Source organism: Psychrobacter sp. TB15 (assembly GCF_000511655.1).
Taxonomy (GTDB): domain Bacteria; phylum Pseudomonadota; class Gammaproteobacteria; order Pseudomonadales; family Moraxellaceae; genus Psychrobacter; species Psychrobacter submarinus.
The window spans coordinates 1-165,984 of record NZ_AYXN01000036.1 but is presented as its reverse complement, the minus strand read 5'-3'; the positions used below and the strand labels follow the sequence as shown (position 1 = coordinate 165,984).

Sequence of the window (165,984 nt, the reverse complement as noted above, 5' to 3'; positions counted from 1 at the left end):
TTTAGTTTGTTCTCAATGTCCTGTATTTCATTATCAGAGACTTGTCTAAAGTCACAACCCTTAGGCAAGTACTCTCTGATAAGGCCATTGGTATTCTCGTTGGTTCCTCGCTGCCATGACGCATAAGCATCGGCAAAGAAGAAAGGGCTAAAGAGCTTTTGTTTCACCTTCTTATGCTGAGCAAACTCTTTACCATTGTCAGAGGTAATGGTCTTAACCTGCAACCTCACTGGCGCTAAGAGTTCTATCATTGCCTCTGATACTTGCTGTGCTGTTTTATGACCCACACGCTTCATCTTCAGCAGCCCCGTTTTACGTTCAACGAGCGTGACAATCGCTTGCTTGTGATGCTGACCGATAACGGTATCCGCTTCCCAATCTCCAATACGTGAGCGTTCTTCAACAATACAAGGGCGCTCATGAATCGAGACTCTGTCATTGATACGGCCTCGAGTCTCAGCGGTTAGACGCTGCCGGTATGGTTTTCCTTTACGTCTGAGACACTGCCACAATGTACCGCCCTGCCTCTTATCACGCCAAATATAGCGATAAATGCTCATATGACTGATACCAGCATGAACGCCAGATATTTGCTCAGGACTCCAGTTCTCTTTAAGCTTGTCTGTCACCCATGCCCAGAGGTCAGTCACAATAGTTGTGGCGTTGTTAGCCCGTCTGTCACAAGCCTTGTTATTAGCATGCTTTGCTCGGTAACCTCGTAGGCTTTTATTACGCCTAAGCTCTCTTGATATGGTACTGGGACTTCTGTTTAACACCCTCGCTATAAAATTAATACTATGTTTTGCCCCTTTAAGGGCATAAATCTGGTATCGTTCACCTAGGCTTAGATGTGTATAGCTCATGGTTGCAATCTCACTTTGGTCGGTGGATAAAAACTTTGATGCTAGCGCATCTAGGTCTTTTTTTCACCTTGCATTTGGTATTGCACTTCATGTGTTAATCTAAGATCTATAAAAAGCAAGTGATTAAATTTTAGGCTCAGAGAAAGCAATATGACGACTGATATCAAAAAAACAGAGTTAAAAGTAAAAAAAACGCCGAAGCAAAAGCTTTGGTCAATGCTAAAGACTGCCCTACTCTATGGTCTCGTTTTTATTGTTATTTACACTGTTGTCAACTGGTGGCGACAGCCTATCATGCCAGCCAATCCGCAATTGCAGCTGACCGACTATCAAGGACAGACACTAGACTTAGCAGCGATGAGTCACAAGCAGCCTACGCTAGTGTATTTTTGGGGTACTTGGTGTCCGATATGTACTTATACCTCGCCCACTATCAACAAGCTTGCCGCTAGTGATAGCTATCCGGTAGTGACAGTGGCCATTAAGTCGGGCTCCAACCAACGGCTTGCAGAGTATATGCAGCAAAATAATTTTGACTTCACCACTATCAACGATGAAGACGGCACAATCTTCGCCGACTGGCAAGGACAAGTGACGCCCTCTTATGTGGTATTAAAAGACGGTGAGATGACGCAAGGGCTGACCGGTATTCAGCCGCTTTGGTCACTAAAATTAAGGCTATGGTTATCGTCGATATTTTAACCAAAACTAACCAAGCAGCTCATCTAACGCTTTATACTCATAATCTAGCGCCTCAGCCACCGCCTCATAAGTGATATAGCCTTGCGCTGTATTGATCCCTTTTGCAAAGGCAGCATCCTCCGCGCAAGCTTGCTTGACCCCTTTTTTGGCCAGCGTTTGGATATATGGCAAGGTGACATTCGATAGCGCCATCGTCGCTGTACGAGGTACTGCTCCTGGGATATTGGCTACCGCGTAATGGACGATACCGTGCTTAGTATAAGTCGGATCGTCATGCGTGGTAATGCGATCGGTAGTCTCAAAGACGCCGCCTTGATCGATAGCGATATCGATGATGACTCCGCCGTCGTCCATTGACTCGATCATCTCTTCTGTGACTAATTTAGGCGTAGCTGCGCCTGGAATCAGTACCGCACCGATCACTAAGTCACTAACCTCAACACTTTCGGCGATATTGACCTTATTAGATATGAGCGTCTGGACATTATTGCCGAACATCTCAGATAGCTCTTTGAGCCGCTGTGGATCTAAGTCCAAGATGGTCACATCCGCGCGCAGGCCGATAGCGATTTTGGCCGCTTCCGTGCCTGAGACGCCGCCGCCAATGATCGTGACGCGGCCTTTTTGTACCCCTGGTACGCCGCCCAGTAATATTCCTTTGCCGCCATAGAACTTCTGCAAGAACTGAGCGCCGATTTGGGTGCTCATGCGGCCGGCAACCTCGCTCATCGGGGTCAGCAGCGGTAAGGAGTTATTAGCCAGTTGCACCGTTTCATAGGCTATCGCCGTGACTTTATTCTCGACGAGTGCTTGCGCCAGCTCCGGCTCATTGGCCAGATGCAAGTAAGTAAACAGTATCAGATCTTCGGTTAAATACTGAAACTCTTCTTGCTGGGGCTCTTTGACTTTAACAACCAATTGAGCGTCCCAAGCTTTGTTGGCGCTATTGACGATAGTCGCGCCTGCTTCCTCATAATCCTCATCGGTGAAGTGCGAACCCACGCCCGCATCACATTCGACAAACACTTTATGACCGTCGCTGACTAACACCATAACGGCGCTTGGCGGTAGACCGACCCGATTTTCGTTGTTTTTAATCTCTTTGGGAATACCTATTTTCATGACGACTCCTTTATATTTATCGTAATTTATACAATGTTTTTAGCCGATATTAGGGCGTGTTGAACATTCGACCATGGCACTGACAGCGACTATTTTTTAGGCGATTCGATGTTAAAAATAATAAGTTTAGTCATTCTAAGCGCTTATTTTTAACGATGAAGCGGCAAAAAAGAGTCCTGTCCCCTGCTTTTATCGTTGGGGCTGATGCTAAAATTGCCCCATACTGCGTTACAAATCTCGCTAAGGCATCTGCATTATCGTCGCTTTGTGCCTTGTCTGGAACAATTTTAGCGATCAGCAGTGCCTATTTGCGAATGTTCAACACGCCCTATTATGTATTGGATTTATGTCCGTACTTTAAGTGAAACGCTTGTTAAGTACAGTTGTACACTGCTTATCGCTATTACGCAACTAAAATGACACGCGCAGTACAAGCCCCTTTTTACCCCAGTAGAATTAACATATAATAGCTGCCATTCCTAACATAATCTGACGCTAACTTATTTAAGTTCAGGCATTATTTAGGGTAAAGTGCTCTTTCATCTAAGCCCTATTTAACCTTAGCTATTCGCCCCCATACATTATTTACTTGGACTGCTAAACTATTTAACTTAAAAATTGTTTAATTTAAAAACTATTTGATTGAAAAACCGCTTAACTCAATAAACTACTTAACCTGATAAAAGATACCTTCCTATGACTGACAAAGCTACTGACACCCCTAGCCACGATTACAAAGACACTCTCAATCTAGCCGATACGCCTTTTGCGATGCGCGCTAACTTGGCCAAACGCGAGCCGGATTGGTTAGCGGCTTGGGAAGCGGACGATGTCTATGGTAAGATTCGTCAGGCGCGTACTGGCGCGACTAAGTACATTTTGCACGACGGCCCTCCTTATGCGAACGGTCAGATTCACTTAGGTCATGCGGTCAATAAAGTCATTAAGGACATGATTGTTAAGTCGAAGACGCTTTCAGGATTTGACGCGCCTTATGTGCCGGGTTGGGACTGTCATGGCTTGCCTATCGAGCAAAAGGTGGAAGCCAAAGTCGGTAAGGTCGGCAAAAAAGTCTCGGCAACTGAGTTTCGTGGTCTCTGCCGTGAGTATGCAGCGACCCAAATCGAGCTACAAAAAGCTGATTTTAAGCGTTTAGGTATCTTTGGCGATTGGGACAACCCTTATCTGACCATGAACTTTCATCAGGAAGCCAATATCGTCCGTGCGCTAGGTAAAATCTACGAAAACGGCCATGTCACTCGCGGTATGAAGCCGGTCAACTGGTGCTTGGACTGTACCTCAGCATTGGCAGAGGCGGAAGTAGAATATCAAGATAAGGTCTCTGATGCGATTTATGTCAGCTTCGATGTGCTTGATACTGACAAGCTAACCGCTTTGGCAAAAATAGAGGATACTATCTCAGTCGTTATCTGGACGACGACGCCTTGGACACTGCCTGCTAACCAAGCTATCTCAGTGCACCCTGAGCATGACTATTCGGTTGTAGCCACTGAGAAAGGCAATCTACTACTCGCTCATGATTTGGTCGAGACTGCGTTAACTGAGCTTAAGTTAGACAGCCAAGGTATCTTAGTGACCGTTTCAGGTAAGGAGCTTGAAGGCTTGCGCGCGCAGCATCCGCTAATTGCAGATCGTCAAGTGCCTATTATCTTAGGCGATCACGTGACCACCGATAGCGGTACTGGCCTAGTACACACCGCGCCAGGTCATGGTCTCGACGATTATATCGTGGGTCTAAAATATAACTTGCCTGTTGAGAACCCTGTTGGCGGTAATGGTGTCTATCTAGAGAGCGCGGCGGTATTTGCCGGCGAGCATATCTATAAAGCCAATCCAAAAATCATTGCCGCTTTGCATGATAATGGTCATTTGGTAAACCATACTAAGATCGAGCACAGCTATCCGCACTGCTGGCGTCATAAGTCGCCGATTATCTTCCGTGCCACGCCGCAGTGGTTTATTAATATGGAAAAAGAAGGCTTACGCGAGCGCGCGCTCAAAGACATCCCTGATGTTAAGTGGACGCCTGCTTGGGGTCAGAACCGTATCGAGTCGATGATGACCGGTCGCCCGGACTGGTGCATCTCGCGTCAGCGGACTTGGGGCGTGCCGATTACCTTCTTTATGCATAAACAGACCGGCGAGCTGCATCCGAACACCTTAGAGCTAATGGAAACTGCCGCGCAAAATATCGCGGAAGGCGGCGTGGAAGCGTGGTTTGATGCCAGCTGTGAAGACTACTTAGGGGATGAGGCGGCCGATTATGATAAGTCTACTGATACGCTAGATGTCTGGTTTGACTCAGGAACTACTCATTATGCCGTGCTTGAGCAGCGTGATGAGCTCACCAATCCTGCCGATATGTATCTAGAAGGCTCCGATCAGCATCGCGGTTGGTTCCAGACGTCACTGCTCACGTCAGAAGCAATGTACGAGCGTCCGCCGTTTAAGCAAGTATTGACGCACGGTTTTGTGGTCGATGAAAATGGCCGTAAGATGAGTAAGTCTCTTGGCAACATCATCACCCCGCAAGATGAGATCAATAAAACCGGCGCTGATATGCTGCGTCTTTGGATTGCCTCTAGCGACTATCGCTATGAGATGAGCGCGGGCAAGACGGTATTTAAAGGCGCAATTGATATGTACCGCCGCATTCGTAATACCCTGCGCTTCTTACTGGCGAACACCGATGATTTCGATCCGGCTACTGATAGCATCGATATCAACGAATTAGTCAGTCTTGATAAGTTCATCATCGAGCGCGCGCAGGCTGTACAAGCGCAAATCGTCAGTGCTTATGACGCAATGGACTTTCACCAAGTCACCCAGCATATCACTGCTTTTTGCTCGCAGGACTTGGGCAGCTTTTATTTAGATATCATCAAAGATCGCCAGTACACCACTCAAAAGGATGGTCAGCCGCGCCGCTCGGCGCAGACCGCGATCTATCATATCGCTCAAGCCTTAATACGCTGGATTACCCCTATCTTATCGTTTACCGCGCAAGAAGCTTGGGAAGTCTTGAACAGCAAAGATGAGCAGGCCGCCGGTAGCTATGTCTTCACTGAAGAGTGGTACGAGTTCCCAGCGCTTGAGCTGAGCACGATCAGTAGTGAAGACTGGCACCATATCATGCGCGCCAAAGATATGGTGAATAAGAACATCGAAGTCGCGCGCAGCAACAAACTACTGAATGCCAATCTAGCCGCTGATGCCACTTTGTACGCTGATGGCGCTATGTATGACAGCTTAGCCAAATTAAGCGATGAGCTGCGTTTTGTGCTGATTACCAGTAGCGCCACCTTGAAGCCTATCAGCGCAGCGCCTGCTGATCATCAAACTAAAGATAACGAGGAAGACATCGCAGCAGCGGATTTAAGAGTTACCATTGACGTCGCCGATGGGACGAAGTGCGTGCGCTGTTGGCACATCCGTAGCGACGTCGGCACTGACAGCGAGCATCCAGAGCTGTGCGCGCGCTGCGTAACTAACGTGGTAGGCAGCGGTGAGGTGCGTCACTATGCTTGATACGCCTGAGCGTCCTACTAACGAAGTCGATCATTCGCCAAAACCTGCTCACGTTACGACAGGCAACTCGGTAACGCCTAAAAGCCGGCTGACCAAAACCCCAAAAGTGCTGGCAAATGGCAGTCGAGCCTTTGTTTGGTACTTACTGTCGATAGTGATTATCATTGTCGATCAGTGGACCAAATGGCTCGCGAAAACTAAGCTGAATTTTTTGGAGCCGATACCGGTCATTGAGCCATTCTTGAATTGGACATTGGCTTATAATTATGGTGCAGCGTTTAGCTTTTTGGCCGATGCAGGCGGCTGGCAAAAGTGGTTTTTCTCGGGTTTAGCGCTCGTGATTGCGTTGTTCTTAGTCGTATATTTAATTAGAGCGCCGCGTAATGCTAAGCTGTTATCGCTAGGGCTCGCTATGGTGCTCGGCGGTGCGATTGGCAATCTAATCGACCGCGTGCGACTTGGCAAAGTGGTCGATTTTATTCATGTACATTATGCTGATGTTTGGCATTATCCGATTTTTAATATCGCGGATATTGCGATTTGTATTGGCGTGGCTATCATTGTTATTGACATGATATTTTTGGAAGGTAAGCGCGAAGGCAAATCTAAAGGTTAGCTTTTGATACTGCTATTTTAATTGAATGAAAAAAGGGCTTACGATCATGTAAGCCCTTTTTTGCTTTGGGTTTAGTGTAGTGAGATTAGGGCGTGTTGAACATTCGACCATGGCACTGACAGAGACTATTTTTTAGGCGATTTGCAGATAAAAATGGTAAGTTTAGTTGTTCTAAGCGTCTATTTTTATCAATAAAGTGGCAAAAAATAGTCCTGTCCCTGTTGTTGTCGTGAGGGCTGATGCTAAAATCGCCCTAGTCGTTGCGAAAATCTAACCAATGCAATAAGCATTATCTGCAATTTTCACTTAGACTAGAACTATTTTAGCTATCAGCAGTGCGCATTTGTGAATGTTCAACACGCCCTAATCTTGATGGTGCTCAGGATGCACTCTATTTCCAAACAACAACCCTACTCTCCTACTTTTTAGGAAAGTTCTCTCGCGCGGATAATCTTTTAACGTATGCTTTTGCTTGCTCAGGTAACGCAACCCCCAACATTTTTAGCCAATTAAATAGATGATGATAGTAGATATCAGCTAAGCTAAAGCGATCACCTGCTATATACTCTTGGCTATCCAACCAACTCGTGGCAATCGGTAGCGCGTTTTGAATATTGGTTATGCACTTCTCAGCGGTGCCCGCAGGCCAGTTCTCATAATTGTCTAATACCTTTATCTTCGTTAATATCCACACATAACTTTCAAGCTCTATCATGCCAAACGAGATGACCTGACGCAGTTTATAGTTCTTCTCGGCATAGTTATCATCGTTATGGCTAGGCGTTAGCGGTCTATCAGGATGCAAGTCATTGAGGTATTCGATAATCGCTAACGATTCAGTGAAATGCTTACCGTCATGGGTCATCGTTGGCACTTTGCCAAACGGGTTAATCGCTAAAAACTCAGGGCTTCGCTGCTCAAATTTATAAGCGTTTAATTCTTTGGTTTCATAGTCTAGGCCAAGCTCTTGTAGTGCCCAGATTACAGTTTCTGCGCGGCTAGGATGGGTGTATTTATAGAGCGTAATCACTAAAACGTCCTTTTTATAGTTGGTTAGAAATATAATTTACACACTTTTATATTCATATCAGATACATCTAAACGATAGCAAATCACTTAGACTATTAATATAGAATTTATGGATTAATGATAAGGACGCTACCATGACGAATGCTCAAACCAAGCCACTTTTGCAAAAGCAAGTCTCTGTCTCTGATAGCTCTAGCTCTACTGCTAGTTCTGCTACTCGCACGGTTACTTTGTCCGTATTACAAGCGGATATTACTACGCTAAAAATTGATGCTATTGTCAATGCGGCCAATTCGAGTTTGCTCGGTGGCGGCGGCGTGGATGGCGCGATACATCGAGGCGCAGGGCCAGAGCTGCTCGCTTATTGCCGCACCTTGAACGGCTGCGCCACTGGCGAGGCAAAAATAAGCCCAGCGTTTGATCTACCCTGTGACTATGTCATTCATACAGTAGGGCCAGTTTGGCATGGCGGTAATGATAATGAAGAAGCGCTACTGACGAGCTGCTATCAAAACGCGTTAGAGTTAGCCGCTGAACACAAGGTCGCTAGCCTTGCTTTTCCGTCCATCAGTACTGGCGTTTATGGTTACCCAATCGACAAGGCCACTAAAGTAGCGGTAAATACGGTGAAGAATTATGTATTGGGTAAGCTAGAGTCGTCAGATAACTTTTCGGTAAATGAGATTATATTTTGCTGCTTCTCGGCTAATGATGCTGCGGTTTATCAAAGGGTTTTAGAGGCGGTTTAAAGTAGAGGCTAGAAGTCTATAACAAGCCTTTAAAAGAATCCAAACCACCACCCGCCATAATAAATAATAACCCACCAAGATTAACCACTACCGTCAGATAAAAACTAATTCGAAAATCAGGCTTTTGTGACTTGTGACGCAAGTAGGTCTGCGCGACCATCGCCCCAACCCAGCCGCCGAGCACGCTTAGTAGATGCAAAGTCGATTCAGGCGTACGCCACGCGCCGCTTTGCGCAGCCGCTTTGTCCTTGGCGTAAGTGAGATAAGTAATAACGCCTAACAACACATACCAAGCCAAGACCAGCCAGCTCAAATCACCCATCACTACTAATAATACTAATACTGCATAGAATGCCACGCCTAAAAGTAGCTTCTTCTTTTGCCCTGCTTCAAAGTCTGCTTGTTGGCTTTTCTTTGCGTTACGCTGACGGATTTGATTGTTCTTATCTGCCATTTGTTGCTGCACAAAACTGAGCTCCTGTACTTGCTTGGCTTGCAAGCGTCCTTGTTTATCTTGTCCAATACTAAAGACCACTGGCTCATGGATGACAGGTCGACGCGGCGCTTTGAACTCGCTGACATGAAAGAACAGTGACTCCCCAGCTTCGGTCTCGATAAAGCCAAAGCCTTTGTCATCTTGCCACTTTGTAATTCGGCCTTGTTGTCTATTTGCCATGTTTGCGATACTCTCTTATTTGACTAGGATTAAAACTTTTATAATCGGTCACTTTTTATAATCAGTAACTCTCTACAGTTAACCTTTATTTTAGCGCCTTTACGTTACACTATTTACGCTTACATAGGGCAGTATTTCGCTTATCATCTCTTAATCTATCACCTGAATCTATTCACTGATAACAGCACTCTACTTTTAACTAAAACTGGTTTTTTATTATGACTGACTCTCAAACCTCATCACAATTTATCAATCCGAACGAAGACACTCGTATCACCCATGGCAGCTTAGTCAAGCTGCATTTTGAGGTGTCATTAGAAAATGGTACGGTAATTGACTCGACCTTTAATCGTGATCAGCCGGTCAGTTTGACTGTCGGCGATGAAAGCCTGTTGCCGGGTTTTGAGCAAGTGCTGATGAATCTGCGGGCAGGCGACACCCGTACCGCGCACTTAGAGCCTGAGCAAGCTTTTGGCGACTGGAATCCAGATAATGTACAGCACTTTAGTCGTCCGCAGTTTGCTTTAGTCGCGGACAATCCTGAGATTGGTATGATGGTGGAGTTTGAGGATAAAGGTAAAAACACTTTGCCCGGTACCATTAGCGCGATTAATGACGATGAGATCGAGGTCGATTTTAACCATCCCCTAGCCGGGCAAGACGTACTATTTAAAGTCAAAATCTTTAAGGTGACGCCGCCGGGTGTGACTGGCATTCAGCTGAGTTAATCACACAAGCAACTCAAAACAATAATCAATAATAATCAGGATGCAACCATGCAATATGAAGTGCTGCCACAAATCGATGAAAAGGTATCGAAAATTTGTCTAGGAACGATGACTTGGGGACAACAAAACAATGAGCGCGAAGGCCATGAGCAAATGCACTTAGCCCTTAGCGAAGGAGTGAACTTTTGGGACTGTGCCGAGATGTACCCCTCACCGCCTGACAAAGATAAACAAGGCGATACCGAGCGCATTATCGGCACTTGGTTTGCAAAGACACAGCAGCGCGATAAAGTTATCTTGGCCAGTAAAATGTCGCCGATGAGCTTTTTGCGAGACGGTAATAGCCGCTATAATGCCAAGCATATTAGTAGCGCTATTGACGGTAATCTGCAGCGTTTACAAACCGACTATATTGATGTCTATCAGCTGCATTGGCCTGAGCGGCAGTCGAACTTCTTTGGTCAACGCGGTTATGACAGCGAGATGTCAGCGCAATCGCTTGATGACTTAACGCCGTTTTTAGAGACCATTCAAGCGCTCAATGATGAGATCAAAAAAGGCCGCATTCGTGCTTATGGACTCTCAAACGATACTGCTTGGGGACTGATGCGCTACTTATGGGAAGCGGACAAAAACGGTCTCATCGCGCCTATCACGGTGCAGAATCCTTATAGCTTGCTCAATCGACTTTATGAGGTGGGCATGGCGGAGATTGCCCATCGCGAGAATGTCGGTTTGCTCGCCTACTCGCCCCTAGGCTTTGGGGTACTCTCTGGTAAATATTTGGGTGGCAAAAAACCAGCTGGCGCGCGGCTGACGATGTATGATAGATTCCAAAGATATATTAATGAGCAAGCGCTAGCAGCCACTGAGCAATACGCTAAGATTGCCAGCGATGCCGGACTAGATATGGCGCAGATGGCGCTCGCTTTTGTGAACTCGCGGCCCTTTGTCACAAGCAACATCATTGGTGCCACGAGCATCGAGCAGCTCAAATCAAACATCGATAGTGTTAATCTAACTTTAAGCGATGACGTATTAGCCGCTATCGAAGCGGTACACACCCAGCAGCCGAATCCATCTCCTTAGTTCAGCTAACTAAAGCTGCTAGATTCTAAGGCTGCTAGATTCTAAAGCTATGACGTTTACGCAAAAAGGCGCTAATCGATATGATTAGCGCCTTTGTCATTCACTTATATCGGCTCTTAGCTTAATACTCGTGCATGTAGTTCTGCGAGCCCTTCTTGCATGTGCTGTTGCAACAGATCTGTCAGCTCACTTTTGCTACGGCCTTGTGGGTCGATCGCTTCAAGTGGCAAAACATAAGCGGTGACGTTCTTAGTATCGAGTACTTTTTTTAGACTCTGCTTCATGGTCAGCTTGCCATAATAAGGCAATTCTTGACTTAAGCTGCCGTCTTTATTGACATAGGCAATCACCATCGCTCGTACCGGCACATCAGCGTCGATAGCCGCTTGCAAGAGCTTACCATGAATGCGCTTAATCTTGGAGCCATCGGTAGTAGTGGCTTCTGGAAAGAAAATAACTGAAAACCCTTGGCGCAAAAACTCAGCGATTTGCGCTGCTACTGAGCCGGCATCGCCCGAGCCGCGCTGAATAAACACGGTACCAGCCGCATAAGCAAGCTTACCGAATATCGGCCACTCGCCTATCTCCGCTTTAGATAAAAAGAAAGCCGGACTGACCGTACCAACCACCGGAATATCCATCCATGACACATGATTGGATACCCAAAGCCCATGATACTGCTGTACCGGCTCAACTTCGACAACCTTTATACCAAAAGAGCCGACCATCTTGCGGCAAAACGCTTGGATATAACGCGGTAGTTTTTCGCGCGGCGGGTTCTTAAAAGCGCCTATACGCTGTGCAGCTCGTAGACCACCTGCCATAGTGGTAGTCATACCAACAATTTGCTTACTGCGGCTGAATTGTTTTTTTAATGAAAAGCCTGGCTTAGAATGGCTCATCTGTATCCCTCATCATTGAATGTCTGTAAAAATGGCGTAAGTATAGCAAAATTCTCATAGTCAGTGACGATTTGTTCACTGAGCTTGAATGAGGGTTCTCGTTATTCACTATCTACTATAAACCTATCTTTTGTAAACCCAGTAACATAAAACTGGCGTCACTATGACAATTAGGCTTTAATAACCAGTAATAAGACCGCATATAGACTATTATCTGAACGCGATTATCCGCCTAATTATAGCCGATAATCGCGATTTATTTCCCCCATTTATAGGTGAAAATTTTTGGAATATTTTGAAAGATATGAAGGTGGCGAGCGTGCTGTTTTAGTGCACTTAGACATTCGTCAAATACAAGACCCTGATGATTTGAGCGAGTTTGAGCTACTTGTTGACTCCGCTGGCGCTCAGCGCGTGGAGCTGGTGACAGGCTCACGCTTGAAGCCAGATGCTAAGTACTTCGTCGGCTCTGGTAAAGCCCAAGAGATTGCCGAGTTAGTCAGTGCCAATGATGCTGATATTGTGATTTTTAATCATAGCCTCTCTCCCTCGCAAGAGCGTAACTTAGAAGCTTTAACGAAATGCCGCGTGCTTGACCGCACTGGTCTTATTTTGGATATATTTGCACAGCGTGCGCGTACTTACGAAGGTAAGCTGCAGGTAGAGCTGGCGCAGTTGAACCACTTATCCACTAGACTAGTACGTGGTTGGACGCATTTGGAGCGACAAAAAGGCGGTATCGGACTAAGAGGTCCTGGTGAAACGCAGCTTGAGACCGATCGTCGTCTACTACAAACGCGGGTCAATCAGCTCAAATCTAAGCTTGAAAAAGTACGTCAAACTCGCGCGCAAGGCCGTGCTCGCCGGCAAAAATCCGACGTCCCGACGATATCACTAGTCGGCTACACGAACGCAGGCAAATCTACCTTATTTAACCGCTTAGTCGATGAAAACATCTATGCCGCAGATAAGCTATTTGCGACTCTAGATCCGACTTTGCGCCGTTTAGATTGGCAAGGTGTCGGCCGTGTGGTCTTAGTCGATACGGTAGGCTTCGTGCGTCATCTACCGCATGAGCTTGTCGAATCCTTCCACGCTACTTTGGAGGAAACTTTAGAGGCAGATCTATTGTTGCACGTGATTGATTCTTCTAGTGAGGATATGCACGAGCAGATTTCAGCGGTCAAAGAGGTGCTAGCAGAGATTGATAATGATGTGCCAGTACTCAACGTCTATAATAAAATTGACTTAACGGGCGAGCCTGCGCGCATAGGTTATGCCAACGAAGGTGAGCCAAACCGCGTTTATGTCTCCTCAAAAGACAATTTAGGCATCGAAGAGCTCACACTTGCGGTACAACAGCTGATGACGGGTACTTTGACAACCTTTAATCTCACCTTGCCCTACCATGCTGGACACTTTAAAAACACCTTGTATGAGCTTGGGGTTATCTTAGAAGAAAGCTATAATGATAGCGGCCACGAGTGCTTGGCCATTCGTCTGCCAAGCGAGCGTCTCAAGCAGCTACTAGGGGAAGCAAACCTGCAGCCTATGGAGGTGCTACCGTTAGCGCAAGCGACTTTACTGATGCCTATTCTTGAGCCTTTTGAGCAAAACAATGAGGAAGATTTGCAGCCGTCTGAAGATGAGTCATTAGTAGCGGAAGACTTAACCTACGAGCAGATCTTTGAGACAGATAATGAGTCTAGCGATCATACCGCTATAGATGACAACCCAAGTCCGCAAGCGTAAGAGTTAACATTAAGATTTTAGAACCAGCAAGATAGCTGCTATAAAGTCTGTATTAAGCAATGAGTATATTGGCCATTTTTAGGCTGATGTGCTCATTTTTTATTGTTTGTCTGTCCTGGCTCTTTTGCTATTATCACCGCGCATGAGTTTTTGTTGTAAATACACCGGCCTTTAAGGTTTATTAGTCGCTCACTTCACTATATAATCGAGCGCATTGGTTGTCCCTCAACTAAAGTTTTTTACCTTTATTTCTTTTAAAATGATAGAGTAAAACTTTTACGCAATCCACCCAAAAGCCTAGCCATAGCTATTTGCGATGCTGTTTATCGATAGTTTTCGTCAGTACTTTTTATCAATAGCATGGCGCTTGCTTTTATTCTATCTAGACTCTGTAGTTGCCGTCTTGGCAAGGATAGCTTATGAATGCCCTTACCCAAACCAAACTGCCTTTGTGGTTAGCCTTACTTTTGACGCTCGCCATGGTGGTCATAGTGCGCGAATCAGCGCTACTCCTGTGTCAGTGGGCCGGTATCGAAAAAGCCGCCAACATTGTAGGCCTCGTGGCGATGTTCGTCATTTTAGTCGTTTGGCGCTTGCTCAAAGGCTTACCGGAATGGATCACCAGAGCCAGTAACTTATTGTTAGTCGATAGCGGTTTTGCTTTTTTGCCGGTATCAGCAGGCGCTGGTATTTTATTGTTTGAGTTAGGTGATGAATTTTGGGGCGTCATGCTGACAATGGCTATTAGTACTTTGATACCGCTTTGGGGTCTAGCGATTCTAGCCAACCGCTGGTTGAGCTCTAGCGCTGACAATAAGAGCAGTACAGGCCTGACAACACCTGAAGTTAGCGATAAGTCTGAGTAGCCTGCGCGGCGGAGAATTAAGATGATGTTTAGCAGTGTATTTATGGCGACTCTAGCCGCTATTTTATTGACCTTAGTCGCGCACGTGATCGCGCGTATCTTGGCCAAAAAGATCTCATGGCTGCCTATGGTCATTACCGCTTTGGTATTAGTACTGCTGTTTTTATTTATTACGCAGTGGGATTACGAGCATTATTATAGCGTTGCCAAACCAGTGTTTGATCGCTTGCTTGGCTATGTCACGGTACTGTTGGCTATCCCTTTAGCCGCCATGAATTTTAAAGGTTTGCCGGTTAAGCGCTTATCTATCATTGTCCTTATCGCAAGTGTGATCGGCGCGCTGTTACCGATGTCGTTAGCTTATCTGTTTTCACTCAGTCACGACACTTTGTTGTCCTTTGCTACGCGTTCTGTCACTACCCCTATTGGCTTGAGCGTGGCGGACTTAATCAGTGCACCGCTTACGATGGCCAACTTAATTATTATTGTTTCTGGACTGCTGGGCGGTGCCGTCGCTAGATTCTTATTTAAAAAAGTAGATGACGACAGAGCCAAAGGTTTAGCCTTAGGACTGGCCGCTCACGCGTTCGGCACAGTAGAAGCTTGGCAAATCAGCCCTACCGCTGGGCGCTATGCTGCCTTCGGTCTTGCGGTAAATGGCTTATTGACGGCTGTTTGGGTTCCTATATTTATCAGTGCTTTTAACATCTAAATTTTACCGAATAAATAATTTTGACTAAAAACCTATAGCTATCAATACAATAGGGCTAAGCAATATTTTGTGTTATAGTAAGTAACTATTATATTTTGTATTTATTACTAGTGGTTTGGTTACTATTGTAACTTTACAGAACTGTAACCTTATAGAATTTACTAATAATGCGAATCGCTATAAATGCTTTGTCTGGCTAATACATCAATTATTGATACCATTGTTGAAGCTATAGTTAAAGCTACTGTTGAAGCTATCGTTTCGTCATTAACCGATAAAGAGTGATTTTCTTATGCCGAATACTGCCCCTTTATTGAGTCGCTGCTGGTCATCTATCTTGCTGACCTCTATCGCCCTATCCGCTGTTACCGTGACGGCACACGCTGGTAATATGTACATCTATAAGGATCAAGCGGGCCAAGTCCTCTTGACCAATGTCAGTCCGAGCGGTAATTTTGATAAATTTACCAAAAAAGTCAAAGTCACTTACTACAAAGATGCCAAGGTGCATGAGAGCAATCGCGATAACACCTATAATAACTATGGCACTAGTACCGCTAGTAAGAGCAGTAGTCGTAATGCTTATGATAGCTACATTCGCGCTTCTGCGGCGCGTCATGGCGTCGATCCTGGCTTGATGAAAGCGATGATGCATACTGAATCTGCATTTAACCCCAATGCTCGCTCACCAGTGGGAGCACAAGGTCTCATGCAGCTTATGCCAGCCACTGCCCGCCGCTTCAACGTCCGTAATGCTTGGAACCCTGCAGAGAACATTGAAGGCTCAGCGAAGTATATCGCTTGGCTGATGAAGCGCTTTAATAATAACGTGGAGTTTGCTGTAGCAGGCTATAATGCTGGCGAAGGCAATGTCGATAAATATAATGGTATTCCGCCCTTTAAAGAGACGCGCAATTATGTCAAACGGGTGATGAGCCGCTATCATAGTCTATATAAAAATGATGCTGGCGTCGTGGGTAGTGCCATGATTGCTAGTAATGCTGATAGCAATAGTGGTCTACAAAAAGTAAGCTATGGTACGAGTAGTAATGCTCATAGCGCAAGCTACGTTAACTCTGCTTTTGAGGCGTTACGTTAAGCACTTGTCTATCGTTATGGTTTATAAGTATCAGTATCTAATAGCCCATATCAACGCAAAAAGCCCATTACTTAAGTAATGGGCTTTTTTTGTATTTACTGACTTTAGAGTAAAAACATACTCAAACCTTACTTGCTAGCCGCTTGTGCAGCAGCAACTTCAGCAGCGAAATCTTCTTGTTTTTTCTCAATGCCTTCGCCAACTTCTAGACGTTTGAAACCTAGTACTTTTACGCCCTCAGCTTTTAGTACATCGCCGACTTTTTTGTCATTGTCCATGACGTATGGCTGACGTAGTAAAGTCACTTCGTCTAGGTACTTACGTAGGCCACCTTCAATCATTTTTTCAACGATGTTGTCAGGCTTGCCAGACTCTTTAGCTTTGGCTTCGATGATATCTTTTTCACGAGCCAATACATCAGCAGACACGTCTTCGTCATTAACTGCTACTGGGTTGAATGCAGCAATATGCATCGCTAGGTTTTTACCCGTCTCTTCGTTACCGCCTTCAAAAGACACAACAACGCCGATGCGTAGGCCATGACGATATGACGCTAGGTTGTCGCCTTCTAAAGTCTCTACACGGCGAATTTGAATGTTCTCACCGATTTTTTGTACTAAAGAAACGCGAGCTTCTTCAACGCTCTGGCCATCACCATAAGGTAGTTCAGAGATAGCAGCAACGTCAGTGACGTTGTTTTCGAGCGCAAGATTAGCCACTTTTTCTGCAAATGCAGTGAAGCTATCATCTTTTGCCACGAAGTCAGTCTGACAGTTTACTTCTAAAAGATAGGCTTGCTTATCGTTTTGCGCGATGACAATAGCGCCGTCAGCTGCGATATTACCTGCTTTTTTAGCCGCTTTTGCTTGACCTGACTTACGTAGGTTGTCAATAGCAACTTCGACATCACCATTGGCTTCTTGCAGGGCTTTTTTACATTCCATCATGCCAAGACCAGTACGGTCGCGCAATTCTTTTACCATTTTGGCAGATACTTTTACTTCTGACATAAGAGTTACCTTTTATTATGTATGTGAGTATTGATATGTATGGGGTACACGATACTTATATGTCTCAAGATATATCTGTGAGAGATATTTGCACGTATCTGAACACATTGAATCTTCGTCCAGCAAGTCAGTAACGTGTCAATAACAGATTAATAAACTAATAAGAAGGCATGACGAGTAAAACTTCATCATGCCTATTTTGAGCTGGTTTGAGCTTATATTTACAAGCTCAGCTTGTACGCTATTAATAGCTTTATATGGGTGCCAAGCACTATAAATCAAGGCTTGCCATATCTTAGGGCTATTTATAGATCAGCTTGTGCTTCCGCTGGATTCTTAGTAGCCGGAGCTTCTGCAGGCTGCTCAGTAGCATTGGCTTCAGCTGGTGCTTCTTGCTCAGCAGGAGCTTGCTGGTCAGCTTTACCGCCTGCTTGCGTTTGAGCATATTCTTTACCCGCGATAACCGCATCGGCTACTGCTGTGACATATAGAGTCACGGCACGGATAGCATCATCGTTAGCAGGGATGATGTAATCAACATTATCTGGGTTAGAGTTGGTATCAACGATACCGATAACTGGGATACCTAGGTTTTTGGCTTCTTTGATCGCGATCGCTTCATGATCGACGTCAACAACAAAGATAGCGTCAGGTAAGCCGCCCATGTCTTTGATACCGCCTAAAGAGCGCTCTAGTTTTTCCATGTCGCGAGTACGCTCTAGCGCTTCACGCTTAGTTAGCTTAGCAAACGTACCGTCTTCGCTTTGCTTCTCAAGATCTTTTAGACGGTTGATTGACTGGCGTAGGGTTTTCCAGTTAGTCAACATACCGCCAAGCCAGCGATGGTCAACATAAGGCATGCCAGCACGCTGTGCTTGCTCACGAATAACGCCACTTGCCGCGCGCTTAGTACCTACGAATAGGACTTTGTTTTTCTTAGCGGCTAGGTTGTTGACGTAGTTTAGTGCTTCGTTAAATGATTTAACGGTGTGCTCTAAGTTGATGATGTGAATCTTGTTACGAGCACCGAAAATATAAGGACCCATTTTTGGGTTCCAAAAACGTGTTTGGTGACCAAAGTGAGCGCCTGCTTGTAGAAGGTCGCGCATTGATACTTGAGTTGGGTTGTCTATAGCCATGATATTATCCTTGGTTGGGTTATGCCTCCATCTTACAAAAACGACCTATCTAGCGACACGCATTTGCTAAAGCGTTATTAAATAATCAAAATTATAAAAAAGCACTCAGACAAATTAATCAAATCGCCAAACACCCAGTCATCTTTTATCGTAAGATGTGTGTCATTGGTTGGTTTAAAGAATGCGCCACTTGCGAGGGACAGTTAAACTAAAATATTAAAACCGCCCTGCAATAAATAGCTGCGCTGTATTTTATCATAAAAGCAAGGGTAAGCTCTAGCACTTTGTTGCTTGATGCTTTGATTGATAGCGCTTTTTTTATAGCTTACAGAATGTACTAAAAGCCCTAAGCAAGCGTTTATCAAACTCACTCCGCATCATCAAGGTTAAGATTGCGATCGATTTGCCAAATCAAGAATGCGCCAAGGCTCATCAGCGAAAACATCGCGATACCTATTTTTAATACGGGGTTAACGGGGAATAAGTTTAATAGCAAGCCGCCAAAGATACCGACTGAAAACATCAGTGAGCCTTGCATAGCACTTGCCATACCCGCACGGGTTTTTTGAAAGGCTAAAGCGATAGCAGAAGCGTTCGGCTGGGTCAGTCCTAGTCCTGCAATACAGAAAAAGATGCATCCTAACACCAGCGGCAACCAAGCATCAGTACCGAAAATCAACCCGATTATAAATAATGCAGCAGCAGAGATGACCTGCATCATCGTCCCAAAACGCAGGATACTTAGAATCCGAAATCGGTTAGTGAGCCACTGGTTTAGCTGAGTCAAGCCCACAAAACCTGCCGCGTTCATACCAAAGAGCCAGCCAAAATGAGTCGCCGATACGCCATAAGTATCCATGATAAGCTCGGAAGCTGAGCTGATATAGACGAACATCGCGCCCATCAATAAGCCGCCGCCTATCGCAGGATAGTTGAACCTTGGATCTTTTAGTAAGTCCCAATATTGACTCAGCACTTCTTTGGCTGGGCGAGCATTGCGATTTTCTTCGCTTAAGGTCTCAAAGAAGAAGAACTTGGTGAGTAGTAGATTGAGCATGCCAAAAGCAGCCAAGAACCAAAAAATAGAATGCCAATCAAAAAACTGTAGGAATAAAGCGCCAAGCGAAGGCGCTAAAATTGGTGCCAGACCCATCACTAATATCATGATAGAAAAAGCCTTTGCGGTTTGCTTCGCTGTCAGCCTGTCACGAATTGCCGCTCGCGTCACTACAGCGCCAACACAAGCGCCAAGCGCTTGCACAGTACGGCCTGCAAATAAGACATATTCACTGCTTGTCGTAGCACAAACTATGGATGCGACAACGTAGAGCGCCATGCCAAAATAAAGCGGCTTGACGCGGCCGACGCGATCACTCAGTGGCCCATAGATCAGCTGACCAAAAACCAAACCAACAAAATATGCCGGTACGGAGTTGGCCATAAAAGCGGTCGATACACCAAAGTCATCTGCCATAGCAGGCAGTGCAGGCAAGTACATATCAATAGATAACGGCCCTATCGCCACAATAAGCCCTAGCATCATAATCCAAGCTACCGGTAGCTCTGATGAGCGTACTCTAGTGGCGGCGGCTTTTTGACGAGCAGCCTTTTTGTCATTTGTGACATTGGGTTTTGGAGCAGACATAGTACGTACCGTTTATGATTATGGTGTGAAAGACAGGTTTATAAGGTTAAGGATAGTATTTACCAGTAAACACTACTACGCAAACAAAGCAGCAGACAATCCTATATCGGACTGTCTGCTGCTTTTTCAATGGAGTGATAACGCTTAAAGTATACCGATCATATAATCATTACGATAGTAAGCTCAGTATAAAAAGAATACAGCGGAATTAGGATGAATGTTACGCAGCCTCTGTCAGCGTAGACACAGCACTCTAAGAAAACCTCTATTCGTTTCACGCTAAGCTATTTTCTTAGCTACGGGCCTAAACGGTTAGCGGAATTGACGTTTAGCGAACACCGTGCTCGCTTGTTTGGCTTTTCTAAGCGCAAGTTTGCGATTACGACCAAGCATCAGCTTCATTTGCCACATTTTTTCTTTATACAGCACTAGTGCTGGCTGGTGATGCATGGCATTGATAACACGTTTGCTTGCCAGCACCGCATCAGGGGAGCGCTCTACTAGCTCTTCGGCTAGCTTTTGCGCGTGCTCAAGAGGCGTCTCAGTACAATGACTGACTAGGCCCAGCTCTTTACCTTCAGTAGCATCCACGATACGCGCCGTCATCGCCATCTCTTTGAGTACGTCTTCACGCACGACACCAAGCGCGGACTGAGTCAAGCCCATATCCGGTACTAAACCCCATTTTGCCTCCATAATCGATAGCTTACAATCAGGGTGGCTGATGCGTACATCACAAGCCAGTGCCAGTTGCATGCCAGCACCGATGCAGTGGCCTTCTAGTACTGCAATCACTGGGACAGGCAGATCACGCCATACCAAACAGACACGCTGAAACAGGCTTTGTTTCGGCTTAATCAGCTCCCACATCGCATATAGCTGGTTTTTTGGATTATTCAAATCCCCTAGGTCGATACCGGCGCAAAAAGCACCTTCGCTACCCTTTAATATTACCGCTCGTAAGCTTTTGTCTTTGCTAATATGGCCTGCAACACGAATGAGCTCATCCACCATCTGAAAGCTCAGAGCGTTTTTTTTCTGCGGGCGACTCAAAGTGACAGTGGCTATGTTTTGACTGACACTGACTTGTAGCGTTTGGTATTCATAAGCGGCGATGGCGTGCATGTTAGTCCCTTAAATAGTGGTCGACAAAGTGAACCTTAAAGTGAAAGTTAAAATGAATTTTAATCATAGCAGTGTTATCTCAAAGCTACCCTAGCAATAACTGACTATCCATTCAAATCATCTTCCAGTTCATATCGTTTTCGCTTAGACGGTGATAATTGAGCTCAGAATAAGGCGATAAATCTAGCTTTTGTAGATTATTGAGCGCGGTCATTAAGTCTTCATAATAAGGCTGTAGCATGGCAAACTGTGCAGGAGTGGTATGTTGTACGTTTAACAAGCACTTATCTTCTAGGTTTTGACTGGCAAGACGCAGCTGCGGGACGCCAGTATAGCGACTAGCTCCTAGGATACGGTGAGCAATCTGCGCAAGTATATGACGATCTTTTGCTTGCCAAGCTTGAGCGAGCGCTTCTTTTTCATCAGCGATAGTATCGAGCATCATGATGATAAGCTTCGCTGCCAGATCTGGCTTATTCGCTGAACGGGTCAATGCATCTTGCCAGTCCAAAATATCAGATCTGACAGTGGCGTTTGTCGTAGAGGGCTGCTCTAGAGGTAGTAGCTGCCGATCCGTTGCATAGCTTTGATTTGGTTGCAAATGAACATCAGGCTCTAAAGGACTTTGTGATAGTTTTCTTTGATCGAGATAGTTATAACGAGCTTGAGTGCTATTACGTCCATAGCCTTGAGCTGCCTGAGTATCCGGTAGGTTGTCACGTAGCGTATCGTGTACATTATCACGCAGATAATTATCGCGAATTTTCTTTAGCGATAGCGGACGCAGCATTTTTTTATTGTTTTTCTTGGGGTGTAGCTGGGTTTGTTTACCCTCATTATTGTCTTGATCGCTTACCTTTAACTGAGTGTCATTGGCATTATTGGCACTCAAATCGGCCAAACTCGAATCCTCTATATTAGTGTGCGCCAGCTGAGTACTCGTCGCCATATGCTTGGTTGCGGCGCGCCCTAGCCATTTTTGTAGCACTTGTAGTAACTGCGGCTGGCTAATAGGCTTACCGACATAATCATCTATACCACTAGCAATAAGGCGGTCGCGCTCATCAGATAGGCCGTGAGCCGTCAGCGCGATAATAGGAATATGACTGTCTGCTGCTTCTATTTTTCGGATCTGTTCGGTAGCCTCTCTTCCTGACATTCGCGGCATTTGGATATCCATAAATATCAGATCGATGTCATGATGAGTGGTCGTTGCTTTTTCTGTTGTGGTTTTTTCAGTGCTTGGCTTCAATAAAGATGGCGCATTACTGAGCTGCTCGCGCGCTTCTGCTTTTGAGCGCTGAGTCTTACTCGATAAGCTTTGAGTGGCACTTTTGTTATTGGCTTTGGCTTGCCTAGCCTGCTGTTTACTGATCAGCTCTATCGCTTCAAAGCCACTATTGGCAGTGATGACATGGATACCAAGCTCGCTTAAAAGCGCGTCCAATACCAAAAGGTTAGGCAGATGGTCATCGACAGCGAGTACCGTGATTCCCTGCCAGCGCGGCTCTTGCACTTGTACTAACGCTTTTTTATTTTGAGTGTCTAAAATAGCGTAGAGCTGACGCTTATCCAATGGCTCATACAAGATATCGGCATGATAGCGATTTAGCAGGGCTTGATCAGCCGCCACTTGGTAGCCAAATACCGCCAGCTTACCTTGATAATGTAGCCTGATTTGCTTGAGTAGCGCCATCATATCATCTTGGTTATCGTTATCAACGATCACCCAATCCCAATAGTTATCTTGCTCTTTTAGCGATTCAAGCACCCCTGGCAAGGAGTTGGCTTGAGTCAGCTTGATAGGAAGATTCTGTAGGCTGGCTTTGAGCACTTGTAGGGATGCGGTATGATTGATCCACACCAGCATATGAAACTCGTCGCCCGCTCCCGCTAGCGGTGCAAGCATAGGTAGCGAAATGGTGTTTCCGCTTGCCGCTTCTAACACATCAACGTGGGTTGGCATTCTAAACCAAAAAGTCGCGCCCTTATTAGCGATATTTTCTTGTGCATTATCATAAAAACCAATGTCACCGCCCATCAGCCGAGTCAGCTGTTTTGAGATAACAAGCCCAAGTCCAGTACCACCATACTGCCGAGTGATAGAAGGGTCACCTTGGCTAAAGCTTTGGAACAGCATATTTTGGTCGGCCTCTGAGATACCTTTACCACTATCTTGCACACTAATCATTAGGTAGTTATCTTGATAGTCGTCCAAGCTGACGCGCACGACCACATCGCCATTATCAGTAAACTTAATGGCATTACCTACTATATTGGTCAGTACTTGCTTGAGTCTTAGAGCGTCCCCTACGATCTGCATAGGCACATCATTATAGAACAATACCGCCATCCGCAAGCCTTTTTCAGCGGCGACAGGAGACAACATATCGACCACATCATAAATAGTGCTGTAGAGATCAAACTCGTGACGATCAAGCACCAGCTTACCTGCTTCTATTTTGGAGAAATCAAGCACGTCGTTGACCAGCGCCAATAGATGCGCCGAGGACTTGCGAATAGTCTGCACATATAGATCTTGCTCAGTATTAAGCTCGCCATGACGAGCAAGTAGATTAATAAAGCCGTCAATACTGTTGAGCGGGGTGCGCAGCTCATGGCTGATATTTGCCAAAAATGCCGACTTGGCTTGACTGGTGGATATGGCAGCGTCACGGGCATTACGAATCGAGATGTTTTGCATTTCCATCTCATCAAAGGCTAGGCGCAAATCATCTTCGGTCTGTTCGGCGTGGTTTCTTAGTTCCTGAAAGCTGCTATGTAAGCGGCGCAAGGTTCTGACTAGATCTTGCTGTAGCAAATTTAGCTCGCCGTTAGACTCGGTCAAGATAGGCTTATATAAATTATCAACGGTAGTACGCTGTAGCTGTAGCCGCAGCTCATAAATAGGGGCTATCCAGCGCTTGGCATAGATATTGAGGCTAAGCAGTAATATCAAAATAGTAAGTAAACCAGTAATTGCTAAGGCCATAGCGATACGGTAACGCGCCAAATATAACGGCTCATTATCCATATCAATGAGCAGCCACAGCCTTTGATCGGCAGAATCACTTAGAGGTAATCCATAAGCGGTGCCTATGGCGGTAGGCTGCTGCATCATAACGCTCTTGGCAGGATTAATCTGCGGCCACTGTTCTTCTACGCCGTAACCGACACTTGCTAAGACTTGATTACTCTCATCGATAATAGCGATACGCTGCACATGCTGCTCTGACTGTATATTGCTCAGCTTTTCTTGTATGGCAGCGAGCGTTGTTTGAGTTTCTAGCGAGTTGGTCTGCGTAGCCGCTAAACCCTGAGGCTGCTCCAGTAACTTTGGCGCAATCTCAGCGATAGTCGGCTTATAGCGAATGAGCACCGCCTCAGCTAAGGCTTGCTGCTCAGAGTTAGAGGCGCGCATGGTCTCATAAAATACCAATATGCCGCCGACTGCGGCTAGGATGCATATGGGTAAAAACACCAGTAGGATCAACTGACCGTAAGCGCTACTCGTATCAAAGCGTTTTTTATATGCCATGCTAAAAATAAACTCCAACGACTCTATAGGTCACTTCAAAGGAATGGATCGAATGATTGCTAGGACAATTGCGATAATAAATTCCATTTTAGCAGTATTCTTAGCGTCTCTGTGAATCAATCCTCCTGCTCCTTAATTTGCCCCTTAATTCTCATTTGGTCACAAGTAATTAATGATGCGCTAAGCGTAGCCAAAAACAAAATGATATAATAAGACCAGTTTTTATTCACGCTACATTTTATTAGCTTTGCTATAGCGTTTTGGCGATTAGCCATAGCCAGTAGCAAGCTCATTATTCACTATACCTTTGCCTTCACACTAGCCAATAATATGAGCTAAAACACTTCAAAATAGCGCTCATTGCAACATTAACTTTTATTATAATAGGATGCCCCATGTCGTCTACCGCCAATGCTAATTTTATTACTCAAGTCACACAGCTTGCCGATTGCGTGGGTCAGACACCGCTGGTCAGGTTGCAGCGTTTACCTGCGCAAGAAGAGGTGACTGACAGCACTCAACTGCTTGCCAAGCTTGAAGGCAATAACCCAGCAGGCTCGGTAAAAGACCGCCCTGCCTTTAATATGATCTATCAAGCAGAACAGCGCGGCGACATAAAGCCTGGTGATATGCTCATCGAAGCCACTAGCGGCAATACTGGCATTGCCTTGGCGATGGTTGCGGCTATGCGCGGCTATCCGATTACTCTATTGATGCCTACCAATTCAACCCAAGAGCGTAAAGACGCCATGGCGGCCTACGGCGCTGTGTTGATTGAAGTCGATGAAGGTATGGAAGCGGCACGCGATATGGCTTTACAAATGCAAGCTGATGGCAAAGGTATAGTGCTAGACCAGTTCAACAACCCGGATAACAGTCAAGCGCATTATCTCACGACTGGCCCTGAATTATGGCAGCAAACGGGCGGTAAAATTACCCACTTTATTAGCTCTATGGGTACCACCGGCACCATCACTGGCGTCAGTCAATATCTAAAAGAGCAAAATCCTGATATCCAAATCATCGGTCTACAGCCAGATGAAGAAGCGTCTATCGCTGGTATTCGTCGTTGGCCAGCTGCTTATATGCCGGGCATCTATAATGCTGACTTGGTCGATGAGGTTATGGATGTCGATCAAAAAATCGCTGAAGTCTATATGCGTAAGCTTGCCAAGCTCGAGGGCATCTTTGCTGGTGTGTCCTCAGGAGCTGCAGCTTGGGCTGCTGTGCAAGTTGCCAAAGCCAATCCGGATGCGGTGATAGCCTTTATCGTTTGCGACCGCGGCGATCGATATTTATCAACTGGGTTATATAACGTTAATGATGCTGATGATAGTGCTTCAGCTTAAGAGTGTTTATAGCATCGCCTGTTATAGCCGACCAATTATAGCGCTAAGCGCAATTATAAGTGCCATCAGGACTATTTATGAGCCAAGCCCTACCCGCTAATCCCGTCTTAGTATTCGATATCGAAACCATCGCTGATACTGAGGCGGCCCGTCGTATCTATCCACAATTGGCGAGTCTCAACGATGCTGATACTTTAAGTGCGCTGACGGCTATTCGCACCCAAGAAGCCGGGCATGATTTTATGCGCCTGCCCTTACAGCGTATCGTCTGTATCTCCGCTTTATATATCAAAGACGGTCAATTCTCTTTATTTTCCTTAACAGCGGATAGTTTCAGTGAGAAAGAGATACTAGCAAAGTTTTTCCGCGCCTTTAGCGATTTAGAAAAGCTACCACAGCTGATCAGCTGGAATGGCTCAGGTTTTGATATTCCTGTGCTTATTTATCGGGCTATGCAATATGACCTCTCAGCGCCTTGGTTATTTGAAGAGGGCGAGCGTATCAAAAACATGCGCTTCAACAATTATGTCAATCGCTTCCAAACTCGGCATTTGGATCTGATGGATCGGTTTAGTCAGTATGGCGCCTCTCGACGTGAAGCGATGGATGTGGTCGCTAGTCTCTACGGTCTGCCGGGCAAGACGGATGTCGATGGTAGTATGGTTGGGGAGCTGGTCAGTAATGAGGAATGGCAGACGCTATCGATATATTGCGAGTCCGATGTGATGAACACTTGGCTGATATACTTGCGTTGGCTGCGCTTGACTGGACAGCTCTCATCCACAGGGTTTATAGAGTGGCAACAGCAAAGCCGCGATTATCTGACCGGCTTTACGCAAGCCGATGGGCGCATGCGTCATCAAAGCTTTCTTGATGAGTGGTCATTACCTTCTTAGTGACGCTAAGTAAAAGTGATGCTAGCTAAGATATCAGCTATCGGCCGTATTTATTAGTCTCATATTTATTAACCCAGTACACCCATTTTCAATTTTTACTTATTTTTATCATTTATTGCTAAGGCAGGTTTATGCAGCCCACCGACGATCAAAACACTAAGAACAATGTTAATAGCAGTGATGCTACTGCTCAGACTCGCTCTAATAAAAGAGACAGCAAGGCGATTATCACCCCGCCTAATAAAAAGAAATCGAAACCGTCCTCAAAGACTCGTCGGCGCTTAAAAGATGCACCGCCAGTACCTTTTACTATCGACGGTCTTTCTCATGATGGTCGCGGTGTAGCCATCTATGGTAATGGCTTTGGCGCAGATAAGGGTCACCTTGAAGATAAGCATGGCAAAAAAGTCTTTGTCAGCTTTGCTTTGCCAGGAGAGAGCGCCTTAGTCAAGCTGACCAATAGCCGAGCCAGCTTTGAGGAAGGCGATGCTATAGAGGTTACTGCCAACCCCAATCCAGAACGCGCAGTGCCACCTTGCCCGCACTTTGGCGTCTGCGGCGGCTGTAACTTGCAGCATTGGCAACCAGATAGCCAGATCAGCTTTAAACAGTCCGTGCTGGCTGAGATGCTCGAGCATCAAGCTGATGTGCAGCCGGAGCAGTGGTTAGAGCCGGTGGTTGGCGATAGATTAGGATATCGTACGAAGGCTCGTCTTGGCGTGCGCTATGTCGCCAAAAAAGAAACCGCGCTAGTCGGCTTCCGTGAGCGTTCAAGTAACTTTTTGGCCGAGCTAAACGAGTGTCATATTTTAGATCCACGTATCGGTTTTGAGATTGAGAATTTAAAGACGCTAATCAGTACGCTCGAAAGCCGTGACAAGATTGCCCAGCTTGAGCTGGCGATGGGTGAGTATATTCCTGAGCTACCCGATGGTACACAGCCGGTAGCACTGATTGTCCGTCATCTAGAGCCCTTATCAGATGCCGATATCGATAAGCTAAAAGCCTTTTTTGCCGCGCGCAATTGGCAGTTATATCTACAATCTAAAGGCGTCGATAGCATTCAGCGTATCGCTTTAACCCCAGATGACGATATGAGCGAGCAGTTTGGCCATTTATATTACCAGTTGCCTGAATATGACTTAACTTATGAGTTTATTCCGACCGATTTTACCCAAGTCAATCTATCGGTAAACAGAAAAATGACGAAGCTGGCTTGTGATCTATTAGAGCTCAAAGCTGGCGAGCGCGTGCTAGATCTGTTTAGTGGCTTAGGTAATTTTAGCTTACCATTAGCGCGTTTGGTCGGCGAGACAGGCTTGGTGATTGGCGTGGAAGGCAGCGCGGAGATGACTTTACGAGCCGCTACTAATGCCAAGCGCAACGGTCTTGATAACACGGAGTTTTATAGTCAAGACTTGACCCAAGATTGCACAACTGAGCCATGGGCCAACCAAGGCTTTGATGCGCTGCTTATCGATCCGCCGCGTTCAGGCGCTTGGGAGATTATGCAGTATCTACCTAAGTTCAATGCCCAGCGCATCGTTTATGTCTCCTGTAATCCGGCGACGCTTGCCCGCGATACTAAGGCATTGCTTGAGCAAGGGTATCGACTGACTCATGCAGGGGTTATGGATATGTTCTGTCACACCGGTCATGTGGAATCGATTGCTAGGTTTGAAAAAGTATCTGCGTAATCACTTGTTTTGCTAAGTCTATTAAAGCGCCCGGGTTATATTCTATGGCGTAAAGATTATGTTTACGAGTAGCAATATTACAGAGCTCAACTTGAGTTATAGCAGCAAACTGCGATAATAGTCGTGACAGCTATCATAAAATTGCTAAGGTTTTGCAACAGCTATTTATTTAATTATCATTTAGTCTATATTAAAGCACTCTTTAATGATTTGCTTTAACTGCCACTTAACTAAATGCTAGTAACTTGAATAAAAGAGTTTGGCAGCCCTAAGCCTTATAGTTTGATTTTTTAGTATTTTTATAAAAGTTATTACTTGAGCTTATAACTAAAGCGTCATAGCACAAACTAGGATGACTCACCGCTTTATAATAGCTGCTACTTTGGCGGCTGTCTTGGCTTAAGTTTTATAGGTATTGATGATCATTTTTATGATGGATTACCAATATCGCTGTCAACAATCTTTAATAGCTAAAAGGAGCCAGCTGTGGTCAAGATTAGAGAAGGATTGCCCTTAGTAGATGGTCAAACTACCCAAGAAGATAGTGCGAGCTTGGCGGCGCAATTGGTTGCCAACCAACGCTCTCACCAGTCTGCTAATAGCTATGCGCAAATTCCTTTCGATATCAAGCAGCAACTGACTACTCATAAGCTGCATACCACATTTGATCGCTCAGCCGCGCTTGCTTATCATACTCACGACCCAAAACTAGCTGATTACGCTGCGGACTCCTACACTCCGACAGATTTTCCAGATTTAGACCAAGCCAACATTGATGTACCGGCGTGGCTAGATAATGTCGCCGAACGTATCGGCCAAGACTCAGTTCCCAATTTGGCGGCAGCTTGTGAGTTTATTCGCAGCCGTATGAATACCAGTGAGTCTGAGCGCTCAGGAGCTTATGTCACTGGCATCGGTATGAGTGATATTCTCACTTATCTCTATCAGGACGAAGACGCATTAGTCGCTGCGATGCTCTATCGAAGCGCGCGTAAATCTCTGATTTCGCTGGCTGAGATTGAGCAAAATTTTGGCGCTGATATTCGCATGTTAGTCAAAGATACATTAGCGATGGGTAAGCTGTCCGCTATTATTGAAAATAACAAACGCTTAGAAGACCACTTTATTAATAAACAGCGCGACCAGCTCTCTAATATCTATAGCATGCTGATCTCGGTCACTAACGATGTGCGAGTAGTGCTGATTAAGCTTGCTGAGCGTACCTTTGCAATGCGTGAGCTCTCTTTTTCTAGCGCTGAGCGCCAACAACGCGTGGCTCGTGAAGTCATGACGATTTATGCGCCGCTCTCGCATCGATTAGGGATTGCTCAGCTTAAGTGGGAGCTTGAAGACTTAGCGTTTCGTTATCTTGCCCCTGATCGCTATAAAGAAATTGCCAAGCTATTATCTGAGAAACGTAGCGAGCGCGAAGCTTATATTCAGCGGGTAGAGAGCAAGCTTAATCAAGCACTCATCGATGCTGATATCGTAGGCGAGGTTTCAGGTCGGGTCAAACACATCTATTCTATTTATCGTAAAATGAAGCTCAAAAGCTTATCTTTTGATCAGCTCTATGATATTCGTGCGCTGCGTGTCTTAGTCCAAAACCCTGCAGATTGCTACCACGTCTTAGGCTTAGTACACGGCTTGTGGCGTTATATCCCTGAGCAGTTTGATGACTATATTACCAACCCTAAGCCCAATGGTTATCGCTCCCTACATACCGCTGTCATCGCAGAGAATAAATCGCTTGAGATACAGATTCGTACTAATGAGATGCATTTTGAAGCTGAGCTTGGCATGTGCGCGCACGTTAACTACAAAGAAGGGCTGAAGAATAAAAAGGACAACTATCTCAACCAAAAAATTAGCTCGCTACGTCAGCTATTATCCATCAATAACGAAGCGCGTAATCAAGCTCAAGGCGATAATGAGAGCGACGTAGAGTATGATCTAAATGACTTTGATGAAGATGAACAAGCCATTGATTTTGATGAGCTTGAGCGCATCTACGTCTTTAGCCGTGATGGCGACATTATAGAGCTGCCTAAAAATGCCACTGTGCTTGATTTTGCTTATTATGTGCATACTCAAGTCGGTAATCGCGCGCAAGCGGCTCGGGTCAATCAGCGTTATGTGCCCCTCACCTATCAGCTCAAAACCGGTGAGCAAGTGGAGATTATTACCAAAGCTTCGCGCGAGCCTAATCGCGACTGGCTAGTTGCTTCTTTGGGTTATATTCATACTAGCCGTGCCCGCTCCAAGCTGCGTCAATGGTTTAATAAGCAAGACCGCGATAAAAACCTTGAGATTGGTCGACATATGCTCAGCCGTGAGCTTGAGCGCTTATCGGTGCATCCAAACAGTATCGATCTGAATGACTACACTCAGTTTTTTCATGTCAATACTCCTGACGATATTATCGTCGGCTTAGTCACCGGTGAGATTGGTCTGAATCAGCTGACAGGACATATCTCCAGGCAGCTACATTTAGAGCCTGAAAAGCAAAAAGCTGAGTTCACTCCTACTATCGACCCAAAAACCACGGGCAAAGCGGATGCCTATAAGATTTATATAGAAGGTTTGGATAATATCGAGATCAATTTGGCAGGCTGCTGTCATCCGATACAAGGGGAACCTATCTCAGGATATATCACCTTATCACGCGGCGTCAGCATTCATAATCGTGGCTGTCCTGAATATGAACGTCTAATAGAGCGCGATCCTGAGCGCGCTGTTAGTGCAGCTTGGAGAGCAAAATCCGGGCGTTATCAGCCTGTAGACATTCACATCGAGGCGTATGATCGCCGTGGCTTACTACGCGACTTGACTCAAGTCATCGATAAAGAAAGCGTCAATATCCGTCAAGTGGACACCACAAGTAACGATGATAATATTGCTTTTTTGAAGTTCCATGTTGAGGTAGCAGGATTGGCGCATTTATCTAAACTGTTAGCCAAACTTGAACAGCAGCCTGGCATATTGCACGCACGCCGAGCGGTTGCGCCTTAATACAGCACTGCTTTAGCACTGATAATTACTCAAAACCATTCCTTTAAAGGTCATGATATAAACGCTTATGCCTGAATTACCCGAAGTCGAAACGACCAAGACTAGTCTTGCGCCTTTACTTAATAAGACTGTAGAGACAGTACAAGTGTTCCAGCCTAAACTGCGCTGGCAGATGCCTGATGACTTGCAATCCTTGGCCAGTTACCGCTTACAGAATGTTGAGCGCCGTGCAAAATACTTGATTTTAAGCTTTGTACCATCAGCGCAGTTATCACAAAGTACGGAGTCAAATAGCGATAGCCGTAAGCTGATTATTCATTTAGGCATGTCAGGGAGTTTGCAGCAGCACGCTTATGGTACTGAAAAACGTAAGCACGACCATTTGATACTCACCTTTAGTGATGAAGACAATACCCTTAGTCAATTACATTATCACGACCCAAGACGTTTTGGCGCGGTACTTTGGTATACCGATTATAAAACCAAACTACTCGATCACCTCGGGCTTGAGCCGCTATCTGATGATTTTAATACCGACTATCTATATCAGGTCATTCAACGCAGCAATAGTGATAACAGTGCCAGTAAAAATGACATAGATAAGAAAAAGATAACGAACAAAAAACCTATCACGCGACCGATTAAATCAGTCATTATGGAGCAGCAAGTCGTAGTGGGCGTCGGTAATATTTATGCTGCCGAAAGCCTTTTCTTATCGGCGATTCACCCCGCTACTCCTGCTAACAGCTTATCTTATGAGCAGATAGCGCTACTGGTTGAACATATTAAAGCAATTTTAGATAAAGCCATTACGCTTGGCGGCTCTACTCTACGCGATTTCACGGTAGCTAGTGGCCAAACAGGCTACTTTCAACAAACCCTAAATGTTTATGGGCGACAAGGCGAAGATTGTCCGAACTGCGCCGCTACTCTGGATAATATCAAGCTCAATGGGCGCGCGAGTGTCTTCTGCCCTGAGTGTCAACCGCTACCAAAGCCAAATCGTTAGCTACATGACTCACTAAAGCTTTATAGAAAGTAGTCAAGACAAAAGTGATTCATTAAGCCGTTAATGATAAAGCTAAAGGTGGAGCGCATGGATTTATATTGCTAATCGCCCAACATCTTGGTTTAATAGTAGCTATGTTTAATAGTAGTTGTGCTCAATAATACTAACGTTTAGCAATAGTCTTAGCCTCTATCTTCCACCCTTATTTTAGGATGACATCATGACTGTCAAAACTCGCTTTCAACATGCTGTTAAGTCCAAGCTTTTAACCGTTCTTACTAGTATCAGCCTTGTAGTTATCACTATGAATCCAGCCTCAGCGGCAATCGAGATTGACGAGACAGATTTTGGTCCTTCATATGACACTATGGTAGTCGATACGGTAGTAGGTAAGCCGTTGCAATTAGTCGCCGCCGTTACTGGTACAGCCGCCTATTTAGTTAGCCTGCCTTTCGCCGTCGTCGGTGGTAATGCGGATCAGTCGCAGCAAAAACTATTTGTGGAGCCTTGGGAAGCGATGAGCCGCTGTTTGGGCTGTACCGTCGCCGAGGATAACTACTACAAGTCGCAAGCAGTCGATGATAATACAGTGCGCATCGTAGTCGATCAGCCCTCCGAGATCTTGATTAATACTAACGACTACGTCGTAGTAACTCCTTAGTAGCGTTAATACGTTAGTAATAGCAATACCTTAATAATAGTAGCGTTGCAAGCTCAATGCACAGTTAATTATTATTCGCTGACTACTCTTATCTATTATAAATTTTTGACATAAAAAAAGGCTAACACGAGGTTAGCCTTTTTGCATTGTGACACTAAGTCAAATCAAGGTTTATGCGTTCTTCTTACGACCGTGACGCTTACGCTCACTTTCCGTCAAATAACGCTTACGGATACGGATAGCTTTTGGTGTCACCTCGACCAACTCATCATCTTGAATAAATTCAAGCGCTTGCTCAAGGGTGAACTTAACCGCTGGCGTCAAGGTCAAAGCCTCATCCGTACCACTAGCACGAACGTTAGTCAGCTGCTTAGCTGTCGTAGGGTTCACAGCCATATCATCATTACGCGAGTTTAGACCGACGATCATGCCTTCATAAACTTCAAGCTGAGGCTCTGCAAATAACTTACCACGCTTTTGTAGATTAAACAGAGCGAAGCCTAAACAGGTACCATTAGCCATTGAAACCAACACACCGTTAGTACGACCACCGACATCACCGATCTTTTGTGGACCATAATGCGAGAAGCTTGAGGTCATGATACCCGAGCCTGAAGTCAAGGTTAAAAACTCAGAACGGAAGCCAATTAGACCGCGAGCAGGTATAGTCGCTTCAATACGCATACGACCTTTACCATCAAGCTCCATATTGGTCATCTCGCCTTTGCGTAGACCAACCTGCTCCATGATAGCGCCTTGGTGCTCTTCTTCGATATCGAAGACGACGTTTTCATAAGGCTCTTGTAGTTTGCCATCGACTTCTTTGACGATAACTTCTGGGCCAGATACACCCATCTCAAACCCTTCACGGCGCATATTTTCGATCAATACTGACAAATGCAGTTCACCACGACCAGAGACTTTGAATTTATCTGGAGATTCAGTATCTTCCACGCGCAGAGCAACGTTATGAATCAGTTCACGCTCTAGACGCTCACGGATATTACGCGAAGTCACAAACTTACCATCACGGCCTGCAAATGGTGAGTTATTCACTTGGAAGTTCATCGAAACGGTTGGCTCATCCACAGTCAATGCTGGTAGTGCTTCGACATGATTTGGATCACAGATAGTATCAGAGATATTAAGCGCATCGATACCTGTGATACAAACGATATCACCAGCCTGTGCATCTTCAACATCAATACGATCGAGGCCATGATAACCCATGATTTTAAGAATACGACCATTACGCGTGTTACCGTTTTTATCAATGACTGTAACTTGAGTATTGGTAGACACTTTACCACGTTGAATACGGCCAATACCGATAACACCTACGAAGCTGTTGTAATCAAGGCTAGATATTTGCATACGAAATGGTGCGTCAGCATCCACTTGTGGCGGCTGTACTACATCAACGATGGTTTTAAACAACGGCGTCATATCTTCAGCCAGATCATCAGCATCCAGACCAGCAATACCGTTTAACGCTGAGGCATATACCACCGGGAAATCCAACTGCTCATCAGTTGCGCCAAGGTTATCAAAAAGATCAAAGATCTGGTCCATAACCCAATCAGGGCGTGAGCCAGGACGGTCAATTTTATTGATAACGACAATAGGTTTCAGGCCTTGTTCAAACGCCTTTTGTGTGACGAAGCGAGTTTGCGGCATAGGGCCGTCAACAGCGTCAACGACTAACAATACACAATCGACCATCGACATGACGCGCTCAACTTCCCCGCCAAAGTCGGCGTGACCTGGGGTGTCGACAATGTTAATACGATATTCAGTATCATCAGAGTTATCTGTCCATCTGATCGCTGTGTTTTTAGCTAAAATGGTGATGCCACGTTCTTGCTCAATATCACCAGAGTCCATCGCACGTTCGGCAATATTAGCACGATCGCCAAAAGTACCTGATTGATGTAATAACTTATCAACCAAAGTAGTTTTACCGTGGTCAACGTGGGCAATAATTGCAATATTACGCAAGTGTTTAATATCGTTCGCCATATAAAATGCTCGTTTTGTCTTAAGAAAATACAGTAGCCGTCTATGCTACTGGATAAATTTTATTTACCAATTTAGCAAAAGCTTTACGAAGATAGTAGTCAATCGTCATTTGCGTACGATTAATTAGGAGGCATAGACGCCGTAATTTTCGATTTAGGACACTAAATAATACATTTAGCGCCCTAAAGATCTTTTTGGCGTAAGGCTTACCGCGTAAAGTGCTGATAGTGACAAATCTATTGCTAAATAGCAGCAATAATAGGTGACTTGTCCATTTGCAAAATGTTTGGGCGGATAGTATAACATTAATGCAAATACTTTTTTGCATTAAGTTATTTATATCATTACTTTTTATACAACGAAAAAAGCCACCTTTAAAGGTGGCTTTTTTGTACAACAACTAAGGTATCAATTTGCTACTTACTGAACAACCATATCTTTAGTTTGTTCTACAGTCATTGTTTTGTCACCAGTGATGATGGCATAAACACGACGGTTCATAGCGCGACCTTCTTCAGTATCGTTATCAGCGATAGGCTGGTCGTAACCGTAACCTACAGTTGATAGACGGTTTGGTGCGATACCGAACTCGTTAGTCAACATAGACTTAACCGCTACAGCACGGGCTTCAGATAGACGTTGGTTATAACGTGCTGATGGGCCAGTTTTTGAAGCATGACCTTCAATGCGGGCAGTTGAGTTTGGATACTCACGCATCTTCTCAGCTACTTTAGCGATTTCAGGCTGATACTGTGATTTGATAGTAGATTTGTCGTTATCAAAGAACACACGTAGCTCCATTTTCAACTCATCAGTAATATCTACTGGAATTGGGCAACCACGTTCGTCAACGACGACGTTCATTGGAGTACCTGGGCAAGCGTCTAGTGAATCAACAACACCATCACCGTCAGAGTCTACGTCTTCTTCTACAACGACTACTGGTGGTACATAGACGTCAGGCTCTACAACTGGTGGCACTGCTACAGTAGGCTTCAAGTGACCACCTAGTACAACTTCTAGACCAGCTAAGGCCATGCCTTCCCACCAGTTGTTATCGAAGTTATGGATAGCACGAGCTTCACCGCGTAGGCTTAGTGCGTCATTGATGCGGTACATAGCACCTAGACCTAAGTTACCGATAGTGTCTTTAGTACCTGAAACTTTGTCACCGTTGCTGTCTTCGATTTCGATTTTAGATTGACCGGCACCAACTAGCATGTATGGCTTGAATGCATTTTCAGTGTAACCACTGAACTCTTCAAAACCAACTAAGAAGTTACCAGAGATCATTTCTTGTTCTGCGTCGAAGTTATCAGAACCGTCTTGGCGGATAGCGTCAGTGTTAGATACACCATACTCTACTTGGAACTGAGTAGAAGGCGTTAGCTCGATACCTAAAGCGGCACCAGTATATAGACCGTCTTCTTTGTAGTAACTGTCACCATTGCCACTATAATCTTTTAGTAAATCAGCTTGGTCATCATCAGCGCCTTCGCTGTAATGATAGCCTAATAGTAACGGGCTGATAGTAACACCAGCGTTAGCCGCTAGTGGAGCAGCTGTTACAGCGAACAGAGCTAGAGCGATTTTATTCAATTTCATGAGCTTCCTCCAAAGGATAATTTAAGTGGATAAAACAAGTCATACCACTTCCTAAGATATGTTAACTACACACCTATCACGAATGTGTCATTATACAACAAAAGTAATTAGGAAGTAGCTTAGCGATTATTAATTCAGTTTACAACTTTTTTTATCAGGCAGCTACACATTATTACACGATAATAGGGTAACTAAAACAAACTTGAGATACATTCCTGATATCAACTGACATAACCACAATCTTTTTGTTTTTGACCTTAGACTTATGGTTACTAAACCTACCTAAATAATATCAACTTCTTTATTTGTTGTATCTAAGTATTCTAATACATCCTTGTAGCTTTCTCTATTCATAAAACGCTCAATTCACTAATTGAAACATTTTTTGACAGTTGGGCTATATTCTGCTTATATATACTAGTAAACATTATTTCACTTGCTAGCACTAACAATCCTATTAGAATTGGACTTATTATTTATCCAATAACAGATAGTGCTATCACTGAAGATAAATACAGCGCGCAAATACAATTTATGTCAGTAGTGCGCTGTAGGCTTTACTCATTTATTTAAGATTTACTTTAGACCGCATTCCCCTATTAATTAGCAATTAGCTCAGGGCGGTAAGAAATCATGTACTCTTTAAATCATCCATTACACATATATTCGTTTATATTAATATTATTATTTATATACTTTATTTTCAGTTATACTATCGAGCGACGCTCATGCCAGATTCAAAGGAATCAGGGTTTTACCTTAGTAGAGCTTATCGTAACTGTCTGTGTTTTAGCGATAATAGCTATTATTGCTGCGCCATCTATATTAACTCAGTTAGCCAATATGGAGTCTAAGCGCATCAGATACGACATAAGCTCTATGTTAGCTACTGCAAAAGCGGAGAGCTATTTAAGACGTCAAAATCTAATTGTTTGTTTATCAGATTCAGCAGGACGTTGTCATAAAAATAGCAATAAAGCGATGTTACTATTCTTTGATCACAACGATAATCAGCACTTCGATATTTCTACAGATGAGTTATTAGAGCAACAGCGCTTGTCTCCTAGGTATGCTCAGCTACATCTGCGAGCAGGTAATCGGCATTATATTAAGTTTTGGGGCGATAGCGGTAGGCCTCGAGGATTTTTTGGTCATATCAAATACTGTCCTACCTCCAGCTACAATCAAAGTAAGTATCAAATATCTTTTAACCAAGGCGGTATTGTGAAATACAAACCTGACGCCGCTCATCCGACTGGCTGTTAATCATTTTTTAAGTTTCTAAACAGAAGAGAAGTTATTGATAACGCTGTTGCTGTTGCCATAACAGACGGCTTTGTAGCGGCTGATAATCGAGTAGCTGATCGATAAGCTGACGATGTATGCGCGACCATGAGTTCAAAGTTGAGCTTTCAATACCGAGCTGAGTCATTGACAGTATTTCTTGACCACGAAACAAAGTTGCTGCTGAGGAAGAAAGGTCTGCTGACTCCTCTGCTACCACTGGTACAAAGCCAGTATCAGCTAAGAATCGATAAGTAGTCTCTGCCTCGATAGCTTCTAAGTTACTATCCTGCGTTAAGCTCAGTGCAAAGCCTAACTCTTTAAACAAGTGCTGCTCGAATTGACGTAGACACAAGCGCAGCTCATCGGCTGTTAATGGCTGTTTGAGTAAATTTAAACTATCTTGATAATGTTGCCATAGCACTGGCATAGGATCTTCGCTAGGAAGTAGCTTCCATAGTATCTCGTTGAGATATAAAGCCGCGTATTGCTGTTGACCGCGGATCTGACCATAGCGTGGGTTATGAGCGGCTGGCGATGTTACTGCTGATGACTGGTTTGTTGCAGGGGTAGGCTCATCGTTTAATAGGCGATCGAGCTGACTGATGGTAATTTGGGTAAAAGTTTTAAGATCACGCTTACCGGTAGCAAACAGCTGTAATGGTGCAAATAGCGGCGCGCCTTTTTTGCCAATACCATGTACGACGCCATGCTGCTGAGAAAAAAGGTAGTAGATCGCACGTTTTTCTTGGTAGGAGCGCTGATGTAATAAATAACCTACTAATGCTTCATTGCGCATCTATTATTACCTCAGCGTTTATTGATATCTAGTTAGAGTATTTGGTTCTACTAGTAGTACCTTAATACCCTAAGCTATTTAGAGCACGTTCATCATCTGACCAACCGCGTTTGACTTTAACCCAAAGCGTGAGCATGACTTTTTTGTCAAACAGCAGCTCCATATCTTTGCGAGCGACTATACCCACTTGTTTAATACGCTGACCTTTCTCGCCAATGACAATGGCTTTTTGACCACTACGCTCGACAAAGATAGTTGCATCAATAAAAGTCATAGCTTTGCGAGGACGCCCGGTTTTAGGGTCTTTATGCGCCGCTTCATCTTTAAAGCCATCAATTTGTACCGTCAGATCATAGGGTACTTCATCTCCGGCGCTACGCATAATTTTTTCGCGGATAATTTCACTGGCTAAGAAACGCTCTGAGCGATCGGTGATTTGCTCTAGATCGTAAATAGGATCTGCAACAGGCAAATGCGAAGCAATAACTTCTTGCAAGCGGTCCAAGTTTTGGCTCTTCAAAGCAGAAACCGGTACGATATCGGCAAAATCGAAGCTTTCATTGAACGTTTCGATTAATGGTAATATCACGCCCTTATCTTTTAGCGTGTCGGCCTTATTGATAATCAAAACAACCTTTAGGTCAGTCTCACCCAGCTTTTGTAGAGTCAATAAATCATCTTCACGCCATTGATCTGAGTCTACTACAAACAGTACCAAATCCACATCGACTAAGGCTGATAATGCCGCTTTATTCATGCGCTCATTGATCGCGCGCACTTCATTGTGATGAATGCCTGGGGTATCCACGAACACCGCCTGCATCTCATTGGTACTCAAAATACCATGAATACGGTGGCGCGTCGTCTGCGGTTTACGTGAGGTAATAGAGAGCTTTTGACCCAAAAGATGGTTCATCAGCGTCGACTTACCTACATTTGGACGTCCGACAATGGCCACATAACCGGCTTTGAAATTCTCTGCAATGTCGTTGTGACTATTCGCTGAAAAGAAACTATCGATTGCGTCGTCATTATCAGTAGTGTTTGGTGTCTCGGCACTGTTGTCAGCAACATTAGCTGTTTGTGATTGCACAGTCGCTAACGACTCGCCTATCTTTCTACTGTTTTTAGGCGTGTTAATTTCGGTGTTTGGCTCAGTTTCGTTATTTTGGCTCATATTATTGGCTTTGTCTTTAAGGTTAAAGTAATGACTTTTATAGTAAAAGAATTGATACTTTAAGGATAGTTATAAAAGGATAAGAGTAAAGAGTAAGGCTTATCTTAAGGGCGTTTTTTTATCGCTTTGGGGAGTTTGTGCAACTGATTGATCATCAGCTCAGCTGCTTTTTGTTCGGCGATACGGCGACTCTCGCCAGACTCAGTCACATCAGGGCACTGACTGATATTTACCTGACAGCGAACAACAAAAATCTGATGCGGAGCGTTACCGCGAGTTTCTATTAATTCATAAACCGGAAGCTCGAACTGCTTAGATTGTAGCCATTCTTGCAGGCGGCTTTTGGCGTCTTTTAGCACTTTTTTTTCATTGACGTTTTCTATCAACTCCCCATACCAATCTAGCACGCAATTACGGGTAATATTAATATCTTGACTATCGAGATATATCGCGCCGATTAACGACTCTACCGCGTCGGCTAAAATAGAAGCACGGTTACGACCGCCGCCCTTACGCTCACCAACACCGAGTATGAGATGATTCGACAGCTCTAGGTTTTGCGCTATGATGACCAGCGACTCTTGGCGAACCAAAGTCGCGCGCATACGTGTCAGGCGTCCTTCGTTTTGCGTAGGATAACGATGGTATAGAGCTTCACCTACGATCATTCCGAGCAGCGCATCCCCTAAGAACTCTAAGCGCTCGTAGTTTGTTTTACTATCAAAAGAGCGATGAGTCAAAGCCAGCTTAGGTAAGCTTGGATCATTAAAAACATATCCAAGCTTGCGCATCAGCACTTCTAAGCCCTGAATAAAACTTGGGGTTAATGTTAGCGCGTCAGTAACGGTGCTTGTTTTATGACTAGCAGGCACGGGCTTTGCTTTATGCTGCGGCGGATTTGATTTCATGCGTGGCTTTTGGCTATCCTTTTATCGTATTAATATAGCAGCTTAATGAGTGCTTATTCTGCTGACGTCCCATCGATATCGCCTTCAAAGCGATTGACGATATCAACGTTTGCAAAAAAGTTATTGGTTTCTTGGTAATTTTTATAAATCGCCAATTGTCCTGCTTTTTTATTCGTAAAGGTAAAAATATCTTGGGCTACAGTATCGTAGTAAGCGTTGATATTCAGTTGTCTATTGACGCGTTCAATATACTGAGTCGATGTCTCGTTATTAGCATTCGCTTCTTTTAACTGAGCCGCTAATAGCTTCGTCAATTGATAATCGCCCACTTGCGCAGGCGCAATAGCTAAGGTTAGCTTACCTGCTATGACGATAATGATTAATAATAAAATTATACTAGTCACACTGCCGCGCTGTGCAGATAAACTGTTTTGCTTCATCCTTACGCTTCCTATATAAAATGGGTAAGCTGAGTAAGCTGGTATCGTTAGTCGATGGAGCCATTGCGATCAAAAGTTGGCATACTTAGACCGGGCGGCTTATGCATCCAAATATAAACAGCTTTTCCGGCTAAGTTCTCATCAGGAACAAACCCCCAAAAACGGCCATCTAAGCTGCGGTCACGATTATCACCCATGACAAAATATTCATTTTCAGGAACCGTGATACGCCACTGATTCCCAGCCGAGCTCACTACCTCTGACGCTTGCTGCTGTAAAAAAGGCGCATATTGTGAGCTGTTCATGCCTTTTAGATAGCGAACCAGATGCTCATGCTCGCCTTGCGTCTCTTTAAAATACTGCGCTTGCTCTTCTTCTAACTGCCCCATTCTCGTCGCTTCGGCGTCAGTTAGCACTTCACCTGGCGCAATCTGACCTGCTGGATACAGCTGTGAGGTCAATTCCGGATTGGCAGCAAAGTCGACGGACTCTGTTTTTACCTCTGTACCATTGATAGCAAGAGTACCATTGTCATAACTGACTGTATCACCCGGCAGGCCAATAACGCGCTTGATATAATGCACACTTGGATTTTCAGGATAACGAAATACAGCGACATCGCCGTGCTCAGGATCACCTGTATCAATAACTTTACTATAAGTTAAAGGCAAGCGCACGCCATAAGCAAACTTATTTACCGCAATAAAATCGCCAGTATATAGCGTCGGCACCATAGAAGAGGATGGAATATTAAAAGGCTCAATCAAAAAAGAGCGTACAATTAAGACCACTGCCAGTACTGGAAAAAAGTCATAAGCCCAGCGCACTAGTAGGTTTTCTTCGCCGGGACCACGCGTTTTTCGTTGCTTCAAAGCCAGTTTATCTAATAGCCAAATCAGCCCTAAACCTAGCGTTAGTGGCACTAAAATTAAGTTAAAATCAAAATCCATCAAAGTGCCCTTCAGCTATCAAAAAATGACTCATTTTGCCACATTCACTTTATCGCTTCGTTTAAAACCGTAACTATTCTGATATCAAACCATCGGTAGTCGTAATGATTTATTAACTATCGACCTGCAATACTGCTAAGAAGGCTTCTTGTGGTATCTCCACACTACCTACTTGCTTCATTCGTTTTTTACCTGCTTTTTGCTTAGATAACAGCTTTTTCTTACGCGAAACATCACCGCCGTAACACTTAGCCAAGACGTCTTTACGCATCGCTTTAACCGTGCTACGACCAATAATCTGACTGCCAATCGCTGCCTGAATTGCGACATCGAACATCTGGCGCGGGATCAGCTCTTTCATCTTACCCACTAGCTGATTACCACGGAAACGCGCTTGATCTTGATGCACAATCATCGCTAGGGCGTCGACTTTATCGCCGTTAATCAGTACATCAACCTTGACCAGTTTATCGACTTGATAGCGCTCAAAGTTATAATCTAAGGATGCAAAGCCGCGTGAGACTGACTTGAGTCGATCAAAGAAATCCATGACCACCTCGGCCATTGGAATATCAAAAATAAGCTGTACTTGCTTACCCATAAAGCGCATATCGACCTGTACACCGCGGCGCTCAATACATAGGGTCATAACGTTACCCAGATAGTCTTGTGGTACTAGTATCTGACAGCGCGCTATCGGTTCACGAAACTCTTCGATATTGTTAGGCTCAGGAAGTTTTGATGGGTTATCAACGTAGATCACCTCGCCATCTTTCTTTTCTATCTCATAGATAACCGAAGGCGCAGTGGTGATTAGATCCAAGTCATATTCGCGCTCAAGACGCTCTTGGATAATCTCCATGTGCAGCATACCCAAAAAGCCACAACGAAAGCCAAACCCTAGCGCATCAGAAGTGTCTGGCTCAAAAAACAGTGACGCATCATTGATTTGCAATTTTTTCAGCGCTTCGCGGAACTTTTCAAAATCGTTAGAATCTACCGGAAACATCCCTGAATAGACCTGCGGAGTGATTTGCTTAAACCCTGGAATACGATCGACGTCAGGCGTTTTTTCGTGAGTGATAGTATCCCCTACTGGCGCGCCAGCGATATCTTTGATCCCAGCGATGATAAAGCCAACTTCACCCGCCTCTAAAATACCAGTATCTAAAGGCTTAGGTGTAAAGACACCAATTGAGCTGACCGGATGCGATTCTTGGGTCGATTTGATATAAATCTTATCGCCCTTACGCACGGTACCTTCACGGACTCTCACTAAAGACACAACACCCAAATAGCTATCAAACCAAGAGTCAATAATGAGCGCTTGTAGCGGGGCGTCGCGATCGCCTGTCGGTGCTGGGATACGCTCAACTAGCGCCTCTAATAACGCCTCCACGCCCAAGCCTGACTTGGCAGAAACGCGAGGGGCATCGATTGCCTCTATGCCGATGATATCTTCAATCTCTTGAATGACGCGCTCAGGCTCCACTTGCGGTAGATCAATCTTGTTAAGGACAGCCATGACTTCTAGGCCCTGATCGACTGCGGTATAACAGTTGGCAACCGACTGCGCCTCAACACCTTGCGCCGCGTCAACGACTAACAGCGCGCCTTCACAAGCCGCTAGTGAGCGCGATACTTCATAAGAAAAATCAACGTGACCTGGCGTATCGATAAAGTTTAGCTGATAACGCTCACCATTAGGATGGTCATAATATAGCGTGACCGACTGCGCTTTAATGGTGATACCGCGCTCACGCTCGATGTCCATAGAGTCAAGCACTTGCGCCTGCATCTCACGATCTTGCAGCGCGCCGCACATCTGAATAAAACGGTCAGCAAGGGTCGACTTGCCATGATCAATGTGGGCAATGATAGAAAAATTACGAATATTGGCTAATGCAGTCACAAAGCGCCTACTAAATAAAGGATGATTGGATCGTAGTTGTTAGTTGCAAAATCGCGTCTCTAGCATTTATTACAACGTACTTATACGTGCAGGTATTCTAGCAGTTTTTAGCTCTAAAGTAAGGCGATTTTATTTGACAAGATTGGTGCATAACAAAAAACGAGCGTTTTTGATGGAGTCATTCTCGATTGAGTATAAACATTGATTATAAATAAAGAAAGGCCTGATACCATTAACAAACGGCGCAACACGATTTGTCGACTCTACGCTTGAGGTAAAACTTCAGGCAAAAAAAAACCAACCGCTAAGGATTGGCTTTTTTGAATATGGTGGCGATGAAGAGACTTGAACTCTTGACCTCACGATTATGAGTCGTGCGCTCTAACCAGCTGAGCTACATCGCCATTTAAGGCTCGGTATAATACCGATAGCATCGACTTGCGTCAACCCCAATCTGACATTTTTTGCAAAAAAACTGCTTTAACTGCTGAAATAAAATAGCAAACCGAATAAGCAAAATAGGTTTGGCAGACCGATAAGCCGGGTTCTGTCGTGGACAATCATTCCTCTAGGCGTATCATCGCTAATACGCTCAAGCAACCTACCCGCATCGAACGCGGGCCGCGCCATACCGATGCCTATTTGGTCTTGCTACGCGTGGAGTTTACCTTGCCGTGAGATGTTGCCATTCACGCGGTGCGCTCTTACCGCACCCTTTCACCCTTACCTCACATGCTGATGCGAGGCGGTCTACTCTCTGCTGCACTGGTCGTCAGATTACTCTGCCCAGCCGTTAGCTGGCACGCTGCCCTATGTAGCCCGGACTTTCCTCCCCTGCAATTCTATCTATTAAAAATAACAAACAGTATGCAGCGGCGATTGCCTAGTCTACCAAGCGCGCTAGTATAGCAAAACTAACGCCTGTATGGGAATGTCTTTTCAGCTTATTTTTAGAATGACTTTAATGACCTTAAAAGCATTTTAAACACTTAGATAAACGCTGTTGGCAAGGCTATGTCAGCATCATCTGAATGTTCATTTGCTTGTTTGGCTAAAACCAGCCAGTGCGCTTTGGGGTAATAGCGCGCCAAATAGGTTTGCAAAAAATCAATGGTACTGTTTGCAATCTCAGCATCCGTTTGCTCAGCATCATCATGGATATGATTGTAAATCACACTATGGATCATTAAGCCGCGCGATTTTATGGCTTCTAAGCTTAGTAACGTATGATTGATGCTGCCCAGTCGGCCAGAGGTGACCAAGACGATAGGATAGCCTTGCTTGGCAATATAATCCAAGGTTAATAGTTGCTCATTTATCGGTACCAGTAGCCCGCCTGCCCCTTCAAGCAACACCATCTCATAATCAGCTTGCAATGCTTTGGTGGCATCAGTAATCACATTGATGTTAAGAGGCTGATTGGCCAATGCTGCGGACAGATGCGGTGACGCAGGCTTCTCATAGCGATAAGGACAGGTGGTAAAGTCCAGATCACATGGCTGTAATGGCATCTGCATCAATTGACGGTGACTTAAAATATCATCCGCAATGCCTAGTTCGCCATCTGCTTGTTTACTGATGCCTGTTTGCACCAATTTTTGCGTGATAACGTTCACACCCTGCTGCATCAACGCTTTGGCAAGTAGACCCGTGGCATAGGTTTTGCCGATATCGGTATCGATGCCGGATACAAATAGCACGCTCATGGTTAACCTCGATGTTCTAAATATTTACGTACTACTTTTAGCAGCGCTTGGCATAAGGTGGTCAGCTCATCATCAGTAATAATGTAAGGCGGCATAATGTACACCAACTTACCAAAGGGTCTGACCCAGATACCATTATCAATTAATAAGGATTGAAAAATGGGCATATCAACAGCGTCTTCTAACTCAATCACTGCCACTGCCCCCAAACAACGCACCTCGGCAACACCTGCCAGCTGCGCAGCTGGCGTCAGGGCTTGCTCCATCGTACGTTGCATATTGGCAGTACACGTTTCGATATCATAAGACAGGATCAAATCAATCGACGCACAGGCGACCGCACATGCGAGCGGATTACCCATAAAAGTCGGGCCATGCATCAGCGCTGGACAGTCACTATTATGAATGGTATCGGCAATATGACGAGTACAGAGCGTTGCGGCAAAAGTCATGTAGCCGCCAGTCAGCGCCTTGCCAATGGTCATGATGTCAGGGGTAATGCTGGCATGCTCACAGGCAAATAACTTTCCACTACGCCCAAACCCAGTAGCAATCTCATCCGCTATCAAGAGTACATCGTACTTATCACAAAGTGTGCGTAATAGCCGCAAATATTCAGGGCTATAAAAACGCATACCACCTGCGCCCTGAATAATTGGCTCAATGATAAAACCTGCCAGCTGCTCACCATACTCTACAAAAAACTGAGCTAATGACTCACGATCATCTGCCGTCAATGCGCGATCAAAGCCAAGTGGCGGTGCTGAGACAAAATGCTGCATCGGTAGCTGCTTGCCATACAGACTGTGCATCCCATTGACAGGATCACAGACACTCATGGCGTGCCACGTATCACCGTAATAGCCTGAATGGGTCGAGGCAAACTGTTGCTTGTTTGGGCGCTTAGCAGCTACTTGATATTGCAGCGCCATTTTTAGTGCCACTTCTACGGCGATACTGCCACTGTCAGCATAAAAAATCGCATCGAGACCAGAGGGCACAATATCGAGTAGCTTTTTGCCCAGATCGATCGCTGGCTGATGGGTTAACCCACCAAACATCACATGCGCCATTTTGCTCAACTGCTGGGTCAGCGCTTCGTTTAGCTTGGGGTGATTGTAGCCATGGACGCTCGCCCACCATGACGACATACCATCGATCAGGCGCTTGCCGTCTTCAGTGATGATATAAATACCTTCAGCGCGATCGATTACGATATTAGAATAAGTGGGTGGTAGGCTGGCATACGGGTGCCATAAGTGCCGTTGATCAAACTCATTCGTTGCTTGGATGGCTGTGGCGGTCGTGTTTTTTTTGGTCATCGTATCATCCCTAAAGCGTTGTAAACCCAAACGTCATCAATCGCTTATCAATATTTATTGACCCGTAATACGCTTGTATTTGGCCAATAAATCGCTTTCGCTCTCGATATGATCGGGGTCTTTTGGAATACAGTCGACAGGACAGATGACCACGCACTGCGGCTCATCAAAGTGACCGACGCATTCGGTGCATAGATCAGGATCAATGACATAAATGTCTTCGCCCTCAGAGATGGCTTCGTTAGGGCAAGCCGGCTCGCAGACATCACAGTTGATGCATTCATCAGTGATTAATAACGCCATGACCTACCCCTTTATGATTTTGTGGTTACCGTTTTAAAAATACGCTTCATTAGTGATAAAAGCCAATACTTGCTGATCTATTTAGTCTGAATCGCCAGCTTATCGATAAAGGCCTGCGAGACGCATTCTGGTACAAACTTTCTGACATCGCCGCCAAGCTTAGCGATTTCGCGAATCATAGTCGATGAGATAAAAGAGTAATTCTGTGACGGCGTCAAAAACACTGCCTCAAAATTTTCATCGAGCTCGCGGTTCATATTGGCCAGTTGAAACTCATATTCAAAATCTGACATCGCGCGCAAGCCGCGCAAAACAGCAGTTGCTCCCTTTTCGCGCATAAAGTCCACCAGCAGACCCTCAAACCCAACGACAGAGACTTGCGGCAGATCCGCAAATACCGTTTCTACTAAGCTGACCCGCTCCTCAAAACTAAATAGCGGCTTTTTGTGGTGGCCTGAAGCCACGGCAATGACCACTTCATCAAATAATTTAGTCGCGCGTTTGACCAAATCGACGTGACCGGTGGTAATGGGATCAAAGGTGCCAGGATAGAGGATTTTGGTATGTAGCTTAGAAGCTTTAGGTGTAGATGATGGGTTCATAGCAAGGCTAATATAATCGTTGATAGTATGCGTATCCTAGCAAATTTAGCAGTGATTGAACACTCAGTTTATTCGCTTTTGCGAGCTTAGACTACAGAGCTTAGACTACAATAGTAACGACTACATTTGTCCTAAGCTCGCTTTACCCTTTTCAACTATCGATTTGTTACAATACTCGCTCGACTCATCCGTTTTATAACCACAAGCTAATGATGACATTAGTGGGTTAGGATGAGGAACAGTAAGACTAAAGCGTTAAGTTCAAGTCAGCACGTTTAAAACAGCAACTTAACGTTTTGAAGGAGAAATTATGTCAAAAAAATCTAAAAAACCGGACAACCAAATTGCCAGTAATAAAAAAGCGCGGCACGAGTATTTTATTGAAGAGACTTTTGAGGCAGGATTGTCACTGCAAGGCTGGGAGGTCAAGTCCATTCGCGCCGGCAAAATGACCATTACCGAAGCTTATATTATCTTTCGTAATAATGAGGCTTTTTTGTTTGGTGCCCATATTCAGCCGTTAATCTCCAGCTCTACGCACGTCAACCCTGACACTACGCGCACGCGTAAGCTACTACTTAATCGCCGCGAGATCGATAAGCTTTACGGCGCAGTTAATCAAAAAGGCTATGCTTGCGTGCCCTTATCCTGCTACTGGAAGCGCTCAATGGTGAAGTGTCAGATCGGACTTGCCGTTGGTAAAAAGCAGCATGATAAACGTAAAACCTTAAAAGATCGCGACTGGGAGCGTGATAAGCAGCGCGGCTTTAAACAGCATTTGGGTTAAAGTTGTTATCTAAATGTATTATAAAAGAGCAGATGTAGGTTGGTGTCGAGCTTGCGACACCCAACGATTAAATCTATGATAAAAAGTTCTATTTAAAGAACTTTTCTTGCGAGCCTAATGAAGCAATGCTTCTTTTTTTCGGCTCTCAGGGTCTCGTACCTCGACACCAACCTACACTGACGATTAAAAGAATTCGTTTTTATATCTACTTTTTCTGAATAGCAATTAATTGTTGCTTACGCGCACCACGCAACTGACGAAAACCATGCATAATTAAAAACGCAATGCCTAACCAGATCAGCCCATAACTATAGAGCATCGCTGACTCAAACGGATTACCCAGCACCGTAATCGCTAAGATAAATAGCAGTGCCGGCTCTAGGTAGCTCATCATGCCGTACACATTGACTGGCAGCATTTGACTGGCATCGACGTTGGTTTTCATCGCCAGCACGCTTAAGATACCTAGTCCTATTAGCATCATAATAAAGAAGCTAGAGCCGCCAACTAAGCTCAAACTACTTGGCGCTATAAAGCATAAATACCCTAAAGCAAACGGTGCAAAAATAGTCAAATCAACCAGTAAGCCCGTTATCGCACCAATGCCTTGCAGACGGCGAATAATATAATACAGCGGATAAGTACCGCACACCCAAAGTGTTGCCCAAGACACGCTTTGGGTCCGTACAATCTCACTGCCAACGCCAAGCGCAGCAAAGCCTACCGCCAACCATTGTAAGCGGCTAAGCTTTTCACCGAATAGTACACAACCGAACACCACCATCATCAATGGAAACAGGAAATAACCCATCGCCGTTTGTACGCCTTGGCCATTGATGGGTGCCCACATAAATAGCCAAAACTGGCTCAAAAATATTGGCGTTGGTAGTAGCAGCCATGCCCACTGCTTGGCTGATCTTAGCTGTTTTAACTTACCGATATGCAAGCTTAGACGCCCGCTAACCACTAAGTAGCCTACGAGTGCCGCCCACATTGCTAGCATGCGCCAGATAAAAACCTGCGTACCCGATAACGGCGCTAAAAAGTGACTATAAGCATAAAGTACACCAAATAATACATTAGACATTACCGCTAATGCCGCGCCTATAATTAACGTGCGGTGCTTAGCGCTACCTGAAGCCCAAATCGCAGGTACAGGCAAGCGTGAGATAGTGCTTGTGAATACCGATGATAAAGTAGTGGTTGACATAGACGCTCCAAAATTGAACTAAATTTTATGACTCAGCATCTTGTTGTTATTAAACTGAGGGAAGCTAGTTTACGCGAGCGCTTTGATATATTATTTCTATATTTAGCTGTTTCTGAATTTATTTATCATAATATCGCAGTATTATTCATTATTTATCACAATTTAGGTTTATTACTGATTATCCTTATTGACTAATGAACCCTGCCTAATTAAGCAGACTACTATTATGACGCACACTCTTGATCAAACCGACAAAGCCATACTAAATCTACTACAAGACGATGCGACTTTACCGCTAAAAACCATTGCCGAAAAAGTACACGTGTCTACTGCAACCGCACAGCGACGCGTACAGGCGCTAATAGATAATGAGGTGATTAGCAAACAGGTTGCTATCGTCAATCCAAACAAGGTGGGATATGGCCTGACAGCAATAGTGATGATCCAGATGCTACGCTCGAATAACTCGATGCAGCACCGATTTGAGCGCCTAATGAGCAGCCAGCCCCGGGTGATGAGCTGTTATGAAGTATCAGGGGATGCGGATTTTATGCTGATGGTCAATGCCAAAAATATGCAAGATTACCATCAATTTACCCGTAATTTGCTGACGCATGATAATAATGTGCGTAGTTTTAGCAGTCAGTTTGTGATGAACTTCACCAAAAGTGGTACGAAGATATTATTGGATTAATCTTACACTATCAATCACTTATCGGTGATTGAATATCACATCCTGAGTACGATTCATGTTAAGATGAGCGCCTTTAAATGAGCGGCTCACTAAAACTGATAGTAGCGGCTACATGCAAAACACATTTTTTTGATTAAGGTCTGTCCATGTCTGCCGATACCATTGCCCATACCGCCTTTAAACAAGGCACTAAACCGTTATATGACTACGATAAGCACTGGGCGAGCTGCTATGAGCCGGCGCCTTATCTGCCGATGAGCCGAGCCGAGATGGACGAGCTAGGCTGGGATGCTTGCGATATTATCATCGTATCGGGCGATGCGTATGTCGATCATCCAAGCTTCGGTATGGCAATTATCGGGCGTTTGCTTGAGTCGCAAGGCTTTCGCGTCGGTATCATCGCCCAGCCTGATTGGAAGAGCAAAGACGCCTTTATGGAGCTTGGCAAACCTGTCTACGCTTATGGTGTCACCGCCGGCAATATGGATAGCATGATCAACCGCTACACTGCTGATCGCAAGATACGTAGCGATGACGCTTACTCGCCGGGCAACGTGGCGAATAAACGCCCGGACCGCGCCGCTATCGTCTATAGTCAGCGCTGCCGTGAAGCTTATCCTGATGTGCCCATTATCTTAGGCGGTATCGAAGGCAGCCTACGCCGTATCGCCCATTATGATTATTGGTCGGATAAAGTACGTCGTAGTATTTTGCTCGATAGCCGCGCTGATGTCTTACTCTACGGGAACGCTGAGCGCGCTATCGTCGACGTGGTGCATGGTTTATCCAAAGGCTATACCTTTGAGCAAATGAGCAGCCTTCGCGGTACAGCTTATCTATTGACTCCAAGCCGTCGCCACTGGCAAGCGCATATGACAGAGGTCGCCAGTAACGATGTCGATACCATCGGCCGTGTCGATCCAATTATCAACCCTTATGTGATGACTGAAGACGTTGATAGCTGCAAAATTGAGCAAGAAAAGCCTAGCGATTCGCCCGTTGGCCAAGCGATGACTGGTATGTCTGCCCAATACGCAGGATTTGTCGCAGAGCCTGTCACTAATAAAGTTCTGAACGCTGAGCAAGTCGATACGGATACGCAAGTGGTGCAAATGCGCGGTATGGAGGCTGAAGATAATAAAGAATATAAGCCAAAAACTGCTCTTAAACATAAGCTAAAAATGCCGCCACGTGAGCAAACTGTCATTCGCTTACCCGACTACGATCATGTCAAATCAGATCCGGTGCTCTACGCGCATGCCAGCCGTATTCTACATCTCGAGACTAACCCGGGTAACGCGCGGGCGCTAGTGCAGCGTCATAGTAGCGGCGCGGGCAATTCCTTCACCTCTATCGATGTCTGGCTCAATCCACCGCCAGTTCCGCTATCGACCGAAGAGATGGACTACGTCTTTGACTTGCCTTATGCACGTTTGCCACATCCAAGCTACGGCGATGCGCGTATCCCTGCTTATGACATGATTAAGTTTTCGGTCAATATCATGCGCGGCTGTTTCGGCGGTTGTACTTTTTGCTCAATCACCGAGCACGAAGGGCGCATTATCCAAAACCGTTCAGAAGACTCAATCTTGCGCGAAGTCGAAGCCATTCGTGATACCGCGCCAAACTTCACAGGCGTCATCTCCGACCTTGGCGGCCCGACGGCCAATATGTATCGCCTTAACTGTAAAGATGAAACCATCGAAAAGCACTGCCGTAAGCCCTCTTGTGTCTATCCAGACGTCTGCGAAAACCTGCTTACTGATCATAGTAATTTGACTCAGCTATACCGTAAAGCGCGTGATATCAAAGGCGTGAAGAAGATCCTGATTGCATCCGGTCTACGTTATGATCTGGCGGTAAAAGATCCAGAATACGTCAAAGAGCTGGTCAGCCATCACGTTGGTGGTTATCTAAAAATTGCCCCAGAGCATTCAGAAGAAGGCGTACTGTCCAAGATGATGAAACCTGGCATGGGTAGCTACGATAAGTTCAAAGCGATGTTTGAGCAATACAGTCAAGAGGCCGGTAAAGAGCAGTATCTAATACCTTATTTTATCGCGGCGCACCCCGGTACTAAAGACGAAGACATGATGAATCTGGCGCTGTGGCTAAAAAGTCATGGCTACCGCGCCGATCAAGTGCAAGCCTTTTATCCAAGCCCTATGGCAACAGCGACGACGATGTATCACACTCACAAAGACCCGCTACACAAAGTCAGCCGCGCGGGCGGTGATATGGATATCGTCAAATCAGGTAAGCAGCGTAAATTGCATAAAGCCTTTTTGCGTTACCATGATCCTAAAAACTGGGCAATACTGCGTAAAGCGCTGCAAGATATGGGCCGTAGCGATCTTATCGGTAAAAACCGTGGCTGCCTTATCCCGCCATATAATGCGCATCTAGAAGGCCGCGATGCGGCGCAGGACAGCTATCAATCGGCGCGTAAGAAAAATAGCCGCGTTGGTAATGACTCAGCTAAGCGTCAGAACCGTAATAAAAATAGTACTAATAAAGCTCAAGCCAACAACCGCTCCAAAAAAAGAGTCAGCAAAGGTAACTTTCAGACTCAGCATACGGGCTTACCGCCGCGTAAGACTAAATAACGTGAGATAGAAAAGTGTAAATAGTACGAAGCACTATAAAAAGGCGCTTGTTGGCTTAAGTCAGCAAGCGCTTTTTTTAGTTAAATTTCATAATTACATTAGTCAATATTTAAGAAATGAAGTTATAAGGTAGTGAACAATTCCTAACACTCTAGAGTAGATGCATTGGTTACCATAAATGTTATGCACCTACAGTGCTAGAACCCCTAATAATAAAGTAATATATTTTGGAGATGTTTATGAATACTATGATGAAACTCACCGCTACCCTACCTGCCGTTGCTCTACTAGCAGCCTGCTCTACCACTACCCCTACCGCTCCTACTACTCCAGCCACTCCGACAAATGGTACGAGTGATATGGCTTACGATCGTATGGCGCCTGCCCCTTATACTTGTACTGATGATAGCCAAATCCTAGCAAAGCAGTCCATTAATAAAAATCAAGCGACTATCAGCGCCACTGTTCCTAAACTGAACTGGTCACAACAAGAAGTGATTTTAGTTGGCGGTGTTGATGGCGACACGGCAAGCTATATTAATGACTCTAACCCAGATATCATCTATGCTTGGCACATGAAAGGTGATGAAGCTATATTGGCTACGAAATGGGCAAATGGTAAAGAGTACCAAGTCAACTGTAAGATGGGTCGTTAATAGTATTGCGTCAATCAAGCAGTGATAGTGATTGAGCTTTAACTAAAACTATATTTGTATTGATTAGCTATACGTTAAACAGTCATCGAGTGATGGCTGTTTTTTTATAGCCGATTAAGTGGTGAACGCTCATAAAAGCTGTCAAAATATTAGCAATGCTAATTGCCTATAATTCATGCTCAAATAAGCTGTTTATAAAAAAGGAAGAGTGATGAGAGTTCATCTATTACGTCTAACGCTAGTCTCTACGCTTAGCATAGCCGCATTAACGGGTTGTGATACTAGTAACCAAGATAGCGTCGCTACTTCTGCTAATACTGAGGGAAATGTCTCTGTAGAGGTCGATAATGCGACTACTGCAAATAAAACCTCGTCAGTAGTTACCGATATTGACTGGTCAAAAGTAGCTAGCGGTGAGCCTGTCGCAGATCTTAGCGACTACGACTACCCTTTCGCTATCGATAGTCAAAACGTCAAAGACTACGCGGACTACTTCAACGTCGATAAGGCGACAGCGCAGCACAGTCTCACCGTCGGCATGGCAAGTAATGAGGCCGTATCAAAAGTCCTTAACCAACTAGAAAGCACATACACCTCGCACGAGCTTACCGATGGCGAAACGGTTGAGCTTATCGTTCATACGACTCCTGAGGTCACTGCTAGCCAATACGAGTATGTGTTCGCCGATGACTTTGCTAAAGGTTTGATATTGCCGATTAGGATTGTTCCGGATGGTAAAAAGAATGAGGCTATGGTTAATCCGCATAAGGAATTGGTGGAGTAGCGATATATATTGGTTATTCATCATCAAACCATTTGATTATAGTAAAGCGCGAATCAGCATATAACCACCCATACCGAACATCATGACGTTTTCGGTTAAAGAGATCGCGCCCAGTGGTACATTGCTATCGCCGCCCACGCAGGCGCATTTTAGCTCGCGCTTATCGATATAGACCGCTTTAATAACCGACACCCCGCCGATCAAACCGATGATAAAGGCGACCAGACCCGCAATCGGATTGAGCCAAGGCTGATCGGCAAGCATAGCGATACCGGCAAACGCTTCTAAAAACGGATACACATAGGCGTAGCGTACCACGCGGCGCGCGAGTAAATCATAGCCCAAAAACCCAGTGGTAAACCCTTCTAAATCCTCAAGCTTTTTAATCGCCAATACACACATGGAGAGCGCGACAAACCACATAAGCGCTTGTATCGAAAAGACACTAACGGCAAATGCCCAGCATAATGCCAGTGTCATGAGTGCGGTAACAGCAAATATCGCAATAATGGGCGTATATGTGGTGTCGTCGTCTGTCTCGGGTTCGTGATTACCCAAAAATACTTGCAGATCATCATTGCCGCCAATGCGCTTGCCATCGATAAAGGTCTGCGGCGTGGTCTTGACCCCAAGCGTGTCTTTGACCAGTGTATTCTCATCTTGGGTCGTGATATGACGATCAATGATGTCATAGCCTGCGTGCTTGAGCGCATCGATTGATTTGAGGCCAAACGGACATAGGTGATCTGGCATCACCATGCGAAAGATGATGGCAGACTGCCCGCCTTCTTTGCCGATATGCTCGCCTTGTAGAGTGTCGATGAGATGCTGTACTTGCGGGCTGTGACTGTCGTCTATAGTGTCGGACTCAGACTGATGAGTGGTATTGTCTGCCATAACGCGCTCCTTACGTTTTGCTTATTCACTGCTTGATCATAGTTTTTTTATATTTGTGACTATTATCTTATAAGCATCGGTAAGGGCGATCTGAATCAGTCTTGTTAACTTTGTTAGGTTTAATGATAAGTGGTAGCGTGTGTTTTGTAGGGGTGGACTGTTGCTGTGTATTGATAAGGAATGTAAGATTTAGGTAAAATAAAAAAGTGCGCTGGCATAGCGCACGTTTTTTTAATGGCTAGTAGGTAAGCGATAAGGATTATTTGAGAGTTCAATTTTGATTTTTTTTCCTAAACTATTCGTACCACATAATAGCTTTGCCAAGTAAGGCTGATATTGCGTTGCGGCTGGTGCGATGTAGACTTTGTCTAAGTTTGCCTTTACCTCTGGCTCGTACTCTACGTATAGAAACTTGCCAAAATCCATTTTAACTTTAGGGTCATCAAGTGAAGTGATATAAATCATTCGACACTCTTGTTCCTCTTGAAAAGCTATATGCTTAATTAGATATTTTATTGGTAGTAAAATTCTATCTAGTAAAATTTTTATTTCTGAAGCTTTCGATTTATCTAGCTCACTTACAATCTTAATAGCTTTTTGATATACACCTTTCAAACACTCAAAGCATACTAAAAACTCATTTGTTTTTTTATCGATATACTTTTTATACTTCATCCATTTTATATCAGCTTCAACACGGTCGCTAAATTCTCTATAAAAAGTAATCTGATTGCGTTGTGCCAAATGTATAAATTGAGAACTAGGATCTATATAAACACAACGTATTACTGGCTGTCGACTAATTTTCTCCTTGGATACTTTTTCATCTAAGATTCTTTCAGTTGCAATAAATGATATTTGATCAGGGTGATCGTTTTCTTTGAAAAAACCTTTATTGAATATCAAGCTAATACCAGAAGCTTCCTTGTAGTCTTGCTTACCGTAAAGTCTGAACTGGTTTAAACTGTCATGATTGAAAGTAAAGCATCCAATAAATGTTTGATATTTACTATCAGACATTACTTCACTATTTATTCTTTTACTATCATTCTTTAAACAACCTTCAAGTAGCTTACCTTCACTAGGGTCATTAACATTATGAATAGTATTTAGTCGAAAAGAGCTAGTACTCGGATTATTTAGTAGAATGTTGGTTACTTCAGTTGAGGTGTAATGTGCAAGTTTACGTTCTGCATGCAACTGTTTCTTTCCTATACTATTGATATCAATCTTTAATATGGATAATATTTTATATACAATATTAGATATTTCAAAAACCTTTCTACCTAACTCTTCAAAACCTCCATCTAAAATTAAATCGCATACATCTATCTTATTTCTTGCTTCGTAAGGAAACTTATTCTTTACAAAAACAAAGCTCCTCTTAGCCTTTTCTATATCTGACAAGTTATTACTTTCCAAAAGAATATCTCCTATAAAGAATTGAGCATTCTCGTAAATACTTTTATTCTCTTCAAGTCTGATACTGTTAAACAACTCTAGTGCTTCTTCCTTATAATCTTTATTCAATAAAATAGTAGCTATGAGAAATTTTGTATTTGCTACACTTATTTTATTTCCGTCACTATTTATTACTATTTTTGCTAATTTATTAGTTATTCCGCGAGTGTATTCATCTGGAATTTCTTTTAACTTCTCAAAAATTTTTCTATCACTTTCTATCATAACCTACTCCCCAACCATCGCCAAAAACTCATCTTCACTCACCACTTTCACACCCAATTTTTCTGCTTTGGTGAGTTTTGAGCCTGCTTTTTCGCCTGCCAGCAGGGCGCTGGTTTTGGCGGAGATGCTGCCTGAGACTTTGGCACCTAGCGCTTGTAGTTTGGCCTTGGCTTCATCACGTGCCATGCTATCGAGCGCTCCGGTGATGACCCACGTTTGCCCATCGAGCGGTAGCCCTTCGGATGCGACCTGCTCGACCTTATCCCAATGCACGCCTGCCTCGCGTAGCGCCGTGATGACTTCGATATTGTGCGGCGCACGGAAGAACTCATAGGTCAGCTCAGCGGTGATTTCGCCAACATCGGGCGTTTTTATCAAGGTCTCAATACTGGCTGCCATGAGATTGTCTAAATCACCAAATTGCTGAGCAAAGTTCTGTGCGGTGCCTTCGCCAACACCGCGAATACCAAGCGCGTAGATAAAGCGCGCAAGCGTGGTGTGTTTGCTCGCTTCAATGGCGGCAAGGATGTTATTAACTGACTTTTCGCCCAGCTTTTCAAAAGTGATCAGCTCGTCGGTATGGTTATGTAAGTCATAGATATCAGCGACGGTTTTGATAAGGCCATGCTCAAAAAAACTCATCAGCCAGCGCTCGCCCAGCCCATCGATATCCATCGCCCGCCGTGAGACAAAGTGGATAAGCGCCTCGACTTGCTGCGCCGGACAAAACAAACCGCCGCTACAGCGCGCCAAGGCTTCGCCCTCGGGTAGCACTACGGGTGAGTCACACACGGGGCAAGCCGATGGTAGCTCGACAGGTTTAGAATCATCTGGGCGTTGCTCGTGCCAAACGCGGGTGACTTTGGGGATGACGTCGCCGGCGCGGTGTACGCTGACCATATCGCCCGCTCGCACATCTAAGCGCTGAATCTCGCCGAAGTTATGCAAAGTGACGTTACTGACGGTGACGCCGCCGACTTTGACCGGCTCTAGTTTGCCGACTGGGGTAATCTGTCCGGTACGCCCGACTTGCCATTCGATAGTATGCAGGCGGGTCATCACGGTTTCAGCAGGGAATTTATAAGCGGTCGCCCAGCGTGGTTCTCTAGATAAAAAGCCTAATTGCTGCTGCAGAGCAAGGCTGTTGACTTTAATCACTGTTCCGTCAATCTCAAACGGTAGTTTTTTGCGTTTTTCAATCACTGACTCATAGTACGCTTGCGCCTCGCGCGGGTTCGCAACCACGCGCACTGCGCTGACGGTAAAGCCAATATCACCAAGCCAAGCCAGTGCACCCGATTGCGTGTCGATACGCTCAGGCAAGCCTTGATTGACCGAATAGCCATAGAACGCTAACGGGCGACTGGCCGCTACCGCAGGGTCGAGCTGACGCAAACTTCCTGCTGCGGCATTGCGTGGATTGGCGAAGGTTTTTTCACCATTTTCCTCTGCTAGACGATTGAGGCGCTCGAAACCGGCTTTTGGCATTAACACCTCACCGCGTACTTCTAGCAATTCGATATCTTTGGCATCTGCCAACCACAGTGGCAGATTGCGAATAGTTTTGACATTTTGGGTGATATCCTCGCCCGTTTGCCCATCGCCGCGAGTGACCGCTTGTACATACTGGCCATACTCGTATTTTAGCGACACGGCCAAGCCATCGAGCTTCATCTCCATCTCATACTCAGGGTTTTGCTGTGCCACGCTTAGACGATCATTGACGCGGCGCATAAAGTCGCTGAGATCATCATAATCAAAGACATTGCCAAGCGATAACATAGCAATGTCATGGGTGACTTGGGTAAAGGCCGATAGCGGCACATCACCGACTTGATTGATCGGGCTATCAGGCTGCACCAAATCTGGATACTCTTCTTCAAGCTCGATAAGGGACAGACGCAGCTGATCGTACTCGCTATCCTCAATCATAGGATTATCAAGGACGTAATAGGCATTATTATGCGTTTTTAGCGCTGCAATCAAGGTGCGCATTTTGCTAATGACATCGCTATCATGGGTCGCATGGGTCGCATGGTTTTTAGAGTTATGAATGTTATTAGAGTTGCCAGAGTCAGTCATAGTCGGTATCTATAGTGGTTATTGAGCGATTGATAATAGCAACTATCATAACAATTTAGGGGGCGCTTTACAGTAAAGACTGGCATAAAAAAACGCCACTTTTACTTAATAAAAATGACGTTAAATGAGAGGTTATTTGGCTATTTTAGCTGTCGTAATCGCGGACTTGATTGCGTAGCTGCTGCTTATAATCTGGCGTAATCGGTTCGTTATTTTCGTCTAGCATTATCGCATCAAGATCGCTTGCCATCATATAGGCAATACTCATCATGCTATCAAAACTACGCACCGCTTGCGGATGTGGCAGCGATAAAAACAACACCACGCCGCTATAGACATTGGTGGCCACGCTATGCGGATCAAAAGGTGCGATACCATTATCAGTGATACCCATCATGCTAAACCAAAGCATACCGGTGCCGTCTTTTTGCTCATAACGATGGAACATATTCATCGCGCCAAAGCGCAAGCCGTACTTATCCACTAAGGTTAATAAATCACTGCCGCGAATAATCGCACTCGGGCGCTCACGGCTTTGCTGCGGCAAAATAGTAATATTGATGTTGTCTTTGGCATTTATCAGCGGTCCGTTTTGCGCCTCATCAATAGGCGTCAATAAGTGCTGGTCGAGCACAGGGCTGTTGTCCGTGAAGCTCGGCTCCTCGGCAGTATCAATCACGGGCATCAGGCTATCGGTCGCTGACATCAGGCTTGAAAAAGCATCCGGCTCGCTTTGAATGTCAGAGTTATTGTCTTGGGCGAATTGCGCAAACTCTTCGTCATCTGCGCGCTGCTGTTCTGCTTGCCAGCGGGCATACTCAGGATTGGTTTCATTATCATTAATATCAGCCGTCGTACCACGATTTTGTGTCAGCTGCGCATCAACCTCAGTATGGTTTTGTGTCAACGGCTCTTCTTCAACCACAGCACTCAGATACTCTCTATTAGGAGCAATCGTTGTCTCACCGGCGATAGTATCATCGAAGTCTGGCTCATCAACGACATTGCGCTCATGACGCGGAATGATAGGGATACCGTTTTTATCATAATTAACGGCGGCCGCATCAGTATCTTGTCGGCGCTTGAAACTACGAATGACCATAAACAGTCCTGCTAGCACAATCAAAGCGGCAATGGCGATCAACACAAACTGGATAGCGGTCATAAGAGAATACATCCTAATAATAATATAGCTAACAATATAGGTAATGATAAAAGTAATCAGAGCATATACAGCAGTTTAAACGCTATCAGTCTAGCACGGCTACATAAAAGCGTCATCACCTTGTAACGGTTTGACACTTGATACTCATCATTGCACGTGCCGTTCAGTAGATGATAGCGGGTAAAAAGCGTGTAGAAAGCGAATAGAAACTTGCCATAAATATAACGGCTTTGATTTTACCCTAAATTATAAAGTTTGTTTATCAAAACTTAACTCGTGATATAGTAAATCCTAAATAAAAAGAGTAAAAGAGTACAGGCATTGTAATGTGCTACTGGTATAAATTTTCCTTGCGTGCTGCGTTCCCAGAGGCTGCGCAAAATTCATTCCAGTAGCACTGCATTTCTTTTATAGTGGATCGACTATAGTTAACTTTCGATGTACTTTTCGGCTTCATCAAGTGAGACGCTCACTAAAGTAGAAACACCTGCGCTAGGCATAGTGATACCTTTTAGCTCGTCGGCAATCTGCATCGAGAGCTTATTATGGCTAATGAAGATAAACTGTAAATCATCCGCCAACTCATGAATCAAGCTAGTAAAACGAGCAACATTAGCATCGTCAAGCGGCGCATCGACTTCATCGAGCACGCAAAACGGCGCCGGATGCTGTTTAAATATGGCAAAAATTAGGCTCAGCGCAGTCAAGGTCTTTTCGCCGCCTGAGAGTACAGCGAGACGGCTATTACGCTTGCCTTTTGGCTGCGCCATTAACGTCAACCCTGCGCGCCAATGTTCAGATTTATCAGCGCTGATATCAGATTGGGTATCCGTAGGCATATCCTGCAAATCTAGCGTTAGACTGGCTTGCCCGCCGCCAAATACTTTGGCGAACAGTTTAGATAACTCACCATTGACCGACTCTAAGGTTTGCATAAATAGCGTCTTAGTCGTCTCATCAATCGAAGCAATAGCATCCGTCAAAGTCTGCATACTAGCGGCAATATCTTCGGTCTGCTGCGCAAGCGGCTCTAAGCGTTCATTAACCTCAGCCAGCTCTGCCACTGCTGCCAGATTGACCGCACCTATTTTACTGATTTGCTGCTCAAGACTGGCCTGCTCAGCTTGTAACTCAGCGATTTTCTCGGGACGGACGCGGCGTTTATGAGTAATAAAATCGGTTAATAAGCTTGAAACACTTATCTGCGGCGGCGCAGCCTTTAACGCCTGCTTACTACTTTTTGCCAAAATATAATGGTACTCATCCAATGCGCTCTGTACGCTATCCTTTGCATCGTTGAGTTTAGACTCGCTCAGCGCCAGCTCTGTCGCCTGTTTGGCATTGCTCTCTTGCTGATCCTGTAAGGTAGTCTGCAAAGTATCTAAGGCAGATTGCTGCTCGTTGTACTCCTCTTTAAGGATGCTCAGCGCGGCTTCACGCGTGGCTAATAAATCTTGCTGCTCATCGCGCTTAGCTTTTATAGTCTGTAATGTGGCCTGCAGCGTTGGCAGTTGTTGTTGGTAGCTGTCACGATTGGCGATCAGTGTCTGCCAGTTTTGTAAAGACTCATCAAGAAATTGCGTCGCCCGCTGTAGACTATTAGCACTATGCTCAAGGTGCATCTCAAGTTTTTGTTGGCGCATCTGCAGGGCTTGCCAATCGGCGTCAACTTTTTGACGATTGCGCTGCAGCTCGTGACGCTCCCCTTGTAGCTGCTGACGTCGATCCTGTGCGGCTTGGACTTTGGGCCTTATGAGTTGTAAGTCTGTTTCGATTTGCACGCGCTCATCATTAAGTGTTTGTTGCTCGGCGGCAAGCTCTTGTTGCTCGTGCTCCAGTGCCAATTTGTCGCTCTGCAAACGTTGGGCATCGGCCTGTCTTTGCTTGAGGGCAGCTTTCTCAGTTGCCAATTGCTGCTGATAATCATACACCTCACGGGTAAGCTGCTCGTTTTGAGCGCGGCTCTCATCTAAGCTGATTCTTAGCGCGTCATACTCGCTTTGGCTTCTCTTTATTTGCTTATGCAAGCAATCAATGTGCTCATCGCTAGTATCAAGCAGCTCTTCCAACTCTATTAAACGCTGCTGCTGTTGCATACGCTGCATCAAAAATTGACTGTTTTGCGCAGCGTCTTGTTGCTTGGCGAATTGATTAAAATTCATAGTGCCACTAGCGCTAATCAACCAACCTTCTGCAGTCACTAATAAAACCGATGACGGCAATACTTTTAGGATTTCGGTCAATTCTGCAGTGGTTTCGCGGTTAGGCTTATCTGCTATATATAAATAGCACTGCTGCCATATCGCTAAAGCAGGCTTAGTAATTAATGCAGATAAAGGCTGTACTTTAGCTTGCAAATTAGCAGGTAGCTTGGCTGTAAAATCCTGATCAGCGCTATCGGCCATCTGTGCAGGCAACCACAAACTATGGCGACTAGCTGACTGTTTATTAGCTTGGTTTTGGGAGTGTTGGCTATGCTGAAAGCTCAGTAAATTTGGCAAATATCTAGAAAGCTCTGGCTCTGAGATTAGACCCACTTGCTCATCAGTAAGCACTTGGCTATCTAGCCATAATGCTAGTACCTTATCAAGGGTTTGCGCATGCTCCTTGCCAAGTGGACTAAGCTTGATTTGCTCGCGCAAAGTAGAAACCGGCAGTAGATTGTCAGTATTAATAACAACGTCATTTGCCAAACCTTTATCCGACTTCTCTTTTTGTGCGGTCGGCTTCTGAGTCGTTTTGGCATGTACGATCTTATGTAGCGTATCGTACTCGCCTGCCAGTAGCGCGTGGCTTTTTTCTTGTGCTGTCACCTCGCGTAGCTGCTCGGTCAAACGCTGCTGCAACGTATGAGCTTGCGGTTGCAAATCCGCTAGCCGTTCAGCGACGCTATCTTGCTGACGCGCACGCTGCTGTAACTGAGCTTCTAGCTCATCGATAACGCTGATGGCGCTTTTGTCTTGCTCATCTATGCTCAAAGAGTCATCATGAGTAGAGCTTTGAGTCTGCGCCTGATCCCACAGCGTTTGCCAACTTTGCTGGCGAGCAGCGAGCTTCTCTTGACTCAGCTGATGACGCTTTTGCGCTTGGCTATTGATGGCTTGCTGCTGCTCGAGGGTACGCACGTTATCTTGCAGACGCGTTAACTGCGATTGTGACTCAGACCATGCGCGTTGTAGTGGCGGCTCTTCCGCTTGATACGTTTGGCGCTTCTTGGTTAGCTTAGTAAGCTCTGGCTGCAGGCGAGCAAGCTCGAGCTTTTGCTGATCCTGCTCATCCTTTATTCTATCAAGCTCGTCAGTCGACTGCTGACGCTGCCGCTCCAAAGCAACCAGCTGCTGCTCAATCACTGTCAGCTTCGCCGTAACATCGTCTAGCTGATGCTTTGCTTGTTGAAGCTCAAGCTGCTGATGATAATGCGCGCTTTGTGCTTCGTCTTTTAGCCATTGCTCTTGGTTAATCTGGGTGCTGAGCTTGTCTTGCTTATGCTTTAACTGCTCATAGTGCGCTTGCCGCTCTTTGAGTGCTAAATCACTACCTTCATACGCATTCTTATGTTGCAGTTGGGCTTGTTTGGCTTGATATAACTGCTGAATCGCCAGTTGTTGCTTAATATCCGCTAAGGTCTCGGCCAGCTTATTGTAGCGCTGAGCGCTGCTCGCTTGACGCGCTAAGCTTTTTTGTTGACGGACTAGCTCGCTTTGCATATCGTGCAGACGCGCTAAATTCTCCTGTGTCTTTTCAAGCTTCTTTTGCGTCTCTATCCGCCGAGCCTGATAACGCGATACACCCGCCGCCTCTTCGATAAACTCGCGCAGCTGCATGGGGCTTGAATCAACGATACGCCCGATCATACCTTGCTCAATCACGGCATAACTACGCGCGCCAAGCCCTGTACCCAAAAACACATCGACCACATCACGGCGACGACAGCGGGTACCATTGATAAAATAATCGGAGCGGCCCTCCATGTTGACTTGCCGACGTACTGATAGCTCCTGATAGAGGTTGAGCTCGTGGCGAATGCCCGTCTGCTCATCTTGAGTATGCTCAAAGGTCAGCTCAACGCTGGCCACGCTTTTGGCCGATTTATCTTGCGTACCGGCAAAGATTACATCACTCATCGCGCCGCCGCGCAACTGCTTGGCGGAGGTCTCGCCTAATACCCAACGGATTGCATCAATGACGTTTGATTTGCCGCAGCCGTTTGGCCCGACGATAGCAGTGATGCCGCGGGGGAAGCTAAAAGTAGTGACATTGGCAAAGGACTTAAAGCCTGCCAGTTTGAGAGATTTTAAACGCATAAACGGTGAGTTTTTCGATAATAAAACAGGCGGCTATTCTACCTGAAATTGGGATGGGTTTTTAGGATCTTTAAAGGTATTGCGTTTGCACGAGATCAGCTTGGCTACAAGTTTGCTTAGCCGCTTTGCTTTGAATATAAAGACTCTTACTACGCAAAAGACATTTAAAAAGAAGATAATTACAACACCCCAATCCCACTCAAAAACAGCTGCCCGCCTGCGAATATCAATAATACTCCAAAAGCTCGTTTCAGCATCAGTGCTGGCAGTTGGTGCGCAAGTCTTGCACCGATTTTAGCCGTAATAAAGCTAGCCACCGATATACAGATAAAGCCAATAATATGCACAAAACCTATCGTGCCTGCGGGTAGAGTAGCCACATCTTGCCCAAACCAAGCAAACCCGAGTGCTCCCGCCACTGCAATAGGCAAACCACAAGCGGCTGAAGTACCAACCGCTTGCTTCATCGGAAGCCCTGCCCAATTCAAAAATGGCACGGTCAGACTACCGCCGCCAATGCCAAATATGGAGGATGCCATACCGATACCTGTCCCTGCTCCGACTTGTATGCCTTTAGAAGGTAGCGGTTTGCCTAACCGTTCTTTATTAGAAAAAAACAGCATCTTCAGCGCGACCAATAAAGCACCGATACCGATGATCGCTTGTAGTGCTTGTCCATTTATCATGTCAGCAATACCTGCGCCAACGACACTACCCACGACAAGGCCGATAGCCATACCGCGCCAAATCTCCCAGCGCACGCCGCCGCGTTTATTGTGTGCGGTCAATGAACTGATAGACGTGACGATAATAGTCGCCAAAGAGGTGCCAACCGCTAAGTGAGTGACGACCTCTGGCGAAAAATTATACGCGGTAAAAATCCAAACGAGAGCTGGCACGATTATCATGCCGCCACCGATGCCGAATAAACCCGCGCAAACGCCAGCAAACGCGCCGGCAATCACAAACCATACATATAGCATTAACGAAATCCTTTATTTGCGCTCTGATTATTCTGCTGTTTTGTTTAGCTATTATGGGTCTGCTATTTAATAAGATAACCTTTTAGCTCATAATAACTTGCCTGACTTGCGCAGTAGCAGGCGCTTAGTATAGCAAACATCTCAGTAATTATTGTCTTACAAGTCATCTGACGTCAGCTCAAACCACTCTATTTTTAGCGAACTCCTTATGCCTTTATCCATTCAAAACAATAGCTTATCCGCGCTCAACCATCGGCACCTCTCTAGTAGCAAATCAACCAATAGCGAGCTGCTAGAGACATTACAAGCAGGTAAGCTTGATAGTAATGATAAACAGCTACTGACCGCTGAGACGCAAACAGCAGGTCGTGGGCAACATACCCGCTCTTGGCAATCGCCGCCGGGCAATGTCTATCTCTCCCTTTATCATCCGATTAACACCCCTATCAGTGGTCTGCTATCGTTAATGATTGGTTTAGAATTAGCAAAAATGCCGATTATCCAAGCGCTGAACACGCAGCTAAAAGCGCAAAACAAAACGCCTATCGGGGTAAAATGGGCCAATGATTTAGGCTTTTATCCACTGCACAAGCAAGATTTAGGTTTTGATTTAAATGACAACAGCCTTATCGCTTTTAATAAATTGGCTGGCATTTTGATTGAGCCGGTATGGATAGCAAGCAAACTAAAAGGCGTAGTCATAGGAGTGGGGTTAAATGTAGCGGCGACGCCTAAGCTCACCGAGCAAACGCTAGAAGGCATGAGTTATCAAGCGATTAGCCTACAAGATATTCATAAGTCGATAAATAAAGATGCCAAGGATAATCTGTTAGAACCTTTGCCAAGCTTAAGCATTATTTATGAGCAAATCAGTCAGGCTTTACTAGACGCTGTCGATTGCTTCAAAGCTATATCGGCCGAAAAGTCTCATGTACAGCCCACCTCTACCCAGTATGCAATGGCTCAGTTTAACCGAGAGTTTACACCGCAAGATGCCCTCAAAGGTTTGAGAGTAAGAATCACACAAAATCTTAACCATAACGAGCACGTTATCGAAGGCCGTGCCTGTGGTATCGATACAAACGGCTGTTTGCAATTGCAGCAAGATAACGGTAATATTTCAGCACTTTTTACCGGTCGCATTGATGTGATAAATGAGACTTAATGAACACTAGATAAAGAGCCAATAAGGAAAAACTATGCTCTGGCTAGATCTAGGTAATACTAGGCTTAAATACTGGCTCACTGATGATATTGGCCAAATTGTCTCGCACAATGCACGCCAGCATTTGCAAGCGCCAGCTGAGCTGCTAATGGGACTGACCGATCGATTTGAGCGTTACGCGCCTGACTTTATCGGTATCTCATCGGTGCTGGGTGATGAGCTCAATGGCAATGTAGCACAGACGCTCAGTCGGCTGGGTATACCCTTTGAGTTTGTCAATGTCGACTCGTCTCACGCGCTGATGAGTAGTCGCTATGATGCCAAACAATTAGGCTGTGATCGCTGGTTACAGATGCTTGGCGCAGTAGATAGGACGAAGCGCCAATGCGTAGTGGGCTGCGGTACCGCGGTCACAATAGATCTGATCGATCATGCCGAGCATTTGGGCGGTTATATTTTTCCGAGCATCTATTTGCAGCGCGAGTCGCTATTTTCGGGTACTAAGCAGATTACGATTTCAAACGGTGCTTTTGATAGTATCGCGCAAGGAGTCACCACGCAGGATGCGGTCCATCACGGCATTTTGTTATCTATCGTTGGTGCTATCAATGAGATCACTCATCGTCATCCTAACTTTGAGCTGATCATGACCGGCGGTGATGCGGCTATGATTGCTGAGCATGTCAATCGTCCGGTACGCTTGCGTGATGACTCACTTCTCAATGGCTTGGCTAGATATTTTGATTACAGCAAAAAGCAGCTAGTAGTTTAAAGCTATATTAAAAGTGTTAAAAATAAAAAAGCAGTCGGTCTTGGACTTACTGCTTTTTTTATTACAAGATCGACTCTAAACTACCTACTTAGTCTCATTAAACAACTCTCGACCAATCAGCATACGGCGAATCTCGCTGGTGCCTGCGCCAATCTCATACAGCTTAGCATCGCGCCATAAGCGCCCAAGCGGATACTCATTGGTATAGCCGTTACCACCAAAGATTTGGATGCCATCGCCTGCCATCAGGGTCGCTTTTTCCGCGCACCATAGAATCACACTAGCGCAGTCTTTACGTACTTGCCGGCTATGACCTGCGCCTTGTGCGTCTAGCATATCGAGATTCTTGCCGACCGTGTATAAAAAGCTGCGACCTGCTTGCAAAATCGTGTACATATCAGCGACTTTACCTTGAATCAGCTGAAACTCGCCAATCGCTTGACCGAACTGCTTACGGTCATGAATGTAGGGCACGACATTGTCCATCACGGCTTGCATAATACCGATAGGACCCGCTGCCAATACTGCGCGCTCATAATCAAGGCCGCTCATCAGTACCTTTACGCCGTTGTTCAGGCCACCTAAGATGTTCTCTTTTGGCACCTCAACATTATTGAAAGTCATCTCGCCGGTGTGGCTACCACGCATCCCAAGTTTATCGAGCTTTTGCGCCGTACCAAAACCGTCCATACCTTTTTCGATAATAAATGCGGTAATCCCTTGCGCGCCAAGCTCAGGATTGGTCTTGGCATAGACCACCATCACATCGGCATCTGGGCCATTGGTAATCCACATTTTGCTACCGTTTAGCACAAAGACGTCACCTTTTTCCTCAGCTTTAAGCTTCATGCTGGTCACATCAGACCCTGCACCCGTCTCACTCATGGCAAGCGCACCGATGAACTCGCCAGTGATTAGCTTAGGTAAAAATTTCTGCTTTTGTGCCTCTGAGCCGTTGCGCTTGATCTGATTGACGCAAAGGTTTGAGTGCGCGCCGTAGCTTAGACCAATAGAGGCGGATGCACGGCTAATCTCTTCCATCGCCACCATATGAGCGACGTAGCCCATGTCAGCGCCGCCGTATTCTTCAGGTACGGTAATGCCATGTAAGCCTAAATCGCCCATTTTTTGCCATAGATCCATCGGGAACTCATCGCTGCTATCAATCTCGCCTGCGCGCGGGATGATTTCTTTAGCGGCGAACTGCGCTACCACATCACGCAGCGCATCAATATCTTCGCCAAGCTGAAAGTCTAAACCGGGTAAACTCATAATAACTCCTTATTTATAATCTTTAACTCTATTAATAAAATTAGATAACTTATATAAAAATATAGCATGTATAAAAATGGTATGGCTGGCATAAATTTTTTGAAGCCTCTGGAGTGACGAAGTCACACAGCAAGCGAATAAAATTTGTGCCAGCTATACGCAGCGGTAGATATTTATATTAATTAAAACAGGATGACTTAAGCTGAACGCTTATTAATCAAAGCTCTTGCAACGTTAGAGTCGTTACGGCGTCCTAAAAATTCGCTGATGCGCTCGCCTGCGAGGACTAATTTATCTAAATCAATACCAGTCTCAATCCCCATGCCATGGAGCATATAGACCACATCTTCGGTCGCGACATTGCCCGTAGCGCCTTTAGCATAAGGACAACCGCCAAGGCCCGCGACTGAGGTGTCAAATTCGTTAATGCCCATCTCGAGCGCCGCTAAAGTATTGCTCAGCGCCTGTCCATAAGTATCGTGAAAATGGCCTGAGATACGTGCAATATCGATATACTCAAGTGCCGCTGCTAACGCTTTTTTTACCTTAATAGGCGTACCGACGCCTATGGTATCAGCGATGCCAATTTGTTCCGCGCCAATCTCAACCAAGCGTTTGGTGACGTAAGCCACTTGACTAGGGTCAATCTCGCCCTCATAAGGACAGCCGACCGTGCAGGAGATTACCCCGCGTACTTTGATGCCTTGCGCTTTGGCCGCGGCAGTGACTGGCGCAAAACGCTCAATGCTCTCATCGATACTGCAGTTGATGTTTTTTTGACTAAAGGTTTCGCTTGCTGAGGCAAAGATAACCACCTCATCAGGACGGTGCAAGATAGCATCATCAAAGCCGCGCATATTGGGCACTAGTACCGAATAGATCACGTCATCTGATCTACTAGCTGCAAGCGCTGTCATTAGCTCATTATTATCACCCATTTGCGGCACCCATTTAGGGGAAACAAAGCTAGTAGTTTCAATCTTCTTAACCCCTGCTTTGATCAAATCTTCGATTAAGGCCTGTTTGATCGCTGTCGGTACGGTCATGGATTCGTTTTGTAAGCCATCACGCGGACTGACATCGACGATGGTGACATGATTTGGGTACGCGTTATTCATAGTTAGTATCCTTAAGCTTCACTCGTCTCGCTATCAATACGCAGTAGCTCATCACCATCGGCGACTAAGTCGCCCGCTGCAAATAGCAATTCTGCGACAACGCCGTCAGTGGGCGCGGTAATCGTATGTTCAATTTTCATCGCTTCAATCACCGCTAATGGCTCGCCTTGCTTGACGCTATCGCCGACCGCGACTTTAAAGGCAATCACCTGTCCTGGCATAGGCGACTTGAGACTACCAGCAGCGGCAGAATCCTCCCCTGCATAAGCCATGGCATCGATAAGTTCAATCTGATCGCGACCCCTATCGGTAAAGACGTAAACTGTCTCGTTATGCGTCCAACTTTGCGCTTTGATACACGTATCATCGAGCCATAAGGTATGATTATGGGCATCATCACTATGGTAGCTGACTTGAGCGTTATATAAAGCCTCATCTGACTTTTCTGAGGAGCTTGCCCCACTCGTATCGTGCTCAATCGTTAAAGAAAAACGATCGGTGCTATCTGTATTTTTTTGACCCGCATTGTTTTGACGTGCAGCATTATTAGCATTGTGCCAATTACTAATATGAGCAAGGTAATTTTCTTCATTATAAATGAGGTTAAAAGTACGCGAGTAGTCGGTATAAGCGCGGAACGCAGAGAGCTGACTAAAGGGATCATTGGCATTATTTCTCACTGTGTCTTTCTCACTAGTCAACTGCTGCACGATAGCAGTGGTTACCAACGCCGATAGCTCTAACGGGTGCTGATTGAATAACTCAGTCGCTTCACGCTCTATTAAAGCCGTATCTAGATTGGCCTGACTAAAAGAGTTGGTATTAATCACATAACGTAGGAACGCGACACTATTGGGTAAGCCAACGATACGAGTGAGTGCTAATGCTTGATCCATTTTCGCTAATGCTTGCGCGCGGGTTGGCGCATGCACGATAAGCTTGGCAATCATAGAGTCATAAAACGGGCTGATGACATCGCCCTCGCGTACCCCATCATCGATACGCACATCATTACCGTTTTTGTTAATAGTAAAAGTACTATGTTCAGGCTTTTGATACGTGAACAGCGTCCCCGTTGCTGGCAAGAAATTATTGTCAGGATTCTCCGCGCAAATACGGGCTTCAATCGCATGACCATTGATAGATAATTCATTTTGCGTTTTCGGTAGTTTCTGACCGGCGGCTACCAGTAATTGCCACTCCACCAAATCGACGCCTGTTATCGCTTCGCTCACGGGATGCTCGACTTGCAGACGGGTGTTCATCTCCATAAAATAAAAACTCATACCCGTCTCGCGCTGCTCAACGATAAACTCGACCGTACCCGCACCGACATAATCGACTGCACGCGCAGCATCGATGGCAGCTTTGCCCATAGCAGCACGCATGGACTCATCGACGTCAGGCGCAGGCGCTTCTTCTAGTAACTTTTGATGGCGGCGCTGTACCGAGCAGTCGCGCTCAAACAGATGTACATAATTACCATGACTATCACCGAAGACTTGGATTTCGATATGGCGCGGTTTGAGGGCGTACTTTTCAATGAGAACTTGATCATCATCGAAGCTGGTGATAGTCTCACGGCGGCAGGACGCTAAAAGATCGTCGAAGTTATTACTATTCTCAACGATTCTCATGCCTTTACCGCCGCCGCCTGCACTGGCTTTGATTAGCACTGGATAGCCAATAGCGTCTGCTTGCGCCTTCAAAAAATCGCTATCTTGATTATCACCGTGATAGCCTGGTATCAGAGGTACACCAGCCGCTTCCATCAAGCGCTTAGACTCCGATTTACCGCCCATCGCGTTTATGGCATTCGCTGAGGGCCCGATAAATACTAAACCTGCATTTTGACATGCTTCAGCAAAATCAGCGTTCTCACTTAAAAACCCATAACCGGGATGAATCGCCTCCGCGCCGCGATCTTTGGCAATGGCAATGAGCGCATCGCCTTTCAAGTAGCTGTCTTTAGGCGCAGAACCGCCGAGATAAACGGCTTCGTCACAAACAGCGACATGCTTGGCATATCGGTCAGCATCTGAATAAACGGCGACCGTACGTACGCCCATACGTTTGGCAGTAGCCGCGACTCGGCAAGCAATTTCACCACGGTTGGCGATGAGTATTTTGGAGAACATAGCAATTCCTGTGCTTTATATTTGATATTTTGCCTTAATTTAAACGGGTTATAGTCAATTCAAAATAAAATCGATATATTTATTTTGTCGTGCTACTGGTACAAATTTTCTTTGCTTGCTGTGCGCTTCGAGCTTTTCGATGCTGCATACAATTTATCCCAGTAGCACTGTATCGGTTTTAAAGTGAATCAACTACACTACTCTTTATCAGCCAACCAATCCGGCTTACGCTTTTGCAAAAAGGCTTGTACGCCTTCCTTTCCTTGCTCTGACGCGCGAATATCAGCAATCTCCTTCACCGTATCAGCGATTAACTCATCATTAATACGCTTACCTTCGATATCATGAAGTAAGCGCTTACAGGTCTTGACCGCATCAGGGCTATTATTGACGATCTTCGCGCATAGCCTAGCGACCGTATCATCTAGGCTCTCTTCACTGACGCGCTCATGTACAAACCCAAGTTGCCGTGCTTTTTTGGCATTGAACACCTCAGCGGTTAAGAAGTAACGCTGTGAGGCACGCGCGCCTAACGCCTTTATCACATAAGGGCTAATCGTTGCAGGCGCTAGACCTAAGCGCACTTCACTGAGACAGAAATTGGCGTTTTTAACCGCGATAGCGATATCACACACTGCCACCAGCCCTATGCCGCCAGCATAAACATCACCTTGGATAGCCGCAATGGTGGGCTTTGAGCAGTCATAAATGGTTTTGAGCATTTGCGCGAGTGTATCAGCATCGGCTAGATTTTCTTGATAATCATAATCTGCCATCGCTCGCATCCAGTTCAGATCCGCGCCGGCACAAAAAGCCTTACCTGCTGCCGCTAAGACAATCACACGAACGTCATCGCTTTGACCCAACTGCTTAAATACAGAGGTTAATTCGCTAATTGTTTTATCATTAAAGGCATTGCGTATTTCAGGACGGTTTAAAGTTACGGTTGCGACGTAGTTTTCTATGGTTACTAATAGGTTTTTATAATTATTCATATAATTTTTTCTCTTAATTTTGTAGCGGCTTTTCTTTCAATACAGTAGTTCTATTTTGAAAAATAAATAGTGGGCTGGTAGAAATTTTTGCAGCCTCTGTCGGCGTAGGCACAGCACGCAAGAAAATTTTTACCAGCCACACGCCAAGTTTCCTATCATACTTGTAGACGAGAATTATCACTTATCAAACTAAATCTACATTCTAAAAATACCAAAGGTCGTCTCTTCAATAGGTGCGTTATGAGCCGCGCTAAGTCCTAACGCTAATACCTGACGGGTATCAGCAGGATCAATGACGCCATCATCCCATAACCTTGCAGTGGCATAATAAGGATGGCCTTGCTCCTCATACATATCGCGTATTGGTGCTTTAAACGCTTCTTCATCGTCAGCGCTCCACGCCTCGCCACTGCGTTCGAAGTTATCACGCTTTACCGTTGCCAGTACCGAAGCGGCTTGCTCGCCGCCCATCACCGAGATGCGCGCGTTCGGCCACATCCATAAAAACCTTGGATCGTAAGCGCGGCCACACATGCCATAGTTACCTGCGCCAAAAGAGCCGCCAACGATGACCGTAAATTTAGGCACTTTGGCATTGGCAACCGCCATCACCATTTTGGCACCATGACGAGCGATGCCTTCGTTCTCATACTTACGTCCGACCATAAAGCCGGTGATATTTTGCAAAAACACCAGCGGGATTTTGCGTTTACAGCACAGCTCAATGAAGTGTGTGCCTTTTTGCGCCGACTCACTAAATAAGATACCGTTATTGGCGATAATACCGACAGGCATGCCTTCGATATGGGCAAAGCCGCAAATGAGCGTATTGGCAAAGCGCGCCTTAAATTCATCAAAGGCGCTATCGTCGACGATACGGGCAATGATCTCTTTAATATCAAACGGTTTACGCTTATCAGTCGGAATAATGCCGTACAGCTCTTTGACATCATAGCGTGGAGGCCGCGGGGTGATTTGATTGGGAATGACTTTCGCATCACGGTTCAAATGCCCAACGATATCGCGGGCAATCGACAACGCATGGGTATCGTTTTGTGCTAGATAATCGACCACCCCTGATAGCCGCGTGTGCACATCACCGCCGCCCAAGTCTTCTGCGCTGACCTCTTCACCCGTTGCCGCTTTGACCAGTGGCGGGCCGCCGAGAAATATCGTCCCTTGGTCTTTGACAATAATAGACTCATCGCTCATTGCCGGCACATAAGCGCCGCCTGCGGTACAGCTGCCCATGACTACGGCGATTTGCGGAATACCTGCCGCGCTCAGATTGGCTTGATTAAAAAAGATACGCCCAAAGTCATCTTTATCAGGGAATACTTCGTCTTGATTCGGCAGATTCGCGCCGCCTGAATCAACGAGATAAACACAAGGCAAATGGTTTTGCTGCGCGATTTCCTGTGCGCGCAAGTGTTTTTTAACCGTCATCGGGTAGTAAGTACCGCCTTTCACCGTAGCATCATTACAGACGATCATGCACTCGATGCCGTTAATACGGCCAATACCGGCAATCACGCCTGCCGCTGGGATATCGGCATCATACATATCATGCGCTGCCATCGGCGCCACTTCCAAAAACGGCGTGCCAACATCGAGTAGACGCTCCACGCGCGCGCGAGGTAACAGCTTACCGCGCGCTAAATGCTTAGCTCGAGCACGCTCTGATCCACCTTGGACAATTTTATGCAGATGCTGATATAAATCATCGACGAGCGCTTGCATCGCGGTACTATTTTGCTGAAACTCGCTCGAGTTGGGGCTTAGTTTACTGGTGATAATGGCGCTCATGGTCTTCCTTGTTATACTTCTATGTCTGAATTTTAACTATAAAACATTTTTGCAAAAATAAGGGGTCATTAAATACTTAGCAGTGTTTTGAATGATAAAGCTTTTATATAAATCAATACTATGCCAAACCTAACTCTGCTGTCATTTGCTCAATGATTTTATATTTTTGAATTTTACCCGTGATGGTCATCGGATATTCTGTGACAAAACGATAGTAAGCCGGGATTTTATAATGGGCGATATTATCGTAGCAGAACTGTTTGACCTCTTCTTCTGTCAGATCAACTCCCTCTTTAGGAATAATCCAAGCCGCCAGCACTTCACCGTAACGCTCATCTGGAATGCCAACGACTTGTACGTCGCGTATTTTTGGATGACGATACAGATAGTTTTCAATCTCAACCGGATAAATATTCTCGCCGCCGCGGATGACCATATCTTTACTACGACCGACGACTTTGACATAGCCATCCTCGTCCATCGTCGCCAAATCGCCAGTATGCATCCAGCCGTCTTGTATCGCCTCGCGAGTCTTAAAGCGGCTACCCCAATAGCCTTTCATCACTGAATAGCCTTTTGTCAGTAGCTCGCCTGTCTCGCCGATAGGTAGAGTCTCGCCAGTACCCGTATCGACAACTTTGACCTCAAGCGCGGGCTGCACCAGTCCAACGGTCGAGACTTGTTTTTCAAGCGGCGTGTGCTCATTAGTTTGACAGGATACAGGGCTCGTCTCAGTCATGCCATAAGCAATGGTGACCTCCTGCATATGCATCTTATCGATGACTCGGCGCATCACTTCAATCGGACAACTAGAGCCTGCCATAATCCCCGTACGCAAACTCGATAAATCAAATTTATCAAAGTCAGGATAATCAAGCTCAGCGATAAACATCGTTGGCACGCCGTGCAGCGCGGTACATTTTTCAGCTTCTACCGTTTGTAGTACCGTTAGTGGTTCAAAGCCATCATTGGGATAAACGATACAACCGCCATGGGTCAAAATCGCTAAATTCCCTAGTACCATGCCGAAACAATGATAGAGCGGCACAGGAATACACAATCTGTCAGCTTCAGTAAGATTCATCGCCTCACCGATAAAATAGCCATTATTTAAGATATTACGGTGGCTGAGTGTAGCGCCTTTGGGCGTCCCTGTGGTACCACTCGTAAACTGCACATTGATAGCGTCAGTGTTTTTAAGCATCGCTTGGCGCTCTTTAACACGCGGATCATTAGCATCACCTTCCGCTATCCAGTCTGAGAACTTTTGCATAAAGCTGATATCATCAGTATCTTCAGGCTCATCGATCCAAATAATACACTCAACCGTCGGTATCTCAACCAAATCGAGCTGATTAAAGGTTTTGTGGTAAATCTCAGGGCAGAGCTCACGAATCATTTGCGTATAATCGCTAGTTTTGAAATGACGCATTAATACCAACGCCGAGCAGCCTAATTTATTCAAGGCGTATTGCAGCTCAAAGGTACGATAGGCGGGATTAATGTTGACTAAAATGACGCCAACTTTAGCCGTCGCAAGCTGCATCAGTAGCCATTCGCTATTATTATGCGACCAGATACCGATGCGATCACCAATCTCAAGCCCCATCTCGATGATGGCGCTGGCGAGCTTATTGACTTGCTCTTGTAGCTGTTTATAAGTCCAACGAATGTTTTGATGACGCACCACTAACGCTTCGCGCTCGGGATATTTGGCCACAATAGCATCAAAAAAATCGCCAATAGTGGCTTCTATAAGCGGGACATCGGGGCCTTTGTCGTAACTTTGAGTGAGAGGTGCATTTGCGGAGCGTGCGCCCATGTTTATTTTTGGAATATTATTTAGAATATCGCTGGAGGCAGTGCTAAGTGGAGAGGGTTGAATCATAACGAATCCTTTCGTTTTACTTTTCCGTTTTGCTAATCAAGCTTATCAATAAATCTATTGTGGCTTGTCCCTTATATCTCTTCACTATAACGTCTGAAATCAAACCCTGTCAATCATATTGATACAAGATGTCTCATTCACATCATCGATAGCCGTTATGATAAATGATATGACTAGCCGTAAAAAAGCCAGCCTCTTATGAATAAAAGACTGGCGACCCAGCTATCACTCCAAGAGCACTTGCATACCCATTAAGCTTTCGCTGCTGGCTTTGCTGGTACTTTAAGAGACACTGTGGCTTTTACCGCTTTATCATCAGTAGCGTCGTCAAATAATTCCATGACCAGCTCATCGGTCGTTTCGGTTTTGACTTGCCAGTTACCTGTCGCTTGTGGCACGCCAACCACCGTTACCGCAATCGCCTTATTCTTCAGACGAATCATCGGCGGTTTATGGTCGTAGCCAGCATGCGCGTGGCCTAAGATATCATCAGCGATAGTCGCGGCTTGCGCTCTTAGCGGTGCCACGTAACGACAAGCCACGCCATCGATAGACATACAATCGCCAATGGCATAGACATTGTTAGCATTGGTGCGTAGCGTTGGCGCATCGACAACAATACCCGTGCGCGGATTGAACTCTATACCTGCCGCTGCGGGCAGCTTATCATCGACGACCAGACCGGTACTAGCAATCACATGATCGACTGTCATAGTATTAGCCTGTCCTTGCACATTCTCTAACGGCTCATAGCTGACTTCTAGTCTGTCATCCTCATTACGTACGACATCAGTCACCCGATAACTGCCCAAAAATTCAATACCTTGCGACTCAATCGCTTGCCTAATACGAGCGGTCGCTTTCGCCGGTAGCATTTGCGCAAGTGGCGCATCATTGAGATCAATTAGGCTGATTTTGTGACCGGCTTTGAGCAAGTCTTCGGCGATTTCGGTACCGACCATCCCTGCGCCCACAATAGCCACGTGCTGGCTACCCGTCGAGAGCTTTTCTTGCAGCTGACCGAAGCGCTCAATATGATTGACATGCCAGACTAAACTCTCAGGCAAGCTCTTAGGAAATATCGGATGTGCGCCCATCGCGAGCACTAGCTTGTCATAATTGATGACCGCGTAATTGGTGTTGGCAGGGTCTGAGCGATTTGCAGAGACCAGCTGCAATGTTTGGCTTGCCGCATCGATATCACTGACCTGCGTATGGGCTAATAAAGTGACATTAGCGGTCTTTGCTGCCTGCTCCCCCGCTGCTCGCACTAAATCGGCCGGTTTTTTATCTTGGCTAATCGCCATCGTCAGCATCGGCTTATGATAGCGATCGGCATTATCGGCCGTGATTAAAGTAATCGGTATCTCTTTATCTTTACTACGGATAGCATCTATCACGTGCCAGCCTGCTAGGCCTGCACCAACGATAACGATGCCAGAATGTTTAGAGGGTTCTTCAATGCCCATAAGAGCTCCAATATGGTCTTATATATTTAAATTTAGGTGTAACTTCATTGTAGCAGCAAATAAGAAACACTTGTACGCTCAGTACTAAGATAATCTAGTAAACATTTTCGCCCATAATGCAAAACCCATAAAAAAGCGCCTTATAAAAAGACGCTTCAAGCTACACACTGATTAAATGAGCCGCTAGTGATTCAGAATCTTCGATAAGAACTGCTGCGCGCGATCACTTTTTGCACCCTCAAAGAACTCATCTTTGCTACAGTTCTCAACGATATAACCCTCATCCATAAAGATAATACGGTTCGCCACTTGACTGGCAAAGCCCATCTCGTGGGTCACGCACATCATCGTCATGCCCTCACGGGTCAGCTCTACCATCACATCGAGCACCTCTTGAATCATCTCAGGATCAAGCGCGGAGGTCGGCTCATCAAACAACATCGCCACAGGATCCATCGCTAGCGCCCGCGCAATCGCTACCCGCTGCTGCTGACCACCGGACAGCTCAGCCGGATATTTTGGTGCCTGCGCGCTTAGTCCCACGCGATCTAGATAAGCCATACCTTTTTGTTTGGCCTCGTCCTCGCGGCGGCCCAAAACTTTAATCTGCGCGACCGTCAGGTTCTCAATGATAGTCAGGTGCGGAAATAACTCAAAATGCTGAAACACCATGCCGACGCGGCTACGTAGCTTTGGCAGATTGGTTTTTGAGTCGCCAACTGAGATACCATTGACCATGATTTGCCCTTTTTGAAAAGGCTCAAGACCATTAACGGTCTTAATCAAAGTAGATTTACCGCTGCCAGATGGGCCACAAACGACCACCACGTCGCCTTTATGGACATGAGCAGTACAGTCAGTGAGTACCTGAAAGTCGCCATACCATTTACTGACGCTATCCATTTCAATGACTATCTCATCGCTAGCATGACCGTTATCTGTCACCAGTCCGCCAAAGTCATTTATAAATGTCTTAGCCTTATTCATCGTCGGCTCCTAGCCTTATGCTTAATATTTTTGTCATGTATGTAAAATAAGTGATAGCGCTATGTCCGTAAGATTTACGCTAGTTTAGTGCGCAAACCTCTACGGTTGAATTATTCAATCAAACGCTAGAACCTAAGCTTTTTTTGCACGTGCTGTACGCCAATAGAAGCGGTCAAACTGATAATAAAGTAAATCGCCCCTGCACCTAATATATAAGGGGTGAGTAACCCCATCAGCTCTCCGCGCACGTAAGCGGCACGGAAAAAATCGGTCAAACCAATCGCAAAAACCAAAGTGGTATCTTGAAACAGAATAATACACTGCTGCAAGATCAGCGGTAGCATCTTACGAAACGCTTGCGGCAAAATAACCAGACGCATGGTCTGCCCATAAGTCATGCCAAGCGCTTTTGCTGCATTGACTTGACCACTACCGATGGATTGAATACCAGCTCGCACGACCTCAGAAAAGTAGGCGGCCTCAAACATCATAAAGGCGACGACACACGAAGCAAAGGCGGCATTGAGCTGCAAGTACTTACCTGCCACCCAAAAATAAATCATCGGTACGGCAAAATAAAACCACAATAGCACCAGTAGCAGTGGCACTGAGCGAAAGTAGTTTACGTACAGCTTAGCCGGTACCTCTAACACTTTGATGCCAGATAGACGCATCAAGGCCAGTACGGTTCCAAGGCTTATACCGCCAAGAATCGCTAAAAACAACACCTTTAAGGTGGTAATCATCCCGCCCATAAGGCCTGGATATGCAGTCGCAAGTTCGGTCATCATACTCATTTCTGACTCCCTGCAATAAGCCCTGGTACGCGAAGTTTACGCTCGATTAGACCCATAATCGCAATCAGCGACAGATTAAACACTAAATAGATAATCGTCGCATAAGTATAGATCTCAAGACTATTTTGGGTGTATTCGCTAATGGTCTTCGTCTGACTGATCAGCTCCATTACCCCAACGAGCGAGGCAACAGAGGCGTTTTTGAAGCAGTTGGTCAGCTCAGAGCTTAAAGGCGGCAAGATGATACGAAAAGCTTGCGGCAGTAGTACTTGCTTATAAGCCTGCGGTATCGTAAAGCCTAGCGCGTAAGCGGCGTTAATCTGGCCTTGCGGCAAGGACTCAATACCCGTGCGCACTTGCTCAACGATACGCGCCGCGGTAAATAGACCCAGACCAATACTCGCTGAGAGCATCGCTGAGGTATTAGGCGTGAGCTCCTTATACCACCACTCTTGTAGCGCCGGTGTCAGCCACCCTGGGGCAATATAGAACCAAAAGAACAATTGCGCCAGTAGCGGAATATTACGAAAAAAGGTCACATAAGCGGTACCGATCGCCCGCGCAGGCTTGCTTGGCAAAGTACGCATAATACCGAAGATAGTACCAACGACCATCGCAATAGCCCAAGCGATACTACCGATTAGTAGCAGCCAGCCAAGGCCAGTAATCATCCAATGGATATACAGCTCGCTACCGACACCAGTCTGCTCAAAGAGCACACCCCAGTTCCAGCTATAATTCATGCTTGTCTCTCCAAGCAGTGGTTGATAGGCTTAACCCCTAAAAGCTTCAATAATGAAGCTTTTGGGAGTACCAGCTAAGTTGAGGAGTGAGGGTTACTGTGCCGCTGCCATTTTTGGCTGAGCGCCATCATGAGGATCGGCGATGAGTGCTTTTAGGTTATCTGACATCTCAAAGTTTAAGTTGACGTTTTTAGGCGGGATTGGGTTTAAGAACCACTTATCGTAAATACTATTGATCTCACCTGAGGCAAAGACATCCGTCAAGGCTTTATCGACTACGGCTTTGAACTCAGGATCGTCTTTACGCAGCATACAGCCATAAATCTCAAACGACTGCGGCTCGCCTACAATGACCCACTTATCTGGATTTTTAGCTTTGGCTTTTTCGCCGGCTAGTAGTACATCATCCATCATAAAGGCATCAGCACGGCCGTTTTCTAGCATCAAGAATGCCTCGCCATGATCTTTGGCGGAGATGACATTAGTATCCATTTGCTTTTCATCGATGTACTGGCGAATATAGCGCTCTGAGGTCGTACCTGCGGTAGTGACTAACGTCTCACCGTCTAAGTCAGCAAAATCATTGATACCTGAGTCTGTCGCAGTCAACAAACGCGTTCCGATCTCGAAAAAGCCGTTTGAGAAGCCCACTTGTTTTTGGCGCTCTTCGTTGTTAGTCGTTGAGCCACACTCAAAGTCGACGGTGCCGTTTTGTACCAACGGGATATGCGTTTGCGAGGTAATCAAGTTATAACGAACATTCAAGTCCGGCATATTGAGCTCTTGCTTCACCGCATCCACAACTTTCATCTCTAAATCGTGCGCATAGCCCATAGGCTGATTTGGATCATCCGCGATGTATGAGAACGGAATAGAAGAGTCGCGATAGCCGACAACGATAGTGCCTGAGTCTTTAATTTTTTGAAGGGTGCCGTTGGCATTTGTAGAGGTTTCAGTAGTGGCAGCATCGTCAGTTGCAGCGTCATCGGTCGCAGTTTGACTGCTGTTATTACAGCCGGCAAGGCCTAGTGCCATAAACGCTGCTAATGTTAGAGGTTTGCTGAGTGCGTAAGCCATAAGGTACATCCTTTTATCACATATTATTAGTTAAAAAATGCTTGATTAGCTATTACTAATAGGCATCCGTGCAGTTACTTTTAGTTATCTTAATGCAACTTAATGTTACTGTACAACACTTTTATAATTATTGTGCAACTTTTTAGCCTACTGTTGCTATTTTCTACAACAAATTCATCTTCGGGTATGCATAAACTGTGGCCACAAGTGCTCTTCTTATGATTGATAAATTCTGAATAATCCCCATAAAGCTAGCACCTTCTTAACTCAATAAGATAAAAATATATGACACAAGATACTTCAGCTATGCAAACAGATCAGTTGCAGCCCTCAGACAAAGCAAGCGGTAATGATGTGCGTCAGCGCTTCTTTATCGAAGACTCGCCGGTGCGCGGTGATGTGGTGCGTTTATCGCGTAGCTACGCTTCCACTATTGCCCAGAAGCCTTATCCTGAAGCCATCAAACGCTTGCTAGGCGAGATGCTCACAGCAGCAAGCTTGCTGATAGGTACCGTCAAGATAGATGGTCGTTTATCCATCCAATTGCAGTCCTCAGATCAGGATAGCTTACTGAACTGGGCGATGGCTGAGTGCGATCAAAACGGCATTATCCGGGCGCTTGCCAGCTGGAAAGCGGATAACGATGAGCAAGTCGCTGCTTGGGAAGACATGACTCAGGCAAACGAGGCTTTTGCAGAGCTAGGCGCGATTGGTCAAGGCGTCTTATTTATTAATATTCAGCCAGATAACGGCGAGCCGTATCAAGGTATCGTCGAGCGTAGCCATGATAATCTAGCGGACTGCCTAGCCCATTACCAAAAGCAGTCCGCTCAGATTCCCACCTTGATTAACTTGGCATCAGATGGTTTACAAGCCGGCGGCGTATTGGTGCAGATGTTACCGCGTACGGCAGCAGAGAATATCGAAGTAGAGCGTAATCAAGACGCTGGTATCGATGATGACTTATGGACGCGATTGACCATGCTGACTAGCACCGTCAAAAGTAAAGAGCTGACCACACTTGCAGCCAGCGAGATTATCTACCGCTTATATAACGAAGAAAACGTCGTTGCGCCTGATCCTGTCAGCTTAGAGTTTGGCTGTACTTGCTCGCGTGAGAAGTGTGAGATGGCGATAGCACAAATCGGTGAAACCGAAGCGCTCGATATCATTGAAGAGCAAAACGGCACTTTTGAGATGGACTGCGGTTTTTGCGGTGAGGTTTATACCTTTGATAAAGACGATGTGACGGCTATTTTTGCACAATAAATTGGCTGGTTATTAGGTAAACTCAAAACCCTTTAGGCGCAAGTTTAAAGGGTTTTTTAGCTCTTAAATATATAGTTTTTTAAACGTCAGTCGTTCAAAATTGGTATAACCCTATTTTTAGAACGCTTCAGCAATCACGCCTAAGCTGCGAGGATAAGAGTGGATACGGTCGCGAGCAGCATAATCGCTTTTGCCGTTATCAAGTAGCCAAGCCACAACTTGTTCGCGCACTCGTCTGCTATGGATGAGACCCATGTGGTTCACGCCATAAAAGATCGCTTTACGGCCTTCTGGTACAAACAGATTGTGCTCACCATCATCTTCGCCCAATGCTGAAGCTACTGACACTAGACTGTCCCCGAGCAGGTTAGTTACCTTTGAGTCGTAATGGGTTTCTATCAAGGCGCTCGCGACAAAATAGGTCTTAATACCGCTTGGCAGACGAGCAGGATGCCGAAAGTCTTGTGGCACGACACTTCGCCCCTCTAAAGACTGCCAATCGGCGTCACGAATACTACCATGACGCAAATCAATGATACCGGCGCTACGCATATCCCCTAAGTGCGCAAGCGAGCTTGCGAAGGGGACTTTGGAGATAATATCTTGCACCAAAAACCCAATGCGCTCAAGGACAGCGCCGTGATGCGGCGAGCCTAAAGTAATCAAATTACCCACGCGCTTCATCCAATCTAGGCGATCTTGCTTAGCATAAAACAGCGCGCTACGAGCCACTAACCCGCCCATACTATGGCCGACCAAATCGATTTGACTGATATTAGGATTATTATCCACCAAGTCTTGTAACAGTTTGGAGAGTTTGCGGCCATTGCGTGAGATACGTCTACCAGTATTATAATCTAAGTAAAGCACTGTCGAGTCAGGCTGGCTGCGGCTGATGGCTTGCCCTAAGCTGTTGTCCTCGTTTGGATGCCAGCTTAAGTAGCTTAAACATAGGCCATGGCACAAGATAATAATACGGCCCGATAGCTCTTCGCGTTGAGGCACGCCCTCTTGGTTGTATAGGGTCATAGGAATCGCAAGCGAGTTACCATTATTGACTAGATGATCGCCCATCACCCCATTAAACACATTGACGAGTTTTTTTAGGCTAGCAGGAAGCGGCTGAGCGCTGGTTTGTCTTGCTACGTTTTTATATAGACGCAGTCCTGAGGAGAGGTTATTGCCTACCATCAGCATTACATGGCGTACGAGTCCGTAAACGCGCCCTGTGACGCCGCCATGCCAGTTTTTTAGGTGGTTTTCGTTAAAGCGCCCTATCGGACGCAGCATAATCTCGCGATGCATAGACTCAACAATCTCTGTCATCTCCACCACACCCATCGTTGCCAACTGGGCTAAACCCTCAAAAAAATCGCCTAGAGAGACTGAGTCTGTAGTGAGCGTATCTTCAGCGTCATCTGCTAATAACCTAGCCATCTCATCCATATCAAGCTGCGAGAGGTGTTCATATAAATCGCCATGAATAGCCATACTAGACTTTGCGACAGGATGCGCGCCCGGACGATAGACCATATCGGCATCGTCTTTATTGCCACTTCCGTAGCTATCATGAGTAATATCGGGTAAGTCTGGACGATTCATAATATTGATAATTTACAAGAAAGAGAGCATTACATACTATCCTTAATAGCAGATAAAAAGAAGAGATGTATTTGTTTTATGGTTGTAACTAGGAGGGATGTTATAGATAAGCCAATAAATTACTAAGATTTTTAATACTTTATAAGAGTAAAAGTTACTTAACTTGGGTTTGCCATTGCTGTTTGCCTAAGACTAGCGTTAAGTTATCTTCTGCCCGCAAAATACCTACTCCGCTTGGCGTACCGGTCATAATGACATCACCTGCCTGTAAGCTAAAAGCGTGGCTAATGTCGGCGAGTAGCTCATAGATAGGAAACAACATCAAGGCACTATCACCATCTTGCTTGAGCTCGCCATTGATATAAAGCTGATACTGAATGTGCGTTAAGTCGCCGAAATTTTGCGGCTCAAGCCAGTCAGCAAGGACGCAAGCGCCATCGAAGCATTTAGCGCGCTCCCAAGGGTGACCTTTGGCTTTAAGCTGACTTTGTAAGTCTCTTAAGGTCAAATCTAATCCTAAAGTGATGCCGCCTATCGCTTGCTTCGCTTGCTCGGCAGTCGCTGCCGATAAACCACAGGCGAGCTGAATACATAATTCCGCCTCATAATGAGTCTCACCATAGACCTTAGGATCTGGACGGATAATGTCATTGTGAATAGAGACGATAGCAGAGGCTGGTTTTATAAACAGTAGCGGTGTGCTTGGTACTGCATTACCGAGCTCATGCGCGTGAGCGGCGTAGTTACGACCGACGCAAACCACTTTGCCAATAGCAGCTTGTACCTTATTATCAAGTTTCTTATCGGTAACTCTCAGCGCTTGGCTCATCACTCACCTATCACTTAATTATGGAATAGTATTGGTCATCACATCAGGCGGCACGTAGCTGGCATGACGGTTCATTCTTTTCTCAAACCGTCCAAAGCTAAATAATATAATCCACGATAATAATAGATAGACAATACCAGCGGCAAAGAACAGCTCCATCAAGGTATAAGTCCGCGCACTAATCGTACGAGCCACGCCGGTGATATCCATTAGCGCAATGGTTGAGGCCAGCGCGCTGCCTTTGAGCATAAAGATCACTTCATTACTATAAGCAGGAATGACAATGCCAAAAGCGCGCGGCAATGTAATACGAGTGAGCTTTTGCCACGGTGACATGCCCACAGCATCTGCCGCTTCTAGCTCCCCTACCGGAATCGCCTGAATCGCACCGCGAATAATCTCTGCAAGATAAGCACTGGTATTGAGCGTAAAAGCGATAATCGCACACCAGTAAGCTTGACTGAGCACCGGCTCCCACAAGAATGACTCACGTACCGCCTCAAACTGACCTAAACCATAGTAGATCAAGAATATCTGTACCAGCAGCGGCGTACCGCGAAAAAAGAAAATATACAAAAACGGTAATATCTGTACCAGCCAGCTTTTAGACAGACGCAGTAACGCCAAAATCAAACCAAAGAACAGTCCAATGATTCCTGAGATCACAACGAGCTGTACAGTCAGTACCGCCCCGCCTAATAGATCCGGAAAGTACTCAAAAATGACCTGCCAATTCCAATCCATAACGTCTCTCCTCTACCCTAAAGTCGATGGCTGATGAGTGGATTGACGGCTGATTTTTTTGGCATAGCGCGCGGCTGGATTGGCGCGCCATTCTAGCCAAAGCATAAAGCCGGTGATAAGCATAGTAAGACCTAAATAGATGATAGCGGCTGCCATATAAAAGGTAAAAGGTTGCTGGGTGGATTGCGCCGCGCGTGAAGATTGATACATAATATCTTTGAGTCCAACGACCGAGACTAAAGCGGTGTCTTTGAGCAGTACTAAAAACAAGTTGCCAAGGCCTGGCAAGGCAATCTGCCAAACTTGCGGCAAAGTAATCCGATAAAAGGTCTGAAAAGGACGCATCCCTATCGCTTGCGCCGCTTCCTTTTGTCCGGCAGGAATCTCTTGAATAGACATCCGAAAGATCTCAGTGGCATAAGCACCAAAAGCAATAGATAAGGCCATCACCCCGCCCCAAAAAGCGCTGATCTCTACATACTCATTGTAGCCGAACTTTTTGAGGATGCTCATCAGCAAAATAGAGCCACCATAATAGATAAATAGCACTAATAATAGCTCAGGGATACCGCGCATCGTTGCGGTATAAATAGTGGCAAGCTTACGCAGTAGCCAAACGTTCGACAGCTTAGCCGTTGCCCCAAGCAGTCCTAATAGCATACCTATTATCAGGCTAGTTATGGCAAGCTTAATGGTGACGGTCGCGCCGCTTAATAGCAGGGCGCCAAATCCTTGTAAATCAAACACAGTTATTCACTCAGTCTCTATATGTTGGTCGCGTCACTGGCGTTTTTGTCAAGCCACAAATAACGCTCGAAATGTCAGCTTACTGTCCTGACGCCAGCGAAAATAAAGCGATAGTTATGGTCTGTAGCAACGAGAAGCGGTTTTGGAATATATAATAAATGACTATCAGTTGACTCAAAGATTCATGCACTGATTACTCAGATAGAAATACGCGCTGATTTTATCATAACTGAGACGCTCGATGTTAACGCTGATAGCAAATACCCAGTCAAAATAGACAGTTAGTGGCAATAAAAAAGGATACCACGAAGCTGTGATATCCTTTTGAGTGCTTACCAGCCTAACTTTCATAAACTCAAGCGACAGCTTTTGACTACTCTACCTCAGCGGCTACTGGCGTGGCAGTGCTGCTAGAGTCACTATCTGTGGTTACTGAGAAGTATTTGTTATGGATAGCATCATAGCTGCCATCTGCTTTAATATTAGCTAATGACTCATTGATTTGAGCTTGCAGCGGATCCCCTGGGCGTACCGCAATAGCAAAATTATCATCGATATCGATCTCATCACCTTTTAGCGTATATTGGCTGCCTGAGGCGGAGCTCAGCCATTCGATAGCTGGCAGCTTATCAGATATCATCGCCTCAACACGCCCTGAGCCTAAGTCTAAAAAGGCATTACTCAAAGTATCGTACAGCTGCATATTGGCTTTTGGATAAGCCTGCTCTAGCCACTGCGATGAAATCGTCGAGCGCTGAGCAGCGATGCTTTTTGAGTTGATATCATCAGGATTACTCGGGTCAAAATCGCTGCCTTCTTCTGCCAAAAACACTAAGGTATTACTAAAATAGGGATCAGTAAAGCTGACCTGCTCAGCGCGCTCTGGGGTAATCGACATCGCAGCGACAATGGCATCGTATTTGCCCGCTTTGAGACCGGGGATAATCCCATCCCAATCCTGCGCGATAATCTCACAACTGACTTGCATATCATCACATAGAGCATTGGCAATCTCGATATCAAAACCGCCAAGCGAGCCATCAGCGTTGGTATAGTTAAAAGGAGCATAAGCGCCTTCAGTGCCGATACGCAAAACCTCGCCAGTGGCTTCAGTGGCAGCCGTATCGGCAGTTTCTGTACTCGCAGTATTGGCCTCTTGACCATTGCTACAGCCTACCAGCATTCCTAAGGCTACTGCTGCAAACAAAGGGTTTTGTAGCGCCTGTCTTGCGCCAAAAATACTAGAGTAATTTATCGTCATCCTTGATTCCTTTTTATGAGTAAGTCGATTTATGAGTAAGTCGATACAAGCGCTATAAACAATAACGGCGCCCTACGCTATGAGAAGCATAAAGCGCCACTATGTAGGCTCAGCATAAAACTATAGCCATATAAAACAACAGTGCTTGTTACTTTATTTCTTGTTACTTTATTTATTGACGGTTAACTACTGACAGCTAATTACTGATAGTTAGTTACTGACAGTCTCTGTCTGCTCTTCGGCTGCGATAGTTGCATTCGCATCGGCATTATCACCTTCAATCACTATCACTTCTTCAACGCTGTCCGCTGCCGCCGCTTTATTTGCCGCTGCAGTAGAGCTGGTGCCAAAGTAGCTGCCCGTGATCTGATCATAAGTGCCATCAGCTTTTAGCTCAGCCAATGCATTGTTAAATTTACCCACTAGCGGATCGCCTTTACGAAAAGCAATACCCATCGCATCTTCGTCAGTGCTGATCTCTTCGCCTTTGACTTCATAGTCTTTACCGGCTTCAGTTTTTAGCCAGTCGATACCAGTGACTTTGTCAGACATCATAGCGCGTACGCGACCTGAAGTTAGATCTAGATAAGCGTTGTCTTGGGTATCATAAAGCTTGATATCAGACTCTGGATGCTCGTCTTGCAGGTACTGCGAAGATACCGTTGAGCGCTGTGAAGCAACTGGTTGGCCCTCAAGATCAGCAACTGTAATATCGTCGCCTTTTTTACCGATAAGAATAATACCAGTATGAAAGTAAGGGTCGCTAAATTCAACGACTTCTTGACGCTCTGGCGTAATCGACATGCCCGCGATAATCGCATCAAACTTTTGCGCATTTAAGCCGGGAATCAAACCATCCCAGTCTTGAGATATCAGCTCACACTCCGCGTTCATCTGCGCGCATAACGCATCGACCAGCTCAACTTCATAACCGATCAGCTTGCCATCGGCATCAGTATAGCTAAAAGGCTTATAGCTCGACTCAGTCGCGATTTTGATGTTCATTGGCGTCTCAGTCGCTGCGCCGTCGTCTGCAACTTGGCTCTCTTCTGGCGCTGAGCCATTACTACAAGCAGCAAGCATGAGCATAGCGGCGCTGAGCGGTGCTAACCAAAGCGCTTTGGTGGGCAAGATTGACTTGTTTTGAGAATATTTAGATAAGCTCATTATGTTTTCCTCAGTTATCGAGCAGCAGATTATTGGTTGAAGTTTGCTTGTTCTAGACGAGCCAACTCACCGTTACTGCGGATCTCGCTCAAAGCTTTATTAAAATCATCTCTCAAAGGATCCCCTTTACGAACCGCGATAGCGATGTTGTCATCGTTATCAATCTCATCACCCACGATACCAAAACCTTCTGGATTGTCTTTTAACCAAGCTTTGGCTGAAACTTTTTCGGCCAATACCGCATCGCTGCGACCAGATTTCAGATCTAAATAAGCATTGTCATAGTTATCATAAAGCTGTACCGTGTTGCCGTCTTTACCTTCATAGTTATCTTGCAGATAGACGCCAGGCGTGGTTGAGCGCTGACCACCTAAATTTAGGTTACTAATAGCGTTAGGATCAAAACTACCATCGGTCTCAGTCAGCCAAACCATAGTATTAGCGAAGTACGGCTCAGTGAAGTCTACTTTTTCTTGGCGCTCTGGAGTGATAGACATACCTGCGACAACGGCGTCATACTTTTGCGCCAAAAGACCTGGAATAATGCCATCCCAATCTTGCGCGACGATCTCACAATCTGCCTGCATCTGCTCACATAAAGCGTTGGCGACATCGACATCAAATCCTGCAATACTGCCATCAGCATTGGTATAGTTAAAAGGAGGATAAGCGCCTTCAGTTGCGATACGAATGGTTTTACCCGCGACATCGGCAGCAGGTGCCTCAGCATTTGTCTCTACCGTATCATCGCTTGGCTGGCTACAGGCGCTCAATGCTAGCGCTGCGGTGATAGTCATTGATGACCATAATAGACGAGAATTCGACATCATATATTCCTTATTTTAATTTAATATCCCTATCTAATCATTGACCAAACAGTCGTAATAATGATAGATATTAGCAGCTTATAAACCCATCGATAATACCTGACAACAGTATCAAAAACAAACGTTTTAGGTATTGACTGTCATTATTGGGTAATAAACGGTGCTGCTGTTATTGGAAATAAGTAAGAAGACACCGCCGTAAAAACGTATGACGCAATGCCTTTCTTTATAGCACATACGCTATAAAAGGAAGGATATTGATAACACTAGGCCAGTTTTAAAATAGCTCAATTGATGCATACAGACTTATCAGCCGACAGGTCAGCTCATAAGTCCGAAATAGTGATTAGTTCTGGCGATGAGAAGCCATAAAGTCTCTGACGCGCTCTGAGTTTGGGTTGTCAAACACTTGCTCAGGCGTGCCCATCTCCTCGATGACACCTTGATGTAAGAATACCACTTGGCTTGATACATCACGAGCGAAGCGCATCTCATGGGTGACAATCAGCATCGTACGGCCCTCTTCTGCCAAGTCTTGCATGACGGCGAGTACTTCGTTAACTAGCTCAGGATCGAGCGCGGAAGTTGGCTCATCGAACAAAAGCACTCTTGGCTGCATAGCCAAAGCGCGCGCGATAGCGACACGCTGACGTTGACCGCCAGAGAGATTGGCAGGATAAGCGTCTTTTTTATCGGATAAGCCTACTTTTTTTAGGAGCTGTTCGGCTTCACTGATGGCTTGATCTTTTTTGATTTTTAGAACCTGAGTCGGTCCTTCGATGATATTTTGCAGTATCGTTTTATGCGGCCATAGATTGAAGTTTTGGAAAACAAAACCAACACGCGCCCGCAGATTTTCAAGCTGTCTATGATCTGCCGCTTGCATCTCGCCAGATTTACTGGCTTTTAGCATCAGCTCATCATCACCGATACTGATACGCCCCTTAGTTGGTTTTTCTAACAAGTTAATACAACGTAATAACGTCGACTTCCCTGAGCCTGATGAGCCCAAAATCGAGATCACATCGCCATCATAGGCGGTGAGTGATACCCCTTTTAGCACCTCTAAAGAGCCGTAGCTTTTGTGTAGATCTTGTATATCTAGAGCGATAGGGCGAGTCGAGTCTTTGGCAATATCAGGCATGGTTCAACAGTTTTCCAATTATTATGAATAAGGCGATACTTATAGGCTTAAGCAGCTCTTGGCAGCTTACTGAAATAAAAAGCAGCGTATTGTCGCTTATCATACAGCAAAAAGGCAAATACTCTCTATTACTAGCCCTTACGCCATAAATAAAGCCCAAATCACTACTGTAATTTGAGCTATATTTTAACACTTTAGGCCGCTTAGCGCTGTATTATCTGTAACGCTAATAACGCGGCGATATACTTAACCGTTAATAAGCTATTAATAAGTTGAGACATGCTCCTCAGACTCAGAACCATCGAGGACATCAGCGTCGTCCACCGTCGCTACAGCCACGTCATCATCGGCGCTCGCTACTGCGACATCATCACCGACCATAGGATCATCTGAGATATCTGCACTGTTGACGCCTTCAGTCACTTGCGCGACATCATCAACGCCAGTCGCTTCTTGCTCTACTTGCGTTTGTGCATCGAGCGTTGGATCGTCTTCAGTAGTCGCCGCGCCTTTATCAGAGCAAGCGCTAAGCGTTACTGCCAAAGCGGCCACTGCGGCTAACCCTAGTTTATAAGTCGTGTTTTTCATAATATCCTCTCTAATTGGTTTTAAATTGCGAATTGATTTTGACGCACTAATTGCTTTTAAACAGTGTTTTCCACATCACTTTGCTTAACACGTCTAGTCTCTTATCTATCATTATAATCAGATCTATAAATGACTACTTTAGTAGTTGCAGCGCAGTTGTGTTAAAGACTCGTAAGACAAAGATATCCATACTCCAGAAGCAACACAAAAACACTTAAAACAAAATTGTAAATAGGCGCTGTTCACAAATTCAACTTTACTCTAATCCCAATCTACTCTATGTTAAATGGCATAACGGTTAAATAACACAATGCTTTACCTTAAGTGAGAGCTGTCGTTAATACGCTTGTCAAAGCTCCAGGTTTAGCCACTATTAACAATGATATCTTTTACCACCTTTTAGTTAGACTTTGCCTGTTTAGGCTTTTTTGCTCGTCTACAACATTTATTGAAAATAACCCTTCATCCGTAATCAAAAGGAAAATAATTTATGAGTCAAGCGAATACCTCAGATATAAAATCTTATATGCAAACAGTCGGTAAGCAAGCGCGCGCCGCCTCTCGCGCTCTTGCCGCGGCCAATACTGGCGATAAAAACTCAGCACTTATGAGCATTCATGATGAGCTAGTCAACGCCAAAGCCGATATTTTAGCAGCGAACAAAATAGACATGGATAAAGGCCATAGCAATGACTTAGAAGCCGCGCTACTCGATCGCCTAGAGCTAAACGATGCTAGATTCGATGGTATGCTACAAGGTCTCAAAGACGTCGCAGCCTTGCCTGATCCAATCGGTGAAGTCACTGATATGACCTTTCGCCCCTCTGGTATTCATCTGGGCAAAATGCGTGTGCCGCTAGGCGTGGTCGGTATGATCTATGAGTCACGCCCCAACGTGACTTTAGAAGCCGCCTCACTAGCACTAAAGTCGGGCAACGCTATTATCTTGCGCGGCGGCTCCGAAGCTTTTGAGTCCAATCAAGCTATTGCTAAGTGCATCCACAAAGGCTTGAGTGCAGCCGGTCTCTCCGAGCATAGCGTACAAGTACTTGAAACCACTGACCGCGCGGCTGTCGGTGAGCTGATCACCATGACCGATTACGTGGATGTCATCGTACCACGCGGCGGTAAAGGCCTGATCTCTCGCATCAGCGAAGACGCTAAAGTGCCCGTCATCAAGCATTTAGACGGTAACTGTCATACTTATATCGATAGTGATGCCAAACCTGAGACGGCAATCGAGGTCAGCGTCAATGCTAAGACGCATCGCTATGGCACTTGTAATACTATGGAGACGCTCTTGGTCGATAAAGCCGTCGCCGATGAGATGCTACCGCAAATTGCTGAAGCTATCATTAAAGCCGATGACGCAATGCAGCTGCGCCTTGATAAGCAAGCACAAAGCATATTAAAGGACAATGCTAAGCTTGATGGTCATCTATCAGCTGCGACTGAGGAAGATTGGGATACCGAATATCTTGCGCCTATCTTAGCGGTGAAAGTCATCGACGGACTTGACGCGGCGATTGAGCACATCAACACGCACGGCAGCCATCATACTGACGTCATTATCACAGATAACTACAGTAAGTCGCAGCGCTTTATCCGCGAAGTCGACTCCGCAAGCGTAATGATTAACGCCTCAAGCCGCTTTGCTGATGGCTTTGAGTATGGTCTTGGCGCTGAGATTGGCATCTCAACCGATAAGATTCACGCTCGTGGCCCAGTCGGGTTAGAAGGTCTAACCTCACAAAAATGGATCGTCTATGGTCATGGCGAGACTCGCGCTTAATGGTTATTGACTAAGCTTATCTATTTAGGGTTTATCAAAACGTCAGCATCCGTGTTGGCGTTTTTTTCTGTTAAAAACGGCTAAACCCTGTTAAAGGTTATAACCAGTACAGGCTTTAGTTGATAAAATATGACAACAATAATAGGGCGTGTTGAACATTCGACCATGGCACTGACAGAGACTATTTTTTAGGCGATTTGCAGATAAAAATGGTAAGTTTAGTTGTTCTAAGCGTCTATTTTTATTAATAAAGCGGCAAAAAATAGTCCTGTCCCTGTTGTTGTAGTTAGGGCTGATGCTAAAATCGCCCTAGTCGTTGTGAAAATCTAGCCAATGCAATAAGCATTATCTGCAATTTTCACTTAGACTAGAACTATTTTAGCGATCAGCAGTGCGCATTTGTGAATGTTCAACACGCCCTAAATGACCTTTTTATAAAAAAAGAAGAACTGCTATGATGATTTTATTGGTTATTACTATCGTTTCAGCCGCGCTCATTATTGGGGCGTTATGGGGAACTTATGGCAAGCTTCCTAATTGGCTACAAGGCAACCTATTGGCTATTGCTGGTGGCGCGCTGATGCTCGCGGTAGTATTACAAATGCTGCAGCCAGCCGTAACCCACAGTGGGCTTTTGGCGACTATCGGCTTTACGCTATTAGGCGCCGGCGTATTTACGAGCATAGACTATCTTATAGACGAAAAACTACAAAGTAGTGGCGGCGGCGGTTTGCTTGCTGCGGTCACTTTAGATGGCGTGCCAGAGAATTTAGCACTAGGAGTATCACTAATCAGTGGTAATGTCATGCAAGTTGCGGCGCTTGCTGGCTCTATTTTGTTATCTAACTTACCAGAAGCTGCTGGCGGTGCTAAACAGATGAAGGAGTCCGGGTCGAGTAATAAAAAGATACTACTCATCTGGACAGGCGCTGCAGTGTTATTATCCGTAGCAGCTATCGCTGGTAACATTCTACTGCGTGATGTGTCTAAATCGACGATAAGCTTGATAGATTGTTTTGCAGCGGGCGCCGTGATTGCTTCACTGGCGACCGAAGTCTTTCCAGATGCTTTTAAAAAAGGCAATCATTGGGCGGGCATCAGTACCGCTATTGGGCTGATTCTAGCTTTAGGATTAGATCAATTAGGGGGTTAATAAAAAAGTTATGAGATAATAAGCTATCCGCTTATGCTACAAAATATGATTAATTTTGCTAAGATTGGTGGTTCGTTGAACACTTATAACGCGACTTAAAGTATAATCCGAAAATGACGTCAGCCTAATCGCTGGCGTTTTTTATTATTCAAATCGATAGCTTTTTGGACTAAAACCATTGCACATACTTATAAAAAGTTTGGCAAACCGCGGCTATGGATATGCTGCTGCACTAAGACTGATGATGGCGATAACAAATATGTCAGAAGGATAAAGCACTCCTTTGTCATCGATCCGTCCTCTTGTTGAGTTTACAACCGAAGTTTATGAGAAGGATTCACTTATGGAAATGACATTAAATGGTTATTACACCTTGATATTAGCAACATTCGTGCTACTACTCGGGCGTTTCTTAATCAAAAAAATCAAGGTATTAGAAGACTTTAATATTCCAGAACCTGTGGTTGGTGGCTTGGTCGCTGCGATGATTGTTTATGCGCTTAATTTGATTTGGGGCTATAGCTTCAACTTCCATCAAGGGCTGCAAACTGCGACAATGCTGATGTTCTTTGCTTCCATTGGCCTGAGTGCTGATTTTGGCAGACTCAAAGCGGGCGGCTCGCCATTATTTATCTTTACAGTGGTGGTATCGGTATTTATTATCTTGCAAGATATCGTCGGCGTTGCCATGGCAAGCGCGCTAGGACTTGATCCGATGCTTGGCTTAGTGACAGGCTCTATCGCTTTGACCGGCGGACACGGTACTGCAGGCGCGTGGGGCGTCGTGCTAGAAGAAGAGTATGGCGTTGTCGGTGCGACTACTTTAGGTATCGCGGTGGCCACTTATGGCTTGGTCGCAGGTGGTCTCGTCGGGGGTCCTGTCGCGCGTAAGCTCATCCGCAGACTAGGTATCAGCCCAAGCCAAGCTGATCCCAACCCAAGCGATATCGAAAAAGTCGCGAGCTCACAGTCGCTGTATAGTACTAAGCACGACGAGGATGAGATCCTAAACGACAAAGAAATCTTTGAAAAACCTGATCATATTCGTCTGATTACCGCCTCATCGACTATTGAGTCGTTAGCGCTATTTGCTGCCGCTTTGGCTTTTGCCGATATTATGACGGCAGTGGCCGAAGGCACTTGGTTTCAGCTGCCTACCTTCGTTTGGGCGTTAGCTGCTGGGGTCATCATTCGTAACTCCCTTACTATCGTCTTTAATTTTGAAATGTTTGACCGGGCGATCGATGTCATCGGTAACGCCTCTTTGAGTCTATTCTTAGCAATGGCGCTTCTATCACTGAAGCTTTGGCAATTGACTGATTTGGCAGGTCCTGTACTGATTATCCTGTTAGTCCAAACGCTTATTATGGTGATTTATGTGTACTTCATCACCTTCAGAGTTATGGGTAAAGATTACGATGCTGCAGTACTCGCTGCAGGTCACGGCGGGTTCGGTATGGGCGCAACCCCAACGGCGATTGCCAATATGCAGGCGGTCACCGATCGCTACTTGGCCTCGCCAAAAGCGTTTTTAATCGTGCCGATGGTTGGTGCCTTCTTTGTCGACATCGTGAACGCCACGATACTGCAGATATTTACTCAGCTCCCCTTTATGTAGATTTGTACCGTCAAACCAACAAGTTTTTAATTTATACAATAAACGTCAGCATCATGCTGGCGTTTTTTGGTTTAATAGTTTTTATCAAATTGTATATACTATGCTAAACCCTAATAGGCGAAGCGGCCATGCAAAGCGGTACTATCAAACACTGGAACCAAGATAAAGGCTACGGCTTTATCGATGTTGACGATCAAAGTGAGGACGTGTTTTTTCATATCAGCAGCGTACAATTATCGCAGCCTATCCATATCGGGCAGCACGTGTATTTTAACAGTACTCGCAATGACAAAAACCAGCTGCGTGCGACCGAAGTTTCTGACCCTACCTTGAGCCTTGAAGAAAGTACACCATCGAAAGGCCGCAATGATAAGACCAACCATTTGCATACAAGACAGCATACAGCGAAACGCTCAACGTACGGGCAGCATAAAAAAAGCCCGCTCACGTCGCTTATCTCCTTTATCGCTATTATTGCCGTCGCCGTCTATTTCTTTGGTGATATAAAATCAGCGCTGTTTGAGCAAGGGGCATTGACCGCTGATATCACGCCCAGCTATTCAGACTCTGCTCAAAGCGCTCATACCGCCATCACAGGCGACGCGCAAATTGATAACACTATCGCCCTAATTCAGCAAGGCGGGCCATATCCCTATCCTGCCAAGGATGGCACGACCTTTTATAACCGCGAAGGCCGCCTGCCTGCTCAGTCCAGCGGCTACTACCGCGAGTACACTGTGCCTACACCCGGCGTCTCACATCGCGGCGCTAGACGTATCGTCACCGGCGGCAATCCGCCCACTGTCTACTACTTAACGGTTGATCATTACGATAGCTTTAGACGATTAGAGGTAAACTAATATGAGCCAAGCCATTTACTATATAGACAAGGATACTGGTCTATGTGCTGAGCCAAACACTTGTAATCGTGCTTTTATTCCTGAGCAAGCTATCGATATCGCTGTGGGTAGAGTGCTTGATAAAACGTCACTATTGACGGCCTTAGATAACGCGCTTAATTTTCCTGATTACTTTGCGCACAATTGGGATAGTGCGTGGGACTGCTTAACCGATAGCGATGCCGAGCATTTGCGTTTGGATTTGACAGAGATTGAGCAGATAAACACGGAGGACTTTAAGGTGTTTAAAAGTATGATTGAGGATGCGTATCGGGATTTTGGTCGCCCGCAGTTGTGGATGGTTGGGAGTAATTCATAAGAGTGTGTAGTACGCTTTATATTGAAATAGTATTTAAATAATAATATCTAAATAATAGGGCGTGTTGAACATTCACAAATGCGCACTGCTGATCGCTAAAATAGTTCTAGTCGTCGTTAAAATTGCAGGTAATGCTTATTGCATTGGCTAGATTTTCGCAACGACTATGGCGATTTTAGCATCAGCCCTAACTACAACAACAGGGACAGGACTATTTTTTGCCGCTTTATTGATAAAAATAGACGCTTAGAACGACTAAACTTACCATTTTTATCTGCAAATCGCCTAAAAAATAGTCTCTGTCAGTGCCATGGTCGAATGTTCAACACGCCCTAAAAGAGAGTTCATAGATTTTGTGGATACTGACATATCTATAAGACTACAAAGAGCCATGCATCAAATAACAGGATGGAAAAAGAGCTAAAAAAACCGCCCAGCCAAAGCCAAGCGGTTCTTTTTATAATTTTCAAGTCTTACTGATTTTTCTCATAAACTGGCTTTTTGGCACAGATAGCTTTGACTTTGTCGCGCGTATCGCTGATCACTTGCTCATCACCGCGGCTATCTAACACATCACAAATCCAGTTTGCCACCTCTTTGACATCTGCTTCATTGAAGCCGCGAGTGGTCAAGGCTGGCGTACCAATACGGATACCAGAGGTGACAAACGGTGATTTTGGATCGTTAGGTACGGCGTTTTTATTAACCGTAATAAAAGCCTCACCAAGCCACTTATCTGCTTCTTTACCGGTCAACTCTTGTTTCACAAGGCTGATGAGCATTAAATGGTTTTCAGTACCGCCAGAGATGATTTCATAGCCGCGATCGATGATTACTTCTGCCATAGCTTTGGCGTTTTTGACCACTTGCTCTTGATAAGTTTTGAAGTTATCTTCGAGTGCTTCTTTAAAGCAGACCGCTTTACCGGCGATGGCGTGCATCAATGGGCCACCTTGATTGCCTGGGAAGACCGCAGAATTAAGCTTTTTGGCAAGCTTATCGTCGCGTGACATGATGATACCTGAGCGCGGCCCACGTAAGGTTTTATGCGTAGTACTAGTCACCACATCAGCATATGGTACTGGATTTGGATATGCGCCCGTAGCAGCAAGGCCTGCGATGTGTGCCATATCGACTAACAAATAAGCGCCGACTTCATCAGCGATATCGCGGAAGCGCTGCCAATCAACCACTTGTGAGTAGGCAGAAAAACCTGCGATGATCATCTTGGGCTTATGCTCGCGCGCTAAGCGATCGACTTCATCATAATCAATCAGGCCTGTCTCTTCTACCAAACCATACTGTACGGCGTTGTAGTTGATGCCTGAGAAGTTGATATGCGCGCCATGGGTCAAGTGACCACCAGCATCCAGACTCATGCCGAGCACCGTATCATTCGCTTCCAGTAACGCTAAGAATACCGCCGAGTTGGCTTGGCTGCCTGAATGCGGCTGCACGTTGACGTACTCTGCGCCAAATAGCTCTTTGGCGCGGTCAATAGCCAACTGTTCAACCACATCGACGTGCTCACAGCCGCCATAGTAACGCTTACCCGGATAGCCTTCAGCATATTTATTGGTTAGATCTGAGCCCTGTGCTTCCATTACTGCTTGCGAGCAGTAGTTCTCTGAAGCGATAAGCTCGATATGGCTCTCTTGACGCTGGCTTTCAGCTTCCATGGCTTCAGCAAGTTTTGGGTCAAATTCTTTTATAGAGATATCTTTAAACATAGTTATGTCCTATAGCATATTTTTATTAAGAGTGATAAAAAAAAAAGGTTTAAAAATAGAAGGGTAAGCGATGAGTGCAGGCTTATGATACACCTAAATTAAACTCATGCTTGATGACGATATTCCAGCATTCATCTTGCAGGTCATATCCTACTGAAATTTTGCTGTGATTTGAGTTTAACATGAAACCAGATAAGGTAAATGCAAAAACTCACTTTGCGCTAGGTAAATAAGATATTTTTTAAAATCTAAAAAAGTGCCCAAGTAGCAGGCTTTGATGAGTCACTTATTTAGGTAACTGATAGGCATTGTGGGGTCTCAATCTTCTCAGTTATTAAATCCATACCGCTGAGGTTTACTCAGCGCCTAGCACTCATCAAGACCAGATAAAAAATATGGCAAAAAGGTCTCACTAATTAATAACTTTCTACCGTACCAATCATAGCGGGTTTGGCGCTGCCAGCCGTGTTCAGTATGCGTAATAAAGCGCTGATTGGGTAGCGTTTGGCGACGCTTAAAGAGCACATAACCGATGGGCGTACCTTTTAGCTGTTGCAAGCGCTTGGCTGAGCCTTGCAGACTCGGTAGCGGAAAAATACTTTGCGCCCATACCCAAGGCTGGTCACTATCGCCATATAGTTCTACTTCGCGTACCCAAGCCAGTATCGGTCTGTTGTACTGCTTTACTGATATGCCGAGCTGCTTTTTTTGCGTCAAGCTTAGTCGCCGATAGCCTTCAAAACAGCGCTCTACTCGCAGCGGTTGACCTGACTTTGCCTCAAGCATAGCAGTCAGTGAGCCTTCGACATTAAGCCAAGAAGATAGCGCTGCCGGCGGTGATATAGTAGAAGAAGTATGAGCATTAAAAGAGTGACTGGGCATAGTTAACAAAATTATAGGTTATGACGGATATAAAAAACAGCACTCGGTACCTTAGTATTCAATAGCCAAGTATCCAATAGCAAAGTATTCAGTACTAAAGCATAAAGGCAAAAAGTATAGAGGCTAGTTTAAGGGATGGCAGTTATTGCTCACTATCAAAGACTGGCATATTATCAGCATTGAACGGCAGAGCCTGATGCGCTTGCTGACGATACTGCGCCATGCGCTGCCTATCTTCCATACAAAAATTACTAATCGCCGGAATAAAACGCTCGTCATAAATGCGGTGTAAGGAGTGAGTCGTGGTCGGAATAAAGCCGCGCACTAGCTTGTGCTCGCCTTGCGTACCTGGGTCAAAATACTGCAAACCTTGTTCAATAGCAAACTCTATGCCTTGATAGTAGCACAGCTCGAAATGTAAGCTGTCATAATCGGCAAGCGCGCCCCAATAGCGCCCATACAGCGTTGAATGCTCGTTATTAGGACTGTCATAGAGAAACAAACTACTAGCGATAATCTCGTTGTCGCTGTCGTATGCAAGCGCCAGCATCAAGTGCTCAGGCATACTCTGCGCGAGCGCCATAAAAAAGTCTAATGTCAGATAAGGCTGCTGACCGCGCACCGCATAAGTCATTACATAGCAATGATAAAACGCCTTCCAGTCACTATCAGTAATATCGCTACCGCATTTGCGTGCACAGACGATATTTTGCTCAGTGACTTTACGGCGCTCAGCGCGGATAGTTTTGCGCTTTTTCGCTCTTAGCGTCGCTAAGAAATTCTCAAAATCAGTGAAAGGCTGAGCATCGGCAAGCAAGTTTTGATTTTGCCATAAAAACTGACAGCCTTGACGCTCAAAAACAGGTAAGGACGTTTTACTTGTTTGTGTTGATTCTGGTGGCTGCTCTTGTCTGTCATCTGCGCCAGCTAAGGCTATCCGGCTCTCATCAATAGCGGCTGCAATCTCTTGGCTTGATGAAGCCGTTATAGTTGCAAGCTGAGACTCAGCAAATAAGCAATGCCAGCTAGACGCCCCGACCTGCTGCGCAACATCATCTACCCCTTTGATAGCAGTTTGTATTATCTCAGGTGTTAAACCTTGGTTTGCCGCAAGCCACAGACGTTGACCCGTAATTGGTGTATAAGGCACGCTCGTCACTAGACGCGGATAATAATCCAAACCGTAATGCGCATAAGCCTGCGCCCAAGAGTAATCAAACACAAACTCGCCTTGATGATGGCCTTTGACAAAGACCGGCATCACCGCAACAGGACGGTGCTTATCACCATCATAAACCACGATATAGATCGGTAGCCAGCCGGCTTTTTCACCGATAGCGCCGGTATCACTGAGCGCCTGCCAAAAGGTAAAAGACATAAATGGCGTGTCAGGCGTTTGCCAATCCGCTTGGGTCTTCCAACTCATATCGCCTACTAACGCATACTCTAAATTCATGACACCTACTTTGTTTGTATAAAGTCACCATTAGCCTACCAAACTTTGCTAAAAATGCGGTTACAATTTGCAAAATATTACTAGGGCGTGTTGAACATTCGCAAATAGGCACTGCTGATCGCTAAAATTGTTCCAGACAAGGCACAAAGCGACGATAATGCAGATGCCTTAGCGAGATTTGTAACGCAGTATGGGGCAATTTTAGCATCAGCCCTCACGACAACAACAGGGACAGGACTCTTTTTTGCCGCTTCATCGTTAAAAATAAGCGCTTAGAATGACTAAACTTATTATTTTTAACATCGAAACGCCTAAAAAATAGTCGCTGTCAGTGCCATGGTCGAATGTTCAACACGCCCTAGCTATTCTCTATGTATCTTTGGCAGTGAGTGAACTATGTTGTTCGTTGAAAACTGCAGAAACAGCTGATGTTTAAGCTGGCAAAAGGATGTTTTTAGTATGGATGACTGTTAGAATAAGGCTTTTAATAGTTTAATATAATTCTGAGATATGAGATATTAGCAATCATACTATCCCTAGTTCATTTTGTTACATTGACATCGTCTTGAATTTATACTTCGTAAATGTAATGCATGGTTTATTACTGACTAACACTGGTTTTGGGCGGCTTGTCTATTTAAATATAAAAGTAAGTATAAAGAAAAGTATCAAGGCAGGTATAGAAATAGGTATCAAAGATGATAATCGAAAAATCCTCCGCCAAATCGTCACGCAAAAATCATATATTTACAGACGTAGCCCCTGTTAACTTAAGACTAAATGCAACTCAAAGCGACCTACTATTATCAGCGATAACATAGCCAAACTTAATACTTATTATAAATAATCACGTAAAGGAATAACTACTATAATGTCAAAACTAATTTATACAAAAACGGATGAAGCCCCAGCACTGGCCACCCTCTCCTTTTTACCTATTGTCAAAGCTTTTGCTAGTACCGCAGGCATCGACGTAGAAACTGCTGACATCTCGTTGGCCGGACGCATCATCGCCTTGTTTCCCGACTTTTTGACCGCAGAGCAGCGCATTCCTAGCGCCTTTCAAGAGCTGCGTGAACTGGTCAAAACGCCCGGCGCTAACGTCATCAAGCTGCCTAATATCAGCGCTTCTATCCCGCAGCTCAAGGCTGCAATCAAAGAGCTACAAGACAAAGGTTATGCCTTGCCTGATTATCCCGATCATCCAGAAACGGACGAAGAAAAAGACGTGCGTATTCGTTATGACAAAGTAAAAGGCAGTGCGGTCAACCCGATTTTGCGCGAAGGTAACTCCGATCGCCGCGCGCCAAAAGCCGTCAAAGCTTATGCTCGACGTCATCCGCACTCTATGGGCGCATGGAGCCCAGACTCTAAGTCGCACGTGGCTACTATGGATTATGGTGACTTTGCTGATACCGAGACCTCGGTGACGGTCGAGCAAGCCACAGACTATCGCATTGAATTCACAAGCAACAAGGGAGAGGTCACTGAGCTAAAAGCGCCAGCGCCGCTACTCGCAGGCGAGGTGATTGATGCAGCAGTGTTAAGACATGACGCTTTAGTGGCGTTTTTGGACGAGCAAGTTAAGGACGCAAAAGCCAAAGAGGTACTGTTCTCTTTGCATCTAAAAGCCACCATGATGAAGGTCTCCGACCCTATTATCTTCGGTGAAGCAGTAAGAGTTTACTTTAAAGATCTATTCAAAAAGTATGGCGATACGTTCAAAGCGCTAGACGTCAATGTCAATAATGGCTTTAGTAACCTGCTTACCAAAATACAAGAGCTACCGGATGATAAGCGTCAAGCTATCGAAGCGGATATTGCCAATATTTATAAGCGCAACCCTGATCTGGCGATGGTGAATTCAGAAAAAGGTATCACCAACTTACATGTGCCTAGCGATGTCATTGTCGATGCCTCCATGGCGGCGATGATTCGCAATTCAGGCAAAATGTGGGGCGCTGATCATGAGCTGCACGATACCAAAGCCGTCATTCCTGATAGTAGCTACGCTTGTGTCTATGATGAGACCATCAAGTTCTGCAAAGAGCACGGCGCCTTTGATCCAGCAACGATGGGCTCAGTGCCAAATGTCGGGTTAATGGCGCAAAAGGCGGAAGAATATGGCTCACATGACAAGACCTTTTTGATTCCATCTGCAGGTAATGTGCAAGTATTAGATGCTGCTGGCAACGTACTCACTGAGCACCAAGTCGAAACAGACGATATCTGGCGGATGAATCAGGTTAAAGACGCACCGATTCAGGACTGGGTGAAGCTCGCCGTTACGCGCGCCCGTGCTAGCAACGTTCCTACGATATTCTGGTTAGATAAAAAACGCCCGCATCATGCCGCCCTTATCAAAAAAGTAGAGCGCTACCTAAAAGACCACGATACTGAGGGCTTAGACATTCGTATCATGCCGGTACGCGAAGCCACGCGCTTTACCTTAGAGCGCCTAAAAGCAGGTAAAGATACCATCTCAGTCACCGGTAACGTGCTGCGTGACTATCTTACCGATCTATTTCCAATTTTGGAGCTAGGCACCAGTGCAAAAATGCTCTCTATCGTACCTCTGATGAATGGCGGCGGTCTGTTTGAGACTGGAGCTGGCGGTTCAGCGCCTAAGCATGTACAGCAGTTGGTTGAAGAGAACCATCTGCGCTGGGATTCATTAGGCGAGTTTTTAGCGTTGGCGGAATCATTAGAGCACTTAGCGATTCATGAGGACAATGATAAAGCTCAGGTGTTATCCGATACCCTAGATGGCGCAACAGAGAAGCTACTGATGAATAATAAGTCGCCCTCACGCAAAGTTGGTGAGCTTGACAACCGTGGTAGCCACTTTTACTTGGCTCTGTACTGGGCGCAAGAGCTCGCCGCGCAAGATGACAATAGCGAGTTAAAACAGACCTTTACACCCCTCGCCAAAGCGCTTGCTGAGAATGAAGACGCCATCGTCAAAGAGCTCAATGAGGTGCAAGGACACGCTGTTGATATCGGTGGTTATTATCTACTAGACAAAGAACAGGCTAAAAATGTCATGCGCCCAAGCAAACTGCTAAACGACACTATCGCTTCGGTACAATAAGGCTAAAATAGGGTTAAGCTTATAACGATGAGCTTAGCCCTAGTCCTTGATGCTCATACTTTCAACTATTTACGCAGATAGTTGCTGATATGGGCTTAAGACGTTTTATTTTAGTCGCATTATGGTAAAAAACAGTCGTGTCGCTGTTGTTCTTTGCAGGCTAATGTTAAAATTAGCCTTAAGCTATTCAAAACGAGACTATGTTTAAACTTTGTTTAAACTTCAAACGTTTATTTTGGAACGTTTAAAAGGGACGAACAACTACCGTAGACGACTATTAACTATCTCGTGGCTATCATTTACAAGATTTAAGTACTCCCTTCGATGGTTAGCTTACCCATATTATCACTAGTATCACTTTGATAAATGAACCACTTACCGCGCTACCCGTTTGCAGCTGTCTTTATTTCAATTTGCAAACACCTTTTATTTTTATAAGAATCAAACGCTTAATGACAACCAAAAGGAATAAGAGATTACAATGTCAAAAATTATATATACAAAAACCGATGAAGCCCCAGCGCTAGCCACCCTATCATTTTTGCCTATCGTTGAAGCCTTTACCAAAACCGCAGGCGTTGAAGTAGAGATGAGTGACATCTCTGTTGCTGCGCGTATCTTAGCTGAGTTTCCTGACTATCTTGAAGAGGAGCAGCGTGTTCCTGATAATCTTGCGGAGCTAGGCCGTCTCACGCAAGATCCAAACGCTAATATCATTAAGCTACCAAATATCAGTGCCTCTGTTGGTCAGCTAAAAGCCGCTATCAAAGAGCTACAAGGTAAAGGCTACGCGTTACCTGATTTTCCAGATGAGGCAGAGACAGAGGAAGAAGAAGAGATTCGCCGCCGCTATGGCAAAGCTTTAGGTAGCTCAGTCAACCCTGTACTGCGTGAAGGTAACTCCGATCGCCGCGCGCCAAAAGCGGTCAAAAACTACGCGCGTAAACACCCGCACTCGATGGGCGAATGGAAGCAGTGGTCACAGACGCACGTCTCACACATGCATGGTGGTGATTTCTACGCCGGTGAGCAATCGATGACTTTAGACAAAGCGCGCACTGTACGTATGGAGCGTGTTACTGATGATGGTACGGTTCATGTCTTCAAAAAAGGTCTCGCTTTGCAAGATAAAGAAGTCATTGACCTTATGTTTATGAGTAAAAAGTCTTTGCTTGAGTTTTATGAGCGTGAAATGGAAGACTGCCGCGAAGCTGGTATCTTATTCTCGTTACACGTCAAAGCAACAATGATGAAAGTCTCGCATCCAATCGTCTTCGGTCATGCGGTCAGAACGTATTATAAAGACGCTTTTCAAAAACACGGCGCGCTTTTCGATGAGTTAGGCATCAATGTCAATAACGGTATGGCATCACTTTACGAAAAAATCAAAGAGCTGCCAACATCTCTACAAGAAGAGATTGAGCGCGATTTACATGCCTGCCAAGTGCATCGTCCTCGTCTGGCGATGGTCGACTCTAATAAAGGTATCACTAACTTTCACTCACCTAGCGATGTGATTGTTGACGCGTCTATGCCAGCGATGATCCGCTCAGGCGGTAAGATGTGGGGCGCGGATGGCAAAATGTATGATTGTAAAGCCGTGATGCCTGAATCTACTTTTGCGCGTATCTACCAAGAAATGATCAATTTCTGCAAATGGCATGGCAATTTTGATCCGACCACAATGGGCACCGTTCCTAACGTCGGTCTTATGGCGCAAAAAGCAGAAGAGTACGGCTCGCACGACAAAACCTTTGAAGCCGCCGATTCAGGTACCGCTCGTATTGTTGACGAAGAAACTGATGAAGTGCTCATGGAGCAGTATGTTGAGAAGGGTGATATTTGGCGCATGTGTCAGACCAAAGATGAGCCAATCCAAGACTGGGTTAAGCTTGCCGTGCGCCGCGCACGTGAATCAAATACACCGGTTGTCTTCTGGTTAGACCCATACCGCCCGCACGAAAACGAGCTGATCAAAAAGGTCAATATGTACCTAAAAGACCATGATACCGATGGTCTACATATTGAGATCATGTCGCAGGTCCGCGCCATGCGTTATACCTTAGAGCGTGTCGCTCGCGGCCTTGATACCATCTCAGCCACTGGTAATATCCTACGCGATTATCTGACTGACTTGTTCCCTATTCTTGAGCTTGGAACGAGTGCTAAGATGCTCTCAGTTGTACCACTCATGAAAGGCGGCGGCTTGTTTGAGACCGGCGCAGGGGGTTCTGCTCCTAAGCACGTGCAGCAGCTGGTTGAAGAAAACCATCTACGCTGGGACTCTTTAGGCGAGTTCTTGGCCTTGACCGAATCCTTGGAGCATTTAGCCAAAAGCGATGATAATGCTAAGGCTCAAGTCCTTGCAGACTCACTAGATAAGGCCACTGAGAAGCTACTAATCAACGACAAATCGCCATCACGCAAAACTGGTGAGCTTGATAACCGTGGTAGCCACTTCTACTTAGCTAAGTACTGGGCTGAGGAGCTTGCAGCGCAAGATCAAGATGCCGACCTCAAAGCTCAGTTTGCACCTCTAGCTGAGCAGCTTGAAAATAATGAGCAAGCGATTGTTGAAGAGATGAATAAAGCGCAAGGCAAACCTGTAGATATCAAAGGCTATTACTTAGCTGATGAAAAACTAGCTGAAGCAGCCATGCGTCCGAGTAAAATCTTTAACGAAGCTATCGCTTCATTATAAATAGTGATTAACAAGTCGCTATAACGCTAGTTGAGCAATATAGAACGCTCAAATGATAGCCGCACCTCAATGGTATAATACTGTTGAGGTGTTTTTTATGGCAAAGATTGATAGTATGACTATCTCTGATCTTTAATTAGGAACGCTCTTCTCATGGCCACCTCAAGCTTAGTGCTCTTTAATAAACCTTATGGCGTTCAAAGTCAGTTTCGTGATGACAGTAATAATAATCATATCACTCTATCGCAGTATTTCACCGATAAGTCATTGCGCGTCGCCGGCCGCTTAGATGCCACTTCAGAGGGCTTACTTATTTTGACTCGTGATGGCCGTGTTAATAAAGCCATTACCCAGCCGCCTAGTCAAAAAACTTTTCATCAGAATAAATACAAGCAAGGTAAAACTTATCTGGTGCAAGTTGAAGGGGCTGCAAGCCAAGAGCAGCTTGATGAGTTATCGAACGGCGTCTTGCTAAAAGACGGCATGACGTTGCCTGCAACAGCAAAAATAGTCGCAGAAGACGAGCTGCCTATTGAGCTTTGGCAACGCGATCCGCCGATACGCGAGCGTAAAAACGTGCCGACTTCTTGGCTGATGCTGACAATTTATGAAGGCAAAAATCGACAAGTCAGGCGAATGACCGCGCACGTGGGCTTACCTTGCTTACGCCTGATCCGCTGGTCGGTTGCCGGTTTTGACTTAGGGACGCTTGCGAGCGGCGAGTTTGTACGGATTCATCTCAATGCTGAGCGCTGTCAGCAGTTAGGGATTACTGACTAGCAGACCGTGATCTGGTTGAGTACATTGCCATTGTCACCTAAGCTACTAGCCATTATCGCTCAAGCTACGATAAGCGCTTTAATAATATTAAATAGCTCTCTCAAACGCTCTAGATTTATCTGCTAAATCTGCTAGTATTTAACTACCATTTTTGTGGTTACGTTTGTTCCCGCCGGCTTATGTTAAGGACTACTATGATACTGTCATCGCGTTTTAGCGCTTCTCTCATTAGCGTTGTGGTAGGGCTTGCCCTAAGCGCTTGTCAGCCGGCCTCTGACCCTAGCGATATGCCAACAGAGACCACAGATACTCCTGACACCTCTGTCGTCACGCAAGACACAGCGGCGCAAGCAGAGACGGACGAAGCAGTAGTCGCGGATGAAACAGATGAGAGTGTAATCGATAGTGCGCCGATGATGGAAGACTATACCAAAGCGCTGACTAGAATGAATAATGAGGTCAACATTGGTATGGTTTATAACGATCCAGATACCGCGTTTGCCAAAAGCATACTCGCTTTGCATCGCGGCGCTGTCAATATGGCGCAGCTACAGCTCAAATATGGAACAGATAACGCGCTTTTGCTACTGGCTCAAGAGATTATCGACTCTCAGCAGCAAAGGATCGACATCAGCAATAAGTGGCTAGCCAGCCATCCTGATATTCCTAATCCTAAGCCTAATACTGAAGCTATGCAGCTCGACTATGCAGATATCGTGGCTTCTATGAACTACAACATCAGAATGGGTACCGAGTCTGTTGTCGCCGATTTAGCTTTTGCCCGCGGGATGCTGGCTCATCAGCGAGCCGTATTGCAGCTCGCCAAAGTAGAGCTGAGATATGGTACTGATGTTGAGATGCGCCGACTGGCGGTACAGATCACTAGAGATCAGCCGCGTATTATACAAGTATTAGAAGACTGGCTTGCCAACAATGCTCCCGCACCATCTCCAGAAGCAGAAGCAGAAGCAGAAGCAGAAGCAGAAGAGAGTATAGAGCTAGAAGAAGATGGCGATACTATTAAACGCGACGAGCCAGCATAACAAGTAAAGATAACAAGAGCACTGGTAAGCAGGCAGCGGTTAGCTACTCATGTATAATGCTATGAGTTACTAGCGTAGCGACACTAAAACCGTAACGCTAAAAACCTCCAGATCGACGATAAGACTTTTACTCATGGTAAAAGTCTTATTCATTATTAAGGCTTAAAAACGATTAGTCCGATAAAACATCCAGCCAAGCCGAAGCTGTCTTGTCAGCTTCTTGTTCAGCACTATCGGCACTGACTAGCGTTAAGCTTATCTTATGCGGAAACACTTGTTGACCCTGTGTTTGTTGACTCGAAGTAGCAGTAGTGGCAGTATCGGCGCTTTGTTTTGGCAGTACCGTCATTGTCATAAGCTCGTCACGGCGGAACAAATGACAGCTTACCGGTTGGTTAAGAGGACTAAATACTGCTAATTGCTTACGGGTAGCCTTAATACCGTCAATAGCGACGATGATATCATTGGCTGAGATACCAGCCGTTGCCGCTATGCTACCGCGCTGCACGCGATTCACTTTTAGCCCCGTAGCCGTCTCGCTACAGCGCATACCCCAAGGGATGTTTTTATCCGCCGTTTCTACCTCGTTTTCATGCCAGCCGATACCATTAGCACGCAGCAGCGACTCAATAGGCAGCTCTTCCACTCCATTGATATAGCGCTGCTCAAAATCCTGCCACTGCGCCTTTGGCATAAACTCGCTAATCACTGCTCCCATATCGGCGCTACTGATACCGATACGCTGCTTGTCGTTTTGCTTAGCCCGCGCATAAAAGGCTTTAATCACATCGAATAAGCGATAACGGCCATTGGTGCTTTGTAGCAGCGTTAGATCCAAACACAGCGCCACTAAAGCGCCTTTATTATAGTAGCTGATACCTGCATTACCGGTATTTTCATCGCTACGATAGAGCTTAATCCAAGCATCGAAGCTCGATTCGGCGACGCTTTGATTGGCGCGGCCGTCGGTTTGATAGTAGCGGTTGATCTGCTCCGCCAATAGTTTTAAATAACTGGGCTTATCGATGACGCCTGAAGCTTGTAGCATAAAATCGTCAATATAAGAGGTAAAACCCTCAAACACCCAAAGCAGCGGGGTGAAAGCTTCGCGGCGTAAATCCACCTCCATCATCACATCAGGGCGCACGGTCTTCACCCACCACGCATGAAAATACTCGTGGCTACATAGTCCCAAAAAGCGCTGATAATCAGGGCTTGGCAATACTGGCTCATCACCACTTGGCAGATCGTTACGCGGCGTAATTAAGCTCGTGGAATTAATATGCTCAAGGCCGCCATAATCTTGACCGCTAGCATATGTCATAAAGGTATAATCACTAAAGGGCGCGTCCCCTAACCAGTTCAGATAAGTCTGACAAATCTGGGTGACATCATGTTGCAAACGCCCCATATTGGCATTATGTCTGCCTGAGAGATAAAAGCTATGCGGCAAGGTTTGATGCTCATCGTCTTGAATAATAAAATCAAAGGACTGCTGCAGCGCAATCTCAAACGGATGATCAATCAGCTGATAATAGTCATCTGCCTGCAGACCGTAGCCATGATGATAATCTAGCTGCAAATGGCTCGCTTTGAGACCACAAGCTAATTTGACATCATCCTCACTTTTATCTGCTAAAAAAGTAGCGGGTACTAATAGATTCACTTGTACAGAAGAGTGCTCTTGCCCTGTCACAGCTAGCGCTAGCGAGGTAAAATTACCATAGAGGCGCTGCTGATCGACATAAGCGGTACGTACGGACAAGTCATAGCAGTAGACTTCATATTGTACTTTTATCGCCTGCCCTGTCATTGCCTTCGGTAGCTGCCAGCTGTGCTTATCTATTTTTTGTGCGCGGTAAGCGCTAGCTGGTTCAGCTGCTACTATCTCATAATGGACCGCAGTAATATTACGCGCAAACTCACGCATCAAATAACTACCCGGAATCCATGCTGGCAGCCACAGCTCAGGGCAATCCGTAGTCGCTGTAAAGTTAAGAGTCACATCGACTAAGTGCTCATTAAAACGGGCAAAATCTAGACTGTAGCTAATGGTAGCGGTATGATCACTTGCAGTCGTGTTATTATTGTCCAAGCTTTTGAAGGGATTAAAAGTAGTCACGGTCATTATCTCTGCTTATTATCTTGATAGTATTTATCATTATGGTAGAAGTCCTTGCACAAAAACGCAACGGCTAAAGCGTATGCTGGCGCTAGCAATAGTATAAATTGAGAGTGGTACAGACTATAAATCCCATGAATATACGATAAATCCGCTTTTTTTGTGTTTTATACCTTGAAAGTTATCAAAACCATCTCAATTAAAGAGGCTAACTGCTACAGTTACTCTAATTAATAGTGAAATTAACAGTTTCTATTTAACAGTTACCTTAATAAACTGATGATAATTGATTATTGATATGGCTCTTTAGCTGATCGACCTTTTTAGGTTTATTACCTCCAAATTTAATTTTATAACGATATTCAATTTAGGATAATTTATGACTACTATCGCAAAAGATACTGCCGTCAAATTCAACTATACGCTAAAAGACGATGAAGGTAACATCCTTGATCAGTCGCCAGAAGGTCAGCCTCTTGCTTATCTTCATGGTCATAGCAACATCATTCCAGGCCTTGAGCAGCAACTAGAAGGCAAATCTGCTGGCGAAAAAGTCAATGCAGTGGTTGAGCCTGCTGATGGCTACGGCGAATACCAAGAGCAAGCAGTACAAAAGGTACCTCGCGATAACTTCCAAGGCGTTGATGATATCCAGCCTGGTATGCAGTTCCAGTCAGAAGCTGGCGGCCAAGTCATGCTAGTGACAGTAACTGATGTCAACGATCAAGAAGTGACTGTTGATGCTAACCACCCTCTAGCGGGTAAGCGTTTGACTTTTGATGTTGAGATTCAAGAAGTACGCGCAGCGACCGAAGACGAGCTAAACCACGGCCATGTCCACGGTGCAGGCGGCGTTGAGCACTAATCTGCTATCAGATTTTTATCGCTGAGTTGTTTTATCACTCAGTCATAAAGCGCAAGAGCCAGTAGTCTAATAGCTACTGGCTCTTTTTCGTTGTAGAGCTTATTCAAGGTTTTTTTATTTAAACGTAAAAAGACCGCATAGTGACAAGCACTATGCGGTCTTTATTACTTAACATCCTTGTTAATATAACGCCATATCTAATCCCGAGATATATCGCTACTTAGGCTTAAAGCGGCTTAAAGCCCTATCTTCCTTGATCAGCAGTCCATCCCTGACGCAATTCATAAACCATCTATCTTATAACACCAATCCCTAGTGTAAATAAACAGTATCAATAAACTGTGCAGTGACACTATAATCGCAAATTAGACGATGATAAGTAAGACGTCTAAGCGTCAACGCATGTAAGCATATGCTTACATGCTATAGATGAGCTTATAACTCCTCCGCAGGACTCGCAATCATAGTAGGCTCAGCGTCTAGCATGAGACGCGCCGCTTCAAAGATATACACTTCGTCTTCTGGCAGCTCTGGACGTTCGCTCTCCTTCATTTTACTACGCTCTTCAAACTTAGCATCCATCGCAGCTTGATAGGTGTTCCAGTTGGCATAAGGGCTAGAGCCTGTAGCGATTCGTCTTCTATTCTCAGCCTCTAAAGAGCGCTGCTCGATCAGCTTCATTTTGGCGCGGCGCTTACTAATATCTAAGGCGATAGGTTTTTTCTCGTCATCCATATCTCGAATGTCATTGAGCGTAGATAAGTAGACAAACTGCGGATTTTGTTCTTGACGAATTTTAGACTGCTGATTTAAGGTCTTGAGCATATCAGTGCTAAACTTGCCTTCAGGTTTGTAAGCAGCGGTCTTGATAGTATCCCATGGCAGCGCATTCTTTTGCGCGCGCTCACCAAAGGTGGCATCATCGTAGATATTGACAAGCTCTACATCTGGCACTACGCCTTTATTCTGCGTACTACCGCCGGTAATGCGATAAAACTTACGCTGAGTCAAAGTTGCTGACCCTAACGCTAGACTGTCTAATTGAATCTGCGCTGAGCCCTTACCAGTCGTCGTGCTACCCACGACCAAACCGCGACCGTAATCTTGAATCGCTGCGGCAAAGATTTCACTAGCTGAGGCGGAAGCTAAGTTGGTAATCACGACTAGCTTGCCATCATAGAGCTGCTTGCCACCATCATCGTCGCGATAGACTTGAATATTACCACGGTTATCCCTGATCTGGACTAAAGGACCACTCTTGATAAATAAGCCAAGCATTTTAGCTACTTCGTCTAAAGAGCCGCCTGGATCATTACGTAAGTCAATCACTAAGCCGTCGATGTTTTGCTTATTAAGCTCCTTGATAGCATTTTCAGTATCTAAGCTGACGCTGCGGTAGTCCTCGCCATTGCGGCGCGCTCTATAGTTTAAATAAAAGCTCGGTATCTCTAGCACACCAATACGTTTTAAGGTGCTATCGCTATCCTCTGCGTCACTTGCGTGCGGTACCTCAACGATGCGATGGTTCACGCCCGACTCTTCTTGTTCGATGATATCGCGTACTACCGTAACCGTGCGAGCGCTGGCATCAGGGGCGTTTGGCTGACGCAGCTTTATGGTAACTGGTGTACCGCGCTTGCCGCGAATGAGGCTGACAATCTCACGAGTGGACCAACCGACCACATCAGTCATGGTCTTGCCGTCTTTAGCGATAGCGATAATCAAGTCGTTTGGCTTGATTTGTCCTGTCTTGGCAGCAGGACCGCCATCGACTAGTGTGACAATACGAGTATAGTTTGGGTTTTTGCGATCAGGGCGAATAGAGACACCGATACCTTCTAGTTGCAGGCTCGATTGAATTTGCATCTCATTGGCTTGAATTGGCGCATAGTAGTTGCTATGCGGATCATAAGTGAGCATCGCGGTATTTAAGATCGTCTCCATGATCTCATCATCTTTGAGACGCTCCATCTGCCCTTGCTGTCTGGATAAACGATTGAGTAAAATCTCATTTGGCGTGCGCTGATCATCACGAACCAGATCTTGACCCAAAGTGATATCAGGATCATCCAAAAAGACTTTTTCTTTGGCCTTTTCGCTCTCTTGACCCAAAGTAATACTCATCAGCTGAAACTTTAGCTGACGCGCCCAGTAATCGCGCTGCGCTTTTTTACTTGTGAAATGAGGCAGCTCTTCACGGTCGAGAATAATCGTCTCATCACTGGTCAAATCGATATCTGTTTTGAGCATTTTTTTTGCCATCTCAAAATACTCATTGGAGCGTTTGCGGTAGCGCTCAAAGACATCGACACCAGCAGATAGATCTCCGCGCTTGAGCCTGTTACCGAAGTCATCGGCATATTTTTTCTTAAACTCATCCACATCCGCTTGCAAAAATAGCGTATGGTTTGGGTCTAAGCTATCGATATACATATCTAAGATATCGCTGCCCATCTGAGTATCGAGCGGCTGATTCAGATAGTGACTACGATCTAACAAAGCGGCTACTTGCCTAGTGGTAATTTTTTGCTCAGGGGTTTGTACAAAGCTTCCTGTATCTGTGTTTGCCACTGCGGTGCCGTAGCTTTGCGTCATGATAGCGCCGACCACGCCAATTGAAGCAATACTTAATAACCATTGTGCGGGTTGTTTTTTCATTATATCTACCTAGTTGTCTTAGAGAGTATCTGAAGAGCTGTATAGTGAAAGTATAAAGAGCAGTCCATTTTGTATCGATGCTTTATGATAATGGTGTTTTATGGCTATTTTGAATAGCACTTTTTCGATAGCCATCTATGAACAGCAATGCTAGCGAGTCGCCTATTGCAATGACTAGCAGCTGACAGCCCAGCGACCACCACTATCAGTTTATTATTAAAAATCAATCAATATTATCACGATTTATTGACCTGCGCTGTCTCAATCTGTATGAGCAAACTTTCTGTTATATTTATGCACTCATTCATAAGCATTGTAGTGACAATAACTGAGTGGTTAAATTATAACTGCAGAGTAATTACTGGCATAATGGTCTCACAGTTAACTTTTACACTTATCTATAGAGCTTCATATATCAAGTAGCCTATATCACTTCAACCTAAAAGCGTAGTCATTACATTCAGCATAAGCTTGAAAGGACTGAGCTTAGAATAATTGAGGATGATTGATATAGCGATGAACACTATTTTGTAGAGCAAATTTGGAGAGCAAACCATGTATGGCGTAATAATGACAGATGTTGGCGGTAGTACCTTAACGGCTGATGATGTCAGCTTGATTGAACAAGCTCAGGTAGGCGGGATTATTTTGTTTGCTCGTAACGTCGTCGATGCGGCGCAAGTACGGCAGCTATGTGATGATATTCGCTATTATAATCCTGATATCTTAATCGGTGTTGACCAAGAAGGTGGCCGAGTCGCACGGCTGCGTGATGGCTTTACACCGCTGCCCGCAATGGGAAGGCTGGGCGAATTATTTGATCAAAATCCTAGTGAGGCGCTCAGCTGTGCCTATGATTGTGGCTACTTGATGGCTGCTGAAGTGCTAGCCGTCGGTATCGATTTGAGCTTTGCCCCTGTGTTAGATACAAATGGCGTGAGTGAGGTTATTGGAGATCGCAGCTTTCATAGAGACCCACAAGTGATCACGGCTTTAGCGACTCAGTTTATGCGCGGGATGCGCGCAGCCGGTATGGCAACGACTGGTAAGCACTTCCCAGGTCACGGCGGAGTTGCGCCGGATTCACATGTTGCTGAAGCTATCGATACGCGCGCGCTTGATGAGATTATGGGTCATGATATGCAGCCTTTTGCCCAGACGCTACCTTGGCTCGATGCGTTGATGCCAGCACATGTAATCTTCTCGCAGGTGGATAATAAACCTGCAGGGTTTTCTAAGGTTTGGTTAAAAGACATCATTCGCGATCAGCTGCAGTTCGATGGCGTGTTATTCTCCGATGACTTATCGATGGCAGGCGCGCAGGCTGCAGGTGATGTCAGCGACCGAGTACACGCCGCGATCCATGCTGGCTGCGATATTGCTTTGGTATGTAATGACCGAGTAGCCGCGCACGAAGCGGCAGAAGCGGCCCAAGACTTGCCCTACCCTGACCAGCAGCGTATTAAAACAATGCGTGGCCAAATTCCGGAATGGCGCGGCGACCTCACTTCTACTTGTCAGCAGTTTGAGCATTGGCAACAAGCTCGGCACCGTGTTATACAGACCTTTTTTAATATGCAGACAGCAAACTCAGATGGTAATCAGGTGCAAAATAGCCATACTTTAGACCACTCCGATGACCTAAGCGATCTAAAAGATCCTACTGATTATAAATAACCTTGTGGCTGAGTGCCTAATAGACCGTCCGTTCTAAATAAAAAAAACCGCTCCTAATTAAAGGGGCGGTTCTTTTATTATTATCAAAATAAGACGTATCTATTAATTCGTTGGATCTAAATCAGTTCCCTGACTTGGATCATCACTATCAGGTAAGATATCATCATTATTATTATCTAACGGATTTAGATCTGGATCCGCCAGTGTACCATCAGCATCTAACATACGATCATCACCATCTACTGTGACATCATCATTATTAGCATCTAATGGATTCAAATCTGGGTCCATATTAGCATCCATTTCTTGAGTATCACCTGCTACTACTGCGTTATCATCTGTAGCCATACTCTCATCATAAACACTAAATTCGATACGGCGGTTGCGGAAACGGCCTTGCTCAGTAGCGTTCGTCGCGATAGGGTCAGTCTCGCCCATACCTTTAGTCATAAGCTTACTGCCATCTACGCCTTTAGAGACTAAGTACTCTTTTACAGCATTGGCGCGCTCTTGTGATAGCTCCATATTGTAAGCGTTAGAAGCGAGTTTATCTGTATGTCCAATGATCATCAGCTCCACATCTGGTGTGTTTGTAATCAATTGAGCAGCGCGGTCAAGATACGGCTTATTGGCATCAGGGATGATCGCTTTATCAAGCTCAAAGTTAATAACTTGCAAGCTTAAAGCGCGAGCGACATCTCTTGGATCTGGGTTTTCACCTAGATTATTCATCGCAGTATCAGTAGCGACTAAGCTATCATCAATCTCGCCTTGCAGATCTAGCGGACCTTCGGCGCTCACTGTCATACCAGGCGCAGCAGCTTGCAGATCATTCACTAACTGGTCAAGTACCCCTTCATCTGCGGCGTTCACGATAATCTCTTCACCTTTGATGACCATATTGGCATCTGGTACGCTTTGGAAAATAGGCAATATCGAAGACAATTGCGCAGCGGCTGGCATATCAGCGGCAAAGCTATCATCAACATCAGCGCGGCACTTGTCAGCCTCAGCGCCAAAGGTATTAGATAGCGCATTCATAACATTCGTCTGTAGCGCTTCGTCACCTACATTCATGCGGCAAGCATATAGAGTGTTTGCTTCACCAGTAGCTAACGTTAGTGAAGCTGGCTCAATATCAGCGGCTACAACGGTTTGCTCATCAGTTGCCACCTCTTCAGTCGCCACTGGCGTCGCTACTGGAGCTGGGTCTTCTTGACACCCTCTGAGTAGCGCCCAAGCTAGAGCACCTAGAATAATCAAACCTATGATAGGCAGTAGCGCTTTCATAAAGCTACCGCTCTTTTCTTCTTCACGAACCAATGGCGCAGTACTTGTAGTATTAGAGATACGCTCACCGGCCGGCGCACTAGCGACCATACCTGCCGGAACGACACCTGCCGCCCACGCTGGAATATGATGCTGATAATTTGACAAATTATCATTCAAAAACTGTGGTACAGGCGTGTTACCAGCTAAGCTTTTGATTTCATGAAAGGCGAGCGGTGCCGCCATAGCGACTAGGCCACGAGACGCTGTTGCGTCAACGTTATGCTGACTTGCAAGCTCACGAGAGATTTGGTCACGGTGACTACCATCCGTCCATACTCTATCGTAAAAGCCTTGATCGTCTTGAGCGATGTTTTCATTAGCAAAACGCCCATGAGTGTCTTTATCCGCTAGACGCGCGGCAAAGATGGCGTAAAACTGCTCTAATAAGTTTCTCTTAGCAGGGTTGTGGTCATCCCCAAGTACTGCAGGAGTAACCGTGCGGGTTAAATGACTGATAATATCCATAAGAAGCTCTCTCCAATTATTATGATCTCATTTATAAAAATTATATGATTTGACTTATCTTTAATGAGCTAATCTCTATTAAGCCAACTGTCCTTAAAATTTATCGTATTACTGTTTCGCACATCGTTGATGTTTTAATCTTAGACATTCTTAATCTTAGTAGTTCGATTAACGATATAGAACATGACGATATGGCTATTTAGTTTTACTAAAGACAGTATAGGAGTAGGCGCCTAAATATCACAATAAATGCGCTGTTGTACAAATGATACATTAAGTAATGTTTCAAGTATGACGCGTAACTTTGGTGACTATTTGGCCAGAATATTTTACATTGTAACGATTAAAATAAGCCTCAATATCAGTTAGAACCAATATCTGTCTCAACTCGAGACTCATTATCTAAGCGCTCAGCGACGATAATACTATTAGCCAGGTCGTCCACTTCTGCTGCAGACATGCCATCTATCGCTTGAGTATTGGCTATAGGTCTGGGTGGTAAGTTATTATTTTGATTAGAATTAATACCCGTATAAGTACTATTGCTTGCGTTCTTGTTCGTGTTGCTGCTGACAGTGTTATTGTTATTGTTCGCGTCACCAGGGATAAGGTTAGTATTATCATTACTTGAGCTATTACTGTCATTGACTACAGATGGAATATTGTAGCTATCATTGTCCTGCGTTTCGTTTTGCCACTCAGCATTATTCGCGAATAATGTCCCTTCCTCGCCTGCTGTTACTGGGTTCTCTACCGCGTTAAAGTCGGTATTAGTCGTGATGTTAGCCTTCGGTGCTAAAGCGCGCATATCGGTGAGCAGACGCTGTGATAAGCGATTATCAGGCGACTCTATGGTGATGATGTCGTTTTGTAGCTGTAATCGTGCAAATGGCGCCGACTTTAGCAAGGTAAAAAGACTCGGTAGCAGCTCTATATCAACGGCAGTCAGGCTATCTGCGACACTTGGTTGTCGCTGTAATTCACAAATACTCGCTTGCTCGCCAAAGCTTCTCACTAGCGCTCGACTCAGCGCTTCTTGTAGCGCCGCACTGCCAGCGACACCCTTACAAGTATACAGCTGACCACTATTATCCACGGCAATCAGTAGCTCGGCTGGCATCAATGGCGCAGCGACGGGTTCAGTGACTGTCTCATTAACTGTATCAGTAACTGCCGCGTCCGGCTCTACGCTTATTGACTCATCTGTACTGGCTGAGCTGATATAATTTGGCTGAATTACCAACACCCATATGAGTGCCAAAGCTGCTATCGCAGCGACTAATAACAGCAAACGCCATAATAAATCACGTCTGTTATTACGCTTATGAGTCTGCCTAAATTGACTGATGTTATGACTATGAGCGCTGTTATCGATCGCTATAGACGGTGGTACGCTGCTTGCCTCACTAGGGTCTCCTGTAGCCGTTGCAGCTATTGTAGATGCAGGCTTGCTAGATTCTATCGTTGTAGTAGCGACTTTATCAGAGTTTGACTCACTACTAACGCTGTTAGAGTCCGAGCTCCAACCTAAATTAGAATCCAAAATCGAATCAGAGTCACTATCTGCCCTCTCCTCTAGCAATACTGACTCTGCCCAAACTGGCAAATAATGACGAATCTCTACCTGCCGCTGCTGCAAAAACGCCGGTAAATACTGACCATCAGCTAATATTTTGAGCTCATGGTAAGACAAAACGCTCGCACTTGTGATCAGTGCTATCGTGGTACTCTCATCAAGATGATGGGTCGCAGCTAATTGGTCGATAATAAGCTTGCGCTGGTCTGGGTCTTGCCATAGCTCATGGAATAAAGAGCTCGCTGCTGTATCTGCTGTCGATAACTCAGTGGTTGTCAAGGCTACTGGAGTTGGCAGCTCAGTCGCTTGTAGCAGCTGGGTATAAACCTGCGGTCGAGCCAGACGCGCAATCAGTAGTGCATAAAACTGCTCTAATAAGCTGATATGAGCAATGTTTTGCTCTGCTCCTAATAAGGGCAAACTGACGCTCTGCTCAAGCTGTTCGATAATAGTCATAAAGTCATCTTTACTAAGGTTAAAAAAGAGTGATAGAAGTTTAATTTAGGAACCACTAGGTATCGTTATTAGGTAACATTACTAGGTCATCACAATACTATTATTATGTGCCGCGCTTATAAAACATAATTTGTATAGCTATGTAAATTCATCTGACAGGTAATTGTGATTTATCGTCAAAGACCTTAAGATGAGGTATACATAAGCGATAGCTAGTACGAACATGAAAAGATAAAAAACTTTAAGAAAACGTTACTGCGCTTTTATAGTCAATGAAGAGTTTTTTTATATGGTGACGACTATATACTTTGTGATATAACTTATGCTGCCCAGCCTGAACAAGCAGATGCCTGTCATTACTATTCAATCATTATTAAAGCATAATTTTTGGCCTCTATTCGTTTTTTGCTGAGCCATTTTGGTATTGATTTTAGTGTCATCTATTTGCCACTTATTTATATTTTTATCCATCAGGCGTTGCCTAAGGATTGTCTTTTGCTAAATCATACCACTCTTATTATCATCGTTACGGTCATTGTCAGCTTGTTAGCTTGGCAAAATAAAGCCCTATTTAATCGGCTTATTTTTTATCCGCCAGCGATTACTGATGGTCAATGGGACCGTTTTGTCACTCATGGTTTCATTCATGCAGATAGCATGCATTTGCTGTTTAACATGTTTACCTTGTACTTTTTTGGGCGTGCCATTGAGGGCTTATATCAACCTTTTTTAGGCGGCTTTGGGTTTATCGCTTTTTATATCTTGGCTATCATAGTGGCAATGATACCAAGCTATCTGAAGAATAAGAATAGCGCTAGTTATTTGAGCTTAGGAGCTTCGGGCGGGGTGTCAGCAGTGCTGTTTGCCTATATTTTATTAGCGCCATGGGATATGATTTATTTGTTTGCCATCGTCCCTATCCCTGCTATTTTGTTTGCTGTGGCTTATGTGGCGTATAGCATTTATGCCAACAAGCGCGGCGGCTCTAATATCAATCACATGGCACACATGTGGGGCGGCGCTTTTGGGGTGGTTGCGACTATTATCTTAGAGCCGCGGATACTACCTCACTTTATAAACGCTCTTCTCTCGCCTGGGTTTTAGAGTGGATCACTTTTACACACTTTATAGTAGTAGACGCTTTTAGTTGAGCCTTATACAGATTAGATAAGTTAGGGCGTGTTGAACATTCACAAATAGGCACTGCTGATCGCTAAAATTGTTCCAGACAAGGCGCAAAGCGACGATAATGCAGATGCCTTAGCTAGATTTGCAACGCAGTATGGCGCAATTTTAGCATCAGCCGTAGGGACAGGACTCTTTTTTGCCGCTTCATTGGTAAAAATAGACGCTTAGAGCGACTAAACTTACTATTTTTACCTTCGAATCGTCTAAAAAATAGTCTCTGTCAGTGCCATGGCTGAATGTTCAACACGCCCTATATGAGATAAATTAGATTAGCCGTTATGATTATAGATATTATTGGTGATATTCATGGTTATGCAGATAAACTTGCTGGGTTATTGACTCAGTTGGGTTATGTGCATAATGGTGAGTATTACGTACCACCTGCCAACCACCGCGCCTTATTTATTGGTGATTTGATTGACCGTGGCTCGCAGCAACTACGGACGCTCGAGATCGTCTTTGCGATGCTCGATGCTGATGTTGCTGACGCTGTCATGGGTAATCATGAATATAATGCACTGGCTTATGCAACGCTTGATCCTTATGACGAGGCTCAGTATTTGCGCTCGCATACTGAGCTGCATACTCGCCAGCATGAGGCATTTTTGGCAGAAGCGCCGTTTAACTCTACCAGCCATCACTATTGGCTTGAGCGCCTCTATGAGATTCCGCTTTGGCTTGAGACTGACTACGCCTGTTTTGTCCATGCTTGCTGGGATGTTGATAGTATGGCGATACTCAAACCCTTGCTGACCGCTGATAATTGCCTAACAAAAAATGCGTTGGTCATGACCTCGCAGCAGCCTAGTGTACATTTTGACGCCTTAGAGCGGGTGTTAAAAGGGGTAGAGACGCCGCTACCCGAGGGTTTAGTCATGGTTGATAAAGAAGGCACTGAGCGCTCACGAGTCCGCGTACGTTGGTGGCTTGATGAGCTGAATAAAAAAACCCTTCATGAAGTAGCACGGGCGCCCCAATCAGGCTTGGCGCAAATCCCAAAAGATGCGCTAGCTGAAAATATCGACTTCGCCCTCAAGACCGATAAGCCTGTATTTGTGGGTCACTACTGGCTAACCGGTGAGCCGCAGCTGCTGAGCCCGCAGGTAGTCTGTATCGATTATTCAGCGGCGGTCGATAGTGGCTACTTGACGTGTTATCAGCTCGATACTGAGCAGCCATTGCCGCTAGATAATGCTAATTTTGTGCAATACCGTCATGAGTAGATGATTTATAGTTCATTACTAAGTCTACTAGCGTTAATAAAGCCGAAAACCTTATCATTTACATCTATCAGCTTATTATAAAAACTTGTCTTTACGGCAGTAGGGAAACTTTTGTATGATGGGCTTTTTGAGGATATTGCATCATGAGCACACCACCTGTCGAACAACCAAGCCCTATTGCCTCCCCAGCTGGTCAGCCAAAAGTCGGTCTCATTATGGGCTCGCAGTCTGATTGGGCCACTATGAGCGCGGCCGCGCAGCTATTAGCGGATTTCGATATTGCCTTTGCTTGTGAAGTAGTCTCCGCTCATCGTACGCCAGATAGGTTATTTGACTACGCTAAAAGTGCCAAAGACCAAGGCTTACAGGTGATCATTGCAGGCGCAGGCGGCGCAGCGCATCTGCCTGGTATGTGCGCTAGTCAAACCTCCCTACCCGTATTGGGCGTACCGGTGAAGTCCTCTATGCTCAGCGGCTGGGATAGTCTGCTTTCTATCGTACAAATGCCAAAGGGCGTCGCTGTCGGCACTTTAGCCATTGGTACCGCGGGCGCTTATAACGCTGCGTTATTAGCTATTCAAATACTAGCGCTACATGATGAAGCAATCGCTAATAAATTACATGAGCTTAGAGAGCAGCAAACACAGACTATCTTAGCTAGCCCAACGCCTGGTATCATTAATAGCTGATAGTTAGTGTACAAAGCAGCTAAATGATTAGAAAATCGCTTTTTCAGTCGTTTCACTTGATATTTATTATCAGATGCGTTTAACTAAACCTAAGGTGCCTATAACGATAGCGCACCTTTTCTTATTTTTACTCTGTTCCAAATCGCTTATTTTAAATCCCTAGAAAACCCAACTCACTGTACCCATTGCTAAATAAAAGAGCCTGTTATGACCACCGCCAATGCCTATCCTACTTCTCAAACTATTCGTACCATCGGTATCTTAGGTGGTGGCCAGCTCGGCATGATGCTCGCTGAAGCTGCTCTGCCGCTTGGCTATCAGTGTGTGTTTTTGGAGGACAATGCCGCTTGTCCAGCCAGCCTTTACGGTACGGTTTATCATAGCGAACAGCTAGAGGACTTTATCGCCGCCGCTGACGTCTTTACTCTCGAGTTTGAGAACACACCGGCACAAACCGTACAGAAGCTCGCCAATCTAGCAAAATCAGGTAAAAATAAAGGCATGTTCCCGCCTCCTATCGCTCTAGATGTCGCGCAAGATCGCCTAAAAGAAAAGCAGATGTTCAATGAGCTAGATATCGCCACAGTGCCGTTTAGGGCCGTGCATTCATTGGCCGAGCTGCAGCAAGCTTGCCAAGACTTAGGGCTGCCTATCGTTTTGAAGACCAGCCGCGGCGGCTATGATGGCAAAGGTCAATATGTCATCAAAGAAGACAGCGACATTAAAGCGGCTTGGCAAGCGCTCAAAGACGCGGTATCGGGTAAAGGTAGTCTCACCCCTACTCCTGCACCGCTGATCGCTGAAGGCTTTATCAACTTTAGCCGCGAGGTGTCCATCATTGCAGCGCGTGGACAAGCAGGAGAGGTGCGCTGTTATGAGCTGGTAGAAAACCATCATCATCACGGTATACTCGCCAAGACTCGAGCGCCAGCTGTCGGCACAAGCCACTTATTTCCTAAGGCAAAAGCGGCGATGACTACGCTGATGAATCATCTCGACTATGTCGGCGTCATGGCGCTTGAGCTTTTCGTCAGTAAAGACGCGCAAGGTCACGACTATCTGCTAGCCAATGAGATCGCGCCGCGCGTGCACAACTCTGGACACTGGAGCATTGAGGGGGCGATTACTAGTCAATTTGAGAATCATATCCGTGCGGTCGTAGGTTTGCCATTGGGCGATACTGACAATATTCATCCAGCGATTATGGTCAATGTTTTAGGACAATACCCTGATATCAAGGACGCACTCGCTATCGATGGCGCGCACTATCACAGCTATCATAAAGAAGAGCGTGAAGATCGTAAAATCGCTCATATTACCTTGATGCCAAACGACGTGGCTGATCTAGACCCTGCTTTAGCTAAGCTTGTCGCAGTATTGCCAAACAAAGTCGGATTAGATAAAACCACCGAACTATCCACTAACACTAAAGACGCAAACTCTGAGGCTAGCGCTATAAGTGAGGATAAGACGCAAACCACTTCAGCAGCTAGCGAAACCGCTGCTACTAATAGCAGTCCTACAGTTAAAGAAACCAATCACAAGGCCAAAAAATAATGCAGATCTGGGTGGACGCTGATGCGGTGCCAATCGTTGCCAAAGACTTGATTATCAAGACCGCTGAGCGCACGCAAACCATGGCGATATTTGTCGCCAACCAACCCATTAAGCTGCGTAAATCACCGCTGCTTTTAATGACGGTCGTGCCGCATGGTTTTGATAAAGCCGATGACTATATCGTTGAGCAGATTCAGGCAGGTGATTTGGCTATCACTAGCGACATTCCCTTAGCGAATGACATACTCGAGAAAGGCGGAATGGTTTTGACCCCGCGCGGGATGGTTTATGATAAAAACAACATCAAGCAAAAGCTCAATATGCGCGACTTTATGGATACCATGCGCGGTACGGGAATGTTAGAGCTACAAGAGATGAGTGGTCAAAAACCTTATGGCGAGCGCGACAAAAAAGCTTTTGCCGACGGTCTGAATCGTTTGGTACGCTAAAGCTTCAAGCAAGTTTTTACATGACTTGCTTGTTTTGCAAAGCGTATACAGTCTGCTACCAAACACTATGTAATAGGCACTTACGCTCACTCAAGATACTATCTATTTTTGTTATGCTAGTTTTAATTTCTTAAAACATGTAAACAAAGTAAACACTTAAACAAAATTCAAAATCTTAAGAGAATTAATCAATAAAAATAGGATAGTATATGAAAATTTTAGTAATAGGCACTAGTGGCCGTGTTGGTAATGATTTAGTCAAACAACTGCTAGCCGAGAATCATCAAGTCATCGGTACCACTCGTCAAGAAGAGCAACTGTTCTCTGACGATAATTACACTCAGCTAGATTTAGATATTATGGCTGACAAAGACAACATCCAGCAGCAGCTAGAGGATGATATAGAAGCGGTATACTTTGTGGCAGGTTCCGGCGGCAAAGAGATATTAGAAGTGGATCTGCATGGTGCGGTAAAGACAATGCAAGCGGTGCAAGACAAAGGTATTAAGCGCTATATCATGCTCAGCACTGTGTTTTCTTTAGACACCAGCAAGTGGGATAACGAAGGCATTAAAGATCTAAAAGGCTATTATATCGGTAAGCACTACGCCGATCAGTGGTTGGTCAATGATAGCAGCCTTGATTATACTATCGTGCAGGCAGGTGCACTAAAAGAGCGAGCTGGCACAGGCAAAATCGCTATCGACAAAGATGAAGCCGGTGAAAATGCTATCGAAGATGTCGCAGCGACTTTGGTTGCGGTATTAAATGCCGATAATACTAGCAAAAAGGTCTTTAACATCCAAAATGGCGAGACCGCTATCAAAGAAGCGATTGCCAGTGTATAAACGCTAGCGTTTGTCTAAAACAAGAGCAATTTGTTAAAGAAGGATAAGTTATTGAACTTATCCTTTTCTTATTTACGCCAAACCACTTGGCAACGCGATCACCTCTGAGAGCTTGTCAGCGCCAGTGAGCACCATAAGCAGTCTATCTACTCCTAACGCTATGCCGCTACACGGCGGCAAATCATCGCAAGCTGCTAGTAAGTACTCATCTATCGGCATCTGCGCCAAACCATGCGCTACGCGCTGCCTATTATCCGCCTCAAAACGCTCCCTCAAAGCTTGCCCATCTGCTAGCTCATCATAAGCATTCGCAATCTCAATACCGTCTATATAAAGCTCAAAGCGTTTGGCAATCAGGTTACCTTCTTTATCGAGACAGGTTTTGGCTAGCGCCGCTGTAGCGGGCGGATAATCGATAATCAGTGTGGGCAAATCATGACCGAGCTTAGGCTCCACGAGATGACTAAACAACAGATCAAGCCAGCCTTGCCGCATCTCTTCGCTATCTACCGCAAGTGGCTCTGGCGGCGCGATATCTATATTCGCCAGCCCCTTATCTTCTGCTACCGCTTTTAGCGCCTCAAGGCTAGCGCTTAGCGGATGAATACCGACATGATCCATAAACGCATCAATGTAACGGTAATGATTCATAATAACCGGATAGCCATACAGCGCTTCTAGCAGCTTGCCCAACTCTTCAGCCAAATCGTTCAAGCTATAGTGCGGCTGATACCACTCTAGCATCGTAAACTCGATATTGTGCCGCGAGCCGATTTCGTTGTCCCGAAATACCGAGCAAATCTGATAAATCGCCACTTGCCAGCTGGCAAGTAAACGCTTCATCGCAAATTCAGGAGAAGTATGCAAATAAAAGGGTCGCGGTTTATCTTGATAAGTGACCCGAGCAGCAACCGACTGCAAAAAAGTATCGGTATTCGCCGCTTGTGAGAGGAGCGGTGTCTGTACTTCTAACACTTGGCGCTGAGCAAAAAACTGACGAATCGCCACTAGCATCTGCACACGCCTACGCGCCATCTCTAAGGTCATGGTTGGGGCGTAAGCGGGCTTATCAGTGCGCCTATCATCTGACATAGTGATACTCATTATTGTTTACTACTAATCGGCTATTTTCAATGCTCATTGAATGTTCACTGGTTACTATTTTATGGCGAATTTACTTGGGCTATGACTGCCATTCACGGCGCAGATGATAGTCGCGCCTGAGCTGGTCAAAGTCATGGCCATTTACTTGCCCATCCTTAACTGTCGCGCGCAGCTGCTCATCGTCTTGTTTGATATCGTAGAATCTATCTAGTTTATCAGGATTGGCTTTTAGCTCTGACCACAGATATAGGTTATCTGGCAGCAAATTGTGCATAGACTGAGAAAGTGTAATTTTGAGCTCATCGCATAGCGCATCGTAGATCATTTGCGTACCGCGTAGTTTACCTTCTAGGCTATAGCCAGCGATGTGCGGTGTGGCGATAGCAAGCTTGCCGAGTAATGACTCAGCCACCTGCGGCTCATGCTCGAATACATCGAGCACCACTTGCCGATGGCTACGCTCGATATCCGCTGCTAACGCTGTCGCTTCAACTACCGGTCCACGGGCACTATTGATAAGTAACGTATCGGTAGGCATCTTCTGCAAAGCTGCCATATCGATCATATGATAGGTGGGATAGTCGCTAGTCTTTTTATCCGTTAAAGGCACATGCAAGCTGACAACATTGCTTTGTAGCACTTGCTCAAAGCTTGCATTATTGAACTTCGACGGCGGCAATAAAGGGTCATAGCCGAGCACTTGCCAGCCTAAGTCAGTGGCGTATTGCGCCAATGTGTTGCCGATATTACCTAAACCGATAATCCCTAAGGTTATGCTCTTAGACCAGTACTCTGGCCGCAAAGTCAAAATCGCAGTGAGCACATATTGGGCCACTGAATGCTTGCTAGAGCCTGCTGCATTCGCAAAATGAATATTACGCGCGCTCAGATAGGCCTGATCAACATGATCAGTGCCGATAGTAGCCGAACCGATAAATGTCACGCTACGATTATCCGCTAATAGCGACTCATTGATAGGCGTGACAGAGCGGATTAACAGCACGTCGGGCTGATGGGTAGCGAGCAATTGCGCGTCAATCTCACGCCCTGCTACGCGAATAATGTTGACCGTTTGCTGAGTGTTTTTGCCAAGCGTCTGCGCATTAAAAAACTCATCAAGGCTTGCGATGTTGCTATCGGCAATGATAGTCAAAGTAGCCGTTTTATCAGCTTTAGCATTAGACATAGTTAGGCTTCTTTTAAGATAGGGAGTATAAGTTTACCGCGCGTTTTAGCTTTTGCTATCCGGCTTATCTATTAGCGCGACAATGCCATCACCTGACAGTACCACATCTTGCGAGGCAAAGATCTCATTTTTATGATTAGAAATCCACTCTCGCCACACAGCCAAACCGATAGCTAGCACGACTGGGCCAATAAACAGACCAACAAAACCAAAAGCCGTCAAGCCGCCTAATACGCCAATAAAAATAATAATAAAAGGAATCTTAGTCGCGCCGCTAATAACAATCGGCCGAATCAAATTATCGACCCAGCTGATGACCAGTATGCCCCACAGCGCTAGCCCAATACCCTCTGTCGTGTGACCTTGGCTTAACAGCCAAATCGACACCGCTCCCCACGCAAATGGTGTACCAAAAGGAATCAAAGCTACGATAAAGGTGATAATCGTTAATAAGATAGGGCTCGGAGAATTAGAGAAGTAATAACCAATACCGGCGAGCAAAGCCTGCGCCAATGCCGTCAAGCCAATGCCATAGACTACTGCCTGTGTCGTGGTACCGACAGAGTCGATATAGCCATCGATACGGTTACCGATGATATTACGCAGCGCCTGTCTGATTTGGCGCATCAAGCTATTACCATCGCGGTAGAAGAAAAACAGCGTCATCAGTGCCATACCAAGCTTCGCTAAACTACTGAACACAACATCAAATGCCACTTTACCATAGTACAAATGCGACTGTATCCAAGTTCGAAACGCTTCAAGCGCGCCTTCAGGGTTTTTATTGATACTCCAAAGAATGTCTTTAATCTGCTGACCAATCACCGGTAAGTCTTTGATCGCATCTGGCACATCTAGATAGCCCGCCTTGACGCGGTAGATGATATTACTATACAAGCTCAGCGCTTCTTGCTGCAAGATAAACACCCCAACCAGCAAAGGCACGCCTATGATTAAGCTGATGCTAACCGTCATAATGCCGGCGCTAACGCCTGAGCTAAACTTCGCCTTTTCATTAAAAAACTTATAAATAGGAAAAGTGACGTAAGCTAAAATGGCCGCCCATAGCGCAGGTATGATAAAAAACTGTATCACCTGAAAGCACAGAATGAACAATACCACTAACAGCGTTATCGCCAGCAAGCGCTGAATAATAAACTCTTTTGTCCAGTTTTCAATCATAGCTATCAACCAAGAAGGCACCATAAAAACCGCGAGATTTTTATCGTAAAATGTATAAATATAACGATATGACACTGCTAAAAAGTATAGCGCTCATAAAGACAGACTTAATAAGGTATGTTTGCTGTTTCGCGCGCCAGTACTGCCAGTACTTATTTATAAACCCGCTAGCGCTATCTTAGCCAAAGTGCTACCTGACGATACTACAAATAGGATAACTATTGACGGGATAACCCGTAATAGAAAGTAGACTACTCATAAGCTAGTTTTACTTATTTAAAGCTAAATCTTTTTAGTTACAGCATGAAGGAGCAAAGGCCTAATCGTCGATAGCTATTATGCAATAAGCCTCTACAGAACAGTAATAGTATGTTGTAATTTTTACTTACAATTTTATGCCTGAGGTTGCTTAAAACTAAAGAGGAGCTGTATTTTTGATAAAGGATAATACCTCTAAAACAAGCGCAACTAGCCGATAAATCTAACCCAACCTGCAATTCTTATCATGAACACTAGTCAGTCATCTACTAGGCTAAATGACCGCAGCATTCTCTTAGGTTTGGTAATTGATGTTATACTAAAGGCATTGTGCTCGTTTTTTAACTGCTCTCAGACGATCCCTCGATAAGATGGCTTTTAAAGAGTAGCGCTAGGGTTATTCTGCTTTTGCATCTAGTATTTTAGATGTCAAAAGCTTAATTATAATGATTTTAGCTTAGCAGTTTTGCTGGCAAATAACAGCCCTAACCCTGAGCACAACCCAAAAAAATAACAATGCATTTTTTATTTTGCTCGACTTATAACCATTCACTACTCAGATAATATATCTATAGGAAAATAACAATGTCAAAAGACAACAACTCAAATTCTGCTGACAAAGGCGGAGTTAATCATGCCCAAGCGAATGCTGACACGGGTGCTAATAATGCTACCGGCAATGTCACTTTTGCGTTGGCGCAATCGCATTTTTTAGTCGGCGATATCAATACCAATACCGATAAAATGCGCAAACTGGCCATCGAAGCTCGAGAACAAGGCGCTGATGTCATTATCTTTCCGGAGCTGGCCTTGCTTGGCTATCCGCCGCAAGACCTATTACTGCGCCCTAGCCTTTCAGGGCGAGTCAAAAGCGCGCTATCGGCGCTCAGTGACATCGAAAACATCGTGATGATTGTCGGCTATCCTCATGTCGATCATCATGGTACTTTTAACTCAGCAGCTATCTTACATAATGGTCATCAAAAGGGCTTTTATCACAAGCAAATCCTGCCAAACTACGGCGTGTTTGATGAGCGCCGTTACTTTGATAAAGGCCGTAATCAGGTTTTATTCGACTACAAAGGTCTCACTATTGGTCTGCTCATCTGTGAAGACTTATGGGAAAAAGCGCCTATCAGCGATCTCAAAAAACAAGGCGCTGATTTGGTCATTAGCCTTAACGCCTCGCCTTTTGAGCTTGATAAACAAGACAACCGTAAGGCCATGCTAGCCAAACGCAGCAGCGAGCAGCAGTTGCCCATTTTATATCTCAATGCTGTCGGTGGCCAAGACGACTTAGTCTTTGATGGCGGCTCGATGGTGGTGCAAGCAGACGGCACTATCGCTCACGAAGCGCCAAGATTTATGGAGCAGCTATTATTGGCCAGCCTAGATGTCAGCACTGCAAAATTTGACACTCAGCAAAAAGCGCCCTTGAGCCTAAGCCGTGAGTCTGAGATGTATCAAGCCTTAGTCGTTGGTCTACGAGACTATGTCAATCACTCAGGATTTACTGGGGTAATTATTGGCTTATCAGGCGGTATCGACTCAGCACTGACCTTATGCATCGCCGTTGATGCGCTAGGTGCGGACAAAGTTTATGCGGTGATGATGCCTTATGAGTACACCTCAAAGATCAGCTTGGAGGACGCGCAAGCACAAGCACGCCGCTTAAACGTCTCTTATACCGTCTGCCCGATCTTCGATGCTGTTGAAGGCATTCGCCATACGCTAGCGCCTTTATTTAACAAATCACCGGCCGATACGACCGAAGAGAATATCCAAGCGCGCGCTCGCGGCGTTATCTTGATGGCACTATCCAATAAGTTTGGGCATTTGGTCATTACTACCGGTAATAAGTCGGAGCTGGCGGTCGGCTACTCAACTTTATACGGTGATATGGCAGGCGGCTTTGATGTGCTAAAAGACGTGTACAAATCACAAGTTTATGATTTAGCCAGTTACCGCAATCGCTTGGAGGACACGCCTGTTATTCCTGAGCGCGTCATTACGCGTCCGCCATCGGCTGAGCTGCGCCCTGATCAAAAAGACCAAGACAGCTTGCCTGACTACGATACCTTAGATGCTATCTTGACCCTTTATGTTGATGAAGACATGGGTTATCAAGAAATTATCGATAAAGGCTATGAAGCAAAGCTTGTCGCCAAGACGATCAAGATGGTAGATAATAGCGAGTACAAGCGTCTACAAGCGCCAATCGGTACTAAGATCAGTCACAAAGCCTTTGGCCGTGAACGCCGCTATCCACTGGTTAATAAATGGTCTATTAAAGGCTAAGCCCGCTTGTTACAGTCGTCTCACTTTTATTATTAGCTGGGTGCTTGCCCAGCTTTTTTAGTTTTTATAAATAAGTTTTTTGGTTTATTCCCTACTTATCTATCATTTTATATCCGAGTACGTCATGAGCTTGCTAACACGAAACCATCAGCGGCTTTATGATGTATATGCTACGTAAAATCCCAAAAAAGACCGATACGATTGAATATGCCAATTATCGCTTTGAGATTTTGGCGACACAGCATCTAAAAATCAATCAGTTGCTGGTTACTAAGTTGGATGACGATACTCAGTAATCATGTTAAAACAACGCTAAAATAATGCTTAATAACGGTACTTCACCGTAGAGACCCTAATCACGCGCGCCAAAAATAGCGCTGCCAACGCGTACCATCGTTGAGCCCTCTGCTATCGCCTCGGTCATATCAGCGCTCATACCCATGCTAAGGGTGTCCCATGAGCTCAGCTCTGTATGAGCCTGTCGCACCTCATCAAACAGCTGCTTGGTGCGAGCAAAAGCGTCGGTGTCCGCTTTGGCAGGGATAATCATCAGGCCGCGCAATTGTAAGCGCTCATACCCCTTAACAGTCGCTATCAGCTCTGGTAGCTGCTCAGGCGTACATCCAGACTTACTCTCCTCGTCATCGATATTGAGTTGAATTAAGACATTAAGGGCTGTCATATTATCAGGACGCTGATCATTTAAGCGCTTGGCAATAATGTCACGCTCAAGCGTTTGTACCCAATCAAAATGCTCAGCGATATCGCGGGTTTTATTACGCTGAATACTACCGATATAATGCCAGACGATATCTTCTGTCGCCGCCTCTGCTCGCAGTTGAGTAATCTTATCCAGCGCTTCTTGTAGATAGTTCTCACCAAAGTCGCGCTGACCTCTCTGCGCTAGAGCTTTTATTCTCTCTACAGGTTTGGTCTTAGAGACGGCTAACAGCTTGACATCATCTATATGGCGAGAGCTTTGCTTGCACGCCTCTGCCACTTCTGCGTTGACTTGTTGCCAGTTATTTATCAATTCATCAGTTGCCCGATTATCAGTATTCATAAGTCACTCAGGTGTTGTAAACATTTTAAAGGTGTCTTTCGCGTCTTATAGTAAACTCAATTTAAAAGTATTATAGCGCTACTGGGGTGAATTTTCCGCAGCCTCTGTGATAGCAGCACGCAAGAAAAATTTATACCAGTAGCGCATTTGAATTGATGACAATTTTATTTTTAATAGACTATAGACCAAGATAAGCTAAATATATCAAATTAGGGCGTGTTGAACATTCAAATATTAGGACTGCTGATAGATAAAATCGCACCAAACTAGGCGTAAACCGACGATAATGTCGAGGCCTTAGCTAGGTTTACAACACCGTTTGGGGTGATTTTAGCATCAGCCCTTTGGGGCGGGGCTCTTTTTTGCCAATACATGGCGAAATTGTCTATCCTAGAATGACTAGGATTCGAAAATTTCACTGCGTATTGCCTGTAAAATAGCCGCCGCCAGTGCCACATTTGAATGTTCAACACGCCCTAATCTATTTTTGCATTTTATTTATATAGCAGATGGTTATATGAGCCTAGTCTTGTTATGATATTGTTACACGAATTAACGTAAGCGTATGAGTCGCTTATCTTAATTGTACTGGTTATACAAAACTGATTGCCAAGAACTGATCAATAGGAAAGCCCTATCATGACTAAAAAAAGCGCTATAAGTATCGAAGACTTATTGCAGTTCACCGTCAAGCACAAAGCCTCTGATCTACATATCTCAGCAGGAATGCCAGCGATGATTCGAGTCGATGGCGAGATGACACGCATCAACATGCCGGCGATGAGCCATCAAGTCGTTCATCAGCTCATTTATGACATCATGAATGATAAGCAGCGCGCTGACTTTGAAGAGTTTTTTGAGACGGATTTTTCTTTTGCTATACCCAATTTAGCACGCTTTCGGGTTAACGCTTTTAATCAAGACCGCGGCGCAGGAGCCGTATTTCGGACGATTCCCTCGACTGTTTTGACTCTAGAAGATTTAGGCATGGGGGATATATTCAAAAAAGTCTCAGACTTTAAGCGCGGTATTGTCTTGGTTACCGGTCCGACAGGCTCTGGTAAATCAACGACTCTCGCGGCGATGATCGATTATATCAACGAGACTCGTAAAGAGCATATCTTGACTATCGAAGACCCTATCGAATTTGTGCATCAGTCTAAAAAAAGCTTAATCAATCAGCGCGAAGTGCACCGCGATACCTTAGGTTTTGAGCCAGCACTACGCTCAGCTTTACGTGAAGATCCCGACGTGATATTGGTCGGTGAGCTACGTGACCTTGAGACTATTCGGCTGGCACTTACCGCGGCTGAAACGGGTCATTTAGTGTTTGGCACTTTGCATACCAGCTCAGCGGCGAAGACTATTGACCGGGTCATTGACGTTTTCCCAGCTGCCGAAAAAGACATGATTCGCGCTATGCTATCAGAGTCTCTACAAGCAGTCATCTCACAAACCTTGCTACGTCGTCAGACTGGCGGCCGTATTGCGGCCCACGAGATTATGCTTGGAACCCCTGCTATTCGTAACCTGATTCGCGAAAATAAAATCGCCCAGATGTACTCGTCGATTCAGACCAGTGCTGGCGACGGTATGATTACCCTTGATCAAACTTTAAAGAATTTAGTTAGCCGAGGTACGATATCGCGGGAAGTTGCGCGTCCTTATGCCAAGCAGCCTGAGACTTTTTTATAGCGCATATAGGCCGTCACAGTATCTTACGAGACTAGGCAGTAACTGGCTAATGAGTAACAGAGATTGCGAAAGGATTTATATAGCTTTTTAACTTAGAGATTTTTAATTTTATTATTATAGTTTGGGAAAACCATGGACTTCGAAAAACTGCTGCAACTCATGATTGCAAAAAACGGTTCCGATCTGTTTATTACCGCTGATGTCGCACCTTCTATGAAGGTCAATGGCCAGATTTTTCCGATTGGTAAAACACCGCTCAATGGCGAGCAAACCATGAAGCTGGTCAAAAGCGTCATGACGGGCAGTCAGCAACAAGAGTTTGAAAGCACCAACGAGTGTCAATTTGCCATTACCGATGAAGCACAGCAAGCGCGCTTTCGGGTCAGTGCTTTTGTGCAGCGCGATATGGCGGGCATGGTTCTGCGTAAGATTGAAAGTAAGATTCCAACCGTTGAAGAGCTGGGTCTCCCCGCTTCTTTAAAAGAATTGGCAATGGAAAAACGCGGTATTATCTTATTAGTAGGCGCTACCGGTACTGGTAAATCCACCACTTTAGCGGCGATGATAGGCCACCGTAATAAAAACTCGCACGGTCATATCATCACCGTTGAAGACCCTATTGAGTTTTTGCATGAGCATCAAGGGTGTATCATCACTCAGCGTGAAGTGGGTATCGATACGCACTCGTTTGAAGCAGGGCTAAAAAACACTCTGCGCCAAGCGCCAGATGTTATTTTGATCGGTGAGATTCGTAACCCAACAGTGATGAGCTACGCCATTCAATATGCCGAGACGGGACATTTGGTGTTTGCCACTTTACATGCCAATAATGCCAACCAAGCCATCGATCGTATCATTCACTTTTTTGAAAGCGAGCGTCATACGCAAACCTTTATGGATCTATCGCTTAACCTAAAAGGTATTGTCGCGCAGCAGCTCATTCCTACTGTCAATGGTGAAGGTCGTCGCGCAGCGATTGAGATACTGCTAAACTCGCAATTAATCAGTGATTATATTCGTAAGGGTGAGATTCATGAGATAAAGAATGTCATGACTCGCTCACGTGATAGCGGGATGCAGACCTTTGATCAGGCACTATTCGACTTATACGAAAATGGAGAGATAGAGTACCAAGAAGCGATTAAACACGCCGACTCCCCGAATGATTTGCGCCTACAGATTAAGCTCAATAGTAAAAAGAATAAACGCAGCTTCACCGACAACAGTGAGAGCTTGTCTTTAAATAACAGCTAGTTTTATTTAAAGCATACAAAAAAGCAGCTTACCTTTTTAAGATAAGCCACTAAAAGGAGATGCTGCTTTTTTGCTGCAAGGATATCAGCTATCTAGCGTTATCTTGGCATGCTTGATTATTACAAATGCCGTACAGCACCAAGGAGTGGCCTGATAACTTAAAGCCATGCTCTTTCGCTACTTTGAGCTGCTCTTCTTCGATGACCTCATTATGAAACTCAACGATTTTGCCGCAGATGTCACAAACCAAGTGGTCATGATGCTCCTCTTGGGTGATCTCAAACACCGATAAGTTATTTTCAAAATTATGGCGCTCGACAATGCCAGCTTGCTCGAACTGAGTCAACACTCGATACACGGTCGCTAGCCCAACGTCCTCTCCTTGCTCAATCAGCGCTTTATAGACCTCTTCTGCGCTCATGTGATGACGCTCTGCCTGCTCAAGCAGCTCTAATATTTTCACACGCGGTAAGGTTACTTTTAGCCCCGCTTTACGTAGTTCTTGATTGGTAATCGTCATAATATCCCTTCTGACTGTTAAGTCTTAACAAATAAGAATAAAGAAATCATTATTAAAAGTAGTTAGCCTTATACTGACAATTTAAAGCTAAAATAATGCAGTTATTAGTCGCTAGCATTACCTAGCAACCTTAACGCAAGCTCATGAATTTACACTATAAATCATTAAAAGTAACCCCAAGAGCTGCGTAAATAATGTCGTAAGTGGTAGGCAATTGCAAGTAAATAACGTATCATTTGTTCAAGATTGCCGGCTAGAGTCGCCATAGTGGCGATGCGCCGTGCCCCACCCATTTTTTATGAGTCATCTTACCATGATAAAGTCGCAAGTTCTTCGTACTCCAAATCTTTTATCCTCTAGCAAAATCTCTTTACCAAAAGCCTTTTTGCGTAAAGGGCTACTGGCATTGACCTTGGGCGCTAGCGTTGCCCTATCTGGTTGTTCGCTGTTTAGCGTCTATACGATTGATTTGCCGCAAGGGACACCTATTACCCAAACGCAAGCGCAGAAACTGCAAGTGGGTATGAATCAAAACCAAGTGCTCTACATCCTAGGCAGTCCTGCTATTCGAGATACTCTTGCACCTAATCGCTGGGATTATATTTATGACTATCAGGCCGGCACTGAAGGCAAGCGTAAAGGCATTGCTGATGTCAAAAATGCCAGTCAGCATCTGATCGTGTATTTTGATGAGCAAGGTATCGTTACGCGTATCGAAGGGGTTGACTCACTACCCGTCTCTTAGTTAGATGACTTCGCGACGCTTTTGCTTTTACGCTGAGACATAGGATCAGCGTTTAGGCTGCGGTAGACCTCGATGCGATCGTAAGCTTGCAACTGATAGCTTAGAGGCTGCTTTTGCGCGTACACACCAACGTGCCAAAGCTTAGCTTTTGGCACTTCTACCTCCATCATCTGCTCACACCACACTGCCAGCTCCGCAAACTGCAATAGCCATCCTGCTTGTGCTAACGCCTCATATAGCGTCGTGCCCGCTTTTACAGTGAGCGGTTTATAGTGTTGACGCTGCGCGGTTTCAGCATACGCCAAGTATACGGTAATCATAGAGGATGTCGTAACGGCAGCACTGCTCTTATCCGTTAGCTCGACCACGATAGCACCCAACCGACAAAGGCCAATATCATTGCTAGTGGCACCACTAGACGTATCGCTACACGCCAAAGGTTGTATAGCGCCTCGCTACTAAAATTCAAAGCCTTACGTAAATGGCTAATCTTCATCTGCCAGCCCGCAAAGATCGATAGCAACAGTACTGCGATACTGCTGACGATGACTAATAAACCCACGAGCCATATCGTCGGAACTGCAACCGCTAAGATCGCGACTAATACTAGCGTGAGCACGAGGCTGACGAGCAAGCCAAACTTATGCGCCAATTGCTGAGTACTATAATGCAGCAAATAACTGGCGACAAATAACACCCCAAACCAATAAGACAACTGCCCTATAGGCGGTAACGATAAGGCACTCGTTAATAAAGCGACGACCCCGACCACTAACTGCAATATCCAAATCGGTAATACTCGCTTCGTTGCTGGCAGCTTAGTTTGCGCGCTGCCAGTCGAGAGGCTAGACGTTGAAGTATTAGTAAATGAGCCGCTCTGCTGATCGCTAGATACCGCAGTTATAGATGCTTTACTGACTAAATGCTGCCCAAACCAATACAGCCCTGTACCTGCGCCAACACTAACCAACGCCAAAGCGACAGCGCGCGCCCATTCGCTGAGCGTAATATTAGTCATAGCAAAGTCAATGCTTGGCAAGCCATTAGCAAACCCTAGCAATAACCCTATGATAATGAGTCCTAGCCCAATCGGTAAAGTCGTGGCCCCAAGTAAACTCAATAACACGACTATGACGACTAAGCCGCCTGCCACCGCAAAATGCGGTAGATTAGGCGCACTATTTAGCTCCATCAATGCGGCTAACATGCCACTGCTTGCACCTGATATGACCAGCGCAGCGATGACGATAGTCACTACTGCTGCCAGCCAGCCAAAGCCGCGCCAGACAGGGCTAGCGTCTGCTTCCCGAGTCAGCTTTTGCATTCCGGCCAATGGCGCTTCGACACTGCGGTAAGCTAAGGCAATCTCAGCATACACTACGGGTAGCGACACTAGTAACATCGCCAATAACCACAGTAGCCAAAAATCAATCTGCCCTACTACCTCCGGTGCAAACCAACGAAAAAGTAATAGCGGCAGTAATGCTGCTATAAAATAAGAAGCATAGCGGCTCATCATAATCTCAATCCAAACTAATCTAAGGTTAGTAATAGTACAAAAAATCCGCTCATCTTTAAACGGTATTATTGAATCGATAGTAAATAGTAAAGGTTCAACAGCTATAAAAAAACCCCGAAAACGGGGTTTAATTATCAAACAATGACGATATCAAGTAAGCGATTCACTCAGTTTACCTATTTAACGCTCTAGTTAACTCTTTTAGTGCAGCGCGCTAATGTAGTCTGACAAAATGCGAATATCACGATCTGATAGTCTTGACGATACCATCTGCATCATGCCTTTTTCGCCTTCTTTATCCGCATCGTTGTAGCGCTTTTGCTCATCACCGGTGACATCGTCTTCACGGCCAGCAGCGCGGAACAGTTTAAGCTGATTGGAGATATACTCAGCGTGTTGTCCGCCTAGGCGCGGAAACGCAGCCCAAGAGTTACCCGCACCATCAGGACCATGACAACCGGCACAGCCAATAACGCCACGCGACTTATCACCACCTAAGTAGAGCTTCGTTGCTTCCTCATTGGTCGCCGGATTAGCGAACCCTACGCTCCACACTGGTTGTTCAGAATAGTAACCCGCCACGTTAGCCAAATCTTGCTGTGACAAGTTTGCCACTTGTGACTGCATGATACCATTGACTCGGTAGCCTGATTTGAAGTTGACCAATTGTTTATAGAGATACTTAACGTTCTGGCCACCTAAGTTAGCTTGTGCAGGTACGACACTTACTCCATCGACCCCGTGACAGGCAGCACACACTGTTTCAGCGATTTGTTTACCGGCATTAGCGTCATATTCAGGAACGATAATAGCAGCTTGAACGCTGTAACTTGCAAAACATAAGCTGGCGGCAGCGATTAACTTTTTCATTGATACGAATCCTACTAACTCGGCGTAAGCATTACTTGGAGTATTTGTAATATAAAGGAGCCAGATATCTACGTACAGACATCCGATACATAATAGTCACTGCACTGTCCATACAGCGAGTTGCCTCTTAGGTCTCAATTACAAGCCGCCCAAAAGTACTTACTAACATCAGGGTTTATTTGCGATTATTATAGCAAGACTTTGATGGATTTGCCTACTTAATCGTCATACCTCAGGGTTTTTATCACCAGATTAATCGCCTAAACAGTCAATAACAGGCCATGATTTGGATCTTATTGACTCATATAATCGATTAATTGACGATAATCATCATCACTACACTCATCACACAGGCCGCCCGCTGGCATCTGAATCATGCCGTTTTTTACTGAGCTGACTAAGGCGGGCATTCCTTTTTGCTGTTTTAGCTTAGCCCAACCTGCACTATCACCTTTTTTTATTGCACCCAGCGCACCGCTATCATGGCAAGCGGCGCATGAATTTTCATAGGTCGTGGCAATATCAGCCATAGCGGGGCTACTCATTAGCATGCCACTTAACATCACCGCAGCGAAACTACCGCCCAAAGTACGACTGGTCTTTGCAACCGTTTTGAGTAATGAACGCATCAGACACCTCCTTTGGTGCATGGTTTGTTTTACGACTGTATCTACTAGTATTGTAACAATATATGTCATATTAACATAGGGTACTCCTGTTTACTTATGGTACATTTGACCAGAGCAAAAGCAGTAAGCTATTTTTGAGCTCAACATTTAGTATCATGAGCGCTATCAACACATTCGCGCACTTTGAGTCATCTTAAATACCTATTTGCTTTAATGTTGGGCGGTTATTGATATAATGCTTCTATTAATTATTTCAATAATGAGTCCGTTATGAGCACCCCTTACAGCGACGTTGCTAGTGAGCACGCCGTATTCAACACCAAGTCGCGTCAACGCATTCAGCAGACTGAGTTTATGACCTCAGCGCCTACTTTTCGCCTCTGCCCTCCCGATGCTGGATTGGAGATTGCATTTGCAGGTCGCTCAAACGCTGGTAAATCATCCGCTATCAACGCGTTGACCAATCAGCGCCAGCTTGCTCGCTCCTCCAAGACGCCAGGGCGCACGCAAATGATTAATTTTTTCAAAATTGGCGATACCGATAGACGCTTGGTAGATTTGCCCGGGTATGGTTATGCTGCTGTACCGCTGGAGATGAAAAAAGAGTGGCAAGTGGAGCTTGAGGAATATCTAGTCTCGCGTGAGAGCCTAGCAGGCTTAGTGCTATTGACAGATATTCGTCATCCCTTGAAGTACTTTGATGAGCAAATGCTGCACTGGGCAAAAGAAGGTGAGCTGCCCGTTCATATCTTGCTAACGAAAGCTGATAAGCTCAAATACGGCGCGTCCAAAAACGCTTTGCTCAATATGCGTAAGCACCTCAAAAAAATCGGCTTAGATTGCAGTATTCAGCTGTTCTCTGCGCTGAGAAAAGAAGGTTTAGAGGAGCTGGCCGGAGTGATGGGACATTGGTACGACTACAAGCTTGGGACAGATGGTACTATCGAGCAAGAAGCTAGCGAAACGGTTACAACACAAACTAATGAAATTGAAGTGGACGGCTCTAGCAGTAATAATAGTGAGCACTAAAATGAGTAACCGTTGAATCTGCTTGTTTAAATACTAATTATTGAGCAAAAAAAACAGGCTATCTTTTAATAAGGTAGCCTGTTTTTTTAGGGTTTGTTCGCCGTGCTTGAGTTAACTGGACAATAACTCCGCTAACGCCTCAGGCGTCTGAACTTGATAAGTGGGCTGCTGCGCGGCAAGCTCTGCATGAGTTGCAGTGCCATAATCGACCGCGATGCTCGTCATACCTAGATGATTTGCCATTTGGATATCATAGATACTATCGCCAATATAAACCGCACGGCTGACCGGCTGTTTGCTAAAGCCTAAAATATCATGGAGCATCTGCGGATCAGGTTTGGAGCCTGCTTCATCAGCGCAGCGGGTCATTATAAAATAATGCTCGCTAGCAGAGGCTGATATCACGCGGTCAAGACCGCGACGGTTTTTGCCTGTCGCTACCGCCAGCTGTTTCCCTTGAGCTTTTAGATTTTTTAACATAGCTTCTATCGGCGCAAAAAAAGGTGTGCGCGGGCTATTAGCAATATAGTAATCGGCGTAGCTTTGCTGGATAGCCAACTGCTGCTCGGCGCTTGCCTGCGGATAGAGTATCTCAATGCCGCTCAGTAAACTTAAACCAATGATATTTTTGATGGCTTTATCATCGGTGAAAAACCCATGCGCTTCACCGGCAATGTGCATGGTTTCAACGATTAGCCCGATTGAATCCATCAACGTCCCATCCCAATCAAAGATAATAAGCGCTTTATGGGCTAAATGATGCTCAGGGGATAAATCGGTGGTGGGGATACTGCGCTCAATAGTGGCTTCGGTCATAAATTGGCCTTTAATCTACCTTGTCTCTTCATTTGCTTCTCAAAATTATAGCCGGATAGCTCAGTTATTTTGGTAGCTGAGTTTGCTTAGGGAGCCAGTCCGCCATCTCATCTGGTAGCGGCGCAGTAATCATCTCATAACCTGGTATATCTAAACGCCAAGCATGCAAGCAGAGACGATGGACGCCTGACTTGTCATGGACGTTGTATTTATCATCGCCTAAGATGGCGTGGCCAATATGCGCTAAATGCACACGTATCTGATGAGTACGACCAGTGAGCGGCTTGGCTTCTATTAAGCTGACCGGCTGCTCATTAATGGTAAAACGGCTATGAACGATAATATCGGTCTGGCTGTCTTTGGCTTGCTCGTCCTGCGCGTCAACTTTGACGCGGCGCTCACCATTAGCTACCGTATAGCGCAGCAGTGGCGCATCAATACGCTGCTCGCCCATCACTGGCTGACCTTTGGCAATACACAGATAGTGCTTTTGAATGGTTTTATCAACCAAGTGCTGCTGCAAAGCCTTAAGCGTTGAGCGTTTTTTGGAGATCATGAGCAGCCCTGACGTATCTTTATCGATACGGTGAATCAGCTCTAGATACTTTTTGCCAGTGACCTCGCGCATGGCTTCGATGACGCCAAAATCAAGACCGCTACCGCCGTGTACCGCAATACCTGAGGGCTTGTTGAGCACTATCAATCCGTCATCTTCATAGACCACACGTGCCAGCAGGCTCTCGGCAAATTCTGTACTGATGATAGGTTTTTCGCGAGTCGCTAATTGTACCGGCGCAATACGCACCACGTCTTCACGCTGCACTCTATCATGAGCTTTGCAGCGTTTATTATTAACGCGCACCTCATCTGAGCGAATCATCTTATAGATATGCGCTTTTGGTAGACCTTTTAGGCGGTTCAGCAAAAAGTTATCTAAACGCTGATCGTGCTGATGGCGGGTGACTTCTAAGTAATTCACCTTAGCAAAATTACCAATTTCGTCGTCAGCGCTTTGCGGACGGGTTTTACTATTGAATATTACAGGAGCGTCATGGCTAGGTTTATCATCGGTCATTGTCGAATTCGTCATTTTTAGTTAGGTATTTACACAAAGATTTGTTATAGTTTAGCATGTTGAGCACGAGTGGCGGTAATGCTACGCGTCTCATCCGATTTTAAAGCAAGATATTTGCTAATAAACCAAATACCATTTACTTAATACGCGCATAATGACAGCTTAAATAATAACTTATGTTTAGATGAGGACTTACAACCCTCTGCTTATACATCAGTCAAGGTCGCGCTATTGAGCAAGTAAGAGTAGTTTGAACGGATAATGAATAGCTGACTTACTCAATTAGTTGAAAAACTATTGGCGGTCAAACAGATTGAACCGGTAGCGACGACATCCTACCTACAGCTTAGTAGCTATACTAGTCCCTATTTGCAACACCGTATAAGCATGAGTATTAATAATACAAATTAGTATACATGCCTAAAATGTACCGAAAAAGGTGCTGAACTACGCTGCAAAATAGGGTGACTAACACTTGAATATTTATTTTGTTTGCCAAGTACGCCCCGCTAACCTGAAGTTCCGCTATACCTTATCGAAAAAACGCTCATTATAATGAATGCTTTACTTATAAAATAATAGATAGATAGCTTTTTTGCAGCTCTAAACTGACAACGCGTGACTTACAACCACTGTTGTCAACTGAACGCTTACAAGCACTGTATCAAGGACACTGATTGCTCAAAACGAAAAACTTATCGTTTTGCTGGTTTGCTTATAATGGCAACTATGTCAGGACAACCAAGGTTAGAACAATCGATTTTAGAAGCCTATTTAAATCACAGTTTTGTGACTGCCGCTAAAAAGTAGAATCTATAGCTTTACACCCTCTAGATTTTATCAGGAGCTTGATAAAGCCTTTTAGTCCTTGAAAAGCGTATATAAACGGCTGGTTTATCCTAACGACTGGCTGTACAAGAGTTGCAAAGTAAATACGCTAGGCTAAACGCTATATTATTTTATAAACATTTTTATAAGGGTTGAGATCACCATCAGCTCTACTTGCCCATCAGCCTAACACCTAGCTTGTCATGCTTGCGCGTCCTCATAGGATATAAATATGAAGCGCATTTTGATCAACGCTACCCAAAACGAAGAAATTCGTGTTGCCCTGTGTAAAGGCAATCATCTATACGATTTCGATTTAGAAAATCGTACCCGCGAACAAAAAAAATCCAATATTTATAAAGGCCACGTCACTCGTGTCGAGCCGTCATTAGAAGCGGTGTTTGTCGAATACGGCTCACAGCGCCAAGGGTTCTTGCCTATTCGTGAGATCTCCACCGAATACTTAAGCGGCAATCCGCGTGATGAAAATATCAAAAAACTCATCAAAGAAGGCGATGAGCTCATCGTACAAGTCGAAAAAGAAGAGCGCGGTAATAAAGGCGCAGCGCTTTCGACTTACGTGTCATTGGCTGGGCGTTACTTAGTACTAATGCCTAATAACCCACGTGGTGGCGGTATCTCTCGTCAGATATCAGGTAAGCTGCGCGAAGATATGAAGCGTATGCTCGGCAATCTTGACCTACCAAAAGGCATGAGCGTCATCATCCGTACCGCCGGTATCGGTAAAACGCAAGAAGACTTGCAGCACGACCTCAATCATCTGCTCAATATTTGGCAAGCGATTCAAGAGCAAAATAAAAAGTACCCTTCACCGCGCCTGGTGCATCAAGAAGCTGGCGTCGTAACCCGCGCGGTACGCGACTATCTACGTGATGATATCTCCGAGATTTGGATCGATAACGAAAACGCCTACGTTGAAGCGGCCGGTTTTATCGATGCGGTGATGCCAAAACAAGCCGAAAAACTGCGCAAATATACCGATTATGAGCCAATGTTCTCGCGCTTCAATATCGAAAAGCAGATCGAAACCGCTTATCAGCGTGAAGTGCGCCTGCCCTCAGGCGGCTCTATCGTCATTGATCAGACCGAAGCGCTGGTCTCTATCGATATCAACTCAGCCAAATCGACTAAAGGCTCGGACGTTGCTGAGACCGCTTATCATACCAACCTAGAAGCTGCGGACGAGATTGCCCGTCAGCTACGCCTGCGTGATATGGGCGGACTGATTGTCATCGATTTTATTGATATGAATGATAACAAGCACCAAAAGGAAGTCGAAAAACGGCTGATTGATGCCACCAAATACGACCGTGCGCGCGTGCAATTCGGTGATATTTCTAAGTTTGGCTTGATGGAGATGAGTCGTCAGCGTCTACGCCCGTCACTTGAAGAATCAACCGGCTATATCTGTCCGCGCTGTCATGGTAACGGCATGATTCGTGATTTGCGCTCATTATCGCTATCGATTATGCGTCAAATCGAGCAGATTGCGCTAAAAGAGCGTCAAGGTGAAGTGCAAGCCGAAGTGCCAACTGATATCGCCGCCTTTTTATTAAATGAAAAGCGCGACAGCTTAGTCTATCTTGAGCAAGACAGCGGTACGCGTATTACTATTTTGCCGCACGCGCATTTAGAATCGCCGAACTTCAAATTGCACTTCAATCGCGATGGCTTTGCGCCATCAAGCTACGAGCGTATCACTGATACTCAGCAGCAAGAGCATAGCGATTTGGGCTACGATGTCGATTGGCAAACGGCCGAAAATGAGCGCCCAGAACAGCAGCCAACGCGTCAGCCTCGTCAAAACTCAAAGCCCAATAGCCCCAGTAAAAGCAGCCAAAACGGGCATAACAGCCAGAGCAGCCAAAATAAGGCTCAAAGCGATAGTGCAAACTCGCGTCAGGCGCATACCTCGCAAAGTAGCCGCCGAAATAATAATGAAAGCCGGACTCAAAGCGCGCAACAGCCATCTGATCGTACGGCGACCCATAGCAATAACAACCACAGCGATCACAGTAACGAGCATCGTAATCAAAGCAGCCGGAACGTCTCAAGCGCTGCTAGCCAAGCCGCAGCGAATAGCACAGCCGCGCAGCCGCAAGCTGTCGCTTGGTTATCCAACCTATTTGCGCAGGCACCGCAAGCTAAAGTCGCTAATGTCAGTAGTCGCGATGCCGCAGAAGCCATAGAAGCCTTAGTCAACACTGGCGCACAGAGCTTAGGCTCACTGGGTCAAACTGATAGCAGCGCTTTAAGCCAAAACGAAGCGGCAAGCGTGCAAACTCAAGAGCAAAGCAATGAGAATTCAGGTTCTGATCGTCAGCAAACGCGTCAACACAAAAGCGACGATAAAGACCGCAGAGGCGATGATAGACGTCGCCGTAAGACTCGTAAGCCTAAGTCTTCACAGTCGTCAAAGGCGCAGCAAAGAAAAGAGCAACGCGATGGCGCAAGTAGCAACCGCAGTCAAGACAATAATGACAGTACTGCTAATAACGCTACTAACGGCAGTCGCCAAGATAACAGAGCCGACAATAAAAACAGCGCTGATAAGCGTCATAGTGAGCGTAACACAGGCAATGATCGCCATAGCAGTAATGAGCGTCAAAGCAATCAGCGCAGTACCGACTCTGATGAGCAGACCCTTGCTAAGCGCAAACCGCATAGCAAACGCAGCTCGCGTGGTACGCTTGCGCGCAGCGAGACGCTAGACGCTACAGCAAAATCTAGCACTGCTGAGCAAGCTAAAGTACAGGACGCCAAGCAAAATAGTGCTAAGCAAAGCGGCCAGTCGCGTCATCATGACAATAGCGCTCAAGCTAATGCTCGCAGTAAGCAAGACCCCAACGAAGTCACCTTACAGGTCAATGAAGCGCCCGTGCAGCTCAAGACGCCAGAAGTCGTGCATCTATCGTTAGATGATAGCAAAGCGCCTGCTGCTCGCTCGTCGAAAGTGGATAAGCAAGCAGATAAGCAAACGGCCAGCCCTAAGTCTGACACTCAAAAAGCAAGTCAGACGACGGCTAAAGAGAATGCAGATAATCGCGAACAAACGCCAAACTTAGCAGCTGATAAAAACACTGCTAGCGAAAAAGCGGAAAACGTGAAGCCGGCGGATAGTACTCAACACGCTGATAACGCCGACAATGCTGTTACGAGCGAGCATAAAGAAGCGACTACTGATGCAAGCGGCGCTTTTGCGTTTGACCATGATAGTTTATTTGCAGCGCGTTATGTCACGGCCAATAAATACGGGCAAGCCAGCAATGATCCACGCGTCGTGCGTCGTCAGCACCTAGCAAATGCGCAGCCGCCAGCGGACGACTCAGCGGCTGCTACCATCGGCTCTACGCCTAGCATTCGCGGCTCGGTTGGCGCTTTTATTCGCGCGACTCTCGCTTCGGCTGAGAAGCGCTTAGCCGATGAAGGCGTCATTGCTTGCTTCATTGCTGCGATAGCTGAGCACTCACAGCAAGCGGAGGGTGCCAAAGACAGTACTGCTGAGCAAAACATGAGCTCTGCTACTGTCGATATCAGCACCTTTAGCTTTAGCAACTATGGCTATGATTCGCTAAGCGCCGATTATTTGCAGCGTTTTGCCGCTATGACTAGCGCTACTAGCCAAGTGGCAGTAGAGCAAGGCAAAACCTCAGTAGCACCGCGCCCTATCACTCAGCGCGCAAGTAACGATCCTCGTGGTCAGCATCCTGACTATCAAGGAGCGACTAAGCAAGCAACTTTGACTGTGCCTGAAGTTACAGGCGATACAAGTGAAGTGGACGCTGATGACGTAGAAGCGGCAGCGCTATCAAGAGAGGCGCAAGCTGAAAACATCAGCGCCGAGAGCGAGCAGCTACTGCAAGAGGAGCAGGCGCTTGCTAGTGAGAACGCTCAAAAGCAGAGTACAGCTGCTGAAGTTGCTACTGCTGATAGTGAGACGGCAGCGGCAGACAGTGCGGGAGCGGAGAAGTCAAAAACGACTATCGCCAGTTATAAAAACATGATCGAAAATGTGGCTGAGCAGTTATTGCCACAAACCGGTATGTTTAATCTGACCACGCCAAAAGTGCCCAAAGCACGCACGCGTAAGCCAAAGACTGAGCACAAAAAGCCCACGCAAGCAGAAAAGGCGGAAGCTGATAATGTCGATAAACCAGCAGATAGCTAATATCAGCTGCTCGTGCAAGCAATAACAGCAATAACAGTAAGAAAGCCCCGATAGTTCACTATCGGGGCTTTTGCTTGTCAAGACTCCTTATTTGCTGAATGCTTTTGATGATAAATCAATGTGCAGCTGACTTTGCATCATTATCACCGCGTAATTTGCCAATAACAGTCAAAACCCCCAAGACAATAATCCCAACGATTAAACCAACCACACCTTGCAATAGCATGGTTACCAAGCCATCTAATACCCCAATTTGCGCAACTATTGTTTTTACCAAACTATCTAAATAACCAATACCATGGGTAATGATACCGCCGCCGACCAAGAACATAGCTATCGTACCGGCTATCGATAAAAACTTCATCAGCTTTGGTGCAGCAGATAACATAAACTCACCGAGTTTACGTTTGCCCTCACCCGCCTCAGAACCCTCAATTAAATGCAGTCCAGCGTCGTCTATTTTTACAATACCGGCTACTAAACCATAAATACCAACAGTGACTACAATAGCAATAATAGATAGTACAATACCTTTTTGTAGTATATCGCCGCCCACATCTGTTACCGCCCCTAAAGAGATCACGAGTATTTCAGCGGATAAAATAAAGTCAGTGCGAATAGCGCCTTTAATCTTACTCTTTTCAAACGCTACTCTATCTTCATTTTCCGCGTTAACCGTTCGCCGTGCCTCGTGCTCTTCATCACTATCGAGTAAAGTGGGCCAAAACTTATGAATGATCTTTTCAGCACCTTCATAACTTAAAAACAGACCACCAATCATTAATAAGGGCGTAATCAGCCATGGCACAAAATAACTAATAATCAGCGCTGCTGGTACTAAAATGAGTTTATTGACGAAAGAACCTTTGGCAACTGCCCAAATGACAGGCAGCTCACGACTGGGTCTGACACCAGTGACTTGTTCTGCATTTAGTGCCAAGTCGTCCCCTACCAAACCTGCCGTTTTTCTGGCTGCTACTTTGGTCATGACAGAAACGTCATCCATAAGTAGACTAATATCATCAAGCAATAATAATAAGCTGCCGCTTGCCATGAGTATTCCTTAATTATTGTTTATATCTAAACATCTCTAATATCTAAATATTTATATTTAATTTTGAGCGTTATGAAATTAGCTACTGGTTGTAGTTTATCAAAACTATAGATGACATAACGACGACATAACATAGTAAGAATGTATTTTATTTTTGATTTCCTTATAAAGGCTGTATAAAATTCGACACTGATGACATGAATACTTATATTAATACTGTCTATTATTGATGCCCTCTGTTTTTTAGGTGATGCTAAGATAAGCGTATCTAGCTTCGCGCCTATTTAATAAAATATGTTAAGATACAATGTTTTATTTAGATTTTACTCAGATTTTATTTAAGCTTTATTCGTGCTTTATCTGCCTCTACTACCAAACCATAGATAAGCGCTAGCGCTTATAGGAAACGTTATATGTCTGTACTCCCTTTTCCAAAAGCTCGCGCGGCTCGCTATAAACTTGCTTATAACTCTGTACGCAGCAAACTAACGCGAGCGATGATGAGCTCCTTACTGGTAGTGGTAGCGGCGGGATGTTCAAACAATGCCGCTGACGCGACTAACCCTGAGATTACTACTAACACCCAAGCAGCTGCAGCGACGAGCGCGCCTGATAACGATGCGGCAGTAGTGAGCGCTTTGCAAGCCAACTTAGACGCCTCTGGCATTGAAGAGACTGTGACTTCAGCTGTGCCTACCGCTATGGATGATATCTACTGGGTCAGCGCTGAGGGTCTACCCTCTTTCTTCACTGACAAAGCTGGCAAGCATATCATTCAAGGACAAATCATCAGCATAGGTGACGGCGCGCCTGTCGATATCAGCGCCGCACTTATGGCTTCTAATGCCCAACAAGCATTAGAAGCGGTTGACAAAGATGAGCTGATTATCTATCCGGCTACTGGAGCAACCAAAGCGGTCGTCTACGTATTCACCGATGCTGATTGCCCTTATTGCACTAAGCTGCATTCTGAGATGGATGACATCAATGCCCGCGGTATCGAAGTTCGCTATCTGGCATGGCCACGCAGTGAAGCCAGTATTCCGCTTATGGAAGCCATTTGGTGCAGCGACGATCGCGTACAGGCAATGGATCAAGCAAAAAATGAAGATGTGAATATCTCAGCACCTGCTTGCCAGAGTCCTGTGGCTAAGCACATGCAGTTAGGCGCAAGCTTAGGCGTGCGTGGTACGCCTGCCATCTTTACTGAGTCGGGGCAACAGATCGGCGGCTACTTGCCAGCGGCGCAATTGGCTGAAGCTGCGCTTAATAACTAAGCCCATGCCATTGCCCTACCATTATAGTAACGCTCAATCATAGCGCCTGCATAAATAAGGGCGCTTGATGAAAAAAAGCAAATTGCAATAGTAAATGTCAAGTGACATTGATACGGGGCGTTAGGTAGACGCCACCTTTGCTTATCGGTATGATACGGCTATGCAACCTAGGGTCGATTAAGCTTTTCTTTTTAGTTTGAATTTTTATCCATCTATTTCATCGAGGATACTGTGAGTAAATCCATAAAACTAGCGATACTTGGACTCGGTACTGTCGGTACTGGCGTCGTCCATTTGATAAATGACAATTTAGACGAACTCAAACGCCGTAGTGGGCGCGATATTACCATCACTGAAGTCGGCACCCGTCGTCAGCGTGATGATATCGACCCTGCTATTACCCAAAATAGTGACCTGATGGCAGTTGCTGCCAGTAATAATGTTGATATTGTCATTGAGCTGATCGGCGGTACGACGCTTGCCAAAGACGTCATTCTGCAAGCCATCAATAACGGTAAGCATGTGGTCACTGCCAACAAAGCGCTACTTGCTGAGCACGGTAATGAGATCTTCGCGGCAGCAGAAGCCAATAACGTTCATGTCGCTTATGAAGCGGCGGTCGCTGGTGGTATTCCGATTATTAAAGTGATGCGAGAGGCTTTAGCAGCTAATAAAATCGACTGGTTAGCAGGTATCATCAATGGTACGGGCAACTTCATCATGACCGAGATGCGCGATAAGGGTCGTCCTTTCGCTGATGTGCTCAGCGAAGCACAAGAGCTTGGCTACGCAGAAGCTGATCCGACTTTTGATATTGAAGGGATTGATGCGGCGCACAAGCTTGCCCTGCTCGCCTCTATTGCTTTTGGTATTCCGCTACAGTTTGATAAAGTCTATTGCGAAGGTATTACCGATATCACCTTACAGGATGTCAGCTATGCCGAAGAGCTGGGCTACCGTATCAAGCACGTCGGTTTTGCGGTACGCCGTGATGGAGACGGTGATAATGATAAGGCAGGTATTGAGCTGCGTGTCCATCCGACGCTGATTCCGCAAGATGTTTTATTAGCGAACGTCAATGGCGTCAAAAACGCAGTATTGGTCAACTCACATCCACTCGGTCAGACGCTATATTATGGTGATGGCGCTGGTGCAGGCGCGACCGCTTCTGCGGTAATGGCCGATGTCATGGATTTGGTACGCGTGCTTGGTAGTGACGTGGCTGCCAAACATGTGCCGCACTTATCGTTTCAGCCGGAGCAGCTATCTGATACGCCCATTTTACGAGCAGAGCAGATGACTAGCGGGTATTATCTACGTGTGCATGCTTTTGATAATCCAGGGGTGCTGGCAGATATTACGCGTATACTCAGCGATGCTGGTATCAATATCGATGCTATTTTGCAAAAGCCTGCGCATAAAGCCGGCCAAGTGCCAGTCATTATCTTAACCTTGCCAGTGGTCGAGAGTCAGATGAACCTAGCGATTGAAAAGATAGAAAACTTAGAGGCTATCACGGATAAAGTGGTGCGTATTCGCTTGGACGAGTTGGCTTAACCGCGGCTTAATCGATTAGTGGCTAGCTTTTTTTTGCAGAATGCCTAGTACGTGGTTTAGCATTTTAAAGCAAGCCTTTAGCCCTTATAATAAAAGCACGGCTATTGCTAGCTATTAATAACGAATATCAAAAAAGGGAAAAACTATGTCAAATGATGCAATCGTAATCGTCAATGGCGCACGGACGCCGATGGGCGGCTTTCAAGGCGCTCTAAAAGACGTCAGCACACCTGACTTAGGCGCCGCTGCTATCAAAGCCGCTGTTGAGCGCGCGGGTGTCAGCGCAGATAGTGTGGATGAAGTGATTATGGGCTGTATTTTGACCGCAGGTTTGGGTCAAGCTCCTGCTCGTCAAGCCATGCGCAAAGCCGGTTTGCCAGATAGTACTGGCGCAGTTACTATCAATAAGCTTTGCGGCTCTGGCCTTAAAGCGGTGATGGAGGCTTATAACGGTATCAAAGCCGGTAGCTTTGATGTCGCTGTGGCTGGCGGCATGGAGTCGATGACTAATGCGCCTTATATCATGTCAGGCGCGCGCGCAGGCTACCGTATGGGCCATAAAGAAGTCAAAGATCATATGTTCTTGGATGGTCTAGAAGATGCCGAAACCGGCAAGCTTATGGGTCAGTTTGCGCAAGAGATGGCAGATAAAAAAGGCTATAGCCGCGAACAAATGGACGAGTTTGCTATCGAATCGCTAAATCGCGCGTTAACTGCGATCAAAGACGGTCATTTCGAGAACGAAATTACGCCAGTCACTTTCGAGACTCGTAAAGGCGAGCAAACTGTCGATACCGACGAAGAGCCAGGGCTTGCTAATGCCGAGCGCATTCCTAAGCTACGTCCTGCGTTTGCCAAAGAAGGCACTATCACCGCCGCCAATGCCAGCTCCATCTCAGATGGCGGCGCGGCAGTAGTGGTAATGAAAGAGTCGCAGGCGAAAAACGAAGGCTTAGATTTTCAAGCGCGTATTATCGCTACTGCCTCAAACTCTCGTCATTCTAGCGAGTTCACTATCGCGCCTATAGGAGCGATCGAAAAGGTCTTAGATAAGGCAGGTTGGTCCGTCGCTGATGTCGATCTTTGGGAGATTAATGAAGCCTTTGCTATGGTAACTATGGCGGCTATGGACGAGCTCAATATCGAGCATAGCAAAGTCAACGTTGAAGGTGGTGCTTGTGCGCTGGGTCATCCTGTTGGCTGCTCTGGAGCACGTATCTTGATCACCTTAATCAACTCGCTACAACGTACTGGCGGCAAAAAAGGCATCGCGACCCTATGTATCGGTGGCGGCGAAGCAGTAGCAGTGGCTATCGAACTACCATAGAGCGAAATGCTCAGTTTTTAGTCTAACCATTTATTCATTATGACCGCATCAGCTCAGGCTATGCGGTTTTTTATTTTAGTCAAAATCCCAAAAATAGCACAAAAAAGTCTTTACTGTAAACAAGCGTTAACTTATACCTTTGCCATGTTATAGCGCTTACAGCCTTTTACACGCTTTTACGTCTATCGCACATTTTGCTACTTCGCTTATATACCCCCTGCCCCGTGCTCTTGTTATTCTAATAACCAGTTGAGGTGAGGTAATTGACAATAACTAATTCACTTACTGAACTGAAATTTTACAGATTTTACAGAATTAGCGGCCATCAGATCAGCTGTTAAGATTTTGACTGCTATATTCTAAGTATTAGTATTTATCATTCAAATTTTCATTTTCAATAAAAATTAACTCATATAAAAGGAAGATAATAATGAGCCAACTTATCCGTTTACAAGATATCCAAGCGACTCACCGTGACCTAATTGGTGATGATTATTATGACCCAACTGGTAAAACTGCTTATGGTGTCAACGAAGAAAAAATCGGTAAAATCGATGGCGCTCTAGTTGAAGATACCACTGGTCGTATTCGCTACTTAATCGTTGACGCAGGCGGCTGGTTCAGCTCAAAAGAAGTATTGGTACCTGCGGGTCTCGCTCGTATTGTTGGTGATGATGTTTTCTTTGATAGTTTGACTAAATCACAGGTAGAAGCGATGGAAGTTTATGATCACGATTATCAGTACAGCTATAAAGAGCAGTACGAAAAAGATCGTCAGGCTTTTGTAGCGGATACTGTGCCTACTGAAGAGCGTGTAGAAATTGACGACACCCATTACGAGGCGCCAAACACTCTAGAGCTACTAGAAGAACGTCTAACGGTAAATAAAGATCGTATCGTTGCAGGTTTAGTCAAAGTGGGTAAGCATGTCGTAACTGAAGAGCGTAACGTCAATGTTGAGTTAGAAGAAGAGCATGCTAATATTCAGCGTACTAACGTAGACCGTGTTACTGACCGTAAAATCGGTGATGCCGATGCAAGCGAGACTGTCGAAGTAGAGCTAGAAGCAGAACGTGCTCGCGTTGGTAAAGAGACTTACGTCACTGAAGAAGTTAGCGTTGGTAAAACGACTGAGCGTCATACTGAAACTATCGTTGAAACCATTCAGCGCGAAGAGCTTGATGTTAATGACGAAGGTAATGTCGTTGACCGTGAAGGTAACTTATATGGCCGTGACGATATCACTGCCGAAGATGTCCGCCGCGCTCGTGGTATGTAATAAGCTACACTACTCATAAAATACTTTATGATAGTTAAAAGCAGCTGAGTCATCTCAGTAGATTAAGGCCAGAGCTAGTCTCTGGTCTTTTTTTATGTTCAGAGTGAGCTTACTACTAACAGCTATTATATGAGCTATAGCACACAACTGAGAATAACAAGGAAGACGACTATGAATAATGAATCTAATAAACCATTAAATCCAGCAACCGACATTAATAATACTAATCTTGATAACACTCATCTTGATAATACTACGGATAAGAAAATAGAAGATCATGCCAGCGAGCATAAACTTCCAGCTCCCGATGATGTGACAAGTCAAGGTAGTAACACTGCAACTGGCGTCAACCATTTAGCAGGAGCAAACGTCAATAAAGGCAGCGGCTATCTTGAGCTATTAGAAGAGCGTCCTGTAGTCAATAAAGAGCGTTTAGATGTCGGCAAGGTCACTGTCACTAAGCATGCGCGCACCAGAACAATAGATGTGCCTATCGAATTGGTCGAAGAATACATCACCGTAGCTACCGCCTATGAAGATAGTGAAAGCCAAGATATGCTATCAGGTAATTTTGATGACAAAGATATCTTACGCCGTGTTGAGCCAACTTTAGATAGTAAAGCGGTGGTCACTATTAATGGCAAGCAAGTCGAGATTGGTGATGCGCCGGTGGAGATTGTGCTATCCAGACAAGTAGCGACTATTACCAAAGATACTTATGCTATCCAAGAAATCGATATTAGCAAAACTAAGCACACCCATACCGATACGATTCAAGTCGAACTGAAGCATGAAGAGCTTGATGTTAAAGAAGAAGGGCTATTAGAGCACGAAAATCAACAGGCGCTTAAAAAATAAGTCTGCATTTTTGGTCAAAACCGTATCGAATAAAAAAAGCAACGCTGATATAAAGCAGCGTTGCTTTTTTTAGTTTTACAGTTTAGCTAAGTCTAATACTTCGCTAAGTCTGACAATACTAGTCGATTTCATCACATTGATAAGTATTGATATCAGACTCGCCTTCACTAGCGGTACGAATTATGCCAGTCTCGCGCGCTTGATGCGCCACTCGCCACTGGGTGAAGCCTGCGCTACCATCAATTGCCGTGGTGCCTTCGTAGACTTCTGGGTTCGTGCCTTGATTGGTTTTACTGACCGTAACCGTCCCTTTATCTGTGCTTAGCACCGCTTCGTTACTCTCGTCTTTATAAGTGACGTCGACTTTTAGCTCAGGCGCACACAAGTAAGTGATTTGGGTGATTCCAGTGTTTACTTCAGCGACCGTATCGTCTTGTACTTCATTGAGCGTAGCATCAGGTGCAACGACGGTATCATTAGGCTCAGCAGGTTCTGCTGACATCGGCACGGCTTGCTCAACGGCAATGTCTTCTTCTAAGCTGGGTTCAGTTTCAGGCTCTTGTTGGCAAGCGCTGAGGCTAATGACGCAAGCGAATACTCCGGTCATCATTGCAGACGCTCGTAACGATTTTGATAATCCTAGGCTCATGCCTATCTCCTAAATATATGTGCTAAAAACTGACCATATTAACTTGTAAGGCTAATCAGTTATTATAACTTGACGTTCAATACCTTTGATGTTCAATACTATAGCTTGTCACTGTCTGTGCGCCTATATCGGATTTGTAAACGAGCAGCATTGCGCTTCAAATACAAACCAAACCAAACCAAGCATAACTGTCACTAGCTCTTTGCTTTATATTAGCAAATAGTTTACTGGGTTTTAAAGTCGATTTAGCAACTGATTAGTAAGTGAACTCACCGCTATAAAAAAACCCTCATCCAAGATAGATAAGGGTTTATAACAGCTATAAATGATTTTAAGCGCAGCTTTGCTTAGATCTTGCCATGACACTGCTTGTACTTAAGGCCAGAGCCACAAGGACAAGGCGCGTTACGGCTGATATTCATATTGGCGTAAGGGTTACCCTCTGCGCCATTAGCAGCGCCCGCCGCTGCAGCGCCGGCTAGATTGGCGCGTGCGGTTTGCGTTTGACCTTGGCTTTGGCGTTGACCTTGGCTTTGATTAGGGTTATGAGCAGCCGCTTGTTGCTCATTACCGGCAAGGCCGCTTGCGTCTTTGTGTTCAAACTGCATTTGCATACGCTCAGCATCCGCACGTTGCTGCGCTTCTAACGCTTCGATCTCTTCTTTAGTAGGAATGTGTACGCGAGATAAGTCTTGTACCGTTTCAGACTTAATCGCGCCAAGCATCATTTGGAACAGCTCAAAGGATTCGCGCTTATACTCTTGCTCGGGGTTTTTTTGCGCATAACCGCGTAGATGAATCCCTTTACGCAGCTGATCCATCTGCGTCAAATGCTCTTTCCAGTGCTTATCTAGGCTTTGCAGCATAAAGTGACGCTCGAGCTGCGCGGCTTCTTTTTCGCCCATTTGCTCACGGCGACCTCGATAATGCTCTAACGCCGTCTGGATAATTTTGGCACGTAGACCTTCTTCATCGAGACGACGATCTTCATCTAGCCAATCATTGATTGGCATGTAGAGCTTGAACTCGTCCTCTAGCTCATCTTCTAGCCCATCGATATTCCATTGATCATCGATAGAGCCTGGCGGTATAAATTGGTCAATCATCGCGTTATAGACATCGTAATGCATCGCCTCGATAGCTTCTAACAAGTCCATATCTGCAAGCAAATCATCGCGCTGACTGTAGATAACTTTACGCTGCTCATTGGCGACATCATCGTACTTAAGTAGGTTTTTGCGAGCGTCAAAATCGCGGCTCTCAACTTTACCCTGCGCGTTTTCGATAGACTTAGAAACCATCTTATGCTCGATAGCTTCATCTTCTTTGAGGCCCATTGCCTTCATCATGTTGACCACGCGGTCGCCGGCGAAGATACGCATCAGATCATCTTCTAAAGACAAGAAGAAACGTGACATACCAGGATCACCTTGACGACCGGCACGGCCACGCAGCTGGTTATCGATACGGCGTGATTCGTGACGCTCTGAGCCGATAATATGTAGACCCCCTGCGGCGACGACCTGATCATGCTTTTCTTGCCATTGGGCTTTGAGCCGCTGCATCTCGTCCGGACTTACTGCTTCTGGATCTGCGATAAACGACTCCCAGTTACCACCTAGGATAATATCGGTACCACGGCCTGCCATATTGGTCGCGATAGTGACGGACTTTGGGCTACCTGCCTGCGCAATGATATCGGCTTCGCGCTCGTGCTGCTTGGCGTTTAGGACATTATGCTTGACGCCTTCTTGATCGAGCAAATACGATAACTCCTCGCTCGCTTCAATCGTTGCAGTACCGACGAGCACTGGCGCACCTTTGGCCTGAATCTCTTTAATCTCGCGGATGATGCCTTGATACTTGCCTAATTTGGTCAGATAGATCTGATCATCCATATCGATACGGGCAATTGGCTTGTGCGTTGGGATGACAATAACGTCTAGATCATAAGTGGATTTAAATTCTGCCGCTTCAGTGTCGGCAGTACCAGTCATACCAGATAGCTTGTCATACAGACGGAAAAAGTTCTGGAAAGTGGTGGTCGCAAGCGTCTGGTTCTCCGCCTGAATCTCGACGCCTTCTTTGGCCTCGACGGCTTGGTGCAGGCCCTCTGACCAGCGGCGGCCCGGCATCGTCCGGCCGGTGTTTTCATCGACGATGATGACTTCACCATCATTAACGATATAGTGGACGTTTTTGACAAAGACATGATGAGCACGAATGGCAGCTTGTACGTGTGCCAGCAGCGGTAGACGGCTTGGGCTATAAAGACTCTCGTTTTCCCCAAGCTCGCCAACTTTGACTAAGAAGCGCTCAATCTTCTCGTAGCCTTTTTCGCTAATCTCAATCTGGCGATTCTTTTCATCGATCCAGAAGTCTTCGTCTTCGTTCTCTTTATTGGCTTCTTCATCTTTTGAGCGTTTAAGCAGCGGGATAATCGTATTGATCAGCGCATACATGCGTGATGAATCTTCCGCTTGCCCTGAGATAATCAGCGGCGTACGCGCCTCATCGATCAAGATGGAGTCAATCTCATCAATAATACAAAAGTTTAGCGGACGCTGTTTTTTCTCTGCAAGGCTAAAGACCATGTTATCGCGGAGATAATCAAAGCCGTATTCGTTGTTGGTACCATAGGTGATGTCCGCTTGATAAGCATCGACCTTATCTTGCGCGGGCTGCTGCGAGTAGATCACGCCTACCTTTAGACCCAAAAAGCTAAATAACGGCCGGTTTAAGTCGGCATCACGCGCGGCTAGATAGTCGTTGACGGTGACTAAGTGCACGCCTTTATCACTGATGGCGTTTAGGTACATGGCGAGGGTTGCCATCAAAGTTTTACCTTCACCGGTCTTCATCTCAGCGATTTTACCTTCGTGCAAGGTAATACCACCGATTAGCTGCACGTCATAATGACGCATGCCGGTGACACGCAGTGAGGCTTCACGGCAGACAGCAAACGCTTCTGGCAATAGCGCATCTAGGCTCTCGCCGTTTTTATGTCTAGCCTTAAACTCCGCCGTTTTTTGCTGCAGTTGCTCATCAGACAGGGCTTGCACGCCAGCCTCTTGGGCGTTAATTTTAGCGACCACTTTGCGCATACGCTTGAGCTCACGGTCATTTTTGGTGCCAACCACACTGCCTACAATCTTTGATAACATAATTTATTAACCTATGGAAATATTCAATAATTAAAGCGCGTAAGCCCAGATGTAGCCCAACGTTTTATTATTACCCAACTTTTCATTACTCAACTTTTCATTACTCAGCTTAGTCTGTCGCCATTATATATGGTTATGGTGCTGATGAATACAAGGGACATCGACTAGATATTCGCTGCCATGAAGCGCCCGCTCTCGTGTTAAAATAGACACTATTTTTCGCTCTAGCGCCGAGGTTTTATCCCCTCAACTTTCGCTATAAAAGCTTTATAAGAGATTATGCATGCCTGTTAAGCCCGTCAGCTCCTTATCTAATTCAAACTCTAATTCAGATACCCTATTAACCATTAGTGATACCGTCTTTGACTTAGCGCACCATACGCCGATGATGGTGCAATATCTGACCATGAAAGCCAACTATCCAAACGCTTTGTTACTATACCGTATGGGCGATTTTTATGAGCTGTTCTTTGATGATGCCAAACGCGCCGCGCAGATATTAGATATTACTTTAACTCGCAGGGGCAACGATAAAGCCGGTAATAACATCGCTATGGCCGGCGTGCCGTTTCATGCCGCCGATAGCTATATGGCGCGGCTGATTGCAGCGGGAGAGACAGTGGTCGTCTGCGAGCAAATCGATGAGTCCGCCAATCATAATACGCCCGTGCTCGCCGATAAACAAAAAAAGAATGCCGCAACCACGCCTGCTAGCGGCATCATGCGCCGTGAAGTAGTCAAGACCTTAACCGCCGGTACTATCACCGATGATGCGCTGATTAGCGCTGGCTCTACGCCAACCGTCGTTGCCATCGATATTCAGGCGGACTTTGTAGAACCATCAAAGACTAAAAGCAGTAAACAACCTTTGCAAGCTGCGATCAGTCAGCTCGACTTAGCCGCCGGTACACTGACCACACAAACGCTAACGGTAGAGCGCTTAGCCGATCATGATACGGCTAGCGCCCAGCTACAAACGCAAATGCTTACCGTACTAGCGCGGTTTGCGCCCAGTGAATGTATCATTAGTGAAGGCGTCGATGAGCAGTGGCTCGCTTGGCTACGCAGTGAACTGGACTGCTCTATTATCGAAGTCGCGGCCAACGATTTTCATCCGGACCATGCCGGCGCCACCCTTTGCGAGCAGTTTCAAGTGCAGCGCCTTGATGGCTTAGGTATTAGCGGCTCGCCGCTTGCGCAAACCAGCTGTGCGGCGCTCATTCACTACGCGCGACAAACCCAGCAGCGGCAAATTCCGCAGGTCAATCAGCTCATCATTGAGCACAGCGACGATTATCTGATCATTGATGGAGGTAGTCAGCAAAACCTTGAGCTGTTCACCCCAGTCAGTAGTAATGGCACGTCCTTGATATCAGTGCTCAATCAGTGTCAAACGCCGATGGGTAAGCGCCTACTGGTGCAACAGATGAAGCGGCCGCTACGTCAGCATACGCGTATCAATTTGCGCTTAGCCGCTATAGAGCAGTTATTAGCGGCCAACCATACAGCCAACCATGCAGCCAGTCAGTCGCTCATCAGTGAGATACGCGATACTCTAAATACCATCGGCGATATCGAGCGCATCAGTAGCCGTATTGGTCTGATGAGCGCCAAACCGCGTGACTTGCGCAAACTCGCTGACGGTATCGCCAGTAGTCTACAGCTCGCGCGCTTATTAACTGCCTCTGGTATCAAGGCTGAGCAAAGCGGTCTATTACCGATGCTCATGCAGCAGTTGCCTGACCACTTACCTGCCGTGCAGCAAGTTGCGCAGCGCATTGAGCGCGCTATCATTACAGAGCCGCCAGCGCATATCCGCGATGGCGGGATGCTAGCTGCGGGCTTCGATGAAGAATTCGATCGGCTAACGCACTTGCATGATAATATTCAAGCCACCCTCGATAACATGGCAGATGAAGCGCGGCAACAGCATAATTTGCCGAGTCTAAAAGTCGGCTTCAACAAGGTCAGCGGCTTTTATTTTGAGCTGCCAAAGATGCAAGCAAAGCTGGCGCCTGCTCATTTTATCCGCCGGCAAACACTGAAGAACGCTGAGCGCTTTATCACCGAAGCGCTAAAGGAGCTAGAGACTGAGTACTTAAGCGCGCAGACTTTAGCGCTAGCCCGTGAAAAGCAGCTGTATCAGCAGCTACTTGGCGAGCTGAGCGAACATTTAGCGGAGCTACAGCAACTGAGCGCCGCTATTGCACAGCTCGATGTGCTCGCTAACTGGGCCGATCTGGCCATAACTTATGACTGGCAGCGTCCGGTGATGAGTAAAGATAGCGACTCTCAAGCCCATAGCCAAACCCGTATCGATATCCGCGCAGGACGCCACGTCGTCGTCGAGTCAGTACTACAAAGGATGAATCATGCCAAGTCCAACGCTCACTCTGCTCCTAATCATTTCGTCGCTAACGACTGCCAGCTAGGTGCAAGCGAGCATCCTGAGCGTTTACTGCTCATCACTGGTCCTAATATGGGCGGCAAATCCACTTATATGCGCCAAACTGCGCTGATTGTACTGCTCGCACACTGTGGCAGTTTTGTCCCGGCGCAAAGTGCCCATATTGGTGATATCGATCGTATCTTTACCCGTATCGGCTCGGCAGACGACCTCGCTGGTGGCAAATCCACCTTTATGGTCGAGATGATAGAAACGGCGAATATCCTAAACCAAGCGACCGATAAATCATTAGTGCTCATGGATGAAGTCGGACGCGGTACCGCAACCACCGATGGCCTTGCAATCGCCCATGCTTGTGTTAACAAACTGCTCGAGATTGGCTGCTTGACGTTATTTGCCACCCATTACTTTGAGCTGACCCAGTTGGCAGCGCAGAACAAAGGTATTCGTAACGTCCATGTCGCGGCCAGCGAAGTCGATGGTCAATTATTACTGCTGCATAAAATTAAAGACGGCGCGGCTAGCTCTAGCTTTGGTTTACATGTGGCAAAAATGGCCGGTATTCCTAAGGCAGTGCTCGCTGATGCACAACGCTATCTGCTCGATACGCTCACCGCTACTACTAGCGCTGCTGATCATAGCAAAGGCGCGCATACTGATGACAAAACTGACTTAACTCATGCCATTATCGAAGAACGTCAGCAGCCTTATGAAACCCTTGCAGACAGTAGTGCCAATAGCCCCCATAGACAGCCTACTCATACAATAGATAATCAGCAGCAAAATCAGTGGTTTACGCTACAGAGTGAATTAGACAGTATCGATCCTGATAGTCTAACGCCCAAGCAAGCACATGATATGCTCTATCGTCTCAAACAACTCATTAGTCGTTAAAGGGGTTTGTGAAAACACTATAAAAGCGCTAAAATATGCGTTATTTTTGCTATTTAGCATTTCGTCAAACCAATAACAGGTAGCCCTCTATGACCTTTATCGTTGCAGATAACTGCATTCTTTGTAAATACACCGACTGTGTAGAAGTCTGCCCAGTGGACTGCTTCTATGAAGGACCGAACTTCTTAGTCATTGACCCAGACGAGTGTATCGACTGCGCCCTTTGTGAGCCTGAATGTCCGGCCAATGCCATCTTCTCAGAAGACGAAGTGCCAAAAGGACAAGAGATATTTATTGAGCTCAATGCCGAGCTTGCTCAAAAGTGGCCAAATATCACTGAGATGAAGCCAGCCATGCCAGAAGCCGAAAAGTGGGATGGCGTCGAAGGTAAGATTCAGTATTTAGAGAAGTAGGCGATTTAACCCATAGGCGCTTTGATAGCAGGTAGTTCGCTATGACCTTCGTCGTGACCGATAACTGCATTCTTTGTAAATACACCGACTGCGTAGAAGTCTGTCCAGTAGACTGCTTTTATGAAGGGCCAAACTTCTTAGCCATTGACCCTGACGAGTGTATCGACTGCGCATTATGTGTGCCCGAATGTCCTGCCGAAGCGATATTCGCTGACGATGAAGTGCCCAACGACCAACTGATTTTCTTTGAGCTCAACGCCGAATTGGCAAAAAAGTGGCCAAACATTACCGAGATGAAAGGTCCCTTGCCAGAAGCCGAAAAGTGGGATGGCGTCGAAGGTAAGATTCAGTATTTAGAAAAGTGATGTCGCTATAAACAAAATCTTTATACATTAGGCCGTAGCTTTTGCTGCGGTCTTTTTTTATCCAACGTTGCCGTAAAACCACCCACTTCAGGGGGTGGATATAAGGCGACATATACTGTCGTGAGTAGTACTTAAAGGGTTGTAAGTTGAAATTAACCTCGCCATACTAAAGGTATGAAAACCCTCAAGCTACGCATCAAAGACAAACACGTAAACCAGCTAAACAAAATAGCTGGGAGTGTTAACTATGCGTGGAACTATGTTAATGCGTTAAGTTTTGAGCATCTAAAGCGAACAGGTAAATTCTTTAGTGCCTACGACCTAAACGAATACACCAAAGGCAGTGGCGAACTATTAGGCTTACACTCACAAACTCTGCAAGCCATAAACGAAACTCATACCAAATCTCGTAAGCAGTTTAAAAAAGCCAAACTAAATTGGCGAACCAACCGACCCGATGCCAAGCGAAAAAGTTTAGGTTGGATTCCTTTTAAAAAGTCAGCAATCAAACATCTGCACACCAGACAAACGGGAAAGAAAGCACTTAAATCAACCATACAGCTATCGCTCTCTAAGGGTCAAAAGCTCATCATAGATGTCTTTGATAGCTACAACCTAAGCCTGTATCAAATCAACACGCTTGAGATAGTGCAAGACAGCCGTAATCGTTGGTATGCCTGTATTACCGTCAAAGATTTTCCTAGACAAGTAAGTGGGATGGGCAGCGTTGGTATTGACTTAGGCTTAAAGGAATCTGCTACCACATCAAACGGTGACAAGCTGACAACCAAACAAACGCAAAAGTGGGCTGAAAGGCTTGCAATAGCTCAACGAGCGAAAAACAAACAGCGTGTCAAAGCAATACACGCCAAAATCAAAAATTCAAGGTTAGATGCAATTCACAAATTCACCACCAAGCTTGTTAAAGACAATGCTTTGATTGTGGTTGGTGATGTTAAATCACGCTCATTCACAAGTAAGAAAACCAACCTAGCTAAATCAACATACGATGCAGGATGGTTTGAACTCAAAAGACAACTGGAATATAAATGCAAGTATGCAGGTTGTCAGCTTGAGATAGTAAATGAGAG

The 165,984-nt window shown here is 45.5% G+C and carries 128 protein-coding genes, 1 tRNA gene and 1 other RNA gene; 58 read left to right on the top strand and 72 right to left on the bottom strand.

The window, feature by feature from the left end; all coding sequences use genetic code 11:
* Window positions 1-863, bottom strand: an 863-nt coding sequence (locus W234_RS0109020; protein WP_025644112.1) for an IS30 family transposase, incomplete at its 3' end; no start/stop codon positions are given.
* Between the two features lie 150 nt (window positions 864-1,013).
* On the opposite strand from W234_RS0109020, the gene W234_RS0109015 reads away from it, so the two are divergent.
* Complete coding sequence (locus W234_RS0109015) at window positions 1,014-1,565, top strand: protein disulfide oxidoreductase (protein ID WP_025646534.1); 552 nt, start codon at window positions 1,014-1,016, stop codon at window positions 1,563-1,565.
* Window positions 1,566-1,571: 6 nt separating this feature from the next.
* Here the strand turns inward: W234_RS0109015 and ald are convergent, their stop codons facing one another.
* Window positions 1,572-2,687: an alanine dehydrogenase gene (gene ald, locus W234_RS0109010; RefSeq protein ID WP_025646533.1), complete on the bottom strand. Its 1,116-nt coding sequence runs from the start codon at window positions 2,685-2,687 to the stop codon at window positions 1,572-1,574.
* A gap of 696 nt (window positions 2,688-3,383) precedes the next feature.
* On the opposite strand from ald, the gene ileS reads away from it, so the two are divergent.
* Both ileS and lspA read left to right on the top strand, forming a co-directional pair.
* The gene (gene ileS / locus W234_RS0109005) at window positions 3,384-6,236 is read left to right on the top strand and encodes an isoleucine--tRNA ligase (protein ID WP_025646532.1); all 2,853 of its coding nucleotides are present in this window, start codon (window positions 3,384-3,386) and stop codon (window positions 6,234-6,236) included.
* Window positions 6,229-6,852 carry a signal peptidase II gene (gene lspA, locus W234_RS0109000; protein ID WP_084212646.1) on the top strand — a complete coding sequence of 208 codons (624 nt, stop codon included), beginning with the start codon at window positions 6,229-6,231 and terminating at the stop codon, window positions 6,850-6,852. The genes ileS and lspA overlap by 8 nt, the downstream gene beginning before the upstream one ends.
* Window positions 6,853-7,270: 418 nt before the next feature.
* On the opposite strand, the gene W234_RS14190 is transcribed toward lspA, so the two are convergent.
* Window positions 7,271-7,882: a glutathione S-transferase family protein gene (locus tag W234_RS14190; RefSeq protein WP_025646530.1), complete on the bottom strand. Its 612-nt coding sequence runs from the start codon at window positions 7,880-7,882 to the stop codon at window positions 7,271-7,273.
* Window positions 7,883-8,015: 133 nt separating this feature from the next.
* Between W234_RS14190 and W234_RS0108990 the strand changes: the two genes are divergently transcribed.
* Entirely contained in the window at window positions 8,016-8,630 is a 615-nt protein-coding gene (locus W234_RS0108990) for an O-acetyl-ADP-ribose deacetylase (protein WP_025646529.1), read from the top strand.
* Between the two features lie 16 nt (window positions 8,631-8,646).
* Here the strand turns inward: W234_RS0108990 and W234_RS0108985 are convergent, their stop codons facing one another.
* The gene (locus tag W234_RS0108985) at window positions 8,647-9,306 is read right to left on the bottom strand and encodes a DUF1294 domain-containing protein (protein WP_025646528.1); all 660 of its coding nucleotides are present in this window, start codon (window positions 9,304-9,306) and stop codon (window positions 8,647-8,649) included.
* 218 nt (window positions 9,307-9,524) lie between these two features.
* Here W234_RS0108985 and fkpB point away from each other — a divergent pair, with 218 nt between their 5' ends.
* A complete protein-coding gene (gene fkpB, locus W234_RS0108980; protein ID WP_025646527.1) occupies window positions 9,525-10,034 on the top strand; it encodes an FKBP-type peptidyl-prolyl cis-trans isomerase in 510 nt (169 codons plus the stop codon).
* Window positions 10,035-10,082: 48 nt separating this feature from the next.
* On the top strand, window positions 10,083-11,123 hold the full coding sequence (locus tag W234_RS0108975) for an aldo/keto reductase (RefSeq protein ID WP_025646526.1): 1,041 nt from the start codon (window positions 10,083-10,085) through the stop codon (window positions 11,121-11,123).
* 116 nt (window positions 11,124-11,239) lie between these two features.
* On the opposite strand, the gene W234_RS0108970 is transcribed toward W234_RS0108975, so the two are convergent.
* Window positions 11,240-12,025 (bottom strand): lysophospholipid acyltransferase family protein, encoded by a 786-nt coding sequence (locus tag W234_RS0108970; protein ID WP_025646525.1) that lies wholly within the window; start codon window positions 12,023-12,025, stop codon window positions 11,240-11,242.
* Window positions 12,026-12,310: 285 nt separating this feature from the next.
* Here W234_RS0108970 and hflX point away from each other — a divergent pair, with 285 nt between their 5' ends.
* The 4 genes from hflX (at window position 12,311) to W234_RS0108950 (ending at window position 16,453) form a co-directional block, all read left to right on the top strand.
* On the top strand, window positions 12,311-13,777 hold the full coding sequence (gene hflX, locus W234_RS0108965) for a ribosome rescue GTPase HflX (RefSeq protein ID WP_025646524.1): 1,467 nt from the start codon (window positions 12,311-12,313) through the stop codon (window positions 13,775-13,777).
* Window positions 13,778-14,196: 419 nt separating this feature from the next.
* A complete protein-coding gene (locus W234_RS0108960; RefSeq protein ID WP_025646523.1) occupies window positions 14,197-14,643 on the top strand; it encodes a CidA/LrgA family protein in 447 nt (148 codons plus the stop codon).
* A gap of 21 nt (window positions 14,644-14,664) precedes the next feature.
* Entirely contained in the window at window positions 14,665-15,354 is a 690-nt protein-coding gene (locus W234_RS0108955) for an LrgB family protein (RefSeq protein ID WP_037059469.1), read from the top strand.
* Window positions 15,355-15,646: 292 nt separating this feature from the next.
* The gene (locus tag W234_RS0108950; RefSeq protein WP_025646521.1) at window positions 15,647-16,453 is read left to right on the top strand and encodes a lytic transglycosylase domain-containing protein; all 807 of its coding nucleotides are present in this window, start codon (window positions 15,647-15,649) and stop codon (window positions 16,451-16,453) included.
* A 128-nt stretch (window positions 16,454-16,581) separates the two neighbouring features.
* On the opposite strand, the gene tsf is transcribed toward W234_RS0108950, so the two are convergent.
* The 5 genes from tsf to W234_RS0108920 all read right to left on the bottom strand — a co-directional run bounded on the left by tsf (window position 16,582) and on the right by W234_RS0108920 (window position 24,910).
* Window positions 16,582-17,463: a translation elongation factor Ts gene (tsf, locus tag W234_RS0108945; RefSeq protein WP_025646520.1), complete on the bottom strand. Its 882-nt coding sequence runs from the start codon at window positions 17,461-17,463 to the stop codon at window positions 16,582-16,584.
* Between the two features lie 305 nt (window positions 17,464-17,768).
* On the bottom strand, window positions 17,769-18,602 hold the full coding sequence (rpsB, locus tag W234_RS0108940; protein ID WP_037059466.1) for a 30S ribosomal protein S2: 834 nt from the start codon (window positions 18,600-18,602) through the stop codon (window positions 17,769-17,771).
* Window positions 18,603-18,969: 367 nt separating this feature from the next.
* Window positions 18,970-20,247: a multidrug effflux MFS transporter gene (locus tag W234_RS0108930; RefSeq protein WP_025646518.1), complete on the bottom strand. Its 1,278-nt coding sequence runs from the start codon at window positions 20,245-20,247 to the stop codon at window positions 18,970-18,972.
* A gap of 312 nt (window positions 20,248-20,559) precedes the next feature.
* A complete protein-coding gene (locus W234_RS0108925) occupies window positions 20,560-21,372 on the bottom strand; it encodes a crotonase/enoyl-CoA hydratase family protein (protein ID WP_025646517.1) in 813 nt (270 codons plus the stop codon).
* A gap of 112 nt (window positions 21,373-21,484) precedes the next feature.
* Window positions 21,485-24,910: an ATP-binding protein gene (locus W234_RS0108920; protein WP_025646516.1), complete on the bottom strand. Its 3,426-nt coding sequence runs from the start codon at window positions 24,908-24,910 to the stop codon at window positions 21,485-21,487.
* Window positions 24,911-25,305: 395 nt separating this feature from the next.
* Here W234_RS0108920 and cysM point away from each other — a divergent pair, with 395 nt between their 5' ends.
* The 6 genes from cysM to W234_RS0108880 all read left to right on the top strand — a co-directional run bounded on the left by cysM (window position 25,306) and on the right by W234_RS0108880 (window position 33,534).
* Window positions 25,306-26,259 carry a cysteine synthase CysM gene (cysM, locus tag W234_RS0108905; RefSeq protein WP_025646515.1) on the top strand — a complete coding sequence of 318 codons (954 nt, stop codon included), beginning with the start codon at window positions 25,306-25,308 and terminating at the stop codon, window positions 26,257-26,259.
* 77 nt (window positions 26,260-26,336) lie between these two features.
* A complete protein-coding gene (locus tag W234_RS0108900) occupies window positions 26,337-27,155 on the top strand; it encodes a 3'-5' exonuclease (RefSeq protein WP_025646514.1) in 819 nt (272 codons plus the stop codon).
* A gap of 131 nt (window positions 27,156-27,286) precedes the next feature.
* Entirely contained in the window at window positions 27,287-28,852 is a 1,566-nt protein-coding gene (gene rlmD, locus W234_RS0108895; RefSeq protein ID WP_025646513.1) for a 23S rRNA (uracil(1939)-C(5))-methyltransferase RlmD, read from the top strand.
* 486 nt (window positions 28,853-29,338) lie between these two features.
* On the top strand, window positions 29,339-31,864 hold the full coding sequence (locus tag W234_RS0108890; RefSeq protein ID WP_025646512.1) for a RelA/SpoT family protein: 2,526 nt from the start codon (window positions 29,339-29,341) through the stop codon (window positions 31,862-31,864).
* Window positions 31,865-31,931: 67 nt separating this feature from the next.
* Window positions 31,932-32,873, top strand: coding sequence for a bifunctional DNA-formamidopyrimidine glycosylase/DNA-(apurinic or apyrimidinic site) lyase (mutM, locus tag W234_RS0108885; protein WP_025646511.1), 942 nt, complete (start codon window positions 31,932-31,934; stop codon window positions 32,871-32,873).
* Window positions 32,874-33,093: 220 nt separating this feature from the next.
* The gene (locus W234_RS0108880; RefSeq protein WP_025646510.1) at window positions 33,094-33,534 is read left to right on the top strand and encodes a hypothetical protein; all 441 of its coding nucleotides are present in this window, start codon (window positions 33,094-33,096) and stop codon (window positions 33,532-33,534) included.
* 171 nt (window positions 33,535-33,705) lie between these two features.
* On the opposite strand, the gene typA is transcribed toward W234_RS0108880, so the two are convergent.
* Entirely contained in the window at window positions 33,706-35,553 is a 1,848-nt protein-coding gene (gene typA / locus W234_RS0108875) for a translational GTPase TypA (RefSeq protein ID WP_025646509.1), read from the bottom strand.
* Window positions 35,554-35,973: 420 nt separating this feature from the next.
* Complete coding sequence (locus W234_RS0108865) at window positions 35,974-37,158, bottom strand: OmpA family protein (RefSeq protein ID WP_025646507.1); 1,185 nt, start codon at window positions 37,156-37,158, stop codon at window positions 35,974-35,976.
* Window positions 37,159-37,791: 633 nt separating this feature from the next.
* Between W234_RS0108865 and W234_RS14945 the strand changes: the two genes are divergently transcribed.
* Window positions 37,792-38,424 (top strand): prepilin-type N-terminal cleavage/methylation domain-containing protein, encoded by a 633-nt coding sequence (locus W234_RS14945; RefSeq protein WP_084212645.1) that lies wholly within the window; start codon window positions 37,792-37,794, stop codon window positions 38,422-38,424.
* 31 nt (window positions 38,425-38,455) lie between these two features.
* Here the strand turns inward: W234_RS14945 and recO are convergent, their stop codons facing one another.
* The 12 genes from recO to coaD all read right to left on the bottom strand — a co-directional run bounded on the left by recO (window position 38,456) and on the right by coaD (window position 48,561).
* Window positions 38,456-39,241: a DNA repair protein RecO gene (recO, locus tag W234_RS0108855; RefSeq protein WP_025646506.1), complete on the bottom strand. Its 786-nt coding sequence runs from the start codon at window positions 39,239-39,241 to the stop codon at window positions 38,456-38,458.
* A 61-nt stretch (window positions 39,242-39,302) separates the two neighbouring features.
* Window positions 39,303-40,418 (bottom strand): GTPase Era, encoded by a 1,116-nt coding sequence (gene era, locus W234_RS0108850; RefSeq protein WP_025646505.1) that lies wholly within the window; start codon window positions 40,416-40,418, stop codon window positions 39,303-39,305.
* 104 nt (window positions 40,419-40,522) lie between these two features.
* Window positions 40,523-41,326, bottom strand: coding sequence for a ribonuclease III (rnc, locus tag W234_RS0108845; RefSeq protein ID WP_025646504.1), 804 nt, complete (start codon window positions 41,324-41,326; stop codon window positions 40,523-40,525).
* Window positions 41,327-41,379: 53 nt separating this feature from the next.
* A complete protein-coding gene (locus W234_RS0108840) occupies window positions 41,380-41,766 on the bottom strand; it encodes a DUF4845 domain-containing protein (RefSeq protein ID WP_025646503.1) in 387 nt (128 codons plus the stop codon).
* Window positions 41,767-41,813: 47 nt separating this feature from the next.
* Window positions 41,814-42,716, bottom strand: coding sequence for a signal peptidase I (lepB, locus tag W234_RS0108835; protein WP_025646502.1), 903 nt, complete (start codon window positions 42,714-42,716; stop codon window positions 41,814-41,816).
* A 112-nt stretch (window positions 42,717-42,828) separates the two neighbouring features.
* The gene (lepA, locus tag W234_RS0108830; RefSeq protein ID WP_025646501.1) at window positions 42,829-44,628 is read right to left on the bottom strand and encodes a translation elongation factor 4; all 1,800 of its coding nucleotides are present in this window, start codon (window positions 44,626-44,628) and stop codon (window positions 42,829-42,831) included.
* 327 nt (window positions 44,629-44,955) lie between these two features.
* Window positions 44,956-45,032, bottom strand: a tRNA-Met gene (locus W234_RS0108825).
* Between the two features lie 116 nt (window positions 45,033-45,148).
* Window positions 45,149-45,523, bottom strand: an RNA gene (rnpB, locus tag W234_RS14195) — RNase P RNA component class A.
* Between the two features lie 94 nt (window positions 45,524-45,617).
* Window positions 45,618-46,334: a dethiobiotin synthase gene (bioD, locus tag W234_RS0108820; RefSeq protein ID WP_025646500.1), complete on the bottom strand. Its 717-nt coding sequence runs from the start codon at window positions 46,332-46,334 to the stop codon at window positions 45,618-45,620.
* 2 nt (window positions 46,335-46,336) lie between these two features.
* Window positions 46,337-47,656, bottom strand: coding sequence for an adenosylmethionine--8-amino-7-oxononanoate transaminase (bioA, locus tag W234_RS0108815; protein WP_025646499.1), 1,320 nt, complete (start codon window positions 47,654-47,656; stop codon window positions 46,337-46,339).
* Window positions 47,657-47,710: 54 nt separating this feature from the next.
* A complete protein-coding gene (locus tag W234_RS0108810) occupies window positions 47,711-47,959 on the bottom strand; it encodes a YfhL family 4Fe-4S dicluster ferredoxin (RefSeq protein WP_025646498.1) in 249 nt (82 codons plus the stop codon).
* 77 nt (window positions 47,960-48,036) lie between these two features.
* Entirely contained in the window at window positions 48,037-48,561 is a 525-nt protein-coding gene (gene coaD, locus W234_RS0108805; protein WP_025646497.1) for a pantetheine-phosphate adenylyltransferase, read from the bottom strand.
* Window positions 48,562-48,871: 310 nt separating this feature from the next.
* On the opposite strand from coaD, the gene smpB reads away from it, so the two are divergent.
* Window positions 48,872-49,348 (top strand): SsrA-binding protein SmpB, encoded by a 477-nt coding sequence (smpB, locus tag W234_RS0108800; RefSeq protein ID WP_025646496.1) that lies wholly within the window; start codon window positions 48,872-48,874, stop codon window positions 49,346-49,348.
* A 205-nt stretch (window positions 49,349-49,553) separates the two neighbouring features.
* Here the strand turns inward: smpB and rarD are convergent, their stop codons facing one another.
* Entirely contained in the window at window positions 49,554-50,558 is a 1,005-nt protein-coding gene (gene rarD, locus W234_RS0108795; protein ID WP_025646495.1) for an EamA family transporter RarD, read from the bottom strand.
* A 226-nt stretch (window positions 50,559-50,784) separates the two neighbouring features.
* Between rarD and W234_RS0108785 the strand changes: the two genes are divergently transcribed.
* From W234_RS0108785 to W234_RS0108770, 4 genes are all read left to right on the top strand, one after another.
* Window positions 50,785-51,252 (top strand): Lrp/AsnC family transcriptional regulator, encoded by a 468-nt coding sequence (locus W234_RS0108785; protein WP_025646494.1) that lies wholly within the window; start codon window positions 50,785-50,787, stop codon window positions 51,250-51,252.
* Between the two features lie 146 nt (window positions 51,253-51,398).
* Window positions 51,399-53,858, top strand: coding sequence for a YgiQ family radical SAM protein (locus W234_RS0108780; protein ID WP_025646493.1), 2,460 nt, complete (start codon window positions 51,399-51,401; stop codon window positions 53,856-53,858).
* 239 nt (window positions 53,859-54,097) lie between these two features.
* Window positions 54,098-54,514, top strand: coding sequence for a hypothetical protein (locus tag W234_RS0108775; RefSeq protein ID WP_025646492.1), 417 nt, complete (start codon window positions 54,098-54,100; stop codon window positions 54,512-54,514).
* A gap of 211 nt (window positions 54,515-54,725) precedes the next feature.
* Window positions 54,726-55,298: a hypothetical protein gene (locus tag W234_RS0108770; RefSeq protein ID WP_025646491.1), complete on the top strand. Its 573-nt coding sequence runs from the start codon at window positions 54,726-54,728 to the stop codon at window positions 55,296-55,298.
* A 36-nt stretch (window positions 55,299-55,334) separates the two neighbouring features.
* On the opposite strand, the gene W234_RS0108765 is transcribed toward W234_RS0108770, so the two are convergent.
* From W234_RS0108765 to W234_RS0108740, 6 genes are all read right to left on the bottom strand, one after another.
* The gene (locus W234_RS0108765) at window positions 55,335-56,195 is read right to left on the bottom strand and encodes a MauE/DoxX family redox-associated membrane protein (RefSeq protein WP_156923977.1); all 861 of its coding nucleotides are present in this window, start codon (window positions 56,193-56,195) and stop codon (window positions 55,335-55,337) included.
* A 231-nt stretch (window positions 56,196-56,426) separates the two neighbouring features.
* Entirely contained in the window at window positions 56,427-57,881 is a 1,455-nt protein-coding gene (locus W234_RS0108760; protein WP_025646489.1) for a DUF2971 domain-containing protein, read from the bottom strand.
* A gap of 3 nt (window positions 57,882-57,884) precedes the next feature.
* The gene (gene ligA, locus W234_RS0108755) at window positions 57,885-59,876 is read right to left on the bottom strand and encodes an NAD-dependent DNA ligase LigA (RefSeq protein WP_413771576.1); all 1,992 of its coding nucleotides are present in this window, start codon (window positions 59,874-59,876) and stop codon (window positions 57,885-57,887) included.
* 232 nt (window positions 59,877-60,108) lie between these two features.
* A complete protein-coding gene (locus W234_RS0108750; protein ID WP_025646487.1) occupies window positions 60,109-61,128 on the bottom strand; it encodes a cell division protein ZipA C-terminal FtsZ-binding domain-containing protein in 1,020 nt (339 codons plus the stop codon).
* A gap of 428 nt (window positions 61,129-61,556) precedes the next feature.
* On the bottom strand, window positions 61,557-65,432 hold the full coding sequence (gene smc, locus W234_RS0108745) for a chromosome segregation protein SMC (RefSeq protein WP_025646486.1): 3,876 nt from the start codon (window positions 65,430-65,432) through the stop codon (window positions 61,557-61,559).
* A gap of 179 nt (window positions 65,433-65,611) precedes the next feature.
* A complete protein-coding gene (locus tag W234_RS0108740) occupies window positions 65,612-66,415 on the bottom strand; it encodes a sulfite exporter TauE/SafE family protein (RefSeq protein WP_025646485.1) in 804 nt (267 codons plus the stop codon).
* 208 nt (window positions 66,416-66,623) lie between these two features.
* Between W234_RS0108740 and W234_RS0108735 the strand changes: the two genes are divergently transcribed.
* Together W234_RS0108735 and W234_RS0108730 are read left to right on the top strand one after the other, a co-directional pair.
* Complete coding sequence (locus W234_RS0108735) at window positions 66,624-67,580, top strand: biotin--[acetyl-CoA-carboxylase] ligase (protein WP_025646484.1); 957 nt, start codon at window positions 66,624-66,626, stop codon at window positions 67,578-67,580.
* Between the two features lie 34 nt (window positions 67,581-67,614).
* Window positions 67,615-68,352: a pantothenate kinase gene (locus W234_RS0108730; protein WP_025646483.1), complete on the top strand. Its 738-nt coding sequence runs from the start codon at window positions 67,615-67,617 to the stop codon at window positions 68,350-68,352.
* An 84-nt stretch (window positions 68,353-68,436) separates the two neighbouring features.
* On the opposite strand, the gene W234_RS0108725 is transcribed toward W234_RS0108730, so the two are convergent.
* The 11 genes from W234_RS0108725 to W234_RS0108670 form a co-directional block, all read right to left on the bottom strand.
* Window positions 68,437-69,624, bottom strand: a complete 1,188-nt coding sequence (locus W234_RS0108725) for an isovaleryl-CoA dehydrogenase (protein ID WP_025646482.1) — start codon at window positions 69,622-69,624, stop codon at window positions 68,437-68,439.
* A 197-nt stretch (window positions 69,625-69,821) separates the two neighbouring features.
* Window positions 69,822-70,742: a hydroxymethylglutaryl-CoA lyase gene (locus W234_RS0108720; protein ID WP_025646481.1), complete on the bottom strand. Its 921-nt coding sequence runs from the start codon at window positions 70,740-70,742 to the stop codon at window positions 69,822-69,824.
* An 11-nt stretch (window positions 70,743-70,753) separates the two neighbouring features.
* Window positions 70,754-72,880 (bottom strand): acetyl/propionyl/methylcrotonyl-CoA carboxylase subunit alpha, encoded by a 2,127-nt coding sequence (locus W234_RS0108715; protein WP_025646480.1) that lies wholly within the window; start codon window positions 72,878-72,880, stop codon window positions 70,754-70,756.
* Between the two features lie 197 nt (window positions 72,881-73,077).
* Window positions 73,078-73,875, bottom strand: coding sequence for an enoyl-CoA hydratase/isomerase family protein (locus tag W234_RS0108710; RefSeq protein ID WP_025646479.1), 798 nt, complete (start codon window positions 73,873-73,875; stop codon window positions 73,078-73,080).
* 195 nt (window positions 73,876-74,070) lie between these two features.
* Entirely contained in the window at window positions 74,071-75,681 is a 1,611-nt protein-coding gene (locus tag W234_RS0108700; RefSeq protein ID WP_025646478.1) for a carboxyl transferase domain-containing protein, read from the bottom strand.
* Window positions 75,682-75,799: 118 nt separating this feature from the next.
* Window positions 75,800-77,569, bottom strand: coding sequence for an AMP-binding protein (locus tag W234_RS0108695; RefSeq protein WP_037059461.1), 1,770 nt, complete (start codon window positions 77,567-77,569; stop codon window positions 75,800-75,802).
* Window positions 77,570-77,820: 251 nt separating this feature from the next.
* On the bottom strand, window positions 77,821-79,038 hold the full coding sequence (locus tag W234_RS0108690; RefSeq protein WP_025646476.1) for an FAD-dependent oxidoreductase: 1,218 nt from the start codon (window positions 79,036-79,038) through the stop codon (window positions 77,821-77,823).
* Between the two features lie 183 nt (window positions 79,039-79,221).
* Entirely contained in the window at window positions 79,222-79,941 is a 720-nt protein-coding gene (locus W234_RS0108685; protein ID WP_037059487.1) for an amino acid ABC transporter ATP-binding protein, read from the bottom strand.
* Window positions 79,942-80,150: 209 nt separating this feature from the next.
* Window positions 80,151-80,822, bottom strand: coding sequence for an ABC transporter permease subunit (locus W234_RS0108680; protein ID WP_025646474.1), 672 nt, complete (start codon window positions 80,820-80,822; stop codon window positions 80,151-80,153).
* The gene (locus W234_RS0108675; RefSeq protein WP_025646473.1) at window positions 80,819-81,565 is read right to left on the bottom strand and encodes an amino acid ABC transporter permease; all 747 of its coding nucleotides are present in this window, start codon (window positions 81,563-81,565) and stop codon (window positions 80,819-80,821) included. Before W234_RS0108675 ends, W234_RS0108680 begins: the two co-directional genes overlap by 4 nt.
* 93 nt (window positions 81,566-81,658) lie before the next feature.
* The gene (locus W234_RS0108670) at window positions 81,659-82,642 is read right to left on the bottom strand and encodes a glutamate/aspartate ABC transporter substrate-binding protein (RefSeq protein ID WP_037059457.1); all 984 of its coding nucleotides are present in this window, start codon (window positions 82,640-82,642) and stop codon (window positions 81,659-81,661) included.
* Between the two features lie 285 nt (window positions 82,643-82,927).
* Here W234_RS0108670 and W234_RS0108665 point away from each other — a divergent pair, with 285 nt between their 5' ends.
* On the top strand, window positions 82,928-83,911 hold the full coding sequence (locus W234_RS0108665) for an Hsp33 family molecular chaperone HslO (RefSeq protein ID WP_025646471.1): 984 nt from the start codon (window positions 82,928-82,930) through the stop codon (window positions 83,909-83,911).
* 117 nt (window positions 83,912-84,028) lie between these two features.
* Here W234_RS0108665 and W234_RS0108660 read toward each other — a convergent pair whose 3' ends face one another.
* From W234_RS0108660 to W234_RS0108620, 9 genes are all read right to left on the bottom strand, one after another.
* Window positions 84,029-85,513 (bottom strand): alpha/beta fold hydrolase, encoded by a 1,485-nt coding sequence (locus tag W234_RS0108660; RefSeq protein ID WP_025646470.1) that lies wholly within the window; start codon window positions 85,511-85,513, stop codon window positions 84,029-84,031.
* Window positions 85,514-85,667: 154 nt separating this feature from the next.
* Window positions 85,668-86,342 (bottom strand): fumarylacetoacetate hydrolase family protein, encoded by a 675-nt coding sequence (locus W234_RS0108655; protein ID WP_025646469.1) that lies wholly within the window; start codon window positions 86,340-86,342, stop codon window positions 85,668-85,670.
* Between the two features lie 18 nt (window positions 86,343-86,360).
* Window positions 86,361-87,086, bottom strand: a complete 726-nt coding sequence (locus W234_RS0108650) for an ABC transporter permease (RefSeq protein WP_025646468.1) — start codon at window positions 87,084-87,086, stop codon at window positions 86,361-86,363.
* 12 nt (window positions 87,087-87,098) lie between these two features.
* A complete protein-coding gene (locus W234_RS0108645; RefSeq protein ID WP_025646467.1) occupies window positions 87,099-87,833 on the bottom strand; it encodes an ABC transporter permease in 735 nt (244 codons plus the stop codon).
* A 373-nt stretch (window positions 87,834-88,206) separates the two neighbouring features.
* Window positions 88,207-89,094, bottom strand: a complete 888-nt coding sequence (locus W234_RS0108640; RefSeq protein WP_025646466.1) for an ABC transporter substrate-binding protein — start codon at window positions 89,092-89,094, stop codon at window positions 88,207-88,209.
* Between the two features lie 210 nt (window positions 89,095-89,304).
* Entirely contained in the window at window positions 89,305-90,261 is a 957-nt protein-coding gene (locus tag W234_RS0108635; protein ID WP_037059455.1) for a transporter substrate-binding domain-containing protein, read from the bottom strand.
* Window positions 90,262-90,290: 29 nt separating this feature from the next.
* Complete coding sequence (locus W234_RS0108630; protein ID WP_025646464.1) at window positions 90,291-91,091, bottom strand: transporter substrate-binding domain-containing protein; 801 nt, start codon at window positions 91,089-91,091, stop codon at window positions 90,291-90,293.
* Between the two features lie 343 nt (window positions 91,092-91,434).
* Complete coding sequence (locus tag W234_RS0108625; RefSeq protein ID WP_025646463.1) at window positions 91,435-92,232, bottom strand: ABC transporter ATP-binding protein; 798 nt, start codon at window positions 92,230-92,232, stop codon at window positions 91,435-91,437.
* Window positions 92,233-92,496: 264 nt separating this feature from the next.
* Window positions 92,497-92,820 carry a hypothetical protein gene (locus W234_RS0108620; RefSeq protein WP_025646462.1) on the bottom strand — a complete coding sequence of 108 codons (324 nt, stop codon included), beginning with the start codon at window positions 92,818-92,820 and terminating at the stop codon, window positions 92,497-92,499.
* 490 nt (window positions 92,821-93,310) lie between these two features.
* Between W234_RS0108620 and W234_RS0108615 the strand changes: the two genes are divergently transcribed.
* The 5 genes from W234_RS0108615 to W234_RS0108595 all read left to right on the top strand — a co-directional run bounded on the left by W234_RS0108615 (window position 93,311) and on the right by W234_RS0108595 (window position 98,601).
* Window positions 93,311-94,612, top strand: coding sequence for a glutamate-5-semialdehyde dehydrogenase (locus tag W234_RS0108615; RefSeq protein ID WP_025646461.1), 1,302 nt, complete (start codon window positions 93,311-93,313; stop codon window positions 94,610-94,612).
* A 454-nt stretch (window positions 94,613-95,066) separates the two neighbouring features.
* On the top strand, window positions 95,067-95,765 hold the full coding sequence (locus W234_RS0108610; RefSeq protein ID WP_025646460.1) for a ZIP family metal transporter: 699 nt from the start codon (window positions 95,067-95,069) through the stop codon (window positions 95,763-95,765).
* Window positions 95,766-96,108: 343 nt separating this feature from the next.
* Window positions 96,109-97,383 carry a sodium/glutamate symporter gene (gltS, locus tag W234_RS0108605; protein WP_025646459.1) on the top strand — a complete coding sequence of 425 codons (1,275 nt, stop codon included), beginning with the start codon at window positions 96,109-96,111 and terminating at the stop codon, window positions 97,381-97,383.
* Window positions 97,384-97,511: 128 nt separating this feature from the next.
* Complete coding sequence (locus W234_RS14875; protein WP_025646458.1) at window positions 97,512-98,243, top strand: ribonuclease domain-containing protein; 732 nt, start codon at window positions 97,512-97,514, stop codon at window positions 98,241-98,243.
* Window position 98,244: 1 nt separating this feature from the next.
* Complete coding sequence (locus W234_RS0108595) at window positions 98,245-98,601, top strand: barstar family protein (RefSeq protein ID WP_025646457.1); 357 nt, start codon at window positions 98,245-98,247, stop codon at window positions 98,599-98,601.
* 473 nt (window positions 98,602-99,074) lie between these two features.
* Here W234_RS0108595 and glyA read toward each other — a convergent pair whose 3' ends face one another.
* The 3 genes from glyA to W234_RS0108580 form a co-directional block, all read right to left on the bottom strand.
* Entirely contained in the window at window positions 99,075-100,331 is a 1,257-nt protein-coding gene (glyA, locus tag W234_RS0108590; protein ID WP_025646456.1) for a serine hydroxymethyltransferase, read from the bottom strand.
* 366 nt (window positions 100,332-100,697) lie between these two features.
* On the bottom strand, window positions 100,698-101,213 hold the full coding sequence (locus W234_RS0108585; RefSeq protein WP_025646455.1) for a chorismate--pyruvate lyase family protein: 516 nt from the start codon (window positions 101,211-101,213) through the stop codon (window positions 100,698-100,700).
* A gap of 142 nt (window positions 101,214-101,355) precedes the next feature.
* Window positions 101,356-102,669: a GNAT family N-acetyltransferase gene (locus W234_RS0108580; RefSeq protein ID WP_025646454.1), complete on the bottom strand. Its 1,314-nt coding sequence runs from the start codon at window positions 102,667-102,669 to the stop codon at window positions 101,356-101,358.
* 871 nt (window positions 102,670-103,540) lie between these two features.
* Here W234_RS0108580 and W234_RS0108575 point away from each other — a divergent pair.
* The 4 genes from W234_RS0108575 (at window position 103,541) to W234_RS0108555 (ending at window position 110,284) form a co-directional block, all read left to right on the top strand.
* Window positions 103,541-105,760, top strand: coding sequence for an NADP-dependent isocitrate dehydrogenase (locus W234_RS0108575; RefSeq protein WP_025646453.1), 2,220 nt, complete (start codon window positions 103,541-103,543; stop codon window positions 105,758-105,760).
* 481 nt (window positions 105,761-106,241) lie between these two features.
* Window positions 106,242-108,461: an NADP-dependent isocitrate dehydrogenase gene (locus tag W234_RS0108570; protein ID WP_025646452.1), complete on the top strand. Its 2,220-nt coding sequence runs from the start codon at window positions 106,242-106,244 to the stop codon at window positions 108,459-108,461.
* Between the two features lie 153 nt (window positions 108,462-108,614).
* Window positions 108,615-109,241 (top strand): pseudouridine synthase, encoded by a 627-nt coding sequence (locus W234_RS0108560; RefSeq protein ID WP_025646451.1) that lies wholly within the window; start codon window positions 108,615-108,617, stop codon window positions 109,239-109,241.
* Window positions 109,242-109,435: 194 nt separating this feature from the next.
* Complete coding sequence (locus W234_RS0108555; protein WP_025646450.1) at window positions 109,436-110,284, top strand: DUF305 domain-containing protein; 849 nt, start codon at window positions 109,436-109,438, stop codon at window positions 110,282-110,284.
* Window positions 110,285-110,456: 172 nt separating this feature from the next.
* Here the strand turns inward: W234_RS0108555 and W234_RS0108550 are convergent, their stop codons facing one another.
* Window positions 110,457-112,412 (bottom strand): M61 family metallopeptidase, encoded by a 1,956-nt coding sequence (locus W234_RS0108550; protein WP_156923976.1) that lies wholly within the window; start codon window positions 112,410-112,412, stop codon window positions 110,457-110,459.
* A gap of 373 nt (window positions 112,413-112,785) precedes the next feature.
* Here W234_RS0108550 and W234_RS0108545 point away from each other — a divergent pair, with 373 nt between their 5' ends.
* Window positions 112,786-113,271, top strand: a complete 486-nt coding sequence (locus W234_RS0108545; RefSeq protein ID WP_025646448.1) for an FKBP-type peptidyl-prolyl cis-trans isomerase — start codon at window positions 112,786-112,788, stop codon at window positions 113,269-113,271.
* Between the two features lie 435 nt (window positions 113,272-113,706).
* Here the strand turns inward: W234_RS0108545 and W234_RS0108540 are convergent, their stop codons facing one another.
* Complete coding sequence (locus W234_RS0108540; RefSeq protein WP_025646447.1) at window positions 113,707-115,929, bottom strand: carboxy terminal-processing peptidase; 2,223 nt, start codon at window positions 115,927-115,929, stop codon at window positions 113,707-113,709.
* 555 nt (window positions 115,930-116,484) lie between these two features.
* Between W234_RS0108540 and nagZ the strand changes: the two genes are divergently transcribed.
* Window positions 116,485-117,606, top strand: a complete 1,122-nt coding sequence (nagZ, locus tag W234_RS0108535; RefSeq protein ID WP_025646446.1) for a beta-N-acetylhexosaminidase — start codon at window positions 116,485-116,487, stop codon at window positions 117,604-117,606.
* A gap of 102 nt (window positions 117,607-117,708) precedes the next feature.
* Here the strand turns inward: nagZ and W234_RS0108530 are convergent, their stop codons facing one another.
* On the bottom strand, window positions 117,709-119,403 hold the full coding sequence (locus tag W234_RS0108530) for an OmpA family protein (protein ID WP_025646445.1): 1,695 nt from the start codon (window positions 119,401-119,403) through the stop codon (window positions 117,709-117,711).
* 361 nt (window positions 119,404-119,764) lie between these two features.
* The gene (locus W234_RS0108525; protein WP_025646444.1) at window positions 119,765-121,435 is read right to left on the bottom strand and encodes a hypothetical protein; all 1,671 of its coding nucleotides are present in this window, start codon (window positions 121,433-121,435) and stop codon (window positions 119,765-119,767) included.
* A 495-nt stretch (window positions 121,436-121,930) separates the two neighbouring features.
* On the opposite strand from W234_RS0108525, the gene W234_RS0108515 reads away from it, so the two are divergent.
* The 6 genes from W234_RS0108515 to W234_RS0108490 all read left to right on the top strand — a co-directional run bounded on the left by W234_RS0108515 (window position 121,931) and on the right by W234_RS0108490 (window position 127,389).
* Complete coding sequence (locus W234_RS0108515; protein ID WP_025646443.1) at window positions 121,931-122,539, top strand: rhomboid family intramembrane serine protease; 609 nt, start codon at window positions 121,931-121,933, stop codon at window positions 122,537-122,539.
* A 362-nt stretch (window positions 122,540-122,901) separates the two neighbouring features.
* Entirely contained in the window at window positions 122,902-123,846 is a 945-nt protein-coding gene (locus W234_RS0108510; protein ID WP_025646442.1) for a metallophosphoesterase, read from the top strand.
* A 143-nt stretch (window positions 123,847-123,989) separates the two neighbouring features.
* Window positions 123,990-124,535 carry a 5-(carboxyamino)imidazole ribonucleotide mutase gene (purE, locus tag W234_RS0108505; RefSeq protein ID WP_025646441.1) on the top strand — a complete coding sequence of 182 codons (546 nt, stop codon included), beginning with the start codon at window positions 123,990-123,992 and terminating at the stop codon, window positions 124,533-124,535.
* Window positions 124,536-124,742: 207 nt separating this feature from the next.
* A complete protein-coding gene (locus W234_RS0108500; RefSeq protein ID WP_025646440.1) occupies window positions 124,743-126,092 on the top strand; it encodes a 5-(carboxyamino)imidazole ribonucleotide synthase in 1,350 nt (449 codons plus the stop codon).
* On the top strand, window positions 126,092-126,541 hold the full coding sequence (locus tag W234_RS0108495; RefSeq protein ID WP_025646439.1) for a YaiI/YqxD family protein: 450 nt from the start codon (window positions 126,092-126,094) through the stop codon (window positions 126,539-126,541). The genes W234_RS0108500 and W234_RS0108495 overlap by 1 nt, the downstream gene beginning before the upstream one ends.
* Before the next feature lie 209 nt (window positions 126,542-126,750).
* Window positions 126,751-127,389, top strand: coding sequence for an NAD(P)H-binding protein (locus tag W234_RS0108490; protein WP_025646438.1), 639 nt, complete (start codon window positions 126,751-126,753; stop codon window positions 127,387-127,389).
* A 72-nt stretch (window positions 127,390-127,461) separates the two neighbouring features.
* On the opposite strand, the gene epmA is transcribed toward W234_RS0108490, so the two are convergent.
* The 3 genes from epmA to W234_RS0108475 all read right to left on the bottom strand — a co-directional run bounded on the left by epmA (window position 127,462) and on the right by W234_RS0108475 (window position 130,861).
* Window positions 127,462-128,481, bottom strand: a complete 1,020-nt coding sequence (epmA, locus tag W234_RS0108485) for an EF-P lysine aminoacylase EpmA (protein ID WP_227501902.1) — start codon at window positions 128,479-128,481, stop codon at window positions 127,462-127,464.
* A gap of 91 nt (window positions 128,482-128,572) precedes the next feature.
* Entirely contained in the window at window positions 128,573-129,679 is a 1,107-nt protein-coding gene (locus W234_RS0108480; RefSeq protein WP_037059447.1) for a 4-phosphoerythronate dehydrogenase, read from the bottom strand.
* 45 nt (window positions 129,680-129,724) lie between these two features.
* Window positions 129,725-130,861, bottom strand: a complete 1,137-nt coding sequence (locus tag W234_RS0108475; RefSeq protein WP_025646435.1) for an AI-2E family transporter — start codon at window positions 130,859-130,861, stop codon at window positions 129,725-129,727.
* 843 nt (window positions 130,862-131,704) lie between these two features.
* On the opposite strand from W234_RS0108475, the gene W234_RS0108470 reads away from it, so the two are divergent.
* Both W234_RS0108470 and W234_RS14330 read left to right on the top strand, forming a co-directional pair.
* Window positions 131,705-133,417 carry an NAD+ synthase gene (locus tag W234_RS0108470; RefSeq protein ID WP_025646434.1) on the top strand — a complete coding sequence of 571 codons (1,713 nt, stop codon included), beginning with the start codon at window positions 131,705-131,707 and terminating at the stop codon, window positions 133,415-133,417.
* A 146-nt stretch (window positions 133,418-133,563) separates the two neighbouring features.
* Window positions 133,564-133,713, top strand: a complete 150-nt coding sequence (locus W234_RS14330) for a transporter associated domain-containing protein (RefSeq protein ID WP_264673171.1) — start codon at window positions 133,564-133,566, stop codon at window positions 133,711-133,713.
* A 56-nt stretch (window positions 133,714-133,769) separates the two neighbouring features.
* Here the strand turns inward: W234_RS14330 and W234_RS0108460 are convergent, their stop codons facing one another.
* The gene (locus W234_RS0108460) at window positions 133,770-134,480 is read right to left on the bottom strand and encodes a YggS family pyridoxal phosphate-dependent enzyme (protein WP_025646433.1); all 711 of its coding nucleotides are present in this window, start codon (window positions 134,478-134,480) and stop codon (window positions 133,770-133,772) included.
* Between the two features lie 657 nt (window positions 134,481-135,137).
* Here W234_RS0108460 and W234_RS0108455 point away from each other — a divergent pair.
* Both W234_RS0108455 and W234_RS0108450 read left to right on the top strand, forming a co-directional pair.
* Window positions 135,138-136,175, top strand: a complete 1,038-nt coding sequence (locus W234_RS0108455) for a type IV pilus twitching motility protein PilT (RefSeq protein ID WP_025646432.1) — start codon at window positions 135,138-135,140, stop codon at window positions 136,173-136,175.
* Window positions 136,176-136,307: 132 nt separating this feature from the next.
* Complete coding sequence (locus W234_RS0108450; protein WP_025646431.1) at window positions 136,308-137,429, top strand: PilT/PilU family type 4a pilus ATPase; 1,122 nt, start codon at window positions 136,308-136,310, stop codon at window positions 137,427-137,429.
* Window positions 137,430-137,517: 88 nt separating this feature from the next.
* On the opposite strand, the gene fur is transcribed toward W234_RS0108450, so the two are convergent.
* Complete coding sequence (gene fur, locus W234_RS0108445; protein ID WP_025646430.1) at window positions 137,518-137,949, bottom strand: ferric iron uptake transcriptional regulator; 432 nt, start codon at window positions 137,947-137,949, stop codon at window positions 137,518-137,520.
* A gap of 298 nt (window positions 137,950-138,247) precedes the next feature.
* Here fur and W234_RS0108440 point away from each other — a divergent pair, with 298 nt between their 5' ends.
* Window positions 138,248-138,694 carry an outer membrane protein assembly factor BamE gene (locus W234_RS0108440; RefSeq protein WP_037059445.1) on the top strand — a complete coding sequence of 149 codons (447 nt, stop codon included), beginning with the start codon at window positions 138,248-138,250 and terminating at the stop codon, window positions 138,692-138,694.
* Here the strand turns inward: W234_RS0108440 and W234_RS0108435 are convergent.
* From W234_RS0108435 to W234_RS0108420, 4 genes are all read right to left on the bottom strand, one after another.
* Window positions 138,691-139,062 (bottom strand): RnfH family protein, encoded by a 372-nt coding sequence (locus W234_RS0108435; protein ID WP_227501903.1) that lies wholly within the window; start codon window positions 139,060-139,062, stop codon window positions 138,691-138,693. The two genes, W234_RS0108440 and W234_RS0108435, sit on opposite strands and share 4 nt — an antisense overlap.
* Entirely contained in the window at window positions 139,050-140,213 is a 1,164-nt protein-coding gene (locus tag W234_RS0108430) for a hypothetical protein (RefSeq protein WP_025646427.1), read from the bottom strand. Before W234_RS0108430 ends, W234_RS0108435 begins: the two co-directional genes overlap by 13 nt.
* A 201-nt stretch (window positions 140,214-140,414) precedes the next feature.
* The gene (locus W234_RS0108425; protein ID WP_025646426.1) at window positions 140,415-141,083 is read right to left on the bottom strand and encodes a c-type cytochrome; all 669 of its coding nucleotides are present in this window, start codon (window positions 141,081-141,083) and stop codon (window positions 140,415-140,417) included.
* 293 nt (window positions 141,084-141,376) lie between these two features.
* The gene (locus W234_RS0108420; protein ID WP_025646425.1) at window positions 141,377-141,712 is read right to left on the bottom strand and encodes a c-type cytochrome; all 336 of its coding nucleotides are present in this window, start codon (window positions 141,710-141,712) and stop codon (window positions 141,377-141,379) included.
* Between the two features lie 270 nt (window positions 141,713-141,982).
* Here W234_RS0108420 and yihA point away from each other — a divergent pair, with 270 nt between their 5' ends.
* On the top strand, window positions 141,983-142,741 hold the full coding sequence (gene yihA / locus W234_RS13860) for a ribosome biogenesis GTP-binding protein YihA/YsxC (protein WP_037059442.1): 759 nt from the start codon (window positions 141,983-141,985) through the stop codon (window positions 142,739-142,741).
* Between the two features lie 111 nt (window positions 142,742-142,852).
* On the opposite strand, the gene W234_RS0108410 is transcribed toward yihA, so the two are convergent.
* Together W234_RS0108410 and W234_RS0108405 are read right to left on the bottom strand one after the other, a co-directional pair.
* Entirely contained in the window at window positions 142,853-143,557 is a 705-nt protein-coding gene (locus W234_RS0108410; RefSeq protein ID WP_025646424.1) for an HAD-IA family hydrolase, read from the bottom strand.
* Window positions 143,558-143,621: 64 nt separating this feature from the next.
* Window positions 143,622-144,632: an RluA family pseudouridine synthase gene (locus W234_RS0108405; protein ID WP_025646423.1), complete on the bottom strand. Its 1,011-nt coding sequence runs from the start codon at window positions 144,630-144,632 to the stop codon at window positions 143,622-143,624.
* Window positions 144,633-145,692: 1,060 nt separating this feature from the next.
* On the opposite strand from W234_RS0108405, the gene W234_RS0108400 reads away from it, so the two are divergent.
* A complete protein-coding gene (locus tag W234_RS0108400; RefSeq protein ID WP_025646422.1) occupies window positions 145,693-149,649 on the top strand; it encodes an Rne/Rng family ribonuclease in 3,957 nt (1,318 codons plus the stop codon).
* A 115-nt stretch (window positions 149,650-149,764) separates the two neighbouring features.
* On the opposite strand, the gene W234_RS0108395 is transcribed toward W234_RS0108400, so the two are convergent.
* Window positions 149,765-150,703: a DUF808 domain-containing protein gene (locus W234_RS0108395; RefSeq protein WP_025646421.1), complete on the bottom strand. Its 939-nt coding sequence runs from the start codon at window positions 150,701-150,703 to the stop codon at window positions 149,765-149,767.
* A gap of 413 nt (window positions 150,704-151,116) precedes the next feature.
* Here W234_RS0108395 and W234_RS0108390 point away from each other — a divergent pair, with 413 nt between their 5' ends.
* The 5 genes from W234_RS0108390 (at window position 151,117) to W234_RS13855 (ending at window position 157,001) form a co-directional block, all read left to right on the top strand.
* Window positions 151,117-151,980 carry a DsbC family protein gene (locus tag W234_RS0108390; RefSeq protein ID WP_025646420.1) on the top strand — a complete coding sequence of 288 codons (864 nt, stop codon included), beginning with the start codon at window positions 151,117-151,119 and terminating at the stop codon, window positions 151,978-151,980.
* 231 nt (window positions 151,981-152,211) lie between these two features.
* On the top strand, window positions 152,212-153,537 hold the full coding sequence (locus tag W234_RS0108385; RefSeq protein WP_025646419.1) for a homoserine dehydrogenase: 1,326 nt from the start codon (window positions 152,212-152,214) through the stop codon (window positions 153,535-153,537).
* Between the two features lie 145 nt (window positions 153,538-153,682).
* On the top strand, window positions 153,683-154,864 hold the full coding sequence (locus W234_RS0108380) for a thiolase family protein (protein WP_025646418.1): 1,182 nt from the start codon (window positions 153,683-153,685) through the stop codon (window positions 154,862-154,864).
* A gap of 430 nt (window positions 154,865-155,294) precedes the next feature.
* Window positions 155,295-156,143 (top strand): DUF2382 domain-containing protein, encoded by an 849-nt coding sequence (locus W234_RS0108375; RefSeq protein WP_037059438.1) that lies wholly within the window; start codon window positions 155,295-155,297, stop codon window positions 156,141-156,143.
* A 171-nt stretch (window positions 156,144-156,314) separates the two neighbouring features.
* Entirely contained in the window at window positions 156,315-157,001 is a 687-nt protein-coding gene (locus W234_RS13855) for a YsnF/AvaK domain-containing protein (protein WP_025646416.1), read from the top strand.
* Between the two features lie 118 nt (window positions 157,002-157,119).
* On the opposite strand, the gene W234_RS0108365 is transcribed toward W234_RS13855, so the two are convergent.
* Window positions 157,120-157,650, bottom strand: a complete 531-nt coding sequence (locus W234_RS0108365) for a hypothetical protein (RefSeq protein WP_025646415.1) — start codon at window positions 157,648-157,650, stop codon at window positions 157,120-157,122.
* Window positions 157,651-157,997: 347 nt separating this feature from the next.
* Window positions 157,998-160,814, bottom strand: a complete 2,817-nt coding sequence (gene secA / locus W234_RS0108360) for a preprotein translocase subunit SecA (RefSeq protein ID WP_025646414.1) — start codon at window positions 160,812-160,814, stop codon at window positions 157,998-158,000.
* A gap of 283 nt (window positions 160,815-161,097) precedes the next feature.
* Between secA and mutS the strand changes: the two genes are divergently transcribed.
* The 4 genes from mutS to W234_RS0108340 all read left to right on the top strand — a co-directional run.
* Window positions 161,098-164,115 (top strand): DNA mismatch repair protein MutS, encoded by a 3,018-nt coding sequence (gene mutS / locus W234_RS0108355; RefSeq protein ID WP_025646413.1) that lies wholly within the window; start codon window positions 161,098-161,100, stop codon window positions 164,113-164,115.
* Window positions 164,116-164,204: 89 nt separating this feature from the next.
* Complete coding sequence (gene fdxA, locus W234_RS0108350) at window positions 164,205-164,528, top strand: ferredoxin FdxA (RefSeq protein ID WP_025646412.1); 324 nt, start codon at window positions 164,205-164,207, stop codon at window positions 164,526-164,528.
* Between the two features lie 41 nt (window positions 164,529-164,569).
* Window positions 164,570-164,893 carry a ferredoxin FdxA gene (fdxA, locus tag W234_RS0108345; RefSeq protein ID WP_025646411.1) on the top strand — a complete coding sequence of 108 codons (324 nt, stop codon included), beginning with the start codon at window positions 164,570-164,572 and terminating at the stop codon, window positions 164,891-164,893.
* Window positions 164,894-165,067: 174 nt separating this feature from the next.
* On the top strand, window positions 165,068-165,984 hold a 917-nt coding region (locus W234_RS0108340; RefSeq protein ID WP_025645631.1), incomplete at its 3' end, for an RNA-guided endonuclease InsQ/TnpB family protein.

Excerpts from the sequence above, each read along its gene's own strand:
- W234_RS0109015 (WP_025646534.1), top strand. The coding sequence starts at position 1,014 with ATGACGACTGATATCAAAAAAACAGAGTTAAAAGTAAAAAAAACGCCG.
- ald (WP_025646533.1), bottom strand. The coding sequence starts at position 2,687 with ATGAAAATAGGTATTCCCAAAGAGATTAAAAACAACGAAAATCGGGTC.
- ileS (WP_025646532.1), top strand. The coding sequence starts at position 3,384 with ATGACTGACAAAGCTACTGACACCCCTAGCCACGATTACAAAGACACT.
- lspA (WP_084212646.1), top strand. The coding sequence starts at position 6,229 with ATGCTTGATACGCCTGAGCGTCCTACTAACGAAGTCGATCATTCGCCA.
- W234_RS0108990 (WP_025646529.1), top strand. The coding sequence starts at position 8,016 with ATGACGAATGCTCAAACCAAGCCACTTTTGCAAAAGCAAGTCTCTGTC.
- W234_RS0108985 (WP_025646528.1), bottom strand. The coding sequence starts at position 9,306 with ATGGCAAATAGACAACAAGGCCGAATTACAAAGTGGCAAGATGACAAA.
- fkpB (WP_025646527.1), top strand. The coding sequence starts at position 9,525 with ATGACTGACTCTCAAACCTCATCACAATTTATCAATCCGAACGAAGAC.
- W234_RS0108975 (WP_025646526.1), top strand. The coding sequence starts at position 10,083 with ATGCAATATGAAGTGCTGCCACAAATCGATGAAAAGGTATCGAAAATT.
- W234_RS0108970 (WP_025646525.1), bottom strand. The coding sequence starts at position 12,025 with ATGAGCCATTCTAAGCCAGGCTTTTCATTAAAAAAACAATTCAGCCGC.
- W234_RS0108960 (WP_025646523.1), top strand. The coding sequence starts at position 14,197 with ATGAATGCCCTTACCCAAACCAAACTGCCTTTGTGGTTAGCCTTACTT.
- W234_RS0108955 (WP_037059469.1), top strand. The coding sequence starts at position 14,665 with ATGATGTTTAGCAGTGTATTTATGGCGACTCTAGCCGCTATTTTATTG.
- W234_RS0108950 (WP_025646521.1), top strand. The coding sequence starts at position 15,647 with ATGCCGAATACTGCCCCTTTATTGAGTCGCTGCTGGTCATCTATCTTG.
- tsf (WP_025646520.1), bottom strand. The coding sequence starts at position 17,463 with ATGTCAGAAGTAAAAGTATCTGCCAAAATGGTAAAAGAATTGCGCGAC.
- rpsB (WP_037059466.1), bottom strand. The coding sequence starts at position 18,602 with ATGGCTATAGACAACCCAACTCAAGTATCAATGCGCGACCTTCTACAA.
- W234_RS0108930 (WP_025646518.1), bottom strand. The coding sequence starts at position 20,247 with ATGTCTGCTCCAAAACCCAATGTCACAAATGACAAAAAGGCTGCTCGT.
- W234_RS0108925 (WP_025646517.1), bottom strand. The coding sequence starts at position 21,372 with ATGCACGCCATCGCCGCTTATGAATACCAAACGCTACAAGTCAGTGTC.
- W234_RS0108920 (WP_025646516.1), bottom strand. The coding sequence starts at position 24,910 with ATGGCATATAAAAAACGCTTTGATACGAGTAGCGCTTACGGTCAGTTG.
- cysM (WP_025646515.1), top strand. The coding sequence starts at position 25,306 with ATGTCGTCTACCGCCAATGCTAATTTTATTACTCAAGTCACACAGCTT.
- W234_RS0108900 (WP_025646514.1), top strand. The coding sequence starts at position 26,337 with ATGAGCCAAGCCCTACCCGCTAATCCCGTCTTAGTATTCGATATCGAA.
- rlmD (WP_025646513.1), top strand. The coding sequence starts at position 27,287 with ATGCAGCCCACCGACGATCAAAACACTAAGAACAATGTTAATAGCAGT.
- mutM (WP_025646511.1), top strand. The coding sequence starts at position 31,932 with ATGCCTGAATTACCCGAAGTCGAAACGACCAAGACTAGTCTTGCGCCT.
- W234_RS0108880 (WP_025646510.1), top strand. The coding sequence starts at position 33,094 with ATGACTGTCAAAACTCGCTTTCAACATGCTGTTAAGTCCAAGCTTTTA.
- typA (WP_025646509.1), bottom strand. The coding sequence starts at position 35,553 with ATGGCGAACGATATTAAACACTTGCGTAATATTGCAATTATTGCCCAC.
- W234_RS0108865 (WP_025646507.1), bottom strand. The coding sequence starts at position 37,158 with ATGAAATTGAATAAAATCGCTCTAGCTCTGTTCGCTGTAACAGCTGCT.
- W234_RS14945 (WP_084212645.1), top strand. The coding sequence starts at position 37,792 with ATGTACTCTTTAAATCATCCATTACACATATATTCGTTTATATTAATA.
- recO (WP_025646506.1), bottom strand. The coding sequence starts at position 39,241 with ATGCGCAATGAAGCATTAGTAGGTTATTTATTACATCAGCGCTCCTAC.
- era (WP_025646505.1), bottom strand. The coding sequence starts at position 40,418 with ATGAGCCAAAATAACGAAACTGAGCCAAACACCGAAATTAACACGCCT.
- rnc (WP_025646504.1), bottom strand. The coding sequence starts at position 41,326 with ATGAAATCAAATCCGCCGCAGCATAAAGCAAAGCCCGTGCCTGCTAGT.
- W234_RS0108840 (WP_025646503.1), bottom strand. The coding sequence starts at position 41,766 with ATGAAGCAAAACAGTTTATCTGCACAGCGCGGCAGTGTGACTAGTATA.
- lepB (WP_025646502.1), bottom strand. The coding sequence starts at position 42,716 with ATGGATTTTGATTTTAACTTAATTTTAGTGCCACTAACGCTAGGTTTA.
- bioD (WP_025646500.1), bottom strand. The coding sequence starts at position 46,334 with ATGAGCGTGCTATTTGTATCCGGCATCGATACCGATATCGGCAAAACC.
- bioA (WP_025646499.1), bottom strand. The coding sequence starts at position 47,656 with ATGACCAAAAAAAACACGACCGCCACAGCCATCCAAGCAACGAATGAG.
- W234_RS0108810 (WP_025646498.1), bottom strand. The coding sequence starts at position 47,959 with ATGGCGTTATTAATCACTGATGAATGCATCAACTGTGATGTCTGCGAG.
- coaD (WP_025646497.1), bottom strand. The coding sequence starts at position 48,561 with ATGAACCCATCATCTACACCTAAAGCTTCTAAGCTACATACCAAAATC.
- smpB (WP_025646496.1), top strand. The coding sequence starts at position 48,872 with ATGTCAAAAAAATCTAAAAAACCGGACAACCAAATTGCCAGTAATAAA.
- rarD (WP_025646495.1), bottom strand. The coding sequence starts at position 50,558 with ATGTCAACCACTACTTTATCATCGGTATTCACAAGCACTATCTCACGC.
- W234_RS0108785 (WP_025646494.1), top strand. The coding sequence starts at position 50,785 with ATGACGCACACTCTTGATCAAACCGACAAAGCCATACTAAATCTACTA.
- W234_RS0108780 (WP_025646493.1), top strand. The coding sequence starts at position 51,399 with ATGTCTGCCGATACCATTGCCCATACCGCCTTTAAACAAGGCACTAAA.
- W234_RS0108775 (WP_025646492.1), top strand. The coding sequence starts at position 54,098 with ATGAATACTATGATGAAACTCACCGCTACCCTACCTGCCGTTGCTCTA.
- W234_RS0108770 (WP_025646491.1), top strand. The coding sequence starts at position 54,726 with ATGAGAGTTCATCTATTACGTCTAACGCTAGTCTCTACGCTTAGCATA.
- W234_RS0108765 (WP_156923977.1), bottom strand. The coding sequence starts at position 56,195 with ATGGCAGACAATACCACTCATCAGTCTGAGTCCGACACTATAGACGAC.
- W234_RS0108760 (WP_025646489.1), bottom strand. The coding sequence starts at position 57,881 with ATGATAGAAAGTGATAGAAAAATTTTTGAGAAGTTAAAAGAAATTCCA.
- ligA (WP_413771576.1), bottom strand. The coding sequence starts at position 59,876 with ATGCGCACCTTGATTGCAGCGCTAAAAACGCATAATAATGCCTATTAC.
- W234_RS0108750 (WP_025646487.1), bottom strand. The coding sequence starts at position 61,128 with ATGACCGCTATCCAGTTTGTGTTGATCGCCATTGCCGCTTTGATTGTG.
- smc (WP_025646486.1), bottom strand. The coding sequence starts at position 65,432 with ATGCGTTTAAAATCTCTCAAACTGGCAGGCTTTAAGTCCTTTGCCAAT.
- W234_RS0108740 (WP_025646485.1), bottom strand. The coding sequence starts at position 66,415 with ATGCTATATGTATGGTTTGTGATTGCCGGCGCGTTTGCTGGCGTTTGC.
- W234_RS0108735 (WP_025646484.1), top strand. The coding sequence starts at position 66,624 with ATGCCTTTATCCATTCAAAACAATAGCTTATCCGCGCTCAACCATCGG.
- W234_RS0108730 (WP_025646483.1), top strand. The coding sequence starts at position 67,615 with ATGCTCTGGCTAGATCTAGGTAATACTAGGCTTAAATACTGGCTCACT.
- W234_RS0108725 (WP_025646482.1), bottom strand. The coding sequence starts at position 69,624 with ATGAGTTTACCCGGTTTAGACTTTCAGCTTGGCGAAGATATTGATGCG.
- W234_RS0108720 (WP_025646481.1), bottom strand. The coding sequence starts at position 70,742 with ATGAATAACGCGTACCCAAATCATGTCACCATCGTCGATGTCAGTCCG.
- W234_RS0108715 (WP_025646480.1), bottom strand. The coding sequence starts at position 72,880 with ATGTTCTCCAAAATACTCATCGCCAACCGTGGTGAAATTGCTTGCCGA.
- W234_RS0108710 (WP_025646479.1), bottom strand. The coding sequence starts at position 73,875 with ATGAATAATTATAAAAACCTATTAGTAACCATAGAAAACTACGTCGCA.
- W234_RS0108700 (WP_025646478.1), bottom strand. The coding sequence starts at position 75,681 with ATGAGCGCCATTATCACCAGTAAACTAAGCCCCAACTCGAGCGAGTTT.
- W234_RS0108695 (WP_037059461.1), bottom strand. The coding sequence starts at position 77,569 with ATGATTCAACCCTCTCCACTTAGCACTGCCTCCAGCGATATTCTAAAT.
- W234_RS0108690 (WP_025646476.1), bottom strand. The coding sequence starts at position 79,038 with ATGGGCATTGAAGAACCCTCTAAACATTCTGGCATCGTTATCGTTGGT.
- W234_RS0108685 (WP_037059487.1), bottom strand. The coding sequence starts at position 79,941 with ATGGATAGCGTCAGTAAATGGTATGGCGACTTTCAGGTACTCACTGAC.
- W234_RS0108680 (WP_025646474.1), bottom strand. The coding sequence starts at position 80,822 with ATGAGTATGATGACCGAACTTGCGACTGCATATCCAGGCCTTATGGGC.
- W234_RS0108675 (WP_025646473.1), bottom strand. The coding sequence starts at position 81,565 with ATGAATTATAGCTGGAACTGGGGTGTGCTCTTTGAGCAGACTGGTGTC.
- W234_RS0108670 (WP_037059457.1), bottom strand. The coding sequence starts at position 82,642 with ATGGCTTACGCACTCAGCAAACCTCTAACATTAGCAGCGTTTATGGCA.
- W234_RS0108665 (WP_025646471.1), top strand. The coding sequence starts at position 82,928 with ATGACACAAGATACTTCAGCTATGCAAACAGATCAGTTGCAGCCCTCA.
- W234_RS0108660 (WP_025646470.1), bottom strand. The coding sequence starts at position 85,513 with ATGAATCGTCCAGACTTACCCGATATTACTCATGATAGCTACGGAAGT.
- W234_RS0108655 (WP_025646469.1), bottom strand. The coding sequence starts at position 86,342 with ATGAGCCAAGCGCTGAGAGTTACCGATAAGAAACTTGATAATAAGGTA.
- W234_RS0108650 (WP_025646468.1), bottom strand. The coding sequence starts at position 87,086 with ATGGATTGGAATTGGCAGGTCATTTTTGAGTACTTTCCGGATCTATTA.
- W234_RS0108640 (WP_025646466.1), bottom strand. The coding sequence starts at position 89,094 with ATGACGATAAATTACTCTAGTATTTTTGGCGCAAGACAGGCGCTACAA.
- W234_RS0108635 (WP_037059455.1), bottom strand. The coding sequence starts at position 90,261 with ATGAGCTTATCTAAATATTCTCAAAACAAGTCAATCTTGCCCACCAAA.
- W234_RS0108630 (WP_025646464.1), bottom strand. The coding sequence starts at position 91,091 with ATGATGTCGAATTCTCGTCTATTATGGTCATCAATGACTATCACCGCA.
- W234_RS0108625 (WP_025646463.1), bottom strand. The coding sequence starts at position 92,232 with ATGCCTGATATTGCCAAAGACTCGACTCGCCCTATCGCTCTAGATATA.
- W234_RS0108620 (WP_025646462.1), bottom strand. The coding sequence starts at position 92,820 with ATGAAAAACACGACTTATAAACTAGGGTTAGCCGCAGTGGCCGCTTTG.
- W234_RS0108615 (WP_025646461.1), top strand. The coding sequence starts at position 93,311 with ATGAGTCAAGCGAATACCTCAGATATAAAATCTTATATGCAAACAGTC.
- W234_RS0108610 (WP_025646460.1), top strand. The coding sequence starts at position 95,067 with ATGATGATTTTATTGGTTATTACTATCGTTTCAGCCGCGCTCATTATT.
- gltS (WP_025646459.1), top strand. The coding sequence starts at position 96,109 with ATGGAAATGACATTAAATGGTTATTACACCTTGATATTAGCAACATTC.
- W234_RS14875 (WP_025646458.1), top strand. The coding sequence starts at position 97,512 with ATGCAAAGCGGTACTATCAAACACTGGAACCAAGATAAAGGCTACGGC.
- W234_RS0108595 (WP_025646457.1), top strand. The coding sequence starts at position 98,245 with ATGAGCCAAGCCATTTACTATATAGACAAGGATACTGGTCTATGTGCT.
- glyA (WP_025646456.1), bottom strand. The coding sequence starts at position 100,331 with ATGTTTAAAGATATCTCTATAAAAGAATTTGACCCAAAACTTGCTGAA.
- W234_RS0108585 (WP_025646455.1), bottom strand. The coding sequence starts at position 101,213 with ATGCCCAGTCACTCTTTTAATGCTCATACTTCTTCTACTATATCACCG.
- W234_RS0108580 (WP_025646454.1), bottom strand. The coding sequence starts at position 102,669 with ATGAATTTAGAGTATGCGTTAGTAGGCGATATGAGTTGGAAGACCCAA.
- W234_RS0108575 (WP_025646453.1), top strand. The coding sequence starts at position 103,541 with ATGTCAAAACTAATTTATACAAAAACGGATGAAGCCCCAGCACTGGCC.
- W234_RS0108570 (WP_025646452.1), top strand. The coding sequence starts at position 106,242 with ATGTCAAAAATTATATATACAAAAACCGATGAAGCCCCAGCGCTAGCC.
- W234_RS0108560 (WP_025646451.1), top strand. The coding sequence starts at position 108,615 with ATGGCCACCTCAAGCTTAGTGCTCTTTAATAAACCTTATGGCGTTCAA.
- W234_RS0108555 (WP_025646450.1), top strand. The coding sequence starts at position 109,436 with ATGATACTGTCATCGCGTTTTAGCGCTTCTCTCATTAGCGTTGTGGTA.
- W234_RS0108550 (WP_156923976.1), bottom strand. The coding sequence starts at position 112,412 with ATGACCGTGACTACTTTTAATCCCTTCAAAAGCTTGGACAATAATAAC.
- W234_RS0108545 (WP_025646448.1), top strand. The coding sequence starts at position 112,786 with ATGACTACTATCGCAAAAGATACTGCCGTCAAATTCAACTATACGCTA.
- W234_RS0108540 (WP_025646447.1), bottom strand. The coding sequence starts at position 115,929 with ATGAAAAAACAACCCGCACAATGGTTATTAAGTATTGCTTCAATTGGC.
- nagZ (WP_025646446.1), top strand. The coding sequence starts at position 116,485 with ATGTATGGCGTAATAATGACAGATGTTGGCGGTAGTACCTTAACGGCT.
- W234_RS0108530 (WP_025646445.1), bottom strand. The coding sequence starts at position 119,403 with ATGGATATTATCAGTCATTTAACCCGCACGGTTACTCCTGCAGTACTT.
- W234_RS0108525 (WP_025646444.1), bottom strand. The coding sequence starts at position 121,435 with ATGACTATTATCGAACAGCTTGAGCAGAGCGTCAGTTTGCCCTTATTA.
- W234_RS0108510 (WP_025646442.1), top strand. The coding sequence starts at position 122,902 with ATGATTATAGATATTATTGGTGATATTCATGGTTATGCAGATAAACTT.
- purE (WP_025646441.1), top strand. The coding sequence starts at position 123,990 with ATGAGCACACCACCTGTCGAACAACCAAGCCCTATTGCCTCCCCAGCT.
- W234_RS0108500 (WP_025646440.1), top strand. The coding sequence starts at position 124,743 with ATGACCACCGCCAATGCCTATCCTACTTCTCAAACTATTCGTACCATC.
- W234_RS0108495 (WP_025646439.1), top strand. The coding sequence starts at position 126,092 with ATGCAGATCTGGGTGGACGCTGATGCGGTGCCAATCGTTGCCAAAGAC.
- W234_RS0108490 (WP_025646438.1), top strand. The coding sequence starts at position 126,751 with ATGAAAATTTTAGTAATAGGCACTAGTGGCCGTGTTGGTAATGATTTA.
- epmA (WP_227501902.1), bottom strand. The coding sequence starts at position 128,481 with ATGTCAGATGATAGGCGCACTGATAAGCCCGCTTACGCCCCAACCATG.
- W234_RS0108480 (WP_037059447.1), bottom strand. The coding sequence starts at position 129,679 with ATGTCTAATGCTAAAGCTGATAAAACGGCTACTTTGACTATCATTGCC.
- W234_RS0108475 (WP_025646435.1), bottom strand. The coding sequence starts at position 130,861 with ATGATTGAAAACTGGACAAAAGAGTTTATTATTCAGCGCTTGCTGGCG.
- W234_RS0108470 (WP_025646434.1), top strand. The coding sequence starts at position 131,705 with ATGTCAAAAGACAACAACTCAAATTCTGCTGACAAAGGCGGAGTTAAT.
- W234_RS0108460 (WP_025646433.1), bottom strand. The coding sequence starts at position 134,480 with ATGAATACTGATAATCGGGCAACTGATGAATTGATAAATAACTGGCAA.
- W234_RS0108450 (WP_025646431.1), top strand. The coding sequence starts at position 136,308 with ATGGACTTCGAAAAACTGCTGCAACTCATGATTGCAAAAAACGGTTCC.
- fur (WP_025646430.1), bottom strand. The coding sequence starts at position 137,949 with ATGACGATTACCAATCAAGAACTACGTAAAGCGGGGCTAAAAGTAACC.
- W234_RS0108440 (WP_037059445.1), top strand. The coding sequence starts at position 138,248 with ATGAGTCATCTTACCATGATAAAGTCGCAAGTTCTTCGTACTCCAAAT.
- W234_RS0108430 (WP_025646427.1), bottom strand. The coding sequence starts at position 140,213 with ATGATGAGCCGCTATGCTTCTTATTTTATAGCAGCATTACTGCCGCTA.
- W234_RS0108425 (WP_025646426.1), bottom strand. The coding sequence starts at position 141,083 with ATGAAAAAGTTAATCGCTGCCGCCAGCTTATGTTTTGCAAGTTACAGC.
- W234_RS0108420 (WP_025646425.1), bottom strand. The coding sequence starts at position 141,712 with ATGCGTTCATTACTCAAAACGGTTGCAAAGACCAGTCGTACTTTGGGC.
- yihA (WP_037059442.1), top strand. The coding sequence starts at position 141,983 with ATGAGCACCCCTTACAGCGACGTTGCTAGTGAGCACGCCGTATTCAAC.
- W234_RS0108410 (WP_025646424.1), bottom strand. The coding sequence starts at position 143,557 with ATGACCGAAGCCACTATTGAGCGCAGTATCCCCACCACCGATTTATCC.
- W234_RS0108405 (WP_025646423.1), bottom strand. The coding sequence starts at position 144,632 with ATGACCGATGATAAACCTAGCCATGACGCTCCTGTAATATTCAATAGT.
- W234_RS0108400 (WP_025646422.1), top strand. The coding sequence starts at position 145,693 with ATGAAGCGCATTTTGATCAACGCTACCCAAAACGAAGAAATTCGTGTT.
- W234_RS0108395 (WP_025646421.1), bottom strand. The coding sequence starts at position 150,703 with ATGGCAAGCGGCAGCTTATTATTATTGCTTGATGATATTAGTCTACTT.
- W234_RS0108390 (WP_025646420.1), top strand. The coding sequence starts at position 151,117 with ATGTCTGTACTCCCTTTTCCAAAAGCTCGCGCGGCTCGCTATAAACTT.
- W234_RS0108380 (WP_025646418.1), top strand. The coding sequence starts at position 153,683 with ATGTCAAATGATGCAATCGTAATCGTCAATGGCGCACGGACGCCGATG.
- W234_RS0108375 (WP_037059438.1), top strand. The coding sequence starts at position 155,295 with ATGAGCCAACTTATCCGTTTACAAGATATCCAAGCGACTCACCGTGAC.
- W234_RS13855 (WP_025646416.1), top strand. The coding sequence starts at position 156,315 with ATGAATAATGAATCTAATAAACCATTAAATCCAGCAACCGACATTAAT.
- W234_RS0108365 (WP_025646415.1), bottom strand. The coding sequence starts at position 157,650 with ATGAGCCTAGGATTATCAAAATCGTTACGAGCGTCTGCAATGATGACC.
- secA (WP_025646414.1), bottom strand. The coding sequence starts at position 160,814 with ATGTTATCAAAGATTGTAGGCAGTGTGGTTGGCACCAAAAATGACCGT.
- mutS (WP_025646413.1), top strand. The coding sequence starts at position 161,098 with ATGCCTGTTAAGCCCGTCAGCTCCTTATCTAATTCAAACTCTAATTCA.
- fdxA (WP_025646412.1), top strand. The coding sequence starts at position 164,205 with ATGACCTTTATCGTTGCAGATAACTGCATTCTTTGTAAATACACCGAC.
- fdxA (WP_025646411.1), top strand. The coding sequence starts at position 164,570 with ATGACCTTCGTCGTGACCGATAACTGCATTCTTTGTAAATACACCGAC.